The 230,686-nt window shown below is 42.8% G+C and carries 201 protein-coding genes, 1 other RNA gene and 1 riboswitch (1 of these 203 cut by a window edge); of the genes, 98 read left to right on the top strand and 104 right to left on the bottom strand.

What is annotated here, in order from left to right; translation table 11 throughout:
* Positions 1-1,956, top strand: the 3' portion of a protein-coding gene (locus SIO70_RS12060; protein WP_320581109.1) for a S9 family peptidase. It extends 135 nt beyond the left edge of the window; 1,956 of the gene's 2,091 nt are visible here — the last part of the coding sequence; its start codon lies off the left edge, out of view; its stop codon occupies positions 1,954-1,956.
* Positions 1,957-1,969: 13 nt separating this feature from the next.
* Here the strand turns inward: SIO70_RS12060 and SIO70_RS12055 are convergent, their stop codons facing one another.
* From SIO70_RS12055 to SIO70_RS12030, 6 genes are all read right to left on the bottom strand, one after another.
* On the bottom strand, positions 1,970-2,332 hold the full coding sequence (locus SIO70_RS12055) for a DUF4260 domain-containing protein (protein ID WP_320581108.1): 363 nt from the start codon (positions 2,330-2,332) through the stop codon (positions 1,970-1,972).
* 53 nt (positions 2,333-2,385) lie between these two features.
* Positions 2,386-2,823, bottom strand: a complete 438-nt coding sequence (locus tag SIO70_RS12050) for a carboxymuconolactone decarboxylase family protein (protein WP_320581107.1) — start codon at positions 2,821-2,823, stop codon at positions 2,386-2,388.
* 65 nt (positions 2,824-2,888) lie between these two features.
* Entirely contained in the window at positions 2,889-3,458 is a 570-nt protein-coding gene (locus SIO70_RS12045; RefSeq protein WP_320581106.1) for a Crp/Fnr family transcriptional regulator, read from the bottom strand.
* Positions 3,459-3,563: 105 nt separating this feature from the next.
* The gene (locus SIO70_RS12040; RefSeq protein WP_320581105.1) at positions 3,564-5,084 is read right to left on the bottom strand and encodes a S10 family serine carboxypeptidase-like protein; all 1,521 of its coding nucleotides are present in this window, start codon (positions 5,082-5,084) and stop codon (positions 3,564-3,566) included.
* A 174-nt stretch (positions 5,085-5,258) separates the two neighbouring features.
* The gene (locus tag SIO70_RS12035) at positions 5,259-6,731 is read right to left on the bottom strand and encodes an alpha-amylase (protein WP_320581104.1); all 1,473 of its coding nucleotides are present in this window, start codon (positions 6,729-6,731) and stop codon (positions 5,259-5,261) included.
* A gap of 182 nt (positions 6,732-6,913) precedes the next feature.
* Complete coding sequence (locus SIO70_RS12030) at positions 6,914-9,169, bottom strand: DUF5703 domain-containing protein (RefSeq protein WP_320581103.1); 2,256 nt, start codon at positions 9,167-9,169, stop codon at positions 6,914-6,916.
* 210 nt (positions 9,170-9,379) lie between these two features.
* On the opposite strand from SIO70_RS12030, the gene SIO70_RS12025 reads away from it, so the two are divergent.
* The 3 genes from SIO70_RS12025 to SIO70_RS12015 are packed head-to-tail and all read left to right on the top strand — an operon-like array spanning position 9,380 to position 12,494.
* Positions 9,380-9,811, top strand: a complete 432-nt coding sequence (locus SIO70_RS12025; RefSeq protein WP_320581102.1) for an Rrf2 family transcriptional regulator — start codon at positions 9,380-9,382, stop codon at positions 9,809-9,811.
* Between the two features lie 41 nt (positions 9,812-9,852).
* The gene (locus tag SIO70_RS12020; protein ID WP_320581101.1) at positions 9,853-10,215 is read left to right on the top strand and encodes a group III truncated hemoglobin; all 363 of its coding nucleotides are present in this window, start codon (positions 9,853-9,855) and stop codon (positions 10,213-10,215) included.
* Between the two features lie 32 nt (positions 10,216-10,247).
* Positions 10,248-12,494 (top strand): nitric-oxide reductase large subunit, encoded by a 2,247-nt coding sequence (locus SIO70_RS12015; RefSeq protein ID WP_320581100.1) that lies wholly within the window; start codon positions 10,248-10,250, stop codon positions 12,492-12,494.
* 59 nt (positions 12,495-12,553) lie between these two features.
* On the opposite strand, the gene SIO70_RS12010 is transcribed toward SIO70_RS12015, so the two are convergent.
* Together SIO70_RS12010 and SIO70_RS12005 are read right to left on the bottom strand one after the other, a co-directional pair.
* Entirely contained in the window at positions 12,554-13,342 is a 789-nt protein-coding gene (locus tag SIO70_RS12010) for a class I SAM-dependent methyltransferase (RefSeq protein ID WP_320581099.1), read from the bottom strand.
* Entirely contained in the window at positions 13,330-14,286 is a 957-nt protein-coding gene (locus SIO70_RS12005) for an ABC transporter ATP-binding protein (protein ID WP_320581098.1), read from the bottom strand. Before SIO70_RS12005 ends, SIO70_RS12010 begins: the two co-directional genes overlap by 13 nt.
* A gap of 99 nt (positions 14,287-14,385) precedes the next feature.
* Between SIO70_RS12005 and SIO70_RS12000 the strand changes: the two genes are divergently transcribed.
* From SIO70_RS12000 to SIO70_RS11990, 3 genes are all read left to right on the top strand, one after another.
* Positions 14,386-15,333, top strand: a complete 948-nt coding sequence (locus tag SIO70_RS12000) for an aldo/keto reductase (RefSeq protein WP_320581097.1) — start codon at positions 14,386-14,388, stop codon at positions 15,331-15,333.
* 103 nt (positions 15,334-15,436) lie between these two features.
* Complete coding sequence (locus tag SIO70_RS11995) at positions 15,437-15,742, top strand: hypothetical protein (protein ID WP_320581096.1); 306 nt, start codon at positions 15,437-15,439, stop codon at positions 15,740-15,742.
* Positions 15,743-15,762: 20 nt separating this feature from the next.
* Positions 15,763-16,464: a DUF1361 domain-containing protein gene (locus tag SIO70_RS11990; RefSeq protein ID WP_320581095.1), complete on the top strand. Its 702-nt coding sequence runs from the start codon at positions 15,763-15,765 to the stop codon at positions 16,462-16,464.
* Here the strand turns inward: SIO70_RS11990 and SIO70_RS11985 are convergent.
* Entirely contained in the window at positions 16,453-17,862 is a 1,410-nt protein-coding gene (locus tag SIO70_RS11985) for a sugar MFS transporter (protein ID WP_320581094.1), read from the bottom strand. The two genes, SIO70_RS11990 and SIO70_RS11985, sit on opposite strands and share 12 nt — an antisense overlap.
* A 185-nt stretch (positions 17,863-18,047) precedes the next feature.
* Here SIO70_RS11985 and SIO70_RS11980 point away from each other — a divergent pair, with 185 nt between their 5' ends.
* Positions 18,048-18,761 carry an NUDIX hydrolase gene (locus tag SIO70_RS11980; RefSeq protein ID WP_083720517.1) on the top strand — a complete coding sequence of 238 codons (714 nt, stop codon included), beginning with the start codon at positions 18,048-18,050 and terminating at the stop codon, positions 18,759-18,761.
* Positions 18,762-19,064: 303 nt separating this feature from the next.
* On the top strand, positions 19,065-20,435 hold the full coding sequence (gene malQ / locus SIO70_RS11975; protein WP_320581093.1) for a 4-alpha-glucanotransferase: 1,371 nt from the start codon (positions 19,065-19,067) through the stop codon (positions 20,433-20,435).
* 131 nt (positions 20,436-20,566) lie between these two features.
* Here malQ and SIO70_RS11970 read toward each other — a convergent pair whose 3' ends face one another.
* Positions 20,567-22,033, bottom strand: coding sequence for an RICIN domain-containing protein (locus SIO70_RS11970; RefSeq protein ID WP_320581092.1), 1,467 nt, complete (start codon positions 22,031-22,033; stop codon positions 20,567-20,569).
* Between the two features lie 171 nt (positions 22,034-22,204).
* Here SIO70_RS11970 and SIO70_RS11965 point away from each other — a divergent pair, with 171 nt between their 5' ends.
* From SIO70_RS11965 to SIO70_RS11955, 3 genes are all read left to right on the top strand, one after another.
* Positions 22,205-22,537, top strand: coding sequence for an MGMT family protein (locus tag SIO70_RS11965; RefSeq protein WP_320581091.1), 333 nt, complete (start codon positions 22,205-22,207; stop codon positions 22,535-22,537).
* Positions 22,538-22,723: 186 nt separating this feature from the next.
* On the top strand, positions 22,724-23,797 hold the full coding sequence (locus SIO70_RS11960) for an aldo/keto reductase (protein WP_320581090.1): 1,074 nt from the start codon (positions 22,724-22,726) through the stop codon (positions 23,795-23,797).
* A 3-nt stretch (positions 23,798-23,800) separates the two neighbouring features.
* Positions 23,801-24,592: an AraC family transcriptional regulator gene (locus SIO70_RS11955; protein ID WP_320581089.1), complete on the top strand. Its 792-nt coding sequence runs from the start codon at positions 23,801-23,803 to the stop codon at positions 24,590-24,592.
* A gap of 103 nt (positions 24,593-24,695) precedes the next feature.
* Here the strand turns inward: SIO70_RS11955 and SIO70_RS11950 are convergent, their stop codons facing one another.
* Both SIO70_RS11950 and SIO70_RS11945 read right to left on the bottom strand, forming a co-directional pair.
* Positions 24,696-28,064 carry a gliding motility-associated C-terminal domain-containing protein gene (locus SIO70_RS11950; RefSeq protein WP_320581088.1) on the bottom strand — a complete coding sequence of 1,123 codons (3,369 nt, stop codon included), beginning with the start codon at positions 28,062-28,064 and terminating at the stop codon, positions 24,696-24,698.
* A gap of 372 nt (positions 28,065-28,436) precedes the next feature.
* Positions 28,437-29,069 (bottom strand): hypothetical protein, encoded by a 633-nt coding sequence (locus tag SIO70_RS11945; protein WP_320581087.1) that lies wholly within the window; start codon positions 29,067-29,069, stop codon positions 28,437-28,439.
* Positions 29,070-29,314: 245 nt separating this feature from the next.
* On the opposite strand from SIO70_RS11945, the gene SIO70_RS11940 reads away from it, so the two are divergent.
* On the top strand, positions 29,315-29,860 hold the full coding sequence (locus SIO70_RS11940; protein ID WP_320581086.1) for a hypothetical protein: 546 nt from the start codon (positions 29,315-29,317) through the stop codon (positions 29,858-29,860).
* Positions 29,861-30,083: 223 nt separating this feature from the next.
* On the opposite strand, the gene SIO70_RS11935 is transcribed toward SIO70_RS11940, so the two are convergent.
* The 4 genes from SIO70_RS11935 to SIO70_RS11920 all read right to left on the bottom strand — a co-directional run bounded on the left by SIO70_RS11935 (position 30,084) and on the right by SIO70_RS11920 (position 36,303).
* The gene (locus SIO70_RS11935) at positions 30,084-31,517 is read right to left on the bottom strand and encodes a TolC family protein (protein WP_320581085.1); all 1,434 of its coding nucleotides are present in this window, start codon (positions 31,515-31,517) and stop codon (positions 30,084-30,086) included.
* On the bottom strand, positions 31,510-34,677 hold the full coding sequence (locus SIO70_RS11930; protein ID WP_320581084.1) for an efflux RND transporter permease subunit: 3,168 nt from the start codon (positions 34,675-34,677) through the stop codon (positions 31,510-31,512). Before SIO70_RS11930 ends, SIO70_RS11935 begins: the two co-directional genes overlap by 8 nt.
* 24 nt (positions 34,678-34,701) lie before the next feature.
* Positions 34,702-35,796 carry an efflux RND transporter periplasmic adaptor subunit gene (locus SIO70_RS11925; RefSeq protein ID WP_320581083.1) on the bottom strand — a complete coding sequence of 365 codons (1,095 nt, stop codon included), beginning with the start codon at positions 35,794-35,796 and terminating at the stop codon, positions 34,702-34,704.
* Between the two features lie 117 nt (positions 35,797-35,913).
* The gene (locus tag SIO70_RS11920; RefSeq protein ID WP_320581082.1) at positions 35,914-36,303 is read right to left on the bottom strand and encodes a hypothetical protein; all 390 of its coding nucleotides are present in this window, start codon (positions 36,301-36,303) and stop codon (positions 35,914-35,916) included.
* 283 nt (positions 36,304-36,586) lie between these two features.
* On the opposite strand from SIO70_RS11920, the gene SIO70_RS11915 reads away from it, so the two are divergent.
* A complete protein-coding gene (locus tag SIO70_RS11915; RefSeq protein ID WP_320581081.1) occupies positions 36,587-39,019 on the top strand; it encodes a TonB-dependent receptor in 2,433 nt (810 codons plus the stop codon).
* A gap of 78 nt (positions 39,020-39,097) precedes the next feature.
* Here SIO70_RS11915 and SIO70_RS11910 read toward each other — a convergent pair whose 3' ends face one another.
* The 5 genes from SIO70_RS11910 to SIO70_RS11890 form a co-directional block, all read right to left on the bottom strand.
* The gene (locus SIO70_RS11910) at positions 39,098-39,478 is read right to left on the bottom strand and encodes a YidH family protein (protein WP_320581080.1); all 381 of its coding nucleotides are present in this window, start codon (positions 39,476-39,478) and stop codon (positions 39,098-39,100) included.
* Positions 39,479-39,631: 153 nt separating this feature from the next.
* Positions 39,632-41,767, bottom strand: a complete 2,136-nt coding sequence (locus SIO70_RS11905) for a S9 family peptidase (RefSeq protein ID WP_320581079.1) — start codon at positions 41,765-41,767, stop codon at positions 39,632-39,634.
* A 153-nt stretch (positions 41,768-41,920) separates the two neighbouring features.
* Positions 41,921-42,418, bottom strand: a complete 498-nt coding sequence (locus SIO70_RS11900) for a hypothetical protein (protein WP_320581078.1) — start codon at positions 42,416-42,418, stop codon at positions 41,921-41,923.
* Position 42,419: 1 nt separating this feature from the next.
* Positions 42,420-43,400, bottom strand: coding sequence for a hypothetical protein (locus tag SIO70_RS11895; protein ID WP_320581077.1), 981 nt, complete (start codon positions 43,398-43,400; stop codon positions 42,420-42,422).
* Positions 43,401-43,831: 431 nt separating this feature from the next.
* Entirely contained in the window at positions 43,832-46,930 is a 3,099-nt protein-coding gene (locus tag SIO70_RS11890) for a glycoside hydrolase family 2 TIM barrel-domain containing protein (RefSeq protein WP_320581076.1), read from the bottom strand.
* A 137-nt stretch (positions 46,931-47,067) separates the two neighbouring features.
* On the opposite strand from SIO70_RS11890, the gene SIO70_RS11885 reads away from it, so the two are divergent.
* A complete protein-coding gene (locus SIO70_RS11885; RefSeq protein WP_320581075.1) occupies positions 47,068-47,400 on the top strand; it encodes a HopJ type III effector protein in 333 nt (110 codons plus the stop codon).
* A 34-nt stretch (positions 47,401-47,434) separates the two neighbouring features.
* On the opposite strand, the gene SIO70_RS11880 is transcribed toward SIO70_RS11885, so the two are convergent.
* The 5 genes from SIO70_RS11880 to SIO70_RS11860 all read right to left on the bottom strand — a co-directional run bounded on the left by SIO70_RS11880 (position 47,435) and on the right by SIO70_RS11860 (position 55,539).
* Positions 47,435-47,920 carry a DUF2004 domain-containing protein gene (locus SIO70_RS11880; RefSeq protein ID WP_320581074.1) on the bottom strand — a complete coding sequence of 162 codons (486 nt, stop codon included), beginning with the start codon at positions 47,918-47,920 and terminating at the stop codon, positions 47,435-47,437.
* Positions 47,921-48,045: 125 nt separating this feature from the next.
* Positions 48,046-50,610, bottom strand: coding sequence for a glycoside hydrolase family 31 protein (locus tag SIO70_RS11875; protein ID WP_320581073.1), 2,565 nt, complete (start codon positions 50,608-50,610; stop codon positions 48,046-48,048).
* Positions 50,611-50,722: 112 nt separating this feature from the next.
* Positions 50,723-52,846 (bottom strand): DEAD/DEAH box helicase, encoded by a 2,124-nt coding sequence (locus SIO70_RS11870; RefSeq protein ID WP_320581072.1) that lies wholly within the window; start codon positions 52,844-52,846, stop codon positions 50,723-50,725.
* 2 nt (positions 52,847-52,848) lie between these two features.
* Entirely contained in the window at positions 52,849-54,162 is a 1,314-nt protein-coding gene (locus SIO70_RS11865) for an ATP-binding protein (protein ID WP_320581071.1), read from the bottom strand.
* Positions 54,163-55,539, bottom strand: a complete 1,377-nt coding sequence (locus SIO70_RS11860) for a tellurite resistance TerB C-terminal domain-containing protein (RefSeq protein ID WP_320581070.1) — start codon at positions 55,537-55,539, stop codon at positions 54,163-54,165.
* Positions 55,540-55,785: 246 nt separating this feature from the next.
* Between SIO70_RS11860 and SIO70_RS11855 the strand changes: the two genes are divergently transcribed.
* The gene (locus tag SIO70_RS11855; RefSeq protein ID WP_320581069.1) at positions 55,786-56,196 is read left to right on the top strand and encodes a hypothetical protein; all 411 of its coding nucleotides are present in this window, start codon (positions 55,786-55,788) and stop codon (positions 56,194-56,196) included.
* A gap of 236 nt (positions 56,197-56,432) precedes the next feature.
* Here the strand turns inward: SIO70_RS11855 and SIO70_RS11850 are convergent, their stop codons facing one another.
* Positions 56,433-58,619 carry an outer membrane beta-barrel protein gene (locus SIO70_RS11850; protein ID WP_320581068.1) on the bottom strand — a complete coding sequence of 729 codons (2,187 nt, stop codon included), beginning with the start codon at positions 58,617-58,619 and terminating at the stop codon, positions 56,433-56,435.
* Positions 58,620-59,204: 585 nt separating this feature from the next.
* Here SIO70_RS11850 and SIO70_RS11845 point away from each other — a divergent pair.
* The 9 genes from SIO70_RS11845 (at position 59,205) to SIO70_RS11805 (ending at position 66,931) form a co-directional block, all read left to right on the top strand.
* Positions 59,205-60,089: a UPF0489 family protein gene (locus SIO70_RS11845; protein WP_320581067.1), complete on the top strand. Its 885-nt coding sequence runs from the start codon at positions 59,205-59,207 to the stop codon at positions 60,087-60,089.
* A 12-nt stretch (positions 60,090-60,101) separates the two neighbouring features.
* Positions 60,102-62,051, top strand: a complete 1,950-nt coding sequence (locus SIO70_RS11840) for a S41 family peptidase (RefSeq protein ID WP_320581066.1) — start codon at positions 60,102-60,104, stop codon at positions 62,049-62,051.
* Positions 62,052-62,075: 24 nt separating this feature from the next.
* Positions 62,076-62,228 (top strand): hypothetical protein, encoded by a 153-nt coding sequence (locus SIO70_RS11835; RefSeq protein WP_320581065.1) that lies wholly within the window; start codon positions 62,076-62,078, stop codon positions 62,226-62,228.
* A gap of 48 nt (positions 62,229-62,276) precedes the next feature.
* Positions 62,277-62,429 (top strand): hypothetical protein, encoded by a 153-nt coding sequence (locus SIO70_RS11830; protein WP_320581064.1) that lies wholly within the window; start codon positions 62,277-62,279, stop codon positions 62,427-62,429.
* 82 nt (positions 62,430-62,511) lie between these two features.
* The gene (locus SIO70_RS11825) at positions 62,512-62,679 is read left to right on the top strand and encodes a hypothetical protein (protein ID WP_320581063.1); all 168 of its coding nucleotides are present in this window, start codon (positions 62,512-62,514) and stop codon (positions 62,677-62,679) included.
* Positions 62,680-62,754: 75 nt separating this feature from the next.
* The gene (locus SIO70_RS11820) at positions 62,755-62,919 is read left to right on the top strand and encodes a hypothetical protein (RefSeq protein WP_320581062.1); all 165 of its coding nucleotides are present in this window, start codon (positions 62,755-62,757) and stop codon (positions 62,917-62,919) included.
* Positions 62,920-62,990: 71 nt separating this feature from the next.
* Complete coding sequence (locus SIO70_RS11815) at positions 62,991-64,436, top strand: radical SAM/SPASM domain-containing protein (protein ID WP_320581061.1); 1,446 nt, start codon at positions 62,991-62,993, stop codon at positions 64,434-64,436.
* A gap of 2 nt (positions 64,437-64,438) precedes the next feature.
* On the top strand, positions 64,439-66,160 hold the full coding sequence (locus SIO70_RS11810) for an ABC transporter ATP-binding protein (RefSeq protein WP_320581060.1): 1,722 nt from the start codon (positions 64,439-64,441) through the stop codon (positions 66,158-66,160).
* A gap of 303 nt (positions 66,161-66,463) precedes the next feature.
* Positions 66,464-66,931, top strand: coding sequence for a hypothetical protein (locus SIO70_RS11805; RefSeq protein ID WP_320581059.1), 468 nt, complete (start codon positions 66,464-66,466; stop codon positions 66,929-66,931).
* Between the two features lie 62 nt (positions 66,932-66,993).
* Here the strand turns inward: SIO70_RS11805 and SIO70_RS11800 are convergent, their stop codons facing one another.
* The gene (locus SIO70_RS11800; RefSeq protein ID WP_320581058.1) at positions 66,994-67,212 is read right to left on the bottom strand and encodes a DUF6140 family protein; all 219 of its coding nucleotides are present in this window, start codon (positions 67,210-67,212) and stop codon (positions 66,994-66,996) included.
* 595 nt (positions 67,213-67,807) lie between these two features.
* On the opposite strand from SIO70_RS11800, the gene SIO70_RS11795 reads away from it, so the two are divergent.
* From SIO70_RS11795 to SIO70_RS11750, 10 genes are all read left to right on the top strand, one after another.
* Complete coding sequence (locus tag SIO70_RS11795; RefSeq protein ID WP_320581057.1) at positions 67,808-68,236, top strand: hypothetical protein; 429 nt, start codon at positions 67,808-67,810, stop codon at positions 68,234-68,236.
* Between the two features lie 340 nt (positions 68,237-68,576).
* Positions 68,577-70,457, top strand: a complete 1,881-nt coding sequence (locus tag SIO70_RS11790) for a hypothetical protein (RefSeq protein ID WP_320581056.1) — start codon at positions 68,577-68,579, stop codon at positions 70,455-70,457.
* A gap of 8 nt (positions 70,458-70,465) precedes the next feature.
* Complete coding sequence (locus SIO70_RS11785) at positions 70,466-70,645, top strand: hypothetical protein (protein WP_320581055.1); 180 nt, start codon at positions 70,466-70,468, stop codon at positions 70,643-70,645.
* A 26-nt stretch (positions 70,646-70,671) separates the two neighbouring features.
* A complete protein-coding gene (locus SIO70_RS11780; RefSeq protein WP_320581054.1) occupies positions 70,672-71,070 on the top strand; it encodes a hypothetical protein in 399 nt (132 codons plus the stop codon).
* Positions 71,071-71,162: 92 nt separating this feature from the next.
* Complete coding sequence (locus SIO70_RS11775) at positions 71,163-71,645, top strand: hypothetical protein (RefSeq protein ID WP_320581053.1); 483 nt, start codon at positions 71,163-71,165, stop codon at positions 71,643-71,645.
* A gap of 27 nt (positions 71,646-71,672) precedes the next feature.
* Positions 71,673-72,020: a hypothetical protein gene (locus tag SIO70_RS11770; protein ID WP_320581052.1), complete on the top strand. Its 348-nt coding sequence runs from the start codon at positions 71,673-71,675 to the stop codon at positions 72,018-72,020.
* A gap of 122 nt (positions 72,021-72,142) precedes the next feature.
* Positions 72,143-72,556 (top strand): hypothetical protein, encoded by a 414-nt coding sequence (locus tag SIO70_RS11765; RefSeq protein ID WP_320581051.1) that lies wholly within the window; start codon positions 72,143-72,145, stop codon positions 72,554-72,556.
* 137 nt (positions 72,557-72,693) lie between these two features.
* On the top strand, positions 72,694-73,920 hold the full coding sequence (locus SIO70_RS11760) for a terminase large subunit domain-containing protein (protein WP_320581050.1): 1,227 nt from the start codon (positions 72,694-72,696) through the stop codon (positions 73,918-73,920).
* Positions 73,921-74,017: 97 nt separating this feature from the next.
* Positions 74,018-74,638, top strand: a complete 621-nt coding sequence (locus SIO70_RS11755) for a hypothetical protein (protein ID WP_320581049.1) — start codon at positions 74,018-74,020, stop codon at positions 74,636-74,638.
* A gap of 121 nt (positions 74,639-74,759) precedes the next feature.
* Positions 74,760-75,386 (top strand): hypothetical protein, encoded by a 627-nt coding sequence (locus SIO70_RS11750; RefSeq protein WP_320581048.1) that lies wholly within the window; start codon positions 74,760-74,762, stop codon positions 75,384-75,386.
* On the opposite strand, the gene SIO70_RS11745 is transcribed toward SIO70_RS11750, so the two are convergent.
* A complete protein-coding gene (locus SIO70_RS11745) occupies positions 75,379-75,951 on the bottom strand; it encodes a hypothetical protein (protein ID WP_320581047.1) in 573 nt (190 codons plus the stop codon). The two genes, SIO70_RS11750 and SIO70_RS11745, sit on opposite strands and share 8 nt — an antisense overlap.
* Before the next feature lie 5 nt (positions 75,952-75,956).
* Positions 75,957-76,196, bottom strand: coding sequence for a hypothetical protein (locus SIO70_RS11740; RefSeq protein WP_320581046.1), 240 nt, complete (start codon positions 76,194-76,196; stop codon positions 75,957-75,959).
* A 36-nt stretch (positions 76,197-76,232) separates the two neighbouring features.
* Here SIO70_RS11740 and SIO70_RS11735 point away from each other — a divergent pair, with 36 nt between their 5' ends.
* The 14 genes from SIO70_RS11735 to SIO70_RS11670 all read left to right on the top strand — a co-directional run bounded on the left by SIO70_RS11735 (position 76,233) and on the right by SIO70_RS11670 (position 92,451).
* Positions 76,233-77,516: a hypothetical protein gene (locus tag SIO70_RS11735; RefSeq protein ID WP_320581045.1), complete on the top strand. Its 1,284-nt coding sequence runs from the start codon at positions 76,233-76,235 to the stop codon at positions 77,514-77,516.
* A gap of 19 nt (positions 77,517-77,535) precedes the next feature.
* Positions 77,536-80,049: a hypothetical protein gene (locus tag SIO70_RS11730; protein ID WP_320581044.1), complete on the top strand. Its 2,514-nt coding sequence runs from the start codon at positions 77,536-77,538 to the stop codon at positions 80,047-80,049.
* Positions 80,050-80,070: 21 nt separating this feature from the next.
* Positions 80,071-80,364, top strand: coding sequence for a hypothetical protein (locus SIO70_RS11725; RefSeq protein ID WP_320581043.1), 294 nt, complete (start codon positions 80,071-80,073; stop codon positions 80,362-80,364).
* A gap of 301 nt (positions 80,365-80,665) precedes the next feature.
* Positions 80,666-83,335, top strand: coding sequence for a hypothetical protein (locus SIO70_RS11720; protein WP_320581042.1), 2,670 nt, complete (start codon positions 80,666-80,668; stop codon positions 83,333-83,335).
* A gap of 33 nt (positions 83,336-83,368) precedes the next feature.
* Entirely contained in the window at positions 83,369-85,729 is a 2,361-nt protein-coding gene (locus tag SIO70_RS11715) for a hypothetical protein (RefSeq protein ID WP_320581041.1), read from the top strand.
* Positions 85,730-85,742: 13 nt separating this feature from the next.
* Positions 85,743-86,342, top strand: a complete 600-nt coding sequence (locus SIO70_RS11710; RefSeq protein WP_320581040.1) for an XkdF-like putative serine protease domain-containing protein — start codon at positions 85,743-85,745, stop codon at positions 86,340-86,342.
* 66 nt (positions 86,343-86,408) lie between these two features.
* Positions 86,409-86,996, top strand: a complete 588-nt coding sequence (locus tag SIO70_RS11705; RefSeq protein WP_320581039.1) for a hypothetical protein — start codon at positions 86,409-86,411, stop codon at positions 86,994-86,996.
* A gap of 40 nt (positions 86,997-87,036) precedes the next feature.
* A complete protein-coding gene (locus tag SIO70_RS11700; RefSeq protein WP_320581038.1) occupies positions 87,037-87,957 on the top strand; it encodes a hypothetical protein in 921 nt (306 codons plus the stop codon).
* 75 nt (positions 87,958-88,032) lie between these two features.
* Positions 88,033-88,575, top strand: coding sequence for a hypothetical protein (locus tag SIO70_RS11695; RefSeq protein ID WP_320581037.1), 543 nt, complete (start codon positions 88,033-88,035; stop codon positions 88,573-88,575).
* Between the two features lie 86 nt (positions 88,576-88,661).
* Positions 88,662-89,036 carry a hypothetical protein gene (locus SIO70_RS11690; RefSeq protein ID WP_320581036.1) on the top strand — a complete coding sequence of 125 codons (375 nt, stop codon included), beginning with the start codon at positions 88,662-88,664 and terminating at the stop codon, positions 89,034-89,036.
* A 23-nt stretch (positions 89,037-89,059) separates the two neighbouring features.
* Positions 89,060-90,955, top strand: a complete 1,896-nt coding sequence (locus tag SIO70_RS11685; protein WP_320581035.1) for a hypothetical protein — start codon at positions 89,060-89,062, stop codon at positions 90,953-90,955.
* Entirely contained in the window at positions 90,955-91,470 is a 516-nt protein-coding gene (locus SIO70_RS11680) for a hypothetical protein (protein WP_320581034.1), read from the top strand. Before SIO70_RS11685 ends, SIO70_RS11680 begins: the two co-directional genes overlap by 1 nt.
* Before the next feature lie 19 nt (positions 91,471-91,489).
* Entirely contained in the window at positions 91,490-91,918 is a 429-nt protein-coding gene (locus SIO70_RS11675) for a hypothetical protein (RefSeq protein ID WP_320581033.1), read from the top strand.
* A 32-nt stretch (positions 91,919-91,950) separates the two neighbouring features.
* Positions 91,951-92,451, top strand: a complete 501-nt coding sequence (locus SIO70_RS11670) for a phage holin family protein (RefSeq protein WP_320581032.1) — start codon at positions 91,951-91,953, stop codon at positions 92,449-92,451.
* Here SIO70_RS11670 and SIO70_RS11665 read toward each other — a convergent pair.
* Together SIO70_RS11665 and SIO70_RS11660 are read right to left on the bottom strand one after the other, a co-directional pair.
* On the bottom strand, positions 92,448-92,936 hold the full coding sequence (locus SIO70_RS11665; RefSeq protein ID WP_320581031.1) for a hypothetical protein: 489 nt from the start codon (positions 92,934-92,936) through the stop codon (positions 92,448-92,450). The two genes, SIO70_RS11670 and SIO70_RS11665, sit on opposite strands and share 4 nt — an antisense overlap.
* Before the next feature lie 38 nt (positions 92,937-92,974).
* Positions 92,975-93,232: a hypothetical protein gene (locus SIO70_RS11660; protein ID WP_320581030.1), complete on the bottom strand. Its 258-nt coding sequence runs from the start codon at positions 93,230-93,232 to the stop codon at positions 92,975-92,977.
* A 237-nt stretch (positions 93,233-93,469) separates the two neighbouring features.
* Between SIO70_RS11660 and SIO70_RS11655 the strand changes: the two genes are divergently transcribed.
* The 3 genes from SIO70_RS11655 to SIO70_RS11645 all read left to right on the top strand — a co-directional run bounded on the left by SIO70_RS11655 (position 93,470) and on the right by SIO70_RS11645 (position 95,809).
* On the top strand, positions 93,470-93,724 hold the full coding sequence (locus SIO70_RS11655; protein WP_320581029.1) for a hypothetical protein: 255 nt from the start codon (positions 93,470-93,472) through the stop codon (positions 93,722-93,724).
* A complete protein-coding gene (locus tag SIO70_RS11650; protein ID WP_320581028.1) occupies positions 93,721-93,957 on the top strand; it encodes a hypothetical protein in 237 nt (78 codons plus the stop codon). Before SIO70_RS11655 ends, SIO70_RS11650 begins: the two co-directional genes overlap by 4 nt.
* A gap of 103 nt (positions 93,958-94,060) precedes the next feature.
* Entirely contained in the window at positions 94,061-95,809 is a 1,749-nt protein-coding gene (locus SIO70_RS11645) for an energy transducer TonB (RefSeq protein WP_320581027.1), read from the top strand.
* Positions 95,810-95,905: 96 nt separating this feature from the next.
* On the opposite strand, the gene SIO70_RS11640 is transcribed toward SIO70_RS11645, so the two are convergent.
* Positions 95,906-97,090, bottom strand: a complete 1,185-nt coding sequence (locus tag SIO70_RS11640; RefSeq protein ID WP_320581026.1) for a site-specific integrase — start codon at positions 97,088-97,090, stop codon at positions 95,906-95,908.
* A gap of 167 nt (positions 97,091-97,257) precedes the next feature.
* Positions 97,258-97,631, bottom strand: a transfer-messenger RNA (tmRNA) gene (gene ssrA, locus SIO70_RS11635).
* A 192-nt stretch (positions 97,632-97,823) separates the two neighbouring features.
* On the opposite strand from ssrA, the gene SIO70_RS11630 reads away from it, so the two are divergent.
* Positions 97,824-98,066 (top strand): hypothetical protein, encoded by a 243-nt coding sequence (locus tag SIO70_RS11630; protein ID WP_320581025.1) that lies wholly within the window; start codon positions 97,824-97,826, stop codon positions 98,064-98,066.
* A 54-nt stretch (positions 98,067-98,120) separates the two neighbouring features.
* Here the strand turns inward: SIO70_RS11630 and rseP are convergent, their stop codons facing one another.
* The 3 genes from rseP to SIO70_RS11615 all read right to left on the bottom strand — a co-directional run bounded on the left by rseP (position 98,121) and on the right by SIO70_RS11615 (position 102,279).
* Positions 98,121-99,455 carry an RIP metalloprotease RseP gene (rseP, locus tag SIO70_RS11625; RefSeq protein WP_320581024.1) on the bottom strand — a complete coding sequence of 445 codons (1,335 nt, stop codon included), beginning with the start codon at positions 99,453-99,455 and terminating at the stop codon, positions 98,121-98,123.
* A 98-nt stretch (positions 99,456-99,553) separates the two neighbouring features.
* Positions 99,554-100,720, bottom strand: a complete 1,167-nt coding sequence (locus tag SIO70_RS11620; RefSeq protein WP_320581023.1) for a 1-deoxy-D-xylulose-5-phosphate reductoisomerase — start codon at positions 100,718-100,720, stop codon at positions 99,554-99,556.
* Between the two features lie 62 nt (positions 100,721-100,782).
* The gene (locus SIO70_RS11615; protein ID WP_320581022.1) at positions 100,783-102,279 is read right to left on the bottom strand and encodes a GH3 auxin-responsive promoter family protein; all 1,497 of its coding nucleotides are present in this window, start codon (positions 102,277-102,279) and stop codon (positions 100,783-100,785) included.
* A gap of 345 nt (positions 102,280-102,624) precedes the next feature.
* Here SIO70_RS11615 and rplU point away from each other — a divergent pair, with 345 nt between their 5' ends.
* From rplU to SIO70_RS11585, 6 genes are all read left to right on the top strand, one after another.
* Positions 102,625-102,927: a 50S ribosomal protein L21 gene (gene rplU, locus SIO70_RS11610; protein WP_072359712.1), complete on the top strand. Its 303-nt coding sequence runs from the start codon at positions 102,625-102,627 to the stop codon at positions 102,925-102,927.
* Between the two features lie 28 nt (positions 102,928-102,955).
* Positions 102,956-103,228: a 50S ribosomal protein L27 gene (rpmA, locus tag SIO70_RS11605; protein ID WP_116851816.1), complete on the top strand. Its 273-nt coding sequence runs from the start codon at positions 102,956-102,958 to the stop codon at positions 103,226-103,228.
* A gap of 73 nt (positions 103,229-103,301) precedes the next feature.
* On the top strand, positions 103,302-103,745 hold the full coding sequence (locus SIO70_RS11600; RefSeq protein ID WP_320581021.1) for a histone H1-like repetitive region-containing protein: 444 nt from the start codon (positions 103,302-103,304) through the stop codon (positions 103,743-103,745).
* Positions 103,746-103,935: 190 nt separating this feature from the next.
* The gene (locus tag SIO70_RS11595; RefSeq protein ID WP_320581020.1) at positions 103,936-105,588 is read left to right on the top strand and encodes a helix-hairpin-helix domain-containing protein; all 1,653 of its coding nucleotides are present in this window, start codon (positions 103,936-103,938) and stop codon (positions 105,586-105,588) included.
* Between the two features lie 6 nt (positions 105,589-105,594).
* The gene (locus SIO70_RS11590) at positions 105,595-106,218 is read left to right on the top strand and encodes a DsbA family protein (protein ID WP_320581019.1); all 624 of its coding nucleotides are present in this window, start codon (positions 105,595-105,597) and stop codon (positions 106,216-106,218) included.
* Positions 106,215-106,709, top strand: coding sequence for a GNAT family N-acetyltransferase (locus tag SIO70_RS11585; protein ID WP_320581018.1), 495 nt, complete (start codon positions 106,215-106,217; stop codon positions 106,707-106,709). Before SIO70_RS11590 ends, SIO70_RS11585 begins: the two co-directional genes overlap by 4 nt.
* Positions 106,710-106,995: 286 nt before the next feature.
* Here SIO70_RS11585 and SIO70_RS11580 read toward each other — a convergent pair whose 3' ends face one another.
* Positions 106,996-107,898 carry a type IX secretion system membrane protein PorP/SprF gene (locus SIO70_RS11580; protein WP_083720599.1) on the bottom strand — a complete coding sequence of 301 codons (903 nt, stop codon included), beginning with the start codon at positions 107,896-107,898 and terminating at the stop codon, positions 106,996-106,998.
* 50 nt (positions 107,899-107,948) lie between these two features.
* The gene (locus SIO70_RS11575) at positions 107,949-113,993 is read right to left on the bottom strand and encodes a gliding motility-associated C-terminal domain-containing protein (protein ID WP_320581017.1); all 6,045 of its coding nucleotides are present in this window, start codon (positions 113,991-113,993) and stop codon (positions 107,949-107,951) included.
* 525 nt (positions 113,994-114,518) lie between these two features.
* Here SIO70_RS11575 and ahcY point away from each other — a divergent pair.
* The gene (gene ahcY / locus SIO70_RS11570) at positions 114,519-115,847 is read left to right on the top strand and encodes an adenosylhomocysteinase (protein ID WP_320581016.1); all 1,329 of its coding nucleotides are present in this window, start codon (positions 114,519-114,521) and stop codon (positions 115,845-115,847) included.
* Between the two features lie 82 nt (positions 115,848-115,929).
* Positions 115,930-116,667: a pyridoxine 5'-phosphate synthase gene (locus SIO70_RS11565; protein WP_320581015.1), complete on the top strand. Its 738-nt coding sequence runs from the start codon at positions 115,930-115,932 to the stop codon at positions 116,665-116,667.
* Here the strand turns inward: SIO70_RS11565 and porQ are convergent, their stop codons facing one another.
* The 5 genes from porQ to SIO70_RS11540 form a co-directional block, all read right to left on the bottom strand.
* A complete protein-coding gene (porQ, locus tag SIO70_RS11560) occupies positions 116,668-117,702 on the bottom strand; it encodes a type IX secretion system protein PorQ (protein WP_320581014.1) in 1,035 nt (344 codons plus the stop codon).
* 128 nt (positions 117,703-117,830) lie between these two features.
* Positions 117,831-120,233, bottom strand: a complete 2,403-nt coding sequence (lon, locus tag SIO70_RS11555) for an endopeptidase La (RefSeq protein ID WP_320581013.1) — start codon at positions 120,231-120,233, stop codon at positions 117,831-117,833.
* Between the two features lie 219 nt (positions 120,234-120,452).
* Positions 120,453-121,076: a porin family protein gene (locus tag SIO70_RS11550; protein ID WP_320581012.1), complete on the bottom strand. Its 624-nt coding sequence runs from the start codon at positions 121,074-121,076 to the stop codon at positions 120,453-120,455.
* Between the two features lie 163 nt (positions 121,077-121,239).
* Positions 121,240-122,187, bottom strand: coding sequence for a hypothetical protein (locus SIO70_RS11545; protein WP_320581011.1), 948 nt, complete (start codon positions 122,185-122,187; stop codon positions 121,240-121,242).
* Positions 122,188-122,241: 54 nt separating this feature from the next.
* Positions 122,242-123,501 carry a metallophosphoesterase gene (locus SIO70_RS11540; RefSeq protein ID WP_320581010.1) on the bottom strand — a complete coding sequence of 420 codons (1,260 nt, stop codon included), beginning with the start codon at positions 123,499-123,501 and terminating at the stop codon, positions 122,242-122,244.
* Between the two features lie 346 nt (positions 123,502-123,847).
* Here SIO70_RS11540 and SIO70_RS11535 point away from each other — a divergent pair, with 346 nt between their 5' ends.
* From SIO70_RS11535 to SIO70_RS11495, 9 genes are all read left to right on the top strand, one after another.
* Entirely contained in the window at positions 123,848-124,528 is a 681-nt protein-coding gene (locus SIO70_RS11535; protein ID WP_320581009.1) for a metal-dependent hydrolase, read from the top strand.
* A gap of 95 nt (positions 124,529-124,623) precedes the next feature.
* A complete protein-coding gene (locus tag SIO70_RS11530; RefSeq protein WP_320581008.1) occupies positions 124,624-125,445 on the top strand; it encodes an AAA family ATPase in 822 nt (273 codons plus the stop codon).
* On the top strand, positions 125,429-126,361 hold the full coding sequence (locus SIO70_RS11525; protein WP_083720622.1) for a ParB/RepB/Spo0J family partition protein: 933 nt from the start codon (positions 125,429-125,431) through the stop codon (positions 126,359-126,361). The genes SIO70_RS11530 and SIO70_RS11525 overlap by 17 nt, the downstream gene beginning before the upstream one ends.
* On the top strand, positions 126,354-127,082 hold the full coding sequence (locus SIO70_RS11520) for a DUF5683 domain-containing protein (protein ID WP_320581007.1): 729 nt from the start codon (positions 126,354-126,356) through the stop codon (positions 127,080-127,082). The genes SIO70_RS11525 and SIO70_RS11520 overlap by 8 nt, the downstream gene beginning before the upstream one ends.
* Positions 127,083-127,107: 25 nt before the next feature.
* The gene (gene dapB / locus SIO70_RS11515) at positions 127,108-127,824 is read left to right on the top strand and encodes a 4-hydroxy-tetrahydrodipicolinate reductase (RefSeq protein WP_320581006.1); all 717 of its coding nucleotides are present in this window, start codon (positions 127,108-127,110) and stop codon (positions 127,822-127,824) included.
* A gap of 30 nt (positions 127,825-127,854) precedes the next feature.
* A complete protein-coding gene (locus SIO70_RS11510; protein WP_320581005.1) occupies positions 127,855-128,280 on the top strand; it encodes an Rrf2 family transcriptional regulator in 426 nt (141 codons plus the stop codon).
* A 146-nt stretch (positions 128,281-128,426) separates the two neighbouring features.
* Entirely contained in the window at positions 128,427-129,110 is a 684-nt protein-coding gene (locus SIO70_RS11505; RefSeq protein ID WP_320581004.1) for a phosphoadenylyl-sulfate reductase, read from the top strand.
* Positions 129,111-129,179: 69 nt separating this feature from the next.
* A complete protein-coding gene (cysD, locus tag SIO70_RS11500) occupies positions 129,180-130,088 on the top strand; it encodes a sulfate adenylyltransferase subunit CysD (protein ID WP_083720632.1) in 909 nt (302 codons plus the stop codon).
* A gap of 33 nt (positions 130,089-130,121) precedes the next feature.
* Positions 130,122-131,369, top strand: a complete 1,248-nt coding sequence (locus SIO70_RS11495) for a sulfate adenylyltransferase subunit 1 (protein ID WP_320581003.1) — start codon at positions 130,122-130,124, stop codon at positions 131,367-131,369.
* A 122-nt stretch (positions 131,370-131,491) separates the two neighbouring features.
* Here the strand turns inward: SIO70_RS11495 and SIO70_RS11490 are convergent, their stop codons facing one another.
* Positions 131,492-132,445, bottom strand: a complete 954-nt coding sequence (locus SIO70_RS11490) for an NAD-dependent epimerase/dehydratase family protein (protein WP_320581002.1) — start codon at positions 132,443-132,445, stop codon at positions 131,492-131,494.
* 235 nt (positions 132,446-132,680) lie between these two features.
* Between SIO70_RS11490 and kdsA the strand changes: the two genes are divergently transcribed.
* Positions 132,681-133,502 (top strand): 3-deoxy-8-phosphooctulonate synthase, encoded by an 822-nt coding sequence (gene kdsA / locus SIO70_RS11485; RefSeq protein ID WP_320581001.1) that lies wholly within the window; start codon positions 132,681-132,683, stop codon positions 133,500-133,502.
* Between the two features lie 127 nt (positions 133,503-133,629).
* Positions 133,630-134,031, top strand: a complete 402-nt coding sequence (locus SIO70_RS11480; protein WP_083720641.1) for a hypothetical protein — start codon at positions 133,630-133,632, stop codon at positions 134,029-134,031.
* Positions 134,032-134,089: 58 nt separating this feature from the next.
* Here the strand turns inward: SIO70_RS11480 and SIO70_RS11475 are convergent, their stop codons facing one another.
* A complete protein-coding gene (locus tag SIO70_RS11475; RefSeq protein ID WP_083720643.1) occupies positions 134,090-134,311 on the bottom strand; it encodes a PspC domain-containing protein in 222 nt (73 codons plus the stop codon).
* Positions 134,312-134,532: 221 nt separating this feature from the next.
* On the opposite strand from SIO70_RS11475, the gene SIO70_RS11470 reads away from it, so the two are divergent.
* Both SIO70_RS11470 and SIO70_RS11465 read left to right on the top strand, forming a co-directional pair.
* Positions 134,533-136,800, top strand: coding sequence for an aconitate hydratase (locus SIO70_RS11470; protein WP_320581000.1), 2,268 nt, complete (start codon positions 134,533-134,535; stop codon positions 136,798-136,800).
* A gap of 77 nt (positions 136,801-136,877) precedes the next feature.
* Complete coding sequence (locus SIO70_RS11465; RefSeq protein ID WP_320580999.1) at positions 136,878-137,513, top strand: hypothetical protein; 636 nt, start codon at positions 136,878-136,880, stop codon at positions 137,511-137,513.
* On the opposite strand, the gene SIO70_RS11460 is transcribed toward SIO70_RS11465, so the two are convergent.
* Together SIO70_RS11460 and SIO70_RS11455 are read right to left on the bottom strand one after the other, a co-directional pair.
* Positions 137,493-138,536 carry a DUF4421 domain-containing protein gene (locus SIO70_RS11460; protein ID WP_320580998.1) on the bottom strand — a complete coding sequence of 348 codons (1,044 nt, stop codon included), beginning with the start codon at positions 138,534-138,536 and terminating at the stop codon, positions 137,493-137,495. The two genes, SIO70_RS11465 and SIO70_RS11460, sit on opposite strands and share 21 nt — an antisense overlap.
* Positions 138,537-138,598: 62 nt before the next feature.
* Positions 138,599-139,087: a metallophosphoesterase family protein gene (locus SIO70_RS11455; protein ID WP_320580997.1), complete on the bottom strand. Its 489-nt coding sequence runs from the start codon at positions 139,085-139,087 to the stop codon at positions 138,599-138,601.
* A gap of 119 nt (positions 139,088-139,206) precedes the next feature.
* Between SIO70_RS11455 and purU the strand changes: the two genes are divergently transcribed.
* Positions 139,207-140,070: a formyltetrahydrofolate deformylase gene (gene purU, locus SIO70_RS11450; protein ID WP_320580996.1), complete on the top strand. Its 864-nt coding sequence runs from the start codon at positions 139,207-139,209 to the stop codon at positions 140,068-140,070.
* Positions 140,071-140,193: 123 nt separating this feature from the next.
* On the opposite strand, the gene SIO70_RS11445 is transcribed toward purU, so the two are convergent.
* The 7 genes from SIO70_RS11445 to SIO70_RS11415 form a co-directional block, all read right to left on the bottom strand.
* Positions 140,194-140,796 (bottom strand): hypothetical protein, encoded by a 603-nt coding sequence (locus SIO70_RS11445; protein ID WP_320580995.1) that lies wholly within the window; start codon positions 140,794-140,796, stop codon positions 140,194-140,196.
* A gap of 35 nt (positions 140,797-140,831) precedes the next feature.
* Positions 140,832-141,776: a formimidoylglutamase gene (hutG, locus tag SIO70_RS11440; protein ID WP_320580994.1), complete on the bottom strand. Its 945-nt coding sequence runs from the start codon at positions 141,774-141,776 to the stop codon at positions 140,832-140,834.
* The gene (gene hutI / locus SIO70_RS11435; RefSeq protein ID WP_320580993.1) at positions 141,773-142,978 is read right to left on the bottom strand and encodes an imidazolonepropionase; all 1,206 of its coding nucleotides are present in this window, start codon (positions 142,976-142,978) and stop codon (positions 141,773-141,775) included. The genes hutG and hutI overlap by 4 nt, the downstream gene beginning before the upstream one ends.
* The gene (hutU, locus tag SIO70_RS11430; protein WP_320580992.1) at positions 142,975-144,645 is read right to left on the bottom strand and encodes a urocanate hydratase; all 1,671 of its coding nucleotides are present in this window, start codon (positions 144,643-144,645) and stop codon (positions 142,975-142,977) included. Before hutU ends, hutI begins: the two co-directional genes overlap by 4 nt.
* Positions 144,623-146,191: a histidine ammonia-lyase gene (gene hutH / locus SIO70_RS11425; protein WP_320580991.1), complete on the bottom strand. Its 1,569-nt coding sequence runs from the start codon at positions 146,189-146,191 to the stop codon at positions 144,623-144,625. Before hutH ends, hutU begins: the two co-directional genes overlap by 23 nt.
* A 9-nt stretch (positions 146,192-146,200) precedes the next feature.
* Entirely contained in the window at positions 146,201-146,683 is a 483-nt protein-coding gene (locus SIO70_RS11420) for a MarR family winged helix-turn-helix transcriptional regulator (protein ID WP_083720667.1), read from the bottom strand.
* Positions 146,684-146,771: 88 nt separating this feature from the next.
* On the bottom strand, positions 146,772-147,161 hold the full coding sequence (locus tag SIO70_RS11415; RefSeq protein WP_083720669.1) for an SET domain-containing protein: 390 nt from the start codon (positions 147,159-147,161) through the stop codon (positions 146,772-146,774).
* A gap of 94 nt (positions 147,162-147,255) precedes the next feature.
* On the opposite strand from SIO70_RS11415, the gene SIO70_RS11410 reads away from it, so the two are divergent.
* Positions 147,256-148,125: a bestrophin family protein gene (locus SIO70_RS11410; protein WP_320580990.1), complete on the top strand. Its 870-nt coding sequence runs from the start codon at positions 147,256-147,258 to the stop codon at positions 148,123-148,125.
* A 51-nt stretch (positions 148,126-148,176) separates the two neighbouring features.
* Complete coding sequence (gene mgtE / locus SIO70_RS11405; protein ID WP_320580989.1) at positions 148,177-149,553, top strand: magnesium transporter; 1,377 nt, start codon at positions 148,177-148,179, stop codon at positions 149,551-149,553.
* Here the strand turns inward: mgtE and SIO70_RS11400 are convergent.
* Entirely contained in the window at positions 149,550-150,038 is a 489-nt protein-coding gene (locus tag SIO70_RS11400) for a histidine phosphatase family protein (protein ID WP_320580988.1), read from the bottom strand. The two genes, mgtE and SIO70_RS11400, sit on opposite strands and share 4 nt — an antisense overlap.
* Before the next feature lie 225 nt (positions 150,039-150,263).
* Between SIO70_RS11400 and glmS the strand changes: the two genes are divergently transcribed.
* The 4 genes from glmS (at position 150,264) to SIO70_RS11380 (ending at position 155,790) form a co-directional block, all read left to right on the top strand.
* On the top strand, positions 150,264-152,099 hold the full coding sequence (gene glmS / locus SIO70_RS11395) for a glutamine--fructose-6-phosphate transaminase (isomerizing) (RefSeq protein WP_320580987.1): 1,836 nt from the start codon (positions 150,264-150,266) through the stop codon (positions 152,097-152,099).
* Positions 152,100-152,114: 15 nt separating this feature from the next.
* On the top strand, positions 152,115-154,325 hold the full coding sequence (locus tag SIO70_RS11390; protein WP_320580986.1) for a DUF4954 family protein: 2,211 nt from the start codon (positions 152,115-152,117) through the stop codon (positions 154,323-154,325).
* A 245-nt stretch (positions 154,326-154,570) separates the two neighbouring features.
* Complete coding sequence (locus SIO70_RS11385; protein WP_320580985.1) at positions 154,571-155,110, top strand: hypothetical protein; 540 nt, start codon at positions 154,571-154,573, stop codon at positions 155,108-155,110.
* Between the two features lie 116 nt (positions 155,111-155,226).
* A complete protein-coding gene (locus SIO70_RS11380) occupies positions 155,227-155,790 on the top strand; it encodes a DNA-3-methyladenine glycosylase I (protein WP_320580984.1) in 564 nt (187 codons plus the stop codon).
* Here the strand turns inward: SIO70_RS11380 and SIO70_RS11375 are convergent, their stop codons facing one another.
* The 9 genes from SIO70_RS11375 to SIO70_RS11335 form a co-directional block, all read right to left on the bottom strand.
* On the bottom strand, positions 155,791-156,837 hold the full coding sequence (locus SIO70_RS11375) for a cytochrome-c peroxidase (protein WP_320580983.1): 1,047 nt from the start codon (positions 156,835-156,837) through the stop codon (positions 155,791-155,793).
* Entirely contained in the window at positions 156,837-157,544 is a 708-nt protein-coding gene (locus SIO70_RS11370) for an MbnP family protein (protein ID WP_320580982.1), read from the bottom strand. Before SIO70_RS11370 ends, SIO70_RS11375 begins: the two co-directional genes overlap by 1 nt.
* 71 nt (positions 157,545-157,615) lie before the next feature.
* Positions 157,616-158,863 (bottom strand): L-fucose:H+ symporter permease, encoded by a 1,248-nt coding sequence (gene fucP / locus SIO70_RS11365; RefSeq protein WP_320580981.1) that lies wholly within the window; start codon positions 158,861-158,863, stop codon positions 157,616-157,618.
* A gap of 30 nt (positions 158,864-158,893) precedes the next feature.
* The gene (locus SIO70_RS11360) at positions 158,894-159,676 is read right to left on the bottom strand and encodes an SDR family oxidoreductase (RefSeq protein WP_320580980.1); all 783 of its coding nucleotides are present in this window, start codon (positions 159,674-159,676) and stop codon (positions 158,894-158,896) included.
* A gap of 141 nt (positions 159,677-159,817) precedes the next feature.
* Positions 159,818-160,645, bottom strand: a complete 828-nt coding sequence (locus SIO70_RS11355; protein ID WP_320580979.1) for an amidohydrolase family protein — start codon at positions 160,643-160,645, stop codon at positions 159,818-159,820.
* A gap of 52 nt (positions 160,646-160,697) precedes the next feature.
* The gene (locus SIO70_RS11350; RefSeq protein WP_320580978.1) at positions 160,698-161,027 is read right to left on the bottom strand and encodes an L-rhamnose mutarotase; all 330 of its coding nucleotides are present in this window, start codon (positions 161,025-161,027) and stop codon (positions 160,698-160,700) included.
* 114 nt (positions 161,028-161,141) lie between these two features.
* On the bottom strand, positions 161,142-161,993 hold the full coding sequence (locus tag SIO70_RS11345) for a fumarylacetoacetate hydrolase family protein (RefSeq protein WP_320580977.1): 852 nt from the start codon (positions 161,991-161,993) through the stop codon (positions 161,142-161,144).
* 33 nt (positions 161,994-162,026) lie between these two features.
* Complete coding sequence (locus SIO70_RS11340) at positions 162,027-162,770, bottom strand: hypothetical protein (RefSeq protein WP_320580976.1); 744 nt, start codon at positions 162,768-162,770, stop codon at positions 162,027-162,029.
* Positions 162,771-162,859: 89 nt separating this feature from the next.
* Positions 162,860-163,642 carry a glucose 1-dehydrogenase gene (locus SIO70_RS11335; RefSeq protein WP_320580975.1) on the bottom strand — a complete coding sequence of 261 codons (783 nt, stop codon included), beginning with the start codon at positions 163,640-163,642 and terminating at the stop codon, positions 162,860-162,862.
* A 115-nt stretch (positions 163,643-163,757) separates the two neighbouring features.
* Here SIO70_RS11335 and SIO70_RS11330 point away from each other — a divergent pair, with 115 nt between their 5' ends.
* Entirely contained in the window at positions 163,758-164,384 is a 627-nt protein-coding gene (locus SIO70_RS11330) for a M15 family metallopeptidase (protein ID WP_320580974.1), read from the top strand.
* 98 nt (positions 164,385-164,482) lie between these two features.
* Here SIO70_RS11330 and SIO70_RS11325 read toward each other — a convergent pair whose 3' ends face one another.
* Genes SIO70_RS11325 through leuC form a run of 5 tightly spaced genes read right to left on the bottom strand, consistent with a single transcriptional unit; the run spans position 164,483 to position 169,950 of the window.
* Positions 164,483-165,994, bottom strand: a complete 1,512-nt coding sequence (locus SIO70_RS11325; RefSeq protein WP_320580973.1) for a 2-isopropylmalate synthase — start codon at positions 165,992-165,994, stop codon at positions 164,483-164,485.
* 32 nt (positions 165,995-166,026) lie between these two features.
* On the bottom strand, positions 166,027-167,106 hold the full coding sequence (gene leuB / locus SIO70_RS11320; protein WP_083720703.1) for a 3-isopropylmalate dehydrogenase: 1,080 nt from the start codon (positions 167,104-167,106) through the stop codon (positions 166,027-166,029).
* 29 nt (positions 167,107-167,135) lie between these two features.
* Positions 167,136-167,735 (bottom strand): 3-isopropylmalate dehydratase small subunit, encoded by a 600-nt coding sequence (gene leuD, locus SIO70_RS11315; protein WP_320580972.1) that lies wholly within the window; start codon positions 167,733-167,735, stop codon positions 167,136-167,138.
* 48 nt (positions 167,736-167,783) lie between these two features.
* A complete protein-coding gene (locus tag SIO70_RS11310; RefSeq protein WP_320580971.1) occupies positions 167,784-168,542 on the bottom strand; it encodes a methyltransferase domain-containing protein in 759 nt (252 codons plus the stop codon).
* A gap of 10 nt (positions 168,543-168,552) precedes the next feature.
* Complete coding sequence (leuC, locus tag SIO70_RS11305; RefSeq protein ID WP_320580970.1) at positions 168,553-169,950, bottom strand: 3-isopropylmalate dehydratase large subunit; 1,398 nt, start codon at positions 169,948-169,950, stop codon at positions 168,553-168,555.
* Between the two features lie 231 nt (positions 169,951-170,181).
* Here leuC and SIO70_RS11300 point away from each other — a divergent pair, with 231 nt between their 5' ends.
* Entirely contained in the window at positions 170,182-171,735 is a 1,554-nt protein-coding gene (locus SIO70_RS11300) for a hypothetical protein (protein WP_320580969.1), read from the top strand.
* Here SIO70_RS11300 and SIO70_RS11295 read toward each other — a convergent pair.
* From SIO70_RS11295 to SIO70_RS11235, 13 genes are all read right to left on the bottom strand, one after another.
* Positions 171,732-172,205: a hypothetical protein gene (locus SIO70_RS11295; protein ID WP_320580968.1), complete on the bottom strand. Its 474-nt coding sequence runs from the start codon at positions 172,203-172,205 to the stop codon at positions 171,732-171,734. The two genes, SIO70_RS11300 and SIO70_RS11295, sit on opposite strands and share 4 nt — an antisense overlap.
* Complete coding sequence (locus SIO70_RS11290) at positions 172,202-172,786, bottom strand: hypothetical protein (RefSeq protein WP_320580967.1); 585 nt, start codon at positions 172,784-172,786, stop codon at positions 172,202-172,204. The genes SIO70_RS11295 and SIO70_RS11290 overlap by 4 nt, the downstream gene beginning before the upstream one ends.
* An 18-nt stretch (positions 172,787-172,804) precedes the next feature.
* Positions 172,805-173,059, bottom strand: a complete 255-nt coding sequence (locus SIO70_RS11285) for a hypothetical protein (RefSeq protein ID WP_320580966.1) — start codon at positions 173,057-173,059, stop codon at positions 172,805-172,807.
* On the bottom strand, positions 173,043-173,441 hold the full coding sequence (locus tag SIO70_RS11280) for a hypothetical protein (protein WP_320580965.1): 399 nt from the start codon (positions 173,439-173,441) through the stop codon (positions 173,043-173,045). The genes SIO70_RS11285 and SIO70_RS11280 overlap by 17 nt, the downstream gene beginning before the upstream one ends.
* Positions 173,442-173,444: 3 nt before the next feature.
* Positions 173,445-173,741, bottom strand: a complete 297-nt coding sequence (locus SIO70_RS11275; RefSeq protein WP_320580964.1) for a hypothetical protein — start codon at positions 173,739-173,741, stop codon at positions 173,445-173,447.
* Positions 173,742-173,766: 25 nt separating this feature from the next.
* Positions 173,767-174,516 carry a peptidoglycan recognition family protein gene (locus SIO70_RS11270; protein ID WP_320580963.1) on the bottom strand — a complete coding sequence of 250 codons (750 nt, stop codon included), beginning with the start codon at positions 174,514-174,516 and terminating at the stop codon, positions 173,767-173,769.
* Complete coding sequence (locus SIO70_RS11265) at positions 174,513-174,992, bottom strand: hypothetical protein (RefSeq protein ID WP_320580962.1); 480 nt, start codon at positions 174,990-174,992, stop codon at positions 174,513-174,515. The genes SIO70_RS11270 and SIO70_RS11265 overlap by 4 nt, the downstream gene beginning before the upstream one ends.
* A gap of 135 nt (positions 174,993-175,127) precedes the next feature.
* The gene (locus SIO70_RS11260) at positions 175,128-177,746 is read right to left on the bottom strand and encodes a glycosyl hydrolase (protein WP_320580961.1); all 2,619 of its coding nucleotides are present in this window, start codon (positions 177,744-177,746) and stop codon (positions 175,128-175,130) included.
* Positions 177,743-178,819, bottom strand: coding sequence for a Gfo/Idh/MocA family oxidoreductase (locus tag SIO70_RS11255; RefSeq protein ID WP_320580960.1), 1,077 nt, complete (start codon positions 178,817-178,819; stop codon positions 177,743-177,745). The genes SIO70_RS11260 and SIO70_RS11255 overlap by 4 nt, the downstream gene beginning before the upstream one ends.
* 14 nt (positions 178,820-178,833) lie before the next feature.
* Complete coding sequence (locus SIO70_RS11250; RefSeq protein ID WP_320580959.1) at positions 178,834-179,706, bottom strand: YegJ family protein; 873 nt, start codon at positions 179,704-179,706, stop codon at positions 178,834-178,836.
* Between the two features lie 149 nt (positions 179,707-179,855).
* The gene (locus SIO70_RS11245; protein ID WP_320580958.1) at positions 179,856-181,208 is read right to left on the bottom strand and encodes an outer membrane beta-barrel protein; all 1,353 of its coding nucleotides are present in this window, start codon (positions 181,206-181,208) and stop codon (positions 179,856-179,858) included.
* Positions 181,209-181,370: 162 nt separating this feature from the next.
* Positions 181,371-182,477: a hypothetical protein gene (locus tag SIO70_RS11240; protein WP_320580957.1), complete on the bottom strand. Its 1,107-nt coding sequence runs from the start codon at positions 182,475-182,477 to the stop codon at positions 181,371-181,373.
* Positions 182,464-183,105: an ABC transporter ATP-binding protein gene (locus SIO70_RS11235; RefSeq protein ID WP_320580956.1), complete on the bottom strand. Its 642-nt coding sequence runs from the start codon at positions 183,103-183,105 to the stop codon at positions 182,464-182,466. Before SIO70_RS11235 ends, SIO70_RS11240 begins: the two co-directional genes overlap by 14 nt.
* 466 nt (positions 183,106-183,571) lie before the next feature.
* On the opposite strand from SIO70_RS11235, the gene SIO70_RS11230 reads away from it, so the two are divergent.
* Complete coding sequence (locus SIO70_RS11230) at positions 183,572-184,543, top strand: ribonucleoside-diphosphate reductase small subunit (RefSeq protein WP_183285645.1); 972 nt, start codon at positions 183,572-183,574, stop codon at positions 184,541-184,543.
* Positions 184,544-184,648: 105 nt separating this feature from the next.
* Positions 184,649-187,051 (top strand): ribonucleoside-diphosphate reductase subunit alpha, encoded by a 2,403-nt coding sequence (locus SIO70_RS11225; protein WP_320580955.1) that lies wholly within the window; start codon positions 184,649-184,651, stop codon positions 187,049-187,051.
* Positions 187,052-187,106: 55 nt separating this feature from the next.
* Here the strand turns inward: SIO70_RS11225 and SIO70_RS11220 are convergent, their stop codons facing one another.
* A complete protein-coding gene (locus tag SIO70_RS11220; RefSeq protein WP_320580954.1) occupies positions 187,107-187,694 on the bottom strand; it encodes an RNA methyltransferase in 588 nt (195 codons plus the stop codon).
* A 102-nt stretch (positions 187,695-187,796) separates the two neighbouring features.
* On the opposite strand from SIO70_RS11220, the gene SIO70_RS11215 reads away from it, so the two are divergent.
* Positions 187,797-190,484: an AsmA-like C-terminal region-containing protein gene (locus tag SIO70_RS11215; RefSeq protein ID WP_320580953.1), complete on the top strand. Its 2,688-nt coding sequence runs from the start codon at positions 187,797-187,799 to the stop codon at positions 190,482-190,484.
* 207 nt (positions 190,485-190,691) lie between these two features.
* On the top strand, positions 190,692-191,102 hold the full coding sequence (locus tag SIO70_RS11210) for a hypothetical protein (RefSeq protein ID WP_320580952.1): 411 nt from the start codon (positions 190,692-190,694) through the stop codon (positions 191,100-191,102).
* 60 nt (positions 191,103-191,162) lie between these two features.
* Here the strand turns inward: SIO70_RS11210 and SIO70_RS11205 are convergent, their stop codons facing one another.
* The 6 genes from SIO70_RS11205 to SIO70_RS11180 form a co-directional block, all read right to left on the bottom strand.
* Positions 191,163-194,339, bottom strand: a complete 3,177-nt coding sequence (locus tag SIO70_RS11205; RefSeq protein WP_320580951.1) for a multidrug efflux RND transporter permease subunit — start codon at positions 194,337-194,339, stop codon at positions 191,163-191,165.
* Positions 194,340-194,377: 38 nt separating this feature from the next.
* Positions 194,378-195,529, bottom strand: coding sequence for an efflux RND transporter periplasmic adaptor subunit (locus SIO70_RS11200; protein WP_320580950.1), 1,152 nt, complete (start codon positions 195,527-195,529; stop codon positions 194,378-194,380).
* Positions 195,530-195,584: 55 nt separating this feature from the next.
* Positions 195,585-196,916, bottom strand: a complete 1,332-nt coding sequence (locus SIO70_RS11195) for a TolC family protein (RefSeq protein ID WP_320580949.1) — start codon at positions 196,914-196,916, stop codon at positions 195,585-195,587.
* Between the two features lie 478 nt (positions 196,917-197,394).
* Positions 197,395-198,318, bottom strand: coding sequence for a lipoyl synthase (gene lipA, locus SIO70_RS11190; RefSeq protein ID WP_320580948.1), 924 nt, complete (start codon positions 198,316-198,318; stop codon positions 197,395-197,397).
* Between the two features lie 103 nt (positions 198,319-198,421).
* Positions 198,422-199,276 carry a hypothetical protein gene (locus SIO70_RS11185; RefSeq protein ID WP_320580947.1) on the bottom strand — a complete coding sequence of 285 codons (855 nt, stop codon included), beginning with the start codon at positions 199,274-199,276 and terminating at the stop codon, positions 198,422-198,424.
* A gap of 242 nt (positions 199,277-199,518) precedes the next feature.
* A complete protein-coding gene (locus SIO70_RS11180) occupies positions 199,519-200,820 on the bottom strand; it encodes a DUF2851 family protein (RefSeq protein WP_320580946.1) in 1,302 nt (433 codons plus the stop codon).
* Between the two features lie 112 nt (positions 200,821-200,932).
* Positions 200,933-201,056: riboswitch (SAM riboswitch) on the top strand.
* Between the two features lie 128 nt (positions 201,057-201,184).
* On the opposite strand from SIO70_RS11180, the gene SIO70_RS11175 reads away from it, so the two are divergent.
* Complete coding sequence (locus tag SIO70_RS11175) at positions 201,185-202,363, top strand: PLP-dependent aspartate aminotransferase family protein (RefSeq protein WP_320580945.1); 1,179 nt, start codon at positions 201,185-201,187, stop codon at positions 202,361-202,363.
* A gap of 50 nt (positions 202,364-202,413) precedes the next feature.
* Positions 202,414-203,595 carry a homoserine dehydrogenase gene (locus tag SIO70_RS11170; RefSeq protein WP_320580944.1) on the top strand — a complete coding sequence of 394 codons (1,182 nt, stop codon included), beginning with the start codon at positions 202,414-202,416 and terminating at the stop codon, positions 203,593-203,595.
* An 82-nt stretch (positions 203,596-203,677) separates the two neighbouring features.
* On the opposite strand, the gene SIO70_RS11165 is transcribed toward SIO70_RS11170, so the two are convergent.
* Genes SIO70_RS11165 through SIO70_RS11150 form a run of 4 tightly spaced genes read right to left on the bottom strand, consistent with a single transcriptional unit; the run spans position 203,678 to position 206,537 of the window.
* Positions 203,678-204,238: a Maf family protein gene (locus tag SIO70_RS11165; protein WP_320580943.1), complete on the bottom strand. Its 561-nt coding sequence runs from the start codon at positions 204,236-204,238 to the stop codon at positions 203,678-203,680.
* On the bottom strand, positions 204,238-205,179 hold the full coding sequence (locus SIO70_RS11160) for a geranylgeranylglycerol-phosphate geranylgeranyltransferase (protein WP_320580942.1): 942 nt from the start codon (positions 205,177-205,179) through the stop codon (positions 204,238-204,240). The genes SIO70_RS11165 and SIO70_RS11160 overlap by 1 nt, the downstream gene beginning before the upstream one ends.
* A gap of 21 nt (positions 205,180-205,200) precedes the next feature.
* Positions 205,201-205,722 carry a KdsC family phosphatase gene (locus SIO70_RS11155; RefSeq protein WP_083720760.1) on the bottom strand — a complete coding sequence of 174 codons (522 nt, stop codon included), beginning with the start codon at positions 205,720-205,722 and terminating at the stop codon, positions 205,201-205,203.
* 50 nt (positions 205,723-205,772) lie between these two features.
* Positions 205,773-206,537, bottom strand: a complete 765-nt coding sequence (locus tag SIO70_RS11150) for a Rossmann-like and DUF2520 domain-containing protein (RefSeq protein WP_320580941.1) — start codon at positions 206,535-206,537, stop codon at positions 205,773-205,775.
* 386 nt (positions 206,538-206,923) lie between these two features.
* On the opposite strand from SIO70_RS11150, the gene topA reads away from it, so the two are divergent.
* The gene (gene topA / locus SIO70_RS11145) at positions 206,924-209,278 is read left to right on the top strand and encodes a type I DNA topoisomerase (protein ID WP_320580940.1); all 2,355 of its coding nucleotides are present in this window, start codon (positions 206,924-206,926) and stop codon (positions 209,276-209,278) included.
* A 124-nt stretch (positions 209,279-209,402) separates the two neighbouring features.
* A complete protein-coding gene (locus tag SIO70_RS11140) occupies positions 209,403-210,278 on the top strand; it encodes a transglutaminase-like domain-containing protein (protein WP_320580939.1) in 876 nt (291 codons plus the stop codon).
* An 85-nt stretch (positions 210,279-210,363) separates the two neighbouring features.
* On the opposite strand, the gene SIO70_RS11135 is transcribed toward SIO70_RS11140, so the two are convergent.
* A complete protein-coding gene (locus SIO70_RS11135) occupies positions 210,364-212,490 on the bottom strand; it encodes a carboxy terminal-processing peptidase (protein ID WP_320580938.1) in 2,127 nt (708 codons plus the stop codon).
* A gap of 302 nt (positions 212,491-212,792) precedes the next feature.
* Here SIO70_RS11135 and SIO70_RS11130 point away from each other — a divergent pair, with 302 nt between their 5' ends.
* Positions 212,793-214,058: an MFS transporter gene (locus SIO70_RS11130; protein ID WP_320580937.1), complete on the top strand. Its 1,266-nt coding sequence runs from the start codon at positions 212,793-212,795 to the stop codon at positions 214,056-214,058.
* Between the two features lie 95 nt (positions 214,059-214,153).
* On the opposite strand, the gene SIO70_RS11125 is transcribed toward SIO70_RS11130, so the two are convergent.
* Positions 214,154-214,645 carry a YkgJ family cysteine cluster protein gene (locus tag SIO70_RS11125; protein ID WP_320580936.1) on the bottom strand — a complete coding sequence of 164 codons (492 nt, stop codon included), beginning with the start codon at positions 214,643-214,645 and terminating at the stop codon, positions 214,154-214,156.
* A gap of 167 nt (positions 214,646-214,812) precedes the next feature.
* Here SIO70_RS11125 and gcvP point away from each other — a divergent pair, with 167 nt between their 5' ends.
* The 5 genes from gcvP (at position 214,813) to SIO70_RS11100 (ending at position 221,553) form a co-directional block, all read left to right on the top strand.
* A complete protein-coding gene (gcvP, locus tag SIO70_RS11120; protein WP_320580935.1) occupies positions 214,813-217,683 on the top strand; it encodes an aminomethyl-transferring glycine dehydrogenase in 2,871 nt (956 codons plus the stop codon).
* Positions 217,684-217,869: 186 nt separating this feature from the next.
* A complete protein-coding gene (locus SIO70_RS11115; RefSeq protein ID WP_320580934.1) occupies positions 217,870-218,388 on the top strand; it encodes a hypothetical protein in 519 nt (172 codons plus the stop codon).
* A 129-nt stretch (positions 218,389-218,517) separates the two neighbouring features.
* Entirely contained in the window at positions 218,518-218,871 is a 354-nt protein-coding gene (locus SIO70_RS11110; RefSeq protein ID WP_320580933.1) for an MmcQ/YjbR family DNA-binding protein, read from the top strand.
* A gap of 5 nt (positions 218,872-218,876) precedes the next feature.
* A complete protein-coding gene (locus SIO70_RS11105; protein WP_320580932.1) occupies positions 218,877-220,769 on the top strand; it encodes a CocE/NonD family hydrolase in 1,893 nt (630 codons plus the stop codon).
* A 67-nt stretch (positions 220,770-220,836) separates the two neighbouring features.
* Complete coding sequence (locus SIO70_RS11100) at positions 220,837-221,553, top strand: FKBP-type peptidyl-prolyl cis-trans isomerase (RefSeq protein ID WP_083720778.1); 717 nt, start codon at positions 220,837-220,839, stop codon at positions 221,551-221,553.
* Between the two features lie 44 nt (positions 221,554-221,597).
* Here the strand turns inward: SIO70_RS11100 and SIO70_RS11095 are convergent, their stop codons facing one another.
* The 8 genes from SIO70_RS11095 to SIO70_RS11060 form a co-directional block, all read right to left on the bottom strand.
* A complete protein-coding gene (locus SIO70_RS11095) occupies positions 221,598-222,593 on the bottom strand; it encodes a chorismate synthase (RefSeq protein ID WP_083720780.1) in 996 nt (331 codons plus the stop codon).
* Between the two features lie 26 nt (positions 222,594-222,619).
* Positions 222,620-223,909, bottom strand: coding sequence for a 3-phosphoshikimate 1-carboxyvinyltransferase (gene aroA, locus SIO70_RS11090; RefSeq protein ID WP_320580931.1), 1,290 nt, complete (start codon positions 223,907-223,909; stop codon positions 222,620-222,622).
* A 16-nt stretch (positions 223,910-223,925) separates the two neighbouring features.
* A complete protein-coding gene (gene aroB / locus SIO70_RS11085) occupies positions 223,926-224,951 on the bottom strand; it encodes a 3-dehydroquinate synthase (RefSeq protein ID WP_320580930.1) in 1,026 nt (341 codons plus the stop codon).
* Positions 224,952-224,991: 40 nt separating this feature from the next.
* Positions 224,992-226,089: a chorismate mutase gene (locus SIO70_RS11080; protein WP_072359902.1), complete on the bottom strand. Its 1,098-nt coding sequence runs from the start codon at positions 226,087-226,089 to the stop codon at positions 224,992-224,994.
* Between the two features lie 110 nt (positions 226,090-226,199).
* Positions 226,200-227,042: a prephenate dehydrogenase gene (locus tag SIO70_RS11075; protein WP_320580929.1), complete on the bottom strand. Its 843-nt coding sequence runs from the start codon at positions 227,040-227,042 to the stop codon at positions 226,200-226,202.
* A 12-nt stretch (positions 227,043-227,054) separates the two neighbouring features.
* Positions 227,055-228,215, bottom strand: a complete 1,161-nt coding sequence (locus SIO70_RS11070; protein ID WP_320580928.1) for a pyridoxal phosphate-dependent aminotransferase — start codon at positions 228,213-228,215, stop codon at positions 227,055-227,057.
* A 22-nt stretch (positions 228,216-228,237) separates the two neighbouring features.
* Positions 228,238-229,059: a prephenate dehydratase gene (locus SIO70_RS11065; RefSeq protein WP_320580927.1), complete on the bottom strand. Its 822-nt coding sequence runs from the start codon at positions 229,057-229,059 to the stop codon at positions 228,238-228,240.
* Positions 229,060-229,615: 556 nt separating this feature from the next.
* Entirely contained in the window at positions 229,616-229,843 is a 228-nt protein-coding gene (locus tag SIO70_RS11060) for a hypothetical protein (protein ID WP_320580926.1), read from the bottom strand.
* 252 nt (positions 229,844-230,095) lie between these two features.
* Between SIO70_RS11060 and SIO70_RS11055 the strand changes: the two genes are divergently transcribed.
* The gene (locus SIO70_RS11055) at positions 230,096-230,665 is read left to right on the top strand and encodes an RNA polymerase sigma factor (RefSeq protein WP_083721421.1); all 570 of its coding nucleotides are present in this window, start codon (positions 230,096-230,098) and stop codon (positions 230,663-230,665) included.
* The last annotated feature ends 21 nt before the right edge of the window (positions 230,666-230,686 follow it).

The raw sequence follows: 230,686 nt of genomic DNA, 5'->3' as shown, positions 1-230,686 counted from the left end.
GTGGCATGGGCTGTAAATGAACAGGGAAAAAGAAATGTTTATGTGGCCATCGGGCCCGACTTTTCTCCCCGCAAACTCAGCAACTATACACAGGATGATGGACAGGAGATCACCAGCCTCTCCATATCTGACAATGGTAAATGGGTCGTGTATAGCCGTGGCGGCGATCATAGTGGCAGAGACGGTTTCAACCCTGTCAATCCTGCACATGATCCTATACCTCCAAAAACTGAGATCTGGTCTGTTCCATTTGATGGCGGTCCTGCCAAAGTATTGTCGGAGGGGGATTTTCCAGCCTTGTCACCTCACAGTGACAGTGTTGCCTTTGTAAAAGGTGGGATGGTATACATCGTAGCCGTCGATGGCTCTGCACCTGCAAGGGTTTTATTCAGTATCAAAGGTACCAGTAGCTCGCTCGAATGGTCGCCCGATGGTAGCAAACTCGCTTTTGTATCTGATCGTAGTGGTCATAGTTTTATTGGTGTTTATACAAATCCTACCACTTCTATTCAATGGATCTCACCCGGGTTTTCACAGGATAATTCACCCCGCTGGTCGCCGGATGGGCAACAGATTGCCTTTGTCCGCACACCGGGTACCGGCGGTGCTACAGATTCTATCCTGCCCCGGCGTCATAAACCATGGGAAATAAGAACGGCCAGGATCAGTGACGGGAATTCTACGTTATTGTGGAAAGCACCTACTACATTAAGTGGATCTTTTCCTACTACCGATGGCGGGACCAACCTACACTGGGGAGCTAATAACCGGGTAACTTTCCTGTCTTATCATGATGGATGGCCTCATCTCTATTCCATTCCAGGTACTGGTGGCACCCCGCTTTTACTCACTCCCGGCGACTTTATGTGCGAACAGATCTCGCTGACGGCCGATAAAAAATGGCTGGTGTTTAGTGCGAACAATGGCCCCTCTCCACAGGATATAGACCGGCGCCACATAGCCCGGGTACCGGTTGATAAAGCCGCCATGGAAATGCTCACTACCGGTGATGGCATTGAAACTTATCCTGTCGTAACAGGCGATGCACAAACCGTGATCCTATTTACTTCCAATGCACAGCAACCGCTGCTCGCCGCAAAGATGCCTTTTGGAAAGGGGAAACCAGCATTGATAGGCGCCTCTCTTCTTCCTTCAGATTTTCCATCTGCAAAACTGGTTACACCTACACAGGTGATCTTCAAAGCACCTGATGGAACACCTGTTCATGCCCAATTATATCAACCTGCAGGTGGCCCTGCCAGGAAGCCAGCCATTGTATATGTACATGGCGGACCTCAACGCCAGATGGTATTAGGCTGGCACTGGATGGATTATTATTCTATTGATTATGCTTTAAATCAATACCTCGTAGATAATGGTTTCATTGTTTTGGCCATCAATTACAGGTTGGGGATTGGTTATGGCTATGAGTTTCATAAACCCGCCAGTGCAGGGGTATTAGGTGCTTCCGAATACCAGGATGTGAAAGCTGCAGGAGAATGGCTGGCGGCACAATCGCAGGTAGATACTAAAAGAATTGGTATTTATGGCGGTTCTTATGGTGGCTTCCTCACGGCCCATGCACTAGGCAGGGACTCAAAATTATTTGCAGCCGGCGTAGATATTCATGGGGTACATAACCGGATGCAATTCTCCCCACCGCCTACGGCTACCCCTGCACCAGATGCTGATACTGCAGAGAAAGTAGCATGGCAATCATCGCCTGTTGCACATGTTGATACATGGACATCTCCTGTGTTATTGATTCATGCAGATGATGACAGAAATGTAAACTTCAATCAAAGTATCGATCTCATTAATAGGTTGGAACAAAAAGGTGTGCATTACGAAACACTGAGTATTCCAGATGATACACATCACTGGATGAAATACAGCAATGAAGTCAAGATTAATAAAGCCGCGGCTGAATTCTTAATAAGGCAGCTTGGTAAATAATGGAAAACGCCCCTTACATGGGGCGTTTTCCTATCTTTCCTAAATGTGTATCTGCAAATCCTGTTACATACTTTAACCCATACCCAAACACCCTATCCATCGAAGAATGCGCAAAAAGTATAATTCCTGCAAACAACCAAAACTCACTATGCAACATCCATCCTAAACAATAGATCACAAATGCTACTGCCCGGTGATGTACAAAGTTATATACATATGCGCCTGCTTTTGGCCCTGCCAGGTATGCTAACATAGATAAGTCAGGCAACAACAGACAAGCGGGGAATAGCCACCAGATGTAGGCCGACTGTAGATGGAATGATACAAGCGCAATGAAAAAGAATGCGACTTCTTCGAGGGTGATGAGTGTTTTCATCTATAAATTTAAGCTAATTCCTGTAGGATATTCGTTGGGATTTCTACGTTTCATCACGCAGGCTGCATATTAGTCGCTATTCCTATTCTGTTCCAACTATTTATCACTATCGTCGCCATGATCACCTGGGCAATCGTCTGGTCATCTAATACCTTTGCTGCCGCTGTATACGTTTCATCCTTTACATGACCTTTACTAATTTCCGTTACTTCCTCTACCAGTGCCAATATAGCTCTTTCTTCTGCTGTAAAAAAAGGAGTTTCCCTCCACGCTGATAATGTATAAATCCTTTGCTCTGTCTCGCCTAACTTTCTTGCATCTTTTGTATGCATATCCAGACAATACGCGCAACCATTAATTTGTGATGTTCTTATCTTTATCAACTCGCGTTGAATAGGTGTCAACTTTGTACCATGTACATATTTCTCAAAAGCCATCATCACTTTGTAAGCTTCAGGTTCTACTTTACTAATGTCAATTCTGTTTTGCATGTCAATTTGTTTTTGTTGTTGACACAAAGTTGGGGTAGAATTGCCCTTGAAAATCTTGAACTAGTTCAAGATCTTTTTGCCCTGATCTTGCTTAAAAACTCTGCACTAAACCCCAGGTAAGAAGCTAACATGTATTGGGGAATACGCTGTATAAACTCCGGGAACAAACTATTAAAATGATTATATCTTTCCTCTCCACTCGTGGTAAAAATATACTTAATCCGCATCATAGAAGCCGCATAAGATCGCTGTAAGACCAATCTGAAATACCGCTCCATTTTAGGTACCTGCCTAAACAATTCATCTTCCTTTTCCTTATCCAACACCAGCAATTCAGTAGGCTCCACTGCCTGTATAAAAAACTCCGAAGGCTGTCTACGCTCCAAACTATCATAATCCGCTATCCACCAGTTTTCCAGTGCAAAATGCGTAATCTGCTCTGCGTCGTTTTCCCCGACGATATACTGCCGCAACAATCCTTTTATTACAAAATATCTTCCTGTACAGATCTTTCCCTGTTTGAGCAAATGTGTTTTCTTACTCACTTCTTCATATCTCATGCAGGATAATAACAGCTCCTGTTCCTCGCTGTTTAATTCTACAAAGCGTTGTACATGTTGTAGCAGTCTTTCCATAGTGATTCAAAAAGAAGAGAGTGTATTTAAGGTCTGGCTGTTTCCACCAGGTACCCTAATAAAAACAGACTGTATCGTAATGATGATACAGTCTGTTTAAAAAAGTTATTCATATTTAGCAGGCGTACCCTTAGCTGGTGTTGCCTCTTTAATAAATTTCCTGAGGTTCTCTGTAGCAGTAGCCAGATCGTCTTTGCGCAGGTACATCATATGTCCACTTCTATAACCTTCCCATTTGATACGGCTTTTCAGTTTACCGCCTGGATCCAGTTGCCAGATGCTATACTTTGCATTGAAATAATCACAGGCTCCGTCATAGTAACCAGATTGTACCAGCAGGTGCAGGAAAGGATTCTGTGCAATTGCCTGACGCAGGTTTTCGCCAGTTTTATTATTCTGATTATCCCATGGCCATACCTGTCCGAACATGTTATATTTCAGATCAGTTTTATATTCCAGTTCATCACGCAGGTAAATGTTGATAGCAGGGGTAAAAGCCTGTAACCATGCAGTCAGTTCTGCATTGTAATCAGGTCTGCTACCACCATTTTGCTTATCCAGACCTTTGTATCTTGAATCGAGGCGGCCAATGGTATAACCCTGGTCACGCAGTAATTCTTTCCAGAATAAGTTATAGGAAACGATGAGGTTATTTTCCAGGAACACCTGTGCAGATAATCCACTGTAGCGGCTCATACGTTGAGCCAGTGCTTTCCGTTGTGCATCATCCAGAGAGCCGCCTTTTGATATAGCAGGCACCAGTTCATTGATGGTAAAGTTTTCTACTTCCGGCAATACATCATTAAGATCTTTGGATTGCAGGTCTGCAGGGAGTTTTTTGTGATACCATGCCGTAGCCGCATAGTAAGGAAGGCTCAGTGCCTGATCCAGCGGACCACTGCGTTCAATACCTAAATCGGTTGGAGATACGAGCACGACACCGTTCAGGTACATCCATTGTTCATCCTGCAGTTCCAGTGCTAAACCAGATACACGGGTAGTACCATAGCTTTCGCCGATCAGGAATTTAGGAGAGGCCCAACGGCCTTTGCGGGTTACGAAAGTATTGATCCATTCTGCCAGGTATTTGATATCTGCATTTACGCCGTAAAAGCGGGAACCGGGAACATCTTTGCTCACAGGGCGGGAATAACCTGTATTCACAGGGTCTACGTAAACGATATCTGCCACATCCAGGATGGAATTTGGGTTTTCGCGCATACCGAATGGCTGCACAGGATAACCTTCATCATCGATGTTGAGAAGACGGGGACCGGTATAACCAATTTCCATCCAGACAGAAGGGGTGCCGGGTCCTCCGTTGAAAGAGATAACCAGTGGGCGGTTTGATTTATCCTTGATGTCTTCCCTTTCGTAATAAGTGTAGAACACACCTGCCAGTGGGCGGCCATCTTCGTCCCAGATAGGCATGCTGCCTGCCTGAGCGGAGTAAGGAACGCGTTGGCCTTTGATAGTGACTTCGTGATGGGTCACTACAGCGGAGTCGATTTTCAGGATCCGGCTGGGTGAAATGGGTGCGTCGTTTTTAAATTCTTTATTTTGTGCGTTTAAATGGCTGAGTATGCTGCATGACAGCGCCAGTGAGAGACAAAGGATTTTGGTCATAATTCAGGTTTAGAGAGCGTAAAGATAAAAAGTTTTAGCCCTTGGGTGGTTACCTTCCATATAATTGGCCGGGTTTACAGGGGCTTTTATTTGTTACGTCTTATTAACTGATTATGATTCCGTTTTCCATTTATCTCTGTTTGATTAAGTATACCTTTCAATTCATCTCCGTTTCTATCTCGCTTCCGCCCACACAGCCACCGATCCGGCTCCACAGGTAAATTCTGCCCAACCATCCTCACCCACCGTAATCTCCTCTTCCCGGCTACCCGTTATATCCCTGAATTTTTTCCCTGCATGCCGTTGCCCTATTTCCATATGTTTATTCCCCTCTTCCCCATTCGACATCACCACCGCACAACCAGCACCTGCATGCTCCTCATCGCCCTCCCTCGTCCAACCAATACAATTCGGATGGTCAAAATAATCCCGCTGCATACCATACGCATATTGATCCCTTGCCTTAATCAACTTATCCAGGCCTAATACCGGTGCAATCGAAATATGGCAATCATTCCCCTCTCCATCCTTATCAGTATACTCTGCCCCATACAGATCTGCATAAAATACACATGGATAACCATGCTCTCTCAACAAGATCAACGCATACGCCAATGGTTTAAACCAATCATCCAGGGGGGCCTCCAGCGCCTGCAAAGGTTGCGTATCATGATTTCCCGCTACCGTCACCGCCAGAAAAGGCTTGGTGGTCACCAGCGAATCATCCAGTATTTTACTCAGATCATAATCTTTTCCACTCTTTGATGCATGATGCAGGTTATGATGCAGAGAAGAATCAAACAATGACATTCTTCCCTCTGTAGCATCTATATATTTCAATAATAAATCCAGGTGCCCAGGTGCCCAATACTCCCCTACTGCAAACATTTCCCGTCCTGTATGTTGCCGCATCTGCTCCAGCCATTCCTTGAAAAAGTCAGGGGTAATGTGCTTTACTGCATCCAATCTGAATCCATCGAATTTCACAATATCATAATACCATTCTCCCCATCTCCTAAATTCTTCCCTCACCTCGGGATTACGGAATTCCACATCGGCACCCATCAAATAATCGAAGTTGCCTTTTTCATCATCCACGACCTCTTCCCAACCTTCTCCATATTCGTTCTGAATGGTAAAGATCCCGCTCTCCTGCGTATCTGCAGCATAGTCGATACCTGTAAAACACCGGTGATCCCATATAAACTGTGAATATTGTCCTTTCCTGCCCGGAAAGGTAAATTTGGTGTAGGCTTCTATTTCGTAAGGCTCAGAAATGAATTTATTCCTGTTTTCCATATCTACCTTCCGCACTGTCACTTTCTCTGTTTCATCTGCGCCTATCATATGATTGGCCACTATATCCACATACAGTTGCATGCCTGCATCATGTATGGCTTTTGCGGCGGCAATATATTCGTCTTTGGTACCGAATCTGGTACGTACAGATCCTTTCTGATCAAACTCGCCCAGGTCGTACTTATCGTAAGTGTCATAACCATGGCTGTTAGCGCCATCGGCTCCTTTATATGCAGGAGGAAGCCATACGGCGTTGATGCCCATCGCAGCCAGGGCTTTGGCATTCTTGCTTACTTCTTTCCATAAACTGCCATCTGCGGAAGTATACCAGTGGAAATACTGGATCATCGTACCGTTTTGCATATCTTTTGCTATCCATTTGGGGATAAATAAGGTAAATCAAATCATATGCCACCACAGTTTGGATTGATCAGCTCTTTACTGCCGGGAATACTTTCAGAGATCAATCACAACCCCCGGTCCGGGTAAATAACATCCTACTCCGTTGCTGCCGGGGTTACTTTCACAGATCAATCCCCCCTGCCTGGGTAAATAACATCTTTCTCCCTTTCCTTCGGGTTTACTTTCAATGACACAACCTTCCCCCCTTTCACCACTGCCTCCACAGTCGTTTTATAAGGCGCATGCAATTTGAAAGATACATCCCACTCTCCCGGCCATGCGGGTAATAAATAAATTTTTCTGTCATCCGTTTGTAGCAGCATTTCCTGCACCCCTATCATGGCTGATCCTCCCCAATTATGATCCGGTGTCCAGTCAAAACCCGGGCCCCAGAATGTAGAAAAACGATGTGGCCCATCTTTAAATTTCCATCCACTTAATTTTGCCGCATCTGCTGTCAGCCCCAATCTGGCAGCAAAGATGGAATACTGTTTCCAACCTGTATAATCCCATTGCGCCACTGCCTGAGGATCGTATTTATAAGTATTAATAGCCGTATCCAATCCATGTTTTCCAATGCCATAAATCCCCCAGGGAAATACAGGATAAAGTTGTGGCGTTTCCCTGTTCTGAATCCTGTCCCATTTCTCTGCTGGCAAAATGGTGGTATGACCTTCATATTCACCTAAAGGAATGGGTGGCAAATGCGCCAGCATCGTATCCCATTTTGGATCAGGTGCAACCAATATTAATCTTTGTAAAATCGTCTGCATCGCTGCTATCACAGTAGTGGAATTATAAGTTAGCTTATACGTCTCCGCAGCAGAAGTAGGATAAAATATATAATGCCCCTGTGCATCGAATTTGTGATAATGTGCATCATAAAAAGACAAACAACTATCTATAAACGGCAGGTATTTTTGTAAATTCACACCATCATATCGCTGCTCATCCAACATCATCAGACAAAACTCAAACACCGTTTCCCATTCGTACTCCAACCATTTATTGTATTCTACACCGGGGTCAGTACCAGCCGGTCTTTTCGGGTGGTACTCCGTTACATTGGGCAGACCAAAATTTTCTATTTGCTCCGTAAAGCACGCCCCGCCATGGTTCCAATACACCCTGCTACGCAAAGATGCATTGTGTAATATGCGCAGGTAAAAATCAAATTGTGCTTTCAACATATCTCCATCTCCGTTTTTCAACATGGGGAAATAAACCAGTCGTTGATTTTGCGCGGTCATGGTACCTCCACCCCATGCCCTGAAGTCAGGGGAAAAATGTTTACTGCTATCTACATAACAAGGATCAAATGTGAATAAGCCGCCGTTGAATTTTGTAGGCCATTCACCATATGCATTGCAGGCTAACTGATAACGGAATAGTTCATAATTACGGCCTATTGTACGAACAGCAGCGTCTTTACTATCAATATGAATATAGCTACGGGTCCAGAATTGTTTCCACCATTTGATGCTGCGTCGCCGCTCCAAAGACGACTCCATTGATGTCTCTACCGATACAGGCCCTGGTTCCTTTATTAATGCCCGCAGCCCTTCTTCCCATTCCTTTGATGTATTCGTCTGTGCTACATGCAGTCCTATTGTTATTTCCTGCGACTTTACCGGCCTGGATGTTCTCAATTCCCACCCCCGGTATTTTGTATCTGCATATTGACCAGCAGTACGATCCCCTGCTACCATTCCTTTCCCCTGCATAATTCCTCCAAAAGTATTATGCCGGATTGGGTTATATAACTGATCCTTCACAGCAGACATTCCTTCCATCCGCACTGTATAATCAAAAATATCCTCCTTATCATCTCTGTTGCGATGATAAAACTGTACCCTGTTTTCCACAAAAGAAACAGTATCCTTATAAGTCGTAACCGGAAAAGGTTGTAATACCTTGTATGAATTAGCCCTGCACTCTACCGCATCAGTAATAACATGATCCTCATATCTCCATGATTCATAAACAGCACTCATCCGCACGGCTGTTTTACTTTCCATACTCACATGCACCACCGGGTGAAATACATCTACCCACAATACGATGCGTACCCCGCCTCCACTTACAATCACGCTCCCATCCTGCAAGTGCAACTCCTGCGTGAAGTCTCCCTTGTCAAACGGCCTGCCTTCTACACGTATTCTTACCCTTCCCAACTTAAGCATGGCATTATTCTCATCAAACGTACCGCTGCGTGATAAATAAAATAGGAGATCTCCCTTTTCTACCCACACATTCAACCCAATATCCCCACCTCCACACGGCATAGATTCGCCCGCATGCTGGCTTTGGGTATTCCACACCAGCTGCGCATCCGTTTTCAAACAGGCAATCAATAAACAGGATAACAAAAGTCTATATAACATGGAATTGATTGTAAATGCTACACTTAAAAATACTGCATAGGTTTTCAAAAATAAAATCTCATCTCTTATATTGTTATGGTCTGCCCCCCATTTGTCCATCCATCCAATTTTGCCCCCTTCTATGAGCAAGCGGCCGGCTTGACTAAATTCAAAACGGACCCCAATAAAATACTTTTTTGTCTTTTATTAATTCCACCCTATCTTTGCCCTATGTTTTCAAAAACCTGCGAATACGGCATCAGGGCAATGATCTATATTGCACAGCAATCCAAAAACAACGTCAAAGTCGGCGTAAAGGACATTGCTGCGGGTATTGACTCCCCTGAATACTTCATCGCCAAAATCCTGCAGGAACTCACCAGAAAAGGCTTACTCCTCTCCTTCAAAGGCCCCACCGGCGGCTTTTACCTGGATGACAAAGCCCTTCAATGCTCTATCGCCGACATCGTCAAAGCCATTGACGGCGACAAGATATTCTCCGGCTGCGGACTTGGCCTGGATTACTGCTCAGAAACCAAACCCTGTCCCATCCACCACGAGTTCAAGAGAATCAGGGAAGACATGGCTAATATGCTGAACAACACCAGACTGGACGAGTTTCACGAAAAACTCACCAAAGACATTGGGTTCCTGAAACGCTGACATTTTTTTTATACTAATAAAAGACAAAAAGGTATTAAATTATGCTAACCGATATAACAACCGAAGAAGACATACAACTCATGGTGCATACCTTCTATGCCCGGGTAAGAGAGGACAACACCATAGGTCCCATCTTCAACGCCCGCATCAAAGACTGGGATACCCACCTGCAGAAACTATGTAACTTCTGGAGTACACTCCTCCTCTATACCAGAAAGTACGAGGGCGATCCTATGAGTGTACACCGCGGAATGGCCATCGACACGATGCATTTCAATACCTGGCTCTCCATTTTTCATCAAACCATAGATGAACTGTTCGCCGGCGAAACTGCACAGGCAGCCAAAAACAGGGCACAAAAAATATCGGCCGTCATGCAACATGCAGTGACCCGCCCGGCATAATACCACATCTCTCCTTATTAAAATTTAATAAAATGACCGTACGAAAACTATGGATAGGCCTTGCCATGGTCTTACTATCCAGCTTTGCCGTCTTAATTTACTTTGGCAAAGACATCTATCACCAACTCCCTCCTATACCGGATAAAGTCACTGACGAATCAGGCAATGTCCTCTTCACAGGACAGGATATCCGCGATGGACAAAATGTATGGCAATCCATCGGTGGCCAGACTGTAGGCAGCATATGGGGCCACGGTAGTTATATCGCTCCAGACTGGACAGCAGACTACCTGCACCGCGAATCAACCATCATGCTGCATGCACTCGCCATTGCAGATCAAAAAGACTATACACAACTGCCTGACGACGTACAGGCCATGTACCAGCAAAGACTCAAAAACACGATCCGCAAAAACACATTCGATGCCACCACCAACACCATCGTATTTGTACCTGCGAGAGTAGCCGCTTTCAACGAACTCTCTACTTATTACGGCAACCTGTTTATGCGTGAAGGAGATCCTGCTTTCGCAAAACTCCGCGAACAATATGCGATCCCTGGACATACCATTAAAGATCCTGAACGCATGCGCAAGATGAATGCATTCTTCGCATGGGCTACCTGGGTTTGTATCACCGAACGCCCTGGAGGTACAGTGAGTTATACCAACAACTGGCCCGGTGATGAAATCGTGGGCAATGTTCCTTCCTCCTCTCTGCATCTCTGGTCTGGATTCAGCGTGTTATTGCTGTTAGCATGTACCGGTCTGCTTATCTTTTACCACGCACGTAATGCAGAAGAACATACGACTACGCTACCTACTGAAGATCCCTTACGGCATACCGTGATTACACCTTCCATGAAAGCTACGTTAAAGTACTTCTGGATCGTGAGTGCACTGATCATCGTGCAAATGCTGGCAGGTGTGATCACGGCCCACTATGGCGTGGAAGGGAATGCATTTTATGGGTTACCGTTAGATAAATTTCTGCCTGCTTCCGTATCACGTAGCTGGCATGTTCAGTTAGCGATCTTCTGGATTGCCACTTCCTGGCTGGCTACAGGGCTGTACATAGCTCCTGCTGTATCCGGCCATGAGCCTAAGTTCCAGCGCCTGGGTGTAAATATCCTATTTGCAGCATTACTGATTGTTGTAGTAGGTTCCCTGATCGGACAATGGCTGGGGGTCATGCAGAAATTAGGATTGGTAGACAACTTCCTGTGGGGACATCAGGGTTATGAATATATAGAACTGGGAAGAATATGGCAAATACTGTTGCTCGCAGGACTGGTGATCTGGTTAGTTTTAATGCTGAGAGCATTGTTGCCTGCATTGCGGAAAAAAGATGAAAGCCGCCACCTGTTGACCCTTTTCGTCATCGCTTCTATAGCGATTGCTGTATTCTATGCAGCTGGATTGATGTATGGCAGACAAACACATATGGCTGTTGCAGAGTATTGGCGCTGGTGGGTAGTGCATCTGTGGGTAGAGGGTTTCTTTGAAGTATTCGCCACAGTGGTGGGTGCTTTCCTATTCTGCCGACTGGGATTATTGCAAATCAAACCTGCTACGACTGCGGTACTTTTCTCTACGATCATCTTCCTCTTTGGTGGTATCATTGGTACCTTCCATCACCTGTACTTCAGTGCTACTCCGATCTCTGTACTCGCACTGGGTGCGACTTTCAGTGCACTTGAAATCGTGCCGCTGGTAGTGATAGGTTACGAAGCTTATCACAACTACACATTAAGCAAATCCACACCGTGGATCAAAGCTTATAAATGGCCGATCTATTGCCTGGTAGCCATGTGTTTCTGGAACTTCCTGGGTGCAGGTATCTTCGGTTTTGCCATTAATCCTCCTATTGCGCTGTACTACATACAAGGTCTGAATACTACGGCAGTACATGGTCACGCTGCATTGTTCGGCGTGTATGGAATACTGGGTATTGGTCTGATGCTGTTTGTGCTGAGAGGGTTATATCCTGACAGACAGTGGAATGATAAACTGTTGGGCTGGTCTTTCTGGCTCACCAATGCAGGCCTGCTTGTGATGGTGACGGTAAGTATGTTGCCAATGGGCATTCTGCAGGCAATCGCTTCTATACAACATGGTTACTGGTACGCCAGATCTGCGGAGTTCATGCATACTGATACCATGCAGACACTCCGCTGGTTAAGAGTGCCAGGCGATATATTGCTGGCGGCTGGTGAATCCCTGCTGGTGATTTTTGTAATTGGATTAAAGACCGGGTGGTCTTTAAAAGAAGAGCGTTAAAAAAAGAGGTAATGCCTGCTGCGGGTTCTCCTGCGGCAGGCTCTTTTATTTTCTGAGAATTAGTGAATTCCCTCTTTCATAGATGTGTTATGGTTGATGTACAACTTCGTATCATAAGTAATCGTCACTTCTCCATACCGCTGATTCACCTCAAACAACTCCGTCAGCGCTTTCATCATCTCCTCATAATTTTTCTGCCCCGGTTGCGGCATATAAGAAGAACTTAACACCTGCCCTTTCAACCCCTCAAAGTCCAGCTGCTGACTATGCCTGAAGTAGTGTATTGCCATCGTAGCAGGTGCAAAAAACGCTGTCAGTTCCGGCTCATGTGCCTTCCTGATCTCATGATAATCCGTTCCATATTTCGCTTTAATATCTTCATACCCTTTATCAAACGGAGAATCCAGCGTACGCAAATTCCACAGCAATGCAATATGCCCACCAGGTAATAAGATGCGATCAAACTCTTTCCGTGCCAACACAGGATCTATCCAGTGAAAAGCCTGCGCCACTGTAATAAGTTGTACTGACTGATCTGGTAAACCAGTCGCCTCTCCTGAACCATCGAGAGAAGAAAAATTGGGGTAGTCATTCAACTGTGCTTCTGCCGACTCACGCATCTTTGCATTCGGCTCTATTGCATACACAGTCCAACCTTTTTTTAATAATAATTCTGTCAGAATACCTGTACCGGAACCAATATCTGCCACTGTTGCATCACTGGTCAATCCACATTTTGCCTGCAAGAAATCAAGTAACGAATCCGGATAGGTAGGACGGTATTTTTTGTAATTGTCTACCCTGTCTGAAAATCTTTCTTTGGAGTTAAACTTATCTAAAGACGCCATATACTATCAGGTTTAATAGTAAGATATACAGTGCTCCCCTTTTTAGTCAGTACATCAGTAGGTGTTCTGACCAACAGGGAACCTCCCGGAACCTTTACACGCACCTCATACGCACTTCCCATATAATCTACTGCTTCTACAATACCTTTGATACCGGATTTATATGCAAACTGCAAATTCTCGGGGCGAATAAATGCTTTCTCTTCGCCTGTAAGCTCCAACACCTTCGCATCTACCAGATTATATGGACCAAACAACGCTGCCGTATATTCATCCACAGGATGATTGTATACATCAATCGGCGTGCCTTTCTGCACAATCAAACCATCTTTCACCACCAGTATTTCATCTGCCCATGACAGCGTATCCTGTGGATCATGTGATACAAGCAGACAGGTCAGGTCCAGCTTTTCACCGATTTCCCTGATCACCGTTTTCAGGATCTCTTTATGTGAGTAGTCCAGGTTGGAGAAAGGTTCATCCAACAGGAACAATGTAGGATGGCCAATTAACAACCGGGCCATAGCCACACGTTGTTTTTCCCCACCTGAGAGCTGATCGGTCCGTCTCTTCATCAGGTGATTGATCCTGCATATGCTATAGAGTTCGTCTGCTTCATCATCCGTCATCTTATTGGCATATTCCAGCACCTGCTCTACCCTGTAGTTCAATCTCAGTTCATAATGCTGACTCAGGTAAGCAATACCAGGTTCGCCGGGAAGCAGTCTTTCGTGTGGGCCTTTCACCCGCGTACCCTCAAATCGTACTTCTCCTTCATCTGTCTGCATCAATCCGGCTACAATCTTCAGTAAGGTACTTTTCCCGGAACCGGAGGCACCTACAATTGCAACCTGCTGGTGCTTCTCCTGCGAAAAATCAATACCCTTTAATACCCATTCGCCATTCTCCTGTTTACGGATCCCTGTTGCTGTTAAAAAACTCATAATAAACAAAAGTAAAAGAAATATACAATTAATTGCCCCCATTTTACAAACCCTGCGGTCGCTATTTGGGGTACTTTTATCCTCTCAAATTGATGAAAGATGAAAAAGATAACTATTGGAAAAACAGATCTGCAGGTTGCTCCTATCAACTTTGGTGGTAACGTATTTGGCTGGACTTTAGACGAAAAACAATCATTTGAAATATTAGATGCTTTTGTCAATGCCGGCTATAACTTCATTGACACTGCGGATACTTATTCCTGGTGGGTAGAAGGCCATAAAGGTGGTGAATCAGAAGCTATCATAGGTAAATGGATGAAAGCGCGCAACAACCGTGATAAGGTTGTCATCGCTACCAAAGTAGGTTCTCAGAACAAGGAACATAAGGAAGATGTGAGCAGGGCACACATCCTGAAATCAGTGGATGAGTCATTGCAACGATTACAAACAGATCATATCGATTTGTACTATACACACTTTGATGATAATGTGACACCAGTAGAAGAGACATTGTCTGCCTACGATGACATTATCAAAGCTGGTAAAGTAAGGTACATTGCGGCTTCCAACCTTACACCGGAGCGCCTGACCGAATCACTGAAACTGGCAGAAGAAAAAGGTTTACCCCGTTACCAGGCTTTACAACCACATTACAACCTGGTAGAGCGTGCGAATTTTGAAACAAAATACCAGCCTATTGCACAGCAGTATGGTTTGAGCGTAATGCCTTACTGGTCGCTGGCAGCAGGTTTCCTGACAGGTAAATACCGTTCTGAAGAAGACTTAAAGAAGAGTGTGCGTGGTGAAGGAGTGAGGAAATACCTGGATGCAAAAGGTATTGGTGTATTAAATGCATTGGACACAGTAGCAGCAAACCATAATTCTAAACCTGCAACTGTTGCATTGGCATGGTTGCTGGCGCAACCAACCATTGCAGCGCCGATCGTGAGTGCTACAAGTCAGCACCAGCTGGATACGCTGGTGGCAGCACCGGCTTTACAGCTGGATGCGGAAGATCTTGGATTGCTGGATAATGCCAGCAAATAATTGTTATCGGCTTAGATAGCTGGCTGCAGCCAGCGAATGCCAGCAAAGTGGTAAACTGGTACCCGCAAAAGCGGTAAAGTGATGTCCACAAAAAATTAACGTTTTGTTGAAAGACCACCCGCAAGCCAATCTGACGCCCAAAAAAATCGCTTCTGCCAAAAACAGCAGCGATTTTTTTTACCTGGTAAAGTTAAATTTCATTTACTTTGTAAAACAAAGCACTTTCATTCATATGATAAAAAGCAACCAACGGAGCGCTCATTTTGAGCAGAATGCCAACAAACACCTCAACTCACTCACGGTAGAGAGCGCCGGCCGGGTAGTGTACTACCCCATCAAAGAAGCCGCTCCCATCCTGCATCCCCGCTATGCCTATGTATTATCACTGCAGCCAAAAACAGTAAATTGAGCATGAATAACCTGACCATTATGTTGAAAAGAATTTCCCCACTCGAAAAAATGCTGGGTATTGCCATTGCTTTTACGATGGCACTCCTGGTAGCACGCGTTCTTCGCTATCATGAATATTTCTATTTATTCTATACCTGGAACACATTCCTGGGTGTATTACCCCTCATATTCAGTCGTAAATTGGCCGGATTGTCCGGTATCAATCTCCGTACTGTCGGTGTGCTGGCTTGCTGGCTGGTATTTTTCCCCAATGCGCCGTACATGATCACAGATCTCTTTCACTTTCATGAAAGACCACCTGTGCCACTGTGGTTCGATCTCCTCATCGTCTCTTCAGCAGCCTGGAACGGCTTGTTGCTGGGAATCATTTCTCTAATGCAGGTAGAACATTTTCTGTCCCGGCATGTGAAAGGGCTGTGGGTAAAAGTGATCGTGGTTGTTAGCTTTATTCTATGTGGGTATGGAGTATATATTGGCAGGTTTTTGCGGTTCAATAGCTGGGATGCTGTGACTAACCCGGAAGCGTTGTTATTCACCATAGCGCATCATTTGTTCAAACCATATGATCATATGGGTGCGTGGGCATTCAGCATAGGCTTTGGGGGGATGTTCGGCATTATTTATTACACTTTGCAGCAACTGCATCATCATAAAAAAAGCGTCCCTCAAAACGAGGGACGCTTATCAATATCCTGCAGTCAGACTACCTTAGTGTCCTGACTTTACTGATGTCATTTCCAAATTCTTAAACCGCTTCATACAATACACACCAAAACTCAGCACTACTCCATAACAAACCAGCGGAACTACCAATGCATATTGTACCCCAATCGCATCTGCCAGTGCACCCTGTATCACAGGCATAATCGCACCACCCAGAATCGCCATCACCAACAGAGATGAACCCTGACTGGTATAAGTACCCAGCTTGGCAATCGCCAGTGTGTAAATATTGGAGAACATGATGGAGTTGAAGATACCGATACCTACAATGCTGAACATCGCAATCTCTCCCTTGTTAATGATAGCAGATGCCAGCAGGAACATATTGACCAGGGAGAAAATCACCAATGTACGGGCAGGAGCGGAACGGCCCACCAGGAATCCTACAAAGTTGAGTGCAATAAAGATCAGGAAGAACGCGATCTGGTCAAATGGCATACCTACCAACAGGTAAATCACCACAAATACCGCCAGTGCTGTTACCAGCATATACGCTGCTTTCTTTGCCTGGCTCATGGTATGGCTCAGGGAGATAGCACCTACGAAACGGCCTATCATTGCACCACCCCAATACAAAGCCAGGTATTTTTTCGCTTCAGTTTCCGGCAGACCAGCGATATCCTGCAGACCCAGGAAACTGATCATAAAGCTACCCACGGCTACTTCACCACCTACATAACAGAAGATGGAAAGCACACCTCTTTTCAGCTGTGGAAACTGTAATACACCCAATCCTTTCGGTTGGTTTTCTTCATCTACTGCAAATGCAGGCAGTTTTACACGCCAGATCAGCAGCGCTACAAGCAAGAGGATACCTGCAAAGATCAGGTAAGGAATTCTCGTTGCTGCGGCACTGAAACCACCATTGGGATCCTTGAACAGCTCAAATATCAGGTGACCACCTAATATAGGCGCTATCGTAGTACCGAATGAGTTAAACGCCTGTGTGAGGTTCAACCGGCTGGAAGCACTGTCTTCCGGCCCCAGCAGTGATACATAGGCATTCGCGGTAATCTGCAATACGGTGAAGCCCAGACCTAGCACAAACAATGCGCTCAGGAACAGACCATATACACCATATGTAGCGGCTGGCAGGAATAATACGCAGCCCAGCGCTGACAGGATAATTCCAAAGATTATCCCCTTCTTGTACCCCACTTTATTTACAGGGTCCCCGTTGTAATAGGAAATAATGAAATAGATCAGCGAACCGATAAAATATGCGCCAAAGAACGCAAACTGCACCAGCATCGATTTAAAGAATGTGAGCTGGAATAACTCTTTCAGGTAAGGGATCAAAATATCGTTCATACACGTGATAAATCCCCACATAAAAAACAATAACGTGATCGTGATCAGTGGAATTGCATTGTTTCCTTTTTTATGATTGTTCATAACCCGGACTTACGTTTCATTGTTAAAGTTGGCAAAACACAAACATACGCCTATCTGAATCATTTTTGGTCAAAAAAAGGGCAAAAACTTTCAAAATCATATAAGTTTCCTTGCCATGGAAACGAGAATCAGGCAATTCCCCGTGTTAGATCATCACTAATGTTAAATCTATTTATCTTTGTCATATGCGGAATACTGAGATTGAAAAAGCCAGCGAGGCGTTATGGAAAAATGCCCTACCTCACCTATCTGTCGACTGCGTGGTTTTTGGCTATCACCAGGGCAGTTTCAATGTACTGCTGGCAAAAATGAAAGGAGATAACAGCTGGATACTCCCCGGCGGTTATATTCAAAAAACGGAATCGATTGATGATGCAGCGAAGCGGATCCTCTTCGAACGAAGTGGTGCAGAAAAGGTGTTTCTGGAAGTATTTGGGGTATTCGGAGAACCTAACCGCTCCGAGGATTATTTTGCAGCGTACGATGATAACCTGTGGCATAAGATGCGCTTTATTACCATTGGTTATTATGCGGTAATAGACCAGTCGCAGGTCACTCCTGTTCCTGATATGTTCAGTGATGCCTGCGAATGGATGCCGGTTTACGAATTGCCCGAAATGGTCATGGACCATCGCCAGATCATCGATAAGGCCCTTGAAAAACTGCGGGATCAGCTGTATCACAAGCCGATTGGGTACAACCTGCTGCCGGAGATCTTTACCTTGCCACAACTGCAAGCCCTGTACGAGAAGATTATGAATCAGAAGTTTAACAGGGGGAATTTTTACAGGAAGATTATGAAGGAGAATATCCTGATTAAACAAGGGGAGGCGAAGACAGGAGGTGCGCACAAGGCGCCACATCTGTATAAGTTTGATCCGTCGATTTATACTAAATAAAAATAGGGTTCACGTGCTCAGGGAGATGACAGGCTTTTGATTAGCCATGTCACGGAGATACACATGCCCTTAATCATGATCTGATTGCTGTTTCTACAACGTCAAATAAGTGAATTCGTACCAATAATCTAATTCCCTTATCACACTGATTCACCTAAACAGGTGGCTTCAAATCAGGAATAATTAATTTCCTCATCACAGATCCCCCCGGATAAGTAGATTTATACCCACATCTTTTTACACAAATACACGTAGTAATATCTCCATAACCGGACTGGCACAGAAGTAGCTGTACATTTACATATGACAACTATTTCACAACGTAGTGCCGGTATACTTCTACATATTACTTCTCTACCCGGGCCTTTTGGCGCCGGCGATCTAGGCCCATCCGCTTATCACTTTGCAGATCAGCTGCACCGGGCCAGGCAATGTTATTGGCAGGTATTGCCTGTCAATCCTTTGCATCCGGAACATTTGTCGCCCTACAGCCCAATCAGCAGTATGGCAGGCGAACCATTACTGATAAGCCCGGAATTGCTGGCAAAAGAAGGGTTACTCACCCCTGCCCAGCTCAGCAAGTGTCACTTGCCTGTTTCAGACAAAGTTGATTTTGCAAAAGCTATTCCTGTCAAAGGAGCTTTACTGGAAATCGCTTACCTGAATTTTGTACAGACACAAGATCAATCGGCCTTCGAAAATTATTGCAGGGAACAGGCATATTGGCTCGATGAGTTTACAGATATTCAACGTGAGAAATGGTATCAATTTAAATTTGACCAGCAATGGGCAGCGCTCAAATCCTATTGCAATGACAAAGGAATTCTACTCTTTGGGGATCTCCCCTTTTATATGCATGGCGATGCCTGCGATGTAAAGGCCCATCCTGCATTCTTTAATCTCAATGGTGTAGGTGGGGTACCACCGGATTATTTTAGTGAAACAGGGCAATGCTGGAATGTACCTGTGTACGACTGGGATGCGCTCAAAGCAGATAATTATAGTTGGTGGATACGAAGAATAAAACGCAACCTGGAAAGATTTGATATTATTCGTCTTGATCACTTCCGCGCCTTTTCTGCTTATTGGGAAATTCCGGCTGGTGATACCACGGCTGTGAATGGACAGTGGAAACCGGGTCCGGGAGCGGGTTTGTTTGAGAAATTTAAAGCACTGTTTCCAACCATGCCTTTTATTGCAGAAGATTTGGGTACTATCGATGCACCTGTGAGGGCCTTGCAGGAACAATTCAATTTGAAAGGTATGCGGGTGTTGCAGTTTGGTTTTGGGAAGGATATCCCGGAGAGTGATCATGCACCGCATCATTTTATTTCGAATGTGGTGGCGGTGACGGGTACGCATGATAATAATACATCTCGTGGATGGTATGAGGAAGATGCGGATCGCAAAACAAGATTAAACTTCCGGGAATATGCAGGGTTGAAAATAGTGCCTGAAAAAGTGGCGCGTATTTTATCAAGGATGGCTTATTCTTCTGTAGCAGATATTGTGATTTTGCCTATGCAGGATGTGCTGGAGCTGCCTGGTGATGCAAGGATGAATCATCCTTCGGGGAGTAATAAAAACTGGAAATGGAGAATGATGCCGGGGCAGTTTAAAAAGAAGAAAATTAAACGATTGAAGAAGTGGGTGAAGATGTATGGCCGGAGATAACCATGACGGTTTCTGGGAGGTATGAGTGATTAAAATACACTGCAATTTTCCGAGAAACTACTTCCCTAAAAACATAAGAGGCACGTAAAATTTACATCTTACGTACCTCTTGTTATTATTTAGTGACCACCTTATAACGCTGTTATCTGCCACTGCTGATTCGCTCCGCTATTCCAGTTCCACTGTATAATACCCGCGCCATTTGTCGTAGACGACGCATTCACATCCACTGCAAATCCACTATTCCTATTCAGTATTTTATAATACCCAAACCCAATATCAATCACCTGCCACTGCTGGTTCGTACCACCTGAATAATCATACTGAATAATTCCTGTACCCGCAGTCGTAGAAGCGCCATTTACATCCAGCGCCTTTGCGCTATTCTTATTGATGATAGACTGGTAATTACTACCCAGTGCATTGAATGTCCACTGCTGATTCGCACCACCCCAATAATCCCACTGGTCAATAGCAGCGCTATTAGCCGTAGATTGATTGTATACTTCCAATGCTTTACTGCTATTCTTGTTAATAACCTTGTAATAAGTACCGGAAGTAAATGATGCATACGGAGGAGTAATAGTTCCTGTACCCCATGCGTATTTCAGGCGGGTCAGACCAGAAGTATTGTTAGTCGTCAATGCAGAACCGGTGGAAGTAAACATGCTGTAAGTATCACCTGTTCTTAATCCTGGCCAGTATACACAACCTACACCCAGATCATGAAGTGAGTTGGTCATGCCTTGCAGGTAAGTGTTGTTTACATTGGAACCCGGTGCTCCGGTGTAATTCGTTCCATCTGTCATAACCGTACCAAATTCAGTGACGATCGTCCTGGTTGGATAAGACAATGATTTGACCGGTTGCTCCCAATCAGCAGTGGTAGTTTTGCTGGATTCAAACCAGGTGTAGTCGTGGAAAGAGAGCAAACAACTGTCAAAACGGGTATCTGCGCCAATGGTATTCACATCGGAAGAATACCCTACCCCATCTAATACAAACCTGTTTTTAGGTACGCCCGGGTACCGGGTTACAAATGTATTGTAGAGCGTCTTCAAATCATTCGCACTATATCCATGCGGTTCATTGAAACACTCAAAATACACCAGTGTATTAGATCTGTAATTAGCGACAATCGTGTCCCACATTTGCCAGAATGTGCTGGTGTTGTCAATCAGGCCATCGCGGGAGGAAGATCCTTCCCAATAGCCCAATAATACTTTCATGTTTTTGGAGGTCGCTTTGTCGATAGCGCCTTTGTAAGTAGACCAGAAAGAACTCACTACTGTGGAAGGATTGACCGGTAGCCGCACGGTGTTCGCGCCGGCGGAAACAAAGCCGTCAAGAATGTAATCGGCCTTTGTTTGCATACTGGCGTAGGTATCAGTAGAGACAGTGCCGGAGAGGATTAGTGCATCATCGGCAAAATTATCCCTGCTATCCGCCCAGTTGACGCCCTTGAAATCACTGGAGGCAACGGCTACAGCTACTACAGCAGCGGAGTTGTTCAATTTGAGTGACGACAGATCTGCCTGCTCTTTATTGCAGGCAAAGGCAAGCATTGCGCTTGCAATAAGGGTTAATTTGGTTTTCATAAACGTGAGAATTAATTGTATAATTTACAATTAAAAAATTGTTTTGAAAAATCATTTTATTGATGGTAACCCGGATGAATTATTAACGTTTTCTATTTGTAGAGGTAGAAGGGGGAATTATTTCTTATCTATTTGAGAAATCAATTACCATAGGTTTCCTACATTTGAAAAATGCAAAACGATCCGGACTTCAACAAACTCGTCTTCGACATCGCCCGCTCCATCCCCAAAGGCCGTGTCACCTCTTATGGCGCCATCGCCAAAGCCCTTGGTAAAGGCAACCTTTCCCGCATGGTAGGCCGTGCTATGGGACTTGTAAATGAAGAAAAAAAGCCTGTCCCTTTTCAGAGAGTAGTCAATAGCCAGGGATATCTAACCGGTGATCCAAGGCATATTGCTGTTCGCCGAAAGCTTTTGGAAAAAGAAGGCGTGGAAATAAAGAATGATAAGGTGGTGAATTTTAGAAACATCTTCTGGGATCCTTCTGAAGAAATTGACTTATAGACCCGCTAATAAAAGGTCGTTGAAGAAACCGACTTTTAAAAACCAGTGTAAGAAACAGACTGTAATTCTCCAATAATTATAATCTTTTAACCTTTAGCCCCGACTTTTAAACAAACCAATTGCGCCTTTTAAACAAACCACCACTACCCTACAGCGTCTAATTTTGCTATCATAAATTATACGCACATGCAACTCGATTCTTTTAGAACACTCGGCCGGTCCGGCCTCAAAGTAAGCCCTCTCTGCCTGGGAGGAATGACCCTCGGTGATGACTGGAACTGGGGTGCAGACGCCACTACGGCTGCACAACTCATCAATCAATACATCGACCTTGGCGGTAACTTTATCGACACCGCCAATATCTACACCAATGGGCACTCCGAAAAAATAATCGGCGATACCATAGGCAAATACACCTCCAAACGCAACCGCATTATTATCGGCACCAAATGCAGCGCTAATAGCCTGCCAGGCAATCCTAACAGCGGTGGTGGCAGCACCCTATCCATCCTCCATAATGTACACGAATCCCTTCGCAGATTACAGACAGATTATATCGATCTCCTCTGGATTCATCAATGGGACTGGAATACACCTTTTGAAGAAACCATGCGTACCCTCCACAACCTCGTCACCAGCGGTAAGGTGCGGTACATAGGCGTCAGTTACGCCCCAGCCTGGAAGATTGCCCAAGCCCAGACTACCGCTATCTTAAAAGACTGGACACCCTTCATCGGCCTGCAAATAGAATACTCTCTACTGGAAAGAAGTATTGAAGATGAACTCATACCCATGGCCGCTGAACTGGGTTTAGGTATCACCCCATGGTCGCCGTTAAAAGGAGGTATCCTCTCCGGAAAATATCAGGGCGGAAATACAAACGACTCCCGCCTGGGTAGCAGCTACCAACTCAGTACACGAGAAATAAATGTCATTGAAAAGGTACAAGAAATTGCAGAGAAACATAACACCTCTCCTGCAACCATCGCCCTCGCCTGGGTATTGCAAAAACAATCCACTACCTCTATCATTCTTGGTGTTCGCAAACCTGAACAACTGGCACAAAATATCGCGGCTCTTGCAATCACCCTCACCCAACAGGAAATGGCAGCATTAGACGATATTTCAACGCCACCTCCTACCTTTGTAACAAATTACAAAGAATATAGCCGCAGGTTTGTGCACGGTGGTATTGAAATTAATGGTCTAAAAGCTGCACCACTGCCTGCTTTTCAACAAATGACACCCGGTAAATATTAAGACATGGAATATAACGGAGCCCCCATCAAAGGAAGTGTATTTCTATCCTGTTCAAAGGAGAAGCATTACAGTCGTGAAGTGGTCCTCTCACAGCATGCCCTGCTGCACATCTTTGATGGGGAACTTCGTGTTCATTACAGCACTCAGGAGAAAGTGTATACCAGCGGTGATACGGTCCTCATTCCCCGCAATCACCTGTGCAGACTGACCAAATACCCAGTGGATGAAAAGCCGTTTAAATCTATTTCTATTTTATTTCCTGAAGAGCAATTAAGAAAACATTTCAAACCACATACAGGAAATAAAAATACCAGTCATCTTAAAATCACGCCCCATCCACTGCTGGAAAGCCTTTTTAATTCCCTTCTACCTTACTTTGATATGCAGGAAGAGCTGCCTTCGGACCTTGCCACCATTAAGATAGATGAGACCATTACGATCCTGAAAAAAATGGATCGGCAAACCAGTCAGGTGCTGGCTACATTCGATGAACCGGGAAAGATTGACCTGGGAGATTATATGGAGCAGCATTATATGTACAACCTGCCATTAGAAAAGTTCGGCTATCTCACAGGGAGGAGTTTGACCACTTTTAAAAAAGATTTCAAACATATCTATCAGACTACACCCGGGAAATGGTTAACCCAAAAGCGATTAGAGCTGGCGCATTACCAGATTTTTGTACAAAAGAAAAAGGTGTCGGATGTATACCTGGATGCGGGGTTTGAGAATTTGTCACATTTTTCTTTTGCTTTTAAAAAGCAATATGGGTATAATCCAACAACTTCCAAATAGCCAAAGAGCGCTTTTACCTTCGGTAAAAGCGCTCTTTGGCTGGGCCGGGGTCTGCGGCCGGCTTATTAATGTCAGCTTATTAAAAATACTGATATCTTAAATATTACCGCGTTAACACCACACTACCTGATTGCTCTATATGCTTCCCCTCCGACGTCACCGCACTGATCATATACACATACGTTCCTAACGCCGCCTGCTGCCCCTTCTTCATACCATCCCACCCGGTATTCGCATCATGCGATTCAAACACCAACTGTCCTACTCTATTATACACCCTCATCACAAACATCACTGGCAAATCAGAAGTCTTCGCCCTAAACACATCATTCTTCCCATCCCCATTCGGTGAAAATGCCGTAGGCAACAAATAATATATCTTACAATCAGGACTCAAATTCAAATGTACCTGTGCCGTACCCACACAGCCACCAGCATCTGTACCCGTTACTGTATAAGTTACATCCCCCTTGAATGTAGCCAGAATAGCAGCACCGGTAGCAGCAGATAAATTCGTAGCCGGACTCCACTCATACGTCGATGCACCACTCGCTCTCAATGTCACCGTATCATTGATACAATACATCCCTGCGGATGGTGTCACCTGCACTTCCGGCGCCACTCCTACTGATACCACTTTTTCTACCTTCGTTTCACACTGACCATCATACGCCATCAATAAAACTGTATACTCTCCCGGATCATGCCACAACACCTGATATGGACCCGGATCATCCCCACTCACACTCACCGCATTATAAAAATTCCAGGTATAAAAGGCTGTCTTCGATTCCGCAGGTATCAGTGTCACTGTCATTGGTGTACCCGAACAACCACCACTCGTTGTAAAATCAGCGATCGGACTTTGCTTCACTGTCACCGTCATCGGTGCCCGTGCACTTTCACATCCATCCGTCTGACTCACATAATACGTTGTCGAACCAGTTACCAGTGTTGAAGGTATGGGTGCTGTTGAAGAACCAGTACCACCAGTAGCAGCCGTATACCACAGTAAATTAGTACCTTCTGCTGTAAGTGATGTTGCTGTTGAATACTGGCATATAGTCAACGGCGTTACTACTGGTGATGTAGACGTAGAAACCGTCACCGTCAGTGCTGCACGATCACTTTCACAACCTGTAGTCTGCGATACATAATAGGTAGTAGCCCCCACTGATAATGTAACTGGTATGGGTGCTGTAGAAGACCCTGTGCCACCTGTAGCAACTGTATACCATTTCAAATTCGTACCCGTCGCTGTCAGTTGCGGCACTGACTGGTTCAGACAATAATCCAGGTCACTCACCACTGGTGGTTGTGCCTGTGCCAGAATCGTTACTGACAGTTCTGATCGTTCACTCTCACAACCACCCGCATCCTGCTGTGTGACCCAATAGTTAGTCGTACCTAAGGCAGCTGTATTTACCGCAGGTGCAACAGACGTACCTGTACCACCTGTAGCAGATGTATACCACAATAAGTTTGTACCTGATGCTGTCAACGCTGGCGCTGCCACATTCTGACAATAAGTAAAGTCATTCACAATTGGTGGTGTCGCCTGACTACCTATGGTCACTGTCAGTGCAGAACGGCTACTTTCACATCCTGGATTCTGTGTCACATAATAAGTAGTGGTACCATTTACAGCAGTAGATGGAGTGGGTGCTGTTGCAGATCCTGTACCACCGGTAGCTGTCGCATACCATAGCAGGTTACTACCGGTCGCTGTCAATGGTGCGGCTGTAGACCCGATACAATAGGTTACATCTGATACTGCTGGTCCCGCAGGAATTCCGTTTACAAGTACCTGCAGCGGCGCACGATCACTTTCACAACCCACCGTCTGCGATACATAATAATAAGATACGCCGATCACTGTTGTAGCCGGAACTGGTGCTGTGCTGAGCGCCGTACCACCTGTAGCGGTTGTATACCATTTTAAATCCGTACCTGTCGCTGTCAGTGCCGATGCTGTTGCATACCTACAGTAAACTACATCTGTTACCAACGGTGCCGCAGGTTGCGCTCTTACATAAGCTGTCACCATCGTACGGTTACTCTCACACTCGCCGGCCATTGTTTGTGTCACATAGTAATAAGAATATCCTGAAGCAGTCGTAACCGGGGTAGGTGCCGTTGAAGATCCCGTACCACCTGTTGCTGCGGTATACCATAGCAGATTATCGCCCGTAGCTACCAGTGGTGTAGCATCCATGTTCTGACAAAAGTATTGCAGGCTGGCCGTAGGCGCAGTGGAGATCGTCTTTGTAGATTCATAGATACCCATATCTACAGTCTTCACTACACGTGGGTTACCATCATAATCCGTCGTGCTGCTACCCACAGCAGACAGGATGGTTGCATCTATGACAGGAGAACAAGGTGCCACATGAAAATCATAATTCGATGCATCTATAAATTGCGGATCGCTGTTGATATTGTTGGCAGGCAGCCCCGCATCATCCACATAGATATCGCTGTCATGCCAGGTGATATTTGCATCACTAAAGTTGGAAGCTCCATACTTAGCACCGTTTCTCCACACGATGGCAAATTCTATATAAGGTCCGCCAGTCGCTCCATTCGCCAGGGAGTTGTAGGCCAGGTTTTCGCCATTCGCCCAAAACACTACATTGTCCATCCATGGCCTGTGTGCCGTAGTGGTGCCATCCAGTATATTGGCAATTACCGAACCTTGCCCGGAAGTTACTGTGTTCCCAATGAAGATACTGTTGTCAGTATAGTCATTCCCCCAGCAGGCACCCTGGTAGGTTACAGAGATAGCCCCACCCGCTGTATAGGCGGTATTCCCTATGAATATGCACTTAGACACCTTGGTAGCCAGGTAAGGTTGGGCGCCACCCGAAGTAATGCCTAACACACCTAACCCCGCTCCATATATCGCATAGTTATTTGTAAATGTGCAATTTGCGACAATCGCCGCCACAGCCGATGCCGATGCATCTGCATACAGGCTCACCCCCGCCCCTGTATTATACTGATTCGCCGTCAGGGCAGGAAAACCATAATCCCCCTGACCATCCCTGATCGTAACCCCATCCACAGTAGCGTTGATGATACGCACTACGTTGTACGAGTTGTCCGACGCAATCCCCGGCGTTCCGATATCCCCACTCAGAATGGTGACATTTGTTTTCCAGTTTCGCTGCGAAAGCAACACCTCTGTACCGATGAACCCTCCATAGATCACCTGAGAAGGTTTCGGGGAAAAAGCAATCGTTCTATCCGTTGTAGTAGCAGGCAGGTAAGTACCCTGCGCCACCCAGAATGTATCTGCCTGATTTCCTGCCGCTAACGCTGCCGACAAATCATTGTAGGCCGTCGCCCAACTCGTACCGGTACCGGGCGTAGGATTGTTGATGTTGACATAAATACGATTGAAAGAAAATGCCGCTTGCACAGGAAACAATGCAATTATCACCCACAGGCACAGGCTTAGTAGTTTAGACATTTGTTATCTGATTAAGATTCAGGGTTGTGGTAATGCTTCTAAAAAGCTGGCGGTCCCCTCCTGACAAAAGTATAATAATATTTAGATTAAATCATATTTAATATACCCGCCATTTGCCTGATCAACCGGGACTTTGGTTGTGAAATCAGTAATATTTGCTACTCCAAAAGGTCAACTCTCTCTTGGATGTCAGTATTGGGATGGCGAATGATATTACGAGAAGGAATGTGGTTGAATTATAGTGGGTTGAATTATTATGACAGGTACAACCCGGATAGCAGATGGGTGGTGCTATCGTTTAGTTTTAGATTTGGTGGGGAGATGAAAGAGAATTTTGAGAGACCATATCTTATGATACGGCCTCTTTTGTTTTTAATAGATTGCCGGAAGGATAAATTCTCCCATCATTTTATCCACCTGTCCATGTGCATAAGGCATATTATAAGCGTTAGCTGTGATCACAATCACCATATCTTTGAAGATATAAATCTTATTTCCTCCATTGCCGGAACAATAGTAAGTCTCATATTTACCATATTTTTTATTCCAGAACAGGTACCCATAAAATTCATTCTCTCTGCCAGTGATGGGCAATTGATGAGAAAGGCTTTTCTCCACCCAACTGGCAGGGATGATTTTTTTATTCACATATGCTAATCCAAACTTCGCAAAGTCAAGACTGTTCATACGAATACCACCAGCAGTGTTGGGCGCATGTTGCGGGGTATATTGCCATTTGTAATTGGTGATTTGTAATGGCGCGAAGAGTACTTTATCCGCATATTTTTCTAATCCTCCCGGAATGATTTTATCAAGTGTGCTTCCTAATAGCATTACACCGGCAGTGAAGTAATGCCATTGGCCATGGTATTTAATAGTATCTACCGGAAGGTTCAGCCAGTCTACCTCCGGCAGGGTGTATTCTGTGTCGGTCAGGGTGAGTCCGTTTTGCTGTAAGCATTGGTTAGTCTGACCGTAAAATTGTCCTGTCTGGCGGGCGATCATGGTAGTAAGATAAGCAACTTAATCCAGGTGTAAGATCCCTTGTGTTGAAATTAACCTTTTATCCAGTTACGCAGGCTTCGGTAAGATCCTATCATTACAGGGTCATTAACAGGTCACCAATTAGGCATCTTATTATCCAATCGATAATGAGGTGCCTAATTGATGACTTTATTTTACCGAATTGGCAGCCTCTTCATATAAAAGTCGTAAATTCAGTGTATTGTTTTAACCTCAAAATTTAACCTATGGCTATTGTAAAAGACAGCAACCTGCTCCTGCAAAATGTGCAGGGCACACTAGGCAAACAGTTTACTATCTACAAGCGAAACGGCCAGATTATCATTGCCGTAAAGCGCGGAAAATCCAAAAAGAAACCGACTCAGAAGCAACTCGATGTGAGATGGAAAATGAAGGTAGCGAGTGCATATGCGGTAGCAATTATCAAGGATCCTGAGGTAAAGGCTTATTATCAGTCATTGGCTGGTCCGGGGCAGAATGCGTATAATATGGCGGTGAAGGATGCTTTTCATTCGCCAGCGATACAGGATATTAAAGTGGAAGCTACAGATACAGTGGTAGTGACGGCGAAGAATGAGTTCCGGCTAGCGACAGTGAGGGTGAGGGTGCAGGATGAGAGTGGAAAGGTGGTAGAAGAGGGCAAGGCAGTGCCGGAAAAGAATGGGGTGGATTGGAGGTATAAGGTGGCGCAGATGCCGAAGAAAGGGAGGATAAGGGTGTTTGTGGAGGATTTGCCGGGGAATGTGAGTGAGAGGGGGTTGCTGTTGGGGTAGAGGTTATAGTATTGCCAATCCATGGAAAAACGATTATTCAACCGGAAAACCACTTACAAAAACAACCTTTTACGGAAAAACGATTACAAATTTATCTTTCTGGCAAATGCCCGAATGATATTGCCTATTTATGATAACAACCTTTGAGCATGTTTGACCCTCCACAAAAAAGGCCGGAGAAATAATCCCCCGGCCCTTCACCTCGTAAAAATTAAAACCGCGATCAATTCCAGCCGCCGCCTAATGCCTGGTAAATATTCACCACCGCATTCATCTGCTGCTTCTTAGTCTCGATCAGCTCAAATTTTGACTCCAGTGCATCACGCTGGGTCATCAAAACCTCTAAATATTCCGCTCTGGACGACTTAAACAGATCATTAGAGATCTCTATACTCTGTGTCAGCGCATCCACCTCTTTCGATTTCAAATCATAACTCTTCTCCAGATTACCAATCTTAGACAACTGATTCGTCACCTCTCTATAAGCATTCAACACCGTCCTCTCATAATTATACACCGCCTGTATCTGCTTGCTACTCGCTGTCATATAAGAAGCCTTTATCGCATTCTTATTCACCAACGGCGCCGCCAGATCCCCAGCCAGCGAATACATGAGCGAAGCCGGCGTAGAGAACAAATAAGACGGACTATACGCCTCATATCCAATACCGCCACTCAAACCCAATGAAGGATAGAACCTCGCCTTCGCGACCTTGATATCCAGTCTTGCCGCTGCTAATTCCAACTCTGCCTTCCTGATATCAGGACGATTAGACAACAGATCTGCCGGTATACCTGCATGCACGATCGCCGGCACCTGCACACTAAAAGCCTGTGTATTTCTGGCAATCGGCTGTGGATAACGGCCTAACAGGAAGTTGATCTTATTCTCCGTCTCTGTGATCTGCTGCTTAATATCATACTGCAAACTCTGTGTATTCAACACCTCCGCCTCAAATTTCCGTACTGCCAGCTCTGTTGCCTTCGCCGCTTCTTTCTGCAGTTTTACGATACCGAGTGCATTGGTTTGAATTTCGATATTCTTCTGCACAATCTCCAACTGGTTATCCAGCGCCAATAACTCATAATATGAATTCGCGATCTCGGCAATCAGGTTGGTCACTACAAAGTTCTTCCCTTCTACACTGGCCAGATAACGCACCACCGCTGCTTTCTTCTGATTGTGCAACTTGTGCCAGATATCTACTTCCCAGTTAGCGTACAATCCTACCAGTAAATTGGGCACCGGATCAGGCATTGAATGACCTTCGCGGATCTCCGTATTTTCTTCCATCGCACCGATGTTGGTATAGCGTCCTACTTTATCCACATCTGCACCCACCTTCACGCCTACTGATGGTAAGTATTCCCCTTTCGAAGCCCTCACCTCATTGTTCGCGATCTGAATTTCCTGCAAGGTGATATTCAACTCCTGATTGTTCTGCAATGCAGTATCAATCAACGCTGCCAGATAAGGATCTGTGAAATACTCTTTCCACTTCACCTTGCCGGTGTTGGTAGAATCCTGTGAGTTACTGAAACTCGCAGGCAGGTTTTTGTTTTCCTGTTTATCAACAATAGCCGGGATCTTACACGCTGAATAAGCCAGCGAGAGACAGGCGATCCCTAAGCAATGGTATATCTTTCTCTTAAACATTATGGTCAAATTCTTCAGTTAATGGATTCTCTTCTTCATTCTTCAACAGCTTCCGTTTCTCTGCAATCTTGCCGAAGATGAGGTACAGCCCTGGTACTACTATTACACCGAATATGGTACCGAATAACATACCACCCGCAGCTGCCGTACCAATCGTACGGTTACCGATCGCCCCCGGACCTGTCGCATACACCAGCGGAATCAAACCTGCGATGAAAGCAAAGGAGGTCATCAGGATCGGACGGAAACGCGTTCTAGCACCTTCGATTGCCGCATTAAATATGCTATCGCCTGCCCGGTGTCGCTGCACCGCAAACTCCACAATCAGCACCGCATTTTTACCTAACAGACCAATCAACATCACCAGACCTACCTGTGCATAAATGTTATTTTCCAGCCCCATTAATTTCACCAACAGGAAGGAACCAAACACACCTGCAGGCAGTGACAGAATCACTGCAAACGGCAACATGAAGCTTTCGTACTGCGCGGCCAGTACCATGTATACGAATATCAGACAGATCAGGAAGATGTAGATCGCTTCATTACCACGCCCTACTTCATCTTTTGTCATCCCCCCCCAGTCAATACCATAACCTCTTGGCAATGTCTGCGCGGCCACTTCCTGTATCGCCTTGATCGCATCACCACTGCTATATCCCGGAGCCGGCGCCCCCTTGATAGCTGATGAGGTGAACATGTTATAGCGGGTGATCTCGTTCAGTCCATAGAACTTCTCCATTTTCATAAATGCAGACATCGGCACCATTTCTTCCTTGTCATTCTTTACATACAACTTCAGGATGTCTTCCGGCAATGCCCTATATTGTGGTGCCGCCTGCACCATTACTTTATACAAACGACCGTAGCGGATAAAACTGGTTTCGTAGTTACTACCTACCAGTGTAGACAGGGTGGTCATTGCATTCTGGATAGTGACACCTTTCTGCTGTGCTACATCGTTATCGATCTTCAGCATGTACTGTGGATAAGACGCACTATAGAAGGAGAAGATGGAGGTCAGTTCTTTACGTTTCTGCAATGCATCCACAAAATCCCTGTTCACCTTTTCAAACTTCTTATAATCGGCAGTACCGGTTTTATCCAGCAGACGTAAATCCAGGCCGCCCGCGGCACCATAACCAGGTACGGCTGGTGGCTGGAAAAATTCAATGGTAGCACCGGGAATATCTTTGGCTTTTTCTTCCAGTTCACGGATGATCTCTTCTGCCGATTGCTTACGTTCTGACCAGTCTTTCAGGTTGATCAGACAGGTACCTGCGTTGGAACCCGTACCTTCTGTCAGGATCTCATAACCTGCCAGTGCTGATACAGAACTGATACCGTCGATCTTCTCCGCGATCTTCTGTAAGCGCTCTGCGATTTCATTTGTTCGTTCCAGTGATGAACCCGGAGGCGCCTGGATGATACCATAGATCATACCCTGGTCTTCTGCCGGAATGAAACCCGTCTGCAAAGTAGAACTGATGCCCCAGGTGAGCAGACAGAAGCCGATCAGCATACCCCAGGTTACGGTGCGTACGTTTACGATCTTCTTCAGCAAACCAGTATAGCGGCCAGTCAGCCTTTCGAAACTTCTGTTGAAGGCATCGAGACCTTTCGTCAACAGGTTCTTTTTCTTCGGTACACCATGGTTATTTTTCAGGATCATCGCACACAATGCCGGTGTCAGTGTCAACGCCACCACACCAGAGAGTACGATTGATACCGCCATTGTAATAGCAAACTGTCTGTAGAACACGCCCACAGGACCTGTCATGAAGGCGACCGGCACGAACACCGCCACCATCAGGAAGGTGATTGCGATTACCGCACCCGCAATTTCATGTACCACTTTTTTCGTAGCCATATATGGCGAGAGGTGTTCTTCTTCCATCTTAGCGTGCACGGCCTCCATTACCACAATCGCGTTATCCACCACTATACCGATAGCCAGTACGAGTGCGAAAAGCGTGATCATGTTCATCGTCAGACCAAACATACCCATGAAGATAAAGGTACCTACCAGCGATACAGGTACCGCCAGTGTAGGGATCAATGTAGAACGCCAGTCACCCAGGAAGATAAATACCACAATACCAACCAGCACGAAAGCTTCTACCAGTGTGTGTATTACCTTTTCGATAGAGGCGTCGAGGAACTTGGATACGTCATAACTGATGGCGTAATCCATACCAGCAGGGAAAGTCGTTTTCTTCAGTTCCTGCAGTTTCGCTTTCACTTCTTCGATCACCTTACTTGCATTACTACCATACAACTGTTTCACAACGATCGCGGCAGAAGGTCTGCCATTCAGGTTGGAATAGATATCGTAGAACAAGCTACCAAATTCAATGTCAGCCACATCTTTCAGACGCAGCAATTCGCCGTTTGGATTAGCACGAAGAACAATGTTTTCATATTCTTCTTTGGTACTGAAACGACCGGAGTATTTCATTACATACTCAAAAGCCTGCGACCTTTTACCAGAGCTTTCGCCGGTTTTACCAGGAGAAGCTTCGAGCGACTGGTTACCCAGTGCTTCCATTACTTCTTCGGAAGAGATCTTGTATGCCAGCATACGGTCAGGCTTCAGCCAGATACGCATGGAGTATTCGCGTGTACCGAGAATGCGGGCGCTACCCACACCCTGCAGGCGGGTTAACTCAGGCATGATGTTGATATCGGCAAAGTTGTACAGGAACCTTTCATCCGTCTTTGGATCTTTTGAATACAGGTTCAGGTACATCAACATCGCAGGTTGCTCGAGGGAGGTGAGCAGACCTTCACGGATCACCAATGGTGGCAGTTTGTTCAACACCTTGGCAATACGGTTCTGTACGTTCAGGGATGCCGTGTTTGGATCGGTACCCAGGTTGAATATAATCTGGATGTTCGCTTCACCGGTGTTGGTCGCGTCAGAAGTCATGTACTTCATGCCGGGTACCCCGTTGATGGCTCTTTCCAGCGGAATGATTACAGTTTTTACCAACAGCTCACCGTTCGCACCCGGATACTCTGCGGAAACCTTTACGGTCACCGGCGAGATAGCAGGGAACTGTGTGATGGGGAGCTGGGTGATACCCAATATTCCTAAAAAGACAATTAGGACGGATATGATAATTGAAAGGACGGGCCTTTTAAGAATATTACTGAACATTTAAATACTTTTTGGATACTTAGACTATTCAGCCTTCAGTCTCAGATGCGAGATTACTTTAGCTGGTTCCTCAAACTCGTAGGTGATCTTGTCGTTGTCTCTCACCTTCTGCACACCTTCGAGCAGTATTTTGTCAGTTTCGGACAGTCCGTCTCCTACTACAAACAGGTCAGGCATTTCAGCAGCTACAGTGATTTCCTGTGATTTTACTTTGCTATCCTTGCCAACGATGAATACATAGTGTTTGTCCTGTATTTCGAACGTTGCTTTCTGCGGAATCACAACGGCGTTTTTCAGCGGTACAACCATCTGTATTTTACCGGTTTCTCCGTGTCTGAGCAGTCCTTCAGGATTAGGGAAAGTAGCACGGAAAGCGATGTTACCTGTTTCGTTGTTGAATTCACTTTCGATGGTTTCAACGTTGCCGGTGTGTTTGAACACTTCGCTGTTTGCCATGAGCAGGTTCACCGGCATCTTGCCTTTTTTCTCTTTCACACCTTCTTCATAGTTCAGGTATTCAGGTTCAGATACGTTGAAGTACACATACATCTGGCGGTTGTCAGAGAGGCTGGTGAGCAGTTCACCTTCATCTACCAGGCTACCCAGTTTCAGTGGCAGGCGGTCGATGATACCATCAAAGGGAGCTTTGATGTCGGTAAATGCCAGGTGTACTTTGGCCAGGGACAGTTCTGCTTTTGCTTTGGCCAGGTTAGCCTGCGCCATGGCCAGTTCTGCTTTTGAAACGACATTTTTGTCAGCAAGGGATTTGGTATTCTGCAGTTCTATTTCGGCTGCCTGGGCTTCTGCCTGCGCTTTTTCCAGTTCTGCTTCATACACTTTGGGCATAATTTTGAACAGGAGCTGGCCTTCTTTTACAAACTGACCTTCATCTACGAAGATGTTCTGTAAGTAGCCTTTTTCCTGGGCCCTGAGTTCGATGTTACGAAAAGAGCGTATCTGAGATACGTATTCCTTTACAACGGAAGTATCCATTTTTACTGGAGTGGTAACGAGGTATTTGGTTTCCCCTTCCTTTTCTTCCTCTTTCTTTGATGATTTACAGCTTGCAAAGCACAACAGTGCATACAGGCCCGCGACGAGCATTGAAGTTCTCTTCATAATAAGGATGCGATTCTATGTTTTTAAGTGGTGTGCGAATGACAATACACTTCCGTATCCTGTGGACGTGGAAGTGTTCAGTAATAAATGGTCTGGTTACTGGTTGGCAATAATATATCAGATGCGTAGCACGCCGTATCTTATATAAAGACTTTGGGCAGTACTCTCTAAGGGATATGAGTTGGAAAGAAAATACGGGTGGGGGGTGTCAGCAGCGGGTGGGGAGAAAACAGTGGTAAAGTTATTGCCGATGGTGAGGTGCTTTTTGAAAGCTGTCATTTCATCGGTATCATCCTCATTATTGGTCTCGGTGAACTTTAAATTTAACCGCTCAAAGCTGCGTGGGTGATTGCGGATATTCAACATATCATCTCCCTGCTCCATGAATATGAGCATCCTGTCCGACGACGTCGAGACATGGTCCCGAGGCGTAGTGGCCTTCAGGTGACTATACCCGGTGAGCAGGATACAGAGCGAGAATAAAAATCTTATGAATAGCTTCATCATCCAAACCAAAAATAGAGAAGTTAAATAATACATGCAAAGCTGGCTGGGATGAGTGGTAAGTGAGAAATGAGGGTTGGGATCAGGGAACACAGTACCGCAGGTGGTTACACGGTGTTTATTAAAAAGTCCTTAAAAGATTCTGAACGGGTCCAAAAATGGGTATTTTCTGTTTTTTCTGGATGGGTTTAGGGCAAATTTTTCCGGATAGCGTAAACATAATTCCCAAATGTTAAAATTATGTTAGCGGTGAATATTCACCTTTGCGGCGCAAACTTATATAGCGATGAGATCTATTCTATTACTTATTTCAGCATTACTGATACTATGTACCGGCGTATTGTCCGCCAATGATTTAGATGGAAATGGTACCATTAAAGGGAAAATTGTTACCACCGACGGTAAGCCAGCAGGTCTGGTGACGGTAGTGTTAAAAGGTACCAAAAAATCTACCATTACTGAAGATGACGGTACTTTTGTACTGAACAATGTAAAGCCGGGTACTTATACCCTACAGGTAAGACTGGTAGGTTACAGTACGAAGGAGGAAACGGTGACCGTATCTTCTGATGCTACCGCACAGGTAACAATGACCCTGGAGGTTTCTGATACCCAGCTGCAGGAGGTAGAAATTGCTACCGGCCGTGCGAAGTTTGGTAAAAAGGAGTCTGACCAGGTAGCGCGGTTGCCGATAAAGAACCTGGAAAATCCACAGGTATATAGTTCAATTTCTAAAGAATTGTTGAAAGAGCAGGTGATCACCAACTTCGACGATGCGTTGAAGAACACGCCGGGTCTGACTAAATTATGGTCATCTACCGGTCGTCCGAGTGATGGCGCGGGTTACTTCTCAATCAGGGGTTTTGCAGTACAGCCTACGATGATCAATGGTGTACCAGGTTTGACAAATGGTGGCATTGATCCTGCGAATGTGGAAAGAATTGAAGTGATCAAAGGCCCAAGCAGTACTTTGTTTGGTAGCAGCTATATTTCTTTTGGTGGTTTGTTGAATATTGTAACAAAGCGTCCTTATGATCATTTTGGTGGTGAGGTTGGTTATACCATTGGTGGTTTTGGCCTGAGCCGTTTTACTGCTGATGTAAATGCGCCGCTGAATGATGATAAATCTGCCATATTGCGTTTGAATGCTGCTTATCATACAGAAGGTAGTTTCCAGGATGCGGGTTTTAAGAAGTCTTTCTTTATTGCGCCAAGCCTGGCATTTAAAGCGAATGATCGTTTGTCATTCCTGCTCAATGCGGAAATTTATAATAGCGAGGCGACAAATACCATGATGTTGTTCCTGAACCGTAGCCGTCAGCTGATAGCGAGAACGCCGGAGCAACTGCATATGAATTTCAATAAATCTTATACCAGTAATGATCTGACCTATAAGAACCCTACTGTAAATTTCTATGGTCAGGCGAATTATAAGATCTCTAATAGCTGGACTTCACAGACGAATTTGTCAAGAAGTTCCCGTAAGAGTGATGGGTATTATTCTTACATAATGTTCCTGGATGCAGGAGCTGTTGCACCAAGTGATTCACTGGCCAGCCGTTATGCTTACTACCAGAACTCTACTACGTTGACGACTGATATTCAGCAGAACTTTATTGGTGATTTCAGGATTGGCAAAATGCGTAATCGTGTGGTATTGGGTCTGGACTTTAATGATCAGAGTACGACTAATAACAATAGTGCATCTCCAAGATTTGATATCGTAGATGTTACCAACCCTAAAGATGCAAGCTATGGCACACTGAGCAGGGCGGCAGTGGATGCAAAGATTGCAGGTAGTACCGGTTCAAAAAATGGCAACAGTTCACAGGTGTATAGTGCATATGTGTCTGATGTGTTCAACATCACAGATGCGTTGCTGGTAATGGCGAGTGTACGTGTAGACCGTTTTGAAAGCAAAGGAAGCACGAACTATTTAACCAGTACAACTACCGGTAAATATGGTCAGACAGCGGTATCTCCTAAATTTGGTATCGTGTATCAGGTAGTGAAAGAGCGGGTGAGTGTATTTGCTAACTATATGAATGGTTTCAAAAACGTAGCATCAGTTAATAACTATGGTATTCCGGGTTATCCTGATGTGTTGAAACCACAGCAGGCGAATCAGTGGGAAGGTGGTGTGAAACTGGATGTACTGGATCACAAACTTGGTTTTACAGCGAGCTACTATGATATTAAGGTAAGCAATACGAGTCTTTCACAGACAGTGACGTATCAGGACTCCGCGTATAATGTAACTGTACAAAATGGTACACAGGCAAGTAAGGGTGTAGAGCTGGAACTGGCGGCGAATCCGGTACCGGGGTTGAACATTATTACAGGTTATAGCTATAATGATAGTAAGATGACGAAAGCGTATTATTACCAGGAAGGAAGAAGGCCGGTATCTGCGGGTCCGAATACACTGGTGAACCTGTGGGCGAGTTATACTTTTGTGAAGGGAGATCTGAAAGGATTAGGAGCTGGTTTTGGAGGTAACTATGCGAGTGATAATGTAATTACGAATGATAGCAGAACTGGTAGATTTACGCTGCCTGCTTATACTGTGCTGAATGCAACCGTGTTCTATAATGCGGCGAAGTATCGGCTGGCATTGAAGGTGGACAATGTGGCGAATAAAGAGTATTTCACTGGATGGACTACTTTGGAGAAGCAGATGCCGAGGAGATTGGCAGCAAGTTTTGCGTATAAGTTTTAAGTGTTTAGATATTTTCGATAGGAAAGGCTGCCGGTTTTGGCGGCCTTTTTTATTTGGGGGGGTACCAGACAATGATTATCACATGCTTTCTATTAAATAAGCTATCAGGAAGATGCTGGCGATCATCAATGTCAAAACCAGAACGTATAAAAATGTAGATGAATGTTGATAACTGTTGGTGCTGATCTGTCTTTCTGTTCTTTTGTACCTGAGTAAGGATAATAATAAACTGAGCGCCCCGGTAATGACCATTAAGATCCCTATGGGAGCGGAATATCCATACTGATGTATGGTGTTTGGTTTGCCTAAGGCCAGACTGATCTGTTTTACGAACAGGGAGAATTTCACTACGACAAATCCGAATGCCATGATGCCGATGCCAGTTCGTACCCAGGCAAGTAAGGTACGTTCATTGGCGAGATGGTCTGTGGGATTACCTTTTCTAGGTTCGTTATTCATGTCTGATCAGATTTTCTGATTAAAGTTGATGCTTGTTTTTCCGGTGGAGATGAATGGATGGCTTTGCTGTTTAAGAGGTCATATATTTGTTGCAAAAAATGTGCTATATAAATATGAATTACGAACGCAGTGCGTTCGTAATTCATATTATGATTATAAAAATCTACTAAAGAACTCATACGTCCTTAACATCTGATCTATTCTTTGCCGGTTATCCCCACTCCTCACCAACTCATGACTTGCCCCCGGATGCCGTACATACTCCACCTGCTTACCTAATGTATTCATACTTTTAAATAACATTTCACTCTGCGATACCCCTGTTCTCAAATCATTCTCCCCATGGAAGATGAGTAAAGGCGTTGTAATATTCTTTACATAGTTGATGGGGGATTGTTCTTCCAGCACCGCTTTCACACTATCCACATATGGGAACCCGCCAAAGTAATTCTCCAGCATCTTCCCCGCATTTCCCTCTCCAAAAAAGGTCTTAAAATCATACACCCCACGTTGACAACTTGCTGCTCTGAACCGATGATCATGCCCTACTATCCACGCAGTAAGGTAACCAGCATAAGACCCACCACTGAGGAAACGTTTTGTCGTATCTATCCATCCCTGTGCCTCTGCTTTTGTAAGGGCCGTCAGTACATCGCTGGATGGCCCTACACCCCAGTCACGGTAATTCGCCCTGATGAATTCATTGCCATAGCCGCCAGAACCTCTCGGATTGCAATAGACTACGCCAAATCCTTTGCCGCAGAAAAACTGGAACTCATGCCACATACTCGCTTCACCAGGTCCCCACATGGCTGAAGGCCCTCCATGCATATCTAATAGTACCGGGTATTTCTTTTGAGGATCAAAATTCACAGGCTTCATTACCCAGTATTCCACAGTCAAACCAAGATTGTTGGTAAAAGTGAATTTTTGAGGAATAGACAATTCCCGCTCACTCAGCCAACCTGTATTGAGTTCCGTAATCGCTTTCTGAGATTTTCCATTCAGATCGGAGATGAAAACTTCTGAAGGGTCCATGATCCATGTCTTTGAGAAAATCAGTTGATTGCCGCTGATGTCAAATTCAAGGATTCCTTCATCTTCTGTAGTGAGCTTCGTGACCTTCCCGGTTTTCACATCTGCTTTGTATAAACTGGTTCCACCATTATTGAGAGCCGTAAAGTAGATCGTCTTCTCATCTGCAGAGAACTTTGTCTTTCCTTTTAAACGATCCAGTGGAATACGTACAGGAGCTGCTAAGGTAGCTAACGGGCAAATCCACATCTCCCCTATATCTACTTTCTTTTCAGTAGTGCGCTGAAACACCAGCCATTTTCCGGAAGGAGATACTGCTTCTAAAAAATAGGAAGAATCCTGTGCATGTAATAACTGCGTCAGGTTATTGCCATCTGTACCTACAGAATAGATCTCCACCTCCTTCATATCATCCGGATGTTGATGGGCTTGCATATTAGCAGATACCACTATCTTGTCATTTCCTGCAAAAGCAGGATTTTCGTAAGAGAAAAATCCATGCGTCAATTCTCTTGGTGTAGCACCTGCAGTTGTATCTATGATAAAGATATGCGACAGATGCACTTCCGGATCGACAGCGGTCTCGCCCTGAAATTTAGAATGGGTGATGACTTTCGCTTTTTTATCTTTGGCATTATCATACAGATACGCCCTGACTGCACGAAGGTCGCCATCGGGGTTAGGGTTGGTGGTATCTGTTAATAAATCTTCGTTATGAGCAAAACCAGGTGCCCCATCATTCCAGGAAGGCACCATTCGGCCTGGGTTTAAGACTTTATCATTAACTAATTCCTGTAGGGAGATTTCAGTTGTAAATACCAGCTGCCTGCCATCAGGACTCCAAACCGGGGCACCTGCACCATATACAAAATCCGTCAACTGACGTATCTTGCCATTGGCAGTGGTGTAAAGAAAAATTTGTGGTTTACCTTTGACTGCTTTTACAAAGGCAATCATGTTACCTGAAGGGCTATAGGCCGGCGAAGAAGTAGCCCCTGTGTCCAGCAATTGTGCCTTGCCGGCAAGGTCGGAAATGTACACCTGTTTCAGATAAGTGTAATCCTTCTTCTTTGCCGTATCAGGAATAATGCTGGTCACTGTGTATACAGCATGTTTTCCATCAGGGCTTAACTTCACCTCCGATGCTCGTTTTATCCGGAGCATGTCAGTGACTGCGATGGGTTTCTTTTGGGCAAAACCTGCATGGATAGCAGTCAAACAAAGGATCGTCTGGATGGCCGTTTTAAGTTTCATAAGCGATTTTGGTTGTGTGTTGTGCTTATGAAAAATAGGCAATAAATATAATAAAACAAAGGAAGGCCCATTTAAGGGCATGAAATAACTATTCAGAGAGCAAGGTATTTACTTCCGTTACCAACGGTAACAAAAGTCTTACCCATATCTTTATTAAACCCCTACCTCCGCACGTACTGTACTCGTAATCTTTTCAGGCAACCTTAAATTCCGTGCATAGTTAGCCATCGCCTTTTCCTCTCCATGAGAAAACACCCCATTCTTCACACATTTCTTCAACGCCTTCTCATACCATATCTTCCCCACCCGCTCATGCAGTTCCTGTACTTTCTCATTGCTCAATCCTAATATCTCCTGCAAATGCTGTAGGCTATCATCGTCCTCATACCCTACCTGATGTTTCCTCAAAATGAAGTTCAGATATGCGGCATAAAACTCCTGCATATTCAATGGAAACATTTTGTTGATATCTACCTTATACTCCACACCAATTTTCAAAATCATCGCTCTATTGATCTGCTCCATCGGTGTAGTTGCCAGTAAATTATTCACCGCTATGATAGCATTCTCATCCGGCTCCTGCTTAAACAGGTTTTGAAAAAAACTTTTATTTACTAACGGTACTTTCTGATAAGGAGGTTGTGTCGTCATGCTATTCATATTTTCTGGATGTTTCATATTCAGGTTCCCTTCCACATACACCACCGTGGTGCGAACAGGTGCCCCGCCCTGTAGAATAAGAGGTACTCCCATCACAACACCTCGTCACATATCCCGTCACTTTTTTTATTTCAGGATTGATCTTGTCATGTAGAGTATTGGCTTCTGCACTTCCTAATTCCATCGCTCTTTTTAAATCTTTTACCGCCTCTTCATCATCTCCCAGCTTGTCATAACACAAAGCACGCTGATACAGCATGGATGCATCGTCAGGATGGTCTATCATGAGCACGGTCAGAATATTCAGTGCATCCTGATACTTTTTAGATTTCATGAGTCTGGACACACTTGCCATTCTGGCTTGCTCAACAGCACGGTCTACCTGGGCTGTTTCTTCCGGTGAAGTGGCCAGTGCGATAGCATGATCATATCGTTTGTCAATTTCATCGAATGAAATATTGGTTATCTTCTCCGGATTATTCAATAGTACCAGGTCTTTACTCAAACTGTCTTTACGAATGCTATCCTGCACCATAAGCAGATGCTGCGCCTGCGCCTGAGCAGGATCCATTTTGGAAGCCGCCTGTTCTTCTGCCGGTTGCTTTTCCGACGCTTCAACTACTACAGGTTTATCTCCTGCTTTTATATCATCCCCATTATTTACTATGAGTATAAAAGAAGGTATCAGCAACAAGCTATATACTGCCGCTTTTATAACGGATGTAAAAGTGAAACGTAATTTCCGCTCTAACCACCGGTGCACTGGCAATAACAGCCCTGTAGCCATTATAAAGAACAATATAGCCAATGGTGGGTGAGGAATACTACCTAATGCCAGTATATACAAGAATACCGCACCAGCTGTAGTGAAAAACTTTTTTGCAAAAGAGGTTTGATCTGTTGTGTGTCCGCTTACGAAATATTCAGGTATTATTTTCGCATTTTCAGGGATCAGGTTGGGAATGTATTTCATAACGCGTTAAAATTAAATCTTACTTCTAAGAAATATGTTAATAAGTGGTTAACGATCAATATTGATCTGACATGTGAATGGTAACCACCTTATTATGAAAGCAATAATCTTACTGGGCACGCTCAAGCATAGCGGGGTCCCGAATACGGAGGTAAAGGTCTCCTTTTACGGCGTTGTCTGTGTTGTGGGAAGGGCAGGATACATCAAGAGATGAGTTGTGGAAAAAGTATGAAGATAAGTATGCTTCTCTGACTGATAAAATGATTACACAATTAAAAAGGTATACATCGTAAATAGACTCAGCATTAAAATTAAAAGAGCGTGTATCAAAAGTTACACGCTCTTTTAATTCGGATACCTTGATAGAGCGAGGTTCCTGTTTATGAGATTCTAAGGAGTTTCATTTATTTATGATAACCCCCTTTTCATTTTTAGAAGCCATTCTTAATTGGCGTGATCATAAATGTAAAGTGATAATCCTGGTAATGCAGGAGGTACTTTTCTAGCGGCAGCCTTCCCCAGCTGTCGATACCACCCAATCCCATCTGTGCTTTATCAATACATATATTCGTGATTGGTTCTGGTTGTAGTAATTCACTATGCCGCTGATGTTTTTTATCTCCATCGTCCAATGCATCTATTGAATAATTTAATGCAGATATAGAGAACGCCGTATCACTGGTAAAACGTAATCCGTTTCCTCCCACCGTCATTTGATTCCACCAGCGTACATCTGTTTTGGTACCTGTTTCCTGTGGACGGATGTAAGGATAGAACTGTTGATCCACGGTTTGTGAATATACACCCAGTTGTGCTGCACTGTTTCTATCGATATAATTTTCGCCCGGACCGCGGCCATAATATTTAATGTGACTGACATCTTTAGGCATTTGCAGTTTCATACCGAAGCGGAACATATCTGATACTTTCGCACTTTTATCGGCTTTCAGGTCTTGTGTTACCTTTATTGCCCCTTCATTAGAGATCTCGTAAGTAAGTGACAATTTTCCGGATACAGCCGGCATATCGTAGCTGGCCTGAATAGTAATAATTCCATCTTTACGTTGACTATTAAAAGAGGTCAGTTTCAATTCAGGGTTTTTCCACACACGGAATCTATGTTGCAGCCCTGCTCCGAAGTCATTGTCTGTCGGTGCACGCCAGAAATTAGGAGACAGGTATGTACCTTCTTTCAACATAGACTGGCCTGCAATCACATATTGATTCAGAAAGCCATTATGCCTATCGAATTCAATATGTATTTTATTGTTTTTAACAATCAGGTAATTTTCATCATTATCCTGCACATGCAGTGAATCTGCACGATCATTCCCTGCTAATGCGTAATTGAAATTATAGTCAGAAATATTCAATTGGTTTTTTGCCACTATAAATCCTGCCGGAAGCAGGGTTTCTGCTTTTTTCAATTTGAAGCTGATGTTCAATAGTATTTCTTTTCCTGAAGGAAGATCATAATCCAGGTTGAATACTTTTTTCTGGTGAGGGGGTACATCGAGATTCAAAAGAACGCCTGACTGTAATTTTTCTCCATCTGCCAGCAACTCCCATTCAGCATAATAGTTATCCAGATTACGGAAGAAATTTTCATTGTAAATCGTTACTTGTCCTTTTGACAAGTCTGCCGCAGATGCCCAGATATTCTGGTAAAAGTAACCTACTTCATATGCATGCGGATTAGGTCTTCTGTCAGGGGAGATGAGACCATTATCCAGGAAGTTGTTATCAGAAGGATCATATTTATTGAAGTCGCCACCATAGGCGTAAAAGGTATGACCCTGTGCATTTTTTATATGTAGGGACTGATCTACCCAATCCCATATAAAGCCACCCTGGTACTTAGGATATTTACGTACCAGTTCCCAGTATTCCTTGAAATTACCATCTGAGTTGCCCATTGCGTGTGCATATTCACATTGGATGAGCGGTTTATTGATATTACCCTGGCTGTATTTTTCAGATGCTGCCGGAGATAAGTACATCGGGCAGTAGATATCTGTAAAATCGTTCGTGCCGGCTTGTTCAAATTGTACAGGACGTGTTTTGTCATCTTCTTTAATCCATTTGTAGCAGGCTTCGAAATTTGGGCCGAAACCGGCTTCATTCCCTAACGACCATATGATCACAGCAGGATGATTATAGTTGCGCTGTACATTACGTTCATTACGTTCCAGGTGAGCTTTGGCATAAGCAGGATTTTTGGCAAGGGTCTTCTCGCCATATCCCATACCATGGGATTCAAGATTTGCTTCTGCCACCAGGTAAATACCATACTGATCACAGAGGTCATACCACAGATTATCGTCAGGGTAATGACAGGTACGGACTGCATTTACGTTTAACTCTTTCATCAATCGAATGTCTTCCAGCATACGCTGTGGAGATACCGCATAGCCAAAGTCAGGATCCATTTCGTGACGATTCACGCCCTTTATCAATACTGGCTGACCATTGATCAGCAACTGGGCATTTTTGATTTCTACCTTACGGAAGCCTACCTGCTGGCGGATCACTTCCGTTACTTTATCTTTTGTTTTCACTGTTACTAAAACCTGGTACAGATAAGGATTTTCGGCTGACCACTTCTCGGGGGCATTCACTTTCAATGAAAGCTTTTGTAAACCTGTACCTTTAGATTGTGTACTGGTCACCAGGTTCCCTTTTCTATCAAATAACTGTACTTCGGTCGCTGCATCTCCTTTAAGTTGCAGGTTCACGAGCAGGTTAGCATCTTTGTACTGATCATCTAATTCAGGTGTAATCCTGAGATCTTCCACATGTACATTACCTCTTGCAAAGAGATAACAATCCCGGCCTACACCGGTGAGTCGCCAGAAATCCTGGTCTTCCAGATAACTACCATCACACCAGCGGAATACCTGGAAAGCGATCAGGTTAGGTTGGCCAGGCTTGAGATATTTAGTCAGGTCAAACTCCGCTTCGAGCTTGCTGTCTTCACTATAGCCTACATATTGCCCATTTACCCATAAGTACATATTGGAAGTAACAGAACCGAAATGAGCGATAATCTGTTTTCCAGACCAGGATGCCGGCACGGTGATTTCTTTGCGATAAGAGCCAACATGGTTCTTTTCTGCAGGAACGACAGGTGGATTCAGAGGCGCCTGAAAATGCCATGGATATTCGATGTTGGTATACATCGGATCACCATAGCCGTTCAATTCCCAAATACCGGGAACAGGCATCTCTTTCCATCCCTTATCATTAAACCCTTGTTTGAAAAAGTCCGTCGGACGTGCATCGGCGTCAGGTACCCAATTGAATTTCCAGTAACCATTCATGGTAAGGAAGTTCGCCGAGTGCTCTTTCACGCCTTGTCTGGCGAGGCTTTCATTTTCATAAGGAAAAAAGTTTGTATGCATTGGCAGGCGGTTTACCGCATTGACATTTGGGTCCAGCCATTCATTAGATTGCGCATACAGATTGTGTGGTTGTAGAGAGCAGCAAAGCAGGGTTGCGATGATGGCTACTCCGTTGAGACCGTTTTTCATATTTAGTATTATTATATTGGCATGGCGATAAATATAATAAAAGTATTGGTTAGGCCATAGACGAAACCGATACTTTTAGTTTTTTATTAAATTACCGATGGGATTGAGTTATTGGAGAAATTTATATTTTTGAGGGTATGAAAGAACAATTGTTAAATAAATTAAAGGAGAATTCAATTTCGTTTAAAGATGTGATTGAGTTTATTGAAGCGGGCTATACACATCAGGCTACGGCTTTTAAGAATGGAGAAGCGTATAATGAAGCGACACAGAACCAGGGAAGTGCAAAGGTGTTTGCGTTTGCAAAATTGAATGGGTGGAGTAAGGAGGATACGCTGTTATTGTTTGCAGAGCATTATCAGGCGGTATTAGAACATCCGGAAGCTACGGATCATCAGAATATCAGGCAGTTTATGAAGCATGGCTGGGATGGGATTTCGTTTGAAGGGACGGCGCTGATAGCGAAATAAATCAGGGAGGGTGTCTGACAGACACCCTTTTTTTTTAGCTTTCTACGGTGATGTATGAAAGATCACCGTCTTCGTCGGTCGTGATAACGAGGATATAATTTGTAAAGTCTTCGCCGAAGGTATAATCATATACAGCAAACTGGTGACTATCCGGGTAAAAGACTATCCGGATCGGATGGATCTTCTTTAATAATTGCTCGTCCATATCATCTGTTGCGTTGACGCCCAATTCCTCGATTTCTGACTCTTCTTTGTGAAATTCAAAATAGAAACGTACTCCATCTTCAGCGTCTTCATCTGAATAATTTTCATCGATGAATTCTTTTGTTTTTAATAAGTGTTCATCAATATTATCGAGATATTTCTTCAAAATTTGTAAACTGGAGAGTTCGATGCGCTTATCTGCAAAGTTGAGGTCTAACCTGATATCGTGGCCGGCTAACCTAATTTCTGTATCATAACTATTTTCCAGCGCGTCGGAATCAATGGATCCAAAGTAGGGTAAGGTGAATTGAGGCATTTGACAATCGTATTTTTTGAAAAGATAGTCAATCTATCCTAATAAATAAAAAGGGTTCATGAACGAGATCATGAACCCTTTTATTTCTAATATCTGTTTTCTTGTAGCTTTACATATATGCCTTTTTATTTACCCGCTGCTTCCAGTGGCGCTGTTATTTTTCTGAGAGTGTTTGCATCCACCCCTGGATAAGCTTTCATTGTTTGTATACAAGGGAGAATTTCGTTATTTAATTGCTCAACCAATGCTACTGTTTGCTCAGGATGATAATTGATCATACCTGGAATAGCAGACAGTGCCAGGATACAATCTGAAGTATTCGCAACCCAGTCTATCCTGGCAGTTTCATACTTCATATCTTCTGTAGATTGTGATAAGCGGGATAATATCAACGCTGCTTTGTAGAGCAGGTCTTCTTTTCCTTTGCCTGCAGCATTAGGTATTACTTTTACCTGGATTTGTTCTGCACAGGAAGTAGCAGGGATACTTATAGTAGCCATCAGTCTGTCAGCTGAATATGTATAGGTGGCAGGCTGACCATTGACAGATATACTGGCAGGAGGAAAGATAGAAGGATATTTTATTTCGTAACTTCTACCTGCAGGCATTCCTTTATAACTTCCTTCGCGGGGAGAGATCGTCAATACCATCGCACCATCCGCAGCCACTACATTTCTGATAGCAGTGAAGCTGTAACCTTTGTCTTTGTATTCTTCAGAGTTCCCATCATCTTCATATAACTTCGTAGCACCACTACCACCAGGTATTACAGTCAATATCAGCGTGTCTGATTGCTTTTGCAGGTTTTTAATATTTCCATACATCGGAATAATACTTCCTGCTTTGATAAATACGGGTACCTGGTCCAGTGTGTATTTATTTTCTACAAATTTGTTTCCTGTAGTCAGGCCACCGGAGAAATAATCGAACCATTGACCAGCAGGTAACCAAACCTTTTTACCTGCAAGATGTGTGATACTATCTGCTTTTGCTGTAATTGGCGCCACGATCATATCATCGCCGAACAAATACTGCTCTTTGGCTGTATAAGCTTCCGGTGATTCCGGATAGTCGTAGTACATAGGACGGCAGATGGATACACCTGAATCAAAAGCTTCGTGTGAAGCCGTGTAGATATAAGGATTTAGTGCATACCTGAGCTCGTAAGCTTTCAGCATCATTTTATAGTGTTCAGGGAACTTCCAGATCCGGCGTTCGTTGAAAGCACTCTTTGAACAGTGGGTTCTGAATATCGGGCTGAATGTACCAAACTGGATCCAGCGGAGGTACAATTCAGGATCAGGATTATCGGCTACGTGGCCACCGATATCATGACTCCAATAGCCATAACCTACGTTGCTTGCAGTAGCTGTAAAGTATGGCTGGTAAGCCAGTGAAGCCCAGGTACTGCGGCTATCGCCAGAGAAACCGATCTGGTAACGATGGTTACCTAAACCACCCCAGCGATGGAATAAGAGTGGTCTGCCACCTTCTCTTTGCTTGTCGGTGAAGAAGGTATAGTTTAACCACCATGTATTGCTCAGGCCTATCAGGTTGCGGTTTTCCAGCCATTGCTGCCAGTCTAGCCACCAGAAATCAATCCCTTGTTTTTCGATAGGATGCAGCACGCTATCAAAGTAAATTTGCGCCCATTTTTTATCTTCTATTTTGAAAGGGATATTCTTCTTGCCGGTGGTATCAAAATCATAAGCTTTGGCGAAGGAATTATACTGTGCTTCCATAGGAGCGATACCGGAAGCCGGGTGCAGGTTCAGAGCGGTTTTTACACCCCGATGATGTGCCCAGGTTAAAAATTCTTCCGGTTCAGGGAAGAGGTTTTTATTCCAGGTATAACCTGTCCATCCTGTAGGTTCGCCCATCATATCTCTTTTCCAGTCTTTGTTAAGTCCCCAGGTATAGTGCCAATCCATATCGATAATCAGTACATCGATGGGGATATTGTAGGTGGTGAAGTCGTTGAGGAGGCCTCTGAGTTCAGTGTCAGAATATGTCCAGTACCGTGACCACCAGTAGCCGAATGCGTATTTAGGTGGCATGGGGATCTTTCCAGCTACGCGGGTGTAATCGTATAAGGCTTTCTTATACTCATGCCCATAGCCGAAAAAATACCAGTCTTGTTTGTCACCTTCTTTTCTTGTGGTAGCCCAGTTCCAGTCTTTGTCACCGTCGAAGAGGAGTTGATTGGAATCGTCGATCAGGGTCCAGCCACTTTTAGAAAGGAGGCCGTCTTCCAATTTTGCATCACCGTCGGTTTGATCGAGGGTACGGGTGGTGCCTTTTAGATTTAAAGAATCTTTGAGACCGGGTACCCAGTCAACTTTACGACCGTTGAGGGTGAAAGTGATCTTCAGGTTGTCTTTGGAAAATTTGCCTGCGTTCTTTTTGTAGCGCAGGGTGAGTTGGGTGGTTTTTATTTCGAGAAATTCGCCTGCATCCTTTTTTTGGAAAGGGGTGACAGGGAGGTTCCTGTTGATAAAAACGAGAGAGGCTTTGTCCTCGAAGGCTGCTTTTTCATTCCATTCCATGCGTATGAGGCTGGGCGTGAGAATGGTAAAGCGGGCGGAGCCGATGGTCACTTGTGAAGCCGGGTTGGCGACAGGGTTTTGAGACCGGGCGGAGAGGGAAAGCAGTAATAGGAAACCTGAGATGAGTCTGTAATTCATATTCATGACTGACGCGGAAATAATAGTAAGGCGGGAAGATAGGGAGATTATTTGGGGAGGGGAATGATGGCAGTCAGCGGGTAGGGAGATAGTTATCCTAACCCGCTGGGTCAGGTTATCAGGAGTGAGTTTGTGAGATGTGAACAGCGCTTAAGAAATCCATGGCGGCTTCGAAGTTGAAGCGTTTATCTCTTACTAAATGCACCTTGTATTTGAGTGGGAGATAGCTACCGAATTTTGAAAATGCAAGCATGAGGGGATCATGCTGAACAGCGCTCTCCAAAACGGATGCAAGTTCATCATAGGCCTTCATGGCCTTTTGAATAATCAATTCAAAGTCACCGGCCTTAAATTCGAACATGCTTTCATCTTCCCTCAAATTGTATTTAATATTAGCAGCGTTAAACAAAAAAGCCAGGCTACGATTGACTTTGGTGCCATGAAAAGAATACCAGAACATATCCTTGATCTGTACTTTCAAAGGGCGATCCGTTTCAAGATTTTCAATTGTATATAATTCAAAATCCAATTTTAATTGACGAATTGCTTCTTTTGCATCTTCACTAAGGTTGGGCATCTTTTCCTCCCTCACCAGCAAGCGCAGCATCTGTTCGCGGATTTTGGGATGTATATCAGCACCTGACCCCGAGAATAAAGGCTTCTTCCCATCCATAGCAGGAACCACGGTTATTCTCTTTGCGGGCAGATCTACATCTACTATTTTCCAGATTCTGGCTGCCAATAGCATATTGTTATCAACTATAATCTGGGAAGAAAATGGGACTTCTCCTATAGGCTTATCCTGACACCGGACTTTCAACAAAGTATCAGTTTGGAATACGCTATAAAAGTCTTTGGTATTGACGATCTTCTCCCCTTCTACCCCTATGATAAGCTTGCCGCCTATACATTCAAGCAGATCTGTTTGGATCAGGTGGCGTAATATTTCCCTGATCTCATCGACTGTTATGTATTTAAATGCAGTATTGATGGATAATCTATGCACCAGTTCTTCCTGTGTACACTCCGAAAGCTGACGAACTAATGCCAATGCCTGATGTAGTAAGATATCATAAGGCTTTTCAGTATATTCAATTGGTTCCACAAATCCTTCCCCTTCAAACAAAGTCATACAGGCAACTGACTGTAGCAGGCTCCATGGATCGGTGGCATACAATGACAATTTACTTGTTTCATTTCCTCTTCTTCCACTTCGCCCGATTCGTTGAATCAGGCTGGCGATTGAATGGGTAGCATCTATTTGTACTACTTTATCTACAGAGCCAATGTCTATACCTAATTCCAGGGTAGAGGTACAGGCGATGGTAAACGGAAAACGGACATTGTTCCTGGCGAATTCTTCGATGTATTCGCGCAACTCTTTATGAATGGAGGAATGATGGGAAAAGTAATAAGGGTGCCCTCCTACTTTCTGTGATAACTTATGCAGTTTTACAGCGACTTCTTCTGCCAGACCTCTCGCATTGGGGAATATGAGTACTTTATTATTACATACATTCAGGTACAGATCTTTGATTAAAGCGAGTGGTAATTCTGCCCCTTCCTGTTTGAAATATCTGAATTCTGTTTCTATTACCTTACTTGTGGTATCACGTAAGATCTTCGTTGTATTTTCAGGACCAGCCATCTCCTTTGCCTGGTTGTAGCTGCCAATGGTAGCGGACAAGCCAATCACACGGACATTGCCGGCATTTAATTCACGTATCCGAAAAAGCAGTGACTGCAATTGCTTTCCCCGATCCGTTCCTAAGAATGCATGTATTTCATCAATCACAATAAACTTCAGGTTACTGAATAATACCTTTGCCTTATAAGCCGAATTCACCAACATCGCCTCTATCGACTCAGGAGTTATTAATACAATTCCCCTCGGATCATTTACCAGCTTTTCTTTCAATGTGCGATTGGCCTCACCATGCCACCTGGTCACAGGTACATCGAGATATTTGCATAACTCTTCTACACGGAAAAACTGATCGTTTATCAACGCTATTAAAGGAGAAATATACAATACCTGCACTCCCTGTTCATCAAAATTCACACTGGAAAGAATAGGCAAAAAAGCTGCTTCAGTTTTCCCGGAAGCGGTACGGGAAGCAAGGATCAGGTTATCTTCAGATTGTAATACTTTCTGAATAGAAGCAGATTGAATGGGACGTAAACCCTCCCACCCCTGCTCTCTTACATACCGCCGAATCGGTTCTGATAATAGTTCGTACACGATTATAATTCTTCTATATCAGCTAATAAGGTTTCATTGGGTCTTTCATCCTTCACTTGTATATCTCCAAACAACTGTTGCTTGTTAATATTCGGATTCTGACGGATAATACTCAATACATTGAGAAAATCGCGAATCACTTCACGAGGTGTTAAGAACTCATTTGCACCCGGCTTATTATATAACTCTTCCATAAATAACCGAACATCCTCATCACTCACATCCATTGTAATGTTATAATTCAATTCAAAGACCGCCTTCAACTTCTTGAGCAATACAAAGATTTCATTATTATTCAGCGGCAACAACCTGATTACCGGCTGCGCAAAATCGCGCACCAACTGGCTTTCAAATTTATTAGTTTCCAGTCTTGATTTTAACGCCTGGTAACTGAACAGCCCTCTTCTTGGATTCTCCAAAAACTCAGCCGTACCGGCAAAGTTGATAAACAGGTTACTCACCTTACCCTGGAAACAATCATTATAGATAGAGAGGATCTTTTCATAATTTTTTTCACGCATCGCAGATGTGGATATCTTGTACAAATTGATCGCCTCATCCAGATTGATCATAAAACCACTATACCCGATACTTACAAACAGCTTCGTGAAATTCTTCAGCATATCATAATAGTTCAGGTCATTGATAATCTCCCGAACACCTAAGTCCTGCCTTGCTTCAACCTTTGTTTTATATTCTCCTTTCAACCATTTCAATGCATTCCTTCTCAGCTGCTCATCATGCCTGATAAAGCCTTCATAGTATTTCATGATCACATGTGCAAAATCAAATGCACCTACTTCTGTGACTTCATTCACCGTCTTCAGAATATTTCGCTGAATCAGTTCTATATATTGATCATTGCGGATCTCAGTAGGAGATATTCCATTTTCCTGCGCAGTATGGATCATGATCTGCTCGATCCATTTATCTAATAAGGTAGGCAAAGCACCACCTTCAGGCTTCGTCTGGATAGCGATATTGTCCATGATAGCGGAGTACAATACGACTGCTTTTCCATCATTTGCATACAGACGGTTATCAGGTGTAAAGTCCGCATTTGTTACTACGAATTTTTGTTTCAGGGCAACGGTATTGAGCAGGTGCATCATAAAAGACTTACCCGATCCAAAATCACCAATCCAGAATTTCACTATGCTGTGGCCATTCTTCACATCTTCCAGCGCATGCAGGAAAGCATCTACTTCTGCTGAACGACCTACGGTGATATGTTGTACGCCAATCTTTGGCACCACACCACCTAATAAGGAATTAATGATTGCAGTTACTTCTTTGGGCTTAATATTTAAAGACATTTAGGAGAGTATTTGTGTATAATAATTAACGTTGATAGTATATTGATCGTCATCTTCTTCGATGAGCACATCATCCAGTACTTCGTAGCAGGTTTCGTTGATACTGTCGAGCAACTGGTTTTTGAACAGACCTTTTCCCAGTGCAAATGCTTCTACATCACTTGCGCTCACCTGGTAGTCGTCAGGAAAGAGTTTTAAGAACTCCACCTGTAGCGGGCTTAAAGGGGTTGCCGTTTCGGGTAAGGGTTCCTTCTCCGGTTCGGGAATGAATATGACCTCTTCTTCCTGCAGGTAACCATTTAAAGTTTCGACAGTAATACTGTGGGCTTGGGTAGCCATCTGGATCTGCTCATGATCCAGCTCTATTCTGCGACGTTTAGGCTGGCAGATCTTGTCTACCAGGGTCAATGCCCTTACCAGGTTCTGGTCTTTGATCAAACCATTGACGATGGTCAGGAATTCGGTCAATTGGGATTCATCTGTAAAGAGCTTTTTCTGGATGGATTTATTTAGTTCTTTCTGATCAAATTTGGGCGATTTGAGGTCGTGGTAAATATAATGGAGGTAAAATTTAAGCGTTTCTGGTTTGTCGTATGGTGCCAGGAACCGGGCAGCTTCGTAGTAGATGTTTTCCCTGGCGGGGTTGCGCAGGTTCTGCGTTCCCAGGCGGTAGAGTTCTGTGACTGTTTTATCCTTTGAATAAGTGGCGGTGATTTCATTCATCCTGTCTTTCCAACGGGTGGTGGTGGCGGCATTTAGTTCCAGTTCAATCTGCTCGTCCGTTTCCCCTATGGTAGGCTGGAGGTAGGCCACGATTTCGTCTACCAGAGGGCCTAGTTTGCTGTTAAACTGGTCTTTGGCTGGGGTACTGTAGCTGGTATATTCAGCGGAGATCTTACGTTTATGTCCCCAGGTGGTTCTTACAATGGCTTCCGCCTTTTTATAGATGGTATAAAAGGCTTCTGCCTCGGCGGCCTGCTGGATATAAGTATTATCGTAGCCGATGAAGTATTCGGGCGATTGTAGGGATTTTTCCCGGATGCGGGTGATCTCCTGTTCAAGGCTGCTCTCTTCCTTTTTCAGGCGTTTATTGAGCGATTTTACAGTAAGCAGGAAAAGCTTGACGATGGCGATTTCACAGCCTTCAATACTGTTAAAGGCGTTGCGAAAGCAATCGAATGAATTGAGCCATTTAATTTCGTCCGGGTTGAGGTTCAGTCGTGTCTCGTATTTTTTGCCCAGTTTGATGTCTTGCAGGTATTCCGGTTCCTGGTCAGGTCCGGGTTGGTTGCTCTGGGTCGGGATTCGAAGATCTGCGGGATTGACTATGTTTGAAACATCGATCACATCCTTATCGGGATTTTGATAGTTCGCCATAGAGGAACAGATATATGGGATTATAACATGACAATTAATTGTCTTCAGTACGAATATGCATTTCAAGTTAAGAAAAAGCTGTGTATTTTATGACTGATTTCTATTTTTTGTTCAAAATAGTACAGCCCGGCAAGTTTTGTATTGTATTTTTACAGATATAAAAACCTATGTTTTGTAATGAAAACGACCCTTTCAATTTTATTGATTTTTATTTGTTCGTTAAATGGATTTGCACAGAAAAAATGGATGTCAGAGGTTCCCAAGCAGATCATTATAGTAAGAAGTACTAAAAGCTACGAGGAGGCATTGACAGCGGCGAAAGATGCAGCCAAGAAGCTAGGGAAGAAATTAGATTTGCGGGAGTTGGGTCCGAATGCGAAGACAGGATTAACGTTGAGTGAGGCAGCGTGTAAGACAGGAGGTAGTGATGAGAAAGATTTCCCTTATTACCCGGCAAGGGGAGATGGGAATGCCGATAATGATGATTATATATCAGTGGAATATTCAAATGCGTATAAGAATCTTTCAGGCGGATATTATATTGTGGTGGCAGGCATACAGGATGTGGAAGCGAAGAAGTTATTGGCAGAGGTGAAAGCGGTGTTTAAAGATGCATATGGGAAGCGGACAGTGGTGTGGTATGGCCCGATGGATTAAATGAATTTTTAAGGAGGCTTGGATGCCTCCTTTTTCATTATAGCACGATGGAGAATTTGCGTGATCTTTTAAGTGCCTTTTCGATTTTTTACCTGGGTTGATTTCAAAAAAAGAGGGGGGTCTAGCTCATCTGTTTTATAATCACATAAAAAAAACATAATAAACAATTGATTATCAATAATTTACCTTTCAGTATTGGAGGTAAAAAAGGCGTCTCCATTACGAGACGCCTTTTCCTATTTAGCTCTTTTGGATTCATCTTCCGCACCTGATTTCCACTTACGGGGTTGCTTTTTCTGATTGCCAAAGTTCCATGCGAAGGAAGCTTTCACGAACCTGTTTTCAAATCTGTCTTCCGCATATCTTCTGATTCCACCGTAATCAAGATGAGCACGAATAATCATCTGATTAAAGATATTCAGACCGTTCAGCGTGATTGTACCCCTGTTTTTAAGAACCTTCTTTCGCAGTCCTACATCTAACTTCCACATGGCATCGTCTTTAAAAGTGCCATAGTTAAATGGTCCTATGATGGAGCAGGAAACATCTACCATCAGGTTAGCAGGTAAGGTGAAAGTCTGTTGTGAATAAAAGCTGTAAGAGGTAACGTTGATATCTACGATTCCACTCTTCTGCCGGCCTTTGAGACTGTTATTGTAAAGGTTGAGAGAGTTGTAACTATTCCACCAGTTAAAGAAAGTCCAGCTACCAGAGATATCTATAGACACACGGCGCTGTGTACCCAGGTTAGCACGCTGGTATATTATTTTTGAACCATCCACAGTATCAATGACCTGGTTCAGCAGATTGCTGGTGTGGGAGTAATTAAGACTGGTGGTTAGGAACTTATTGAATATGTGCATCAGGCTCACCTTATCAGTGTATTGAGGCACAAGGAATGGATCTCCCCTATCGTACAGGAGGATGGTCATCCTTGTTTCAAATGGATTTAAATATTGATAGTTGGGTCTGTCAATGCGGCGACTATACAATAACCCAAATGTATTGGTCTTATTGATATCATAAGATACCATTGCTGAAGGAAACAGATTCACATAGTGTCGTATATTTTCCGTCTTTATATTGCTTTGTAATGGAATGAGGGTTCCCTTTGAGTTTGTTTGTTCCAATCGGAGACCTGCCTGCCAGGAGAACCGTTTGTATGATTTACTATAGTTTGCGTAGACAGCATTAATATTTTCTTTGTAGTCAAAATGGTTGGTCTGCGAAGTATCCATTTTATCCACTCCATTCTCCACATTATAAAAACTGAAATCATTGGCAGCCTTCACAATACTGCTTTTCCAACCTGCTTCAAAGAGACCTTTAAGGAGCTTGACGGAATAATCAGCCTTTAGTGCATAGATGTCAATACCGGAAGAAGAAACGTTTCGCAGGTCTTCATCTCTTATCTTCTTATTGTCTGTGGTATAAAAGGCATTCGGCTGGAAGGTATTGTTATCATAGTTAAAATGCAGGTAGCTTCCGTCTATAGTCAACGTAGTACCTAAAGTATCTTTATAACGATAATTGGCATTAGCAGAATAATTGCTGGATTTTACCCTGCCATGTATGCCAGAGGTCAACAGAGAATCAATCAATGCCGGCGTAACGCCGATAGCAGTGTTCGTAATGCCATCTGAACGATCACGGGAGATGTTGCCACTGAACATGGCCCCCAGTGTACTTTTACTATTGATGGTATAGTCAACACCTGTTCGCAGTGAATAAGCATTTGTTTTACTATCGCTATTCAGGTTATCAGAGTAATAGACGGTATTATCATCTGCCTGTGTAATAGTGCGGTCAGAAGTGAGCTTACGGTTGTATTGCTCATTGGCTGCAGTCAGGTTGAGGAAAGAGTTGAGCCGGTTATTACCATAATTCAATGAAAGGTCGTTGTTGTATTTTGGGCTTAATCCATATGTGAATGTAGTAGATGCAGTACCATTGAGTCCATACTTATCATTCTTTTTTGTAACAATGTTGATGAGTCCACCTGCTCCGGAGGCATCGTATTTTGCTGATGGATTACTGATCACTTCCATGTCACTTATCTGAGTAGAGGACATTGATTTTAATAGTGTACTTAGCTGTTGCGCACTCAGCTGCACAGGGCGGCCATCTATCATCACTGTAGCAGAAGATCCCAGCAATATGATGTTATTCTGATTGTCGACGACTACACCAGGCAATTTTTTTAGCAGATCAAATGCATTGAATCCGTTTTCATTGACAGTGTTTGCAATATGAAAAATTAACTTTTCCTTCTTCATTTCAATCATTTGCTTACGGCCTGTGATCTTTACTTCCTTCAGGTCTTTTGGCGATGGTGGAGGAAGAGAATCTTTTCGTTCCTGGGCTTTCATATTGGCAGTGTAAAAGAACACAGGAATTACGTAGGGTAAAATCAGGATCTTCATTTAGTTCGGGTTATTTTGTCTTAAAATGGGTTACATCACAGGTGTGATATATAGATTTAGATTTCGGTTGCCTGGAAAGATAGATAAACTTTTTAATAGAGTTACAAAGGCGTCTACTCAAATAAAATAAAATTCTGCAAAAGAAAAAATTTAAAAAAATGAGTACTTGACAATATTATTTTCCTATATTTGGTTACAACAATTGAAAAAGGAAGTTTACTTAGCGCGGATTTGTTTACTACTCAAAATAACATGAGAACCCAAAGGACCCTTTTCAGAATCCCCCATTTTAATTACTAATACAATAATTTCATTAACCTGGCTTTACCTGCAAATTCATCTCGAAGCACAACTGGCAACTTGTAAGAGGAGGAAAATGTAATATTTCCAATAGTAATCAATATCCCTGATTGCAATAACCTCTATTATTTATCAACAACGATACAGCTCTCAGATCCGCAACCGGCGCTGAATAGGAGAGATTTTATCACAAATTTTGAACTTGTTAGCCATTAGCAATGGCAGGAAGGCTGTTTATATCATGCATGTCAACCCGTTTATTTAACCTGGAATTAACCCATTCGTATGGATAAGAGAGCTATTCCACTTTTTATAATTGAAGAGCACCATGAAGCATTTTATGTATGGAACTATGCTGCACAGCAGCAGCTGATACCGGCCTCCCACAATAGCTTGCTGCATGTGGACGAACATTCGGACATGTCTGCAGGAAGATTTAAACGCACTATATATGCGCTAAACGGACATCTTGAAGATATCAGAAAGTATACTTATTCTGAATTAAGAATTGATACATTTCTGAGTGCAGCGATTGTGAAAGGACTCATTGATAAACTTTGCTGGGTAAAGCAAACGCACAATGGTTCTACAGGTGAAGAGATCCCTATGTATGTCAGCTCTTATAATAACGAGGGTAAGAAACTGTCTATCGCCAGAATGCCAGCGGCTGATGAAAATGCGCCCATACACCCCTTTGTTTTTTCGAGAGCTCTTGTGCATGAAATGCCGTCAATGCCCAACCTGCTGCTGGATATAGATCTCGACTTCTTTTCCTGCGCAGGTAATCCATACAGACAACAGTTACTTTCCATAGAAGTCAGTCAGGAACAGTATGATGAATATACAAGCAATCCTTATCACATGCTGAACTATCATTTCACAAGAATATCAGCAGATAAAAAGGATAACAAGTGTTACTTCATCATTAACGACTATGACGAGATCTATCTTGATACCACTTATGTGAGTGAGGATGTGATCAGAGAGAGGATTGCCCTGTTTGTTTCTGAATTGCAAAATAAATCAATTACCCCCAATTTGATCACCATTTGCAGATCACGCCACAGTGGCTACACCCCGGCTGATCAATGGGAATTTATTGAAACAATGCTCATCACTGAACTCAATAAGATCTATGCGTTAGACGCTATTTCATATCATTCCATCTGAACCTTTTAGTATATGAGGACCAAATTTAACTGGCTGTATGCCTTTGTGGCCATACTATGTCCAAACTTTCTGTATGCGCAGTGGAATGCTGTATACTACAAAACCACGATAATAGATACAGCGTATGATATCAGAGCTGATAAAAGTTATTCTAAAAACAGTGCATATCCATTTCCTGAGTATTATTATTTCTATCACATCAATAGCATTAACAGTGCGATTGATTGTAGCGTGGCATTGAATAAAGCTGATTTTACCACTGGCAAAGATGAGGTACTTGTATTGGAGAAAGAATTAGGTACACAGGCTCGCCTGGATAGCAGTAATATAGCAGCCAGTACGCGTTTCTATACAGCGGGTATCCAACGTTACTATATATATTTCTACAGTGTACAACTGCACAAATGGTACAGGAAAACATTTGAGCCATCGTTTCAGGGATTCCAGATACCTGCTACTTTAGCGATTAAAGACTGGGATAAGGTCGTAGCAGGCAGTACTCCTGACAAAGACCAGCTGGCCATCACTGTAGTGCCAGCCAATAAGGACTGGAAGATGATCGTGGGCGATCTTGTAATAGGTAACCAGGTTAGTTATGAATACACAGCCAATGTTCCTTTCTTTAAAGGCCTGACAAACAACGATGAGCAGGAAGTCTTTAATCTGAATAGCAATATTGTTCATCCAATACCTGGTACTGTGAATGGCAGTGGTCTTCCTGCGAGGATCTATATAAAGGGAGGAGAAAAAGAAGATAAAGCTTTATTGAAAAAATTATTGACTGCCTGTGTTGAAAATTATCCTTTTTATGCGGAAAAGAAATTATCAAAGGTTGTCGTGCTGAAAGAGATGGATGCCATCTTTGATAGCGGGAAAGATTATTGCACATTGGTAAGTGCGCTTACACAATATGTGCAGATAACATTTGACGATATGCACTTTTACCTGGAAAATAAAGGTAAGTGCCCTGCAAATAGTGTTGCCCTTTCGAAGAGCCCGGTAAGGATCATGGACATTCAAAAAAAATATACGATTGCTGCAAACTTTGATACTGTTGCCTACCCCTTTCATCTGAATGACGAAGTATTAGCAATCAATGGAAAACCAGTGCAACAGGTATTTGATAGTCTGGCACATGCGAAATATGGGAACACGGAAATTTCTCCTGTGAAAACCAATCTCATAATTTCAGCAATTCTGGATAGAGCACCGACAGACTCTAGCCTGCTTACGGTGCGACACAATGGAGTGATAACATCCTCCGTAATCCATTATAACAAAAAATATGCGATTCCAGATAATTTCAAACCCATCCAATCTGAATACCGTAGCTATCCCAATAACATTGCCTATTTCAGGATCAATGCCTGGGAACCTGCTGTTTACCTGCAATTCATCAATCATCTGCAGGATTTTAAACAAGCCAGTTCACTGATCATTGACCTGAGAGGTAATGGTGGTGGAGAGCTTTCTACGGCCATGCAGTTGTATTCAGCTTTTATTAACAAGCCATCACTTTATTTTAATTATGTTGACAATGCTCAACAACAAAAAGCTGTCAGTATTCTGCCACAAAAAGACTATCAGCTTTCTTCTGTGATGCCCGTGGTCATTCTGGGTGATGCAGTTACAGCCTGCGCATCTGAAACATTTATCAAAGCGATGAAACAGCGGGGAAATACCCATTACCTTGCTACGTCTCCTACACCCGGGTCTGTCGCTTCCAAATACGATATTATACTCCCTTCTTCGCTGATCGTGCATACAAACAGTATAGAATACAAAAGCTGTTACAGCAACCCGCAGGACATCATTGAAACCCATGGTATTAAACCAGATGTGACAGTCAACATTACACGTGTGGAAGACCTGCGTCCTTACAACGATAAAGTAATGCAGGAAGCTATAAGATATTTATCTGCAGATAAGACGGGCATTGCCGAAAACCGTCCAAAAGAGTAGGCCCCATTATTAAAACACAAAATCATGAAAGAATCAACTGAAATGCAGCGCCAGCAGCTGGTTGCTCCTGTAATCGAAGCCGTTATCATATCTCCTGTAGAAGGTGATTGCACTACCAGAAACACTTGTGGTTCTGAAAACAGCAACATCGGTGGTAGCGAAGACATCCTGTTCTAAGCGATCATTTTTAATTAAAGTATTCTCCATCTTATAAAAAACAAAATCATGAAAGAATCAACTGAAATGCAGCGTCAGCAGCTGATTGCTCCTGCAGCTACTATTACTCCTGTTTCTCCTGTTGAAGGAAGTTGCGAAACAAGAAACAGCTGCGAATCTGGTAACAGCAGCATTGGCGGTGGGGAAGAGATCCTGTTCTAAGAGATCTTTCCCCTTAGCTATCGGGTAATGCCGAAAACCGTTTTAAAAAGAGTAGGCATCATTTTATTTAAAATGTAAGATCATGAAAGAAGTAAATGAAATCCAGCGTCAGCAGCTGGTAGCTCCTGCCCTCAGCGATGGTGGAGCCTCTTTGGAGCCAACTGTACCTGAAGAAGGCGATTGCACTACCAGAAATAGTTGCACAAGTGGCAACAGCAGCATCGGCGGTGGGGAAGATATTCTCTTCTAAGCGATCCTTTCCCTTAGCTATCGGTAACGCCGAAAACCGTCAAAAATGTAGGCACCATTATCAAAACACAAGATCATGAAAGAAGTAAATGAAAACCCTCGTCAGCAGCTGGTTGCCCCTGCTACCGATGGCATTGCCGCTATAACGCTCAGCGTACCTGAGGATGACAATTGTACCTATCGGTTCAATTGTGGTTCTATTAACAGTAGTATAGGTGGTGATGAGGATGTTCTCTTCTAAACGATCATTTTCCCCTAGCTACCGGGTCATGCAGCCCGGTAGCTTATTTTGAAAAAATTAATACAGATACTATGCAATATCTTAAATCGAATTTCTACAACGTACTTGTGCCTATTGAAGAAGAGCAACAATGGTTGTTGTATAATACGTTGAACGGTGGCCTGGAAGTATTGAATGATGAGGAAGGTAAGCTACTTTCAAGTATCCAACAGGTAAGTATAGAAGAAATAAATGCCTCCCCTTTCCTCTCCTATCTGAAAGGACATGATTATCTTACTGACATCAGTGAGCCAGAGCGGGAAAATTTCATCAACAATTACAGGAATGGTAAAAAGCATTTGCATGTAAAAGAGACATCCAGTATCAGTCTTACAATAGGAACAACGATTACATGCAACATGGGTTGCCCTTATTGTTTTGAATTTGAGAAGCCTAATAAATCACTTCGCGGGGAGGAAAACATGGACGCTATTGTGAATTATCTGGAGGATATGGTAGCAAAAGCTCCGGTAGACAAATGGACTACGCTTGGTGTGGTATGGTATGGTGGTGAGCCATTGGTCAATGCTGGTGCTATTGAAAAGTTAAGTCCGAGGTTTAAAGCGTTTTGTGAGAAATATGGAATGACATATGAAGCTAACATCATTACTAATGGTTTGTTACTGACTGAAAAGGTATGGAAGCTGCTGGAAGAAAATGATGTGCACCATCTGCAGATCACTATTGATGGTCCTGAAGAGACACATAATAAAAAGAGACCTTTGAAGAATATGAAGGGAGAGAATTATAAAAAGATCTTATCGAATATAGCGATGGCACCGGATTGTATGGATATTACTATCCGTATTAATGTGGATAAGGAAATTGCACGGAGGTGGGATGAGTTCTTTACTGATCTGTATAATTACGGCATCTGGCCTCATCATTTTAAAAATGTGCATTTTGCACCGTCGTGGTTAAGACCTTATGCAGAGATCACTGAGAATGCCGCTAATGATTACCTGACAAATGAAGAATTCTTTGATGATCTGCAGGCCTTCAGATTGAAACAAGTGCAACTGTATAATAAGTGGGCAGTGACACAAGGCATGAAGCCAGCGAAGCTACAATGGAAATTGCCGGCGTTACAGAATGATTGTGGCACATGGGTGTCCCCATATAACGTGGTAATAGATCCGCAGGGGTATATACAGAAATGCTGGGAGACTATTCACGATGCGAGTAATCATATCCATCATGTGTCAGAAGGTTTTAAACCAGAGCTATTCTCAAAGTACGAGGCGTATGATAAAGTGTCGCTGAATGATATTTGTAAAAACTGTCAGATCTTACCGGTGTGTGATAAATTGCCTTGTGCTTTTGAGGCGATTAAAGAGGGAAAACCTGTATGCTCTTACTGGAAAGAGAAATTACCGGGGAGTTTGAAAGACCAGTATCTGATGTTGAAAAGACACCCTGAAACAATGGCTGCTCCTTTTAATATAAAGGTGATCAATGACGGCCATACTAATAAATAATTATGACCTGGAAAATACTACGCAGGTTTTTATCTTATCTGAAAGGTTATTGGAAAAAGGAAGTCTTGTTATTACTACTGATGTTGATCAGTAGTTTAGGTGGATTGGCATCTCCTTATATCCTGAAGATTATCATTGACCAGGCGTTCCCTTCACATAATTACCAGCTATTAGTGCAGGTGTTGGTGGTATTGACAGGGATCTATGTAGTGAGAATAGCGGCGGCTTTCTGGTCGGATTATCTATATTCATGGGTGAGTACGCATATTGTAATGGATATCAGGCAGGATCTTTTTCGCCGGTTTATTCACATGCCTATGCAGTATTATCTGAAGAATAAGACGGGAGATATTGTGTATAGGATACATAATGAGGTGGATAGTATTCAGTATATTCTGACCAATAGTATGCTGCGTTTGCTCAATAATGTACTTACCATTATTGGCTTGATAGTGGCGTTGTGCTGGCTGAATTATAAATTATTTTTACTTTCTGCGTTGGTGTTTCCGTTGATCTTTTTTTCATTGTTCTATTTTACTCCGCGTATCAGGAAGACGGTGGAGAAGTGGCGGAAAAATGAATCGGATCTGCTGGGATATTTTTCTGAATGTTTTCAGAACATAAGATTGGTGAAGAGTTTTAATGCGCAGGCGCATGAAGAAAAACGATTGTTTAAGAAGTCGTATTTACTGACAGAGACGACTTTGGAGAATACAATTTTTGTTTCGCTGAACAGGAATGTTTTAACTTTTTTTATTGCGCTGGGTCCCGTGATTGTGTTGTGGTGGGGAGGAAGAGAGGTATTGTTGTCAGGAATGACGACGGGGACTCTTGTGGCTTTTATGCAGTATCTGATGCGGTTGTATAGTCCGGCGACAGACATGTTCAGTTTGCATTCGGATATGGTGCGGGCTTCGGTATCTATGAAGCGGATTGCGGAGGTATTGGACTACCCTTCGCATATTGAGGAGTATGAGGAGAGAAAGCAGTTGGTACCCGGGGTAGTTCAGGAGGTGAGTTTGGAGCATGTTTATTTTCAGTATGATGATGTGGCGGTATTGGAGGATGTGTCTTTAAAGTTAGAGGCGGGTAAAAAGTATGCATTGGTGGGTGAGAGTGGGTGTGGGAAGAGCACGGTCACAGATCTGATTTGTCAGTTTTATAAGCCGGGGGCAGGGAGTATTACGGTGAATGGGAGGCCGATGGAGGAGATGAATCCGTATAGCTGGATGGATAAAGTGGCGGTGGTTAATCAGGAAAGTTATTTATTCCATGATGGGATATTGGAGAATATAAAATATGGGCGGAATGAGATAGAGAGGGATGAGGAAGCAGATGAGGTGATGGCGAAGGTGGGCGTGAATTTGCAAAATGAAAATAGTAAGAGTTTGTCTGGTGGGCAGAAACAGCGGATTGGGATTGCGAGAGCGTTGTTAAAGAAGGCGGAGGTTTTCATTTTGGATGAGTCGACATCGGCGATGGATAGTATTGGAGAGCGGGAGATATTTGGGAATATAAAGGAGTTTTTTGAAGGGAAGATGTTGTTATTGATAAGCCATAGGGTAAGTTCAATTATGGCGATGGAAGTGGATGAGGTGATATGTATGAGGAAGGGAAGGATTGTGGAGAGGGGGGGATTTGAGGAGCTTTGCAGGCGGAGGGGATATTTTTGGGAATTGTTCAGAGGGCAGTTGGAAGTGATGGGGGAAAGGGTGGAGATATGAGGGAATAAAAAAGGTTCATAATCGATGATTATGAACCTGGTAATTTTGTGGAGCTGGCGGGAGTCGAACTAATTTGTCCAATAATCCCTCCGATATAATAACATGCTATAATTTGCATAATATACTTTCGTCTCTATAATGGGCAAAGTAACCTAATTAGTCTCTTTTTTCCTAAATAATTTTCCCAATCAATTCTGCCGCAATAAATCATCCCATAATATACAGATTATACTTATTTGTTAAAGAAATGTTAAGTGTTGGGTTTGGTATATCATTTGACCAATTTGAAAGCAAAAAAGATATATGACACCTGCCTTAGTAAAATTTCAAAAAAGGATGGTATACACTGATATAACTTCCGATCCATTAATAGGAAAAGTTAACGATTGGCTTATTTCACTCATAGGAAGTTATGTTTGGGATGCATACGACCTAGAATCACAAAAAAGAATGGAAGAAAAAATAAATGGCTGGCTAAAACAAGAACTTTCTACCATTCAAAAAGTCCATTTTCTTAAAGATGATTCTAAATTTTATAAAATTGATTATTTAGAAGCCAGCGTGCAAATTAATAAGTTTGATTCTAAAGAAAACCTGTATGAAATTATCTTAACTCTAACTTCAGACTGGTATACTATATTAGATTCATTGGGTAACAAAATACTAGTTCACAAAAAAACAGATAAAGCTATTGAAAACGAAGGGTTTAAAGAAACATTCTTCCTTACTTTACCTGATGATATTTCCTTTGGTGCTTATAAAAAACCATAAACACACAAGAGATTATAGAAAGGGGAGACTTGATATTGCTCCCTTTTTCGTTTCTTCACTCATTAGCTGATTTTAACAACTTCAATATAAACCGAACTGACCGCATTAGCTTTCTTAATATCCACACCGTACCTACGCATAAACGCATCAATTACTTCTTTACCTCCGTTTGTGATTAAAGGTGAACTATATTGAGAAGGAAAATCAACCGTCATTCCTTTTTCTAATCGCACCCCATTCACAGTTCTTGATGACTTAACAGTAGCTTTAAACAATGCCATATTTAGGAATTTTATTGAATGATGAATATATAAATTATTCTATTAAATGTCAACTAATTGTAATCAGTTTTAACCCCTAAATGCTAATAAATCAAAAAATATCATTCTTTGAATTACCTGGTTAGCTTTTATGTATGAATCGAAATTTGGAGCTAAAAAGTATCAAAGAATTGATTTGTATGTAATGTATGGTTAGTGGAAATTATTTGCTTTAGGAAATTTTTAATAAAACCCGTCACAAATATGATAATATAATAAGGATAATTATTCCTTCAGTTAATACCTAATCTATTAACCCCTTTTTAACCTGTATAAAGGGTATGTCACCAAACTCCCTTATTGTTAGTAAGATAACCATATAGAGATAATTATATAAAAGAAGTAGATATAAGAATATGATATAGATAAATAGTAGAAAGTAATATATAGATATACATTATTGATTGTGAATAGATAGTTAAGGAATATTAAAAACCGGCTTTTTAACCTGGATAATTACCATTGCCTTAAAACACCTTACAACCGTGGATAATTAGCATTTTATTCAACTCCTTAATTTTATTTAATTTTTGCATAGCTCATTATTTAAGAATTAATGAAGCTACTCCCTACTGCACATTGGATTGAAGGAGATATATTTGATAAATCAATTTGGGATAACATTTTGGATCAATATGGAAAGATTGATTGTATTATATCTAATCCTCCATTCGGTAAAATAAGCAAGTCAGATAGCAATAGAAACTGGTTAAAGTACACTGGTGCTGAAATTGATATTGCTAGTATTGAGGTAGCATTAAAGCATAATGACAATGTATCAATGATTCTCCCAGCTAATAGTTGCACATTCAGCTATTCAGGCATGCCATATTATCAAGATAGAGAGAATAAGAAAATTGAAAAGCTAAAAAAAGAAACTGGATTGTCATTTGTCATGTGTAATCCTGGAATAGACACTACTGCTTATTCTCAATTCAAGAACACCAAAATCACAGTTGAACATGTTGACTTTATTGTTGAATAAAAAGTTGAAAATTTAATTTTAAACAGCCATAAAATATTTTCAAAAAACGTCTGAAACACTTACTGGTATTGATTAAAATAAATTAATTGTTATTTGCTTTTTGTTTTTAGAATCGATATATTTGATTATAGGGTTGAGGGAAAAACAAAAAAAATATTTCAACACTATTTAAAAATATGTCGTGGTTTAAGTACGAAAGAAATTGCTACTTAAACTATCAGCAAAAGAGGTAATTTATTTATTGTAGTATAAAACAATGCCCCGTTTATTCATATTCGGGGTACTTTTTTTAAACAAGAAATAAATAATTAATTCCGGAACTACAATAAATAATATATTAATGCAAGAAAAGAACTACAGCTTCATTTTACCAGAAGGATTGATTGAGACTATTCAATCAACATTAAAAGGAAAAGGACAATTTAAATACACAAAAAGAGGGAAACTAACACAGGATAGTATCAATTTGCTATACAAGTACCTGTATGTACCAAATTATTTATTGGAAAGCAAGATAGATAAAAGAGACTCATATAAAAAAAATGGAGTAGCTATCAATTTTACTTTGCTTAAAGATACACTTAGCCTATCAAGCGAAGAAACTAAAGCTATTCTTAATTACTTTATTAAAGAAGGGATTATTGAATTGGTTAATCAATATGTGTATTGGGGATTTGGAAGCAAAGAAAACAAATCAAGAACTTATCGTTTTACAGAAGAATGGGATAATAAAAAAGTATATAATCATGAATGCCCTAACGATTCTACTTTCATTAAAAAAAGATTGATTGAAAAAAATTGTTCAAAGAAACAAAAAACATCAAAATCCCTTACAAGTATAGCAAATGATGATATTGTAAATTATCAAATGAAAATGTTTGAAGAATCGGTAGGCGTGCATCAAACTGTACATGATTACTTTTCTTCGATGAAGGAAGAAGTAAGGTTTGATGTTAACCATTTCTATTTGCATTCAATATTAAAAAAAGAAAATAAATTCAAAATAGCCAGACCTGTCAAAGATTCTCGTTTGTATTCTCCTTTAACATCAATCAAACGTGAACTAAGACAATACCTAACACTTGATGGTAAACAATTGATTGGTTTAGACGTAGTTGGTTGTCAGTTGTTGTTGTCTGCAATTGCCGTAGAGAATTATTTCAAGAGCAATTACAAGGGTGTTGAATTGCCTGATGACATGATTGAATACAAACAAATATCTGAAGCTGGTTTGTTGTATGAAAAACTAGCAGAACAGGAAGGAAAAACATCAATGCTTCAAAAAGATAGATCAAAATACAAACAACGTCTTTACAAATTATTTTTCTTCAGCAAAAATAGCAAGAGGCCAAACAAGCTACAGCAAGCCTTTAAAGCATTATTCCCAAGTGTGTTTGATATGATTGTAGAAATTAAAACTAACCATAATTACAATGAGTGGGCTAAAATTATGCAGGAAGTAGAATCTGTTTTGATGCTGGATTCCGTTAGCAAAAAGTTAATTGAAAGAGGTATCAAATTTTTGAACTTACACGATGGCATTTATTTTTCAACTTTAGAAGATTTAAAAGTAGGAGAAGAAATATTGATCAACACATTCAAAGAAAATGGTGGGGTAAATGTTAAAACAAAAATTGAACAATACGAAGAACCTACTGAATTCAAAGAAGAAGAAACAGATAGTAATGTAACTAAGTTTGAATCAAAAACTAACATCAAATTGGAGAAACATTATTTCAAATTGGGTGACACTTATTTCAATGTGAAAAAACTTACAAGGAAAACAGATGCAAAAGGTAGTAAGAGTAAGAAGTTGAGTATGAAACAGTTTATCAAACTATATGAGCAAAAGAAAGCAGTTGAGCAGGGAATTGATGAACAAACAATTGAATACAAAGAAACTAAAATAACAAATATGATAGAATACAGCAGCATGGTTTTTAAATCAAGGTGGATTTATCAACAATTCATTGAGATTGAAAAATTAACAGGTATACAATTAGAACCTAGTAAAATTGATATATACAATGAATATGATTTCAATGACGAATGGGCATTTCGTTTTGGTGGGGAATATTCGTCTTCAATCCGTAACAAACACACTAACATGTTTGTGTCGTATGGTGGGTATAAACAATATCCTATCGAAGAATTTGTACCAGACATCATATCACTAATCAAAGAAGAACAACTTCTTATTCAATCAGTTGCAGCTAAATAATACAAAAAATGGAAAAGCAACAATTAAAAGTAATCGTACATAATAAAAAAGAAGAAGTACCGGAAACAAAAAAGTTGAAAAGTGTTTGGGGGTCTAAAGAAAGAATAGAGTGGCTTAGGCAAACACCTAAGTCTTATCAAACGAAAATAATTAACATAGACGATTACAAAAACCAGTATCAAAAGTGAATTAACAAACAAATAAAAACAAAAAAATGAAAACAGAATTAGAAAAACAATTGCAGCAAAGCGACGAGTATTATGAATACATTGATGGATTAATCAAAAAATTCGAAATTGAAAGTGATGAAGAATTGGAAGAACTACTAAAACCATCCCCCCTACAAGTATTGACTAGCAACAACATGACAATGCGAACGTATAAGGACATTCAGAAACAATTTGAAGAAGAAAAAGCGCTGCACTTAGAAATGTACGGTCCTGATTACAGAACAATTGAGAGGGAATATGATGATATAGACATTGATTCCTATGTCAAAAGTTTTCAGGAGGAAGATGAAATAGATGAAGAAGAATACAAAGCATATCTGATTAGTATTCACCAGGAGGAAGAACCAATCAGGGAAGAAATATTAATCTTCAATTCCCTCTAACATTTCATTTGACTAAGAACCACGACTATTTAAGGTTAACCCAATAAAAGGAAAGCACTCATTCATATTTAAAAATAAAATAACAAATATGAATGAGCTTGAATTTCCCACAAGATTTAATAATTGGAAGAACTGTTGAAGCCCAATTGGCAGCACTTTTTGAATCAGCTAACTACACTACCATCAACACTAGAGATAAAGAAGATTTTCCTGATTTTGATTTGATTGTTACACACCCTGAAGGCAAAGTAACCACCATTGAAGTGAAGTATGATAAAATGGCTTCACATACTGGTAATGCAGCCGTAGAGTATCAAAAATTAAAAGACAATCAAATAATTCCATCGGGTATATCAGTTTGTAAGGCTGATTTTATTGCTTACAAATTTAATAATGATACCAACTATTATTTTATTCCTCCTTCTGATTTGAAAGAACTAATCAACAAAAAGAAATACACCCGAACAGTAAACGGTGGTGATGACAAAAGAAGTGTATTAGCGTTATTCAATTTACCTTCTTTCAAAAATAATTGTGAAAAACTTAATTACTCCGTTCTGAAAAGTATAGGATAGTAATATTTAAAGAATAAACAATTAATAATGGAAAAAAAAGAAGGATTTGAAAAGATACAACAGTTACTCCCAATCATATATCACTACTATCAAACTAAAGAAATACCAGTAACATTTGATGAAGAAAAAAGAAAAATACTCACAGATGTATATTCCCGTTTCGTATTGCCTGGTGCTATATTTTCAGGATTCAATTGTAAATCCTGTATCGTCAGCGTATTTGAGTTGATCGAAAGTTTTTGGAATAGAGAATATCCCAAGTATCAACAAGAACAACAAAAAGAAGCTAATACAGGCAATTTGAATTCAACCAAAGAAACTATATCGCAAAAAGAAATTAAACCTATTAAAAGGGCTAAGAATAGTAAGAAGTAATTGCTGATTTAATATTTCCGATTGAGCTGTTTCATTTTATGGAGCAGCTTTTTTGTTTTGAAAGTATTTAAAAAGAGGGCCAACCCAATCGTTTTTTACGCCCCCATACGAAATTAATATCAATGCGAAGTAGTCAATTCAAACAAGGTAATCCCGGCAAACCAAAGGGAGCAATTAGTAAAACAGCAAAGTATATACGCGATTTTTTGGCTGATGTAATGTTGGATAATTTACCCCAATTACAGGCTGATTTAGACAAGATGAAGCCAAGGGATAAGTGGGCTATATTAAAAGGACTAAGTGATAAATTCCTTCCGGATTTAACACACACCGATTTAACATCTAGCGTAAATGGACAAATCAAGTTTGTTGTCGAATATATAGATGAGAAACCAGTATACCAAACAATTGAATTAATCAATGATGATGAACCAAAATTGATTGATTCAGAAGTAGTGCGTTTTGAACAGTTAGATGAAGTGAATAACCTGGTACATGTCTCACCCAGAACCGAACCTAATTCAGCCAAAGATTAATTTAACATTGTTTATCAATTAGTTATAAGTATAATAGTATTATTTATAATTAATTGGTTACCTAATTGGTTACAAAAATCGACGCTTTTATAAGATGTTAAAATAATAATGAATATATAAGTTAACCCCAATTTTTAATGTATGAACAGGAAATAACCCAATTAAGAATTCAATTAAAACGACCACATGTTAACCAGCAAAAAGTAATTGATTGTAATAGTAGGTTTATTGTATTGCAGTGTGGTAGAAGGTTTGGAAAGTCAACAGTTGCACAAATAATAAGTGTCAAAAAATTACTATCATCCCCTAAATCATTTGTAGGTTATGTAGCACCAACTTTTGACCTATGCAAATTGTTTTATAAAGAGATAATTGAAACATTACCTGCTCAATTAATTAAATCTGAAAACAAGGCTGAATTACAGATTGAATTAATTAATGGTTCTTTTGTTAAATTCCATTCAGGTGAGGCTTTGCAATCATTTAGAAGTAGAAAGTATCATTTAGTTATAATTGATGAAGCAGCGTTTATACCTGATTTGAAAGATGCTTATGAACAGGCTATTAGGCCAACATTAACGGATTTTAAAGGTCGCTGTATTTTCATATCAACACCTAACGGTAAAAATTATTATGATAGCTTATTTGAGCTTGGTTTAAGGGGTGAAGATGGTTTTACATCGTTCCATTTTACCAGTTATGATAATCCACATATAGACCCATCTGAAATTGATTTAGCTAAAGCGACCTTACCAGAAGCAGTATTCAATCAGGAGTATTTAGCCTTATCTGGTGAAAATGCCGGTAATCCTTTTGGTGGTATGAATACTATTAATAAGAATGTAGTATCAAACCTATCCACTAATGAACCAATTGTTTTCGGAATCGACTTAGGAAAACAGAGTGACTATTCAGTAATAATTGGCCTTGACAACGATAAGAAGATGTGCTATTTTGACCGATTTAGGTTTGATTGGAACATCACCAAGCAAAGAATCAAATCATTGAATTTAAGGTATCCTAAAGCCCGTTATATAATTGATGCAACGGGTTTAGGTTCACCAATTGTAGATGACTTACAATTAGCAGGAGTTAATAATCTAGTTCCTTTCAAATTCACTGGTACTTCTAAACCTCAAATCATACTTGAATTGATATTAGCGGTTGAGAAAGGTGAAATAACCTACAATGAATTAACCGCGAAGGAAATGTCTGTATTTGAGTTCACGACAACGGTATCAGGCTATATTCGTTATTCGGCTGCTTCGGGATACAACGATGATTGTATTGCCTCATTAAGTTTGGCAAACAGCTACCATAAACATTGCAAGAGAATATCGGATTGGAAGCTATATAGATGTTAATGTCACCAAAACACCTCATTGTTAGTAAGATAATTGTAATGAAGAAAATTGTATGAATAATATGAATGATAGAATATTTAAAAGAATAAACAATTGAATGAAGGATATTGAATTAATAATAAAGAACTTACCTACAAGCTGGAAGGAATTAAAACTTAGAGATTATTTGAAAATCGTTGATGTTAGCCTAATTGAGTATACTAATGATATATACGAAGCGGATTTTGTTAAACTAGATAACGCTATTAGGGTTTTATCTTCTCTTACCGGTTTAACTGTTAATGAAATTGAAGTTCTACCCGTATCATATGTGAATCAAATGGTTGCTAAGATTGCTTTCATGGACAAACTGCCATCAGAAAGGATTAAACCATCTTTCAAAATTAAGAGAATTGAACAAATCACCTTTGAAGAATATGTTTCCTTCTTAAACTATACCAGTAAACCAGAATTAATATTCCCTAATCTGGCAAATATCATAAAGCAATTTTCAACTACTCCATTTACAGAAGAAGAAATTGAGAATTTAAACATGGAAGATGTTCTTGCTTGTTTTTTTTTGTCAAAGAAGCAATTAGGAAAATCATTGACCAATTTAATACTACAAACAGTGAAGAAGTTAATGAGAATAAAGGCCAAACAAGTAAAGGTTCATTTGCTGAAGAAGTTGCAATGGGGAAAAAAGAATATCAACATCGATACGGATGGTATTGGTTAGCAAAAGAGGTAGCCGACTATTGTAACACTACCTTCTTTGAAATTATGAATAGATCAGCATTGGAAGTAGTGGGTTTAACCTTAATTATACAGAATCAAATAGAATATAAGAACATGAAGTAATGGCACAATCATTATCATCAGCCAGTAGAAGAGCAATACAACAAAGCAGAATTGACCAGTTGGGAAATTTAGGTACTTCAAGAAATTCATTTGAAGCGGTATCGGGCGCTTTAGAAGAAGCTATTGGTGACTTCATATCCCGCGTAAAGGATAATATCAATTCTTCAGGTTCTTCTACTACTGGTGCTATTCAAGATATAGAAATGAAGGTAGAAGATAATAGTATCAAAGTGTATGGTAATGATTACTTATTGTACCAGGATAGAGGGGTATCAGGGGTTAAAACTAAACGTAACACCCCTCACACTTATACTGACAAAAGACCTACGATTCAGCCAATTATTGACTGGATAACCACAAAGAATATTCAATTGCGTGATGAAGAACGTTATCATGGAGAGCCTAGCAGATTCGCACACCTGGATGATGATAAGAAAATTGAAAATGCAGCATGGGCAATAGTTAACAAGATTTATTACCACGGCTTTGAAGGGAAAGGTTATTATTCAAAAGAAATTCCACAGTTAATTAATGACCTGAAAAGTCAATTTGCCAACTTTTGTGTTCAACAAATCAGCCAGCAAATTGATGTTAGGCAAGATGCTACGAGGGTAATAATTAAATAAGGTTAATATTTCCAGATATAAGTTCGGACAGTAATGCAATCGATGCCTCTGACAGATTGCAGAGCATACGGAAATCAAAAAATAAGTCTTTCGTATCTATTTCATGGAAGTAACGAAACTCTTGGAATGTCAACCTATTATACTGTAAACTTTTTCTTATCTTTTCGATGTGGCTTAGCCCATCCGAATTTACATAATCGGCTATGTTGTTTGTTGTACCTGTTTGCCCAACGAATATATTAAATTCGGGATACTTGTAATTCGTCGCAACACAACTAACAATTGAATTCTGGTAAGAGGAGGGTAGCTCATCAAACAATTTTAACAAGTCGTGTCCTTTAACTGTTCTTCCTAAATACATCAGAAGCCCTTTAAATGCTAATTCCAGAGAGAATGATATATTGGTTGCCGCGAATGGAACTTTAGTTATTACTTTATTAGATTCAATTTTGGCCTTTTCAGAAAATATGTTTTCATATGCAAATTTAATACCCTCACTTAAGAATTGCGCGCTTTGATTGAGTATGAATAATGGGCTATTTATCTTATCTTTTGGTATATCCATATGTTTTATCTTTTTCCAATTTCTTTTAGTATTTCGTCAATTTCAAAGTCCAAATTTTTTACCGCTGAACCTAACAAAGATTTATTCAGTATTACCCAATCCCCTTGTCCATTTTTCCAAGCAAGTAAATCAGAAGTTACGCCCATATGACTAGCCTGAATATTACAATAGCCAAAACTACTACGTTTTAAATCAAAATAAAGTTTAACCTCGTCATTCATTACTGTTCTTTCAAAGTTTTCCATACATGATATTTAAAATGTAAAGCTAATATAACGAAAATGGCACTAACAATTTTATCAAACCCCTATAAATATACCCCTTCAAAAAATAATATTATCTGGTCAGTATCTTCAGATGCATCCAATATAATCTACTTTACTGTAGTTGTATATGAAGCGGTAAGTAATAATGTAATCAGTAGTTTAAAGATATACCCACAGCCAAACAACCAGACAGGTGCATATATTGACCTGTCATTAATCTTACGCTCATATGCTAAATGGGAGTTCAAACCAATACATGTACCAGCTTTAGAATTAGTAGATAACTTTGAAAAGAATTTCTTTCCTTATAAAATAGTAGTAACTGAAAAGCTGTCATCATCAGGTAGTATTATAGATGGTGCTAGTTACATGTCAGATACTTGTTATGTGTTTAATGGAAAGTTAGACCCAATTACTTTTAAGACTTATAATCAAAATAAGTATGTAGCACAGGCAGGACGTATTGTTAACTTCTTGACTTCAAAACCAGATAATGTGAAGGTGAATGAATCTTCATATGAAAGTTTACATTATCTACAGCCTGATTCTGGATTATGGTGTGCTGGTAGATATGAATTCTACGATAATAACAATAACCTGCTATACACGCATTATGAAGGTATAGACCAAGGTGATGAAAGAATATTATACAGACTTAATTGTAGCCTTAAACATCTTAAAATAGCTGTAACAAATGTCAACTTCTCTAATGTTGCCTATTATGATGTTGCGCTAGTAGATTATTCACAAAACCCGCTTACAGTAAACAGAAGATTTGTTATTGAATCATTACCCTGTCACCTGGAGCCTGTTAACTTGTTTTTTGTTAACCAGTTTGGAGTATTTGAAACATTACAACTATTCAACCCCATTAGTACATTGTCTACAACTAAACAGGCAGTGAAGAATAGCCCATATAAACTAAACAGTGAAGGTAGGATTGCAGACTACGATGATAAACTATTCAACATTATAGACGAAATACTAACAGTTAGTCCTGAACAACAAATCAAATTAAGTACCAGTATCCTTAATGATGGTATGTTAAAATGGTTATCTAATCTATTAACCAGTGAGCAAATAATTATGCAAGTATTACCAGATTTGTATGTTCCGGTATTGTTATCTGACAGTTCATACGAAATGTCAAATCAAAAGTACCAGACAGAGCCGAACGTAAAACAGTTCACGTTTACATTGTCAGATGGTTTTACCCCAGATTTTATTTTTGTCAATGCATCAAATACACTTCCAGCTGTAGTTAGTACTGATGGTGATTTCTATACACGTAATGCTTAATATTTAAAGAATTAAAAGAATGCAATCATATCATATCGAGAAAATAAATTTTGCAAGTGAATTAGACCAGACTACACAGATACTTATCGACATTAGAAAGACAAGTGACCCGGATGTAAGTAGTAGCTATACCAATTTGAAGACGGTGAATGTAACCACTACTGGCCAATTGGTTACTCCTGTCAACTTTGATTCAATGTTACCTAATACTGATTATACTATTAGATACAGAGACACTAACAATACTGTAATATTCACCGAAGATAGAAAGAGTACTACCCCAATTGTAGTAGGTGATTTTTTGGACAAAGTATTTACAATAATGGCCAACCAGCAAATAGTTACATCTAACGAAACAGGGTTGTTAGATTCTTATTTACCTGAAAAAATTGGTTTTCTGTATCAATTGAAGGGTAATTTTAGAGATATTTTAGACCAGTTTGGGAATTTCCAATATACCGTTACTGATGAAAACATTGGTATTGGATTTCAAAAGTGGGATAACGAGATTGGTATAAGGTTAACTTCAAATGTTACTGCCTTATATCCAGACCAATCAGACAGCACAGGTAATAATCAGGCTTCAATACTTGGCCCTGATGGTACTAGAAGTTATTCATTAGGGTTCTGGTTTTATCTTACTACTGATGAATTAGCACAAACTGGTGTAGATGGTAAGTTATGGTTATGGTATACAGGCACACCAGCAAGGCACATAGGTATATATATGGATACTACCACAAAATACATCAATTGGGTACATGTAAAAGATGGAACGACAGAATCAATTATACTTGACCACGCTGTAATTGCTAACAAATGGCACAGAGTATTTGTTAGGAGAGATGGTTCAAATCCTTCTGATAGTTACAATAATCAAATCCTTATGAAAGTTGATAGTGGTTATTATTCCCCATCGACAGCTACATACTTTTCATCTTCCACTAATTTTGCAGGTGATGTTAACGAGAAAATATACTTAGGATTTGGAAGGCAAGATAGTAACGGCAATCTGATAGGAACATCAGGTACATACAAATATTTCTATTATCGCGCATCTCTCACTGACAATAATTTGAGAGAGAGAATATTAAATCCTCCTTACCCTACTGTAATAATTCAGGACTTGGATGGAAGTAACTCTTATACTGTACCTCCTTATCAATTCATCACAGTAACCAACAACAAAGTAAGTTGGGTAGTTCCACACGATGTACCAACGGGAAATAAGAGATGGTTTTATAAAACATATTCCAATGAGAGAACACCAGTCAACGTTACAATAGTTCCATTTACTAAGGTGTCATCTACTATTGATATAAACTTTGAAAATGAATCAGCTTTTGAAAGTAATAAGAATCAATTGGTTAGTAACTTTGGTGCATTACACAAATCATGGGGTGGTTATGCCAATGGTGGTGTAGTTGGTGATAACATATATTTCCAGGATGGTAAATTGGTTTTAGAATGTCATGGTGATAACTATGATGGTAATATTCAAGGAGTTAACAGAGATGGCACACCGAAAGTACATACAATCCAGGATGACCCAATTTACGGTAACGACCCAAGGTACGGACTACCTTGGGTAAGGAGAACAGGATGTTGTATTGTATCTAATGAATATCTTGGTTTTGGGCGATATTTAATCAGAACAAAAATACCACAGAAGTTAGGTGTAGCCCCTGCTTGGTGGACTTTTCATTATGAAGAAGTTTATTCAGAAACCCCTGATTATGAATTACTATTAGCTGAAGGATTGAAACGTGAGGGCAACTTTAATGATGGTTATTACTTAGTTAGAAACCACGAGATTGACATCGAAACTCCTTCGCATCTAGTTATGGGTATTTTCAATGGTTGGTTAGAAGTTGAAAGTAATGTTATCTTTTTTGACATAAATCCACAATATCATATAGGCATCCAAAATGATACACAATCATCAACTAACAATGGTTTATGGAAATATAATGGTACTGGTAATCCCAATTTAAGAACCAATTGGACTAAGGTAAGCACGGTTATTAATCCGGTTTATATTCCTTCATTTGATAATTTTAAATGTAATACTTGGATAGGTGAAACTGGTAGTGGTTCTGGTTGGAGATATAAAGATTCAACAATTCCTGATACACAAAATGATGAAGTATATTTAGCTAATCTTACACCAATAGGACAATTTGCAAATGATGATGCATTCCATGATTATGAATGGAGATGGTACAAAGACAGAGTAGAATTTTATTTCGATGGAGTATTGAAGCAGACTAATACATCCTTCATTCCTGATATACCTGGACGATTAACAATAGGCCCTTGGTTCCCTTCTGGTACATCAAGCAATGGTTCATATGCCCCTTGGTTGCCAGACCCTACTAAAACATGGGCTGGAAGTCCGGCTGATTGGAACTATCAAAAATTTATTGTTGAAAGGATTTTGTTTGAACCTTATACTGACACTAACGCCAACGGCAGTAATAGATTAATTGGTGAATCATATCCTTTTGACGGAATTAAAACAATTACTTTGTAAATTGTTGGGAAAATATCCCTAATGGAGAAGAAAATAACAACAATTGAGGAATTATTAAATTTAAAGTGTAAGGATGAAGTAATCTTATACCCCACTAGATCAAAGCCGGTAGATTTTTTTCCATCACCCTACCCTATAACTGAAGTACTCACAAGAATAATAGAAAAGAATGATTTGGATTTACGTCGAATTACCTTTCAAGGAATTGATGTTTATATACAAGATTCAGAAGATAAAGAAAAGATTGTTCCATTTGAAAGACAGTCTTTAACCTACGCTGAAATTATAGAATCAGGTAGATATTGGATAAAATAGATTGCTCACATAATTATAAAAGAAAAGCCGTCCTTATTATTAGAACGGCTTTTTATTTTTAAGCAAGCATTAAACTTTCGTATTCGAATTGTTTTGTATTCATTTCATATGGATTTCCAACCGTACACGTTACCCATCCTTTATGAACAATCATTACTTGCATAATACCATAGATTTCAAATTGCTTGGGGTCTCTATGCCTAACCCAACTTCCGTTTATCATAAATCAAAAAATTACACCTGAATTTAACGATTTTTTTGCAATTACAGAAATAAACTATTTAAAACATAAAGCGAATAAATGTATTCAATCTATGTTTTAGAGACAACAAAAGCACCAACTACTTCACCTCTATATTCAGGCGTTAATGATGTAAACGTTAATCCTTATAATATTGTAGCAATCAGAACAACAGATTCTTCAATGTCAATTAGTGCCGGTCAGTACCTTAAATTTCAAGGGAATTATTATAAGATATTGACCAGCAATTACTTTTCATACTTTCACTATTACCAAATTACTATTGATGGTAGTATCCCCGTTGATTATTATGATGCAGCTAATTGGGCTATATACTCTAGCCTGGAAGATACCATAAGTAACTATGGAAAATTAGATGTAGAAGATATTGAATTGTCAACCGTATTTGCTGTGTCTGATATTAGCGACATTAGTAATAGGAAAAACCCTGCAACTAAAACTATAACATTAAAAGGAACCCAGACTAATAATCAGATATTGGGTCATCTATTTCACCATAATAGATTTGCAGATGAATCCATCAATAATAAATTATTCTTCAATTACGCACCATTACGTACAGTTAATTGTTTAATATATGAAGACAATTATTTGTTGCTTAGTGGTAATTTGTATGTGCAGGATTTTACCATAGATGAGAAAGGCAACATCACTTATACAGTTAATATTGCTGGAAAGTTTAAGGGGTTTGTATCTGCATTGGGTGATTCATTATTATCTGATTTAGATTTCAGTGATTTAAAACATCATTATACATCAGATAATATAGGAGGTAGTCAAGGCCCATTTAAAAGCTGGGAAACAGGTACATCTATTTTAGGCCAGTATGAGAGGTATAACACCACAACTAATTCATTCTATTCAACTTATTATAGCTTGGGTAGTAATTATATTTATGTGTTCTTGGATTATGGAGAAAAATTTGAAAATGATGATTTAAATGTTAGTTATTCAAACATTAAACTTCAGAATTTCCGTCCGGCAATATGGGCAAAGGAATATTTTGATAGGATATTCAAATTTGCCGGTTACACATATGAGATAAAAGGCAGTTCAGACTTTTTAACTAGATTCAATTCTTTATTAATTCCGAACTCACAGGAAAAACTAACGGTAAGTACTAAAGAAAATAGATCCTTATACACCAAATCTACAACACAGATAGGCAGTTACAATAAAGGATACGACCAAAATAATATGATGGTATATTTTCCTGTCAGGTGGGATACACAAAATAATACCTACTTAACTGATTACGCACCTGTACAATATGGTGATGGTAATCCAGCCAGCCCCAATAGGGAACACAATCTATTGATGGTTAAGCGAACTTTTACCAGTGATGCGCGTGTACAGGTGTCAGGAAGTATAACAGGTAATAATCCAGGTACAGAAACATTTTCTATTCAATTAGTAAAGCGGGATTATACAACATCTACTGAAATTAATAATGACAAATTCACTGTAGTAGGTGAACAGAAATTTGTAGTAGCTAAGAATCAAACTTTAAATTTCACCGCTGATTTCATTGTTCCTGAAACTACCTATGGTGCTACACAACAATTACAGGTTAGAGTTGCAAATACAGTTTTTGGTGTAGCAAATGTTTCAGCCTATTATTCTACGCCTTCAATTACGTCAGCTGCATTGTCAATTTCCAAAGATGATAGTACATTGTTCACAGTTAATGTAACATTAGGGGATGAAATAGTTCCCACACCACCAGACGGGATTAAGATGTTTGATTTTGTGAAAAGTGTTATTAATATGTTCAACCTTTATGTATATAACACTTTGGATAACCCTAAACACTTTATCTTTCAAACTTATGATGACTTTTATGCGTTAGCAGATATTACAAACATTAAAAGCACTGCCCTAGATTGGACAAACAAAATTGATTATAATAGTAAGATAAAAGGAACATCAAATTTATCCATTCCAAAGAACTATACTTTCACCTATTCTGATGATAGCAACGATTATCTGAATAAGACATACAAAACTAAATATTCTGAAAACTATAGTACATTAACATTTACTGATTCATTGGGAGTAACTGATAGTAAAGAGGTGAAAGTTGTATTTAGTGCATCACCGCAAGTATCGTTTAGTACAGGTGGTCGTGTATATCCTATGTTAGTGCAAGGTGGAACAAGTATATCAGCTAAATCACCAGTTAGTACTAATATCAGGATACTTTATTATAATGGGTTATTTGCTACCAATACTTATACTGTTGGTATTGATACTTTTAACACCACTGATGCTACTTGGGGTAAAACTGATGTGTATAGCAGCAATTGGTATGCAAACGCTTCAATGTATTGGTTTGACCCCGTAGCCAGAAATAATAATACACCATATGAATCAGATGGAATTACACCAAAGAAGTTAACACCATTAACTTCACTCAATTTTGGCAATCCTAAAGAAGTTTATTTTTTAGCTGGTAGTGAATATGTGAATGTACCTAATCTGTATAATACCTACTACATCAATCAAACATCTGAATTAACTAACATCAATCTTACCACATTTGAAGTAGGAGTTAATCTTAATGCAGTTGATATTACCAACCTGGATTTACGTGTACCTGTATTCATAGATATGGGTCAGTATGGTCACGCATATTTTAAAATACTCAACCTGGAATATAAAGAATCGGAAGCAATTACCTCTGTTACCCTACAAAGAATATCTTTCTAAAGTAATGCAGCTATTTAAAGAATAAAATCTTTAATGGCTGAAAATACAAATAATAGCAATCAAACCGTAATATTAGACGTACAAGCCAATACGTCAGGGTTACAGCCTGCAATTGATGGTGTAAGAAATATACAAAACACTGTCAACGATATTAACAATACACCAATAACTCCTGATGTAAATATTCCAACTGAATCAGTTAAATCCTTCAAGCAGCAACTAAAAGAAGCTAAAGAACAGGCCCTGTTATTGGCTCAACAAGGCCGGGAATCAAGCAATGAGTACCAGCAGGCCGTTCGTACAATTGCCGAACTTAACGACCAGATGGCTACACTTGGGCGTATGGTGGATGCAGCTGATGTTGGAAATAAATTTCAGGGAGCCATGAAAGCAGCATCTTTATTAGCATCTACGGTTCAAGGAGTCGCGTCAGGGTTAACATTAATTGGTGTTAGTAGTGATACAGCTGGTGAAGCAGTAGCAAAATTGCAAGCTATATCTGGTGTTGTGGATGCGCTGAATAGCCTGGGCGATGCGAATGACTATATTAAGGGATTAATTACATCATTAAGAGGTGTGCAAGCATCTGAAGAAGCTGTTGCTACTACCACTACTGCTACGACTACAACCATGAAGGGGTTGAAAGTTGCTTTAGCATCTTTAGGTATTACAGCAATAGTTTTAGTTGTGGGTTACCTGATTGCACATTTCGATGATATTAAAGAATCGGTAAAGAAACTTATTCCCGGACTAGGTGAAGCTGGTGAAACATTCGATAAGGTTAAATCCTTTGTAATTGGTCTAGGTAATGCAGTGGTACAATATGCTATAGCTCCTATTAAAGCGCTTATTGATATTGTCAAGGGTGATTTTAAAGGTGCTGTGGAAGACATGAAGAAAGGATTTGATGTAGTTGGTAATGTGCAGAGTGAATATAATAACCAAAGGAAGAAACAAGCTGATGAAGCAGCCCGTGAAGCAGCAAAGAAAAGGGCAGATGAATTGGACGCTGCATTAAAGATATATGCAGCCAACGGTATAGAGGTATTAAGTTTACAAAAGGAGCAGTTCCAATTACGTATCAAACAAGAGAAAGAAGGTAGTGATGAGCAGAAGAAGGCAATACTTGATTTAGCTGTTTGGGAAGGTCAGCAAAATAAGAAGAAAACAGATGAACAAAAGAAATTAGCAGATAAGGCCGCAGAAAAAGCTAAACAAGCAGCCGAAAAAGCAGCCAATGAACGTAAGACTGCATTAGATGAAATTAAAAAGATTGAAGAAGAAAATCAAAAGGATATTCTTCAATTAAACATGAATGCAAGGGATAAGGAATTTTCCAATCTTCAAATAGATTATGAAAAGAAGAAGAAAGTATTTGATAAATATGGCCAAGATACTTCCAATCTAACAACAAAGTATAATAATCAAAAAGCAGAGATTAATAAAAAGTATGATGAGCAGATTAATCAGGCGTTAACAGATCGAGCAAATAAAAACCTTGATACCTATAAGCAGAAGGAATTAGAAATAAATAAGTTCTATGATAATCTCTTAAAAACTGCTACGGATAAGGAGAAGGAATTACTTGAAGCAAGAAGAAAAAGCGAATTATCTGCATTAGGAAAGGAATCTGATTTAAATAAAGTATCAGTAGAAAAGAATATTAAGTTAACCACTACTACATCTGAAAATACTATATCTGATAGTGATACACCAGATCAAAGAAAGAAAAAGACATTAGCGGTATTAGCTGCACAACAAGAAGCTGAAGATGCTGCATATGATTTAAAGAAAGAACAGTTAGCTGGTCAGAATGCAGAGATTGAACAATTAACAGCTGACCATAACGCGAAGCTGTTAGACATTAACCGTCAACGTACTGAAGCCAATAAAGCACTGGATAAGGCTGAATTTGAACAGAAGCAACAAATAGCAAATTCCACTGCTGATTTAATGTCAAGTGTTGCGGAACTTGCTGGTGAAAATACAATTGCTCAAAAAGGTTTATCCGCTGCTGCTACATTGATACGTACATATGAAAGTGCTATGCTCGCCTATAAAAATGGTTTAGAAGCTGGTGGCCCGTATGGTATTATATTAGGTGCTGTTAGTGCTGCCGCTGCTGTTGCTGCTGGTTTAGCCAATGTAAAGAAAATACTTGCTGTCCAGGTTGCCGGTTCATCTTCCAGTTCAGCACCATCTGTATCTACATCTTCAATTGCTTCTGCTTCTGCACCTGTTATTAATACTTCTTCATTAAGTCAAAACACTACACCACAAAATGTAAGAGTAGTCAACCAAACAGATACAACAATCAGAGCATATATTACCGACAAGGATTTAAAGGATAATGAAGCGAAAATCAATTTCTTTAACAACTTGTCAACTTACTAATTAAAATAACCCAATGAAAAAAGATATACCTATCTATGAATTATTTATTGACCCGGAAGATGAATCTATAGTGAATATGGTGTCACTTGTAGATAAACCCGCTACGGAAAAGACATTTCAAGTATTTAATGAACAAAAAGAATTGAAGTTTAATATTAATGAGGATAAACAAGAACTACTAGGCATTGCTATGGTGCCAGATATGAAAATCTACCGTCGTGATGAATCAGGTAATGAATATAATGTGTTTTTCAGCAAAGAAACCATTCGACAAATAGCCCAAACATTTTTTAAAAACAACCTGTCCAACAATGTTAATCTAGCTCACACTGACATACTAGCAAACAGTTTTATATTTCAATCCTTTATTGTTGATTCCGATAAGGGAATTACTTATCCAGATGCTGTTGATGGGTCATGGATTATAGGAGTTAAAGTTGTAGATGATAACGTTTGGAAAGATGTATTAGATGGGAAATTTAGAGGTTATAGTGTTGAAGGTTTGTTTAAATACGAAAGTAACCAGGTCAAACAGGACAAAGCCACTACTGATGAGGATTTGATGACCTTACTAAAGAAATTCAATTCAATGTACACTAAGCCGGTTTTTTAACTGGCTTTTTTAATGCCTGAAACATAAAATCTATTCTTCTCAATATTTAAAATAGAAAGCATTTAAATGTTGAAAGAATTAAAGAAAGAATTGCTTAAAGCACTTACCAACTTAAAATCAGAAAAATTTGAAGGCGTTTATACCAACGACCAATTAAATATATCTGACCGTGTAGTAGGTGCCAAAGTTGAATTAATAAATACAGACGGTACTTTGTCACCTGCTCCTGATGGTGATTATGAAATAGAAGATGGATTCAAATTCACTGTCAAAGATGGTGTTATTGCATCTATTGAAGGAGAAGAAAAACCTGAAGAATTAGCAGAAGAAAACCCCACTGAAGAAAAACCAGCTGACGAACCTGCACCTGATGAAAATAAAGCAGCTATAGAAGAATTGCAAAAAGAAACTGCTGCAATCAAAGCTGAAGTAGAATCAATCAAACAAATCTTAGCTGAATTAACTGGTAGTGTTAATGATTCTGCTACAAAAGAAGAAATGCAGAAGTTCAGTAATGAAGTTAAAACCCTTACCGATACTATCAATAAGGTTGCTTTATTGCCTGTTGAATTTTCTAAAACTACCAAATCAACCAAAACAAAAACAGATAATCAGGACAAACTTATGGACGTGATTAGACTGATGAAAAAATAATTTTTGTTAACCCCACACTATTTAAAAAAGAAACTTATGAATGTCATTTGATCTAACAAATTTATCACAATACATTGAACTTAATAGCAAATCCATAAGCAGCAAAGCTGTAGGTAATGCACAAACTGCAAAATTATTACTTGATTCTGGTAATGTTCAATTTACGAAAGGTACAGCACCTATATTAAAACTTGATAGTAACACAGTTATACAAGACGCATCTGGTTGCGCTGGTAGAACACCATCAGGCACTACTATTTTATCCAATGCCATGTTAACTACGAAACCATTAAAGTCTGTCGAAAATATATGTACCAAGACCTTATATAACACTTATTATGCATGGGCGTTAAAATCTGGACAAGACCCTGAAACTGAAGGTTGGGATGCAGCATTTGCACAGTACATTATGGATTCAAGAGTTCAAGCCATAGCTGAAGCAAATGAAAACCTTTTATGGAATGGTGATACTACCCTAACTGGTCAATTATCATTTTTCAATGGTATTTTAAAACAAGTTACCACTGGTACTTATACCAATATCGATTCTACAGCAACTTCTGTTCTCTCACAATTACAAGAAGCGAATTCAAAAACTCCTATCAAAATTAGAAAACAATCTGATTTTAGAATCTTCATTTCTGAAGTACTATATGATATGTATTTGATGGAATTAGCAAACAAAAATATCTTTAAACCCACTGATGATTTTAAACTGTTCGGTACAACTACAACCTTAGTTCCGGTATCTGGTTTAAATTCAAGCCCTTACAAGGTAGTAGCTGTTCGTTTAAGCAATTTGCAATTGGGGATGGATTTAGAAAGTGATGCAACGAAGTCTTCTTTGAAATATTCAATCGAAACAGAACAGCATTATGCCGACGTTCACTATAGCCTAGGCGTTAGTGTTGTTTATCCAATTGCAAGTGAAGTAGGTTATGCTGATTTATCCCCGGCTTGATTTTAAATTATTAACCCTATTATGAAGGGAGTTTAACCCCTCCCTTCACTTTTTATAAAATACTAAAAATTTTTAATGGCATGTGAATCTATAATTGCACTCGCTAAGAGTTGTGGTGAAAATAAAATTGCCGGTATCCAGAGTTTGTATATTATCCGCTACGCTGATTTAGTAGAAACTAATGGATCAACCTATACATTATCTACTGGTGGTTTGATAAGTGACATTAATATTGTCACTGCTAAACAATTTGTTCCTGTAGGCTTGTTAAAGAATACAGCTGTTTTGAGTGAAACTTTAAATAAGAATCTTCAAACAGGTACTTCTTACATGACGCAAACTTTTACTTTAGTTCTATCTGATTTAACAACAGAGAACAAAACCTTCATTGAATCAGTAATGAATCAAGAAGTGGCTATTGTAATCAGAACCAAAACCGGTAAATATTATGCAGCTGGTTTAAACGGTCAGATGGAATTGTCTACATTAGAAACATCCAGCGGAACCAACGATGCCGACCTTATTGGATCAACGCTCACTTTTACTGGAACCGATACTAAATTAATTCAGCAAGTTGATAGCACTTTGATTTCAACAATTACTACTCCTGCTTCTTAATATTTTCTATACGTTTTCATTTTTATTTTTGTTTAATTTTTATCAAGGCCCAATTAGTTTTAGTTGGGCTTTTTATTTTTTATCGAATGTTGTTATTAAATTTATCCCAGCCTTCCAATGAATTAATATTGAATGTAACCCCATTGATTACATCAGATTCACCAGAGCTTTTTATGCGTATTAAAACCCAATTTGATTTCAAAGAAAAGATATTCCCTTTGGGTGTTAACATGTCATTGTTCCCAAAACGTTATGATTCATTTATCATCATGTCATCTTTTTTAGAAGGACTTAATGAAGGACTAGCTTTGTACGAAGTCTTTGAAGATGCTGAATTGGAGCATGTTTTAGAAATTGGCCTAGCTACAATTAAAAACCCAATCAAAGAGCCTGACACTATTTTCATTTCATTACCAGATGAAAAAAGCAAACCAGTTTTTACTGTTTATTCAGGTCGCTAATATTTAAAAAAGAAAGGCTATGAATGAGAGCAAAGAAAGATGTTCAGATAAAACCCCAATCAAACAGTAAAAAGGAAATATTAAATTTTACTTATAATATCCCGTTGCCTATAGAGGATAAATTTGTAAGTGATGATAAACAAGTCAATTATGGTTTAGACAATAACTATCCTGCATTCTTATTAAAATTATATGCTGATTCCCCAATTAATCAGGCAATCATCAATGCAAAATCTACTTATATATTTGGGGATGGTTTGAAGTATAATAATGGCAGTGAAGTAAATATTAATGTTAATCCTTCTGATTCTTTTAACGAGTTTATTAACAAGTGTATAAAGGATTTTTTGTTGTTCAATTATTTCTGTGTTGAAGTTACATATAATTCATTTGGAGAACCCGTTGAGTATCATCATTGCCCAGCTCAAAATATCCGTACTAATAGGATTAAAAACAAGTTCTGGTATTCTGAAGACTGGAAATATAAAAAGTACGATATAGTGTTTGATAGATTTACTCCTGTTAATTCCGAAGGTACTAGTAAACTATTCTTCTTTGATGGTTATTTTCCCAGTAACAATAATGCTTATCCTTTACCTGAATATTCTGGTTGTATTAAATCTATCCTAACAGATATTTCTATTAGAACCTTCAATTTAAATAATGTGCGCAGTCACTTCAGTGTTTCAACTCTCATAACATTTTTCATGGGGGGTAATGTTGATGAAGAAGTGAAAAGACAAATTATGAAAGATATTAAGGATAGTTACAGTGGGGAGAATGGTGAGAAGATTATTTTAGATTTTCAGGATACCCAAGGCAAACCAGCTGAAGTGAAAAATATCTCGCCTAACGAATGGGATAAGGCATATTCAGCAGTGTCAACACAAAATCAGCAGGATATTCTTATTGGCCATGCCGTTACTTCGCCTTTGTTACTCGGAATTGCACAACCTGGTTCTTTGGGTAATAGCACAGAATTAGAAACAGCATACCAGATTTTTAAGAATACTTATATACGCAATAAGAGAGCGGAATTAACATCTGCTTTTAATCAATTGTTTGTTAACTCAACTTTAATAACTGACAATCTAACTTTTACTGATAAGCCATTGTTTGAAACCCAATTAGATGATGCTACAAGGGAAAAGATTTTCACTATCAATGAATTAAGGGCTATTGCTGGAATGAAACCAATACAGAACGGAGACAGGTTATTAAATGACCCTACACCCACTAGTACATTCAATGCTCCACAACCAGATGAAGAAATAAAAAAAAAGTCTGATTGGGTGAAACACTCTTTACAACCTGAAGACTTTGAAAAGATTAAGCACTTAGGCAATCACAAAGATGAATTTGAAATAGTTAAGCAGGGAAAGTTTGTATTTAATGCTGAAGATGCTAAGATGAAAGAACTTCAATTTGACACTGAATCTGATATTGCAAAATGGGTGTTGGAGAATGATATATCTAACTTAACCCTTGATGAGATAAAAAACTTACTAAAAGAACAGAAAGATATTGACATTGCTACACCTGATTTGGAAGATACTTTGAATGAGTTATCTAAATCCGGTATCATAAAAATTGATACTAATGATACTGGAAGAATTAGTATTAAACCAGATAAGGTAGCTGATTTACCAGATACAGGAACCATATTGACAATGTATGACTATGTTAAACGTCCTGAAGCTGATGGTGATATATTGATTCCGACTAGTAGAGGGTTTTGTGTGAAGTTAGTTGAAAATAATAAATACTATTCAAGGGAGGATATTCAAATTATGTCAGGGATTTTTGGGTATGATGTATTCACTAGAGGTGGCGGTTGGTTATCTGGGCCAAATGGTGAAGCAACCCCCCATTGCCGTCATATGTTCAAACAACTAATGTTAAAAAGAAAAACCAAATAATGAATAAAATTATATTGATAGGTGAAAAAGAAATTAAAGAATTATCCATTATTCAATTAAATGTAGATAGTCACATTCTTTCAGTCTCAATTTATGATACACAGTTTATAAATCTTAGGCCGGTATTAGGTGATGAGTTATACAATCAGGTTTTGAATGAAGTTAACCAATCAATTCAAGATGATAGTTATGTTATTCCTGAAAAAATTAAAACTCTCATTGATGATTATATCAAAACATACTTGATTCACACAACTATCCAGGAATTAATTATGAATAGTACATACAAGCTGACTAACAAAGGATTATTAAAATTCAACGATACATCAGCGACATCTTTGCAACCTTCTGAAATTGAACATGTAAGGAGTTATCACAACAATAAAATGACAGCGTATAAGAGTGCAGTAGTGAAATATATTTATGAAAATAAATTGGTTCAAAATACCCCTGATACTAATGTTACTAGTACTGGAACTGGTTGGTACTTAATAAATAAACACAGCTGTAACTAATTAAAGATAAAAGGTATGAATGACGTTAACCCAGCTAAAGAATTTATTCACTGATTTCTTCAAAAGACACAAACAGGTTAATCACTGCTTCTATGGTGATTTAGCTGATTATGTAGCTATTCCTGATAAATTATATTATTCAGTCAACATCCAATATAATAATTCAAATGTATCTGGTAAGTATATAAACCATAACTACACTATTACTATATCTGATTTGATGAACCTGAATTATCCTGAAACGGAACATTCAGCTATAAGTAATTGTATGGAGATTGCCAAAGATTTCATTGCTTATCTAACCTATAACGATGATATAAGTTCAGTTAACCCTTCAATTCAACCTTTTAGGGAATCTACTGGTGACATATGTGCAGGTGTGGTCTTGGGAATTAACGTACAGTTATTTATATCATTAAATGAGTGTGCTATACCAACAAATGATTAATTAAAACACATGCAACCTATTTAAAATATAAAATGTATCCCTATGCCCTTACCATTATCAGAAAGATAATTGACAACACCATACACGCTTCCCTTTGGAATAATATTTTAAAAATCCTTATTGCCGTTTGGTTATTCTTTGCCGGAATCCATACCTACATTTACTGTATCATTGCCCTTACCATATTAGATATTGCTACCGGTATCCCTGCCAGTATGAAAAAGGGAGTGCCGTTTAAATCACGCATACTTAGAAAGGGGTTGATTGAAAAGGTTGTGCTTTACCTTATCATGCTTATCGCTGTATTCATTCTTGAATTGGTTGTAAAAACTGCTATTGAATATGATTCATTCTATATGGTACTGGTCGTAACTATGTGTATATCAACCTATGAACTAACATCTATCCTTGAAAATATAGCCATCCTTAGACCTGAATTACCTTTTATATCCAGGTTGATTAAATTGTCAAATAAGATTCAAGAAAAAACATTAGATATTGCTGAAGATAGGGTAGATAAAACAAAAATTTAAAATTTGTGGTCCATGTTAATAACGAAAAAAGAGTCAAATTTATAAGTTTTGTCTTCATTTGTGCAGACCCCTTTGCCAAAATGATAGTACATAAAATTATAAAAGTAAACAGTATAATATGAGTCATAGTACCGTGACTGATAGAAGTCTACTTTTTTACCATGTTGAACAATGAATTGTTTAAATTTTTCAAAGTCAAGATGATACTTTTTTGAATAACAGCTTCTAATATATCTGTTTGAATAATCTCCGGCTTCCGTCAGTTCTATTGAGATAGATTCTTTGCCGTCATTGATTTCAAAATCCAATTCTCCATATTTTCTGTCAATATGAACATCAAACCCCTTATTAGTAAATCTTTCAGCACCTTTATCAGTATTATTAAAAAGTGTCTCAATATCGGAGACTGTTACTTTTTGAGCGCAGGAATTTTGGTAAACAGACGTAATGCATAAAAGAACAAATGCAAATCTAAATAGGTACATTGATGGATTTTGGGGCAATTTAAGAAAATCAGAAATATTTATTTTGATTTACTTAATGATTTGTGAGCAAGTTTGACCAATTCCAGATAATCTATTTCCATTGCCTTACCCATTAGATCAAAATCATTCAGGTTTAATTGCTTTGGATTGTATATTTTTCTGTGAAGCGTTGAATAGTTAATTCCGGTATCCTTACTTAAGACAGATACGGGCAAAATTTCGAATATATCAGAAAACTTTGCAATCTCATTTGCAAGTATCAAAGATTTTACTGCCTTATATCTTTTGTCCTTCACTTTTTAACAGTTATTTCTGAAAATAACGTGTTTATAATCAGATTGTATTTAAATTATCCAAATATGAGTATTATTACTTTTATTTAATAAATAATATCCATAATTGAAGTATTTGTATATTTGTGAAGCTTAGTCCCATTTGTCATGTTTTTTTCTGAAACAGGTTAAGAAACCATTTACAGCAAATGGCACATTAATCAATCAATTATTTCTTGATGGATAATAAACTTTACCACGATGATTACAAAGCCCCTACCACAAGAGGATTTGCTATTGATGTTAGCAGGGAATTTCCATGTTGATATAAATAGAATCCCAGAATTGAAGACAATATTTCATGCAAACAAAAGAGATTCTCATCTGTTATTTACCGCTATAAAAATGTTAGATCAAGATGAATGCATTTTGATGTTTCACTTTGTTGGTGCAGTAATAGCTGGTTATGTATCAGATGTTGAATCACTTATGCCCCAATTAAAGAAATACAAATGACCACTATCAAATTGACACCAAACGAAAGAAGGAAATACGCATTCACTTTTTTAAAGGAACACACAAAATTTCTAGAGAAAATTAGAATGGAAGGCGTAATTGGTAACAAAGTGTATTGTTGGAATGGTACTATTGCTTTAGTAGTGACTGTTGAAGAAGAAACTGAAAAGGTATATGCAGAAATTGATAACGAAGTGAAAATAATGTTTTTCAGAGATTTAAACATTGATTAACAGTAAACAAAAATTAAAATTATAAAGAAAAGAGTACATAATTATTTCATCAGGAGATAAAGATATTTAACAATATTAATTCAATAAAAATTTGCTATACTATATGAATAGATTTATAGGGTTTGAATATTTGCTCACATTTTTATTTATTTTACCATTACATAAATCCGGGTATTCACAAGGAATTAACTATACGGGTACTTATTCCATCACTAAGGATAAATATTCTCCTTTATTATTAATTAAACAAAAAAAGGACACCATTTTTTATGAAATTTGGAATTTTGGTGGTCTAACACCAGGTTCAAGGATTGGGAACACATACGGTAAAGTCAAACTAAACGATAATACTATAATTGATATATCAGAAAATCCTGAAAATAATAATTTAGATACGTTGGTTATTCAATTTTCCCAGGTCTCTGCCAAAATTAGTACAAAACTAGGTTCAAATGTATTTCCTGGTTTTGAGACAACAAACATAAGTCCTGATGGTCTTTATAAGAAAACTAATAGCACCCCACCAAAATTCAGCTTTTCAGAGAATGATTTCAATGAATCCTTAACTTCAACTACAGTCGGCAAAAATCCACCTCCTAAAGAACAGGATGAATTGAACTTATTTGGTGGTGCAATTAAATTAAAAGCTGGCGATATCATTTTAATAAATAACCCCTCACATAAACCTTCAGGTAATGTATGGAGCTACGAATATGTGTACAGTGATTTTTGGCCCAATATGCCAGAAAGAAGTGGCAAACTTACTGGTCGTTTTAACTTAACCACAATTGTCAAAAAATTAAATATTGAAGGAAATAGAGGATATACACTTGTAACAACAACTCTAAATGGAAAAAACTACGACATAGTTATTAATCTAAAAAATGCTATAATTAGCCATGAGATTGAATTACCCAATCAAAATGTAATTAGTAAGATGGCGCTGTTTAAATCGTATTTACTATCTGTAGATAATATTTCCGACAATATTGTTATTGGTTACATTAATAATTTCGAACCTGTACAAGGAGAATTGGATGAATTTAAAAAAAGGAGAGTGATACAAAATACTAAATTAAAACTTGATTCAATAAAAAGTCAACCTGCTAAGAAAAATGGATTCATTTATTTTTCAAATGTTCAGTTTAGTGAATATAATTTCAATAATCATTCATTTAAAACCGATGGAGTGGAAAATAACTTCCGATTTGATTTTGACAGTGATATTAATGGGGAAAGTAGGGTAATTAAGGTAAGTTGCAGAAACATATATAAGGAGTTAGATATCCCCATGGACGAAGGAAAGGCAGAAGTAATAACTAACAGGTACTTCAAAAACACGGATCGGACTGTTTATTGTATTTATACAATAGACTTCACTAATGTAAGTACGGTAATAGTAAAATCAGGAGCTGATAGAATGTATAGTGTAGAAAAGGCAATTGAACAACAAGGAAATATTAAGTCCATAGCATTCTTTGGGGATGCTGATTATACTAACAAAATTGCAGAATATAATTGGCCTCCGGATGCTGAACCTAAGAATGCAAAAGCAGCAGATAGACATGCAAGTTTTCCAGGAGGGGATGATGCTTTTAAAACATTCATGCTAAATATTCATTATCCAAGAGAGGCCCAAGAAAAAGTTATACATGGTACTGTATTCATCAAATTTATTGTTGATGAAACAGGTAAAATCGTTAATCCTAGCCCAGTTACACATTTAGGTGCAGGCTTGGAAGAAGAAGGATTAAGGCTAGTAAAATTAATGCCCAATTGGTTACCAGCAATTAAAGATGGTAACCCAGTGAAAGAAGAAGTAAACTTACCATTAAAGTTTAGCTTACAATAATCGTGATTGTTTACTATCAAGATATTTAGCACGTATTGAAAACAAATCCATAAAATTAGACCTACAACAAGAAGGGGGCTGTAATGCCCCCTTTTCTTATTCATCAATTTTTTCCATTTCCTTTAATATTTTTTCATCAACAACCTTAGCATAGATTTGGGTGGTTGATATTTTAGTATGACCAAGCATCTTACTTACAGCATCAATAGAAACGCCATTTAAAAGGGTTATAGTGGTAGCAAATGTTCTTCTTGCCATATGGGTGCAAAGGTTCTTATTAATGCCACAAATGGCTCCTAATTCCTTTAAATAGCTATTGAATTTTTGATTACTTGGTACATTGAATATTTTATCACCGGGAATAGTTAGATCAATTAGTTCCAAGGCTTTTTTAATCAATGGCAGACGTACAGGGATGTTTGTTTTTGTTCTACTGGTATTGATCCATTTTTTCCCCTGAACTTCTACTATATTACTTTTCCTTAAATTCTCTATATCAACATAAGCTAACCCCGTGTAAATTTGAAACAGAAATATCTTTTTGATATTCTCCATCCTTACAATATCAAATTGCTTTTCTTCAATCTTGGCAATTTCAGCTTCATTTAAAAATTCCATCTCTACTGGTTTTATTTTTGCCTTATAATTGGCAAACGGGTCTTTTTCAATAAAACCATTAGCCACTGCCTGATTGATAACACTTCTTAAATTCTTTATGTACTTGACGGAAGAATTATGATTGCAATTTTTAACAGTTTTAAAATAATGTTCTAATTCATTTACAAAGGAAAGATTTAGGTGTGACAACAACACATCGGTTTGTTTGTGTTTATATTTTATGAATTCTTGTACATGGGTTAAAGTTGTCTTGTAGCGTTTAATGGTGGATGGTGCGTAATCTTTCCCTTCCAATTCTTCCATTTTCTTTATGTGAGATTCAAAAATTGGAATTAGGGATTTATAAATAACATCCTTGCCCAGAATTTTATTCTTCAGGGTTTCGGAAGTGTATTCTACTTCATTATCAATAAGTTCTTTTACCGATGATTTGAAGGATTTTATTAATTGATCAAGTTTTGCGTTATTAATATCTACATCAATATCTTTCCCTTTTATTGTTTGCCGCTTTTCATCCCAGTTTTTGATATTTATATATATCCCTGTAGATATTTCTGCTCTTTCAGCACCCACAGTAATCCGCATATAGATGGGTACTTTTCCCTGTGAATTTATCTTTGATTTGGCTAACCAAAAATTATATCTTGTATTTAAAACATTCATTATCAATGAATTAATTGGTAACTAAAATTTGAAGTGTCGGTAACCGGATTGGTATTTTTAGTTCCTATTAATTCAGGGAGGTCTTATAAAGAAAATAGGCTCATAACCATTGATTATGAACCTATTAGTAATAATATAGTAGTTATAAACAGTTAATTTATAACCATTTGTGGAGCTGGCGGGAGTCGAACCCGCGTCCAAACACATCCTCCGAAAGGCTTCTACATGTTTATTTATGCATTATTTTTTCGAGACACGGCAGGGGCATAACTAACCAACCTTGTCCTTATCCGTTGTTGTTTCAGCACTCACTCACAGAAACCATGAGTACCTATTCTACATGTTTATGATTCGGCGGCGGCAGCTGGAGTAGACGGCCAGCTCGCGGCGGCTATAATGGGTGTCTAATCTCTGATTAGGCAGCCATGGCGTAGTTAGATTCGCCATTTGAAGTTTGGGTATTCAGATTTACGTGCTAATTATCCAACGCACGACATGCTTACACTTTCAAAGACCTATGCTGTCAAAACCGGGCAGCCCCAGATCTGCTTTCGCAGCTAACAAAGATACGTGATATTTAGATATAAATAAAATTGAGTATGAAAAAGCTAGAATGATAGTGAGCGTATTAAACCGATAACACACTTGTAATCAATATATTGCAAGGCTTATTATTTGGAATCACAGGGAAAGTTAAGTAGATTTGAAGGTATAAACCATTAAACAGATTACAATGTCAGATTCACAATTTACTATAGTGCTGGGTGCACTTAGGTCAATGGAACAGAAACTGGACCTGCGGTTTATGGCCGTTTATAACAGGATAGAGAAACTCGAAAAAAGACTGAATTCAATGGAGATCAAATTTGATCACAAATTTGAAATGATGGATGTGAGGTCAGAAAAAATAGAATACAGTCTGGATGAGTTAGATAGACGATTATTAAAATTAGAACCTCAAGTCAGTTTCGCATAAAAAAAGAAGGAAGAAGCCCTTCGACCTCTTCCTTCTTCAAAATTTAATTTATACTTACTTCCCAAATATACTTCTGTAAATATCCAACCCATTCGCATACAACAGCAACCCAAACAATATCACCATCCCCACTATCTGTGCATACTCCAGGAATTTCTCACTCGGCTTTCTACCTGTTACCATCTCATAAATCAGGAATAACACATGCCCCCCATCTAACGCAGGAATCGGCAGAATGTTCATAAACGCCAATATGATAGACAACAATGCCGTCATCTCCCAGAATGACATCCAATCCCACTCGCCAGGAAACAACTTCGCTATCGTCATAAAACCACCCAAAGACTCACTCGCCTTTACTTCTTTAGACACAAAGATCAAACGCAACTGCTGCACATAACCCACCAGCGTATTAATACACTTATTAAAACCAGCCGGAATCGCTTCAAAGAATGTAAAATGTTTGATTGAGAATGTAAACATCTTCTCGATGTTCACATTCAAACCTAACACCGCTTTTTCAGGTACACGCACCGTTAAGTTCACCGTATCTCCACCACGCAATACCTGCAGTGGTACGGTCTTATTCACATCTTTTACAATTTCCTTTTTGTACTCATGGTAATAATAAGCCGGCTGTCCATTCAATGTCAGGATCTGGTCGCCCTTACGGATACCAGCACTATCTGCCGGTGTATTGGCAGCTACTGTATCTACCAGGAAAGGCACTCTCACATCCATGAGAGAATTCTTATGCTTGATCATCTTACCCACAAATCCTTCCGGAATGGCGATATCTATTTTCTGTCCATCGCGGGAGATCTGGATAGTTTTTGCTTCACGCAGTACAATCTTACCAGGAATCGCTTTGAAGTTTTCCACAGGTTCATTCGCTACACTCACGATCATATCTCCATCTCTCAGTCCAATCGTCTGCGCCAGTGAATCGGCAGCAATACCGTAAGTGGTGTTTGCTGTAGGCAGGTAAGTTTCACCCCAATGCCATAACATCATGGAATAGATGAGGAAACCTAACAGCAGGTTCACCGTCACACCACCAATCATGATAATGAGACGCTGCCATGCTTTTTTGGAACGGAATTCCCATGGCTCCGGTGGCTTGGCCAGCTGTTCGCGGTCCATGCTTTCATCTACCATGCCGGAGATCTTAACATAACCACCCAATGGCAACCAACCTATACCATACTCCGTCTCACCTTTCCTGAATTTGAATAATGAAAACCAGGGGTCAAAAAAGAGATAAAATTTCTCTACGCGCGTCTTAAACAGTTTTGCAGGGATAAAATGTCCGAGCTCATGCAATACTACCAGTATAGATAGTGACAGTATCAACTGCCCGGCTTTTACCAATATTTCTTGTGTTGTCATGTATACTTTGTCTGACAGTAAATATATGTTGTTTTTTCTCTATAACAGGGAATGGGCAAAGATAGCCGGTATAACTGCGATATCGCAGCTATGCTATGTTAAATTATGATAGCGTTGATCATATTATTCGCGTGTTCCCTTGCTGCCAGGTCACTTTCATAGTAATCATGCAGGGTCGGCTTTTCGATGAATGGCACCTTGCCCATGATTTCTTCTATGACATCTGTCATCTGCAGGAAGCCGATACGGTTCTTCAGGAACGCATGTACCACCTCTTCATTTGCCGCATTCATCACACACGCCGCATTACCACCCTTCAGCATTGCCTCGATAGCGATACCCAGGTTACGGAAGGTCTTGGTATCCGGTTGTTCGAATGTGAGGTTGGAATAATTCCTGAATGAGAAACGAGGAAAGTCGTTTTCCAATCTTGTAGGATACCCTAATGCAAACTGGATAGGCAGTTTCATATCAGGCAAACCCATCTGGGCTTTCATGCTACCATCTACAAACTGTACCAGGGAGTGAATGATAGATTGTGGATGGATTACCACCTCGATCTTGTCAGGATCAATGTTGAAGAGCCAGCGTGCCTCGATCATTTCCAACCCTTTGTTCATGAGGGTTGCACTATCAATAGTGATTTTGGGTCCCATGCGCCAGTTTGGATGCTGGAGGGCATGGTCCTTTTTCACATTAATGAGGAAGTTGGTTTTCTTACCCAGGAAAGGACCACCTGAAGCAGTGAGGATCATTTTTTCCACTTTGGCCGAAGACTCGCCCATCAAACACTGGAAGATCGCTGAGTGCTCAGAATCTACAGGTATTACAGGTACATTCCTTTTTCTGGCAGTACCCATTACGATATCACCAGCTACGACCAGGGTTTCCTTGTTCGCCAGGGCGATGGGGGTACCTTGTTCAATAGCAGCCAGGGTTGGCGCCAGGCCGGCAAAGCCCATGATGGCAGCCAGCATCATATCGATCGAGCTCCAGGAAGCTACTTCTACCATTGCTTTGGCACCGGCAAATACCTTGATGCCTTTGTCAAAGAGTACTTCCTTTATGCTTTCGTATTTTGATTCATCAGCGATCACTACTGCATTAGGTCTGAATTTGAGGGCCTGTTCTATGAGCAGATCAGCATTGACACCAGCGGTCAACACTTCGACACTGAACTTATCAGGATGCGCCTCTATTACCTCCAGCGCCTGGATGCCAATTGATCCTGTGGAGCCAAAAATGGCTATATTTTTCTTACTCATTGTTGCAATAATAAGGGAATTACAAGAAATGCGGACATGCGTAGTCCGACATCTGTCCTGCTTTATGCCAGATAATTCATCAACTCGTCCGCTAATGCTCTGTCATTACTCAGTCTGGGCACCTTGTTCTGACCACCCAGTTTACCAACTGACTTCATATAATCTATAAAACCCTGTTTCTTGACTGTTCTGATCTTTAATGGTTGCAGAATGTTGCCGGTGAGCAGGTCGTCGTAGTAAATATTCTTTTTACGAAGATTGTCATCCACTCTTTTTGCAAATGCGTTAATGTCTGCAGGCGGGTTTTCGAACTCCACAAACCATTCATGGTAAGGTAGTTCACCAGCTTCAGGACTTACCATAGGCGCCACGGTAAACTCCGTGATCTGTAAATTATCTTCCTTCGCTGCTGTCATAAGGCTGTGCTCAACTTCTTCCCCAATCACGTGTTCACCGAAGGCGGAAATGAAATGTTTAATACGACCGGTTACCAGCAAACGATAAGGATTGGTGGATACAAACTTCACTGTATCGCCAATGTTGTATCCCCAGAGACCTGCGTTAGTGCTGACTACGAGGGCGTAGTTGACGCCCACTTCCACATCTTTCAGGGAAAGACGGGTAGGATGCTCGTTAAAGATCTCATTAGCAGGTATAAATTCGTAGAATATACCAGAGTTGGTATTGAGCAAAAGACCTTTGTGCTCCTGTGTATCCTGGAAGGCAAAGAAACCTTCTGATGCCGGGAAAGTCTCGATGGTATTGATCGGACGACCTACAGATGCCATTAGTTTTGCACGGTAAGGTTCAAAGTTCACACCACCATATACGAGTACATTGAGGTTTTTGAACAGTTCACCCACAGGCTTTCCACTACGTTCTATCAATCTGTCAAAGTACATCTGCATCCATGGCGGAATACCAGAGATGAGGGTCATATCCTGATTGATGGTTTCATCTACTATTTTATCCAGCTTGGTTTCCCAGTCTTCGATACAGTTGGTTTCGTAAGTGGGCAGCTGATTGGTACGCAGGTAGCGGGGTACGTGATGGTTCACTATACCACTGAGGCGGCCATAAGGAGTACCCCCTACCCTTTCCAGCACGGGAGAGCCGGAGAGGAAAATGAGTTTACCATCGGCAAAGTCAGTGTGCCCGGTTTCTGCCATGTAGTTAAGCAGGGCATTCCTGGCTGTATCAATATGATTAGAAATAGATTCCTTGGTGATTGGAATATACTTTACCCCACTGGTGGTACCAGATGTTTTGGCAAGGTAAATGGGCAAGCCTTTCCAGAGTATGTTCTGTTTGCCTTCTTTTATTTTATTAATATAAGGTTTGAACTGTTCATAGTCTCTGATAGGCACTGCCTGTCTGAAATCATTATAGGAATGGATATTGTCAAAGTGGTGGTCTTTTCCAAATTCGGTCTTCCTGCCTGTTTTAATCAACTCCTCCAGGATAGCTTCCTGGTCTTCTACCGCCCTCTGCATCTCCTTCCTGATCCTGTTGGCTACAATGGAAGCAAATGGTTTGGCAAGCAGTGATTTAAGCTTCATGCCCATTATTTTAGAATATGTGAAAGGACAAATGTATAAAATAAAAATTGTTATAAAAGGAATGGAATGAACTCCATGTGCGCAGTTTTTTTGCTGGTGCCAACCAAATTTACATATTAGTTAAATTGGCTCTGATTGTGGCTTTTAAGGTAATGTTGTGCATAGTGGTTCGTGGAACTTACATATAATAACAAACTATATTAAAATAAACTACGTATCTTTGAAAATAAATGGTATTCTCCTTTAAAACGTATGCTTTGATGGCAAACGCATTTTAAATATGGAGAAAACTTTGTCAATTTAAAAACAAATCCTACTTTTGCAGGAAATTATTTTTGGATCACTATGTTTGCAGTTGTAAAAATCGCAGGTCAGCAATTCAAAGTACAAAAAGACCAAGAAATCTTTGTACAACAGTTGCAGGGAAATATTGGAGATAAAGTGCAGTTCTCTGAAGTGTTGTTAATAGATAATGGCGGCGCGCTGACCGTTGGCACTGATGTAAAATCAGTAGTTAAAGCAGAAATCCTGAGCCACGTTCAGGGAGATAAGGTTATTGCTTTTAAAATGAAACGCAGAAAGGGTTTCAGGAAGAAAGTTGGACACCGTACTCACTTTACGAAGATTCGTATTTCAGAAATTGCTTAATTAATTAAAGTTTTAAACTTCCATAGAAATGGCACATAAAAAAGGTGAAGGTAGTGTAAAGAATGGCCGTGACTCTCAAAGCAAAAGGCTGGGAGTAAAAATATTTGGTGGTCAACCTGCTGTATCTGGCAACATCATCGTTCGTCAGCGCGGTACAGTTTACCATCCAGGTGCTAACGTAGGAATTGGTAGAGATTTTACCATTTTTGCGGTAGCTGATGGTGTTGTTGAGTTCAGAAAAGGACGCGAGAACAGAACCATCGTTTCTGTAAAATCATTTGACACCACTGCCCAGGCGTAAGCTTGGCGCAGTGTTTGCCATAAAGTTTTTTTTAATACCCAATTTTAATTACTAACCCAAAATTCAAAAAACAATGGCAACAATTAAAAAAGCGGCTAAAAAAGCTGCTCCTAAAAAGGCTGCTGCTAAGAAAGCAACCGCTAAGAAAGCTGCTCCTAAAAAAGCTGCTGCTAAAAAAGCAACCGCTAAGAAAGCTGCTCCTAAAAAAGCTGCTGCTAAGAAAGCCGCTCCTAAAAAAGCTGCTGCTAAGAAAGCAACCGCTAAGAAAGCTGCTCCTAAAAAAGCTGCTGCTAAGAAAGCAACCGCTAAGAAAGTTGCTCCTAAAAAGGCTGCTGCTAAGAAAGCTGCTCCTAAAAAGGCTGCTGCTAAGAAAGCTGCTCCTAAAAAAGCTGCTGCTAAGAAAGCTGCTCCTAAAAAGGCTGCTGCTAAGAAAGCTGCTCCTAAGAAGAAGGTTGCTGCTAAGAAGAAAGTGGTTGCTCCAGCTCCACAGACTGATGCTCCTTCAACTGAAGCATAATTACGATTTTACACACTGTGAAATAAAGGTTCTGGTGAATAACCAGGACCTTTCGTGTTTTTATAGAAGTTTGAATTGGCTTGCAGCAGCAAGGTAGAGGGATTTAAAATCTTTTTAATGAAAGATCTTTTATTCTTTGCCGTTGGAATTCCATCTTTAAAAAACCGAAATTCGCAGTTCAAATCAAATTATGCCGGATAACAGCACTATCGCAGACAACTTCTCGTTGCTGTCCAAACTCATGGACATCCACGGTGAAAACAGCTTCAAAGCAAAGTCGTTCGCCAATGCAGCATTCACCGTAGAAAAACTTACCACTTCCCTACAGGACATGCATACTGAGGAGATCGCCAAAATCAAAGGATTCGGCGAATCCATCAGCAAAAGCATCCAGGAAATGCTGCAAACCGAACAATGGAGCCTACTTGATACCTATATCGACAAAACTCCATCCGGCATTCTCGAAATGATGAAGATCAAAGGCCTGGGACCTAAAAAAATCGCTTCTATCTGGAAAGACCTGGAAGTAGAATCCCTCGGCGAACTTCTCTACGCCTGCAACGAAAATCGCCTCATGCTCCTGAAAGGCTTCGGCCAGAAAACACAGGACAGCGTAAAACAAAGCATCGAATTTTATTTCAGTAACCGCGATCGTTACCTCTTCGCCGAAGTGGAAACCCTCGCCAATGAACTGGAAAAAGAAATACAAACACTGTTTGCACCAGCCGCCGTATCCCTTACCGGACAAGTAAGAAGAAACGAAATCATCATCGATGAAATAGAACTGGTTGTAGACGCCGCACCTGAAATCATCAGAGAAAAATTAAGCTTCACCTTTATAGAAGAAACGCCTAACTCCCTGCTGTTTCAACATGCGCAAAAGGTAAAAGTGAGGATCTATCCATCTGCCATCGACGATTTTGGTAAATCACTTTTTCTTACTACCGCCACTCCCGCTTTCGTCGAAAGCTTCTTTGCCGCCGGCGGCGCTGCAGGCCTTACACCCGGTGCTACGGAAGAACAAATCTTCTCACAGGCCAACCTGCCCTACCTCCCCCCCTGCCTCCGCAACGACGGCAGTATGCTGCAAGTACAGCAGCTCCCTGACCTGATCACCCCACAGGATATCAAAGGCATCATCCACTCACACAGTACCTGGAGCGATGGTCAATATACCCTCGAAGAAATGGCCCTCGCCGCCAAAGCCCAGGGCTTTGAATACCTCGTGATCAGCGACCACTCCCGCTCCGCATTTTATGCTAACGGACTCAGTATTGAGCGCATTGCTGAACAACATGCACAGATCGATGCACTCAATCAACAACTCGCACCTTTTCGCATTTTCAAAAGCATTGAAGCAGATATTCTCAACGATGGCAACCTGGATTATCCGGACGAAATTCTGGCTTCCTTCGACCTCGTTATCGCTTCTGTTCACTCCAATTTAAAAATGAGTGAAGAGAAAGCAATGAGCAGACTGCTGAAAGCAATTGAAAATCCATATACCACTATCTTAGGCCATATGACCGGACGACTCCTGCTGAGCCGTAACGGTTATCCTGTAGATCACCACCGTATCATAGACGCCTGTGCCGAACACAATGTTGTCATTGAACTGAATGCACATCCCCGCCGACTCGACATCGACTGGGAATGGATACCCTATGCACGCGAAAAAGGCGTACTGCTCTCCATCGATCCCGATGCCCACAGTATAGCCGGTTACAAAGATGTTTACTACGGAACTCTAGCCGCCCGCAAAGGAGGTCTGACTGCCGACGGTAACCTGAGTAGCTATTCAAAAGAAGCTTTAGAAACCCATATCCACAACAGGAAAAAATAACGAACAATGAAACTGATCTATATCTATGATCCCATCTGTGGATGGTGTTATGGCTTTACGCCCGTGATCCAGGAGATCCAGGAGCAATTTAAAGGAGAGATATCGGTAGAGATACTGTCTGGCGGTATGTTATTAAGTGCTAACCGCCGCCCTGCCTCCGCAATGTACAACTACATCAAGGAAGCTCACAAACAGGTCGAGGCTACCACCGGCATTACCTTTGGTGATCCTTTCCTGAATGAATACCTGCGCTCAGACGATATCATGGACTCCGAAAAGCCCAGTATCGCATTGACCATATTCAAGCAATACCAACCGGAAAATGCCGTAAACTTTGCTCATGATATGCAGGTAGCACTCAACTTTGAAGGCAAAAGCCTCAATAATAACGATACCTACATTCCCATTCTGGAAAAGTACAATATCCCAGTGCAGGCCTTCCTGAACAACATGAAGGAAGACGATAACAAGTACGCTACCAACCAGGAGTTTAACATCGTACAACAATGGGGTATCACCGGTTTTCCAGCTGCTATACTTGAAAAAGACGAACAGTTATACCTGATAGCCAGTGGCTTTACTCCCAAAGCAAGACTGCTGCAGGTGATTGAGGAGATAAAAAATAAATGATGTATCAGATCACGCATGCTACCACGCAGGAAATTCCTATTATACAGGAACTGACCAACCAGATCTGGCCAGCTACCTACCTGTCTATCCTTCCCCAGGCACAACTGGACTATATGATAGCATTGTTGTATAATACGGAAGAACTGACCAGACAACTCACTTCCGATCATACCTTTCTCCTGATGTGGGATGGAAAAAGGACAATTGGTTTTGCAGGCTATAGCCCGAAAGAAGAGCCTGGTGTATACAAGCTGAACAAGATATACTTACACCCTGATTACCAGGGAAAAGGCGCTGGCAAATTCCTGCTTAACACCGTGATCGATGCAGTGAAAGCAACAGGTGCACACATACTGGAACTGAATGTAAATAAGTATAACAAGGCCCGTTATTTTTACGAGAAAACCGGGTTTGAAGTATACGAAGAGAAAGATATATACATTGGAAATGGGTACTGGATGAATGACTTCGTGATGAGGAAAATGCTATAAAAAATCCAGCCTGGTAAAAATACCAGGCTGTTTCCCAAGTTAACCATTAAAAGACACAACTTTTCTAATTAAAATCTTTGGGTGTTTCCCAGCTTATAGGTTGCTGGCTTTGCACCGCTATGAAAATACATACGATAAATGTTTAAACACGGTTTTCCTTTGGATTTATTTTTTTTATTTTTTTCTAGCTCTTTATTATCAACTAATAATCAACCAGATAGAAAATAAAATTCCCGCACTTTTGGTGCGGGAACTGATGACCCCGTAGGGTGTTTCGGTTAATAGACTAAAAAAGTCGGGGCAAAATCTCGTGATCGCTACTCCATCCAAATCTATAGCTAATCATCAGCTCATGTGATACTGATTGTGCGCCTTTGAGATTTGAATTTGTAGGTGTATCATATGAATATCCCATTTCTAATTGTGGTGTCAATCTAACACCTACCATTCCTGTCACTGTCTTCTCTGATCTCCACGAAGCTCCCAGCCACACCAGTTCTTTTAAGAGTACACTGGCATTGAAATCATAATTCAGTCCTGATCCTTTCACATCTCTCAACAGCAATGTAGGCTTGAATTTCAGATCCTCATTAATATCAAATACATAAGCTGCCTGCATGTAATAGTGCGGTTTCGTCACAATCCTGTTTACACTTTTTCCAATGTCAAAACTTTTGAACATAGGTGCACCCAAACCCAGGTAAAACTTCTCTGTAAACAACGCAAATCCGAAGCCAACATTTGTTTTCATGTAACTCAGGTTGCTGGCAAAGGTTGGATCTGTCGTAGTCAGCGTACTATTATTCTCCTTATACTGCGACATACCTACTATCAATCCCATCGCAAGATGTAGCTCTTCTGTAAGGTCTACTTTCTGTGATGCAAAAATATTTAAATCTGTACGGGTATCTACTGTGATGCTCTCCCTCATGGCAGACAATCCAAGTGTAGTTCCCCTTTCATTCAATGGTGAATAAAATGAAAATGTAGCAGTTTTGGGAGCTCCGTCTACTCCCACCCATTGATTACGGCCATCTACTGTCAGTCGGGCTGACTCATCCATGCTTGCATAGGCAGGATTGATGGCCAGGCCATTGAACATATACTGGGAATAGATAGGATCCTGTTGTGCCTTTGAAGGCAAGTAGCAAGCAAATAGGACAAACAGGGTAATTATTACTTTCTTCATATATACGGATTACAGCGAATGGAGACAGCTGCTTCCATTCGCTGGTTTTCTTATGATCTCTTTATGACAAGGAATCCGGTGTATTTGATCTTCTTACCCGATGCATCTGTTGCATGGATAATGAAGAAATAAGAACCATCCGGAACATCCTGATTTTTTGCACTTCCTGTATTCGCCTTTCCGTTGAAATTGTTTGAACTGTTATTATAGCCTTTCGTTGTAAATACAGTACCACCCCAACGGTTGAATACTGTTACTTCATTATCAGGATAGGAATCAATATTTTCAATGTACATCACGTCGTTGCCCAATCCATCGCCGTTTGGAGACATTGCTGGATGTACGCGCAGATTCCCGCTATTGTTGTCCTGCCATCTTCCATCAGTGATGAAACGCTCTACATAATCAGGTACGCCATCACCATCTGAATCACAATCTTTACAGATTTCAATCAGACCTGTAGCTGTGCTCAGTGAATCGAGGGTTGGTACGTTCTGTGTAGAAGTTACTGTCGCTCTGAGCAAACGCATACCAAACATTTTGTTCTTTTCCACACTATTTACCAATACCGGAATTGATGTAGAATTTGTATTTGGCATAATGAGCAACGGTGTTACTGATCCATCGTAATCCTTACCTGCAACTGCCACACTTGTGCCACTCAACAGTTCACTTTTTCCTGGTTCGTAGAACTCATAGTAGATGGTGATGATACGAGAGCTGGCGCGGGTCATAGACAGTTCGAACGGCAGTGGTACACCTGTTGTATCAAATGGTACTACGACGGAGAACTGACTCTTGCTAAATGATATTTTCAGCGTGTCATTATCTGTTACGGAGTTCTTCACCTCACTTGCCAGACCTACATAGTAAGCAGGACCACTGCTCAACGGATCGTATTCCTGTATGGTTGCCTGTACCCATCCATCATCGTCATTCAGTTGGTTGTCGTCAACTACCACGGTGAAGGAAGTTTCCTGTGCACCCGCAGGCAATGTTACAACTACTTTGTTGCCAGATGTTGTTCCTCCATGGATGGTCGTCGTTCTATACACATCGCTCGTTACTGCTACTGTGATAGGCAGATCCAGGTTGATAGACTTCGTAGTTCTTAAGTAGAATTTCACAGAGTCGCCTTCTGCAATCGTACTGGTAGATGCAAACAGGTTTACTGAAGGTGTATCTACATTATTGTTATAAATAAATACTGTTGAAATAGATGCACTGGCGCTCAGCGGCCAGGTTACCAGCGGAATGTTGGAGGTGACACCAGCCAATGCAGCAGTGACATATTTGGCACTACCTGCTGTCAACAAACCGGAAGGCACTACATCAAATGTTACCATGCTGGAACCAGCAGGGATCGTAACACTACCACTCAGCGCTACGTAATCAGAACCTGCTACTGCTGTGCCTCCCACATTGTAAGTTACTTTTACATCCTGTGTAGCTACCAGTGTAGAGTCGTTGAACCTGATACGGAACTGACCGCTTGTTGATGGCTGATAAGCATCGGCAATACGTTCGATCAACATAGTACGTGCCTCTGCCTGTTCGCCTGTATCACTGCTCTCATCATCAAATACGTTCATGTACATGGTAGAACCGCTTACATACAGACTCTTCGTTGCACCACTTTGTACTGTTGTAGCACCTGTCAGATTTACCTGGAGTACCAGGTTACCCTGCAGGATAATGTCGTCTATGATATATACCGGTACTGTTACTTCAAGGCTGCCTGCAGGAATCGTAACGGTCGTTTGCACATCCTTGATATTGGTACCAGCGTAGGTAGTGGTCAGCGTTACACTTACATCTGTAGTTGATACAGCTGGCATCACCACTTTGAATGCACCGTCTGTAGCTGGTTCCGCAGCATCGGTTACTTTCTCAAGTGTGATTGGCTGACCTTCCGCATCCAGAATATTGAGCGGTGCGATGGATGCAAATGTGTATCCGGTTGCACTGTCTTTGAACTGTAATACGGTTGGACCTTCTATTTTATAATTGTTCGGTATGTTCAGGAAGAAGGTAACATAGTTACTGTCTTTCGGCAGTGTTACGAACCTTGGCAGGCCTGTATAATTTGTTGTATCGGCAGTAGATGATTCATCAGCTATTACTGTGATGATGATATCGCTCGCTGAAGTTACACTACTGTTTGCAAAACCGATGGTTACTTTGGTAGTGTTGCCTTTGTGAATGCTGCTTGAATCGATGATCATCTGTAGCTGTGTGCTGGTGCTTACATCGTCAATGTAAATATCCAGACTGTCTACCGTTACTGTGCTCATATCAGGTGTATTTCCTGATATTCTCAGCAGTTCAGAAGCTTCGATGATATTATCAGCTTTTGCAGTGATGACGAAATCAACGTGACCAGAAGTATCAATCGTTACTGTAGTTGGTACACCTGTGTAATCGCTTGCACTTGCTGCGGAGAGATTGCCTGGTGTTACATTCAAAGACACTGGTGAATACAATTTGATGCCATCAGGGAAGCTGGCTCTTACTGTATATGTACTACCTTCTTCCACATGACTGCCTTGTGATGCAGGTTCTGGTGTGAAGGTAATTTTCATATTAGCAGGATCATCAGCAGTTGCGTCTATCATGTTCAATGTCACAGAATCACTTGGATAACCTGCTGCTTCGATCAATACTACCAATGATTCATTGTCTCCTATTATATTATCAGTCAGTGCTGATACAGGAACAGGAATTGTCACTGAATTGGTTGTCAGCGTCACTGTCTGTGGCAGTCCTGCGTATCCGCTGGTAGCCTGTGAGCTATTGCCACGGCTCAGGGAGATTGTCAACGGTGCTGTAGGTACATTGCCACCTGGTAAGGAGATCGTGATGTATGCACCCGTACCACCTTCTACTATATCCGTACGATCTGTAGTGATGACAAGGCTACCTAATTCAGTTACATCCTTGATAGTGACGCTTGCGGCCTGATTTACGGTAACACCTGCAGAAAGTGTCGTTGCAGCTGTACCACCCAAAATCAATTGCTCATCGCTTTCCAGGATATTATCCTGAATGATTTTGATCGTAGTGACATTCGAAGAAGGATTCGTGGCATCGAGGGTAATCGTAGTTGAATCCAGTGTGAAGTCAGATGCATCAGCAGTAGATCCGGTTACAATCATTGGTGTGATTGTAATCGGCACTTCGGTGGTAATACCTGAAGGCAGACTGAATGTATAGGTGTATGCACTACCTTCTTCCATCGTCGTTGCACCTGGTGTGATAGACACAATCCTGTTGGCAGCATTGTCGCTGGTCGCATCCTGTATAGAGCCGGAGATGGAATTGATCGTTAATCCTGAAATTGTAGCAGTAGCTGCATTGAAAGTAAATGCTTCCGTATTTTCCAGAATATTATCTGTCAGTGCGCTAAACCCATTTGTCACCGTTTTGCTATTGACATTTGGTGGCATGTAAATCGTATTGCCGGCACCGATATAATAATCAGATGGAGAAGCTACGGTTGTACCATCAGGTGTGAGCACTATGGCCAGTGAATCGCCCGCCATGATTCCACTCTTTGCAAATGCAAGGGTGAGGTTGGAACTATTTCCTTCTTTGAGAGAAGGTGTTGTCATAGTCAGGTTCAGCACCTTATTGCCGGAGATCAATCCGGTAGTATCCTTGATCGTGATCAGACAGGAGTCTTTGATATAACCTGATGGGGAAGCAACTACATAATATGATTCGTCATTTTCCAGCAAGCTGTCTTTCACCGCTTTTACTGTGAAAGTGGTATTTGTTTTATTCTTAGCGATGGTGATAGTACTAAGCGACAATGTTGCATCGGAAGCAATTGCTTTGGATGAAACACCTCTTGCAATAGGAATGCTCATGGCAGATCCTGCCTTCAGTCCATTTGGCAACGTTACGGTCACTGTACTGGTAGCACCTTCCAGCAATGTAGCAGGAGAAGGTGTCATGATCAGTGCCATAGCAGAATCGTAATCCGCATCCTTAATTTTAAGGGTATCTCCTTTATAAGGATAAGAACGACCCGCACCTACATTATCCACTGAAGTAACATCCAGGATCAGGTATTCTGGTGTAGGACCTTCCAGTAAACCATCAGCGTAAGCTATGATATAGATGTTCGCACCAGTACCCAGTTTTGGAATGGTTACCGGACCATTATAATACCAGAAGTCAAAGTCATCTCCATCAGTCGCAGTCGATTTACTATAATTAAGATCAACGTTGACTGTGATAGGCACTTCGGTACTCACGCCATCAGGTAGCTGGAACCGCACATAGCCTTCATAACCTTCCGTCATCGGATTGACGGAGGTTGGATTCACCAGGCTCGAAACGATTTTCGCATATGCAGCATTATAGTATGTACTATCGTTGATAGTCAAATTTTGCTGGCCTGTCACGTCAATACCTAATATGGTGCCCTTGAACTGCAATACCAGGTTCTCTGTATTTTCCAACACTTTATCGGATTTGGCAGAGATGGTAAAGTCAGAACTATACGTACTGTTTGCAGGGATGGTGATGGAAGTAGGTACGACATAATCGGTATCACCTGCGGTAGAAGAAGTATGTGTAGAGAAACTTACCACTACATCTTCAGGAGAAGTAGAGGTCAGTTTCAATCTTGCTTTTGTAGCGTTACCTTCCAGGATAGCGGTGCTATCCATGGTGAGGGTCATACCACGGGCTTCATCATCTACAATGGTGAAATCACACTGTGATGTACCGGATATGGAGATCAGGTCCGTACAGGTCGCCGTCAGTTTGAGGCGTAGGGTACGACTGTATTGCAACTGGTCGTTGCCTATGATATGAAGGTTAGGGATCTTTACGGTTTTGGCAGTCGTATAGTCACCTGCAGGAATCAGTACTCCCTGTTCTGCCAGGGTAAAGTCGGTACCTCTTACAGCTGGATGTGTGTAACTATAAGTTGAGTCGTACTGTAATAAAACATAAACCGGGGCATTGAGTTTGCCACCGGACACTTTTAACGTTACGCTTGAATCAATATGTTCACCCTGTGCTGCACTTCCTTCATTGGTAGACAGGGTAGCACTCGAGAACTGTACCGACACATTGCCCCATCCCGTAACAGGAATGGAATCGACCATCGCTGCTACTGTATCGAACTCCGTCTTGGTAGTACCATAACCGGATAATACACGGAAAGTCCTGTAATTCACAGGAGTAGCTGTAAAGTTGTTGTCGTAGATCGGCATAGTACGCATGATACCCATAGAACGACCACGACCATCCACCCCATCAGCAACTACGTTGTGCGGGTATAATCCATCATCATCGAGGTAGAACCTGTTTTCAGGAATGGATGCTTCCCAGGATTTGAATTTCCTGTACATGCGATACACATGGCTACGGGGAGATTCTGCTGTTTCAGAGCAGGCAGCATCTCTGTACATACCAATGGTAGTCGTATCGCTATTGATAAATCCATATCCACATTTACTGGCTTCATCCGGATCGGCGGTAGCATTTGGTCCCATTACCACCTGCTCAGACAGATAGAACAAAACGCTGGTGTAGTCGTTCGTACTTACCTGAGGCATGTGCATAACATAATCCAGGAAGAAGTAACTGGTATTCTTTACATAAGTAATAATACAGGTCACAGTACCCGTTTGTCCCGTTGGATACTTGTAATATGGATCGAGAATAGTACCTACTACATGAACTTTATAAGGATCGGCGTAAGAACCGGTACCAGATATAGGAGAGACATAACAACTGGTAGGCGCCTTTGGGGTCGTTTCGTCTGTCATGTGTGACAGATTCTTAAAATCGAAAAAAGCCCTCATACCCAGAGAACTATCTGCCCGGTTGTAGCTTTCTGTAAGACCATTGCGGGTCACCACGATGCTACCATCGGTATAGATATCGATCTTCAGGTCTTTAGAACCGCTGGCACCCCCTGTAGGATTGATAGTAGCCTTTACAGTCTGCGCGATAACCTGACTCTGACTGCATATCAATAATAAAAGTGCTGCAAAGAACATCCTTTTAAGTGTATGTGACACTTTCCGGGGTGTGGCAGTTGCATTCCTTTTCACAGAATTGGGAAGCTTGAACATAGTAAAGCGTGTAAAGTTCTATAATCCATCTAATTTCTTTAGTCAGCCATGTTTCAACCATTAGAGAAATGGCCAAAAGCCTTCACGAAAATGCAAAAAGGCATGGTAATGAAAACGTTACCTGCAACAGTATTGTAGGGAATGAGGGATTGGAACACGATGCTGATTCACGAAAGGCAATTAATCAATCATTCACTGTACATCACACTGCACTATAAGATAACCATAATATATCGAAATACAAACATATTCAATATTCCATATTTAGACAAAATATTTTATATTAATTGTTAATATGTACGTACCATAAATGGGGATAACTATCTCTCCTGGTTCAGGATCATGTTATTGCGAATTCACATATTTATCCACATTCCATTATTTTAAGGTAAAATCGGTGGTATTTTAACGGAGCCTGATAATCTGTTTCAAAAAAACGCTTGTTCTGTTTTCCACAATAAAAAAAGAACAAATGCATTGTTTTTACCCATAAAATAAATTTAGATTTGCAAAAAACAAGTAATAATGTCTACAATAGCTAAATCTAACATTGACTTTGCTCTTCCTTATAAAGTAAAGGATATGTCTCTGGCAGAGTGGGGACGTAAAGAAATCGAGCTGGCGGAAGCTGAGATGCCAGGTCTGATGTCGCTGAGAGAAGAATATGGTAACAGCAAGCCACTGCAAGGTGCGCGTATTGCTGGTTGCTTACATATGACCATCCAGACAGCTGTGCTGATCGAAACCCTGGTACACCTGGGTGCTGAAGTACGCTGGAGCTCCTGTAATATCTTTTCTACCCAGGATCACGCTGCTGCCGCTGTTGCTGCTGCAGGTGTACCTGTATTTGCATGGAAAGGTCTGAACGAACAGGAATTTGACTGGTGTATCGAACAGACCCTGTTCTTCGGTGGTGCTGACCGTCCGCTGAACATGATCCTGGATGACGGTGGTGACCTGACAAACATGGTGTTTGACAAATACACTGAACTGATCCAGCACGTGAAAGGGCTGAGCGAAGAAACTACTACCGGTGTACACCGTTTATATGAGCGTATGCAGAAAGGTACTTTGCCTATTCCTGCTATCAATATCAATGACTCTGTTACCAAATCTAAATTTGATAACAAGTACGGTTGCCGCGAATCCTGTGTAGATGCGATCCGTCGTGCTACTGACGTAATGATTGCCGGTAAAGTAGCTGTTGTAGCTGGTTTCGGTGACGTAGGTAAAGGTTCTGCTGAGTCTCTGAAAGGAGCTGGTGCACGTGTGATCGTTACTGAAATCGATCCTATCTGTGCCCTGCAGGCTGCTATGGAAGGTTACGAAGTAAAGAAAATGTCTGATGCTGTAAAAGAAGCTGATATCATCGTAACCACTACCGGTTGCCGCGACATTATCACTGGCGAGCACTTCAAACTGATGAAGGATAAATGTATCGTGTCCAACATCGGTCACTTCGATATCGAAATCGACGTTGCATGGTTGAACAAGAACTATGGTAATACCAAGGTTGAAATCAAACCACAGGTAGATAAATATACTATCGATGGTAAAGACATCATCCTGCTGGCTGAAGGTCGCCTGGTAAACCTGGGTTGTGCTACCGGTCACCCATCTTTCGTGATGAGTAACTCCTTCACCAACCAGGTACTGGCTCAGCTGGAACTGTGGTTACATACTGAAAAGTATGAGAACAAAGTTTACGTACTGCCTAAGCACCTGGATGAGAAAGTTGCCCGTCTGCACCTGAAAAAGATCGGTGTGGAACTGGATATACTGACTCCAACTCAGTCTGAATACCTGAGCATTCCTGCAGAAGGTCCATATAAGCCTGATTATTACAGATATTAATAGCGTTTTTAGCGCACAAAAAAAGGGGCTGCCAGTGGTAGCCCCTTTTTGTTTTTAGTGGCTTAAAAGTTACTTTTGTTATATGACAAAATTGAGCGTAAATATTAACAAGTTTGCCACCCTGCGCAATGCCAGAGGCGGTAACCTCCCGGATATTTTGAAAGTAGCACAGGATTGTGAACGTTTTGGAGCCGACGGTATCACCGTTCACCCAAGACCAGATGAGCGCCATATCCGTTATCAGGACGTACTGGACCTGAAGCCATTAGTCACTACAGAATTCAATATCGAAGGCTATCCTTCGAAAGAATTTATCGACCTGGTCCTATCAGTAAAACCAGAGCAGGTTACACTGGTACCAGATCCCCCACATGCCATTACCTCCAATACCGGATGGGATACAATTGCTAATCAGTCATTTCTGAAAGAAGTGATTGGTACGTTCAAAGCCGCTGGTATCAGGGTATCTATCTTCCTGAATGCAGAACCTGAAAAAGTAGAAGCTGCTAAAACTGCCGGTGCTGACAGGATTGAATTGTACACCGGTCCTTATGCAGAGGAATTTACCAATGCAAGAACTCAACAACAGAACTTCCAACTCCTGAACGATTATAAGAATACTGCCCGTGCTGCTACCGCTATCGGGTTGGATATCAACGCAGGCCACGATTTAAACCTGGACAACCTGCGCTTCTTCAAGCTGCATATTCCCCAGCTGAAAGAAGTATCCATCGGTCATGCATTAGTATGTGATGCGCTCTACCTGGGGCTGGAAAACACGATTCAATTGTATAAGCGACAACTGAAGGTCACTGAGTAATTAATAACTCCATTCCTTCAGGGGCAAATTTATTCCAAACTGGTTCAGCGCAGCACTGCGCTGATACCAGGCCCTCGCATAACGAAGCTGGATCTTCCTCGTCACCACTCCTACCCCTGCCGAAAACCCACTCAACCCCCTTAACTGAGGATCTGATAATTCCTGTCTCCGCAAATGATTGTACCCCGCCGTCAGCGTCACAAAACGCCCGATTTCCCAATGTGCAGCCAGTACAAAATGCCTGAATATTTTATCTACTGCCTGTCCACTTGTTTTTACCGTATCACCGTTGGTAATTAAGCTGCTTTCCTGGAATCCGGGATCTGCATAACGCACGTCGTATTGATAAATGTGATGGAGGGTGGCGGATAACTGTAATGGAAGCTGATTCAGCTTTTTTGAAATACCTACCTGTAAATCAAAAGGTAGTGGCTCCTGGTTGCCAGGGGTATAAGTACTGAGCTGTACCCCCATATTTTTTGCCAGGAACCCTGCCTGCCAATGGTGGGTAGTGTCTTCGTAGGTAAGGCCAAAATGTAATACAAGACCTGTGGAATTGTATTGCTGGTAGCGGGATTGTACGAATTGCAAGGTGGCTCCATAGTGCCATCTTTCTAAATACTGACGGGAGGCAGTCACCTGGATGGCCATATCGCGGGGCCGAAAAGCCCCCTGGATACTGCCGGTTGCATCTGTTTGTGTAATGGAGCCGTAGTCAATATATTGAATGCCAGCGGCAAAGGTGGTTTGCAACTGATCTGAATGATAACCAAACAACGCATGGCCATACAGTACATCCGCAAAATAACTGGTATAATTGAGTTGGAGATTTGTATGCATATCCGGACGTAATAACGCCGGGTTCAGTGTAGAAAGTGCAATGTCATTACCCAGCTGGCTTACATTGATACTGCCAAGGGAAGTTTGTGCCGGAGATACCGGAAGGTCTAAGAATGCAAAGGTGGCTTTTCCTCCCAGTACCTGGGCAAAAGAGGATTGGGTAAGGAACAGGAATAGGAATATGATTCGGTACATTCAGACAAATATACAAAAACAATAAGGCCATTCTGCCGGGGAGCAGCATGGCCTTACTTTAAACCCTTAAAACAATCAACATATATCCATCACCGGTCCCAACTGTGAAAAGGGCCGGCGTAGACTTGTTACTTTTTTAATAACGCAATATCGATCACTTGGTTCATTTCTTTTACAAAATGGAACTTTACCCCTTTGATATAATCGGGATTAATTTCCTTGATATCCTTTTCATTCTGCCAACAGAGGATAATTTCTTTAATCCCCGCCCTTTTGGCAGCTAAGATCTTTTCCTTTATACCTCCCACTGGCAATACCTGTCCGCGGAGGGTGATTTCGCCCGTCATAGCCAGGTAGGATTTCACCTTTCTGCCTGTGAATGCGGAAGTTAATGCTGTGAGCATGGTGATACCTGCACTTGGACCATCCTTTGGTACAGCGCCTTCAGGTACGTGAATGTGTACATTCTTTTCCCTGAACTGCTTTGAATTAATATTGAACTGGTGAGAGTTTGCCTGCAGATAGCTCAATGCCGTGCTGGCAGATTCCTTCATCACATTGCCCAGGTTACCCGTCATCTGCAGATCGCCCTTGCCTTCACTAAGACTGCTTTCGATGAAGAGAATATCTCCACCTACATAGGTCCAGGCCAGACCAACAGCTACCCCGGGCGGATTACCCACCTTGTAAATTTCGTTGGAATAGCGGGCCTTACCCAGTATTTCTTCTACATGTTCTTCGGTCAGACTGTCTGGTACCTCTTCTTCCAGTGCTACATCCTTGGCAAGGGAGCGCATAATGGACGCCATTTGTCTGTCCAGCTCACGCACACCACTTTCACGGGTATAATCCTGGATGATCCTGTCAAGCACACTGTTGCTGATCCTCATTTTCAGCTGCTTGAGGCCATGGGCTTCTTTCTGCTTAGGAACCAGGTGGCGCTTGGCAATTTCTACTTTTTCCTCGATGGAGTAGCCACTCAGGTCAATGATTTCCAGGCGGTCACGCAGCGCAGGGCTGATGGCGTTGATATCATTGGCTGTCGCGATGAACAGGACCTTGCTCAGGTCATATTCCAGCTCCAGGTAGTTGTCGTAGAAGGTACCGTTCTGCTCAGGATCCAGTACTTCCAGCATAGCGGAACTTGGATCGCCACGGTGATCGTTGCCAATCTTATCGATTTCGTCCAGTATCATCACCGGGTTAGAGGTCTTTACCTTGCGGATGCTCTGCAAGATACGGCCAGGCATCGCCCCGATGTAAGTCTTACGATGACCACGGATCTCGCTTTCGTCATGCAGACCACCAAGGCTGAGACGTACATATTTACGGCCAATGGCACTGGCGATGGAACGACCGAGAGAGGTCTTACCAATACCCGGAGGGCCTACAAAGCAAAGAATGGGTGACTTCATGTCACCTTTCAGCTTCAGTACGGCCAGGTATTCAAGGATACGCTCCTTGATCTTGTCCATGCCATAATGATCATTGTCCAATATCTTTTTCGCCTTTTTAAGGTCGTAGCTGTCTTCGGTATAATCCTGCCATGGCAGGTCCAGCATCAGGTCCAGGTGGTTGTACACCACGGAGTAGTCAGGTGTGCTGGGGTGCATACGCTCCAGTTTTTCAATTCCTTTGCGGAAAAGTTCACCGGCAGCTTCTGTCCATTTTTTCTTCTCTGCTTTGCGCTGGAGTTCCTTTACTTCACGGTCATTGCTGTCACCTCCCAGTTCTTCCTTGATGGATTTGAGCTGTTGCTGCAGGAAGTATTCACGTTGTTGTTTGTCAAGATCCGCCTTCGTTTTGTTGGTGATCTTGTTTTTCAGTTCTGCCAGCTGTAGTTCTACCTGCAACAGTTTGAGCAGGAGTTCTGCACGGGTACGCAGGTTATTGATTTCCAGCAGCTGCTGTTTTTCTTTCAGGTCGCAGTTCAGATTAGACGAGACAAAGTGCACCAGGAACGATTCATTTTCAATATTCTTGAGAATGATGCTGGCTTCTGATGGCAGATTCGGGGACAACTGAATAATTTGTCCTGCCAGGTCCTTGATAGTAGAGATGTATGCGTCAAACTCAGGATCGTCTGTTACAATCTCGTCGTTGAGTATATCGATACGTGCCTTGAAGTATGGATCTTCTGCAACGATCTCACTGATTTTAAATCTTTTGCGCCCTTGTATGATGATGGTAGTACCCCCATCAGGCATTTTGATCAGTTTTACGATACGCGCTACTGTCCCTACCTCTGCCAGATCGGCAATGATAGGATCTTCCACTGTGCTATCTTTCTGAGCGACTACGCCAATGAGTTTATCACCACGATAGGCATCGTTTACAGCTTTAATGGATTTATCTCTGCCAACCGTGATGGGCAATACCACACCAGGGAAAAGTACCGTATTTCTCAAAGGTAAGAGAGCTAGCTCCTCGGGTATATTATCTTCTTCCTGCCCCTCCCCGTCTTCATTTAGCGGGATGATTGGCATGAATTCCATTTCCTCTTCTGAATTCGTTAAGTAAAATCTATTCATCTCCGTAATTTAAATTCAAAAAGTAGCCATTTTGTCAGCCAGTGGCTATTCTTTTCGCCTTTTTTCTAAGCATAGGTATATTGTCAAGTTTAATGCCACGAAAAAGGAAAAGGGCCTTCTATTATTAATATACGTAATACCGTTTCGATTAAGTTTAAAATAAAAAACTCGCTTTTACTAGTTGTAAAAGCGAGTTTTTTATAGGAAGATAACAGGTGCTTACAAGGTAACACCCACACCCAGTTGAATCGCCTGATTCTTCCAGTTGCCAGTGTTGGATACATCGCTCACATTCTTCACATCAGTGAAGCCTACAATGTAACGGGCACTGATGTTTACGATAGGCAGCTGGATCCACAGACCCGCTACACCGGAAACATCGCCACCATTGAAGGCATCGTCTGCACCTTTGAATACATTTTTGTCAGATACCAGTGCACTGAACTGAGGACCTACCTGCAGTTTGATACGGGGAGTACCCAGGTTAAAGTTTGCCAGGATCGGAATACTCAGGTAGTTCAGACTGATCTTCTTATTGTTGTTAGATGGATCATTCAGGTTATCTGGATTATACACCTCACTAAAGTCGCTGGTTGTTTTAGTTTTAGTAGAAGAGAAGATCAACTCACCCTGTACACCAAAACCTTTAGTCAGGTTGATCTGTGCAAAACCACCCAGGTGGTAGCCAAGGTTAAAACCATCTTTGTAGCCTTTACCATCCAGTTTACCCAGATTGGCACCGCCTTTCAGACCAAAACGTAAGAATCCGGACTGGGCGTTAACAGTTGTAGAAGAGAATGCAGTTACACACAGTACTGCCACGGCGAAAAACAGTTTTTTCATATAGTGTTTTTTTTTCAACAAGGTTTTTAAGTAAACGGATAAATGGTTTTTCTATTATTTACAAGACGAGCCACAAAAAAAATACCCCTACGCCGACATAGCGAAGCGAGCAAATTTTATGCTAAAATTCTTATCGTATGAAAATGTGAAGGAAACAGGAAGCCTATTTTTTTAATGTATAGGCTACGCGTGCAGTGAAGTAGCTTACAATTTTCTTATCCTGCCCCTGGAATGGTTGGAATACAGTGAAGGATGGTGCTAATGTAAATTTACCTAAGATATAGGAGGTACTTACTGTTACATCCAATGCCCGCACTTCAAATCCTTTTTTGGACGAGCGTTCCGCCTCAGGACGAAATATTTCCTGCGGCCCATCACCCTTCATCCAGGGAGAACGGGAGATATATTGAAATGCACGTAAGTTGCTGTAATAATGGGCGGTACCCATTGTCAGTCCCATTGAAGGAGTGAATAGAAGGGCATCGTCCTTTTTCAGTACATCCACAAAAATAAATGGATGACGGATGGCTGCTACGATATTAAAATCATTGCCAGATATGTTGCGGGAAGGCGCAGGTTCACCGTTCTGACCTTTCGGTCCGGTCACTTCTTCAAAACTTCCCCAACCGAAATCCAGGCTGACACCAGGTTGTATCCACCAGTCACGGTAATAGAAGTAAGCGAATAATTCATTATTAATAGGTGTAGCAGGAACGTCGGCAGAATCAGCAAAAATATACCGGGTATAGGATATACCAGTCAAAAAATGCTTACTCTTTGAATAATCGTACCCGGCAGAAAAATCCCATTCAAACCATGGCGTACCAATTGAGTTGAACAGGTAATAATTACTGAAAGTACCATAAAAGCCACTTTTATGGTAATATCCAACTGTAGGAGACAGGAAGGTTTTCATAACCACTGGTCGTTCTCCATTGTTCACTTTACTACCGTATGCAGGGTTGTTACCATATCCCAGCCCTACTATCAATTCACTTTTCTCCCGCTTTTTCAGCAAGGAGTCAAGTTGCTTTTCCAGTTCGGCAAGGGACTGGCTCCATACAGCCTGACTACAAAACAGAAATAAGAAAATACAAAAGCAGCGGCGCATGCACGTAGCGTTTAACTTAGCTGCAAGATAAGTGAAATAAATTAACAATGCTGTTTACACGAGTTCAATCACGGTTATTTCGGGCAGGATACCCACTCTGCCAGGGTATCCGAGAAAGCCAAAACCACGATTTACATACAATCGCTGGTTCCCTTCTCTGTACAATCCTGCCCACTCTTTAAAGACGAAACGGGAAGGACTCCATTTAAATCCGGGAATTTCGACGCCGAATTGCATGCCATGGGTATGTCCTGCCAGCATCAGATCAATATCGGGGTATTCTGTTCTGACCTGTGCATCCCAATGGGTGGGATCATGTGACATTAATATTTTAAAGGGCAGATTTTCAGCTCCTTCATAAGCTTTCTTCAGATCACCGTATTTGGGGAAACGGGCCATTGCACTCCAGTTCTCAATACCCAGCAAACCAATTTGTTGCCCAGCCTTTTCCAGCACTACATGTTCATTCATCATCAGGCGCCAGCCCATATCGGCATGTACCTGTTTCAGGGCTTCGAGGTTTTGCATACGGAGGTGGCTAAAACCGCTGGCATCTTTATCTGGCCATGCGTGATAATCGCCATAGTCATGGTTACCCAATGTAGAATAAACTCCCATAGGAGCCTTTATCTGGCTAAACAGGGATTTATATTGATCCATTTCTTCCGCCAGCTCGTTTACCAGGTCGCCCGTAAACAACACGATATCAGCCTTTTGTGCATTGATCATTTCCACCCCCTTGCGTACAGCGTCATAATTATCAAAGCTACCAGAGTGAATATCAGAGATTTGTAATATTCTCAGCCCTTTAAAAGCTGGTGGCAGATTTTTGAAGGCAAGCCTCATCTGCCTCACCTTATAATTATACTTATTGGAGAGGCCATATATGAAGGTGGCGAACATGCCCCCACCAGTGATCAATGCTAACTGGGTGAGAAAACGGGAGCGGGAAATACCTCTCACAGTCATTTCACTTGGAGCAGGTGCAGAAAACCGTTGTATAATCCAGGTAACTCCCCTGCGCAGGTCATCTAATAATAAGAAGACGGCCACCAGCAACTTGGCGAACACTACGGCAAATATGATGGTGAGTATATACCCCTTCAGATGTTTGGACCAATCCTCCCAATGGAGGTAAGGCAAGAGCATCACCAGGAGTAATACCAATGCCGAGATGACCCAGTAGGTAGTAAAAGCAATGGTTTTTAAACGGGCGGCCGCACCGTAAAAGACGGCCCTGATGGCCATAAATACATATAAATCAAGTAAAAATAGTAGCCCGGCTAGTATGAATGTGTTTAATCCTGCGCGCATCTGCTTATCTTATTCTTATTAAATTAGTCTTGCAAAAATAGTGCGACCCTTGCTAAAAATAGGTAGACGAATGAGCGTGGAACATATTGCATGGAACATTACTTTTTTTCTATTTCATTTAACATTATGTACTAAACAACTGAATTTCAATATATTAACAATCAAAAGAGTGCAGTTCTGTGAATAAATAAATAAACCCCCTCCGTTGAATTTTCTTTAATCGTTGTATTTTTGTCGAACTTGGGTTAATTATATATACTAATGAATAATACAGTGGCATTGAATTTGCAGACTGGCGTATTCTAATATATTGATTGTTAAGGCATAAAGACACTCTGGAAAAGATATGAAGCTTACATTTTACGGTCATTCCTGTTTTGCAGTAGAAATAAAGGGTAAAAAGATAGTTTTTGACCCGTTTATCACTTACAACGAATTAGCGAAGTCTGTTGACGTTAATACGCTGGAAGCTGACTACATATTTATGTCACATGGTCATGAAGATCATATTGCTGATCTCGTTCCATTGGCTAAGCGTACTCAGGCAACCGTCGTAGCTGTACCCGAAGTGTTAGGCTGGACCAAAAAACAGGGCGTGGAAAAAGGTCACCCGATGAACATAGGCGGTAAGTGGAACTTTGACTTTGGTACGGTAAAATGTGTAGTAGCTACCCATTCCAGCTCTAATCCTGATGGGTCTTATGGCGGTAACCCCGTAGGCTACGTGTTCACCACAGACGAAGGTAACTTCTATTTTTCAGGCGATACCGGGCTGACCATGGATATGCAGCTGATTCCCCGCTGGGCGAAATTAGATTTTGCAGTGTTACCACTTGGAGATAACTTCACTATGGGAGCAGAAGATGCGATCATAGCCGCAGAATTTATTGATTGTAAAAGGATTGTCGGCATACATTACGATACATTCGGTTATATAAAGATAGAGCAGGAGAAAACGAAACAACAGTTTGCCCAGGCAGGTTTGGAATTGCTATTACCCGCAATAGGAACTACTATCGATTTATAAGAATAAATATATATTACATCCATGGTGAAGGACTATTGTCCCAGCCAGGACCTATTTATTATCCTATAGTAAACCTAAGAAATACCTAATCAACAATGGCAAGAGTAATTGCAATCGCGAATCAAAAAGGTGGGGTAGGAAAGACTACCAGCGCTATTAACCTGGCAAGCAGCCTGGCAGTGCTGGAGTATAAAACACTGCTGGTGGATGCCGACCCACAGGCAAACAGCACCACCGGTTTGGGCTTTGACCTCCGCAACATACATCAAAGTTTGTATGACTGTATGGTAAACGATGGTATGGCCAAAGACGTGACGCTGGAATCGGATACGCCGAACCTGAAAGTACTCCCCTCCCATATTGATCTGGTAGGTGCTGAACTGGAGCTCATTAACCACCCGAACAGGGAACAGGTAATGAAGCAGGTAATTGACGGTGTACGGGATGAATATGACTTTGTAATAGTAGACTGCTCCCCTTCTCTGGGTCTGATCACAGTAAATGCCCTCGTGGCATCTGACTCTGTGATCATTCCGGTACAGTGTGAGTTCTTCGCACTGGAAGGTCTGGGCAAGTTATTGAATACAATAAAAATCGTTCAGAGCCGCCTGAATACAAACCTGGCCATCGAGGGTATCCTCATGACCATGTATGATGGCCGCCTCCGCCTGAGCAACCAGGTAGTGGACGAAGTGAAACAACATTTTGAAGAAAGCGTGTTCAATACCATTATTCACCGTAATACCAAACTGGGCGAAGCACCAAGCTTTGGTAAATCCGTGATCATGTACGACGCGGCAAGTACAGGTGCTATCAATTACCTGAACCTTGCCAAGGAAATACTGCAAAAGAATAATTTCACACGTATTAACCTTGAAGATAAAATATTAGCAATCAACAATGAGCAATCAGAGTAAGGGCACTCCTAATAAGAAAGAGGCGCTGGGTAAAGGTATCCGCTCGCTGCTGGCAAACATTGATACTGACCTGAAGCAAACCTCCAACGCGCTCAATGAGCAGGTGGTGGTACAGGCCACTGGTATCGAGCGTCTTCCGCTGGACCAGATTGACATCAATCCAAAACAGCCGCGCCGGGACTTCGATGAGAAGGCTTTGCAGGAACTGAGTATGTCCATTTCTTTGCACGACGTGATCCAGCCGATTACCGTGTCAAAACTGGGCCCCAAAAAGTATCAGCTGATAGCAGGTGAACGCCGTTTGCGCGCCAGCCGGATGGCAGGTCTGAAAGACATTCCTGCTTACATCCGCCAGGCCAATGACCAGGAACTGCTGGAACTGGCCCTGCTGGAAAACTTACAGCGCGAAAATCTGAACGCCATTGAAATTGGCCTGAGCTACAAACGCCTCATGGACGAGGTGATGCTCACCCAGGAACAGGTGGCTGACCGTATGGGTAAAGAAAGAAGTACGGTTACCAACTACATCCGTCTACTCAAACTACCACCAGATATCCAGGTGTCCGTAAGAAACGGACAAATCAGTATGGGGCACGCCCGTGCACTGATCGCCGTTGAAAATGTGGAAAAACAACTCTTCATCTTCAACGAGATCATGCAGAATGGCCTTTCTGTACGCCAGACTGAAGAACTGGTACGGAAAGTATCCCATATCGATAAAGGAAATGTAAAAAAACCAGCTAAGAGCACATTACCTCCTCCTTATCAGAAAATAGAAGATAACCTGGCCAGCCATTTTTCCACAAAAGTGAAACTGGATAGAAACAAGAACGGTAAAGGAAGCGTAACGATCGAGTTCTACTCCGATGAGGAACTGGATAGTATATTAGAAAAAATAGACTTATACGGTGGCTAAAAAGTCCGGAAACATACTTCATTTTTTATTGCGCATTTGTTTCCTGGCCTTGCCGGCATTATGCATTTTGCATACTGTTGCCAATGCACAGGACAGTACCAAAGCTGAATGGTTGAAAAAACAACAGCCGGATAACCGTAAAGACAGTGCCCAGCTTTTTATTACTAAGAAAGATTCATCAGCAGTAGTCAAAAAAGACTCAGTTGGACCAATCGTACAACCACCCATTCATAGTCCCCGCAAGGCCGCCCTCTACTCAGCAGTACTGCCAGGTCTGGGCCAGATCTACAACCGGGAATACTGGAAACTGCCACTCGTTTATGCGGCAATGGGTATCACTACCTACACATATATCTTCAATATGAACAAATACAGGACCTACCGCGATGCCTACCGTATACGTATGGACGGTAACGCGGATACCGTAGACGACTACGTAGGTCTGTACAGCGATGCCGGTCTGAAATACCTGCGTGACGGATACAGGGAGTATGTTGATTACTCCGTACTCGTATTCGTACTCGCATATGGCCTGAATATCCTGGATGCAACCGTATTTGCCCACCTCCGTAACTTTGACATGAGCGACGACCTGAGTATGAAGATCACCCCTACCGTGATCGATAACCGTGCACTGGGTGTAAGCGTCAAAATCAACCTCGGTGGTTCAAAAAGAAGGTCTGTAAGTTCACTGGCCTTGGCCGCTCCTACCAAATGGTAAAACATTTACAATCAACATACAAAGGATGAAAATAGCGTTAATTGGTTACGGGAAAATGGGCAAAGCGATAGAAGCCATTGCCGTTGCAAAAGGACATGAGATCGTAGCTCGTATTGATAAGGATAGCCAGGAATTACTCAATAAGGAAAACCTGCAGAAAGCCGAAGTAGCCATTGAATTTACCGGACCAGAAACTGCCTACAATAATATCCTGAAGTGTTTTGAAGCCAACGTACCTGTGATCTGCGGCAGCACCGGCTGGCTGGAAAATATGCCAAATGTAACAGCACTGTGTCTTGAAAAAAATCAGGCTTTCCTGTATGCAAGTAACTTTAGCATTGGCGTAAATATCTTCTTCGAAGTGAACAAGCGACTGGCTGAGCTAATGGCTCACCAACCACAGTACAATGTACAGATGGAAGAGATTCACCACACGCAAAAACGCGATGCGCCAAGCGGTACCGCCATCACCCTGGCGGAACAGGTGCTGGAAAAAGTAACAAGGAAACAAAACTGGGTAAATGCTGATACAACAGCACCCGCCGAACTGTCTATCATTTCCAAAAGAATAGATCCGGCACCCGGCACACATATCATCAACTATACTTCTCCTATCGACGACATCACCATCACGCATACCGCTCATTCCAGAGAAGGCTTTGCTTCAGGTGCAGTCGTAGCCGCTGAATGGATCCAGGGTAAAAAAGGAGTGTTCGGTATGAAGGATGTGTTAAGTCTGTAGTATTTAAAAAGAGGTTATCTTTGCATAAGTATGCTATCGAAAAAAACACAATACGCTTTTCATGCACTTATTCACCTGGCAGAGAATCAAGATAAAGGACCCATCCTGATATCTGAAATTGCGCAGGAAAAAAATATATCCATTAAGTTCCTGGAAAACATTTTGCTGGAGTTGAAAAACGCTGGTATTCTGGGAAGTAAAAAGGGTAAAGGCGGCGGCTATTATCTGATGAAGCCGCCAAAGGAGATAGCCCTGGCTAAAATCATCCGCCTGCTGGACGGGGCCATTGCCCTGCTGCCATGTGTGAGCCTGAACTACTATGAACGTTGTGAAAATTGTAAAGATGAGGCGGTTTGCGGGCTCAATGAGGTGATGAGTAAAGTGCGGGATGCTTCCCTGAAAATTCTGGAAAACAAGACTTTAAAAGATATCCTAACCAGACAGGTTACCCTCTAATTAACTGATTATCAATTGAATCCCGCTACATTACGTAGCGGGATTCTTTTTTAAGTATAGTTTATTAAAATAAAGTCTATCTTTTTTATAGAGTTTATGTAATTTTGTTAAATCAGTAAGAAGCTAAGGAAGTTTTTTTTATTAAGATGAAAGACATCAGACAAGCAATCGAAGGCCTTGATGCACCAGCAGCAATGGCCTGGCTGGCAGCAGCGTTTCCTGGAGCCGTGGCATTTTCCACCTCCTTCGGACAAGAAGATCAGGTCATTGCCGACATGATCTGGCGCCACAAGATCCCTGTAAGGGTTTTTACTTTGGATACGGGACGTCTCTTCCAGGAGACCTACGATCTTATGGATCTGACCCGCGCCCGCTACAAACAAAACTTTGAAGTTTACTTCCCTGAAACCTCAAGTGTCGAATCGCTGCTCAGGGAAAAAGGTCCCAACAGCTTTTACGAGTCGGTGGAAAACCGCAAGGAATGCTGTAACATCCGCAAAGTAGTGCCGCTGAACAGGGCACTGCAAGGGGTGAAAGTCTGGATCACAGGTCTGCGGGCCGAGCAATCGGAAAACCGTCAGTCTCTCCACGACATTGAATGGGACGAAAGCCGACAGCTTTATAAATACCAGCCACTGATCAACTGGTCATTTGACCAGATGCTGGATTACCTGAAAACGAACAACGTACCTTATAATAAGCTCCACGACAATGGTTTTATCAGCATTGGCTGTGCACCTTGTACCAGGGCCATTGAACCAGGAGAACATCCTCGCGCCGGTCGCTGGTGGTGGGAACTCTCCAAAAAAGAATGTGGCTTGCACGGATAAAGGATTACGTGTATTTTTCAGTTAAAATTTAAGGTCCCATTTGCGGGATGCGCAGTTAAACCAAGATATATGAGTAATAAAATACAGTGGGAGTTTCCGCAGGCATTGGAAGATGAGGCCATCTATATTTTACGTGAAACGGCTGCTCAGTTTGAAAAGCCAGCCATCCTTTTCTCAGGTGGAAAAGATTCTATCACTATCGTAAGACTGGCTCAAAAGGCTTTTTACCCCGGTAAGTGTCCTTTTCCTTTATTGCATATCGATACAGGGCATAACTTCCCTGAAACCATCCAATTCCGTGACTGGCTTGTTGAAAGCTTAGGCCTGGACCTGGTTGTAAGAAATGTGCAGGATAGTATCAACCAGGGAAAAGTACAGGAAGAAACCGGAAAATATGCAAGCCGGAATGCACTGCAAACGGTAACCCTGCTGGATGCCATCGAAGAGATGAAGTATGATGCTTGTATAGGTGGCGCCCGCCGTGATGAGGAAAAAGCCCGTGCCAAGGAAAGGATCTTCTCTGTAAGAGATGAATTCGGTCAATGGAACGCTAAAATGCAACGTCCCGAACTGTTCGACATGCTGAATGGTAAAATCAATATCGGCGAAAATGTACGTGTATTCCCTATCTCCAACTGGACAGAGCTGGACGTATGGAACTATATACGCAGAGAAAAGCTGGAAATCCCTTCTATCTACTTCTCTCACGAAAGAGATATCATAGAAAGAGATGGCATGTATTGGCCAGCATCTCCATTCCTGAATACCACAGATGAAGAAGTGCCGTTCCGCCAGAAAGTACGTTTCCGTACCGTAGGCGATATGACCTGTACCGCTGCTGTGATTTCCGAAGCTGACAAACTGGAAGATATCATCTCTGAAATACTGGAAGCCAAGATCTCTGAAAGAGGCGCCCGTATCGATGATAAACGCTCGGAAGCCGCTATGGAAAAACGTAAACAGGCAGGTTATTTCTAAACAATTACTCTTAACATTCTGAAATTTCAATAAATGGAGGTTTTACGTATAACTACATCCGGCAGTGTGGATGACGGTAAAAGCACTTTGATAGGTAGACTGCTGTATGATACAAACTCTATCCCACAGGATAAAATGGAGGCGTTGCACGCAGCCAGCAAACGCAAAGGACTGGACTTTACTGACCTGTCCCTGCTCACTGATGGTCTGGTAGCTGAAAGAGAACAAGGTATTACCATCGATGTGGCTCATATCTACTTCTCTACGCCTAACCGTAAATATATCATTGCTGATACGCCTGGTCACGTGGAATATACCAGGAACATGGTAACCGGTGCAAGCAACGCTCAGGTATCACTGATCCTGATCGATGCCCGTAAAGGTATCGTGGAGCAGACTTACAGGCACTTCTTTATTGCCAGCCTGCTGCGCATTCCTTACCTGGTAGTATGTGTGAATAAAATGGACCTGGTTGAATATAGCGAAGCCCGTTTCAATCAGATCGTTGAAGATTTCCAGGCACTTGTAGACCAGGCAGATTACAAAGCTCCTTCTATCAAGTTCATTCCTATTTCCAGCCTGTATGGCGAGAACGTAGCCGGTAAATCTGAAAAGATCAGCTGGTACAAGGATGAATCTCTGCTGGATTACCTGGAACTGATCTCCTTCGACCATGCAGACAGCACCCACCCGGCGCGCTTTGCTGTACAGTCAGTGATCCGCCCAAGAACTGAGGCTTTCCACGACTTCCGTGGCTTTGCCGGTAAGGTAACAAGTGGTCATTTCAATGTAGGTGATGAAATCATTTCCCTGCCTTCTCAGCAGACCAGCAGGATCAAGACGATCGAACAGTTCGAAAAACAACTGGACATAGCTCAGGCTCGTGAGAGCGTGGTGATCACACTCGAAACTGAAATCGATACCAGCCGTGGCAGCATGCTCGCAAAGGTAGACAACGCCCCTGCCCTGCTCAAAGATATTACTGCAAACATTTGCTGGATGGATCAGCAAAAACTGGTACCGGGTAAAACTTACCTGCTGCAACATGGTATTAACCGTGTGAAAGCAAAGGTGCAGCAATTGCTCGAAGTGGTAGATGTAACGAGTAATCAACTGGTTGCCGATAAGAAAGACATGGGATTGAATGATATTGGTAAGATTGCAATCAGGACCGCTGCGCCGATCTTTGCAGATGCATATAGCGTAAATCCTGCAAACGGGGCGTTCATACTCATCGATGAGTTTAGTAACTCGACTGTTGCAGTTGGGTTCGTAGCATAATTTTATTTAAAAAAAGCCCCGGCTCCTTTTGGAACCGGGGCTTTTTTTAATAGAAAATCCCGCCATAAGGCAGGACTTTTCTGGATTATTCTGGTGTAGATGCTTGCCAGCGAAATCTCTTACTACCGAACCGTTTCTTTCAGGTTCTTCAGCATATCTGTCGTCATCTTTTCCATGCAATACTCCGGCTTCCAGCCCCAGTCATTTCTCGCATTTTCATCATCAATACTCTGTGGCCATCCATCGGCAATTGCCTGCCTGTAGTCAGGTGCGTAGTTAATGGTAAACTCGGGAATGTGTTTCTTTATTTCAGCAGCGATTTCTTTCGGAGAAAAGCTCATCGCACCTAAATTGTAGGAAGAACGAACCTTGATCTTGTTCTTGTCAGCCTCCATCAGTTCAATCGTAGCGCGGATCGCATCCGGCATATACATCATAGGCAGGTAAGTGCCTTCTGACAGGAAACAGGTATATTTCTTTTCTTCCAGCGCTTCGTGGAAGATCTCAATTGCATAATCAGTAGTACCACCACCCGGTGCAGACTTGTAACTGATCAGGCCTGGATAACGCAGGCTGCGTACGTCTACGCCATAACGGTGATTGTAATATTCACACCAGCGTTCACCGGCAAACTTACTGATACCATAAATGGTAGTAGGCTCGATAATGGTATGTTGTGGTGTATCTTCCTTTGGAGAATCTGGTCCGAATACGGCGATGGAACTAGGCCAGTACACCTTATCAATACCTTCTTCTTTTGCAATGTCCAGTACATTCAACAGGCTGGCCATGTTTATATGCCATGCCAGCAGCGGGTTCTTTTCGCCGGTAGCAGAGAGGATCGCCGCCAGCAGGTAGATCTGGGTAATGTTGTGACGGATCACCAGCACATGCAGCATTTCCTTGTTCATCACATCCAGAGAGACATAAGGCCCGGAACCTTTTAGTAATTCATGTTCTTCCCGAAGGTCAGAGGCAATAACATTTGCGTCGCCATACATTTTCCTGAGCGCCAGTGTCAATTCAACACCGATCTGACCACAGGCACCAATTACCAGGATTTTGTCTTTCTTCATGCTAACTCGTGATTAATTTTCAGAACGTAATATTACTGGGTTCCGCAAATATTATGATCATCTTCATAAATCGCATGACAATGCGGTAACAATCTGTGAAGGTAGCTAAAAGCATAGACAGGCCCAGTAAGCTTTTTCAATAAGTGGATTACAAATTCATGACAATGCGCTCCTTCCTCCTTATCAGAGTAATCCCTGAGAATAACCTACCTTTGCATTCTCAAATCAAAAAATCATGTCTGTTTCACATTTGAAAGCTCTTTTTAACGAAAGATATAATCCAGAGAATTTTTTCCTGATAGCCGGCCCATGTGTGGTGGAAGACGAGGCGCTGCTGATGCACGTAGCTGAAAAAGTATCCCGCATTTGTGAGCGTTTACAGATACCATATATTTTTAAAGCCTCTTACCGTAAGGCAAACCGTACCAGTATCAGTTCATTTAGTGGTATTGGTGATGTGGAAGGACTGGACCTGTTGCAGAAAGTAGGCAAGACTTTCAACCTGCCGGTTACTACCGATATTCACTCTGCTGCCGAAGCTGCAATGGCTGCTGCTTATGCAGATGTATTGCAGATCCCTGCATTCCTGTGCCGTCAGACAGATATCCTGATCGCTGCTGCCGAAACAGGCAAAGTGGTGAATGTAAAGAAAGGCCAGTTTGTAAGTGGGGAAGCAATGAAGTTTGCTGTAGAAAAAGTAAGACAGGCGGGTAATGAAAAGATCATGCTGACAGAGCGTGGTACCACCTTTGGTTACCAGGACCTGGTTGTAGATTACAGAAACATTCCTATTATGAAGGAACAGGGTGTACCTGTGATCATGGATTGCACTCACTCATTACAACAACCTAACCAGACAAGCGGTGTGACAGGTGGTAATCCAAAGCTGATCGGCACTATTGCGAAAGCTGCGATTGCAACCGCTGCAGATGGTTTGTTCATCGAAACACATCCGGATCCTTCCTGTGCAAAATCTGATGGAGCAAATATGCTGCATCTGGATCTGCTGGAAAAACTGCTGGAAGATCTGGTAAGGATCAGGGAAGTAGTAAGATAATAATAAAACGCTTTTGCCTGTGGCAGAAGCGTTTTCCCTTTTAAGGAAAACCGGCTTAACTGCTACCGGTCCGATTTTTGGGTAATTTTCGTAAATTCAAATAATAACACCCAAAAATATCCACACAATGATCAACTTACATGATGTAAAAGCAGGCGATACTGTAATAGTGGAATACGAAGGCGAAAAGCACGAGGGCCTCGTTCTTGAGGTCAATCGGGAAGATAAGCAGGTTTGTGTTCAAACAGGCGAACAGGAATTCTGGTATGAGCTGGCCGACGTTTACCCTATTCCGCTCAGCGAAGAACAGTTACTTAAACTGCAATTCACAAAAGAAAACATCTCGCCAGACCCTGACAATCGCAGGATCTACGTTCGTGGACCATTTTCCGTCATGTTTCATGAACTGGATGGCCGGGAAGCTATCCGGCTGGATTACAGGGATGAGCACCGCGAAATAAAGGGTGCATTGACTGTAAACCAGTTACAGAATCACTACCACGCGATGACGAATTTCCACCTTGATTAAGAAAATGAGGGCTGATCAATAGCGATGTTGGTCAGCCTTTTTTGTTTGAATGTGGCAATTACAAATACCTTAAGGGGTTTCTTCTGGCATTGAGAATGTAGTTCTTCATGTTGACCCAAAAAGCCATAATCAGGTAAACAATGATTGGGGATCCCATCGTCAGGAAAGACACATAGATAAAAAACAAGCGGATGCGGGAAGTCGCTACTCCCAGCCTGTTGCCTATCGCGGTGCACACACCGAAGGCCTGCCATTCCACAAAATCTTTAAATCTATTCATATATCAAATTTATCACAAACTCATGTGAAAAACAAGTGCCAAATTTTCACGTAAAAGGCCACTTGCAGTGTGTTAGCAGTGATTTAACAAGAATTTAAAGGGATTCAGGCGCGTAAGGGCATGAGATGGAGGGGGGTAGCGATCGAACACATATCTTTTATAAACTAGCCGGAATTAGTTAATTTTGCGGTGCATTTTAAATTGGTCTAAATATTTTTTCCATGGTGTTTGATATCGAAATGATTAAAAAAGTGTATGCGGCACTCCCGGGTAAGGTGGAAGCTACCCGTAAGCTGTTAGGACGTCCGCTCACGCTATCAGAAAAGATCTTGTATGCTCACTTGTATGCGCCGACCACATCGGCGTATGAGAGAGGTAAATCTTACGTGGAGTTTGCACCCGATCGCGTGGCGATGCAGGATGCCACCGCACAGATGGCCCTGTTACAGTTTATGACCTGCGGCCGTGCTAAGGTAGCAGTGCCCTCTACTGTACACTGTGATCACCTCATTCAAGCTAAAACAGGTGCAGTAGCTGATTTGGCGACTGCTAATGACACCAACAGGGAAGTTTACGAATTCCTTTCCTCTATCTCTAATAAATACGGTATTGGCTTCTGGAAACCAGGTGCTGGTATTATCCACCAGGTTGTGCTGGAAAACTATGCTTTTCCAGGTGGCCTCATGATCGGTACGGACTCCCACACACCAAACGCTGGAGGTCTGGGTATGCTCGCTATCGGTGTAGGTGGTGCTGACGCGGTTGACGTAATGGCGGGTCTGGCATGGGAGCTGAAAATGCCCAAACTGATCGGCGTAAAACTGACGGGTAAACTGAGCGGATGGACTTCTCCTAAAGACATTATCCTGAAAGTTGCGGGTGTACTGACTGTAAAAGGTGGTACCGGCTGTATCGTTGAATATTTCGGTGAAGGTGCTGATAGCCTGAGCGCTACCGGTAAAGGTACTATCTGTAACATGGGTGCTGAGATCGGTGCTACCTGCTCCGTATTCGCTTACGATAGCAAGATCGCTGATTACCTGCAGGCGACTGAGCGTAGCGAAATTGCTGCCCTGGCTGACGGTGTGAGGGATCACCTTCGCCCGGATGCAGAAGTGTACGCAGATCCTTCTAAATACTACGATCAGGTCATCGAAATCAACCTTGACGAACTTGAACCACATGTAAATGGTCCGTTCACACCGGATCTGGCATGGCCTATTTCTAAATTCGCGCAGGCGGTGAAAGAAAACAACTGGCCGGAAAAACTGGAAGTAGCCCTCATCGGCTCCTGTACCAACTCTTCTTACGAAGATATTTCCCGTGCAGCGTCCCTGGCTAAACAGGCTATCGACAAAAATCTGCCCGTTAAATCTGAATATACTATCACCCCCGGCTCTGAACTGGTTCGCTTCACGATCGAAAGAGATGGCCTGCTGGATACTTTCAACCAGATCGGCGGTGTAGTACTGGCTAATGCCTGCGGCCCCTGTATCGGTCAATGGGCACGTCACATCGATGATCCTAACCGTAAGAACTCTATCATCACTTCCTTCAACCGTAACTTCGCGAAGAGAAATGATGGTCTGGCAGGTACCCACGCTTTCGTAGCCTCTCCTGAAATCGTAACCGCACTGGCTATCGCCGGTACGCTGACCTTCAACCCACTGACTGACACCCTGAAAAACAAGGATGGCCAGGATGTGAAGCTGGATGAACCTACCGGTTTTGAACTGCCAGTGAAAGGCTTTGCTGTAGATGACCCAGGTTACCAGGCACCAGCTGCTGATGGTAGCGGTGTACAGGTAGTGGTTTCTCCTACCAGCGATCGCCTGCAACTGCTGGCTGCTTTCACACCATGGGAAGGTACTGACCTGAAAGGGCTGAAACTGCTGATCAAGGCGAAAGGTAAATGTACCACTGACCATATCTCCATGGCCGGTCCGTGGTTGAAATTCCGTGGTCACCTTGACAACATTTCTAACAACATGCTGATTGGTGCGATCAACGCATTCAACGATAAATCTGATACCGTTAAGAACCAGCTGACTGGCGAATACGGTGCTGTACCTGCTACTCAGCGTGCTTACAAAGCTGCTGGTATCGGTTCAATTGTAGTAGGTGATGAGAACTATGGTGAAGGCTCCAGCCGCGAACATGCTGCTATGGAACCACGTCACCTGGGTGTTCGCGCGATCGTGGTGAAATCTTTTGCCCGTATCCACGAAACAAACCTGAAAAAACAAGGTATGCTCGGCCTCACCTTCGCTAACAAAGAAGATTACGATAAGATCCAGGAAGACGATACATTCGATATCCTTGGTCTCACTACTTTCACTCCCGGCAAACCGCTGACTGTGGTGGCTAACCACAAAGACGGTAGCAAGGACGAAATCACAGTAAACCATACCTACAATGAACAACAGATTGAGTGGTTCAAAGCAGGTGGTGCACTGAACGTAATCCGTGCTGAGTTCGCGAAAGCATAATTAAAAGACTGTTATTTGTAATGATAAAAGACTGACTTATCAATTAAGTCAGTCTTTTTTTTGTCTACATTTAGGTCATGAAATCCCATCCACTATTTTATGTCTGGGAAAGCCTCGTGAGCAACTATACCAACGACGAATCGTTGGTGCAGGAGGGCTTTAATTCCATACTAGCCCATTACAGTGAATCACACAGGTATTACCATAATCTGGATCATGTGCAGACATTGCTCGTATTCATAGATGAATACAACCACCTCGTACACGATCTGGAAGCCCTGCAACTGGCCGTATTTTTCCACGACATCATTTATGATGTACAGAGAGCCGATAATGAAGAGAGAAGTGCATTGGTAGCCACGCAATTCCTGGAGCAAACCAGCTATCCTGCAGAGAAGATAGCACGGGTATCAGCATACATCAGGGCCACAAAATCGCATGAGAACCCCGATGGAGATACTGACCTGGATTGCTTCCTGGACTTTGACCTGTTTATACTGAGCGGACCTGAACGCATGTATCAGACCTATGCAAAGAATATACGGAAGGAGTATGGTATATACCCGGACACAGTGTATGTGCCAGGCAGGAAAAAGATCTTACAGTACTTCCTGGATCAACCCTCTATCTATAAGACGGCTGGATTCAGAGAACGGTTCGATACTGTAGCGAAAGAAAATATACACAGAGAATTAGAAAAGCTCTCGCTTTAATCCAAACCGCCTCACGACACTTACCCTGAAGTTGCCTGCACCAATGGTCTGGTAAGTGTGCTCAATGGGTGACTGACTACGCGTAGTCAGATTCACATAGTGAATGCCTGCAAAATACTTACTCGAATTATAGCCGATAGATGCACGGACCGTATTGTTTAACTGAACCCCAAACTTGCGGAGGTCATTCTCCTCATCCCTGAACAAATGGGTATAGTTCCCCCCCAAACTGCCGGAGAGTGATAATGTGAGGAAGAAATGTTGTTTGTAAACAAATGAATAGGCATACCCCGCATTCGCAGCAGCACTGAATATACTGGTACCTGAGAAATTAATTCCATTTATAAAATCCTGCGTTGTGATATTCTGAGGGATGAGTGAAGAATCTCCCTTCATCCTGGCTGTAAACAGCTCCCCACCTACCAGGAATGATCCGGCACTCTTTTTCTGATATTCATTTTGCAAATAAGCCGCTCTATAGGAGAATCTCTTATCGTTGAATACATACTGCACACTCATGCCGATATTCAAATTTCGGATATCAGGACGCACAGGAAGCGGGCCTTTTTCATCAAATCCATTCAGTACCCCACGGGAGTTAGCAATGTAATATCCTTTGTAACGCTGTCCATAGAAATCTACTACCAACTTGCGCAGGTAGTAATGCGCCTGCAGATCCAGGGCCTTTGTCTTGCCATACCTGTCTGTACTGTTGATGATAGGCAGATTGAACGCGACGTTGATACCAATGAATTTATAATTGAACCCGAAACCTACGTTGAATGGGGTATTCGGACGGTACATGACCTCCGTTTTGCGTTTACGATCTACGATGTCGTAATAGTTGTATTTTCTCGACCCGAAAAAACGTGTTGTCAGGTCTTTGGTATGATCCTCTATGTAAGCAGTATCATTTTGTGTCTGAAACCATTCTCCCATCTTATCAATGAAAGACGATCGTTGTCCCCACGCGAAATGAAACATACACAGACAAATGGATAATAATAAATATCCTTTGCGCATAAGCAACAGTTGTAGTACCACAATGATTTGCAAAAAATGTGCGAGTGCCTGTTCCCGTATTATTATGGCAACTCTATGACCTCCAGATTGCTGATATTTCCGTCGTTTACATCGAACCGCAATAATGTTTTGACCTTATGCCAGCCTTGCTGGCCACATGCACCCGGGTTCATGTGTAATAGTTGCAAAGCCGGGTCCGGCATCACTTTCAGGATATGCGAATGACCGCAAATGAACAGTTTGGGGGAATTTCTCAACAATAACTGTTTGACGCCCGGTGCATACTTGCCTGGATAACCGCCAATATGTGTCATGAATACTTTTACGCCTTCTACTTCAAAGAATAGATTTTCGGGATAACGGACCCGGATGTCCTTACCATCGATATTGCCGAAAACAGCCCTGAAAGGTTTGAATGCTTCCAGTTCATCCGCGAGGGATGTGGTACCGATATCACCTCCATGCCAGATCTCATCCACCTTTTCAAAATATTTGAAAACCTGTGGATGGAGGTAGCTATGCGTGTCTGACATTAATCCTATCTTCTTCATGTATTTCCCTTAGCAGGCCCAAAAATAAAGTAAGTATTCGGGATTGATTGACCGTTAGAAAAAAATCCATGGAATCCTTTCACTTTTGTATTTTACATATCAATATATATTTCATTTTTATGCAGACTGATATAACCGGCAGGCTATTGATCTCCTGTCCAGACCGCCCTGGTATCGTGGCCGGTGTGTCCCAGTTCCTGTACGCCAGCGGCGCAAATATCCTTGACGCCAGCCAGCACAGTACAGATCCCAAAGAAGGACTCTTCTTTATGCGCATGTCTTTCCAATTGGAAAACCCCTCCATTACCAAAGAACAACTGGAAAAAGATTTCCAGGAAAAAGTTGCCGCTCCCCGACAAATGGAATGGCGGATTGACTACACCGATCGTCGTAAACAAATGGTGATTATGGTATCCCGCTATGACCATTGCCTCATTGAATTACTATGGCGCTGGCGCAGCGGGGAATTGCCTGTGGATATTCCATTGGTGATCTCCAACCACCTTGAATTAAAACAATTCGTGGAAGACTTCGGAATTCCTTTCCATTACCTGCCTGTAGATGCAGGGAATAAATCACTGCAGGAACAGGAAGCGATTAAACTGATCAGAAGAGTGAATGCTGACTTTATCGTGCTTGCACGCTATATGCAGGTCCTCTCTCCCGGTTTTGTGAGTGTATTCCCAGGCAGGATCATCAATATTCATCATAGCTTCCTCCCGGCATTTGCAGGAGCGAACCCTTATAGAAACGCTTATAACAGAGGTGTGAAGTTAATAGGCGCTACTGCCCACTATGTAACGGACGACCTGGACGAAGGCCCCATCATTGACCAGGATGTAGCGAGGGTGAGCCATAAACATGAAGTAACGGACCTGATTATGTTAGGTAGAGATATAGAAAGACAGGTGTTAACAAGAGCAGTGATTGCACATATCGATGACAGGGTAATTATACACGGAAATAAGACAATCGTATTCTAATAAAAAGATGGTGTAATCACAAATAAATAACACTCCTGAGAAACGCATAAAATAGAATCCGGCTCCATCAGGTATCGGAATTAAAAGAGGGTGTATCACAAGTTAGATACACCCTCTTTCAAATTACTTAGTTTGTTTCCTGATCTTCTTCGCCATCGCTTTTGCTGCTGCAGCATAAGCTTCCTGGATCCTCACACCGGTATCAAAGTCAAAACCGCCATATACACGGCCTGGCGCTTTATCTACCTTAATCTTTGCAATTACCTTGCTGTGGTCTCCTGTTTCCACAATCCATGCTTCACCATTTAATCTTGCATTCTTTCTCGTTACACCTACGTTGTAACCAGGTTCAATGAAAGTGGTTTTGAAGATCAACGTGTACTTTGCTTTAGGATACTTTCCAGCAGACATACCACTGTACTCGGTAAACAATTCGTTGAATTTAGGCTCGAACCTTCTAGGTCTGTCGTCCCTCCAGGCCTTGGCCCATTTGTCGCCTCTTCCAGGTTCTTTCCTGTTGTAGTCGTCTGTCTTTTTTGCGATGTAATCATTTTCATCGGCATAGCTACCAACACCTACATGCTCATAGTCAAATTCAGTGTTCAGCTTAGTAGTACCTTTTAGTTGGGATAAATCGCCTTCGAGAACTTTGATTTTTTGTGCATTCACGAACATCGGTGCTACGAACATTGCAGCTACCAAAAGGAGTTTAGGGATTCTATTCATTAAATATAAAAATTTGGGTTGGCCCAAAGATAATATTATTTCTTACTTAAAAAATATGTGACTGCTTCAAAAATTAATGCAGCGCCCAGTTTCGCCGTACGCTGATCAACGTCGAGAGAAGGATTTAATTCTGCTATATCCATGCCCGCTAGTTGGCCACTGTGAAGGATTGTACGAAAACATTCTAAAAACAAACCATCCGGGCGAATACCATTAAATGCAGTTGCACTTACCCCCGGTGCATATGCCGCGGCGAATACATCCAGATCGATAGTCAGGTATAATTTATCTGCCTTTTTGATAAACTCCTCTACCACTACCTTCAACAATGTACGGTCATGAAAGTGAAATGCATCGGCCTCTATATATTGTACATCCAGTTCTCCTGCTATTCTGAATAACTGTTGTGTATTGCTTAATTGCTGAATACCTAAAGCCAGGTATTGAAAAGGCGAATGCTGCTGCGATAATTGCCAGAAGCCTGTTCCGGAACTAACGCCTTCTGTACGCAGGTCAAAATGTGCATCGAAGTTAATCAACCCTAATTGCCCGCCGGGTAAAGATTGATATAAACCATGTGCATGACCGTAAGTGATCTCATGCCCACCTCCTAATAATACAGGAGTATGGCCCGCACGTTTTATTAATTGCACCGCGCCACTCAATGCTTGTTGTGCAGCTTCCAGGTCCTCATCAGGACAGATAATGTTTCCACCATCCATCAACAGGCCATCAAAGTGTACAGGAAAACTACCCATCGCCTGCCGCAACGCAGCCGGACCTGCCGCAGCACCTACCCGTCCTTTGTTTCTTCGCACACCTTCATCTACGGCAAACCCCAGCAGCACGACTCCATTGCCGGGAGGCAAAGGTGCCGATAAGTCTACACATTTCACCTGCTGGTGCCAGCGGCTTACTTCCTCATCTGTGCCATCTGTTCTGCCGGTCCATGCTACCGGTTGTTGATAATACGCTTTCATATTTTTTCACCTCCTTTCCAAACCTGCGAAGGTTTCATTTTTCCCTGATAATACAAAAGGTCGCGATAATCATTCGTAGGATATACCTGCATATCTGCCGCAAAGCCTTCGGCCAGTTGTCCAATATTATTTAGATCCAAAGCCCTGGCTGCCCTGAAAGTCAGGCCTGCCAACACTTCTGCCGTAGATAATTTTTCTGCTGCACTCATCACCGCTGCCTGCAACAGCAGATCTCCCATTGGTGCAGATCCCGGATTCCAGTCACTCGCAATGGCTACACAGGCACCAGCATCCAATAGCTTACGCGCAGGTGCATAGTGCATGCCTAAACCCAAAGAAGCACCAGGCAATACGACAGATACGATATCTGCATTGGCTAACCGTGTGATATCTTTTTCATCACTGGCTTCCAGATGATCTGCTGACAAGGCGCCTGCTTCTATAGCAATTGCGGAGCCACCACTACTAAACTGGTCTGCATGTACAGTTAATGCAAAACCCCGCTCTTTTGCTTTTAGCAAATAAGGTAATGCTTCGGCTGCACTAAAAGCAGTTTCTTCTATGAAGATGTCTACTCTTTTACAATGAATAGCAGGTAGTAATTGTGTGACTACTTCTTCCAGGTAATCAGCACCCGTGTAATCTTTCGGCATCATATGCGCTGCCAGACAAGTAGGCACCAGCGTAGCTTTCGTAAGCTCGCCCGCCTGCCTGATCGCCTGCAACATTTTGATCTCTTCTTTTATTGACAGCCCATATCCACTCTTCACTTCGATCGTAGTCACCCCTTCCTGCAAATGCCTGTTCGCTCTTTCAGCTGTATTTGTTCTTAATGTCTCAATGGATGCTGCACGTGTCTTCATCACTGAATCCCATATACCCCCACCTGCACGTGCAATTTCGAGATACGTTTTCCCTGCTATGCGCATGGCATAATCACGGCTTCGGTTACCATCAAAACAGATATGCGTGTGGCAATCAATAAAGCCCGGCAATAATACCGCCGGGCCATAGATCAAAACCGGCAGTGCATGGGGATACTGATTACGTAGTTCATTGTAATCACCGACTGCTACGATCTTTCCCTGGTGTGTGACCACACCTCCGTCTTCAATGACAGTGAGCTGTGCATCGGACAATGCTCCTTTCAAAGGCAACCCTGTGAGGGGGATGATCTGTGAAAATGGTCCTATAAGTTTCATCTGTACAAATCAAATTGAGTGGCTACTTCCTGTGCTTTTTCATATCCTGCATCTGCATGTCTGAAAATGCCTAATGCAGGGTCATTGAATAATACCCTTTGCAAACAAGCTGCGGCCCTGTCAGTGCCATCTGCCAGTACCACCATGCCTGCATGTTGTGAATAACCCATGCCCACTCCCCCACCATGATGGAAAGATACCCAGGTAGCACCACCACCTGTATTGGCCATGAGGTTCAGCAATGCCCAGTCAGATACCGCATCTGAGCCATCTTTCATAGATTCTGTTTCCCTGTTGGGAGAAGCCACAGAACCACAATCCAAATGGTCTCTTCCTATTACAATAGGTGCTTTCACTTTACCACTACGCACCAGTTCATTGAAGAGCAGGCCCGCTTTTTCACGCTCTCCCATTCCCAGCCAGCATATTCTGGCAGGCAATCCCTGGAAGGCGACTTTCTCCTGTGCTTTTTTCAACCAGTTGATCAAAGGCTTGTTGTCAGGAAATGCATCCATCAAGGCCTGATCGGTTGTATAAATATCCTGCGGATCACCTGACAATGCCACCCATCTGAAAGGACCTTTTCCTTCGCAGAAAAGTGGTCTGATATAGGCAGGTGTGAACCCCGGAAAATCAAATGCATTCGGCTCTCCACCTTCTCTTGCAAATTCACGCAGGTTATTGCCATAGTCAAAAGTGATGGCACCTTTGCGTTGTAATTCCAGCATAAAACCTACGTGTCTTGCCATGCTTTTCAACGATTGTTGTTTGTATGCAGCCGGATCTTTTTTACGCAGGTCAGCAGCTGCAGCCAGTGTTAAACCGTTTGGTACATAACCATTGATCGGATCATGTGCAGAAGTCTGATCTGTTAATATATCAGGTATAATATTATCCTGCAATAATCTTTCCAGCATATCGCCTGCATCACTCACTAGTCCGACAGACAGGGCTTCTCCCTTTGCCATCGCTTCTTTGGCCCAGCCAATAGCTTCTTCATAAGAATGCGTGATACGGTCGATGTATTTAGTACCAATACGTTTCCTGATCCTGCTCTCATCCACATCTGCACCCAGGAACACAGCACCCGCCATAGTAGCAGCCAGTGGCTGTGCGCCCCCCATACCACCGATGCCTGCGGTAACCAGCAGTTTCCCTTTCAGGTCGCCACCGAAGTGCTGGCGGCCGCATTCCACAAAGGTTTCGTAGGTTCCCTGCAGAATACCCTGTGTACCTATGTAGATCCAGCTACCTGCCGTCATCTGTCCATACATCATGAGTCCTTTTGCACGCAGTTCGTTGAAATGCTCCCAGGTAGCCCATTTCGGCACCAGGTTACTATTCGCCAGCATCACTCTTGGTGCCTGCGGATGTGTACGCACGATACCTACCGGTTTACCTGACTGTACTAACAGTGAATGTTCTTCATCCAGTGTAAGCAGGGTTTCGATGATCTTTTGCAATGCTTCCTTATTACGGGCAGCCTGACCTATACCACCGTAAACCACCAGTTCATCGGGGTTCTCCGCCACTTCATCATCGAGGTTGTTCAGGAGCATGCGCAGGGGAGCCTCCGTTTGCCAGGAGCGGGCGTGCAGCTCAGGGCCATGAGGGGCCTTGTAATGGGGGTGCGCTGCGTATTGCTTAATAAAATCCAAACTGGTCATGATAAATACCGTTGAGTGATAAATGATTGGCCAGGGCGGTTTCATTGGCTACCCTGGCGATGGATTGCTGGCGTACGATTGTATGTAACTGTTGTATATCGTAAGCAAAAATGCGGTCTTTGGCGGCGAAAGGTACCGTTTCTCTTACAAAGGCATGTACAGCTTCCAATACCGGACCTGATGTGAGCGGACGCCTGAAATTCACTGCCTGCGCGGCATACAACAATTCTATAGCGAGTATATATTCGAGATTATCTATTACCTGGTGGAGTTTGCGACCACTGATAGAACCCATGGATACATGGTCTTCCTGTCCTAACGAAGTAGGTACGCTATCTGCGCTGGCAGGGAAACACAGCGTTTTGTTCTCAGTCACTAACGCTGCCGTGGTATACTGTGGTATCATAAAACCGGAGTTCAACCCGGCATCTTCAATCAATAATTTTGGCAATCCATACCTGCCTTCTATCATCATATAGCAACGACGGTCTGATATATTGCCCAGTTCTGCCGCCGCCACAGTAGCATAATCCAGCGGCAATGCCAGTGGCTGACCATGAAAGTTACCACCACTGATCGTATCGTCTGCACTAAAGATGATAGGATTATCTGTTACTGCATTCAGTTCAATCGTTACCAGGTCGAGCAAATGCAACCAGGCAGTGCGCGAAGCTCCATGTACCTGTGGCATACAACGCAGGGAATAAGGATCCTGTACCCTGCCACAATCCACATGTGCGGCCATGATGCCGGAATTTTCCAGCATCGTCTTCAGGCGGTGAGCAACCAGCTGATTGCCTGGAAAGGGCCTGATGGCATGAATCCTGGGGTCAAAAGGACGTGCAGTACCCATCAGGCCTTCCAGTGATAATGCTCCTACAATATCCGCGGTTTCCAAAGCATTGTGTAGCCGTTGTAATGCTGTCACCGCAAAGGCAAGAATAAATTGCGTTCCGTTGATGAGGGCTAATCCTTCTTTAGGGCCCAGTGCCACAGGGGTCAGACCTTCTGCCTGTAACACGGCTGCCGCAGGTTGGCGCTGACCTTTATAATATACTTCACCCAATCCGATCAATGGCAGGAAGAGGTGTGACAATGGTGCAAGGTCGCCGGATGCACCTACAGAGCCTTTCTCAGGTACCACAGGGGTAATATGCGCATCGATCATCCAGATGATGCGCTCCAGGGTAGCTGGCGCTACGCCAGAATATCCCTGTGCCAGGGCATGCACTTTGGTAATGAGCATGACCCTGGCTACCGTAATGGGAATTGGATTTCCTACGCCCACACTATGGCTTTGCAGTATATTATATTGTAAGGTCCGGGTATCTTCTTCATTGATCCGGGTATCGCAAAGAGGGCCAAAACCGGTATTGATACCATATACTGTACTATGTTGCGACACAATGGTCTGTACGTGACCATAACTGGTAGCGATACGATCAGCCACTTCCGGCACCAGTACCCCTTTTAACTGCCCATCGGCAATGGCAAGGGCTTTACCAGGAGTGAGCTGATCTACCCCGTATTTGAATTGGTGTATCATTATAATTAGTTATTTCATTGCTTTCAGGATCCTGGTGGATAAGGGTTCGGCTTCTACGCTGTTTTCCACAGCAGTTACTGCTTCCAGCACCTGCTTACTCATTTTGTTTTCATCCGCCAGTTCGGTCATGGCCTTAGTAATAGCCTCCCATATCGGCTGTATCTGTTGCAGCATTTCCTCGCCCTTTTTACTGAGCATTACCAATTGCCGGCGCCCATCGTCCGGGCAGGGAGCGGTCCTGACCAGCCCTTTCTTTTTCAAACCTGTCACCAGCTGACTGATAGCCGAGTGACTTACTTCCAGCTGTGCTGCAATATCGATCAATGGCATGGGCTGTTCTTTGCCCAATATGTAAAACACCGGAAACCAGCTGGCTTCAAAGGGTATTCCCGCCTGCTCATATACCTTGTTTACTTCACTTAGGAAGTATTCACTCAATCGCCGTAACCGGCTACCAAACACCAGGAAGCCCAAAGAAGAATAGAAACTCATGTAAATTATATAAGTACTTATATATTTAGATACAATAATAAGGAATTATTCAATTCCTTTTATTGAGACAAACCGTCTGGTATGTTAATTATTTTTTCCTGACATCGAACCAAACGGCTGATGAGTCAGATGGATCCCCATTATAGTTGATCTGCAATTCTTCTCCTTTCTTAATCTCTCTACGGGTGATGATACTCATGGTTTCTTCATCAAAATCCATTTCGTATATACAATTGGGGTCGTAGGAGTGATTATAGATGGAGCAAAAACCCAGTGCTATACAAGAACGGGTTTCACGCACACCCCATAGAAAAATGTAATTATGCAACTTGGTCTTATCCACGATTTCAGTGTCATCATAAGATAAAACGAGTACAGGCGAGGTTTCTATTCTGGTTCCCGCAGGTATTTTATCTTTTGTAAATACTCCACGACCTTTGCCTTTTGTCTTATCGACGTATAAATATGGTTTAATCATATAGCTGTAAAAACTTCGTAAAGTAAAGGTAAAGGAAGAAGTTATCAAAATCAGGCATAAAAATTTTAGGTTTGCGGAAATCTAACGTTCAAAGATGATTGATTACAATCCTAAGGCCTGGTTTACTTTTATATTCAGAATTCACAAGGCCGACACTGTACGCAAGTTGTTCCCCATGTTCATAGCCATTGGTTGTTATTCAGCTGTGGTTGCTCTTCTTGAGCTGAAAGTACTACACCTGTCAGACGTAGCTGAATGGAAAAATATAGTATTTGTGCATAGCGTACTGGGGTTTGTTATCTCTCTGTTACTGGTATTCCGTACCAATACAGCCTACGACCGCTGGTGGGAAGGCCGCCGGCTTTGGGGTAGCCTGGTAAACAACAGCCGCAATCTGGCTATTAAGCTCCACGCGATGTTGCCTGCCAGCAATACAGCTTCGAGAGACTTTTTCAGGGTTATGATCCCCAATTATGCATTTGCCCTTAAGAATCATCTCCGCAACAGATATCTCCCCGAAGAACTGGACCTGAGCCAGGGTGCCCCGCTGGATGATAAAAAGCACGTTCCTAACCAGATAGCTGTTCAGATCATGGCACATGTCAATGACCTGTACCGCAAGCAGCAGCTCTCCGGCGAACAGTTGATCCTTCTTAAAGATGAATTGCAGGCTTTTACGGATGTATGCGGCGCCTGTGAACGTATCAGGAACACCCCCATCCCCTTTTCCTATAGCGTATTTATTAAGAAGTTCATTTTCTTCTATGTAATGACCTTACCCTTTGGATACGTATTTACCGTAGGTTTCCTGATCATACCGATCGTTGTTTTCATTTTCTATGTACTGGCCAGCCTTGAGTTGATCGCAGAGGAAATCGAGGACCCATTTGGTTTTGATGCCAATGACCTGCCAACAGACACCATTTCTGCCAACATTCGTAAGCATGTGGCAGAGATATTGTGATGTTCCCAATTCAACTTTCTTTAATTTCGCCACCTGACAGCCTTTTGGACTATGGAAAATGAAGCTTTACTGGAAAAATTTGAGCAGCTGATCAAAGAGCAAGGCTACCAGGAACTGAGAGTGTACCTGGATGATCAGCTCATTACTGATATAGCAGAACTCATTCATGAAATGCCGGAGCAGGCGGGCATTATTATTAATAATTTGTCCATAGGCCGGGCATCGGCTGCTTTCAGGATATTGGAATTCCATGTCCAGGAAGATGTGATCAGGGAATTGCCTGCTGCCAAGGTAGCGGAACTGCTCAACGAGCTCCCTGCCGATGACCGTACCTCCTTCCTGGGAGAACTGCATAGCGATGTGGTAAAAGAACTGATCAAGCTCCTGGATCCGGAAGAACGCAAGATCACCCTGAGCCTGCTGGGTTACAAAGAAACCAGTGTAGGCCGTATCATGACCCCCGACTACATCGCAGTCAGGGAGGAATGGTCCGTAAAGCAGGTGCTGGACTACATCCGCGAATATGGTAAGGATAGTGAAACCATCGACGTAATATATGTAGTAGACGAAAAAGGCAAGCTGATCGATGACTTCAGGATCAGGGAATTCCTGCTGGTAGCCACCGACACCATGGTGCATACCCTCATGGACGACCGCTTTGTAGCCCTGCACGTGAACGATGAACAGGAAGAAGCCATCCAGATATTCAGAATGGAGAACCGCGTAGCCCTCCCTGTAGTGGATGATGAAGGTATCCTGCTGGGTATCGTGACCATCGACGATATGTTGTGGATTGCGAACGAAGAACATACAGAAGATATCCAGAAGATCGGTGGTACCGAAGCCCTGGACGAACCTTACCTGGACATTCCCCTGCTAAAGCTGGTGAAGAAACGCATAGGATGGCTGGTCATTCTCTTTATAGGCGAAATGCTCACTGCTACTGCCATGGCCTTTTTCGAAGGTGAAATCGCCAAAGCAGTCGTACTGGCACTATTCGTTCCACTGATCATTTCCAGTGGTGGTAACAGCGGCTCCCAGGCCTCTACCCTTATCATTCAGGCCATGGCCCTGGGTGAAATTACCCTGGCTGACTGGTGGAGAGTGATGCGCCGTGAGATCGTTTCCGGCCTGCTGCTGGGTGGGGTACTGGGTATCATTGGTTTTATCAGGATCGTATTCTGGAATTCCCTCTTCCATAGCTATGGAGAGCATTCTATACTGGTAGGTCTCACTGTAGGCATATCATTGGTAGGTGTAGTACTATGGGGTACCCTTTCCGGCTCCATGCTGCCCCTCATACTGAAAAAGCTGGGGGCTGACCCTGCTACCTCTTCCGCACCATTTGTGGCCACACTGGTGGATGTAACAGGGTTACTGATCTATTTCTCTGTGGCTTTTGCCCTTATGAAAGGAACATTGCTCTAATACCGGATACGCTTACATCTGGCCGTATCCCTGCTTTTGCGAACGATAAATAAACTACTATAATCTGCTTCTTTTACCGAATCCACTGGTGCCTTTGCTTTCAATGAACGAATCACTGGCACCAGTGTTTTTTGTTGCCCGATTATCAACAATCGCTTGCCCCAATCTTCTCTGCGGGTAATTTCATACAACAATCCCTCCCCTGAAGAATCAGGTTGATAGGTCACCGTATCTATATTTAAATAAGTTCTGAGTGATTCTGCCGTTTCCCTTGCGGAAGCGTATGGAGTAATATAAATACGTTGTACACCTGAGTCTTTCAGGAACCGGTACAGTGCTCCCGCTTTTGCATAGCCACTGTCTGTAAGCATCATAGAATCACATTCCTGAGCATGCCTTACGAGATAAAAAACACCGGTCAGAAACGAACTGTCTTCTGACAGGGGTACCGGCTGCCGTTCGGGTAGCGGCTGCTGGCATGCCATGCAGCATAACAGTAATATTACAACATATCTCATAGGATAACTGATTCAATTTCTGCGACAAATTACGCATTTTCTACGCATTTGAAACCGGATAACTCCGTCTTTATATGCTTAACTATATCATGATCATTAGATTATCTTTAAACTTTATTACCTATTGTTTGTAGAATTTTCACATTTTTTAGCCATATTGCAACCCGTCTCCATGTAAAACTGAAAAACAATATGTGCGGAATAGTCGCTTATATAGGCCAACGAGAGGCCTACCCCATCGTTCTAAAAGGATTGAAAAGACTTGAATATCGCGGTTACGACAGTGCCGGAGTGGCTTTAATAAATGATGGACTGAAGGTCTACAAGAAAAAAGGTAAAGTTTCTGAACTGGAAGATCACCTGACCGGAAAGAACACAAGTAGTCATATTGCTATTGGTCATACCCGCTGGGCAACCCACGGCGAACCTTGTGACAGGAATTCACATCCCCATACATCGGGCAATGGCAAACTGGCCATGATCCACAACGGTATCATTGAAAACTATACCCAGCTGAAACAGGAACTGCTGAACAAAGGACACGTGTTCACCAGCGATACGGATACCGAAGTCCTGATCCACTTTATCGAAGAAATTCAGCAAAGCAATCATTGCGGTCTTGAAGAAGCCCTGCGCATTGCCCTGAAAAGAGTAGTAGGCGCCTACGTGCTCGTGATCGTGGACGAGGATAACCCTGATACCCTGATTGCTGCACGCAAAGGAAGCCCCCTCGTAATCGGCGTAGGCAAAGGCGAACACTTCCTCGCGTCCGATGCTTCTCCGATCGTAGAGTATACTAAAGAAGTAGTATATGTAAACGATTACGAAATCGCCATCATCAAAGCCGATGAACTGATCCTGAAAAATATCTCCAACGAAAGGCAAACGCCTTATATCCAGAAACTGGATATCGAACTGGCTGCGATTGAAAAAAGCGGTTACGACCACTTCATGCTCAAAGAGGTATTTGAGCAACCACAAACGATCCTCGATAGCTTACGTGGCCGTCTGGACGCCAAAAAGGGCACTCTCACCATCGGTGGTATCCGCGATCACCTGTCACAACTGGCAGGTGCTAAGCGCATCATCATCGTGGCCTGTGGTACTTCCTGGCATGCAGGCCTCGTGGCTGAATATATGATTGAAGAACTGTGCCGCATTCCCGTTGAAGTTGAATATGCTTCTGAGTTCCGCTACCGCAACCCGGTTGTTGGCGAAGGCGATGTGATCATAGCCGTATCTCAATCCGGCGAAACTGCCGATACACTGGTGGCCATTGAAGCCGCTAAGAAAAAAGGCGCCACCATCCTCGGTGTGTGCAACGTAGTCGGTTCTTCCATCGCCCGTATTTCAGATGCAGGTGCTTATACACACGCTGGCCCTGAAATCGGTGTGGCCAGTACAAAAGCCTTTACCGCCCAGCTGGCAGTATTGTGCCTCATTGGCCTGAAAGTAGCACAGGAAAAGGGTACCATCACCGAACAGCGCTTCCAGCACCTGCTGGATGAACTGGACCACATTCCTGAAAAAGTGGCTACCGCCCTGCAACTGAACGACCAGATCAAAAAAATCGCGGATAAGTACAAAGATGCCCGTGACTTCCTCTACCTGGGTCGTGGTTACAACTTCCCCGTAGCACTGGAAGGTGCACTCAAACTGAAAGAGATCTCTTACATACACGCAGAAGGATACCCTGCTGCCGAAATGAAACATGGCCCTATCGCCCTGGTAGATGAAAACCTGCCCGTGGTATTTGTGGCTACCCGCGACAGCTATTATGAGAAAGTAGTATCCAACATCCAGGAGATCAAGGCCCGCAAAGGCAAAGTAATTGCCGTAGTTACCGAAGGGGATCTCACCATTCCGCCTATGGCAGACGATGTGATCGTTATACCTGAAGCAGACGAACTGGTAGCGCCTATTGTTTCTGTAATTCCTTTGCAGTTACTCGCTTACCATATAGGGGTTCTGAAAGGATATGATGTGGATAAGCCAAGAAACCTGGCGAAGTCAGTGACTGTTGAATAATCTCAAAACGCTTACATGAACCTGATACAGAAAAAACCGCTCACTGAGCTGGGGTACAATTTTGTAGCAGCGCCTTATTTGCCGGAAGGAAAAGATGAATACTATCTCCGCGATCAGCAATGGGGAAAGTCCAACATCTACCGGCATCTATCTGCATTGGAGATAGAGACGCTTGTTAGAAATGACAACACTTCTGACAACTGGAATAATATTTCTGTCACGAACGAGTTCAATCCCCAATTAGTTAAGCACTGCCAGTTCTTTGGTATTGTGCGTATCGGAAAACTGGAACCCTACTTCCTGGAATTCCATAACCTGCGCCTCCCTGTAGGATTGTACAACAGTACTATTTCTTCCTGCGACTTTGGCGACAATGTAGTCGTGCACAATGTGAACTTCCTGTCGCATTACCTGGTCGGCAACGATGTGATGATCTGTAATGTGAATGAAATGGCCACTACCGGTCATGCTAAATTCGGGAATGGGATCGTGAAAGAAGGCGAACCCGAAAGCCTGCGTATCTGGCTGGAGCTGTGCAATGAAAACGGTGGCAGATCTATCATGCCCTTCGATGGTATGCTGCCCGGCGATGCATGGCTGTGGACCCGTAACCGTGACGACAAGGTACTGCAGGATAAATTCAAAGCCTTTACTGAACAACAGTTTGATAAGAAACGCGGCTACTATGGTATGGTAGGCGATCGCTGTGTGATCAAGAATGTGAAGATCCTGAAAGACGTTATGATCGGCACAGATGCTTACCTGAAAGGCGCCAATAAAATTAAAAATGTCACCATCAATAGCAGTGCAGAAGCCTCTACACAAATAGGTGAAGGTTGTGAACTGGTGAATGGTATAGTAGGCTATGGTTGTCGCGTATTCTATGGTGTGAAAGCCGTACGCTTCATCATGGCATCGCATTCACAGCTCAAGTATGGTGCGCGACTCATCAACTCTTACTTAGGCAACAATGCCACCATCTCCTGCTGCGAAGTATTGAATTCATTGATCTTCCCGGCACATGAGCAGCACCATAACAACTCCTTTTTATGTGCAGCACTCATCATGGGACAGAGTAATATGGCTGCCGGTGCGACCATCGGCTCCAACCATAACTCAAGAGGTCCGGATGGTGAGATCATTGCAGGTCGCGGTTTCTGGCCGGGTCTCTGTGTAAGCTTAAAGCACAATTCCCGCTTTGCCTCCTTTACACTGATTGCGAAAGGAAACTATATGCAGGAGATGGATATTCCATTTCCATTTAGTTTAGTGATCAATGATGAGCAGCATAATTGTCTGAAGATTATGACAGGCTATTGGTTCCTTCATAACATGTATGCACTGGCACGTAACTCCTGGAAATACCTGGATCGTGACAAGCGTACAGATAAGACACAGCTGATAGAATATGATTACCTGGCGCCGGATAGCGTGGAAGAAATGATTCATGCCATGGCACTGATGGAAGCCGCTACTGGTAAAGCATGGCACCTGCATACAGAAACAGATTGTCCTGAACTGACAGCGCAACACTATCGCCAGAAAGGACAGGATCTGCTGCTTAATCATCCTGCGGAAGTAGCGAAGCTGAAGATACTGATCAAAGGTGTGGAAAACAGTAACCGGGAAGTACACTTATTGAAAGTGCACAAAACGTACCCGTTATTCCGTGCATTGATCGTACTCTATGCAGTAAAAAATGTGATGCAGTTTGTAGAAACAAATGAGATTAAAACTTTTGAAGCGATTCACAACATTGCACTCACCGCACAGCGAGAACACTGGTACAATGTAGGCGGACAGCTGATGCCGGCATCTACCCTGCATAATTTGAAACGCAATATCCGTGAGGATAAAGTGAGCAGCTGGGCAGATCTGCATGCACAATACCAGGAAATAGGTCAACGGTATGCTACCGACAAATTGCAGCATGCTATTGCATCGCTCCTGTTTATACAGGAAAAAACAATTGCTGATTTTAATGCAGATTTCTTTATTGAATGTTTGCAGGCATCCATACAAACGCAGACGTTATTAACAGAGGGGATTCAGCAATCAAGAGCAAAAGATTATGAAAATCCGTTCAGGAAGATGACGTATGAAAATGAAGCAGAAATGGATGCGGTAGTGGGTAAGCTGGACGATAATAGTTTTATTAAGCAAACGCAGGAAGACCTGGTGACATATAAACACAAGGTAAAAGCGCTGATAAAACTCCTCGCATAAAATAAAAGAACATATTATAAAAAAGGCCCCATCACTAAAATGATGGGGCTTTTTTTTATATCCTTTGTATAGCAGAATGCCGTTTCTATATGGGCACCATAAGGTCATTAAAAGGGTATTTGTATATCTTTTGGATATTGAAGTGACTATAAGGTGAAGTAATAGTACTCATTTGGCGTTATTGTCGCGCTATTATTTCAAAGAATAGTTTTAATATTGATCTTATAACCCCAAAATTGTTTGTTATGGCTATTGTCAAAGACAACTTACTACTTCAGGCCGTGGAGGGTACTCTCGGCAATCAATTCACAATCTATAGACGAAACGGGCAGATTATTATAGCAAAGAAGCGTGGTCCGTCAAAGAACAAGCCGACTAAAAAGCAGTTGGAAGCCAGGTATAAGATGCACGTTGCGGCAGCTTATGCAAAGGTGATCATACAGGATCCTGATATAAAGGCATATTATAAATCACTGGCCGGACCTGGCCAGAATGCTTATAATATGGCCGTGAAGGATGCGTACCGTGCGCCGGAAATTCAGAATATCAGGTTAGAAGATATGGATGTGGTAGTAACGGCGAAGGATGAATTCAGGGTAGCTGATGTGCAGGTAAGGGTGATAGATGATGCTGGTGTGATACTCGAAAGAGGATCGGCCATGTTAGGCAGGAACGGCGTGGATTGGCATTATAAGGCAGCTGTATTGCCACCGGGTGGCCGCGTCATTGTGGTAGCGGTAGATCTGCCGGGGAATGAAAGGGTGGAAGAATTGCTAATCACCTGAATGATTGCAAATTTTGCCGGAAACTGAAACAGTGCAAGAATTACTGATCGCCTGAATGAATTAAAAAGTCCCCTCATAATATTTATGAGTCGCCTCCTTTTTGATTAAATTGCAGGATGGAACCAAACCGCTGCTCCTGGTCTACCAAAGACCAGCTCTACAAAGACTACCACGACACTGAATGGGGCGTTCCGCTTCACGACGATACCCGCCTGTTCGAAATGATCAATCTCGAAGGCGCTCAGGCTGGCCTGAGCTGGTATACTGTGCTCACCAAAAGAGAAAACTACCGTAAAGCTTTTGACAACTGGGACGCAAAAAAGATCTCAAAATACACTGATAAAAAGATCGAGTCCCTCATGGCGGATGCCGGCATTATCCGTAACCGCCTCAAAATAAACGGTACTGTTCTCAATGCAAAAGCATTCCTCGAAGTACAAAAGGAATTCGGCAGTTTTGACAAATACATCTGGAGTTTTGTGGGTGGTAAACCGATCGTCAATCACTTCAAATCACTGAGTGAGATACCAGCTAAAACCCCTATCTCTGATGCGATGAGCAAAGACCTGCTCAAGCGTGGATTTAAGTTCGTAGGCTCTACTATCTGCTACGCCTTTATGCAGGCCACAGGTATGGTAGATGATCATGTAGCAGATTGCTGGAGACGGAAGAAAAAGTAATTAATCCGTTATCATCACTTCACTGAAATCCGGGTTCTTCAAAAAATGTTTATCCGTAAGGGTGAGTAAGAACATATATAACTGCCGTTGTTCCTTTGGTGACAGTTGCATACCGCGTACTAAAGGATCAACGGTACTACCTTTCTCCTGTCCATGATCATACATGGCAAACACCTGGAAAATATCAAAGAACCTTCCATCATGCATATAAGGCGCACTCACCATTACATTGCGTAAAGAAGGTACTTTAAACTTCATATAATCTCCTGTATTGTTTGTAATACGCATACGCCCCATATCATTCATATTCGGACTGTAAGGCAGTCCATTATTCCGCGCGGTGAAGTCTGTAAAAAACGGTTCTTTATGGCACCCTGCACACTTCTGCTGAAATGTTTTATAGCCACCTCCTTCTTCTGCCGTAAAGGTCACACCGGGTTCTCCCCTCCTCACACTGTCATACTTACTGTCAAAGCTGATCATTGTCGCCATGAACTGCGCCAGCGCTTTGAACATCCGCTGACTCGTCACTTCTTCCGTACCATATGCCGCTTTGAACATTTGCTGGTATTTCTCATTGCATTTGAGCCGGTCTAACAGTTCATTCAGTGGCATGTCCATTTCATTTTCTGCAACGATGGGCGACATGGGTTGTATATCCAGGTGATTGACCCCGCCATCCCACATGAAATCTTTTTGCCAGATCAGGTTGAACAAAGTAGGTACAGAACGCGTACCCATCCTGCCATACACACCATGTGCCAATGCATGGTCAAAATGCCCGAATGCGGCAAACTGCTGATGACAAAATCCGCAGGAAACCGAACTATCGCGGGATAACTTCGGATCATAAAATAAATATCTTCCTAAGGCAATACCTTCTTTTGTCAATGGGTTTTTAGAAAAGTCATACACAGGTTTAGGGAGACTATCGGGTAAATGGAGGGTTACATAGGTGACACCAGGGCCAGGGCCTTTCCCACGGAGACTGATCCCCACCAGGAAAAGGCAGAATGCCATGATCACATACGTCGCTTTGCAATTCATTATTTTGATTTAACGGAAAACATGTGACTGTAATTATCTGCAATCCGGTCTCCTATCGTACCTGGGGCCATAAAGCCCGCTGTTTCACTAAAGCGGATCGGATTAGCACCATTGAACCAGAACGCAGCATCTGCTACGAGGTTCACCACCGGCGTATTGTCTGCCGAGACTACAAATGATGTATTTACATGCACCATCCGCTGAGACTGGTGTGCACCCCTATATCCTCCAATATGAAATTGCAGTACATGCCCCGGTAAATGAGAAGCAGGAGACGTGCCTTCCAGTTTCGCCATAATGTAACCACTGTTCCATGTCCAGAACATGCCATAAAGAGGGTCTAAAGCCCCGCTCTGCACCCCTGTGCAGTTCATGATACTATCTACCCCGATCATGAAAGAAACGGCCTTATATCGCCCCAAAGGTAGTCCTGTGAGGGAGATCTTTTTGCTGGCAGCACTATCTTCACTGACCAGGAAATATTCAGGGGGTAATTTAATAGCTTCTCCTGAATCATTGGTGAAGGCGAAATTGCTGAGGTAGTATTTGAATTTCGTAATGGTAAAGGTATCTCCCTGTGCGGTATAATAAGCTTTATTGGTCCGCATAGGCTGGTGGTTCACCTCGTGAGTGATGGTGATTGATACGGATTGTGATGCAACCGTATGACCGATCAAAAGGCAAAGGAATAACAATAACCGGTTCATGATTCGAATGTAGTTAAAAAAAAATAGCTTCTGCGGATGGCAGAAGCTATTTACATATTTCATGATGAGAATCATCGCTGTTTATAACCCCAGCCGCCAAAGTAGAAAACCACCGAGAAACAAACCAGTGGTACTACATAAGCGATGGCTGTCGATTTCATATCTGCCAATGTACCCATTACATAAGGTACGATCGCACCACCTACTATGGCCATGATCTGGAAGGAAGAAGCCCTTTTTGTATGCACACCCAGATCTTTCACACCCAGTGCAAAGATGGAAGGGAACATGATAGACATAAAGAAGAAAGTGGCCATCAGTGCATACACAGACATCTCTCCCTGACCGGCTATCACCAGCATACAAAGCAGCACGTTGATAAATGCATAGATCATCAGCAGCTTGTTCGGTTTTATTTTCCGCATGATGGCGGTACCCACAAATCTGCCTGCCAGGAATAATCCAAGCCCGATCGCCAGCAGTGACGATGCCTGCTTACTGGTAGTACCCTGCCAGTATTCTGTAACGTAGTTGATGAATAATGCGGCCACACCTACCTGAGCAGCTACATAAAAGAACTGGGCGATAATACCCCATATAAAATGGGAATGGGAAAATAATGGCCTCGCTTTCGCGGCAGCATCAAGACCTTCCTCCTCATCTTCCCTGATCTCAGGCAATGGTGTACGGAAAAAGAACATGGCGATCAGTACGACAACAATACCAATAACAATGTAGGTAAGCTGAACGACTGTCAGGTCTTTGGCTGCGGAGGCTGCGGCGGCTTTGTCTTCCAGGAACAGCTGCCCTCCTATGAAAGCGCCTAATGAAGAACCTGCGCCATTAAAACACTGTGACAGGTTCAGGCGGAATTCAGAAGTTTCACTTTTACCAAGCACGGTTACATACGGGTTCGCTGCCGTTTCAAGACAGGCCAGTCCACAGGCAAGTATAAACAATGCCGCCAGAAAGCCGTTGAAACTAAGTGCACCTGCAGCGGGATAAAATAAAAACGCCCCTATTGCGTACAGCACCAATCCCAGCAGGATACCCTTTTTGTAACCATATTTATTCATGAAAATACCAGCCGGCAATGCCATCAGGAAGTATGCCCCGAAATAAGCAAACTGCAACAGGGTAGACTTTCTCTTCGTCACTTCCAGTACATCCTGAAAATGTTTGTTTAAAATATCGAGCAATCCATACGCAAATCCCCATAAAAAGAACAGGCTGGTCACCAGTATAAATGGAAACAGGTAACTCTTATTCGTATCGATGTTTGCCTTAACAGTGGAAGTGGACATTGTGGCTCCGGCCATTGTGGAAAATTTGAATGGTTTAAAAATAAATTAGCTCACGGACCTGTCCAGATGGGTATAACCACCATCGACATAGATGATCTGGCCGGTAGTATGAGACGACACGTTGGACAGTAAGAACACTGTCATGTTAGCAATTTCTTCGGAGGTGGTCATTCTCTTTTCTAAAGGAATTTTAGAAACGATAGCGGCCAGTTTCTCCTTTGGATCAGGAAGGGAGTTGATCCAGTTTTCGTACAGTGGCGTCCATACTTCAGCAGGGATCACTGTATTTACGCGGATGCTGTAAGGCAGCAATTCCACCGCCCATTCGCGGGTCAGTGCATTGATACCACCTTTGGAAGCAGCGTATCCACTGGTATTACCCTGGCCGGTTTCTGCCACTTTGGAACCGATATTTAAGATACTGCCTTTAGTCGTTTTCAGATAAGGCAGTGCATAGTGCGCGAGGTTATAATAGTGAGAGAGGTTCTTTTGCAGAGAAGCCATGAATTTCTCAGGGCTGCCACTTTCCAGGCCTACACCGTCATTCACGCCGGCGTTGTTTACAAGACCATCGATGCGGCCAAATTCTGCTATCACCAGGTCAATTACTTTTTTGCAATCTTCCACTTTACCCAACTCGGCTGCAATGCCAAAAGCTTTGCCACCGGCAGCTTTGATCGCTGCTACAGTTTTATCATTATCAGCTGCGTTCCTGCCTGCCACTACAGCAATACCACCTTCAGCGGCAATCAGTTTGGAGATAGCTTCGCCTATTCCTTTTGCACCACCTGTAACAATAAATACTTTTTCCTTTAATCCCAGATCCATGTGAACGATTTAAATATTGATTAGAAATATTGTTCTTTTAATAGTTCTTCCTTTGGAAGACATGTAAGGCATTTCAGGGGAATTGAATTCGTTTAAAATTTCTTTGAAATTGTTTGAATTACTTTGCACTCCTTTGATTGCCTATAGCCCATAAAATGCAATCGCATTTCCACCCATTATCTTTGCCTGCTCTGTTGCAGATAAATGACTGATATAATCAGTCACAATACCTTTTACCTGTGTATAGCTACCCGCAACCTGGCATACCGGCCAGTCGGAGCCAAACAGGAGTCTGTCTGCCCCAAAAGCTTCCAGGCAAACTTCCAGGAATGGCGCAAAATGTGCCGGCTCCCAGTTGTTCCAGTCAGCTTCAGTGACCATACCACTGAGTTTGCAATATACATGCGGATACCGGGCAATGGCACGCATCTGTTTTGCCCAGTTTTCGACATCACCGGTTTTAATATACGGTTTGGCCAGATGATCGATCACCAACCGGTGATCTGGAAATTTCTGTACAAACGTAGCTACTGCCGGTAGTTGTACCGGGTAGACCAGGATGTCGTAAGTAAAGTTGTATTTCGACAGGAGTTGTATACCCCTGCAAAAGTCTTCCCTGATAATAAATGCAGGATCAGGCTCACCTTGTACGATATGCCTGAAACCTTTCAGCACGGGATACTGGCTATAATGCGCCAGCCTGTCTTCCAGGTCTGCATCGCGCAGATCTATCCAACCCACAATGCCTTTAATAAAATCATGTCCGGCAGCAAGCCCCAGCAGGAAATCAGTTTCCATCTCTGACTGGTCCGCCTGTACAGCGACACAGCCATCCACATTATTTTGCGCCAAAACCGGTAGTAGGTGTTGTGGCAAAAAATCCTGCTGGATCACTTTCATATCATCAGTGATCCAGGCATCCTTTACAGGATGATATTGCCAAAAATGCTGGTGAGCGTCTATGACCATTTTTTCATAACGTTTGCTTCCTAATTAAAATCCCGGGCGTATTAGTCTCTTCTTACAATGCAAAGATCTTCTCCATAAATATCCATTTTTCTCCCGGCCTGGCCACTGGTAAGGCCTGCTGGTATTTCCACATCAGTGCTTCCCACTCCTGTACTTTGGGGTTAGCAGCATCTGCAGCATCTTTCTTTTCGAATGAAAACGTTTCATCTACTTCCATGATCATAAACAGGCGGTCCATGATACGGTAAATCTCCATGTTCACTATGCCGCTGTCTAAAATACTCTTCCTGATTTCAGGCCATATTTCCCGGTGATACGCTTCGTACTCAGCGATCAAAACCGGGTCATTCTTCAGATCTAACGCAAGACAGTGCCTCTTCATATCGTAGCAAATTACAAGTTTAAAGGGAATAAATGTCAGAATTACAGTAAGTGGAAAATTTTGCGGTCAGACGGCAAAAGCAGTCTGACCGCATCAAAATTTCTTACTGTCTTCTTATTTGAAAGCAACAGCTATTTGTTTGGATGTACCCAAACCGTCAATACCCAGCTCAATCACATCACCAGCTTTTACATATACATTTGGTTTCATTCCCAAACCTACGCCTGCAGGTGTACCTGTAGAGATCACATCGCCCGGCAGCAGGGTCATAAACTGGCTCAGGTAGGAAACGATGAAAGGAATCTTAAAGATCAGGTTGGCTGTAGTACCGTCCTGCATGGTTTTTCCATTCAGGGTTAACCACAGACGCAGGTTATCCACATCTTTAATTTCCTCTTTGGTTACCAGCCATGGGCCCAGCGGTGCAAAGGTGTCATTACTCTTCCCTTTTACCCACTGTCCGCCACGTTCCAGCTGGAACTCACGCTCGCTATAGTCGTTGTGCAGTGCATAACCTGCTATGTATTCCAGCGCATCTTTTTCTTCTATATAGCTGGCTTTCCTGCCAATCACCACAGCCAGTTCCACTTCCCAGTCAGTTTTTACGCTGTTGCGGGGAATGACTAAGTCATCATTCGGGCCTACCAGCGCAGTAGTACTCTTGAAAAATACGATTGGTTCCTGTGGAATTGCTGCATTGGTTTCCTTTGCATGGTCAGCGTAGTTCAGACCAATGCAAATAATCTTGGAAGGCCTTGTGATAGGGCTTCCGAGACGGGTACCTGCAGGCACAGAAGGGCAATTTTTTTCATTTTGCGCCCACCATGCAGCCAGGCGATTCAGTCCATCTGTCGCCAGAAATTGCTCACCAAAATCTTCCCCGAATGCACTGACATCAAACATGCCTGCTTCGGTTACCACTCCCGGCTTCTCAGCTCCCGGTGCTCCAAATCGTATCAGTTTCATATGTTAATTGTACTTTGTTTTTTATTTTAACACTTATCGCAGTGAATTGATCTTCAGGTGACCATTATCCACTTTGATTTCCACCAGGTTTGTGTACTTTTTGTTCAGGATCTGCACAAGGAACACCTGTTCCGGGTGAGAAGGTGATTGTACGATACCTGTGGTTGCTTCTGCTGGCACCACCATTCCAATGGTCTTGTTAGCGCCACCGAATTCTGCATAAATTCTCACAGAATCAGGAGAAGAAACCGGCAGTTTTTTCACGATCAGGTCAGCGATGATAGTACCGGATTGAATTTGTTGTTCGTAAGAATCAACTGCTTTCATATCCAGGCTAATGGTGCCTAAACCGGCCTTTTCTTCAGCATAGTGCCATACTGCTGCAGGAGGCGTGCCTACCAGATTGATCTTTGCGCTTCCGTTATCAACACTTGCATGATAATAGCGGGTGCTATGGTCACTTTTCAGTACACCAATGTATACGCTGTTAGGCTTGTCCCACACTGCACGATACAAATCCTGCTCGGCCACGTCTCTTGCCAGAGGCAGTTCAAACGTTTTGTCCGAAGACTGTCCGTCTGCTTCAAAATGGATAGAGATACGGGTCGTATCTGCATCTGCCGGGAAAGCGACTGCGACCTTACCAGAAGGCGTAGCTGGTTGAAACGCAGCTGTGCTATCTCCCGCCTGCTGGCCGTTGCCAGCGTTGGTACCTGTACCGCCACATGCGTACAATAAAGTTGTGGCAGGTATGATAACTGACCAAATAGATTTCATGAATAATGGAATTGTGGTTGATTAATTACAAATTAGAATTTACGAATATAAGATACCTTTTGCCTTATTTCATAATTCTTTACTTATAATTAATTATTAAGCTTTATAAAACCACCATCCAATGGATAATCACAACCGGTAATGAAGCCTGCTTCTTCTGAGCACAGGTACAGTGCCAGGGTACCTACTTCTACTGGTTTAGCCATACGTCCAATTGGTTGTGTCTGAGAGAGTTTCTCAAACATTTCAGCTTCTTTGCCAGGGTAGTTTTTAGCGATAAAACCGTCTACAAATGGTGTATGCACACGTGCAGGAGACACACAGTTACAACGGATACCATCCCTGATAAAATCTTTTGCCACAGAGAGGGTCATCGTAAGCACTGCGCCTTTACTCATAGAGTAAGCAAACCTGTCAGGAATACCTACGCTGGAAGCTATAGAAGCTACGTTCAGGATCACACCGCTCTTTTGTGCTTTCATCTGACCGATTACGGCGAACATACAGTTGTACGTACCTTTCACATTCACATTATATACCCTGTCCAGATCTTCTTCTGAAGTGGTGTCTAACCGGCCTACGTGGGCAATACCGGCACAGTTTACGAGGATGTCGATGCGGCCTGCGGCAGCAGTGATCTTTTCCATCACAGCGACAACTTCCGACTGTTTGGCTACATTACAGCCGTATACAGCAGCCTTGCCACCTTCGGCAATGATGTCTGCAGCTGTCTGGCGACCACCGTCTTCATTCAGCTCTATGATGTGAACACTGGCGCCCTGTGCACCAAAAACCTTAGCAATAGCCTGACCAATTCCACTACCGCCGCCCGTAACAACTGCCACTTTATTATCTAATCTAAACAGGTTCATAATTTCCTTATTTTAAGGGTTCTAAAATAGCCTTTTTAACAAGGGGATTTCCATCTTTTTTTAGCAGAAGTCTATACTTTATTACCATATTTTATATTTTTTAAATAGATAAAGGTTGAAATTCAATTATACTGTTGTTATTTTCTTCATTTTCTGGTATCATTTTGCTTTTGCGCAAAGTAACCAGTCTGATTTGGTGGATCTTACGAAGTACATTCCGCATATCAGATTGGATATCCGGTATGCGACGGCTAATAACTTTACACACCAGGTGTTGTATCCGCGTGCAGCGGCTTATTTAAAATTGCCGGCAGCGAAGGCGTTGAAGGAAGTACAGGAGGAGTTGGAGGAACGGGGATTAGGGTTGTTGATCTATGATGGGTACAGACCATTTAGTGTGACGCAGAAGATGTGGGAGATTGTGCCGGATGAAAGATATGCGGCGAATCCGGCAAAAGGGTCAGGGCATAATAGAGGGATAGCAGTGGACCTTACCTTATGTGATTTAAAAACTGGAAAGCCTTTGGCAATGCCGACAGATTTTGATGATTTTACGGAGAAGGCGCATCAGTCGTATAATGTACAGGATACATCGGTGGCTAATAATCGGAAGTTATTGAGGGAGGTAATGGAGAGGCATGGGTTTATAAACTTAACTACGGAATGGTGGCATTTTTATTTGAAAGATGGACAGGAGTATCCGCTTATGAATATAGACTTTAAACAATTACAAAATTTCTGATCGAAACGCTGAGCGTTTCGATCAGAAATTTTGATTGCGGTTTTTTGAAATTCAGCGGAGCTGAATTTCAAAAAACCGCGAAGGAATTCAAAAAAGTGCTAGAATATTTTATTCAGCGCATCTACATAAGCATGCATAGAAGCATTCACAATATCCGTCGAAGTCCCATATCCATAGTAACTCTGACCATTATGCTTCACCCTCATATTCACCTTACTCACATCCGCACTACCCCCTCTCATTGACTGGATATTAAATTCATCAATATCTATCTGATCTTTAATAATCTCATGGATCGCATTGATCGCCGCATCCACCGGACCATTACCAGCAGAACTGGCTTCTTTCTCCTCACCATTGATCTTCAGCTTCACGGTCGCCATAGGACGCAGTGGATCACCACATACTACCTGCAACAATGTAACCTTGATCGCCTTATCATCTGAATAATTCTGATCATTACCATTCCCCATCAGTTCTAACAGATCTGCATCAGAAATCTCTTTCTTGCTATCTGCCATCACCAGGAAGCGCTGATATACCTCATCCAGATTCACCTTATCCAGTTTATACCCCAGTCGCTCCAGGTGGTGCTTCAGGGCATGACGGCCACTGCGTGCAGTCAGGATAATCGCATTCGACTCGATACCTACATCTTCCGGATTCAGGATCTCATAGTTTTCGCGATGCTTCAGCACACCATCCTGGTGAATACCGGAACTATGTGCAAATGCATTGCGGCCTATAATCGCCTTATTCGGTTGCACCGGCATGCGCATCATAGTTTCAACCATGTTGCTCAGCTGATACAGTTTCTTTGACTGAATACCTGTATGATAACCCAATGCATGATGTGTTTTCAGGATCATCGCCACCTCTTCGAGAGAAGTATTACCTGCACGCTCACCAATACCATTGATGGTACATTCTACCTGACGTGCACCGTTGATCACACCAGCGATAGAGTTGGCAGTAGCCATACCCAAATCGTTGTGACAGTGTACGGAGATAATTGCTTTATCAATGTTAGACACATGATCCATCAGGTACTTGATCTTGGCACCATACTGGTCAGGCAGACAGTAACCATTCGTATCAGGAATGTTTACTACAGTCGCACCTGCGGCAATCACTGCTTCGATCATCTGCGCGAGGTATGCATTGTCTGCACGGCCTGCATCTTCTGCATAAAATTCTACATCGTCAACAAATTTACGTGCATATTTTACCGCATCAGCAGCACGCTTCAGGATCTCCTCGCGGGTACTGTTGAATTTATATTTAATGTGCATATCGGAAGAACCGATACCTGTATGAATACGCTTACGTTTTGCAAAACGCAGGGCTTCGGCAGCAGCATCAATATCCATAGTGTTTGCACGGGTAAGTGCACAGATCACCGGCTCACTTACAGCTTTTGATATTTCTACTACGCTCTGGAAATCGCCGGGGCTCGATATTGGGAAACCGGCTTCAATAACATCTACTCCCAGTGCTTCCAGCTCCTTGGCTATAGTGATCTTTTCAACTGTGGTCAGCTGACAGCCAGGTACCTGTTCACCATCACGGAGAGTAGTATCGAAGACGTACACACGATTTTTATCGCTCATCTTATGTTGATTTGTTATTGTTTTTTTAATTCTTAGTTTAAATTCTCCAGTACTTTGGCGCCCATTGCATCAGTACCCATTACCAGATGGTTGTCTGTATGCTTGTTCGCAATATCCATTGTACGGAAGCCTTGTTTCAAAGTAGCTTCTACCGCCTTGATCACACGCAGCGATTCATTTTTCAGTCCAAAAGAAATATCCAGCATCAGTGCTGCAGACAGGATAGAAGCCAGCGGATTGGCAATACCTTTCCCTGCAATGTCATGTGCAGAACCATGGATAGGCTCGTAGAAGCCAACGCTGTCACCTACTGAAGCAGAAGCCAGCATACCCATAGAACCAGCGATCTGAGATGCTTCGTCTGTCAGGATATCGCCAAACAGGTTGCCGGTTACCACCACGTCGAAACGTTTAGGATCCTTCACCAGTTGCATAGCAGCGTTATCAATGAACATATGTTCTACCTCTACGTCAGTATATTCTTTTGCCAGTGCCTGTACTACTTCGCGCCACAGACGGCTTGCTTCCAGTACGTTTGCTTTATCCACAGAGCACAGTTTATTGCGACGTGTACGTGCAGCTTCAAATGCTTTGCGGGCAATGCGCTCTACTTCATACTTGTGATAGATCATCAGGTCAGAAGCTGTGTTACGATCTTCTGAACGATTCTTTTCACCAAAGTAAACATCACCGGTCAGCTCGCGGAAGAACAGGATATCTGCTCCACGCAGTATTTCCGGCTTGATGCTGGAAGCTTCCAGCAGCTCATCAAACAACTTAATAGGACGCAGGTTTGCATACAATCCCAGTTCCTTACGGATCTTCAGCAATCCCTGTTCAGGGCGTACTTTCAGTGTAGGATCGTTGTCATATTTGGCATGTCCGATAGCGCCAAAAAGGATAGCGTCACTTTTGCGTGCTTTATCCAATGTTTCATCTGGCAGGGGATTACCGGTAGCTTCGATTGCTACGTGCCCCATGATGCCTTCTTCAAACGTAAAGTTGTGCTTGTAGTTTGTTGCTATTGTTTCCAGCACTTTCCTACCCCAGGTAGTCACTTCTTGTCCGATACCATCACCCGGAATAACCAGTATTTTTTTGTCTACGCCCATTTATTGTTTTGTTGAGTTAAAGCGAAAAGTTAAAAATTAAACTCCCGGGTGGCTTCGTAAGTTTCAATTTCCTTACGCAGGCTTAACAGGTAGTCAATATCATCATAGCCATTGATCAGGCATGCTTTCTTGTATGGATTGATGTCGAAGGAAACTTCTTCACCCGTAGATACAATCTTCAGGGTCTGTTTTTCAAGATCTACAGCCAGTTTCGCATGTACGTCTGCTTCGATTGCTGCAAAGATCTTGTCGAGAAATGCATCAGTCACCTGGATAGGCAGGATGAAGTTGTTCAGTGCATTGTTCTTGAAGATATCTGCAAAGAAACTGCTGATCACCACCTTGAAACCATAGTCGGCAATGGCCCAGGCTGCGTGCTCACGGCTGGAACCACAACCAAAGTTTTTACCAGCTACCAGTACCTGGCCACTGTAAGTAGGATTGTTCAGTACGAAATCAGCTTTAGGTTGATTGTCGCCGTCAAAACGCCAGTCGCGGAACAGATTTTCACCGAAACCATCGCGGGTAGTTGCTTTCAGGAAGCGTGCCGGAATGATCTGGTCAGTATCAATGTTTTCGATTGGAATAGGAACTGCGGTAGATTCCAACTGTTGAAAATTCTTACTCATTATATATCGCCTCCGTAAGGAGGACTTTAAATTTACGTGTTTTACAAATTATTGAGCGTCTGCAATTTTTTCAGCTTTCACGCGCAACCTTACATACTTAGTATACCATTTGCCATCGCGGAAGTTAGTAGCACGCAGGCTTTCCTGTGCAGCTTTGAGGATGGGCAGTCTGTCTGCTTCAGGTATTGCTTCGAGGTAGTATGCCCCGAACATCTGCAGCCATTCTACGATACCATTCTCCGGATCAGCCAGCTCGGTATCACGGTCAAAATAGCTCAGCTGATTTACCCGGAAACCATATTCTTCCAACAGGGAAGTATATTCACCAGGAGATGGAAAATACCAAAAAGGTTTAAATTCATATCCCTTTTCTTTCATCGCTTTGCTCAGTGCACCAGTGATGTCGTCTACATTTCCTTTTCCTCCCATTTCCAGTACCAGTCTGCCACCGGGTTTCAGGTGATGCCAGATACGATCCAGTACTTTCTCCTTCTGGCGAATCCAGTGCAGGGTGGCATTGGAAAACACCGCATCGAAGGTTTGATTCAGTGAAAAAGAAGTACCGTCTGCCACTTCAAAATCGATGGAAGGGTAATGACTTTTTGCACTGGCAATCATACTGGCGGAACTGTCTATCCCTTTTACCGTTGCCCCACTCTCAGCAATCTGAGCCGAGAGTTCGCCTGTACCACAACCCAGATCGAGGATAGTCTCCCCAGCTTTGGGCTGCAGCCATTCTACTACACTGTTACCATAGTTGAAAACAAAGGCATGCTTTTCTTTATATAAATCCGCGTTCCAGGCCATGATGATACTTTTATACGAGTTCTCTTACATCGGTTACTTTACCAGTGATCGCTGCAGCTGCTGCTGACAGTGGGCTGGCGAGGAAGGTGCGGGCGTTAGGACCCTGACGACCTTCGAAGTTACGGTTGGAGGTAGAGATACAATACATGCCGGCAGGAACTTTATCTTCGTTCATACCCAGACATGCAGAGCAGCCTGGCTCGCGCAACTGGAAACCGGCCGCTTCAAATATTTTGTCGATGCCTTCTTTCTTTGCCTGCGCTTCTACCTGCTTGGAACCTGGTACGATCCACACTACTACATCGTCTGCCTTATGTTTGCCTTTTACAAATTCAGCCACCATACGCAGGTCTTCGATGCGGCTGTTGGTACAGCTACCGATGAATACATAATCCACCTTTTTGCCCAGCAGACCGCTGCCTGGCTCCAGCCCCATGTAATCCAGGGATTTCCTGAAGGAAGGTTTTTCCTTTTCATCCAGCTGTTCGAGAGATGGAATGTGCTGGGTCACACCAATACCCATACCTGGGTTGGTTCCATAAGTGATCATGGGTTCAATATCTGCAGCATCGAAGGTGATCACTGAGTCGAACTCAGCATCAGCATCGGTGTACAAAGTCTCCCAGTAAGCGAGGGCTTTATCCCAGTCAGCACCCTTTGGTGCAAACTCGCGGCCCTTGATATAGTCGAAGGTAGTCTGGTCAGGAGCGATCAACCCTCCACGTGCACCCATCTCGATACTCATGTTACAGATGGTCATACGGGCTTCCATGCTCAGGCTGCGGATGGCCTCACCAGCAAATTCCACAAAGTAGCCGGTAGCACCGGATGCAGAGATCTTGGAGATGATGTACAGGATGATATCCTTGGATACCACACCCTTCTTCAACTGACCATTTACCTCAATTTTCATACGTTTTGGACGGTATTGGAGCAGACACTGGGTAGCCAGTACCATTTCCACTTCGGATGTACCGATACCGAAAGCGATAGCACCAAATGCACCGTGGGTACTGGTATGGCTATCACCACACACGATGGTCATACCTGGCAGGGTAATACCCAGCTCAGGACCGATTACGTGCACAATACCCTGGTAAGGGTGGCCCAGACCATACAGTTCTACGCCAAACTCTGCTGTATTACTGGTCAGCATCTCTACCTGCTTGCGGCTCAGCGCTTCCTTGATAGGCAGATGCTGATCCATAGTAGGTACGTTGTGATCGGCTGTAGCACGGGTCTTGCCCGTACGGAATACCGGAATGCCCCTTTTGCGCAATCCGTCAAATGCCTGAGGACTGGTAACTTCGTGGATAAAATGCGTGTTGATGTACACTGCATCCGGAAATCCAGGTTTACTTACCACGATATGACTGTCCCAGATCTTGTCAACTAATGTTTTTCCCATTCCGTAATTACTTTTTATGAGCCGGTGTTACATTAAATTAAAAAACATACTTTACTTTCTGCAACACAGGCTAAATCATTAATTTTGTGCTTCCCTGTTTGTTTGTAACTTCAAATCTAATTAGCAAACCTTAATTACCATATAGCTAAATTTGCTCTAATTACGATATATAACATAGCCTGACAAGAAATACCCGTTTGATTGTCAGTCAATTATAACATATTATAAACGATGTCCAACAATCAGCATGATGCGCTCTTTATACTGATAAAAACGCTCACCAAAGCAGAAAAACGGAATTTCCAGCTTGCTTTCAACAAAAATAACTCTAAGGAAGACGTTTTATTCATTCAGCTTTTTAATACTTTGGACAAACTGAAGGAATATGATGAGGAACAGATACTGAAGAAAATACCCGCTATCAAGAAACAACAGCTGAGCAATGTAAAAGCTCACCTGTACAAGCAGTTGCTGACCACCCTCCGCCTGCTCTACAAACAAAAAGATCCCCTGATCGACCTCCGGGAGCAATTGGACTACGCCCGGGTGCTATATAGCAAGGGACTCTATAACCAGAGTCTGAAGCTCCTCTCCAAAGCCAAGTCCATGGCCATTGAACAGGAGGAAGTGATGCTCAGCTACGAGATCATAGAATTCGAAAAACTCATCGAAAGCCGTCACATCACCCGTAGCCTGGAAAACCGGGCCGACGAACTGAGTGAGGAAAGCCGGGTCATAGAGCAGAAACTGAGCAACATCAGCAAGCTCTCTACCCTCTCCCTGCGCATGTACGGCCTCTATCTCAAACTGGGTCATGCCCGGGATGAACGGGATGCCAATATGGTCAAACTGTTCTTCGAAAAGGAATTGCCGGCCAATTGCCACCAGGATATGAGCTTTTATGAAAAGATCAACCTGTACCAGGCCTATAGCTGGTATTACTATATCCTGCAGGACTTTGTGATGTTTTACAGGTACACCCGCAAATGGGTAGACCTGTTTACATTGTACCCCTCCCTGCAAAAGACGGACGTGGAACTGTACATCAAGGCGATGCACAACCTGCTCACCGCACAGTTTTATACCAGCAACCACGAGAAATTTATCCGTGACCTGGGCACCCTCGAAACATTCATTGCTGAAAACAATGAAACCTTCAACGAAAATACCAAGACCACCGCATTTGTGTACGTGTACACCGCGCGGATAAACCGGTACTTCCTCGAAGGTACTTTCGGCGATGGATTGAGCATTATACCACAACTGGAAGCAGAGATAGCAGAACATCAACTGAAGGTAGACCAGCACAGGGTATTGCTCTTTTACTACAAGATCGCCTGCCTGTACTTTGGTAGTGGAGACAATAACAAAGCGATCGTGTACCTGAACAAGATCATTCACCTGCGTATTGGTAACCTTCGCGCAGATATCCAGTGTTTTGCACGCATATTACACCTCATAGCTCATTACGAACTGGAAAATTACAGCCTGGTTGAATACCTGATTAAGTCAGTTTACCACTTCATTGCCAAGAACAAAGACCTTGGGCAAATGATGGAAGAAATACTGAAGTTCCTCCGTAAGAATATTTACGCTAATCCAAAAGCATTGAAAAGTGCATTTGCCAGCCTGAAAGAAAAGCTGGTGCAGTTATCACAAAATCCTTACGAAAGAAGATCATTCCTGTACCTGGACATCATCTCCTGGCTGGAAAGTAAGATTGAAGGTATCCCGGTACAGGATGTGATCAGAAGGAAATTTGTAAAGAGAGAGAAAAGGATTTAATAATCCCACTTCACATCCTTGTTCAGGATGTAAAGGTTACGCAGGTCATTGAACTCCCGGTGTTCCCACTTGTCTTTGATATCCATTTTCAGGTTATTCAGACTATTTGTGGATAATCCCCAGTTCAATGGCACCTGACTACCTGATTTACCAATAGAGAGCTGAATCACTTTCCCCTGCAGTTCATCCTCTATGTAATGTCTTAGTTCATCCGCCGCGGCTCTGTCAAATGCAGGTATCTGAAACGGCAATAAAAGATTGAGCAGATCACCGTAGAACATCTTACCGATCACAGGCGATAAATAATCCTGCTGGAAAAATAAATCTGTCATGTTCGTGAGGGAATCCACTTTGTGCAGACTATCAGGAGTGAGGTACGCCATCGCATTGAAAAATGCAATTCCCAGGCTACCACCCGACACACCTGAATAAGCATAAATAGCTCTTTTGAAATTGAAAGGATGGCTCACTTCAGGTTGGATAATATTTGCACCCTTTGATGTATCCGGGTGTAATTTATTATATACAGATCCTGTGCATTTGCAAGACTCTCCTGCAAAAAACTCAGCATCAGAGAAGTGAAGGCGCCTGTTCTCAAAGCGCCACCTTCTGCACACACAAATACCACCGGGTATTTAGGTATGGGCTTTCCTGCCGTATCTTTTACCCAACTGAAAAAATACCGGTGATCACCTTCCGATTTATATTGCTTAAACCAGTTATCAAAATGGGTAGACATGAGGGGTCTGCGATCATAATTGCTTTCGCTGTCATACCGTACAGGATGATCATTATTCAGGAGTGAAGAGAGGACCAGCACGACCACCAAAGTGATGCGTAATGAAAAAGGTTTTGTTCTCAGCAATGCATAATCCACATATAATAAACCGATATAAATACCGATCCAGCAGGTAAATGCAAAGATAACAAGACCGGGTGCACCAATCTTTTCATAATACCGGATAGGCAGTATACTTACAATAAGGAATATACTGAGGCTGATGATCGCAATGATCTTTAATTGCAGGTGCAGCTGTTTATAAAATTTCAATGGGATCCAGTATATCCATCAGGACATCGTATCAGGCTTATCATCTTTTATCAATCCTGTAGGCGATGGTACAAACGAGGCAGGAACAATCGTCTTCGGTGGCATTTTGGTGGGGTCTTTCAGGAATTCGCTTTGCGCTGCGCGGGGCAGATTTAAAAACTGCTCCGTAAACTCTTCGAATCGGCTATTGATACTGTCAGAGAAATTAGATGGCTTGTGCAACTGAAATACATAGTCATTGTAAATCCCGATCAGCTTATTGCACCACTCCATTCCTGTTTGGGCAGGCGCAGGAAAGACATGACACCAGATGGCTTTTTGACACCAGCTCACCTGACTTTGGATCTAAAATAACGTCGTCCGGACCTTCCTTTTTTTCATCCAGGAAATACGCCCATGCTACAAGGTTCACTAACAGGAGCAGACATTCCATCGGGATGCCAAATCCCCAGTTACGTTGATTAGGGTTCAGTGTATTTTCACCGATATAATTGATCACAAAACCTAACAGCAGAATAAAGTAAGGCATCAACAATGAAGTTTGTGCAATGGTCTTCTGCACAGCTTTTCGCCAAAGTACCCTTTCATCAGAGAGGCTCTTGCCTGAGTGGTCAGTAACATAGATAGCATATCGGCTACCATATTCCGATACCACACTCTATATAAAAGCACCGCCCAGCAACCATAGTAGATTACCTACATGGTGCTGGACGGCAATTTCTTCAACAACTATCAGCAGTACATCTCTCCCCAGGGGCAATACGGTGAACACCAATAAGGCAATTGCATGCAGCGTAACGAACATACCACAGCTCCGGAGCACACTTACAAAGTCACTGATCATGAACCTTAGGGGCACGTGATCCCGGGCTTTGTTCAGTTCATTATACAATCCTTTGTAATGATAAAACAAAAAGCCTGCGAAAGACTTTAACAAGTCTAACAGTTTTTCCATAACTTATTATTTGGGGTTGTATAGGTTATCTCACAGCTCCGCTCCAGAACCAGTTCCCTTCGTCAGTAAAGTACCATTTGCTGTTATCATTGATCTTCTCACCGTTGTTCACATAGCCATCGTAAGCCAGTTGGATACCGGGTTCCACTATATTGATGGGAGCCTTGTGTGTATCAGGGGTAGCGCGGATATTGAGCCGTGAGCGGGAAGTAACTTTACCTGTGGTTTTTACTTTTTGTGGAATGTCGCCATCATCATCGTTCGCAGGTGTAGGCTGATTACCCCTGGCCAGTGCGATCAGTTTATTGAGATCGACCTTGGTACCAGGGCAGGTTTTAGCACCATAGATTTCGTGATGACCGACTACATGTTGCCTGTCCAGCGGAATGTGCCAGCGATCAGCAATGTCGCGTATCAGGGCAGCACTGGCGGCATACATGGCATCTGTCCATGGAGTATCGCCTTTCCCTTCGTGTTCGATGCCGATGGTGTAATAGTTTGGATTGATGTACTGACCATTGGAAGTTTTGATCAGTGTCCATGAAGGCGTGTACACACGGCCTGCATGCCAGGCACTGTCTGTTTCCTGCACATATTGATGTACTTCGCCCTGCTGGCCTACGCCATAGTGGGCAGAAACTTTGGAAGCAGGATTACTGAACCAGCTGTCAGTGCCGGCCAGCGTTCCATCCATGATGTGGATAACGATGGCAAATGGGGTGTAATTCTTTCTTCCTGGGGTGAAATTGGGGCTTAATTTTGGTATGATACTCATCCTAATGCATTGTTATGTTGTGGGGTATATTCATCTGCAACCAGCTCTGGTTCTTCGTTTACAGGGGTTGCTTGTTCAACTGATACAGTCACCGGAGGCGTGGCGGTGATCGTGACTGGTGCTGCAGTAACAACAGCTTTCACCTTGTTCAGGTAAGTCTGGAAGAAGCCTTCAATAAAGTCTGCGCCTGCATAGCCAATGGCAATAATGGTTACGATGGCTTCTGTCTGGTAACCATCTGCGGTTTTGAGTGAGGTACCTTTGATAATCATACCAATGGCACCAGCCACAAAGCCGATAAAAATGCTGACCCAGAGGCGGCCTGCATCCATTTTTTCAGGCGTACTGCCTGCTGCTACCTGCTGTGCGTTGGAATCACTCAATTTTTTAAGTCCTACTGCGATTCGGATTCCCTGGCCTATAGCGCCAAGAAGCCCACCGGCAATTACGGTGTAGATAATGTCTGTGATGGACATAACATTCAATTTTGGGGTTGTGGTTTTACAATTTCGTTTTGGTATCTCGAATTTTGGGGCTTGTACTTTTTTCTTAATCAACCAAATATAATAAATATGATGGAGTGTTGTCCAAAAAAAAATTAATGAATCACGCTATTGTTCAGTCAGGCGGCCAATTACCACTGGTCCCAGCAATCCAGCGGGGAGTAAATTCCACTCGGGTCGGATAAAGATATTAGTGTGAGTAATGCGTTGCGCCGCCGGCAATCCCCTGTCTCCGACAAGGCGGTTTCGCCAGCTGTTAATAACAATGATTTGCAGATTGTTTTTGCCTTTATTCAATTGTAGGGGTAGTCTGAAAGGAGGCGTCCATACGATGCCCAGGTCTTTTCCATTCAAATTCACCTGCGCAATGCCTACATCCTGTATATTGCCAAGATCAATATACATGGAATCTGTTGAGGTGCTATTCCAGTTAAACGACTGTTGATAAGTGGCAGCACCGGAATAATATTTCACAGCGGGATCTGTATGATTGGTCCAGCTTTCCAGTTTGGTGAATGTCTTTGCAGGCATGTCTTTGAATTGAACCTGCCAGGGGCTTTTTAAGGTGTCTTTTGGGATAAATACATAATTGTTCGTACCTGCTTTTCCATCTCCATGTACAGGCTTTCTGAAAACAACAAAATAAGCCCCATATGGCGCGAAATTCAACGGTATGGTAGTCATATCTCCTTTTTGTCTGAAAGTTGAAATCTGGTGTATTTCTCCCGTTACAGGATCCCAGTATTCTGGTTGTCTGCCAGTGATTCTAAAACTGGCTTGCACGTGTGTGGCCGTATCGGCGCTGTTGCTTACAAAATAATAATCAATGCTATCCTGCTGGTGATGGATCCAGTTAATATTTTCGCCAATAAAATCAGGGGTAAGTGATACATTGGTTTGCAATGCATTTACTTTCTGCTGCACAGCGGGAGATAATTTATAATCTGCCGGCACTACGAGCTTTCTGTATCGCATCCCACCCGGTAATACCAGCCAACCATTCTTTAACTCCAATTTCATCAGCTGTTCTTCATTGATCACATCATAATCATTGTAAGGCAATACATGTGCGGGATCGCTCTCTTTATTCCTTGCAATATTCGGTACGTGATCGCCATAGTAATACACAACATCTGCTACAAATCTTCCTTGCTGCATCATATATTGTACCCTTGCCATGTAATTAAAAAATGCATCTGCATATGGCCACCATGTAATATGCCGGTTAAAATGCGTACCTGCAAAATACTCCTGCCCCGGCTCTCCCATAGATGCAGGAGATGAAGTAAATGTATGGAGGAATACCAGGTTCAGGCCTGCACACACTTCATGGTCAAAGGAGCTTTTCAGATCATGCCAGATCACATCATTCCAGTGTTTCCCGATGGTGGTAAATGCTTCTGCGCCTACGAGCGTTTTATTGTAAATATGTGCCGCACTCGCAGCCTGCTTTACAAAAAACCGGCTATCCGGATCCGGCCGGTGTGCAGAAGGTGCCCAGAACTCACTCATCATGATGTCGCTATGTCCATAGTTTTTCAAACCATCAAAAAATCCAACATGCGGACCGGAACATTCAGGACCAATGCCCATGCCGTATTTTGCTGCATGCTCTTTGAATACTTTGTAATGATAATCAGACACCAGGTCACCGATCGTCTTTCTAAAATCATTCAGAAACTGATTACTGGAATCAGGGCTATCGATAATTTTCCCTGCTATTACAGGCAGGTAGGGCAACAGATCATAACCTCTGCGGGTCTGAAATTCCTTACGGAAATTTTCAGTCCAGTTAATGCCTCCCAGTTCCCAGCTATCCGTTTGTAAATAACGCAATGTCGTACCAGCATCTGCGCCAATCCCATCCAGCAGTGGTTTTACATGGGTATTCCAATATCTGTCAAAATGGTCTGCATTCATGTAGTCAATTACAAGGCCCTGCCATTTGCCACTGGCAGTAGAAATGTGTGCGCCATTATTGGTATAGCCAAAGCGCATGATCACCCATTTTCCTGCCGGCGCTTTCCATTTCAAGCGTCCTGTATGATCTAAAAATGAAGAGATGTCAACTACTTCGGAATGATAAGCATTGGCTTTACTTACCACGTCATTCTTTAACAAATACCGGGTATCGGCAGCAGAAAAACCGGCTTCTTCAAAGGCTGCTTTCTTATGCAGGTCTTTCAGGGGATGAATACCAACTGTATCTCTCCATGGAAAAGCCAGTACGGCAATATCCCTGTAAAAACCTTGCCTGGCAGGAGGAGTAGCCAACTGTACCTGTATAATTTTATTGCCTGTCAAGGTGGTATCTGACCAGGTAATATGCTTCGTCGATTCCTGCGGAGTTACATCCGGCGCGCCCAGGTTCCAGCCGCTTTGAATATTCATACTTAGCTCCAATCCTAATCTGTGTGCTTCTTTTACAGCATGCTGAAACAAGGCCACCCATTCCGGAGAACCAAACATAGGTCCTTCAGGTACATTGCCATTATCCCTTTGATCCTGTCCACCAGCATCAACAATGCAGGCGCCACTGAAGCCTTTGGCTTTCATGGCTTCCAGATCGAGGGTAATGCTTTCTTTAGTCACATTGCCATTGAGCCACCACCACCAGCACCGGACACCGGCACTGGCAGGAGGATGGGCAAATAAAGCGGGGGTTATCTGTTGTGCAAAACTAAGCTGGCAAAGTAGCACCAGCAGCGGTATGAAGTAGCGTTTCATAGCGTTATTCTCTTTCCCTCCTTCGCCGACTTTCTCGCAGCCTCCAATATCTTTACTACAATCAGGTTATTATTCAGGGAAGAAAGATCATTACCCGGTTGTATCGTACCATTTAACACAGCTGCCAGGTAAGTGAGGTTATCGGTATATGCGGGTACAGGTACTGTGAGCGACTGTGTACTATCTTTTTGTCTTTGCTGCAGCTGATTGGCGTTCAGGGCATGTAAATAGCCACTCTTCCCAAATACCTCCCAGTCTTTGATACTAAAGGGCCAGTTCCAGCTGGCTTCAATAATACCTGTAGCTTCAGGGTATTCCAGTAGAATTGTGGCATCATCATCCACCTTGGGATACACTGATGGTTTGATATGGCGCGCCACCGCTGTAACAGCAATAGGTGCTTTGCCATCCATGAGCCATGTCATCAGGTTAGCGCCATAACAACCAAAATCTACGATTGCTCCTCCCCCGTTTTTCACAGGATCCGTCAACCAGTTGGTAAAATCCTTGCTACATCCGATTTCTATCGGACCTTCATGCCCATCATGCACGATCATTTTCCGTACAGGACCGATGGCATTTTTCTTCACTAGCCCATACACCTGCTGATTGGTGCTGTACCAGGTAGTTTCGTAATTGGTAAGCACAGGAATGTGGTATTTTTCCGCCAGCGCAGCTATGCGGGTGGCCTGTGCCACTGTGGTGGCAAGTGGCTTTTCTACCATCACAGGAATACCTTTTGGTGCACAGGCTTCTACGACCAATACATGCTCCGCCACCGGGTTGTAACCCAGTACAGCATCGGGATGCACTTTGGCCAACATGGCATCCAGACTTGGATAAAAAATGGAATCAGGCAGGTGGTAACTCCTTTTGTACCTTGCTACCAGTGCAGTATCTGCCTCTGCGATACCGGCTATGCGTACCTTACCTTCTTTGAACTGATGCATGAGCAAATGCACATGATCATGATTGAGACCTGCTACGCCCACATTGAGCAGCTGCTGGGCTGTAGACATACGCGTGGATAACAGTCCTATACATAACAGACTGTAACGGATTAACTGCTTCATAAAATGTTTGTTTATTACTCTGCAACATTCAACACTTTCCAACCATCTTCGTCCCTGAAGGTATACAATTGTTGGCGACTTTTTTCCCCATCAGGAAAAATACAAAATTCTGTAATAAGATAAAGGTTATCAGTAATTTTCGTTCTGGCAGGGAAAGCCCTGAGTAGGTTGTGGAATACAGGAAACCCTTTTTCTTCAAGGTTTTTGATAAAAGAAAGCCGGAGTACTTCGGCAGTAGCCTCGACGATCTCAGGACTATTGAACCTGTCATTCATTTTCCTGAGCAGCAATTTTGCTTCCTCATAAAAGTTTTTGCAGGATACAGCTTTTTCTATATCCTGTTCGTCATAGGCATCTTCCAGGCACAGGATCGCCCCTTCTGGTGTGGAAAAGTCATGGGTAAAATAATCAACTCCTTCATCAATAAACAAGCCCACCTGTCTGTCAAAATCCGCCACCTCATGATCCGGTAAACCCTCACGAATAGCGCGGATGGTATAGCCACCTATCAGACGGCCATTTTCAATGATCATCCAGTCGGTGATGAATTGCGGATCGATACCGATACGTTGATTGATGGATACAGAACTCACGTAAACAGGTTTGTTGCCAACCTCGCCATACAGGTTGCCTTCATCGTCAAAGCTGGGCGTAGTCAGCCATATATGCTCACGGCTGGTGCCATCATCGATGAGTACTTTTACTGAAAAGTATTGTTGTGCAGGTGTTGGCTCAGACAGGCTATCCTGAAAGTGATGCATGGTAGCCCTTGCTTTTTCTATTGCCCAGTTCATTCGCTCATCCGAATCCGGAACATGTACTACAGGTAGTTGCTCATTGGAAGCGAGTTCGCTACGCTTACCAAATAATCTGGAAAATAAACCCATTTATAATTTCAATTAAAGACATTGGTTGATCAGTCTCCCAAGTTTACGCACTCGAATTACGAATATAGTCAATTTGAAATTATAAATATCAATGAGGGTTGCCGGGTGGCAACCCTCATCCGGGTTCTCTTAGGAATATAAATGATTATTTACAGCCTGAATAATATTGCACAGATAATCCTGTCTTCTGATTTTACCAGGTCAGGACGCCAGTCCGCCGGCAATGGAGTAGTGGTATAACCTGTAGGAGAAGTTACTCCACCCTTGCCTGCGAAGTAAGGTACGCTCGCATGTCTGTGTACATACTCGATTCTGAAAGTCAGGTTTTGATTAGGCATCCAGTCAAGGTTTGTACTACAATCCCATGCGGCAAACTGATCGCCGGGATTTGCAGAGAAAGGATAAGCGCCTTCTGTTTTAGTAGGATCTGCCGGATCAGGTAGTGGGCTTGCCTGACCTGTAGGATACAGCACCAGGTACCGGCCAGGGTTTTTCATCACACCACCACCTATCGTCCATGCAAAATGATCATGGGCAAACCAGGTACGGTTATAGAACATAGCGCTTAAGAAATATTGCGCTGGTCCTTTAGTACTATCGCCATTGGAAAAACCATTCACACCACCACCTTTTTCAAAGCCAATATCACCGGTCATGGAGAAAGCCATTTTTGTTATACCGTTAGAATTTGGCTTGTTATAATATCTGTACAGAAAACTATTGTCAGAGTGGAAACGTTTACGGTCAGCAATCATGGCAGCATCAGAACCATAGTAGTTGTTGGTGATCAGTTTCACATTGTCATTTGGTGCATAGGTAATGTTAAAACCCAGCCCAGGCATGGCATTGAATTTACCATAACTCTGCCAGCCATTGATGAGCCAGGGCTCAATTTTCAGGTGTTTGGTGGGAAAGATCTGTACACGTACACCATTGAAAAACCAGGGGGTATTATCAGATGTAAAGCTGGCCTGATATTCCCAGTTTTCAACCTGGTAATAAGAGTTCAGACCGATATAAGACATGAACATACCGGCATCCACATTGATGCCATACCACTTGTTGAAGTGATACCCTGCATAAGCCTCGCTGATATATCGGTATGCATTGGCCAATTGATATTGTCCTCTGTACACACTATAATCATTACGTGGTACGACAATAGAACGGGTACCAAATTGAGTGATGATACGGCCTCTGGCCCCATTATAATTAAACTCACCGCCCAGTGCAGCACTGGATACCTCTACCTCATTGTTACGTGCCAGTGCAGTAGAACCCACTACAGTGTTGTCATTTGGATTATTGAAAGAATGTGTGTAGTTCACATCCAGCATCACGATGCCGGTCACATACTTTGATTGCAGGTTAGGTTGATCCCTTCTGTCATTCCCGTTTTGCCAGGTCATATCCATGCCGCTAAAAGGCACTTTGGTCGTATCAGGCGCCTGCGCGAATGTTTGGACAGATGCAAATAAAAGTACGCTTAAAAGGTTGTTCATTTTGTATAAGTTTATTCGATGCAGTATAATAGCCGAAAATTGTTCCGGTTCTGGCATGGAATACTCAAACGCTCTATTAACAGGCCTTTCAACAAAATGTTCATTTTTACGCACAAAAAAAAGTCTCTCATTTTGAGAGACTTTCTAAGAAAATGAGAAGGGTTACTGTACTTCTGCCAGCGGCGGTTCGTACTTATAATACCGTATACTGAATATTGTATAGGCCAGCACCTGCAATGCAATGACAAGGTACCAGTACCAATAACCTAATATCATGAACAAGGCGACTACTACTGAAATCAGTACCCAGCGAAAATATTTATCCTGGTCCAGTTTTGAAAAATATAACAACTTTCTCCACATCACCAACATCGAAACACTCAGGCAGATAAACAACAATTGATCTAATGGACCAGCTACCTGGTAAGTTCTCACTGCCAGGAAAATAAATTCAGGCAATAACAACACGAAATATGCTAACGATGTATGTCCATATCTTTTCCACAAGGGCAAAGGGAATTGTATAGTCATAGATAACTTCAGATCATCAAATTGCCTGTGATTAAACACCAGCACCGTATGTGCCAGTAATACCAGTAACAATCCTACCAGCATAAACCGCAATTCATATGGCTGTTCCATCAGTGAATACGTAACAATAATGATGAGCCCAGTCACCCCTTTGGTTATAAACAGTGAACGGCTGCCATTATTCAATAACTCATACACATAATATGCCCACAAGGGTTTAGTAAATAAGCGATTCAGTTTTTGCTGCCACCTGATAAAGATAGAAGTAGTACCCGGCCGTTTTATTCTATAATCATAGAAATACAATGGTATTACTGTCATCAGTAACTGAAATAATATGATAGTAACAGCAGCACCTATATGATTATCTTTCCATGCAATGCATACAGCAACTGCACTATATGCAAGTGCAGGAAAATACAGTGAGAAATGTATACGATACCAGGTGGTCCATTTACGTGTCCCATCCAGCACCCCCAGTGTTCCATACAGGTACAACGATTCTCTGGCACTTAATGTTTTCAAAACAAAAAATGCGCACTTCACATTGTACACAGCCCAGCCCAATAATACCAGGCACAGAAAATCTGCATTGCCGGTAAAACCCCTGATCAGCGCCAGGTGATACGAAGGCAACATATTGCCCGGTACTATTCCAAAAAAGAAATAAAATACCAGGAAAAAGATAGCCGCATTACTTGCATAAAAACGGGCTGTAAATATTTTAGATAACGCCATGAGCTGCTACAATATTTTTATCCTGGACCTGTAAGCGGATAGAACTGCCCGAAACTGGCTGATGTGAACTAATAATAAAAGTAACTCCAAACTTTGTATGGAATTCTTCCACAAGATGATTGATCAAAGGAACGGTTTGAACATCCAAAGTGATCAGCGGCTCATCGAGCAAAATAACCTTTGGCCTGCCAGCAAAAGCCAGTACCAGTGACAGCTTTTTCAACATACCACTGGAGTACCCGCTCACCGGTCTGTGAATAAACTCGTGGATACCTAATGAATGTATGATCTCATCCAGTTCTTTATATCCTTTGCCCTTGGTTTTCAGGTACAAACTCACCAGGTCTTTTCCTGTGAGGAAACCTGGATAAACAGGCTCAGCTTCTGCATAGTTCACCAGCCGTCTAAATTGTACAGGTTGCTGCTTTGCCTGCACGTTTTCCACACTGATTTCACCCTGACAAGGTATCAGAGCTGCCATTACTTTCATACTGGTAGTCTTGCCGGCTCCATTTCCCCCTAATAACCAATAGGTTCCATATTCTAATTGGAGATCAGGGATATTCAGAACTACATGATCTTCATAGGCTTTAATCACATTTTTTAAATGGAGTACGGGTGCCGACATAATGAATGATTATACTTTATGCTAATATTGCACAAATATCTTTTTTTATTTTACTGGTAGTAAATGAATTAACAAAAAATTGGTAAAATTTTAGCTCATTTTCCGGAAAAAAAACTGAATAATATCTAAATTATTTTCTATGTGCAAAACGATTGCGGATAGAATTAACATCCGCGAATTCCCCTGTCCTGCTTCATTCTATAATTACCCACACGTGTTTTCCACAGGTCGTTAATAACTTAAAATATAGCCAGCGAAGATCATCATTACATTTGTATAAGTTCATGGCGAAGTTGTGCCCCCGAGAAAACATTACCAGCGCAATCCACCTGTCCTGAACAAACCAGCGTATAATAAGGGTATTTCAGAAAAAGGGTTCATAGCAAATAAATTGGCGGGAACGTCTCCTTTCCGTAATGTCCTGGCATGTCTATATACGTTAACCATAATTAAATTAATTGAGTTGATGAACTACGAGAATGAACTCCTGTTGAAGGAAAATAAGGATCGCTTTGTATTGCTGCCTATCAATTATCCGGCTGTATGGGAAAAATACAAGAAGCACGAGGCCAGTTTCTGGACAGCTGAAGAAATAGATCTGAGTGGGGACCTGAAAGACTGGGCTAATCTGAATGATGGTGAACGTCACTTTATTACACACGTACTCGCATTTTTTGCTGCCAGCGATGGCATTGTAAATGAAAATCTGGCTGTTAACTTCATGAGTGAAGTGCAATTACCAGAAGCCCGATGTTTTTATGGCTTTCAGATCATGATGGAAAACATCCATTCTGAAACGTACGCATTACTGATCGATACTTATGTAAAAGATCCGGTTGAAAAAGACCGCCTGTTCCATGCCATCGACACCGTACCCGCTGTAAAGAAAAAAGCAGAGTGGGCACTGCGCTGGATTGAGAATGGCAACTTTGCAGAACGCCTCGTAGCATTTGCTGCGGTAGAAGGTATCTTTTTCTCCGGTAGCTTCTGTTCTATCTTCTGGCTCAAGAAAAGAGGATTGATGCCAGGGTTGACATTCTCCAATGAATTGATTAGCCGTGATGAAGGATTGCATTGTGAATTTGCTTGTTTGCTCTATAGTATGCTGGAACAAAAATTATCAGAAGAACAGGTTCACCATATTATATCCAACGCAGTAGAAATTGAAAAAGAATTTATTATCGATGCGTTGCCTGTAGCACTGATTGGCATGAACAGTAAGCTGATGGCCGAATACATTGAATTCGTAGCAGACCGCTGGTTATCAGAATTAGGTTATAGTAAAATATATAATACTGCAAATCCGTTTGATTTCATGGAGATGATTTCTCTTCAGGGTAAAACCAACTTCTTCGAAAAACGGGTGGGTGACTATCAGAAAGCTGGTGTAATGTCTGGAAAAGATACGCAGACTTTCAGCCTCGATGAAGATTTCTAATTAATTACCGGATTCATGTATAAAGGCATAATAATTGCAAGCTATAAGCTGACATTTTTTTGCCCACACATATTCGATTATACTAACCTTTAAATTCATTTAACCATGTTTGTAATTAAGCGCGACGGCCGCAAAGAAGCGGTAAAGTTTGACAAGATCACTGCCCGCGTTGAAAAGCTTTGTTATGGATTAAATGCGGATTATGTAGATGCCATCGACGTTGCCAAGAAAGTAATTCAAGGTTTATATGATGGAGTGAATACTACTGAGCTGGATAATCTGGCTGCAGAAACAGCCGCTTCGCTTACTACCAAACATCCCGATTACGCGCTGCTGGCTTCACGCATTGCAGTAAGTAACCTGCATAAAAATACAGTGAAATCATTCTCCCAGACAATGAAGAACCTGTATGATTATATCGATCCTAAAGTCGGCAAACCTGCACCACTGATCTCTGACGATGTGATGGAAATCATCAGTAAGAATGCAGAGATGCTCGACTCCAATATAATTTACGACCGAGATTTCGCATTCGATTATTTCGGTTTCAAAACACTGGAACGTTCTTACTTATTAAAGATAGACGGGAAAGTGGCGGAACGTCCACAACATATGTTGATGCGTGTGGCAGTTGGTATACACAAAGAGGATATCGACGCTGCTATCAAAACATATAACCTGATGAGCGAACGCTGGTTCACACATGCTACGCCTACCCTGTTCAATGCAGGTACGCCTAAGCCACAGATGTCCAGCTGCTTCCTGCTCACCATGCAGGACGATAGTATTGAAGGTATCTATGATACCCTCAAGCAAACTGCAAAGATCTCACAAAGTGCCGGCGGTATTGGTCTGAGCATTCACAACATCCGCGCTACAGGTTCATACATCAGTGGTACCAATGGTACTTCTAATGGTATCATTCCTATGCTCCGTGTGTTCAACGATACTGCACGTTATGTAGACCAGGGTGGTGGTAAGCGTAAAGGCGCTTTCGCAATCTACCTGGAACCATGGCATGCAGACATCTTCGAATTCCTTGATCTGCGCAAGAACCATGGTAAAGAAGAAATGCGTGCAAGAGATCTTTTCTATGCACTATGGGTGCCAGACCTGTTCATGAAACGTGTGGAAGAAAATGGCGACTGGAGCCTGTTCTGTCCTCACGAAGCACCAGGACTGCACGAGTGCTGGGGTGAAGCTTTCGAGAAATTATATACACAATACGAAAGCGAAAACCGCGCACGCAAAACTGTGAAAGCACAGGACCTGTGGTTCGCTATTCTCGATGCACAGATTGAAACCGGTAACCCTTACCTGCTGTATAAAGATGCTGCCAATAGCAAATCGAACCAGCAGAACCTGGGTACTATCAAGAGCTCGAACCTGTGTACAGAAATCATCGAATATACTGATGCCAACGAAGTAGCAGTATGTAACCTCGCTTCCCTGGCACTGCCTCGCTTTGTGATCGATGGTAAATTTGATCACCAGCGTTTATTTGATGTGACTTATCAGGTAGCGATCAACCTGAACCGCATCATAGATAATAACTTCTATCCGGTTGAACAGGCACGTAACTCCAACCTGCGTCACCGTCCTATCGGACTGGGTGTACAGGGTCTGGCAGATGCCTTTATCCTGATGCGTTATCCATTTGAAAGTGAAGAAGCTAAACAGCTGAATAAAGATATCTTTGAAACTATCTACTTTGCAGGCCTCACCGCTTCCAAAGATCTGGCTGTAAAAGAAGGCGCTTACGAAACCTTCCCAGGCTCACCTGCCTCAAAAGGTATTCTGCAGTTTGATATGTGGGGCGTAACACCTTCTGCACGCTGGGATTGGACTTCACTGAAAGCAGACATTAAAAAGCATGGTATCCGCAACTCCCTGTTGCTGGCGCCTATGCCTACTGCATCTACTTCTCAGATTCTTGGTAACAACGAATGTTTTGAACCATATACTTCCAATATCTACACCCGTCGTGTACTGAGTGGTGAATTTGTGGTAGTGAACAAACACCTGCTGAAAGATCTGGTAGAACTGGGCCTGTGGGATAATGATATGAAGAACAAGATCATTGCGGCAAACGGGTCTATCCAGAACATCCAGGAAATTCCAACTAACATCAAAGCGCTGTACAAAACTGTTTGGGAAATCAAACAACGTACAATCATCGATATGGCTGCAGATCGTGGTGCATTTATATGCCAGTCTCAGTCACTGAACCTGTTCGTAGATACTCCTTCTGCTGCGAAGCTGACATCTATGCACTTCCACTCATGGAAGAGAGGTTTGAAAACAGGTATGTATTATCTGCGTACACAGGCAGCTACACAGGCTGTACAGTTTACAGTAGAGAAACAGGGTGGTCAGAATATGGAGCCAGTGATTGCTGCTACAGCACCTGTTGGCGAAAAGAAAGTAGACCCGAAGTTAGATGAGGTGGAGATAATTGAAGGTGCAGTGTGCACCATGGAAGAGGGTTGTGTGACATGTAGTGCGTAATTCAAACGTCTTTAAAATAAAAAAGCTGTTGCGATTTGTAACAGCTTTTTTATTTTTATTCTTCTTCATATCCCCATTCATCTAGCAGGGTATTAAATTGTTCATCAGGTAAATTCCTTTTATCATAATGCCCAGCCAGCGTCTTTTGCCTCATGGCCTCATAGATACTCACCGCACACGCTACTGATACATTCAGGGAACGAATAATCCCCATTTGTGGAATAATAAAATTACCATCCGCAGCAGCCCTCAATTCCTCCGATACCCCTGTCTGCTCATTTCCAAATACCAACGCTACAGAACCCGTAAAATCAATATCATACAAACTTACTGCACCATGCGCCAGATGAGTCGTCATCAATTTATCATATCGCTGCCTTAATACTTTAATACATTCCCGTACATCGGTAAACTGATGAATTGTCAGCCATTTAACAGCACTGGACGAACTTTTAACACCCCATTTTTTCACCCTTGGCGCCTTGGTGGTCACCACATATATTTCCTGGATACCTACCGCATCGCAGGTACGCATTATTGCAGAAACATTGTGTGGATCTTCTATATTGTCCAGTACTACCGTAAGGCCAGCCTGGCGTCTATTCAGTACGAATAATAATCTTTCTCTACGTTCAGGCGTCATAATCAATTAGATATAAAATTTCAACAGCAAAATTAAGGTAATTTGAAGAATACGGTATTACTTGTTATCTTCAATCGGAATATATAAACCTATATCTGCCACATGTTAAAGAAGATCCTGAAAGTAACCGGTATATTGCTGTTCGTATTAATAGCTGCAGCAATTGCCATTCCTTTCCTGTTCAAGGGAAAGATTATGTCCATCGTAAAAACTGAATTGAATAAACAGTTGGAGGCGGACGTTGACTTCAAAGATGTTGATATCAGTCTGATCAGGCACTTCCCCCGCCTTGCGGTGGCATTGGAAGACCTGCAGGTAGTAAATCGCGCACCTTTTGTTGGCGATACCCTCATCTCCGTGAAAAAAATCGATGTGGCACTGAACCTGATGAGCGTAATCAAAGGCGAAACCTACGATATCTACAACATCAATATCGAGACGCCACGCATTCACGCCATCATCAACAAAGAAGGTAAAGCCAACTGGGACATTACCAAACCAGATACTGCACAGGCCAATCCAGCAGATACTGCTGCGACTAAGTTTTCTATGAGCCTGCAACAGTACAAAATCGAAGATGCGTATATCGAGTATACTGACCGCCAGGGAGATATGGGACTCATCATCGAAAACCTGGATCACTCAGGCAAAGGAGATTTCACACAGGATCTCTTTACCCTCAGTACGAGCACCGAAGCAGAAGCCATCACTTTCCGCTATGGCCTCATCCCCTACCTGCTGCGTACCCATACCAAAATGGATGCAGACATCAGGGTAGATAACAAAACCAGCACGTATACCATCCAGCAGGCTAAAGCCAGTCTGAATAACCTGCAGCTCACTGCACAGGGTTCTTTTACACTGGTAAATGATAGCACTTATGGCATGGACCTGAGCATGAAGGCACCTTCCACCCAGTTCAAAGACATCCTTTCACTGGTACCAGCCATCTTCATGACAGACTTTGATAAGATCAAAACTTCGGGTACTGCATCATTTGACGGCTTTGTAAAAGGTACTTACAGTGCTACACAGATGCCGGCATTTGGCCTCAACCTGAATGTAAAAGATGGATTCTTCCAATATCCTGATCTGCCAAAACCAGTAAAGAATATACAGATCGCCCTGAAGGTCAGCAATCCTGACGGTGTGCCTGATCATACGACTGTAGACATGCCATCTGCTCACCTGGATATGGACAATACCCCGCTGGACCTGCGCCTGCTGGTAAAAACGCCGGTATCTGATATGTATGTGGATGGTGCTGCCAAAGGTAGCCTGGACCTGTCTAAAGTAACCGAGTTTGTAAAACTGGAAGAAGGAACTGCACTCAGTGGTATCGTCGATGCAGACGTAAGTGCCAAAGGCAATATGAGCGCGATCGAAAAGCAACAATACGATCGTTTCTATGCAGCAGGCAGCATCCTGGTGACCAACCTCCTGTACCGAAGCAAAGACTATCCGGATGGCGTGAAGGTGAATAACCTCTCCATGAAATTCAATCCTAAGAATGTGACAATCGAATCATTCGATGGTCAGTACATGGGTACGAATTTCAAAGCCAATGGTGCGGTGAATAACATGCTGGCCTATGCTTTCAAAAACGAGCCATTGGATGGTAACCTGACTGTGAAAGCCGATCAGATCGATCTGGATAAATGGATGGGCACAGAAACAACGACTTCCACTACTACGGATACACTCAGCGCACCATTTGCCGTACCTGCAAACCTGAACCTGAGCCTGAACGCTACAGCAGATAAAGTACATTATGACAAACTAGACCTGACTAATGTAACCGGTGCACTGCTCGTAAAAGATCAAACCGTTACCATGCAACAGGTAAAAGCCAATGCTATGCAGGGTACTATGGAAGTAAATGGTACTTACAGCACCAAAACAAATCCCAATACACCTGATATCAGCATGGCTTACAATGTACAGCAGATAGATATTCAGCAGGCATTTAAATCCTTCAATACAGTACAGAAATTAATGCCGATCGCCCAATTTATTAGCGGTAAGGTCACTTCTCAATTGAGCCTGAAAGGGCAGCTGGGCAAAGATATGATGCCGGTAATGAGCAGCCTGAACGGGGATGGTAACCTGCTGGTACTGGAAGGCGCATTGCAGAAATTTGGTGTAGTAGACCAGTTGGCAAATACACTGAATGTAACTGCACTAAAAAACCTTTCACTGAAAGACCTGAAAACATACTTCTATTTTGAAGACGGAAGAGTGAAAATCAATCCTTTCACAGTGAATTTTAATGGTATGCACATGCAGGTTGGTGGTTCACATGGCTTTGACCAGTCACTGGATTATACTATGTTGATGACTCTGCCAAGAAGTGTGATTGGCAAACAGGGCGATGCCCTGATCACCAGCCTTGTCACCCAGGCCAGTAATAAAGGTATACCCGTAAACGTAAGTGATAGTATTCATTTGAATGTTTTATTGGGAGGAAATATTTTAAAACCAACATATAAAACTAACTTGCAGGAAACTACGGGTAATACGGTAAATAACCTGAAAGATCAAGCTGCTGGTTTAGTAAAAAATAAGGTAGATACAGTAAAAACAGCGATCACAGATACCTTACAATCCGTAAAGAAGCAGGCGGTGACCACCGTAAAAGAAGCAGCCAAAGAAGAGCTGACCAAGCAGCTGATGGGAGGAAAGAAGGATACAACGAGTGCTAATACTTCGAACAAAACGGAAGATTTGAAGAATGCTGGAAAAGAGGCGGTAAAGGGAATAGGTAACATTTTCAAGAAGAAAAATAACTAGGGGAACACATTATAATCATTTATATATACCTATAACGGGGATAATGGACCCTTGATCTAAATTTTTTTTGAGGTTTTTCTTATTTCACTAATTTGGACAACTTTTTGTCTGACATTTTTATCACCTTAGCAAAGCCGTGGAAAATTGCTTATTCTCCATCCTTTGAGTGGATGACATGTTAACTTGAGAGAAAACCTTAATAAGTATATGGAATACGAGCGTTACATATCAGATGGCCTAATCGAAAAACACTTCCTTGGATTTACCACCATGGAAGAGGAGGAAGACTTGCACATTCATTTGAACATTTTTCCTGAATTACATACTGAAATGGAAGAAGTAGAACGTCGTATGGAGCGGGCCGCATTTAAAGATGCACCAATGCCTCCAGCATATATCAAAACTGCTCTCATGCAGCGAATTGCACTGGAAGAGGCGGCCAGGCAAGCAAACGTGTCATCCCGTGCGCAAAGTAAGGTGTATACAGATGTGGAGCCACCAGCAAATAAAATAACTGTTCATATAGGATGGAAAATATTCCTGATATTCTTTCTATCCTCGATTGCCCTGTCCCTGTTAGCCATTTTGCTATACTACAGACAAGTGATTGGTAAGTAAAATGTTAAAGCCCGCTCAATTGAGCGGGCTTTTTTTATTTAGCTATCCGGCTATTTTTTCTTACACATCCATATGGTCCTGCATCACCTTGTAGCTATCCTGCATCTCTTTTAGCTTTTCCTTACCATAAGCCAGTCTTGTAATCGTTACAAACAACACTGGTACAATAAAGATTGCCAGGAAGGTAGCGGTAAACATACCACCCAATACAGTCCAGCCCATCGTCTTACGTGATTCCGCACCCGCACCAGTAGCCAGCACCAGCGGCAAAATACCCAACAGGAACGCCAGAGAAGTCATGATGATCGGACGCAGACGCAACTTCGCCGCTTCTACCGTTGCCGTTACCAGTTCCATCCCTCTATCTACACGCTCTTTCGCAAACTCCACAATCAGGATCGCATTTTTCGCCGACAAACCAATTAATGTGATCAAACCAATCTGTGCATATACGTTATTACTGATCTTTGGCAGGAAGGTAAGCGTGAGGATCGCACCAAACGCACCTATCGGCACCGCCAACAGTACGGAGAACGGTACAGACCAGCTCTCATACAACGCCGCCAGGAAGAGGAATACGAATACGATAGACAGTGCAAAGATGTACACCGTCTTACTACCAGACAACAACTCCTCACGGCTCAGACCAGAGAACTCATATCCATACCCTTCAGGCAATACCTGTGCAGCTACTTCTTTCAGTGCATTGATCGCATCACCACTACTATAACCAGGATTAGGAGCACCATTTATTTCCGCAGAACGGAACAGGTTATAGTGGGAGATTACCGGCGCAGTTTCTGTCACTTTATAATTAGTAACAGCACTCAATGGCACCATATCTCCGTTTGTATTCTTCACAAACATCTGGCTCAGATCCTTAATATCACCACGATAGCTGGAATCAGCCTGTGTGAGTACACGGAAGTTACGGCCGTATATGGTGAAGTCATTTACATAGGAGCTACCCATATAAGTGGACAACGCCGTAGCAATAGAAGAAATAGATACACCCATCTTCTTCGCTCTTTCACGGTCTATATCCAACTGATAACCCGGTGTACGTGCGGTAAAGAAGGAGAAGCCCCTTGCTATTTCCGGCCGTTGGTTAATCGCAGCAGTAAACTTCTGCAATACCCCTTCAAATGCCTTGATATCAGGATCACCACTACGTTGCTCCAGGATAAATGAGAAACCTGCTGTACTACCCAGCCCCGGAATAGCCGGTGGCTGAATTACTAAAACAGATGCCTGTTTCCAACGGGATAATTTTGCCTGTATGTTAGCTGCAATTGCCTGGATTTGGGTTTCCTTAGACTTTCTGTCATCCCATGGTTTCAGCTGTACGAAGATGGTCGCACTGTTTGACTTGGTCGCAAAGCTGATTACGTTCAAACCTCCCAATGCGGCATAGTGACCAATACCCGGTATACTATCCAAAGCATGCATCATACCCTGCAACGCTTCTACTGTACGCTCTGTAGAAGCTGATTCCGGCAGGTCAAAAGTGATATACAAACGGCCATCATCTTCTGTAGGAATGAACCCGGTAGACTTAGATCTGAACAACATGAACACACCTACGCAGATACACAGGAGGAGGATCATCACATATCTTGCCCAACGGATACTTTTCTTTACCCCCAGTGAATAACGGCTGGTCACGTGACCAAACCAGGTGTTGAAGCGATAGAATAATTTGTTGAGCCCTTTTGAATTCTTATCCAGGTGCATAGGACGCAGGATCAGCGTACACAATGCAGGTGTCAGAGACAACGCGATGAAAGCGGAGATCAGTACAGAGATCGCGATTGTGATCGCAAACTGCTGGTACAAACGACCTACGATACCAGGGATAAACCCTACTGGTACGAATACCGCTGCCAGGATTAACGCAATTGCGATAACCGGTCCGGAAATTTCTTTCATAGCCTGTATGGTGGCGTCTTTCGCTGACATCTGCTCATGGTCCATATTATGCTGGACCGCCTCCACCACCACGATGGCATCATCCACCACGATACCGATCGCCAGTACGAAACCGAACAGGGTCAGGGTATTGATGGTAAAGCCCAGTGGTATAAAGAAGATAAACGTAGCAATGATAGACACCGGAATCGCCAACACCGGAATGATGGTCGCCCTCCAGCTTTGCAGGAACAGGAACACCACGATCACTACCAGTAAAAGGGCCTCAAGCAGTGTTTCCACTACTTCGTGGATTGACACTTTTACCACAGATACTGATTCGAATGGTACTACATAATCCACATCCGCAGGGAAAGCTTTCTTCAGCTCTTCCATAGCGGTAGTCACATTCTCGGCAGTTTCGATCGCGTTACTACCTGGTGCCTGGTAAACCAGCAGGTAAGATGCTCTTTTACCATCTACAAAAGAGTTACCAGTATAGTTGAATTTACCCAGTTCTACGCGGGCTACATCTTTCAGGTACACGATACCACCGTTATTAGGTTGGGTCTTTATCACGATATTGCCAAACTCCTCGGTATTTGCCAGACGACCTTTTACAAAGATGTTGTACTCGTAAGTCTGACCAGCCTTTTGCGGAGGTGCACCTACTGAACCAGCTGCGATCTGCGCGTTCTGCTCTGTGATGGCAGCTTTCACTTCATCGGCAGATACGTTCATTTCAGCCAGCTTATCAGGCTTCAGCCACACACGCATACTAAAGTCATCCGCACGGGTGAAGATATCACCCACACCTTTTGCACGCAGCAAGGCATCTTTAATAAAAATGTTCGTATAGTTATCCAGGAAGGTTACATCGTGTGAACCCTTTGGAGAATATAATGCCACCAGCATCAGGATACTGGGGTTACGTTTTCTTACTGTAAGACCTAAACGTTGTACTTCCTGGGGCAGGGTTGGCTGAGCGATACCCACGCGGTTCTGTACATCCAGTGCCGCAATGTTGATATCAGTACCTACTTCAAAGTTTACAGTAAGGCTCATAGAACCACTGTTCGTACTGTTACTGGTCATGTAGGTCATACCAGGCGTACCATTCACCTGTACTTCCACAGGAGTCGCTACGGTCTGCTCAATGGTCTGGGCATCCGCACCAGTATATGTACCTGTTACCTGCACTGTAGGAGGTGAGATTTCGGGATACTGACCGATAGGCAGGTTGAGCATCGCCAATATCCCTACCAACACCAGTACGATAGAAATTACTATCGCGGTGACTGGTCTGCGTATAAAAGTATTTGCAATCATGATCTTCTTCTATTGATTCAAACTCAAACTGGTTATGATTATTTTTTAGGAGCCTGGCCCGGAGCCTGCTGTGTTTGTTTCGGTACACCTGAAGTGTCGATTGTACCACCATCACGTAAACGCTGGAAACCATCCGTCACTACCACTTCGCCTGATTTAAGACCATCTGTAACAACGATGAGGTCTCTCATTTTTGGGCCCAGGTGGATCTTACGTTGCTCTGCGATTGTATCTTTTGCTACAAATACAAAGAACTCACCCATCTGTTCTACTACAGCTCTGTAAGGAATGATCACGTTTTCACCACTCTGCGCATTCAATACCTGCAGTACCGCGCTCATACCATCTTTCAGCTCATCTTTTGGATTCGCGAATTCGATACGTACTTTGATGGTAGCAGTCTGGTTATCCACCCCACGGTCAACAGCGAGGATCTTACCCTTTTCAGAATATGCAGTACCCCCTGGCAGTGTAAGGCGGAAGGTAGAGTCACCAGGAGTGATGGTCTTACCCTGCATGGCAGAAAAGCGTGGAATATCAGTTTCGCTTACCACGAAATCAACCGCAATCGGGTTTTCGCTGGACATGGTGTTCAGCAATGTGGTTCCCTGGCTGATCTGTGCACCCAGCTTTACCTGGGAGATACCAATACGGCCAGTGAAAGGCGCTTTAATAATGGAGAAATCCAGGTCAGTGCGGGCAGAGGCCAATGCTGCTTCGGCGGCTGCTACGCTTGCACGGCTGGTTTCGAGTGTTGCATCAGCATTGTCCAGCGTCTGGCGGGCAATCGCATCCTGCTTAGCCAGTTCGTGGTAGCGGTCCGCATCTTTCTGTGCACGTACCAGGGTCGCTTTTGCACTAGCCAGGTTCGCTTCTGCCTGGCGAGCAGCAGCTTCATATTTACGACGGTCTATTTCATACAGGGCTTTTCCTTTCTGCACGACCTCCCCTTCTTTAAAAAAGATACCGGTGATATAACCACTTACCTGCGCACGCAGTTCCACCTGGTTGAGCGCCACCACTGTAGCCGGGTATTTATCATAATAAATAGCCTGTCCCATAGTAGCAGCCGTAACATTTACCTTGGTTGGAGGCATTACCATAGCACCTTTTTGTGCCGGACCTTTACAGGAAGCCAGAAAAAACATACCTGTAGCGCCAATGAGGAGAATGTGTTGCTTTGTTTTCATCTGAAAATATTTGTCCTTTCAATGACTGATTGTTGCAATCAGCCAGTTTTATCATTTATTGAATTGATGGTGTTAAAGTACCCAATGCCACTTCCAGGTCTATCTTGCTGGATAATACAGTGTACATAGCATTATAGTAGTTCAGCTCTGCTGAGCGGAGGTCTGTCTGGGCGGTGATTACTTCCAGGTAGGTCTTTATCCCCTCCCTGTATTGCAGATCGATCAGGTTGTATACCTCTTTGGCCAGATCCATGTTTTCCCTGAGCACGAAATATTCGTTCAGGTTACTCTTGTAAGAGGCCATTGCCTGGGTATATTGTGTATTGATCTGTTGCTTCAGTGATTCTACATCCCAGTCGGTACGCTTGATGTTCAGCTCAGCTATCTTGATATTATGGGTGCGTTTGAAACCCTGGAAGATAGGCATCGATACGGTAAGACCTACCAGGGAGTTAGGATAGTTATTGTTGTACAACTTCCCGAAATCCTTGTTGAAGTAGGCGAAGGTATAACTACCGGATGCCGATACAGTAGGGAGATAAGCCCATTTATTATAGCGTAGTTCTGCTTCCAGGAGTGAACGCTGGGTTTGCAGTAACTGGTACTCGATCCTGTTCTGGTAAGTAACGGTTGTGTTGGTATCCAGCTGTATGCTCTGCGCCATTTGGATGGTATCGTATTTCACATCCAGTACAGAGTCTGCCGGGAAGCCCATATACTGTTTCAGTAAAGCATTTTTGGCTTTCAGGGATTCTTCCCCTGTTTTCTTTTGCGCTTTGGCATTGTTCAGGGAAATAGTGGCTCTCTTGTAGTCGGTTTTGTCTACAATACCGCTTTGGTATTGATTGTAGGCATCTTTGAGGCTACGTTCCAGGCGCACGATATCCTCATCCAGCACGGCTACCTGCGCTTTGGTAAGCAGCATGTCGTAGTAAGCTTTGGATACATTGGATACCACATCGATCTGATTGCTGGTGGTATTTTGCACAGCCTGTTGACGTACAACCTTAGCTGTTCTGCTGGCCAGCAATACATCCCTGTTAAACAGGTTTTGTGTTAAAGTAAAGGCTGCAGAAGAGGTGTTCTCCACACCAGTGGTGATAGCGGCACCGTTAAAATAAGACGTCTGCAACTTCAGATAGTGGTTCAGGCCGGCGGCCAGATTCAACTGGGGATACCAGTCTGCCAGTTTGCTCTTGATGGTATGTTCCGCAATCTCCTGGTCCAGCAATGTTTGTTTCATCACTGGTTGGTGAATAAGCGCATACTGGATACAATCCTGTAGTGACGCTTTCGGCATGACGGAATCAGATACCTGCTGTGCAGAGGATGAGGTGCTAATAAGCCCCGCTCCCAACAAGGCGGTCAGATAAATTACTCTTTTCATAAAAGGTTTTGACAATCAGTTTCTTCTTTAGACCAATCGTAGAACAAAGCAATAATGCTGTATGTTCTTTGCTTGCGCAGTAATAATTAAGAATTTAAATAAGACACACAATACCGGCTAAGCACAGATCAATATGTACTAACAATCAAACAGGTAGGTTGCAGGTAATGTAGGTGTAAGCTGCGGTTCTGGTCGTATATATGGGCATATACCGGGAAATATCCGCATATTTCCCTGAAACAATTTGAAAAATGTGTTGCGAAGATAACTATTCAATTAAATTTTCTATCTCTATAAATCAACAGATTGTCTATTATTTTGACAACTGTTGAATTAGTTGGGATAGTAACTCAAGGTCTGCTGGTTATAAAATGCACTCCTATTTTTACAAATATATTCTAATCGCAATTGAGATGCGAAGATATGATGGAAATAAAAAAATCCATCACCGCTGATGGATTTTAATAAACTTGATCAGTTATTTATTTGGCCGCCCACTATGGATATGCTTCTCTGCATGGTAGGAGGATCTTACCAATGGTCCTGATTCAACATAATCGAGTCCCATTGCGTAACCGATCTCTCTGTACTCTGCAAACTCATCCGGGTGAACAAACCGTATTACAGGCAGATGTTTTGGTGTAGGCTGCAGGTATTGACCAAGGGTCACTACATCACAACCATTATCATACAGATCCTGCATCGCCTGGATCACTTCTTCTTTGGTTTCACCCAGACCCAGCATGATACCGCTCTTGGTACGCATACCTCCGTCTTTCAGACGGCGGATCACCTCGAGGCTTCTGTGGTATTTAGCCTGGATACGCACCTGTTTTGTCAGGCGCTCCACAGTTTCCAGGTTATGAGAAACTATCTCTGGTGCTACATCGATAATACGCTGCAGGTTTTCCCACTGGCCTCTGAAGTCAGGGATCAGGGTTTCCATAGTAGTTTCAGGGCTCAACGACCTTACAGCCTTGATGGTGTTGGCCCAGATGATGGAACCACCATCTTTCAGCTCATCCCTGTCTACGGAAGTGATCACAGCATGTTTCACCTTCATCAGAAAGATAGCTTCTGCCACACGCTGAGGCTCATCCCAGTCAACTGCTTCTGGTCTGCCAGTGGCTACGGCACAGAATCCGCAGCTACGTGTACATACATTTCCTAATATCATGAAGGTAGAAGTACCGGCTCCCCAGCATTCACCCATATTAGGGCAGTTTCCGCTTTCGCAGATAGTATGTAATTTATGGGTATCTACCAGGCTACGCACCTGTTTGTAGTTTTCTCCTATTGGTAATTTGACACGCAGCCAATCAGGTTTTTTAGTCCTGGGGGCAGGTGCAGCATCAGGTGCTGTACTGCAAGGTGTTGCGGTCGTGAGTATTGGTTCTTGCATCTCTGATCCTTTCTTTAAGATTACAAAAATAGTACTTCTTGAGGGAATCCAATAAAAAACGCTTTTGCCGGGGCAAAAGCGTTTTTTATATTATTTCTCATTTTTACTTCTTCTTATTCCAGCGCTTACCGAACTGTAAAGCTACATAAGCATTGAAAAAGAACTTCTTAGGATCGTTTTCAACCATTATAGGTATATCCTTGGTATAATATTCAGCATTTACACCAACCTCCAGCGCGCTCACTACTTCATTGAATCTGGCCCAGTCAAAACGAAGACCTGTTTTGGCATGTACACCTGGCGCTATTGTCACCTCTCCCCAGCCTTTCCCAAATCCACCGCCACCAATGATAGAGTTTCTATCCAGGAATGCCTGGTTATCAGCTACGCTTTCACCATATTTGATAGACTTTACGGTTACACCATCATCCGGATCAACTACATTCAGGTAATAAGGTTTCAGCAACCCAATTGAAAGACCTCCATAGTAAAAGGCATTTACCAACACCCCGTTCTTATTGGCCTTACCACCTAACAATTTCTGCTGCCCGATACCGATCTTCACCTGGTAAAAGTTATTCTGCTTACCATAGATATAAGGTTTTTCAGAATATACAAATCCGTATTGGTCTACTCCCTTGATCGCACCAGACTTCTTATCTTCTTTTGGATCTTTCTTCTCTGCAAATTCAAACTGGAAAAAAGTCACTTTCGTTCTGCTGCTGCGATATCCTTTTTCAAGAAAACCGCTCCAACCGTCGGTGTTAAGACGTGCACCTACTGAAAACTCACGCTGATATACATTTTCCAGTTCTTCCTGCTGTTTAAATGAGGCAACGGGCTTAGACTTCTTCTGCTCCCTGTGCTGTACTCCTGACTTCACCGACGAGCTACTGTCCTGTGCCTTCAATCCACCTGCCGCTACCAATAAAAGCAAGAATAAGTGTAATTTTTTCACCTGTATAGATTTGTTTTTGTTAAGGGAGTAATATTAAATTATGATTGACCAGCCTCATCACGAATTACAAACAAAAGTATCCTGAGTCTAACTGTATCGCCCACCATTACTAATAAACGTAAGGGGCGTAATATTGGTATACTTATCATTACAAACCTACACGTTTTTTCTTTCATGTGTAAATTTGTTTTTATCCCCCGGCCTCGTCTTCACTTAGATATAACGCACTCGGAGTAAAATGGTTACAGGGCAATGCCAGTCTTCAGCAATTTGCATCCTACAGCGCATTCCAAACATCGCTTTTCCTCACAGTAGTGCTGCTTCAGGTGCAGCAATGCCTGGGAATCTGCGGCATCTCCTGCCAGTATCCCCACTTTTTTCCAGCCTTCCATCACACTGTTTTCCTCTGCGGGCAGCGTTTCCATCATGCCCAACGCCTTTTCCTGGTATTCCGGCAATCCTTTCTCCCTGCCATATAAATACAACAAGGGTAAAATACTATTGATGATCACATTCCTCGTTACCATTATGCCCGGTCTGCGCATAACCACCGCCGGGGTATCGAACCTGTAATGATCCTTCCAATAGCCCTCCGGCTGCGCAAACAGTACCTGCTGAAAATGTTGCAGATCTTTCATTTCCAGCAGCCGGGCAAAGAGATCCCTCCCCTGCTGTAACAATACCGCCAGGCTGGCCAGCCTCACCGAAGGAAACGAAGAAGGCCGCATCCGCAACCATCTCCACTGATGAGGCAACAATGACAGCAGTTGATATTTCCGCTTCAGAAATACATATTCTGCCTGCAGTTCTAATGGATAATCATCTACAAACTGCCCTTCCAGCATTCCCGCCTGCCCGAATAAAAGCGCTTCTAACTGTACAAGATTATGCTTATTCCGCACCAGCAGTGTATATGGCAGGGATTGGGCCAGCTTCAGAAATGCATCTCCATTTACCGGCATCCCATAGCTGTGTGCAATCGCCCAGTAGCAACACTCCTCCCAATTATTCCTGCTCTTATTCAGCCACTCTTTCATCATATTTGCCCTGCTTTCTAACCGCTCTACCAGCATGCGGTCTTTCCAGTTTCTCCAGATCAACCGCTCTACTGTTGCCACATTCCCTCCACAAGGCACAAAATGACCGGAATGTTTCAGCTGCGCATACCTGTTCAGCAACATTTTGGGAATAGCCGACTGCAATTCCAGACAAGGAATTCCCTGCGTCGTCGTCTCATCCAGATCATGCTCAAACACCACATGCAGAATCACATTCTTATACCGTAAATCCCGCTGATGATTGTGCCTGTACCAGTCAGAAGTCTTTAAATGCAATTCTACATTTCCAGCCCAGGTAGCATCGCCTATCCGCAACCGGGCATTGCTAAAATCCGGACCATCATTGGTATTCAGTACTCCCGGTTGAAGTACCTGCACAGGCTCTCCTTCTATCGTATGCAAGTGGGAAAGGGTAAACAAACGATGTTGCCAAATATATTGGAACAGCTCCTCTGTGAGGAGCGGGGCAATCTGAACAATGGTCATAAATTCATCTTTACTAATAAATTTAGCATTCCCAACACCAGATTTCCAAATTTTTCTTTTTTTGGAAATCTGATAGAGTTACCATTAACTTTGCACCCAGTTCTTTATAGATGACTTATCCAGAAAGGCGGAGGGACTTGGCCCTGCGATGCCTTAGCAACCAACCTTGTTTAACAAACGAGGGAAAGGTGCTAATTCCGGCTTCGGTTATACATATAACCGGAGATAGATAAGTTGGCAGAGATTGACATTTTCATCGTACTTAATAATACTGAAAAGGCTCTTCCAACTACGGAAGAGCCTTTTTTATTTTGGGTAGTTATCGTTCTGAACCACCTGTTCATAACCGTATAATTACTTTGCGTTGAAAATAGCTACACAGTTATTACATAGTATCCCGATAGATGAATTGACGGGCGCCATTTCCGTTCCCATCTATCAGACCTCTACCTTCGTACAGGAATCACCCGGCATCAACAAAGGGTTTGAATTCTCCCGTGCCAACAATCCTACCCGCAAGGTGCTGGAAAACATTATCTGCAGCCTCGAAGAAGGCCACGCAGGTTTTGCCTTTGCCAGTGGTATGGCCGCGATCGATGCAGTAATGAAACTATTAAAATCAGGAGATGAGATCATGGCTGTCGAAGATACTTATGGCGGTATCTTCCAGATGTTCCAGCATATGTTTGAACGCTTTGGCATCAAAGCAAACTTTGTAGACACCAGCAATACCGACAAAGTACTGGCTGCCATCACGCCAAATACAAAAATGATCTGGCTGGAATCGCCCACCAACCCTACATTACGCGTATCCGATATCAAATCCATCAGCAAGATAGCCAAACAGCACAACGTACTGCTGGTAGTAGACAATACCCTGTGTACACCACTGCTGCAACAACCTATTCCAATGGGTGCAGACATCGTGATACATAGTGCTACCAAGTATCTTGCAGGGCATACCGATGTAATCGCAGGACTGGTTGTAGTCAACACCAAAATACTGGCCGATCAGTTACGTTTCAATCAAAATATTTCAGGAAGTATACTCAGTCCCTTCGAAGCATGGCTTACGATCAGAGGCATTGAAACCCTCTGCCTGCGCCTCGATAAGCAATGTAGCAATGCCATGGCCATCGCCGCCTGGCTCTCTGCACATCCCGCTGTGGATAAGGTTTTCTATCCCGGACTGGCATCGCACAAAAACCACCACATCGCCCGTAAGCAACAAAAGCAATACGGTGCACTCGTGAGCTTCTCTCTCAAAAGTGACAACATCAAAAATGCAATCAGAGTAGTGAACGCCACCCGGCTGTTTAAACTCGCAGAAAGCTTTGGTGGTGTAAAGAGTATGCTGGATCATCCAGCTACTATGACACACCGGAATATTCCGGAAGAACACCGCAAGAAAACAGGTCTCGCGGATTCCTGCATCCGCCTCTCTGTAGGTATTGAAGATGCAGAAGATCTCATTAACGACCTCAAACAGGCACTGGATAAACTGAACCTGCCTGCAGGTAAACAAATTACAGTTTTACAATAAACGCAAAACCGTTTTGCAACGGACACTGAATGCAGCACTAAGTATTGAACATGGAAAACAAAATTATCAATCTGGGGATTTTCGGATTTGGTTGTGTGGGACAAGGACTTTACGAAGTATTGAACAGAACTAAAGGTATCAATGCGCGTATTAAGAAAATATGTATCAAGGACCCCAATAAGCCTCGTCCAATCGACGCCAGCTATTTCACTACAGACAAAAATGATATCTTACAGGACCCTACTATCGATGTAGTAGTGGAACTGATCAATGAAACAGAAGCTGCTTTCGAAATCGTAAGCACCGCTCTGCGTAATGGTAAAGCAGTAGTAAGCGCCAGCAAACGCATGATCGCCGAAAACCTGCCAGCACTCTACCAGTTACAGGTAGAAAACAAGGTGCCTTTCCTCTATGAGGCATCCAGCTGTGCCAGTATTCCGATCGTACGTAACCTGGAAGAATACTACGACAATGATCTGCTCAATGCAGTAGAAGGTATTTGTAACGGGTCTACAAATTACATCCTCACGAAAATATTCGAAGAAAATCAAAGCTTTGACGAAGCTCTTCAAAAGGCGCAGGAGCTGGGTTTTGCAGAAACTGACCCTACTTTGGATATCGAAGGGTACGATCCAAAATTCAAGATCGTTATCTTACTGTTACACGCCTTTGGTACATTCGTAAAACCGGAAGAAGTATTCAATTTTGGTATACATCGCCTGAATGATTTCGATATTCAGTTCGCAAAACAAAGGAACTCTACAGTGAAGCTCATAGCTGGTTGTAGAAGGCAAAACGGGAGTGTGAATGCATCAGTATTACCACATCTCGTGAAGGAACACAACCTGCTGTATGATGTATACAATGAGTACAATGGTATTCTGCTCGAAAGTGCATTTACCGACAAGCAGTTCTTTGTTGGTAAAGGTGCCGGTGGTACCGCTACTGGTAGCGCAGTGCTTTCCGACATCTCTGCACTGACATACAATTACAGATACGAGTATAAGAAGATCAAGCAGGCTAACTCTCCGGTGTTTACCAACGATGTGCAGTTAAAGATTTATCTGCGTTATCGTACAGCCGATCAGGTACATCTGCCAGACTTCTACAATATCTCTGAAAAATATGAATCCTCTACCTGGCGTTATATAGTTGGGGTGATCAATCTGGAAAAGCTGAAGGAAGCTAAATGGCTGAATAATCCAGATGTAAACCTGCTGGTATTGGAATAGAAATTGTGTTAATAGGAAGTATCAAAGTATTAACCAACCAAAATGAAACGGCGTTCCTGCTCTGATCAGGGCGCCGTTTTTTTTATAATCTTTCTACGACATTGCTTACAGGCAATCCCATCACGTTGTAAAAACAGCCATCGATTCTGTCAATACCTACCGCACCAATCCATTCCTGTATGGCATAAGCACCGGCCTTGTCATAGGGTTTAAAGTGATCTACATAATACGTGATCTGCTCTGTCGTCAATGGTTTGAAGTGTACTGCTGTTTCTTTTGAAAAAGCGTCTTCCTCACCATTGCGGATTATAATCACCCCTGTTATTACACGGTGCTCCCTGCCACTGAGTGCACTTAGTATACGGATTGCATCCTCCCTGTCCTTTGGCTTTCCGATAATAGTTTCATCCAGTACTACGACCGTATCAGCAGTAATAATGATATCGTCTGCCTGGCACAAAGGCACTACGGCTACTGCCTTCTGACGCGCAATGTGAACGGGAATATCCGGGATGTGCATATCGGCAGGAAAGGTCTCTGCCGTCTCTACTACCTTCACTTCAAAGGGAATACCTGCCTGCTCCAGCAGCTGTTTGCGCCGGGGTGACCGGGAACCCAGTATGACACGTTTGCCTGTATACATCAGAGGAATAATTTAAAGAAAACCATCGACAGAATACCTGACAGCATCACCAGTTTTACCAGGGAACTCACTTTGTGATAATGCTCCGGCAGGTGTGCTTTTTTCAGTAAAGAATATATATAGTAACAAGGCGCCTGTACGAAAATAACCAGGTAGGCAATCGCAATATACCAGCCTATCAGTGCTACTCTTACCTCAACTACCACAATCAGCACCTGCAATCCCAGCAGTAATCCATAGCAAATCTTCTTAGCTGGTTCCACACCCCATACAATTGGAATCGTGCGACAACCATCTTTGCTGTCGCCGATTAAATCTTCCAGGTCTTTTACAATTTCCCTTACCAGCGAAATCATAAAAGCGAATACTGCATAGATACCGATTATCTGAATCAGCTTTCTGCCTTCGGGAGACATGATGGCTTCAAAGCTTTCATAGATCTGTTTCTCATAAAAGCCTACCACTACCACAGCCAGCGCTGTGAGCAGGGAGATAACGACATTGCCGATCAGTGCCTGACGCTTGAAGGAAGTAGAATAAAACCACAGCAACAGTGAACACAGTACCTGTGTAAAGCCCAGGTAGATCTGACCGATCTTCCATGCAGCAATAAAACCAATACTCACTCCTGCCAGGTTAAAAATGGTGTGCCAGGCCATGGCCCAGCGACGGTTGATCACCTTGTCCAGCACCATTTTGTCAGGCTTATTGATGATATCAATATTAATATCGAAATAGTCATTAATAATATAACCGGCAGCAGCAATCAGCACTGTCGATAAACTCAGCAGGCAGAAAGATGCCACGGACAAGGAAGGTTCCACACCATTATAATGGAGTATAGGCGCTACTACACAGTATTGTAGTAAATATTGCGTAAGTGCTATATATAAAAGGTTTGGATACCGTACCAGTTTGAAAAAAGCTGTCAGTAACTTCATAATCAATTAATTGGAAATAAATCAGCGGCTGGCTATTTCTTCATCTATCGTCCAGTGCCCATTAAGTTTCAGCACCTTCTCGATTACTTCCCTTACACAGCCATTACCACCATTTACCGGTGAGATATAACGGGATATACTTTTGATTTCAGGTACAGCGTCGGCCGGACATACCGGCAAGCCTACCAGTTGCATAGCACGGTAATCCGGGATATCGTCTCCCATAAAAATGACCTGCTCCCATTGCAGGTCATTCTCGAATACATAATCCTGCAGCTTTTCCTGTTTATCAGTAATGCCGGTATAAATATCTTTTATTCCTAATCCCTGTAGCCGGCTTACCACACTTTCAGATCGTCCACCCGATATGATGGCGATACGGTAACCTTTCTTTACGGCCAGCTGCAAAGCATACCCATCCTTAATGTTCATTCTACGTGATTGCTCCCCATTTGGTAATAATTGAACAGTACCATCTGTGAGTACGCCATCTACATCAAACACAAAAGTGGTGATGGGCTTAAAAAGAGATAAAACGTTCATTGCGTTTATTAAAATATCGTATTGCGCAAAAGTAGTATAGATTTTTGATGTCAGGCATTATAGAAATCATAAATGCTGTCAGACATCACCTTATAAATTTTCTGCAAGTGTGGCTGATCCTGGATCAAAGCTCTGTGTTTAGACATCGTCTCCTCATCATTTCTCATGGCAGGACCTGTTTGCACCGTTTCAGGAGCGAACTTTTCAAGCCTGTCAAAAGTTTCCCTGATGATGGGTTGAAGCAAACTGAAGTCCAGTCCCATTTGTTCACAAAACTGTTTTGCCCTCACGATCAGGTGATTAGTAAAATTATTAGCAAGTACCGCGCCCAGATGTAATTGAAGCCGCTGTTCGGAGCTAACTATCTCAGTCTGAGACGAAATACTCTGTGCGATAGATTGCAGTCTGCGCATTACCTCGTCATTGCTGGCTTCCAGCAAAAGGGGGATCACAGGATAATTTTTTACCTCCTTACGAATAGATTGTAAAGGATACATCACCCCGGTATGGGTAGAAATGCGCCTGATGGCATCCAGGGATACGGCCCCTGCCGTGTGCAATACGATCCTTTTGCCCAGTCGGAGCTCGTCATTGAGTTCCGGAATGGCCGAATCACTCACTGCCAATAAATAAATGTCTCCCTCCATATTGATATCCAGGAGGTCGTCACTAGCCGATGCATGTAAATTCTCTGCTAATATCTGAGCATTTTCTTTCTTACGGCTTATAACCTGTAAAATCTGGTGTCCGTGTATTTTTAATAGTGTACCGAAACAATGCGCAATATTTCCCGCGCCAATAATTACTATGTTCATCGGGTAAAAGTGGTTATTAATATATTATGGTGTACCGGTCAGATAAAAGCAAAATTTAGGTTGCCGGGCTCATACATTTATATGATACAGCACGTTTCCCTTCCGTTCAGCGTTGTTATCCAGCAATTTAACCATTAAACTGTTAATCATTCATTTTTAATGGATTTCCCAAAAATATTACATTTATATTCAATGTTTTAAAACAGACTGATTTTTTATTCTACCACTTCTTTTATATACTTGCAAAAATCGGATGGCCCCTTTTTGATCAGTTGGCCATCCTCCCGCCAGAGAGAGCACTTAAATTTTGAGGAACTTACTTAAAGCGGTTTTATACAATTTAATACGGAATTTTACGTATCTAGTAGCACATAAAGACGGCATTCATGGCAAAAAATCTAGTAATTGTTGAGTCTCCGGCCAAAGCCAAGACGATTGAAAAAATACTGGGCAGCGACTTCGAGGTCATATCCTGCTTTGGTCACATCCGTGACCTTGAGAAGGATGATATGGGCATTGATATCAACAATAACTTCAAACCTAAGTATATAATCCCCGATGACAAAGAAAAGGTAGTGAAGGACCTGAAGAAGCTGGCCAAGACAACCGAAGAGGTTTGGTTAGCAACGGATGAGGACCGTGAGGGGGAGGCCATCAGCTGGCATTTATGTGAAGTACTGGGGTTAGACCCGGAAGTTACAAAACGTATTGTTTTCCACGAGATTACGAAGCCCGCCATTGAAAAAGCCGTGCAACAGCCCCGCCTACTCAACATGAACCTGGTAAATGCGCAACAAGCCAGACGTATCCTGGATAGGATCGTAGGTTTTGAGCTGTCACCGGTGCTCTGGCGTAAAATGAGTATGCGTAACCACCTCTCTGCAGGTCGCGTGCAATCCGTAGCGGTAAGACTGATCGTGGAAAGGGAAAGAGAAATCAACGGCTTTACTGCTGTAAGCAGCTTTAAAGTAGAAGCTTTCTTCATTTCTAAAGACCTGAATGGTAAGAACATTACCTTCAAGGCCGAAGGACCTACCCGGTTCAAAACCGCAGAAGATGCGGAGAAATTCCTACAGCAATGTGTCGGTGCTGCTTACACCGTAAAAGATATTCAGGTAAAACCCGGCAAAAAATCTCCTGCCGCTCCCTTTACCACTTCTACCCTTCAGCAGGAAGCCAGCCGTAAACTCGGCTATAGCGTGTCTAAAACCATGCTGCTGGCACAAAAACTGTATGAAAGTGGTAAGATCACCTACATGCGTACTGACTCAGTCAACCTGTCAGATACCGCTTTGGGGGATATCCAGAAAGCAATTACAACTAACTACGGGGAGCGCTACCACCAGCACCGCAAGTTCAAAAATAAGAACGAGTCTGCCCAGGAAGCGCACGAAGCCATCCGCCCGACCTACATGGAGAATGCTTCTGTAGACGACAGCGATACCCGCAAACTGTATGAGCTGATCTGGAAGCGTACTATCGCCAGCCAGATGAGCGATGCTGAACTCGAAAAAACAATCGCCAAAATCGATATCTCTACCAACCACGATGAGCTGACTGCCAGCGGTGAAGTACTGAAATTCGATGGCTTCCTGAAAGTATATATGGAAGGCCGCGATGATGAAGATGTAAGTGAAGATGAGGAACAGGATGGTTCCCTGCCACCACTCGCGCTGAAACAGGTACTGGACCTGAAGGAAATGAAAGCGACCGAACGCTTTACCCGCCCTGCTCCCCGCTATACGGAAGCAAGCCTGGTAAAGAAACTGGAAGAACTGGGCATAGGCCGACCTTCTACCTACGCGCCAACCATTACCACCATCCAGAAGCGTAACTATGTGGAAAAACGTGATAAAGAAGGTGTGAAAAGAGACTTCCGCATTCTGACGCTGAAAGATGACAAACTCACTAAAGTAACAGACGCTGAAAATACCGGTGCTGAAAAGTCCAAACTGTTCCCGACAGATCTGGGCATGATCGTAACCGACTTCCTGAGCCAATACTTCGGAAATGTAATGGACTACGGCTTCACCGCCAAGATCGAAGAAGAGTTTGACGAGGTGGCACATGGTAAGAAGATCTGGAACAAAATGCTGAATGAGTTCTATACTCCTTTCCACAAGGATGTGGAAAACACCCTGGAAAATGCTGAAAGGGTGAAAGGAGAAAGACAACTGGGTACCGAAGAATCTACCGGCAAACCTATCGTAGCACGTATGGGGCGTTATGGCCCAATGGTGCAGATCGGAAAGGCAGAAGATGAGGAGAAACCACGCTTTGCAAAATTAAAGGCAACACAAAGCATCGAAACCATTACTTTAGATGAGGCAATGGAGCTGTTCAAACTTCCCCGCAATTTGGGTAAATTTGAAGAAGAAGATGTAACAGTGAACATAGGCCGGTTCGGTCCATATGCAGCACACGATAAGAAATTCTATTCCCTGAAAAAGGAAATGGATCCTTACACAGTGGAACTCGATGAAATAGCCCCGCTGATCGTAGAAAAACGTACTGCAAAAGATGAACGTACCATCAAAGTATTTGAAAAAGAAAAAATCCAGATACTCAAAGGCCCCTATGGTCCGTATATTAAGCAAGGCTTAAGGAACTACAAAATACCAAAGGAGAAGATCGATACCGCTGCGGATATTACGGTGGAGGAAGCAAAAGCTATCATCGAAGATGTGAAAGCCAACCCTCCTAAGAAAAAAGCACCTCCTAGAAAGAAAAAAGCCGAATAATGTGCTACTACAGGAATGTGCCGGTGTGTATATAAGGCTGTCTTTTTTTACAAAAAGACCTGTCCTATACCATTTGGATGATTCAGGGATTAGCATATTTGCACATCGGCACATTTGATTTGTTATGCACGAGACCAAAGAAATAAATGCTTTGTTCCATCTTCTGGACGATCCGGACCAGGAGGTATATGATACCGTTGCCAGCAAGATATTGTTGTTTGGAAAAGAGATCATTCCAAATCTGGAGAACCTGTGGGAGAATACCGTAGATGAATCTATTCAGGAAAGAATAGAACAACTGATTCACAGGGTTCACTACATGGACCTGCAGATGGCCTTGCAGCAGTGGAATAAGGCCGAAATCCCTGATCTTCTACAGGGAGCCATCCTGGTTGCCCGCTATCAGTTTCCTGATATTCAGACAAATTCCGTCCTCAACGAAATCGAAAAGATCAAGCGTAATATATGGCTGGAACTCAATAACTACCTCACCCCCCTGGAGCAGATCAATGTGCTGAACAGCATGATCTACAACTACTTCGGGCTGAAAGGAGAAGAGGTGGCCTATGTGCGGAAGAACCAGTTCTTTATCAACCAGGTGCTGGAATCCAAGAAAGGAAATCCGCTTACCAATGGTATCGTCTACCAGAGCCTTTGTGCTATGCTGGACCTGCCTGTGTATGCGGTGAACATCCCAAGACAGTTTATCCTCGCCTATTTTGATAGCTTCTACGATTTTTCAGAGCCGGCCAACCCGGACGATTACAGGATCCTGTTCTTTATTGATCCTATTCAGGGACAGATCTATTCCCACCAGGATGTGGAAAACTATCTGAAAAGAATGTCCCTCCCTCCTACACCTTCTTATTACATGCCACAGTCGAACACGAGGATCATCCAGTTCTTATTGGAAGAACTGGCTAAATGCTTCCAGGATGACAAGGACATGTACAAGCAGGAGGAATTAAAGAATCTGATAAGATTATTGAGCGGCGAATAACTTCTTTTTAAAAAGCAGGCCACCGGATAAATAAAAAAGCATCTGTCTGAAGACAGATGCTTTTTTATTTATCTTAATAAGACTATTACTTATTCGCCAACCTACCCTGTACTTTAGAAGCACTCATTCCAATCAGATCATTCATCACATTCACCGCTTCATCCAGGTAAATATCCTTCTGTCTGAACTTCAACCAATCCTTATTACGGGCCAGTTTAGAAGTATCATTACTGATCTTGTCCAGGTCTACCTTCAGACTGGAAATCTCCAGTTCTTTCACTTTATCATTTACTGAATCATAGCGTTTCAGCGCATTCGCATTATTCTTCTGTTCTGTTTTGTAAGTCGAATAGTTCAGAGAATAACTGTCCTGTGCATCCATCTTCTTCAGGGTAGCGATATTGTCATTCATCATCCTGAACGCTTCGTTGTTCGCAAGGCGCTTGTCGCTATTTGCTTTCAGCGCAGCTACCGGAACCGGGTCTACCCAAGGTGTATAATTTGCCTTTGGAATTTCATCCCAGTTCAGTGCATCTTTATCCTTACGCTCAGCTACTTCATAATATGGATCTGGCAATACGATGTCGGAAGAAACTCCTTTCAGCTGTGTAGAACCACCATTTGCACGGTAGAACTTCTGCTGTGTCAATTTGATCGCACCCAGCGGACCTAACTCCTTGTTGGAGTAGAACTCATCCAGGCTGAACATACGCTGCACAGTTCCTTTACCATAAGTAGAAGAGCTACCAATGATCACCGCACGTTTGTAATCCTGCATAGCAGCTGCCATGATTTCGGAAGCAGATGCACTGTATTCATTCACCATGATTGCCAGCGGACCACCATACTGTACACTCTTATCACGGTCACGCAGTACCATTGGATCGCCAGTACGGGATTTCACCTGTACGATCGGACCATCCGGAATAAACAGACCAGCCATCTGCACTACATCCTGCAGGGAACCACCGCCATTGAAGCGGAGGTCAAGGATAATACCTTCTACATTTTCAGCTTTCAGTTTCGTAATTTCCTTTGCTACATCTTCGGCACAACGGGCACCGTTTCTGTCCTGGAAATCTGCATAGAATTCAGGCAGGTAGATGTAACCTATTTTATGTTGACCACCGATAATCGCTGATTTTGCAAATGTTTCGTCCAGTACGATCTCGTCACGTACAATAGAAACATCTTTTACTGTACCATCTACGCTTTTTACAGTCAACTTCACCACAGTACCCTTTTCACCTCTGATCACTTTTACGGCATCTTCTACAGCATAACCGGTAATGTCCAGTGGCTCTTTGTCACCCTGTGCTACTTTCAGGATCACATCGTTTGCTTTCAGGCTCCCTTCTTTCCAGCTTGGACTACCTGTTACGATGCTTACGATCCTGATCTTACCATCTTCTTCACGCAGCTGTGCACCAATACCGAAGAACTTACCTGCCATCTGCTCCTCAAACGCTCTCTTTTCATCAGGAGGGAAGAAGTCAGTATGTGGATCCATCGTAGCAGTAATACTATTTACATAAGTGCTGAAGCGCTCGTTGTCGTCCTGTCTGTTTTTCAAACGGTCAAAGTAGCGATCGTATACCTGCTTCACCTTTGCACGGGCGTCGGCTTCCAGCTGAACATCGGTTTTCGCCTTTGCAGTATCTTTCTTATCCTGCTTGTCGCGGGCTTCTACCAGTTCGGAGTATTTTTCCAGGGTACGATATTTCAGCACCTTGCGCCATGCTTCTTTGCGGGCTGCCTCATCTGCAGGGTAGTCTACCTTATCCGGATCCAGGGTCACCTTTTCTTCTTTGGTGAAGTCGAAAGGCTTAGCCAGAATTTCAGGATACAGCGCTGCTGCTTCAGCAACACGTTTCTTAATCAGATCATTGATTGCATTAAAACAATCCAGGGGTTCACCCATCAGTTCATTATCAATGTGAGTCGATAATGGCTTGAGGTTCTCGATATCACTCTTCAGAAAGAATTTCTTTTCACTGTCAAGGTTCTTGAGGAACTTGTCAAAGACTTCCTTTGAAAATTTATCGTCTATAGCCTTCGGCTGATAGTGCCCATCTTTTAATATTTGCCCTACCAGACCAATGATCACTTCATTTTTGCCAGGGGGGTCTTCTTTACGCAGTTTGCTGAAAGCCAATACTCCCATCGAGATGGTGATCAGCACTACTGGTATAATCACTTTCATTCTTCTCATAGAAAATCCTAATTGAACGTCATCAAATATAGCATAAAATTGCCCATTGTGCTAGAATGGCAGTTTTCTTTAACAAAAGATTGAGAAACAGGGAGTGTAGCATAGGCGCTATTAATACGGTACTGGCAGCCACATTCACTACAATTATTTGCTACTAAAACCAGACCAATGTCTTATAAAATTACGGTTCCTGATCGGATTTACCGATACCGCTTATCAGTTTAAATGCAACCGGTTGTAAAATCGTCAGGAAGGTATTTATTCAGATTATATATTTTTGCAGCGGCTTAAAAACTGATTACGTGGATACTTCGGCTATCACAAACACTAAGAACGACCCGTACGCTTCGCTTCGTCTTCCTGAATTTAACTACTACTTAATTATTCGTTTCGCCCTCGTCTTTGCTCTTACAATGCAGTTTATTGTCATTGAGTGGAAGGTAAATCTCCTCTCTGATCATGATCCTTTTGCCCTTGGTCTCATAGGCCTTGCCGAGGTCATCCCCGCAGTACTACTGGCACCTTTTGCCGGGCACATTGTAGATAAGAGAGAAAAAAGAAGCATCCTCCTCAAATGTGTGTTTGCTTACGTCATTATTGGTTCAGGACTATTCTTCCTCACATGGGATAAAGCCGTGGAAGGGTTTGATACTCACCAGGTACTGATGTGTATTTATGGACTTGTATTCTGCGGAGGCATAGTACGTGCCTTTGTAGGCCCTGCCAATTTCTCTTTACAAGGTCTGATCGTACCCCGTACATTATATGCCAATGCCTCTACCTGGGCCAGCAGCGCCTGGCAGATTGGAAGTATGGCCGGCCCCGCACTGGGTGGCTTGCTGGTGTATGCGATTGGTGTACACTGGTCTATGTTGCTGGTGGTAGCTATTTTTCTGCTGCCGCTGTTCAGCCTGATCATGATCAAACCTAAACCGGCACAATATTCAGCCAAAGGTGAAACTTTTGTAGATGGATTGACCAAAGGGATGCGCTTTGTATGGAATACCAAAGTGGTATTAAATGCCATGGCGCTGGATATGTTTGCAGTTTTGTTTGGGGGAGCGATAGCCATGCTGCCGGTATTTGCCTCAGATGTATTGCATGCAGGTGCACTGGAATTCGGTTTGCTTCGCTCTGCAGTTGCGGTAGGTTCGCTGGTGACCATGTTTATACTGGCTTACAAACCATTGGTACATAAACCGGGTATCAAGTTGCTGGCGGCAGTCTTCGGATTCGGGATCTGTATTATCATATTCGGTTTGTCAAGGAACTTCTATCTCTCCTTTATTGCATTGCTCCTGAGTGGTACGCTGGATGCAATCAGCGTAATCATCCGTCAAACCATCCTGCAATTGAAAACACCCGATGAGATGAGAGGCCGTGTAGCTGCGGTGAGCTCTATGTTTGTCGGTTCTTCCAATGAACTGGGGGCTTTCGAAAGCGGGTTTATGGCCAGGATGATGGGGCTGGTACCATCTGTCGTGTTTGGTGGATGTGTGACACTGGGAGTAGTTATTACAACTTATATCATTTCGCCGGCCATGCGCAAGCTGGACCTGAAAACATAAACAAAGAAGGTGTAATTATAAATGAAACTCCTGAGCATCACATCAAAATGGAATCTGGCTCTATCAGGTTTCTAACTTTTGAGTTTTCTTTTTTATTACTTCACTACATCCCGCAACTTCTCTAACACATAGAATACCGCGGGGCAGATAGTACTGTTCAGGTAAGTGGTATTCGGCCGCTTCACAAACTCATAGCTGTCTGTGTAAGGATAGTTTTCACAATCTCCCGGCCTTGCATCATAAATGCTACAATAATTGTCTGCACCCAAAAACGGACAGGGACTGCTTTTCACCACATAATCCCCATCTTCATCCAGTCGCAGGTAAGTCTCAATAAACACAGATTCCCGCATGCCCAGGTATTTTGAAATACGCTTGATATCAGGGGTTTTGAACCTTGGGCTGATTGACTTACAGCAACCTGCACATTGCAGACAATCGATGTGGCTGAAAGCCTCCTCATGCAGGTCAGGCAATAGCTTCTCTACCCCCCTGCCCTTTTTCGTCTGTAGCTTCTGCAGAAACTGTTTATTGGCTTTTTGCTGCTCAGTCGCCCGCTGCTTCCAGTTATTTAGTGATTCATCCATTTGCTGCAAAGGTAATACTCTCCACCATACGACAATCATGTGACAATTCCCGGAAATATCCAACCCTCAATTATCACCACAATTTCCACAAGCCCGCGGCAGGTTTGGCTATTGCTAAAAAACAAAATACCTTTGCACATTCTTATTATCATACCTGCTTTCACATCATGAATCTTTTTGATATACAACAAAATGAGTTCCTAGGTCGCCACATTGGGCCTAACGAAACAGAGACCAACCACATGCTGGAGACTATCGGTGTATCTTCGCTGGAAACATTAATCAGCAAGACCGTACCTGGTGCTATCCGCATGAACCACCCGCTGGCAGTACCTGCGGCAATGAGTGAAAGTGATTACCTCCGTCATCTCAAAGAAGTATCACTCAGGAACGAAGTATTCCGTACCTACATCGGTCAGGGATATTACGATACCATCACACCAAGTGTGATCCTGCGCAACATCTTCGAGAATCCAGGATGGTATACACAGTACACTCCTTATCAGGCGGAGATCTCCCAGGGGCGCCTGGAAAGCTTACTGAACTACCAGACTATGGTCAGCGACCTCACAGGTCTGCCTATTGCCAATGCATCGCTGCTGGATGAGGCGACGGCTGCTGCCGAAGCCATGAGCATGTTCTTCAGCGCACTGAACAAAGACCATGACAACCTGGCTCGTCCTAAATTCTTCGTGGACGAAAATGTGTTCGCACAAACAAAAGATGTAATTATCACCCGTGCTACTCCGCTGCACATCGAAGTAGTAACCGGCGACTATAAAACTGCTGCTTTCGATGAGTCCTTCTTTGGTGCATTGGTACAGTATCCTAACAGCGTAGGTGCTGTGGAAGATTACCAGGGTTTTGTACAGAAAGTACATGCTGCTGGTGCTTACGTAGCAATGGCCACCGATCTGCTGGCACTGACGCTCCTCACCTCTCCTGGTGAACTGGGGGCTGATGCAGCATTGGGTTCTGCACAGCGCTTTGGTGTACCATTAGGTTTTGGTGGTCCACACGCTGCTTTCTTTGCAGTAAAAGATGAGTTCAAACGCGCCATCCCAGGCCGTATCATCGGTGTAAGCGTAGATGCACAGGGTAACCGTGCACTCCGTATGGCACTGCAAACCCGCGAGCAGCACATCAAACGTGAAAAAGCAACATCAAACATCTGTACCGCACAGGCATTGCTGGCTAACATGGCCGCTATGTACGCCGTTTACCACGGTCCTGCCGGTCTGAAAAATATCGCTACCCGCGTAGCTATCCTGGCCAATGCCCTGGGTGCTGCCCTGCAGGCAAAAGGATATGCACTTGCGGCTAACAATTACTTTGATACCCTCGAAGTAACCGTAAAAGCAGTTACTGATATCAAAGCAAAAGCTGAAGGTGCAGGTATCAACTTCTTCTATCCGGATGCTGACAAGGTGATCATCTCTCTCGATGAAACCACTACCATCCAGGATGTGAACGATATCCTCGCAATCTTTAATGCAGGCACCCTGTCCTCAGACACAAACAGTCTGACTGCAACTGCTATACCTGCAGAACTGGTGCGTACTTCTGACTTCCTTACCAATCCTGTATTTAACAGTCATCACAGCGAGTCTCAGATGATGCGTTATATCAAGATGCTGGAAAATAAAGACCTTTCTCTCAACACTTCCATGATCTCTCTGGGTAGCTGTACCATGAAGCTGAATGCTGCGACAGAGATGATTCCTTTGAGCTGGTCTCATTGGAGCAGGATGCACCCATTTGCCCCAAAAGCGCAGACAGGTGGTTACCAGCAGATCGTAGATGAACTGGGCGAATACCTCTGCAAGATCACTGCTTTTGATGCCTGCAGCCTGCAGCCAAACAGTGGTGCACAGGGTGAATACGCTGGTTTACTCGTGATCCGCAAATATCATGAAAGCAGAAATGAAGGACATCGTAATATAATGCTGATCCCTATCTCCGCTCACGGTACCAACCCTGCATCCGCAGTAATGGCCGGATTTAAAGTGGTAGTAGTAAAAGCACTGGAAAACGGGTACATCGATGTAACTGACCTGAAAGCAAAAGCAGCACAGTATGCTGATAGCCTGGCAGGTATCATGATCACATACCCTTCTACTTACGGTATCTATGAGGAAAGCGTAAAAGACATCTGCAACACCGTACACGAATTTGGTGGTCAGGTATATATGGATGGCGCCAACATGAATGCGCAGGTAGGCTTAACTGCTCCTGGTCTGATCGGTGCTGACGTTTGTCACCTGAACCTTCACAAGACATTTGCAATTCCTCACGGTGGGGGTGGCCCTGGCATGGGTCCGATCTGCGTGGCTAAACACCTCGCTCCTTACCTGCCTGGTCACGTAAACCTGACTGACAAGAAAACTGCAAACGCAGTATCTGCGGCACCTTATGGTTCTGCAAGTATCCTGCTCATCTCTTATGCATACATCCGCCTGCTAGGTGCAGAAGGCCTGAAGAAAGCATCTGAAAATGCGATTCTGAATGCTAACTACATGAAAGCCCGTCTGGAAAAATCATACGAAATCCTTTATAGCGGCAGCAACGGTACCTGTGCACACGAGTTCATCGTAGACCTCCGTCCATTCAAAGCTACTGCTGGTGTAGAAGCGGAAGATGTGGCAAAACGCCTGATGGACTACGGTTTCCACGCACCAACTATGAGCTTCCCTGTTCCAGGTACAATCATGATTGAACCTACTGAGAGTGAGGACAAAGCTGAACTGGACCGCTTCTGCGATGCGCTGCTGGCTATCCGTGCAGAAATCAGCGCTGTAGAAACAGGCAAAGCTGACAAAGCAAACAATGCATTGAAGCATGCACCTCATACCCAGTTCGTTATCACTGCCGAAGAGTGGAACCGTCCTTACGGCCGCCAACAGGCAGCTTACCCACTGGAATATGTGAAACTCAATAAGTTCTGGCCTTCTGTAAGCCGTGTAAACAATACACATGGCGACAGAAACCTGATCTGTACCTGCGAGCCTGTAAGCGCTTACGCAGAAGCAGAAGCTTAAGAAAAAAATTAACTTATACGCAAACGGCTAAAAGCGAATGCTTTTAGCCGTTTTTTTATTTACAAATGACAAAAACCTAACATTTTTTTATTCACACGCATACTAAAAGTACTATCTGATCGTATTAAGAGTTACTTATATTTAGAAAAATTTTACATATATTAGAAATAAGAAAAACCCTTATCTATGCAGGATTACTCTTTTATGACCATCGAGGAGATCTTTCTCCTTCAGGATGCGTTGAAAAAGAACAAAAGGCAAATCATTAAGTTCTTGTTGATTGGCCTCACTTTAGTGCTCATCGCAGCATACGTACCACAATTTTTTCTCAAAAGAAGGTATTCCGACGAAGAAATCGATGCCACCATGTTCAGTTACAGAAATACCTGGTTTTGGGTATGGTTGCTCTCTTTCGTACTCGTACTTATCTTCGCGCTGATAAAGGTGACTGATGTCCGGTACTTTACGATCAAGAAAGACCTGACCCTCCTTCAGAAAGGACAGATCAGGGTCCCCCTGGAACATGTATATCAGGGTAACAATGATATGCAGACCAGCTTTATTGTAAAACAGGAAGGTATAAGAAAAAGAAAAAGGCTTTTTTACTGGATGCGCGGCCGGCTCGACGATTATAAATCAGGACAGGAAGTAGAGATAGTATACGGTCGTTATTCGCGCATCATTCTCAACATCAGCAAAGCCTGATCATTCATAAAAAACAACCATATCAACTGCATGTAGCTATTTATTTTTTACAATACACAACCGGGGCAACAGGTATACTGTCTGCCCCGGTTTTTTTATACCTTTGGACGCACTTAGATTCAATGCCTTATGAATATTGAACAGTTCCGTGATTTTTGCCTCGCCCTGCCGGGTGTCACAGAAGAGTTTCCCTTTGGTGAAGAAACACTTGTGTACAAGGTGATGGGAAAAATGTTTACACTCACCAGCCTCGATAGTTTCGAAAGCATCAATCTCAAATGCGATCCTGAAATCGCTGTAGAGCTGCGCGAACGCTATGATGGTGTCTCACCGGGATATCATATGAACAAGAAACACTGGAATACTGTCGATGTACATGCCGGTATTTCTGATAAGCTGATCTATCAGTGGATCAGGGATTCATATGACCTCGTAGTAGAATCATTACCCAAAAAAACAAAAGAAGAATTGAAAAATAAATAATGCTTATGAAACGGATCTTATGGCTGTTTGTGGTGATTATCGCCTTTCATTCAAAGGTAAAAGCCATCGATACAGACTCATTGTGGATGTACGAACATTACACTAAAAAAGAAGTATATATCCCTATGCGGGATGGTGTAAAACTGTTTACATCCATTTATATACCTAAAGACAATACAGAGAAGCATCCTTTTCTGATGACACGCACTCCTTACTCCTGCTCTCCTTATGGAGATAAAGAGTTCAGACCTTTCTATGCAAGGTATACCAATACATACCTGCACGAAGGCTATATCATGGTCATACAGGACGTGCGTGGCCGTTGGATGAGTGAAGGTACCTTCATGGATGTTCGTCCTTATAATCCGGCTAAAAAGGGCAAAAATGAGATCGATGAAGCAAGTGATACTTACGACACCATCGACTGGCTGGTGAAGAACATTGCCAACAACAATGGTAAAGTAGGTGTATTCGGCACCTCTTACCCCGGCTTCTACAGTACTATGGCTGCATTGAGCGGCCATCCAGCACTGAAGGCTGTTAGTCCGCAGGCACCGGTTACTGACTGGTACCATGGTGATGACTTTCACCACAACGGTGCATTTTTCATTTCAGATGCCTTCTCTTTTTACTCCGGTTTCGGGCAGCCAAGACCTAAGCCGACTACAGTAGGTCCTACCAGTTTTAAATACTTCACCTCAGAAGATAATTACGAGTTCTATCTCAAAACAGGTGCGTTGCCTAATTTCTCTAAATTGATGGGAGACAGCATTGCATTCTGGAATGACCTTATGAACCATGGCGACTACGACGCATGGTGGAAAGCCAGAGATGTAAGACAATACCTGAAAGGTATACAGCCTGCTGTACTGACAGTTGGTGGTGTCTTCGATGCAGAAGACTGCTTCGGTGCATGGAATACTTATAAGGCCATCGAGAAACTGAGTCCTGATGCCAGCAATCGTATCGTAATGGGTCCATGGTATCATGGTCAGTGGGGCAGCAATGATGGTACGCACTTAGGCAATGTTCATTTCGATAGCAATACATCTGAATACTACCAGGATAATATCGAAGTTCCCTTCTTCAACTATTACCTGAAAGGTAAAGGTGCATCACCTGATATCGCAGAAGCAACCGTGTTCTTCACCGGCGAAAACCAATGGCGCAAGTTCCGGCAATGGCCTCCTGCCAATGTACAGGCACAATCCATCTACATGCAGGCCAATGGCAAACTGGACTTCTCCAAACCCCTGGGTGGCAACAGCTTCTCTGAATACGTAAGCGACCCGGCTAAACCAGTGCCTTACACACAGGATGTACATTTCGATCGTACTATCAATTATATGACAGACGATCAGCGTTTTGCTGAGCGCCGTCCGGATGTAGCTACTTTTTCAACTGATGTATTGACAGAAGATATTACACTGGCAGGTCCGCTCACAGCGAAACTGGTAGTCAGCACCAGTGGTACAGATGCTGACTTCATCGTAAAGCTGATCGATGTGTTCCCTTATGATTTCAAATATGAAGACAAAGCACCCAGCGAACACCGCAGAGTACCATCATCTACCTATCCGATGGGCGGTTATGAAATGCTGGTAAGAGGCGAAATCATGAGAGGTAAATACAGAGAGAGCTTTGAGAAACCAGTTCCTTTCACACCAGATGCACCTGTCAATATAGATTTCTCCCTGCCGGATGTAGCTCATACATTTAAGAAAGGGCACAAGATCATGGTTCAGGTACAGAGCAGCTGGTTCCCGCTGGTAGATCGTAACCCACAGGTATTTACCGATATCTACCATGCTACAGACAAGGATTTTAAGAAGGCAACCATCCGTATCTATCACGATGCAGGCCATCCATCCGCTATAGAATTGCCGGTGTTGAAATAAAATTTAACTTGCGGGCGTTCAGATATGTAAATTTCGTAAGTCCATTACCATTGATAACTACTATTTTATGATTAAAAAAGCCCTATTATTGGGAGCACTCGGCGTCATATCCCTGAATGGATTTGCGCAGAAAAGATCTAAAAAGAACAAAGACAAGGAGCAAACTGTTGTTCCTGTAGCACCATTATTGCAGACTAAGATCGACACCGTAAGCTATGGCATTGGTCAGGATATCGGCAATACCCTCAAGACACAGGGTTTGGATAGCCTGAACCTGAATGTACTGAGACATGCGATCGAGGATGCACTGAAGGATACAACGTTAGTAGCAAAAGAAATAGCAAATATGAGTATCAGTAATTATCTCCAACAGATAAAAGCGGAAAAGATGCAAAAGAACAAAGAAGCAGGTGAAAAATTCCTGGCAGAGAATAAGACCAAACCAGGGGTAGTAGCACTACCTAGCGGTTTACAATACCAGATTCTGAAAGAAGGTAATGGTCCAAAACCAACCGCGGCAGATAAGGTAAAAACACATTATCATGGTACCCTGATCGACGGGACTGTGTTTGATAGTTCTGTAGAAAGAGGTCAGCCTATCTCCTTCCCCGTGGGTGGAGTAATTAAGGGTTGGACTGAGGCGCTGCAGTTGATGCCTGTAGGTTCTAAATGGAGGTTGTTTATACCTGCTGATCTTGCTTATGGTGAACGCCAGGCAGGGCCGAAGATCGGACCAAATAGCGCACTGATTTTTGATGTGGAATTATTAGACATCGAGAAGTAATAAAAAAGGGGAATTACGATTGTAATTCCCCTTTTTGTTTTAAGTTATTTCCACACTCTGGGACTCCGCTGCTCCACCATCATCAAATCTGCCAGCGCCATCGCCGCCACAGCTTCCAACACCACCGGTACCCTCAGCGCTATACACAAATCATGTCTTCCCTTCACACTAAAAGCCTCTACCTGTCCACTCTTAATATTCAATGTATGCTGCTCCTTAGGCGTGCTTGAAGTAGGTTTCACCGCCACACGGAATACCAAAGGATTCCCGTTGGTAATACCCCCTACTACACCACCCGCATTATTTGTAGCAGTCTTCCCACTGGCATCCAGTATCGCATCGTTATGCTCTATCCCTTTCATCTTTGCCGCAGCAAACCCTGCACCGAACTCAATGCCTTTGATTGCCGGAATAGCAAACACCGCATGTGCAATACAAGACTCTACGGAGTCAAAGAAAGGCTCTCCCAATCCGATTGGCAGCCCTTCTACCACGCATTCTACGATACCACCTACAGAGTCTTTTGCAGCAATCGCTGCTTCCAGTCCCTGCGCTGCATCAGGCAATCCTGCCACTTCTTTCAAAGTTGCTGTTACCTTAATGCTTTCCCCCAATATCTTCTTGGCTATTACACCAGCAGCTACCAGGTTCAGTGTAAGCCTGCCGCTAAAGTGTCCGCCACCACGGTAATCTTCAAAGCCACCATACTTATGTGTAGCTACAAAATCTGCATGACCGGGACGTGGAAACTCACGCAGCTTCTCATAGTCAGTACTACGCGTATTGTTGTTCTCAAACAAAATTGTAATCGGCGCACCAGTTGTATGGTCATTGAAAACGCCTGATTTGATGTAAGGCAGATCATCTTCCTTACGCGGTGTGGTGCCTTTGGCGCCCGCTTTGCGCCTGTCCAGGTCTGGCAGGAAATCTTCCTGCTTCAGCGGAATACCTGCCGGTACACCGTCAATATTCACGCCTACACTAGCGCCATGCGACTCTCCAAAAACATTTACCCGGAATAATCTACCGAAACTGTTCATTAGTATGCTGATTTATCAATGTCGTGTTAATGTACCTGACTGGTGGCTCCTTCCTGTTTTACTACACCGCCTAACTTCTGCAAATGTTCGTAAAATTCAGGATAAGATTTGTTAATCGCCTCCGCATCTTCAATCACTACCGGACCACTCGCTGTCAGTGCAGCTACTGCACATGCCATGGCAATCCTGTGATCATTGTGAGAGCGAACAGTACCACCGGTAATACCAGTACCACCATGCACCAGCATTTCATCGCCATGCAGGTCAATACTGATACCCAGTTTACCAAATTCTTCCTGTAAGGTTTTACCACGGTCACTTTCCTTGTGTGCCAGCCTGCTCACACCCAGTATTTTCGTAGTGCCTTCGCAATTAGCTGCCAGCGCTACCAGTGGAGGGAACAGATCAGGACAATCAGTCGCATCGAAATCAAACGCTTTTAATTGTTGCTTTTCCACATTCACAGTGAATACACCTGACATCAGACCAGCGCCTGCTTTTTCCAGTGCTTCCAGTATCGCTTTATCAGATTGTGCAGATTGTGTATTGAGGTGGTGTACCTCTGCCTTACCAGCTACAGCAGCAGCCACCAGCAGGAACGCAGCACCGCTCCAATCTCCTTCTACAGTATATTCGCCGGCTTTATATGCCTGTTTCTTACCAAATGAGAAACGCTCAAAGTTCTCCTCTTTCACCTGTACCCCAAATTGCTCCATGAGCTGCAGGGTAAGGGCGATATAAGGTTTACTCTTCAGGTCTTTAACGGTGATAGTCACATCTTCTGCAACAGCACCAAAGGCCATTAATAAGCCTGTTAAGAACTGTGAGCTAAGTGAACCATCAATCGTAATATTCTGCGCCTGTAATGGGCCCTGAATGTGCAAAGGCAGCTTGCCCTCACGGCTGCTGATCTTTACCCCCACCTGTGGTAAAACTTCTTCGAAGAAGTTCATAGGACGGGTGGTCAGACTACCATGACCATTGATGGTAATAGGCAGTGCAGACAAAGATGCGATCGGTGTAAACATGCGGATACCAAGACCGGATTCTCCACAATTAATTTCGTTATCTGCAGACTGTACCGGGTGAATACCATTGCTGGTAATCCCGATATAATCTTCCTGACGATTGATAGTTGCACCCAGTTTGCTGGCTACATCCAGTGCTGCGAGACAGTCATTGCTCAAGCCCGGATTCCGGATAATGCTTTTACCATTGCTCAGCAACGCTGCGGCTACTGCCCTTTGCATAGCGCTTTTGGAAGGATTGGCAGTTACGGTGCCATGAATGCTGCCGGGTAATATTGTTACTTGCATGTGTGTGTTTGGTTGTTTATAGCTCCTCCAGCAACTGCTTCAGCGTTGCCAGCGGTACAGCCTTTGTATGCGCGCTACCTAATTGTTCCAGCAGCACAAAATTGATCGCATCCTTTTCCCTTTTCTTATCCAGCTTGAAGATGTCATACATCTCTTCTTTGTTGGAAGTCAGGGTCACCGGCAACTGGTAATCATTGATCAGCCTGATCAACCGGTTTGTTTGTTCTACTGGCAAAGTAGAGAGCTTCTCAGAAATTTTGGCTGCTGCCACCATCCCGATTGCCACCGCTTTACCATGGGCGATGTTCTCAATTTTTTCTACTGCATGCCCCAGGGTGTGGCCAAAGTTGAGCCAGCGACGAGACGCCTGCTCAAATTCATCTTCCAGTACTACCTTGGTCTTCAGCTCTACAGAGCGTTCTACCAGGTATTCCAGAACGGCTACATCCTTTTGCATGGCCTTATCCCGGTTTTCTTCGAGGTAAGTGAACATACCTGCATCCATGATGCAGGCATACTTAATGATCTCCGCAAAACCATTATGCCATTCTTCGTCAGGCATGGTCAGTGGCAGTGAATAGTCAAACAGGATAAACTCCGGTTGCCGGATGGTGCCCAGCATATTCTTATGTTTACCATGGTTGATACCGTTCTTGCCACCGATAGATGCATCTACCTGTGCGAGCAGCGTAGTAGGTACGAAACCTACCGGCATACCACGCATATATATGCTGGCGGCATAACCTGTTAAATCTGTGGTCATGCCACCGCCTATACCAACGAGCATAGTCTTGCGGTCAGCTTCCAGCTCTATGAGCCCATCAATGATCTGTTCGAGTACTTCCTCACTTTTATTCTCTTCTCCATCCGGAATCACCAGCTTCCTCCAACCCTGCAATTTCATTCCGTGGAGTTTATCCACATTATCATCCACAACCAGTACGGTACGGGATGGATCTGCATAATTGCCCAGCTGGTGGAGGCTCTCTCCCAGGTAATATTTGGTAGCACTGTGCTGGAACTGGTAAGATAATGTTCTCATATAATGATGTATGGTTGTGCCTGATTACTCAGGACGCCATTTATTTGCCTTCGTTCATTACTCTGTTCTGCCTGTTGATTGATTCCAGGTGAACTGCATCGAAGTATTTCAGGATGAAATCCTTTGTCAGACCCAGTTTGTCACCCTTAGCGATACCACGCTCCAGGATTTCATTCCAGCGGTTCGTTTGCAGGATGGTCACGTTGTTCTCTTTCTTGTAGAGACCAATCTTCTCAGCAATCTTCATACGATTGCCCAGCAACAGCAGAATTTCATCATCAATCTGGTTGATCTGACCACGCAGTTTATCCAGTGCAGAGTTGAATTCTTTTACATCGGTACGTTCATGGCGCCACTTGATACCATCCAAAATTTCTGCCAGTCTTTCAGGAGTAACCTGTTGTTTCGCATCGCTCCATGCTTTGTCCGGATCAATATGTGATTCCAGCATCAGACCATCGTAATCCAGGTCGATTGCTTCCTGACCGATTTCCTGCAGTATGTCACGACGACCACCAATGTGACTAGGATCGCACACGATAGGCAGTTCTGGCATACGACGTTTCATTTCGATTGGCAGGTGCCACATCGGTGCATTACGGTATTCAGTATTGCCATAGCTGGAGAATCCACGGTGGATCAGACCAATTTTGGTAATGCCGGAGTTACGCACACGCTCTACTGCACCTACCCACAGTTCCAGGTCCGGGTTGATTGGGTTCTTGATCAATACAGTTGTATCCACACCTTTCAGCGCATCAGCTACTTCCTGCACAGAGAATGGGTTCACAGTGGTACGTGCACCAATCCACAGGATATCTACATCATGTGCCAGGGCTTCTTCCACCTGCTGACGGGTAGCTACTTCCACAGCTACTGGTAAACCGGTCAGGGCTTTTGCTTTCTGTAACCATGGCAGACCCTGTACACCAATACCTTCGAAGGAACCTGGGCGGGTACGTGGTTTCCAGATGCCAGCACGCAGTACATCTACTTTACCTGTCTTAGCCAGGCGCTGTGCGGTTTCAAGTACCTGCTCTTCAGTTTCAGCGCTGCAAGGGCCGGAAATGATCAACGGCTTCTTATCTGAGCCCGGATCAGAGAATTTCGTGTTGGAGAGGATGTCTGCTAATACCATCGTTGTAGTTTTTTAGTCCACAGACTATAGTCGATAGTCCATAGTGTTTGATTTGATTATTTGGTTTGTTGCTATGAGCCATCGACTATAGCCCACGAACGATTGATTACTTATTTTAAGATCTTTCTGATCTTATTTGATTTCTGGATCAGTTTATAAAAAGCGTCATAATCTTCATTTTCCAGCAGGTCCTTCATCTGTTGCAGCTGGTGGATATGTTCATCCAGTACATCCAGCACATTATGACGGTTATGCTTAAAGATCGGTACCCACATATCAGGAGAGCTCTTGGCCAGACGTACGGTTGATTCAAAACCACCACTTGCCAGTTCAAAGATCCGTCCGTGCTCTTTTTCCTTTTGCAGTACGGTCAGTGCCAGTGCAAAGGAGGTGATGTGAGAGATGTGCGATACGTAGGCTGTATGCAGGTCATGCTCTTCCGCATTCATATATACGAGACGCATCTGCAGTTTGTCTACCATATCCTCAACAATTTCCACGGCGTCTTCATCACTGTTTTTCACATCGCACAGCACCATGGTCTTGTTGGTGAAGAGGTTCGGTATGGCAGCTTCGGGGCCGGAATACTCCGTGCCGGCCATCGGGTGGGCAGCTACAAAGCGTCCTCTGTGGGGATGACCGGCAACGAGTGCTAATATTTTTTCTTTTGTAGAGCCCACATCCATGATCACCTGTTGTGGTCCCGCGTTATCCAATATAGCAGGCAACACTTTCAGCAAACCGTCTACAGGTATTGCAAGTATGACCACTGTTGAACGCTGCATGGCTGCTTCCAGGGTAGCACCTTCATCGATGATGCCAAGCTCCTGCGCCTTTTTAAGATTATCTTCGTTGTGGTCCACACCGATGATGTGGGTGGCCACACTCTTTGTTCTCAGGCTGATGGCCAGAGATCCACCGATTAAACCAGTACCAACTATCGTTACGATCATAACTTTGTCTGTTTATTTAATTGCCCTGATCCGTTGCAACACTTCGTCAAATACTTTTTCATCTTTACAAAGGCTCACCCTTATATATCCGTTACCGTTACTACCGAAGATACCACCCGGTGTGATAAATACCTGCGCTTTCTGCAGAATTTCGTCCGTCACAGTAAATCCGTCTTTCGCAGTTGCTGGTATCTTAGCCCATACGAACATACCTACCTGGTCACGATCAAAAGTACAGTTCAGCAATTCCAGCAGTTCAAATACTTTCTGACGGCGGCCGGTATAGATCTCATTTAGCGCTGCATACCATTCAGGCCCCAGTTCCAGTGCTTTTACAGCGGCCATTTGCAATGGCTGGAACATACCGGAATCCATATTACTTTTGAAACGCAGTACCTCGTTGATCCACTCCTGTTTACCCACCAGCATACCCACGCGCCATCCGGCCATGTTAGATGATTTGCTCAGTGAGTTCAGTTCCAGTACCACATCCTTCGCCCCTGGTGTTTGCAATAAGCTTTGTGGCTGTGCATTCAGGATAAAGCTGTAAGGATTGTCGTGGCAGATGAGGATATTATGATCGTTGGCAAATCTGATCAGCTTTTCTGCAAAGGTAGTGTTGAAACGGGCACCGGTTGGCATATGCGGATAGTTTACCCACATCAGTTTCACCTTGCTCAGGTCAGTTTTAGCCAGTGCATCGAGATCAGGCAACCATCCGTTTTTTTCTTCCAGGTCATAGTCTCTTACGGTAGCACCACTCAGGTTCACAGCAGAACGGTAGGTAGGGTAACCCGGGTTGGGTACCAGGGCTTCATCACCTTCCTGCAGGTAGGTCATGCATATGTGCATAATACCTTCTTTGGAACCGATCAGTGGCAATACTTCTTTCTCAGGGTCCAGGGTCACGCTGTAGTAGCGCTGATACCAGCTGGCCATTGCCTGGCGCAAAGCAGGGATCCCTTTGTACCCTTGATAGGCATGCGTATCGGGGCGATGAGCATTGTCAGTCAATGCCTCGATCACAGAAGGATGCGGGGGCAGATCAGGACTACCAATACCAAGGTTGATCACTTTGGCACCAGCCCTGTTCATTTCATCTATTTCTCTCAGTTTTTTGGAGAAGTAGTATTCTTCTGTTTGTTGCAACCGTTTTGCTACCTGTAAGTTCATATCGTAAGATTGAAAAATAGGATTATAATGTTTTGCCTTTTTTGTAGATACCGAGCACTTTCAGATGTTCAGTCAGCGGTGTGATTTTGCTGATGCCTTTCTGGAAAGTAGCCAGATCTTCGAATTCGAAATCGGCATGGAAATAATAGTTCCACTCTTTGGTTGGCATTGGGAAAGACTGCAGTTTGCTCAGGTTAATACCTGTACTTGCTACCTGTGTCAGCACCTTTGCCAGACTACCAGATTCGTGAGACGTCTGGAAGTATACAGATGCTTTGTTGGAATCGGCCGCAGGTTCTACCCCATTTGGAGAGATCACCAGAAAACGGGTATAGTTATTTTTGATGGTATGGATGTTTGGTGCAATGATTTCCAGACCATAAATTTCAGCTGCCAGTTTGCCCGCGATAGCTGCTGTGGTTTTCAATTTCTTGGTAGCCACATGTTTTGCACTCAGGGCGGTATCTTCAGTTTCCACCAGCTTCATTTGCGGATACTTGTCCAGGAAGTCAGTACACTGCAACAGCGCCATATGATGACTGTGTACTTCCCTGATATCGTCCAATGGCGTACCGGGTAGCGCCATCAGATGCTGTTTGATATGCAGGTATACTTCTCCTACCACATGCAGGTTCGAGTTTTTCAGCAGCGTGTAGTTTGGAAGAATACTTCCGGCAATCGAGTTTTCGATGGCCATCACACCTGCATCGGCTACCTGCGTTTTTACTTTTTTAATCAATTCCGCGAATGAAGCACAACATTCGATCGTTATATCCTTTCCATAGTATCCTTGTGCCGCTATTTGGTGAAAACACCCTTCGAATCCCTGAATTGCGATGTGCATCGTTTAATTTGATTTGTTTGTATTTGATAGTTGCTACAACAACTACCGGATAAAATGAAAAAGGGCCCCGGTTGAGCCGGGACCCTTTAAAGTGCAGTTATATGTTTAGTGCATTTTTTACAAGAGAGTCCCGGCCTTTACGACGTAAAAGAAAAAGTAAAAAAAGTAAAAGAAGTAAAGACTGAAACGGCGTAACATATATCGAGTTATTTAAAAAAAAGAAGGCCTCCCTTATCGGGAGGCCTTTTTGTTAGTTTCTTTTTATGTTTAAGTACTACAAACGACCTCCCTAATTCTGGTACCAGAAAAAGTAGAAACCATAAAAGTAACCAAAGGTTGTTTGCTGTATCATAATTTGCTTGAATTGCCCAACAAAAATACATCAGGATTTGAATTGTCCAAGCACTTTTATTAAAAATTACATTCTGTTCAATAAAAGACCGGAAATTCAATGATTTATTCAAAAATGATGGCTTCCCTACCCCTGTAGATAAAAAAAAACCGCCCTACGGTTGCAGAGCGGCATATAAAAAGCTTTATTGCTTGCGGAGTAAGATTAGTGCTTAACTGAATCTTTAGCAGCAGCAGCGATAGAATCGGTTGCAGCTTTAGCGGTATCAGCTTTAGCAGTGATAGAATCGTTAGCAGCGTTTGCTACTGAATCGATTGCCTGTGTAGCTGCAGCTGTAGAATCAGTAGCAGTTTCGCTTGCGCCACCGCCACATGCAGTTACAAATACACCCAGTGCTAATGCTAAGAAACCAATTTTCAGTGCGTTCTTCATTTTTTTATTTTTTAGGTTTTTTGAAATATTGTTTCTTCTTTATACCAGGATGAAAGAAAGGTAACCCAGCTTTTCAGAAATATTTTTCAAAAAATCTATTTTTTAAATAAAACCAGCCATAGGCAAGGTTTTTAATTATATAAATTATAAGTTTATATGAAAAAAGATGGCAGTCTGCATCTATCACATGGCTGAAAACTTATTTTTTTTCCCCTACTTTGGGTTACCAAAGCGATATAATAGTATTAATAAGTGAAGCATAATCTGAACATAGAAAGGGATCGGGAATTATTACTGGGACTTACCCGGAATGACGATAAAGCGCTGTCTACCATTTACGTGGAAAATTTTCCGGCCGTATTAAGAATGGTTTTACAGCATAAAGGTTCTGAGGATGATGCAAAAGATCTTTTCCAGGAGGCCATGATCGTACTATATGAGAAAGCACAGACAAGCGAATTTGATCTCTATAGTAAACTCAAGACCTATTTATACGCCATCTGCCGCCACCTCTGGCTCAAAAAACTCCAGTCAGGCAGCTGGCAGCTCTCCCTGCCGGAGGAATTGGAAGCAGTAATACCGGCAGACAACCACATGGAAGACCATGATAAAAAGGACGAACAGTTCCGCATCATGGAGCAATCTTTGGGTAACATGGGAGAACCCTGCAAGACCATCCTGGAAGATTATTATATCAGGAAACTCTCCATGGCAGATATAGCAGAGAAATTCGGGTACACAAACGCGGAAAATGCAAAGAATCAGAAGTATAAGTGCCTGATGCGATTGAAGAAACTCTTTTTTGATAAATATAAATTATAGGGCCCCTACAGGACCCGCAAA

This window comes from Chitinophaga sancti (assembly GCF_034087045.1).
Lineage (GTDB): Bacteria > Bacteroidota > Bacteroidia > Chitinophagales > Chitinophagaceae > Chitinophaga > Chitinophaga sancti_B.
This window is presented reverse-complemented; position numbering and strand designations above follow the sequence as displayed.

What these genes read in the sequence shown, in the direction of transcription:
- SIO70_RS12055 (WP_320581108.1), bottom strand. Translation starts at nt 2,332, where the DNA reads ATGAAAACACTCATCACCCTCGAAGAAGTCGCATTCTTTTTCATTGCG.
- SIO70_RS12050 (WP_320581107.1), bottom strand. Translation starts at nt 2,823, where the DNA reads ATGCAAAACAGAATTGACATTAGTAAAGTAGAACCTGAAGCTTACAAA.
- SIO70_RS12045 (WP_320581106.1), bottom strand. Translation starts at nt 3,458, where the DNA reads ATGGAAAGACTGCTACAACATGTACAACGCTTTGTAGAATTAAACAGC.
- SIO70_RS12040 (WP_320581105.1), bottom strand. Translation starts at nt 5,084, where the DNA reads ATGACCAAAATCCTTTGTCTCTCACTGGCGCTGTCATGCAGCATACTC.
- SIO70_RS12035 (WP_320581104.1), bottom strand. Translation starts at nt 6,731, where the DNA reads ATGATCCAGTATTTCCACTGGTATACTTCCGCAGATGGCAGTTTATGG.
- SIO70_RS12030 (WP_320581103.1), bottom strand. Translation starts at nt 9,169, where the DNA reads ATGTTATATAGACTTTTGTTATCCTGTTTATTGATTGCCTGTTTGAAA.
- SIO70_RS12025 (WP_320581102.1), top strand. Translation starts at nt 9,380, where the DNA reads ATGTTTTCAAAAACCTGCGAATACGGCATCAGGGCAATGATCTATATT.
- SIO70_RS12020 (WP_320581101.1), top strand. Translation starts at nt 9,853, where the DNA reads ATGCTAACCGATATAACAACCGAAGAAGACATACAACTCATGGTGCAT.
- SIO70_RS12015 (WP_320581100.1), top strand. Translation starts at nt 10,248, where the DNA reads ATGACCGTACGAAAACTATGGATAGGCCTTGCCATGGTCTTACTATCC.
- SIO70_RS12010 (WP_320581099.1), bottom strand. Translation starts at nt 13,342, where the DNA reads ATGGCGTCTTTAGATAAGTTTAACTCCAAAGAAAGATTTTCAGACAGG.
- SIO70_RS12005 (WP_320581098.1), bottom strand. Translation starts at nt 14,286, where the DNA reads ATGAGTTTTTTAACAGCAACAGGGATCCGTAAACAGGAGAATGGCGAA.
- SIO70_RS12000 (WP_320581097.1), top strand. Translation starts at nt 14,386, where the DNA reads ATGAAAAAGATAACTATTGGAAAAACAGATCTGCAGGTTGCTCCTATC.
- SIO70_RS11990 (WP_320581095.1), top strand. Translation starts at nt 15,763, where the DNA reads ATGTTGAAAAGAATTTCCCCACTCGAAAAAATGCTGGGTATTGCCATT.
- SIO70_RS11985 (WP_320581094.1), bottom strand. Translation starts at nt 17,862, where the DNA reads ATGAACAATCATAAAAAAGGAAACAATGCAATTCCACTGATCACGATC.
- SIO70_RS11980 (WP_083720517.1), top strand. Translation starts at nt 18,048, where the DNA reads ATGCGGAATACTGAGATTGAAAAAGCCAGCGAGGCGTTATGGAAAAAT.
- malQ (WP_320581093.1), top strand. Translation starts at nt 19,065, where the DNA reads ATGACAACTATTTCACAACGTAGTGCCGGTATACTTCTACATATTACT.
- SIO70_RS11970 (WP_320581092.1), bottom strand. Translation starts at nt 22,033, where the DNA reads ATGAAAACCAAATTAACCCTTATTGCAAGCGCAATGCTTGCCTTTGCC.
- SIO70_RS11965 (WP_320581091.1), top strand. Translation starts at nt 22,205, where the DNA reads ATGCAAAACGATCCGGACTTCAACAAACTCGTCTTCGACATCGCCCGC.
- SIO70_RS11960 (WP_320581090.1), top strand. Translation starts at nt 22,724, where the DNA reads ATGCAACTCGATTCTTTTAGAACACTCGGCCGGTCCGGCCTCAAAGTA.
- SIO70_RS11955 (WP_320581089.1), top strand. Translation starts at nt 23,801, where the DNA reads ATGGAATATAACGGAGCCCCCATCAAAGGAAGTGTATTTCTATCCTGT.
- SIO70_RS11950 (WP_320581088.1), bottom strand. Translation starts at nt 28,064, where the DNA reads ATGTCTAAACTACTAAGCCTGTGCCTGTGGGTGATAATTGCATTGTTT.
- SIO70_RS11945 (WP_320581087.1), bottom strand. Translation starts at nt 29,069, where the DNA reads ATGATCGCCCGCCAGACAGGACAATTTTACGGTCAGACTAACCAATGC.
- SIO70_RS11940 (WP_320581086.1), top strand. Translation starts at nt 29,315, where the DNA reads ATGGCTATTGTAAAAGACAGCAACCTGCTCCTGCAAAATGTGCAGGGC.
- SIO70_RS11935 (WP_320581085.1), bottom strand. Translation starts at nt 31,517, where the DNA reads ATGTTTAAGAGAAAGATATACCATTGCTTAGGGATCGCCTGTCTCTCG.
- SIO70_RS11930 (WP_320581084.1), bottom strand. Translation starts at nt 34,677, where the DNA reads ATGTTCAGTAATATTCTTAAAAGGCCCGTCCTTTCAATTATCATATCC.
- SIO70_RS11925 (WP_320581083.1), bottom strand. Translation starts at nt 35,796, where the DNA reads ATGAAGAGAACTTCAATGCTCGTCGCGGGCCTGTATGCACTGTTGTGC.
- SIO70_RS11920 (WP_320581082.1), bottom strand. Translation starts at nt 36,303, where the DNA reads ATGATGAAGCTATTCATAAGATTTTTATTCTCGCTCTGTATCCTGCTC.
- SIO70_RS11915 (WP_320581081.1), top strand. Translation starts at nt 36,587, where the DNA reads ATGAGATCTATTCTATTACTTATTTCAGCATTACTGATACTATGTACC.
- SIO70_RS11910 (WP_320581080.1), bottom strand. Translation starts at nt 39,478, where the DNA reads ATGAATAACGAACCTAGAAAAGGTAATCCCACAGACCATCTCGCCAAT.
- SIO70_RS11905 (WP_320581079.1), bottom strand. Translation starts at nt 41,767, where the DNA reads ATGAAACTTAAAACGGCCATCCAGACGATCCTTTGTTTGACTGCTATC.
- SIO70_RS11900 (WP_320581078.1), bottom strand. Translation starts at nt 42,418, where the DNA reads ATGACGACACAACCTCCTTATCAGAAAGTACCGTTAGTAAATAAAAGT.
- SIO70_RS11895 (WP_320581077.1), bottom strand. Translation starts at nt 43,400, where the DNA reads ATGAAATACATTCCCAACCTGATCCCTGAAAATGCGAAAATAATACCT.
- SIO70_RS11890 (WP_320581076.1), bottom strand. Translation starts at nt 46,930, where the DNA reads ATGAAAAACGGTCTCAACGGAGTAGCCATCATCGCAACCCTGCTTTGC.
- SIO70_RS11885 (WP_320581075.1), top strand. Translation starts at nt 47,068, where the DNA reads ATGAAAGAACAATTGTTAAATAAATTAAAGGAGAATTCAATTTCGTTT.
- SIO70_RS11880 (WP_320581074.1), bottom strand. Translation starts at nt 47,920, where the DNA reads ATGCCTCAATTCACCTTACCCTACTTTGGATCCATTGATTCCGACGCG.
- SIO70_RS11875 (WP_320581073.1), bottom strand. Translation starts at nt 50,610, where the DNA reads ATGAATATGAATTACAGACTCATCTCAGGTTTCCTATTACTGCTTTCC.
- SIO70_RS11865 (WP_320581071.1), bottom strand. Translation starts at nt 54,162, where the DNA reads ATGTCTTTAAATATTAAGCCCAAAGAAGTAACTGCAATCATTAATTCC.
- SIO70_RS11860 (WP_320581070.1), bottom strand. Translation starts at nt 55,539, where the DNA reads ATGGCGAACTATCAAAATCCCGATAAGGATGTGATCGATGTTTCAAAC.
- SIO70_RS11855 (WP_320581069.1), top strand. Translation starts at nt 55,786, where the DNA reads ATGTCAGAGGTTCCCAAGCAGATCATTATAGTAAGAAGTACTAAAAGC.
- SIO70_RS11850 (WP_320581068.1), bottom strand. Translation starts at nt 58,619, where the DNA reads ATGAAGATCCTGATTTTACCCTACGTAATTCCTGTGTTCTTTTACACT.
- SIO70_RS11845 (WP_320581067.1), top strand. Translation starts at nt 59,205, where the DNA reads ATGGATAAGAGAGCTATTCCACTTTTTATAATTGAAGAGCACCATGAA.
- SIO70_RS11840 (WP_320581066.1), top strand. Translation starts at nt 60,102, where the DNA reads ATGAGGACCAAATTTAACTGGCTGTATGCCTTTGTGGCCATACTATGT.
- SIO70_RS11835 (WP_320581065.1), top strand. Translation starts at nt 62,076, where the DNA reads ATGAAAGAATCAACTGAAATGCAGCGCCAGCAGCTGGTTGCTCCTGTA.
- SIO70_RS11830 (WP_320581064.1), top strand. Translation starts at nt 62,277, where the DNA reads ATGAAAGAATCAACTGAAATGCAGCGTCAGCAGCTGATTGCTCCTGCA.
- SIO70_RS11825 (WP_320581063.1), top strand. Translation starts at nt 62,512, where the DNA reads ATGAAAGAAGTAAATGAAATCCAGCGTCAGCAGCTGGTAGCTCCTGCC.
- SIO70_RS11820 (WP_320581062.1), top strand. Translation starts at nt 62,755, where the DNA reads ATGAAAGAAGTAAATGAAAACCCTCGTCAGCAGCTGGTTGCCCCTGCT.
- SIO70_RS11815 (WP_320581061.1), top strand. Translation starts at nt 62,991, where the DNA reads ATGCAATATCTTAAATCGAATTTCTACAACGTACTTGTGCCTATTGAA.
- SIO70_RS11810 (WP_320581060.1), top strand. Translation starts at nt 64,439, where the DNA reads ATGACCTGGAAAATACTACGCAGGTTTTTATCTTATCTGAAAGGTTAT.
- SIO70_RS11805 (WP_320581059.1), top strand. Translation starts at nt 66,464, where the DNA reads ATGACACCTGCCTTAGTAAAATTTCAAAAAAGGATGGTATACACTGAT.
- SIO70_RS11800 (WP_320581058.1), bottom strand. Translation starts at nt 67,212, where the DNA reads ATGGCATTGTTTAAAGCTACTGTTAAGTCATCAAGAACTGTGAATGGG.
- SIO70_RS11795 (WP_320581057.1), top strand. Translation starts at nt 67,808, where the DNA reads ATGAAGCTACTCCCTACTGCACATTGGATTGAAGGAGATATATTTGAT.
- SIO70_RS11790 (WP_320581056.1), top strand. Translation starts at nt 68,577, where the DNA reads ATGCAAGAAAAGAACTACAGCTTCATTTTACCAGAAGGATTGATTGAG.
- SIO70_RS11785 (WP_320581055.1), top strand. Translation starts at nt 70,466, where the DNA reads ATGGAAAAGCAACAATTAAAAGTAATCGTACATAATAAAAAAGAAGAA.
- SIO70_RS11780 (WP_320581054.1), top strand. Translation starts at nt 70,672, where the DNA reads ATGAAAACAGAATTAGAAAAACAATTGCAGCAAAGCGACGAGTATTAT.
- SIO70_RS11775 (WP_320581053.1), top strand. Translation starts at nt 71,163, where the DNA reads ATGAGCTTGAATTTCCCACAAGATTTAATAATTGGAAGAACTGTTGAA.
- SIO70_RS11770 (WP_320581052.1), top strand. Translation starts at nt 71,673, where the DNA reads ATGGAAAAAAAAGAAGGATTTGAAAAGATACAACAGTTACTCCCAATC.
- SIO70_RS11765 (WP_320581051.1), top strand. Translation starts at nt 72,143, where the DNA reads ATGCGAAGTAGTCAATTCAAACAAGGTAATCCCGGCAAACCAAAGGGA.
- SIO70_RS11760 (WP_320581050.1), top strand. Translation starts at nt 72,694, where the DNA reads ATGTATGAACAGGAAATAACCCAATTAAGAATTCAATTAAAACGACCA.
- SIO70_RS11755 (WP_320581049.1), top strand. Translation starts at nt 74,018, where the DNA reads ATGAAGGATATTGAATTAATAATAAAGAACTTACCTACAAGCTGGAAG.
- SIO70_RS11750 (WP_320581048.1), top strand. Translation starts at nt 74,760, where the DNA reads ATGGCACAATCATTATCATCAGCCAGTAGAAGAGCAATACAACAAAGC.
- SIO70_RS11745 (WP_320581047.1), bottom strand. Translation starts at nt 75,951, where the DNA reads ATGGATATACCAAAAGATAAGATAAATAGCCCATTATTCATACTCAAT.
- SIO70_RS11740 (WP_320581046.1), bottom strand. Translation starts at nt 76,196, where the DNA reads ATGGAAAACTTTGAAAGAACAGTAATGAATGACGAGGTTAAACTTTAT.
- SIO70_RS11735 (WP_320581045.1), top strand. Translation starts at nt 76,233, where the DNA reads ATGGCACTAACAATTTTATCAAACCCCTATAAATATACCCCTTCAAAA.
- SIO70_RS11730 (WP_320581044.1), top strand. Translation starts at nt 77,536, where the DNA reads ATGCAATCATATCATATCGAGAAAATAAATTTTGCAAGTGAATTAGAC.
- SIO70_RS11725 (WP_320581043.1), top strand. Translation starts at nt 80,071, where the DNA reads ATGGAGAAGAAAATAACAACAATTGAGGAATTATTAAATTTAAAGTGT.
- SIO70_RS11720 (WP_320581042.1), top strand. Translation starts at nt 80,666, where the DNA reads ATGTATTCAATCTATGTTTTAGAGACAACAAAAGCACCAACTACTTCA.
- SIO70_RS11715 (WP_320581041.1), top strand. Translation starts at nt 83,369, where the DNA reads ATGGCTGAAAATACAAATAATAGCAATCAAACCGTAATATTAGACGTA.
- SIO70_RS11710 (WP_320581040.1), top strand. Translation starts at nt 85,743, where the DNA reads ATGAAAAAAGATATACCTATCTATGAATTATTTATTGACCCGGAAGAT.
- SIO70_RS11705 (WP_320581039.1), top strand. Translation starts at nt 86,409, where the DNA reads ATGTTGAAAGAATTAAAGAAAGAATTGCTTAAAGCACTTACCAACTTA.
- SIO70_RS11700 (WP_320581038.1), top strand. Translation starts at nt 87,037, where the DNA reads ATGTCATTTGATCTAACAAATTTATCACAATACATTGAACTTAATAGC.
- SIO70_RS11695 (WP_320581037.1), top strand. Translation starts at nt 88,033, where the DNA reads ATGGCATGTGAATCTATAATTGCACTCGCTAAGAGTTGTGGTGAAAAT.
- SIO70_RS11690 (WP_320581036.1), top strand. Translation starts at nt 88,662, where the DNA reads ATGTTGTTATTAAATTTATCCCAGCCTTCCAATGAATTAATATTGAAT.
- SIO70_RS11685 (WP_320581035.1), top strand. Translation starts at nt 89,060, where the DNA reads ATGAGAGCAAAGAAAGATGTTCAGATAAAACCCCAATCAAACAGTAAA.
- SIO70_RS11680 (WP_320581034.1), top strand. Translation starts at nt 90,955, where the DNA reads ATGAATAAAATTATATTGATAGGTGAAAAAGAAATTAAAGAATTATCC.
- SIO70_RS11675 (WP_320581033.1), top strand. Translation starts at nt 91,490, where the DNA reads ATGACGTTAACCCAGCTAAAGAATTTATTCACTGATTTCTTCAAAAGA.
- SIO70_RS11670 (WP_320581032.1), top strand. Translation starts at nt 91,951, where the DNA reads ATGTATCCCTATGCCCTTACCATTATCAGAAAGATAATTGACAACACC.
- SIO70_RS11665 (WP_320581031.1), bottom strand. Translation starts at nt 92,936, where the DNA reads ATGTACCTATTTAGATTTGCATTTGTTCTTTTATGCATTACGTCTGTT.
- SIO70_RS11655 (WP_320581029.1), top strand. Translation starts at nt 93,470, where the DNA reads ATGATTACAAAGCCCCTACCACAAGAGGATTTGCTATTGATGTTAGCA.
- SIO70_RS11650 (WP_320581028.1), top strand. Translation starts at nt 93,721, where the DNA reads ATGACCACTATCAAATTGACACCAAACGAAAGAAGGAAATACGCATTC.
- SIO70_RS11645 (WP_320581027.1), top strand. Translation starts at nt 94,061, where the DNA reads ATGAATAGATTTATAGGGTTTGAATATTTGCTCACATTTTTATTTATT.
- SIO70_RS11640 (WP_320581026.1), bottom strand. Translation starts at nt 97,090, where the DNA reads ATGAATGTTTTAAATACAAGATATAATTTTTGGTTAGCCAAATCAAAG.
- SIO70_RS11630 (WP_320581025.1), top strand. Translation starts at nt 97,824, where the DNA reads ATGTCAGATTCACAATTTACTATAGTGCTGGGTGCACTTAGGTCAATG.
- rseP (WP_320581024.1), bottom strand. Translation starts at nt 99,455, where the DNA reads ATGACAACACAAGAAATATTGGTAAAAGCCGGGCAGTTGATACTGTCA.
- SIO70_RS11620 (WP_320581023.1), bottom strand. Translation starts at nt 100,720, where the DNA reads ATGAGTAAGAAAAATATAGCCATTTTTGGCTCCACAGGATCAATTGGC.
- SIO70_RS11615 (WP_320581022.1), bottom strand. Translation starts at nt 102,279, where the DNA reads ATGAAGCTTAAATCACTGCTTGCCAAACCATTTGCTTCCATTGTAGCC.
- rplU (WP_072359712.1), top strand. Translation starts at nt 102,625, where the DNA reads ATGTTTGCAGTTGTAAAAATCGCAGGTCAGCAATTCAAAGTACAAAAA.
- rpmA (WP_116851816.1), top strand. Translation starts at nt 102,956, where the DNA reads ATGGCACATAAAAAAGGTGAAGGTAGTGTAAAGAATGGCCGTGACTCT.
- SIO70_RS11600 (WP_320581021.1), top strand. Translation starts at nt 103,302, where the DNA reads ATGGCAACAATTAAAAAAGCGGCTAAAAAAGCTGCTCCTAAAAAGGCT.
- SIO70_RS11595 (WP_320581020.1), top strand. Translation starts at nt 103,936, where the DNA reads ATGCCGGATAACAGCACTATCGCAGACAACTTCTCGTTGCTGTCCAAA.
- SIO70_RS11590 (WP_320581019.1), top strand. Translation starts at nt 105,595, where the DNA reads ATGAAACTGATCTATATCTATGATCCCATCTGTGGATGGTGTTATGGC.
- SIO70_RS11585 (WP_320581018.1), top strand. Translation starts at nt 106,215, where the DNA reads ATGATGTATCAGATCACGCATGCTACCACGCAGGAAATTCCTATTATA.
- SIO70_RS11580 (WP_083720599.1), bottom strand. Translation starts at nt 107,898, where the DNA reads ATGAAGAAAGTAATAATTACCCTGTTTGTCCTATTTGCTTGCTACTTG.
- SIO70_RS11575 (WP_320581017.1), bottom strand. Translation starts at nt 113,993, where the DNA reads ATGTTCAAGCTTCCCAATTCTGTGAAAAGGAATGCAACTGCCACACCC.
- ahcY (WP_320581016.1), top strand. Translation starts at nt 114,519, where the DNA reads ATGTCTACAATAGCTAAATCTAACATTGACTTTGCTCTTCCTTATAAA.
- SIO70_RS11565 (WP_320581015.1), top strand. Translation starts at nt 115,930, where the DNA reads ATGACAAAATTGAGCGTAAATATTAACAAGTTTGCCACCCTGCGCAAT.
- porQ (WP_320581014.1), bottom strand. Translation starts at nt 117,702, where the DNA reads ATGTACCGAATCATATTCCTATTCCTGTTCCTTACCCAATCCTCTTTT.
- lon (WP_320581013.1), bottom strand. Translation starts at nt 120,233, where the DNA reads ATGAATAGATTTTACTTAACGAATTCAGAAGAGGAAATGGAATTCATG.
- SIO70_RS11550 (WP_320581012.1), bottom strand. Translation starts at nt 121,076, where the DNA reads ATGAAAAAACTGTTTTTCGCCGTGGCAGTACTGTGTGTAACTGCATTC.
- SIO70_RS11545 (WP_320581011.1), bottom strand. Translation starts at nt 122,187, where the DNA reads ATGCGCCGCTGCTTTTGTATTTTCTTATTTCTGTTTTGTAGTCAGGCT.
- SIO70_RS11540 (WP_320581010.1), bottom strand. Translation starts at nt 123,501, where the DNA reads ATGCGCGCAGGATTAAACACATTCATACTAGCCGGGCTACTATTTTTA.
- SIO70_RS11535 (WP_320581009.1), top strand. Translation starts at nt 123,848, where the DNA reads ATGAAGCTTACATTTTACGGTCATTCCTGTTTTGCAGTAGAAATAAAG.
- SIO70_RS11530 (WP_320581008.1), top strand. Translation starts at nt 124,624, where the DNA reads ATGGCAAGAGTAATTGCAATCGCGAATCAAAAAGGTGGGGTAGGAAAG.
- SIO70_RS11525 (WP_083720622.1), top strand. Translation starts at nt 125,429, where the DNA reads ATGAGCAATCAGAGTAAGGGCACTCCTAATAAGAAAGAGGCGCTGGGT.
- dapB (WP_320581006.1), top strand. Translation starts at nt 127,108, where the DNA reads ATGAAAATAGCGTTAATTGGTTACGGGAAAATGGGCAAAGCGATAGAA.
- SIO70_RS11510 (WP_320581005.1), top strand. Translation starts at nt 127,855, where the DNA reads ATGCTATCGAAAAAAACACAATACGCTTTTCATGCACTTATTCACCTG.
- SIO70_RS11505 (WP_320581004.1), top strand. Translation starts at nt 128,427, where the DNA reads ATGAAAGACATCAGACAAGCAATCGAAGGCCTTGATGCACCAGCAGCA.
- cysD (WP_083720632.1), top strand. Translation starts at nt 129,180, where the DNA reads ATGAGTAATAAAATACAGTGGGAGTTTCCGCAGGCATTGGAAGATGAG.
- SIO70_RS11495 (WP_320581003.1), top strand. Translation starts at nt 130,122, where the DNA reads ATGGAGGTTTTACGTATAACTACATCCGGCAGTGTGGATGACGGTAAA.
- SIO70_RS11490 (WP_320581002.1), bottom strand. Translation starts at nt 132,445, where the DNA reads ATGAAGAAAGACAAAATCCTGGTAATTGGTGCCTGTGGTCAGATCGGT.
- kdsA (WP_320581001.1), top strand. Translation starts at nt 132,681, where the DNA reads ATGTCTGTTTCACATTTGAAAGCTCTTTTTAACGAAAGATATAATCCA.
- SIO70_RS11480 (WP_083720641.1), top strand. Translation starts at nt 133,630, where the DNA reads ATGATCAACTTACATGATGTAAAAGCAGGCGATACTGTAATAGTGGAA.
- SIO70_RS11475 (WP_083720643.1), bottom strand. Translation starts at nt 134,311, where the DNA reads ATGAATAGATTTAAAGATTTTGTGGAATGGCAGGCCTTCGGTGTGTGC.
- SIO70_RS11470 (WP_320581000.1), top strand. Translation starts at nt 134,533, where the DNA reads ATGGTGTTTGATATCGAAATGATTAAAAAAGTGTATGCGGCACTCCCG.
- SIO70_RS11465 (WP_320580999.1), top strand. Translation starts at nt 136,878, where the DNA reads ATGAAATCCCATCCACTATTTTATGTCTGGGAAAGCCTCGTGAGCAAC.
- SIO70_RS11460 (WP_320580998.1), bottom strand. Translation starts at nt 138,536, where the DNA reads ATGCGCAAAGGATATTTATTATTATCCATTTGTCTGTGTATGTTTCAT.
- SIO70_RS11455 (WP_320580997.1), bottom strand. Translation starts at nt 139,087, where the DNA reads ATGAAGAAGATAGGATTAATGTCAGACACGCATAGCTACCTCCATCCA.
- purU (WP_320580996.1), top strand. Translation starts at nt 139,207, where the DNA reads ATGCAGACTGATATAACCGGCAGGCTATTGATCTCCTGTCCAGACCGC.
- SIO70_RS11445 (WP_320580995.1), bottom strand. Translation starts at nt 140,796, where the DNA reads ATGAATAGAATCCCTAAACTCCTTTTGGTAGCTGCAATGTTCGTAGCA.
- hutG (WP_320580994.1), bottom strand. Translation starts at nt 141,776, where the DNA reads ATGAAAGCGTATTATCAACAACCGGTAGCATGGACCGGCAGAACAGAT.
- hutI (WP_320580993.1), bottom strand. Translation starts at nt 142,978, where the DNA reads ATGAAACTTATAGGACCATTTTCACAGATCATCCCCCTCACAGGGTTG.
- hutU (WP_320580992.1), bottom strand. Translation starts at nt 144,645, where the DNA reads ATGACCAGTTTGGATTTTATTAAGCAATACGCAGCGCACCCCCATTAC.
- hutH (WP_320580991.1), bottom strand. Translation starts at nt 146,191, where the DNA reads ATGATACACCAATTCAAATACGGGGTAGATCAGCTCACTCCTGGTAAA.
- SIO70_RS11420 (WP_083720667.1), bottom strand. Translation starts at nt 146,683, where the DNA reads ATGAGTTTCTATTCTTCTTTGGGCTTCCTGGTGTTTGGTAGCCGGTTA.
- SIO70_RS11415 (WP_083720669.1), bottom strand. Translation starts at nt 147,161, where the DNA reads ATGATTAAACCATATTTATACGTCGATAAGACAAAAGGCAAAGGTCGT.
- SIO70_RS11410 (WP_320580990.1), top strand. Translation starts at nt 147,256, where the DNA reads ATGATTGATTACAATCCTAAGGCCTGGTTTACTTTTATATTCAGAATT.
- mgtE (WP_320580989.1), top strand. Translation starts at nt 148,177, where the DNA reads ATGGAAAATGAAGCTTTACTGGAAAAATTTGAGCAGCTGATCAAAGAG.
- SIO70_RS11400 (WP_320580988.1), bottom strand. Translation starts at nt 150,038, where the DNA reads ATGGCATGCCAGCAGCCGCTACCCGAACGGCAGCCGGTACCCCTGTCA.
- glmS (WP_320580987.1), top strand. Translation starts at nt 150,264, where the DNA reads ATGTGCGGAATAGTCGCTTATATAGGCCAACGAGAGGCCTACCCCATC.
- SIO70_RS11390 (WP_320580986.1), top strand. Translation starts at nt 152,115, where the DNA reads ATGAACCTGATACAGAAAAAACCGCTCACTGAGCTGGGGTACAATTTT.
- SIO70_RS11385 (WP_320580985.1), top strand. Translation starts at nt 154,571, where the DNA reads ATGGCTATTGTCAAAGACAACTTACTACTTCAGGCCGTGGAGGGTACT.
- SIO70_RS11380 (WP_320580984.1), top strand. Translation starts at nt 155,227, where the DNA reads ATGGAACCAAACCGCTGCTCCTGGTCTACCAAAGACCAGCTCTACAAA.
- SIO70_RS11375 (WP_320580983.1), bottom strand. Translation starts at nt 156,837, where the DNA reads ATGAATTGCAAAGCGACGTATGTGATCATGGCATTCTGCCTTTTCCTG.
- SIO70_RS11370 (WP_320580982.1), bottom strand. Translation starts at nt 157,544, where the DNA reads ATGAACCGGTTATTGTTATTCCTTTGCCTTTTGATCGGTCATACGGTT.
- fucP (WP_320580981.1), bottom strand. Translation starts at nt 158,863, where the DNA reads ATGGCCGGAGCCACAATGTCCACTTCCACTGTTAAGGCAAACATCGAT.
- SIO70_RS11360 (WP_320580980.1), bottom strand. Translation starts at nt 159,676, where the DNA reads ATGGATCTGGGATTAAAGGAAAAAGTATTTATTGTTACAGGTGGTGCA.
- SIO70_RS11355 (WP_320580979.1), bottom strand. Translation starts at nt 160,645, where the DNA reads ATGGTCATAGACGCTCACCAGCATTTTTGGCAATATCATCCTGTAAAG.
- SIO70_RS11350 (WP_320580978.1), bottom strand. Translation starts at nt 161,027, where the DNA reads ATGAAGAGGCACTGTCTTGCGTTAGATCTGAAGAATGACCCGGTTTTG.
- SIO70_RS11345 (WP_320580977.1), bottom strand. Translation starts at nt 161,993, where the DNA reads ATGAAACTGATACGATTTGGAGCACCGGGAGCTGAGAAGCCGGGAGTG.
- SIO70_RS11340 (WP_320580976.1), bottom strand. Translation starts at nt 162,770, where the DNA reads ATGAAATCTATTTGGTCAGTTATCATACCTGCCACAACTTTATTGTAC.
- SIO70_RS11335 (WP_320580975.1), bottom strand. Translation starts at nt 163,642, where the DNA reads ATGAACCTGTTTAGATTAGATAATAAAGTGGCAGTTGTTACGGGCGGC.
- SIO70_RS11325 (WP_320580973.1), bottom strand. Translation starts at nt 165,994, where the DNA reads ATGAGCGATAAAAATCGTGTGTACGTCTTCGATACTACTCTCCGTGAT.
- leuB (WP_083720703.1), bottom strand. Translation starts at nt 167,106, where the DNA reads ATGGGCGTAGACAAAAAAATACTGGTTATTCCGGGTGATGGTATCGGA.
- leuD (WP_320580972.1), bottom strand. Translation starts at nt 167,735, where the DNA reads ATGAGTAAGAATTTTCAACAGTTGGAATCTACCGCAGTTCCTATTCCA.
- SIO70_RS11310 (WP_320580971.1), bottom strand. Translation starts at nt 168,542, where the DNA reads ATGGCCTGGAACGCGGATTTATATAAAGAAAAGCATGCCTTTGTTTTC.
- leuC (WP_320580970.1), bottom strand. Translation starts at nt 169,950, where the DNA reads ATGGGAAAAACATTAGTTGACAAGATCTGGGACAGTCATATCGTGGTA.
- SIO70_RS11300 (WP_320580969.1), top strand. Translation starts at nt 170,182, where the DNA reads ATGTCCAACAATCAGCATGATGCGCTCTTTATACTGATAAAAACGCTC.
- SIO70_RS11285 (WP_320580966.1), bottom strand. Translation starts at nt 173,059, where the DNA reads ATGGAGTGGTGCAATAAGCTGATCGGGATTTACAATGACTATGTATTT.
- SIO70_RS11275 (WP_320580964.1), bottom strand. Translation starts at nt 173,741, where the DNA reads ATGGAAAAACTGTTAGACTTGTTAAAGTCTTTCGCAGGCTTTTTGTTT.
- SIO70_RS11270 (WP_320580963.1), bottom strand. Translation starts at nt 174,516, where the DNA reads ATGAGTATCATACCAAAATTAAGCCCCAATTTCACCCCAGGAAGAAAG.
- SIO70_RS11265 (WP_320580962.1), bottom strand. Translation starts at nt 174,992, where the DNA reads ATGTCCATCACAGACATTATCTACACCGTAATTGCCGGTGGGCTTCTT.
- SIO70_RS11260 (WP_320580961.1), bottom strand. Translation starts at nt 177,746, where the DNA reads ATGAAACGCTACTTCATACCGCTGCTGGTGCTACTTTGCCAGCTTAGT.
- SIO70_RS11255 (WP_320580960.1), bottom strand. Translation starts at nt 178,819, where the DNA reads ATGAAGCAGTTAATCCGTTACAGTCTGTTATGTATAGGACTGTTATCC.
- SIO70_RS11250 (WP_320580959.1), bottom strand. Translation starts at nt 179,706, where the DNA reads ATGGGTTTATTTTCCAGATTATTTGGTAAGCGTAGCGAACTCGCTTCC.
- SIO70_RS11245 (WP_320580958.1), bottom strand. Translation starts at nt 181,208, where the DNA reads ATGAACAACCTTTTAAGCGTACTTTTATTTGCATCTGTCCAAACATTC.
- SIO70_RS11240 (WP_320580957.1), bottom strand. Translation starts at nt 182,477, where the DNA reads ATGGCGTTATCTAAAATATTTACAGCCCGTTTTTATGCAAGTAATGCG.
- SIO70_RS11235 (WP_320580956.1), bottom strand. Translation starts at nt 183,105, where the DNA reads ATGTCGGCACCCGTACTCCATTTAAAAAATGTGATTAAAGCCTATGAA.
- SIO70_RS11230 (WP_183285645.1), top strand. Translation starts at nt 183,572, where the DNA reads ATGAACTACGAGAATGAACTCCTGTTGAAGGAAAATAAGGATCGCTTT.
- SIO70_RS11225 (WP_320580955.1), top strand. Translation starts at nt 184,649, where the DNA reads ATGTTTGTAATTAAGCGCGACGGCCGCAAAGAAGCGGTAAAGTTTGAC.
- SIO70_RS11220 (WP_320580954.1), bottom strand. Translation starts at nt 187,694, where the DNA reads ATGACGCCTGAACGTAGAGAAAGATTATTATTCGTACTGAATAGACGC.
- SIO70_RS11215 (WP_320580953.1), top strand. Translation starts at nt 187,797, where the DNA reads ATGTTAAAGAAGATCCTGAAAGTAACCGGTATATTGCTGTTCGTATTA.
- SIO70_RS11210 (WP_320580952.1), top strand. Translation starts at nt 190,692, where the DNA reads ATGGAATACGAGCGTTACATATCAGATGGCCTAATCGAAAAACACTTC.
- SIO70_RS11205 (WP_320580951.1), bottom strand. Translation starts at nt 194,339, where the DNA reads ATGATTGCAAATACTTTTATACGCAGACCAGTCACCGCGATAGTAATT.
- SIO70_RS11200 (WP_320580950.1), bottom strand. Translation starts at nt 195,529, where the DNA reads ATGAAAACAAAGCAACACATTCTCCTCATTGGCGCTACAGGTATGTTT.
- SIO70_RS11195 (WP_320580949.1), bottom strand. Translation starts at nt 196,916, where the DNA reads ATGAAAAGAGTAATTTATCTGACCGCCTTGTTGGGAGCGGGGCTTATT.
- lipA (WP_320580948.1), bottom strand. Translation starts at nt 198,318, where the DNA reads ATGCAAGAACCAATACTCACGACCGCAACACCTTGCAGTACAGCACCT.
- SIO70_RS11180 (WP_320580946.1), bottom strand. Translation starts at nt 200,820, where the DNA reads ATGACCATTGTTCAGATTGCCCCGCTCCTCACAGAGGAGCTGTTCCAA.
- SIO70_RS11170 (WP_320580944.1), top strand. Translation starts at nt 202,414, where the DNA reads ATGGAAAACAAAATTATCAATCTGGGGATTTTCGGATTTGGTTGTGTG.
- SIO70_RS11165 (WP_320580943.1), bottom strand. Translation starts at nt 204,238, where the DNA reads ATGTATACAGGCAAACGTGTCATACTGGGTTCCCGGTCACCCCGGCGC.
- SIO70_RS11160 (WP_320580942.1), bottom strand. Translation starts at nt 205,179, where the DNA reads ATGAAGTTACTGACAGCTTTTTTCAAACTGGTACGGTATCCAAACCTT.
- SIO70_RS11155 (WP_083720760.1), bottom strand. Translation starts at nt 205,722, where the DNA reads ATGAACGTTTTATCTCTTTTTAAGCCCATCACCACTTTTGTGTTTGAT.
- SIO70_RS11150 (WP_320580941.1), bottom strand. Translation starts at nt 206,537, where the DNA reads ATGAACATAGTAATTATTGGCGCGGGAAATATTGCGCATTGTTTCGGT.
- topA (WP_320580940.1), top strand. Translation starts at nt 206,924, where the DNA reads ATGGCAAAAAATCTAGTAATTGTTGAGTCTCCGGCCAAAGCCAAGACG.
- SIO70_RS11140 (WP_320580939.1), top strand. Translation starts at nt 209,403, where the DNA reads ATGCACGAGACCAAAGAAATAAATGCTTTGTTCCATCTTCTGGACGAT.
- SIO70_RS11135 (WP_320580938.1), bottom strand. Translation starts at nt 212,490, where the DNA reads ATGAGAAGAATGAAAGTGATTATACCAGTAGTGCTGATCACCATCTCG.
- SIO70_RS11125 (WP_320580936.1), bottom strand. Translation starts at nt 214,645, where the DNA reads ATGGATGAATCACTAAATAACTGGAAGCAGCGGGCGACTGAGCAGCAA.
- gcvP (WP_320580935.1), top strand. Translation starts at nt 214,813, where the DNA reads ATGAATCTTTTTGATATACAACAAAATGAGTTCCTAGGTCGCCACATT.
- SIO70_RS11115 (WP_320580934.1), top strand. Translation starts at nt 217,870, where the DNA reads ATGCAGGATTACTCTTTTATGACCATCGAGGAGATCTTTCTCCTTCAG.
- SIO70_RS11110 (WP_320580933.1), top strand. Translation starts at nt 218,518, where the DNA reads ATGAATATTGAACAGTTCCGTGATTTTTGCCTCGCCCTGCCGGGTGTC.
- SIO70_RS11105 (WP_320580932.1), top strand. Translation starts at nt 218,877, where the DNA reads ATGAAACGGATCTTATGGCTGTTTGTGGTGATTATCGCCTTTCATTCA.
- SIO70_RS11100 (WP_083720778.1), top strand. Translation starts at nt 220,837, where the DNA reads ATGATTAAAAAAGCCCTATTATTGGGAGCACTCGGCGTCATATCCCTG.
- SIO70_RS11095 (WP_083720780.1), bottom strand. Translation starts at nt 222,593, where the DNA reads ATGAACAGTTTCGGTAGATTATTCCGGGTAAATGTTTTTGGAGAGTCG.
- aroA (WP_320580931.1), bottom strand. Translation starts at nt 223,909, where the DNA reads ATGCAAGTAACAATATTACCCGGCAGCATTCATGGCACCGTAACTGCC.
- aroB (WP_320580930.1), bottom strand. Translation starts at nt 224,951, where the DNA reads ATGAGAACATTATCTTACCAGTTCCAGCACAGTGCTACCAAATATTAC.
- SIO70_RS11080 (WP_072359902.1), bottom strand. Translation starts at nt 226,089, where the DNA reads ATGGTATTAGCAGACATCCTCTCCAACACGAAATTCTCTGATCCGGGC.
- SIO70_RS11075 (WP_320580929.1), bottom strand. Translation starts at nt 227,042, where the DNA reads ATGATCGTAACGATAGTTGGTACTGGTTTAATCGGTGGATCTCTGGCC.
- SIO70_RS11070 (WP_320580928.1), bottom strand. Translation starts at nt 228,215, where the DNA reads ATGAACTTACAGGTAGCAAAACGGTTGCAACAAACAGAAGAATACTAC.
- SIO70_RS11065 (WP_320580927.1), bottom strand. Translation starts at nt 229,059, where the DNA reads ATGCACATCGCAATTCAGGGATTCGAAGGGTGTTTTCACCAAATAGCG.
- SIO70_RS11060 (WP_320580926.1), bottom strand. Translation starts at nt 229,843, where the DNA reads ATGAAGAACGCACTGAAAATTGGTTTCTTAGCATTAGCACTGGGTGTA.